Below are 199,950 nucleotides of genomic sequence, written 5' to 3'. Positions count from 1 at the left end.
TAGATAATCAGAATTAGAAGTCGTAACGTAAACCTAGAGCTAGCTCGTCTTCAGCGTCAGCTTTAGATGCATTACCGTTTACTAGAGATGTACCGCCGATCTTGTCACCTTCAGAAATTAGGTTGAAGTTGTACGAGATGTACGTGCGGAAGTTAGGCTTGAAGTAGTAAGTTGCATCGATTGCAACGTTATCTGCAGAAGTCTCATCGTTAGTTTCTGCGTTGTTGTACGTTAGAGTAAACGCAGTTTTATCTAGCGTGTACGCAGTTGCAAATTCGTAACCTGTGTAATCTACAGTACGGCGTAGAGTGTCAGCTTCTTTCTCACCGTCAGTGAATACACCTGCAAAGTATAGAGCTTCAGTGCGGAAAGATGCCGCTAGCATGTATTCGTTGTCTAGGTCTTGATCAGCGTAACCCGCACCTAGCTTGAAGCCAGAATCGCCGATTGCGTAGATACCAGATAGAGAGTAACCATCTTCACCGTTGTCGTTGAACTCTCCGTTAGTTTCAGAACGGTCAGCAAAGCGGTAGCTTGCTTTAACGCTTAGGTCTTGGAATTGACCTTTGTAAGAAAGCATGTTGTCAGTACGGTCTGCTGCTGCAAGTTTGTCTGCTGCTGAGTTACCGTGGTAAGACATGATATCAGTAAAGTCTGTGATTACGCCTAGCGCACCGTCGTTTTTACCGTAAGTTACTTCACCGAATGTACCGCCGATACCAGCGTAAGTGTAGCGGTGGTCAATAGAGTCGCTGTTAGTTGCGCTGCTATCGTTAGCTTCGTATTCGCCTTCGTAGAAACCAACACCATATAGGCCGTCTTGGATTTCAACTTTACCTAGGAAGTTAAGACGTACACGTGTTTTGTCTTCAGCTTTGCCATCTTTCATAGATAGACGAGCTTCAGCACGACCACCGATTTCTAGAGAAGTGCCGTTTGAGCTGTATACAGATGTACCTTCGATACCACCAGCTTGTTTACCGTCCGCTGCCACTGCGTTAGTAGCAAGAGCTGCAGCAGATACAGCAAGCGCGATCATAGTCTTGTTCATGTTATTATTTCCTAATTACTGTCCATAGAAGTTTTATCAAGGATTTGAACCCTTTTGTGTATTGCCTGTATTAATCAGGCTTCATAATCATGATTAGAACAGAAGTCTGAAAAATGCCAGTGCAATCCATGGGTTACTTTTTACCTCTAAAGTTCCATGGTCAGTTAGTAAAATGATATAAAACTAAAAAATGAACACTGTTTTATTATATCTCTTGTTGATTAAGTGTTTGTTTTAAAATGATTTTTATAAAAGTGTGATCTGTGTTTATTTTGTTTGTTTTTTGTTTTTTTAGGTATTTAATTCTCAACTTATTGATGGGGAGGTTATTATTCATTTTTGTGATGTCTGTAATTTAGACCTAGATAAAGCTTTTATAACGCAAAGTGGAATAAAGGTGATTTAGCCATAAAGTTTGTTTACACTAAGCCAAATCGTTTTGTTTCTATCACCCAATAAATACGTTGGGTGTATTTATGTTGGCCAAAGAAAGCTTTGGCATAGAGGTAAAAAATGGAAAAGGTTCCAATGACAGTACGTGGCGCTCAGCAGCTACGTGACGAATTAGATCGCCTACTTAAGCTACGCCCTGTTATCTCAGCAGCTATTGGTGAAGCACGTGAACTAGGTGACCTGAAAGAGAATGCTGAATACCACGCCGCTCGTGAAGAGCAGGGTATTTGTGAAGCTCAGATCCGTGATATTGAATATAAGCTATCACTGGCTCAGATCATCGATGTAACGCAAATGGATAATACGGGCAAGATTATCTTTGGTACGACAGTGACACTGATTGATGTGGATACCGATGATGAGTTCCGCTACCAAATCGTTTCAGAAGACGAAGCAGACATCAAAACGGGTCGCATTTCTGTGAAATCGCCAATTGCTCGCGGTCTTATCGGTAAAATGGAAGGCGACGAAGTCATGATCTCTACCCCTGGTGGTGACAAAGACTTCGAAATCGACAAAGTAGAATATATCTAATTGAATTTTCTTTGTTTCTGATAAGTAAAAAGGTCGCTAAATGCGACCTTTTTCGTTTCTCACGCTACACTAAAAGATAAGCGCTGTGGCTTCCTATTAGTGAAGTTAGCTTATATCAAACTCGCTTATTTACGTGGAATCTCGATTTTACGTGCTTCTGACTGACGGAACAGTACTAGAACTTTACCGATAGTCTGTACTTTCTCAGCTTTAGTTTCACGTACAATTGCATCGATAATCAGCTGCTTAGTTTCACGGTCTTCTGATGCAACTTTAATTTTGATCAGTTCGTGGTGATCTAGAGCTAATTCGATTTCCGCTAGAACAGCTTCAGTAAGTCCATTTGCGCCCATTAGCACTACAGGTTTTAAACTGTGAGCTAGGCCCTTTAGATGCTGCTTTTGTTTGGTACTTAGGTTCATTACGCGGCCAATTTTCTTTACTATTAGGGTTGAAAAAACCTATTTTAACGCCATCTAATGCTGAAGACTATAATTTATTCGGCAATTAGTACTTTCCTCCACTTTAGGTATCCAATGAGCAAACAGAAACACTCGGCCAGTTCAGGCCGTTGGTTGAAGGAACACTTCGACGACAAGTACGCAAACGAAGCAAGAAAGAAAGGCTATCGCTCACGTGCTTATTTCAAAATGGAAGAGATTCAAACGAAAGATAAATTGCTGTCTCCTGGGATGACCATTGTGGATTTGGGTGCAGCACCTGGCGGTTGGTCTCAATATGCTGCTAAGATTGTTGGAGACAACGGACAAATCATTGCGTGTGACTTGTTACCAATGGATCCGATTGCTGGTGTTAGCTTTTTACAAGGCGATTTCCGCGAAGAAGCTGTGCTAGATGCCTTGTTGGAACGTATACAACCAAACATGGTTGATGTCGTGATGTCAGATATGGCACCTAATATAGCAGGCAACAATTCTGTGGATCAGCCAAGAGCTATGTATTTAGTTGAATTAGCTTTGGATATGTGTCGACAAGTTCTAGCTACCAATGGTAGTTTTGTTGTAAAAGTATTCCAAGGCGAAGGGTTTGACCAATACGTTAAGGACGTCCGCGAGATGTTTAAAACAGTAAAAGTTAGAAAACCCGACTCTTCTCGAGCTCGATCTCGTGAAGTGTTTATCGTAGCCACTGGTTACAAAGGTTAACGATTCTCTTCCAAGAGTGAGAGTTAACAACATGGCTACAGGTTACAAACTGTAGTACCCTACCTTTAATTACAATTAGTTATCGAGAGGCTTACACCTTGAGTGACATGGCAAAAAATTTAATTCTGTGGCTTGTTATCGCGGTAGTGTTGATGTCGGTATTCCAGAGCTTCGGCCCTGGGGAAAGTAACGGCAGAGCAGTAGATTACACCACGTTTGTACAGGAAGTTGGCCAAGGCCAGATTCAAGACGCACAGTTCAATAACAGCGAAATCACTTTCACACGTCGTGGTGGTGGTTCTAAGTATGTAACTTACATGCCTGTTTATGATCAAAAGCTACTTGATGACTTAATTAATCAAAACGTAAAAGTTCAGGGTACACCACCTGAAGAGCAGAGCCTGCTTGGCACTATCTTCATCTCATGGTTCCCAATGATCTTACTGATTGGTGTATGGATTTTCTTCATGCGTCAAATGCAAGGCGGCGGCGGCGGTAAAGGCGCGATGTCTTTCGGTAAGAGTAAAGCTCGAATGATGAGCGAAGAACAAATCAAAACCATGTTTGCTGATGTTGCTGGTTGTGACGAAGCAAAAGAAGACGTGAAAGAGCTTGTGGACTACCTTCGTGACCCAAGCCGCTTCCAAAAGCTAGGTGGTAAGATCCCGACAGGTATCCTGTTGGTTGGTCCTCCTGGTACGGGTAAAACATTGCTTGCAAAAGCGATTGCCGGTGAAGCGAAAGTACCGTTCTTTACTATCTCTGGTTCTGACTTCGTTGAAATGTTTGTTGGTGTTGGTGCATCTCGTGTGCGTGACATGTTCGAACAAGCGAAGAAAGCGGCACCTTGTATCATCTTTATCGATGAAATTGATGCTGTAGGTCGTCAACGTGGCGCTGGTGTTGGTGGTGGTCACGATGAACGTGAACAAACACTGAACCAAATGTTGGTTGAGATGGATGGTTTCGAAGGTAACGAAGGTATTATCGTTATCGCTGCGACTAACCGTCCAGACGTACTAGACCCTGCATTACTTCGTCCTGGTCGTTTTGACCGTCAAGTTGTGGTTGGTCTACCGGATGTACGTGGTCGTGAACAGATTCTTAAAGTACACATGCGTAAAGTGCCACTATCAGGTGATGTTGAACCGTCGCTGATCGCTCGTGGTACTCCAGGCTTCTCTGGTGCAGATCTTGCGAACCTTGTGAACGAAGCGGCGCTATTTGCTGCTCGTGGTAACAAGCGCAATGTATCTATGGTTGAGTTTGAACTTGCGAAAGACAAAATTATGATGGGTGCAGAGCGCCGTTCAATGGTTATGTCTGAAGAAGTGAAAGAGTCAACGGCTTACCACGAAGCGGGTCACGCAATTGTTGGTCGTTTGGTACCTGAACACGATCCAGTGTACAAGGTGTCAATCATTCCACGTGGTCGTGCGCTTGGTGTAACCATGTACTTGCCAGAGCAAGATCGTGTGAGCATGTCTCGCCAACATCTAGAGTCTATGATTTCTAGCCTGTACGGTGGTCGTCTTGCTGAAGAACTTATTTACGGTAAAGACAAAGTGTCAACTGGTGCGTCTAACGATATCGAACGTGCAACTGATATTGCTCGTAAGATGGTTACGCAGTGGGGCTTCTCTGAGAAATTGGGTCCTCTTCTTTACGCAGAAGAAGAAGGTGAAGTTTTCCTAGGTCGCGGCATGAGCCAAGCTAAGCACGTTTCTGATGACACGACTAAGCTTATCGATGAAGAGATTCGTATCCTTATCGACCGTAACTACGATAGAGCTAAGAAGATTCTTGAAGATAACATGGATATCATGCATTCGATGAAAGACGCGCTAATGAAGTTTGAAACGATTGATGCAGGTCAAATTGATGACTTGATGGAGCGTAAGCAAGAGATTCGTGATCCAGCTGGTTGGGGTGATCAGGTAAAAGCTGAACCTACAAAGGAAGAAGCAAAACCTGAAGCTAAGGCAGAAGAAGCTAAAGCGGAACCAAAAGCTGAAGAGTCGAAAGTTGAAGAAGTTAAATCTGAATCAGATGATGCTCAAAACAAAGATTCTTAATCGCTAAACTATCAATTAAAACCCTGAGTACGCTCAGGGTTTTTCTGTTTATAGCCTATGGTGTTTTTCCCTTTAAGATCGGCCTTCCATGATATTAAAAGCAAAGAATAAAACTCTCGTGTTAGATCGCCCACATGTGATGGGCATCCTCAATGTCACCCCTGACTCTTTCTCTGACGGTGGGAAATTTAACTCACTTGATAATGCCTTACAGCAAGCTGAACGCATGGTTCAAGCGGGCGTTAGCATTATCGATATTGGTGGTGAGTCAACTCGACCTGGCGCTCCTGATGTTTCGTTAGAAGAGGAGCTTGCCCGTGTCATTCCTGCTATTAAAGCCATTCGTACCAAGTTTGATGTGTGGATCTCCATTGATACCAGTAAAGCTGAAGTGATGCGCCAAGCTGTTGAAGCGGGCGCTGATTTGATCAATGATGTGCGCGCTTTGCAAGAGCCTGGAGCATTACAAGTCGCCGCTGATGCTAATGTTCCGATTTGTCTGATGCACATGAAAGGTCAGCCGAGAACCATGCAAGCTAACCCAAGTTATGATGATGTTCTTCAGGATGTAGAAGCATTCTTGCAAGAAAGGGTAGAAGCGTGTGAGGCGGTGGGTATTTCAAAAGATCAGCTGATCCTTGACCCTGGCTTTGGCTTTGGGAAAACCATCGAACACAATTATCACCTATTAGCGCATCTTGAAAAGTTTCATTCGTTAGGCTTACCTGTTTTAGCGGGGATGTCGAGAAAATCGATGATCTTTAAATTGCTAGACAAGGTTCCGGCCGACTGCATGGTCGCAAGCGTCACTTGCGCGACGATTGCCGCGATGAAAGGCGCACAAATTATTCGCGTTCATGATGTCGAGGAGACACTGGAAGCGATGAAAATAATCGAAGTGATGAACAACAATCACTAAATATAATTAAGGAAAATCACTATGTCTGATAAAAGACGTTATTTCGGCACAGATGGTGTGCGTGGCAAAGTAGGCCAGTACCCGATTACACCTGATTTTGTTCTGAAGCTTGGCTGGGCTGCGGGTCGTGTTCTTGCGAAGCAAGGCACAAAGAAAGTCATCATTGGTAAAGATACTCGTATCTCTGGTTACATGCTTGAGTCAGCGCTAGAAGCTGGCCTTGCTGCTGCTGGTCTTCAGGCTACGTTTACTGGCCCAATGCCAACACCTGCTGTGGCTTACCTAACTCAAACCTTCCGCGCTGAAGCCGGTATTGTTATCTCTGCATCACACAACCCATACTACGATAACGGTATCAAGTTCTTCTCTTCTGAGGGAACAAAACTGCCGGACGATATCGAGTTGGCAATTGAAGCAGAGTTGGATAAAGACATCGAATGTGTTGATTCTTCAGAGCTAGGTAAAGCAGTACGTTTGAACGATGCGGCTGGCCGTTACATCGAGTTCTGTAAAAGTACGTTCCCACATAAAATGACATTAGCTGGCATGAAGATCGTTATCGATTGTGCACATGGTGCGACTTACCACATTGCGCCTGCTGTATTTAAAGAACTGGGTGCTGAGGTCGTTGCGATTGGTGTTGAGCCAAACGGTACTAACATCAACCACGAAGTCGGTGCGACGGATGTACGTGCTCTGCAAGCAAAAGTGCTTGAAGAAAAAGCGGCATTAGGTCTTGGCTTTGATGGTGATGGTGACCGTATCATCATGGTTGACGAGCTAGGCAACAAAGTTGATGGCGACCAAATCGCTTACATTATTGCTCGTGATGCACTGCGTCGCGGTGAGTTGAAAGGCGGCGTTGTTGGTACACTAATGACCAACCTGGGTATGGAAAACGGCCTTAAGCAGTTAGGTATTCCGTTTGTACGTGCTGCTGTTGGTGACCGTTACGTAATGGAACAGCTTCTTGCTAAAGGCTGGAAGATCGGCGCTGAAAACTCGGGGCACGTTATCCTACTAGATAAAGTGACGACGGGTGATGCTATCGTTGCTGCTCTGCAAGTTTTGGCTTCAGTTGTTGATAGCGAAATGACACTGAATGAGTTGTCTCAGGGCATGACGTTGTACCCTCAAGTTCTAGAAAACGTTCGTTTCAGCGGAGATTCAAACCCACTAGAAGCCGAAGCGGTAAAAGCAGCGGTTGTTGAAGTAGAAGCAGAGCTTGGCGAGAAAGGCCGTGTACTATTACGCAAGTCTGGTACCGAGCCACTACTGCGTGTCATGGTTGAAGGCGAAGATGCAGAGCTTGTTCAAGCATCAGCGCTTAAGATTGCAGATGCAGTAAAAGCAAACTGCTAATTTAACCTTTTACTTAGCTGGCGCAGCGAATAGCGCTTGTGATTAGAAGTGGTTGACTTATATAACGGTCAAAAGATATAACGGTCAAAAGAGACATAAATGAGTTTTGTGTCGCTTTTGACCTTTTTTTGACCATTCACTTGGTAAAGGCTTATTTTTTAGCAAATTCTCCTTGTCAGCCATCGTCGCATTCGCTAGTATTGCTCGGCCTTCAGTTAGGAGGTCGCTAGCCTTGTTCTTAAAAATAGTTTTTTGAACGGCGCTGGCTCAACAATTAGGAACATAGGTGGAAAAATGTTTACAGTTCTACTTGTGATTTACCTGTTGGCAGCGCTTGGTGTAATTGGCCTAGTGTTGATTCAACAAGGTAAAGGCGCAGATATGGGAGCCTCTTTCGGTGCTGGCGCTTCAAACACTGTGTTTGGTGCTGGTGGCTCAGGAAATTTCCTTACCCGAATGACTGCAATTTTTGCAACTACATTTTTTATCCTTAGCTTAGTGCTTGGTAATATGTCTACACATAAAACTGAGTCACAATGGATTGACCCGACCCAAGGTCAGGTGATTCAACCAGCTGATGATGCAGTGAGTGAAGTTCCGGCGCAAGGCGACGAAATTCCACAATAATCTGTAAAGATTTGATGCCGAGATGGTGAAATTGGTAGACACGCTAGCATGAGGTGCTAGTGCCTTAGGGTGTGAGGGTTCGAGTCCCTCTCTCGGCACCATGTTTACAAACTTGTAAAACATCTTGTTGGGCGTATAATGCTCGCAAGTCGGACGCGGGATGGAGCAGTTTGGTAGCTCGTCGGGCTCATAACCCGAAGGTCGTCGGTTCAAATCCGGCTCCCGCAACCAATTTCAATGCTATTATATAGCTTGTATTGGTAGCAAGTTTGCACAGTGTGAACCTCACTGTGAGTTAGGTGCGATATCGAATGTGATGGCACTTAACATATAAGGGTCCAGCAACAAAAACCCCGGCTTATACGGGGTTTTTTGTTATCTAAGCATTTGTAAATGTATTTAGATAATGTTTGCTTGGAATTTAAATTGGGCTTTGAGCCCTTTTTTTGTTTCTGGAGTGGTTAAATGACTGGTTTAGAAAGACAACTTACTGAAATGCTTGACGCTCCAGTAGCAGCATCAGGTTATGAGTTAGTTGGATTAGAATTTATTCGTGCTGGTGAGCACTCAACGCTACGTATTTACATCGATTCACCAAACGGTATCAATGTAGATGATTGCGCTGAAGTTAGCCACCAAGTAAGTGCCGTAATGGACGTTGAAGATCCAATTTCAGTGGCTTATAACCTTGAAGTGTCTTCACCAGGTTTAGAGAGACCACTGTTCAAAGCAGAGCATTACCAACAATTTATTGGTCACGAGGTAAGCATCGTTTTGAAAATGGCTGTCGGCAACCGTCGTAAATGGAAAGGTGATATCCAATCTATCGAAGGCGAGACAGTGAAAGTATTGGTTGAAGGACAAGAAGAAGAATTCGTCCTGAGCAATATTGCGAAAGCTAACCTGATCCCTAAATTTTAGTTCTCCTAGAGAGAAGAGCTTAAGAGGCTAGATTAATGAACAAAGAAATTTTGGCGGTAGTAGAAGCTGTTTCAAATGAGAAAGCAGTTCCTCGTGAGCGTATTTTTGAAGCGCTTGAAATCGCGCTTGCAACGGCAACAAAAAAGAAAAGCGAACTAGAAATTGAAGTTCGTGTTGAAATTGACCGTAAAACGGGTGATTTCGAAACTTTCCGTCGTTGGGAAGCTGTTGAGGAAGTTGAATTCCCAACAAAAGAAATCTCTATTGAAGCTGCAAAGTACGATGACCCAGAGATCGAACTTGGCGGTTTCATTGAAGATGATATCGAATCAGTAACGTTTGACCGTATTACGACTCAAACGGCTAAGCAAGTTATCGTACAGAAAGTACGTGAAGCTGAACGCGCTCAAATCGTTGAGCAGTTCATCGATAACGAAGGCGAGCTAGTAACTGGCGCAGTTAAGAAAGTTAACCGTGACACTATTATTCTAGACCTAGGTAACAACGCTGAAGCGGTAATCCTTCGTGATGACCAACTTCCTCGTGAAAACTTCCGTCCAGGTGACCGTGTTCGTGGTCTTCTTTACGCAGTTAAACCAGAAGCTCGTGGTTTCCAGCTTTTCGTTACTCGTTCGAAGCCAGAAATGCTAGCTGAACTATTCCGTGTTGAAGTGCCTGAGATTGGTGAAGAGCTAATTGAACTTAAAGGTGCTGCACGTGACGCTGGTTCTCGTGCTAAAATCGCTGTGAAAACAAACGACAAACGTATTGACCCAGTTGGTGCGTGTGTTGGTATGCGTGGCGCACGTGTACAAGCTGTTTCTAACGATCTTGGTGGTGAACGTATCGATATCGTTCTTTGGGATGATAACCCGGCTCAATTCGTAATCAACGCAATGGCTCCTGCTGATGTTGCTTCAATCATCGTTGATGAAGACGCACACTCTATGGATATCGCTGTTGAAGCGGATAACCTAGCACAAGCGATTGGCCGTAGCGGTCAAAACGTACGTCTAGCGTCTCAACTTACTGGTTGGGAACTGAACGTAATGACTGTTGCTGATCTTGAGAAGAAGCACCAAGAAGAAGCAGTTGCCTCTATTGAAAACTTCATGAAGCACCTAGACATTGAAGAAGACTTTGCTCAAATGCTTGTTGAAGAAGGCTTCTCTACGCTTGAAGAAGTAGCATACGTTCCTGTGAACGAGCTTCTTGAAGTAGACGGTCTAGACGAAGGTATCGTTGAAGAACTACGTAACCGCGCAAAAGACGCACTGACTACTCTAGCGCTAGCGAAAGAAGAAACTTTCGACGGTGTTGAGCCTGCTGAAGACTTACTTGCACTTGAAGGTCTTGAGCGTGAAATGGCTTACAAGCTAGCAGCAAAAGGCGTTGCGACACTGGAAGACCTAGCTGACCAAGGCGTTGATGAACTAGAAGGCATCGAAGACCTAACTGCAGAGCGTGCAGGCGAGCTAATTATGGCTGCGCGTAACATCTGTTGGTTCGGCGACGAAGAATAATTCAGCAAGGAGAGAAAGCGGTATGACACAATTAACAGTTAAAGCACTGAGTGAAGAGATTGGTACGCCAGTTGACCGCTTAATTGAACAACTTGCTGATGCAGGCATGAAGAAAGCAGGGTCGGATCAAGTGACTGATTCAGAGAAGCAAACATTGCTAACGCACCTTAAAAAGGAGCACGGCGATACTTCAGGCGAAACAGAACCGACTCGTTTAACTCTTCAACGCAAGACCCGCAGCACGCTAAGTGTTGCCGCTGGAGGCGGTAAGAGTAAGGATGTTCAAGTAGAGGTACGTAAAAAGCGTACTTACGTGAAGCGCAGCACTATTGAAGATGAAGCGAAACGTGAAGCTGAGGAAGTAGCTAATCGTGAAGCGGAAGAGAAAGCACAACGCGATGCTGAAGAGCAAGCGAAACGTGATGCTGCAGAGAAAGCACAGCGCGAAGCCGAAGAAAAAGTAACACGTGAAGCGGATGCAAAACGTGAAGCTGAAGAGAAGGCTCAACGCGCACAAGCTGAAAAGGCTAAAAAAGACATGAATTCAAAAAATGCAGACGCTAACGCACAAGCGAAAAAAGAAGCGGATGAACTTAAAGCTCGTCAAGAGCTAGAAGCAACTCGTAAAGCAGAAGCTGAAGCAGCTAAGCTTGTTGAAGAAGCTCGTAAGTTAGCAGAAGAGAACCAAGAACGTTGGTCTGAAGAAGAGAAGAAGAAGAAAGAGCAAGAGAAATCTGCGGATTACCATGTGACTACTTCTACTTACGCTCGTGAAGCTGAAGATGCGGCAGATAAGAAAGATGAGAAAGCACCTCGTCGTCGCAAGAAGAAAGCAGCTCCTGCTAACCAACCTGCAAACAACCGTGGTGGTCGTAACCAGCGTGGTCGTGGCGGTAAAGGTAAGCTTGCTAAACCAACTTCAATGCAGCAAGGCTTCGATAAGTCAGCAACTGTTGCTAAATCTGACGTTGCTATCGGCGAAACTATCGTTGTTTCTGAACTGGCTAGCAAAATGTCAGTTAAAGCAACTGAAGTTATCAAAGTAATGATGAAGATGGGCGCTATGGCGACTATCAACCAAGTGATCGACCAAGAAACAGCACAACTTGTTGCTGAAGAAATGGGTCACAAGGTAATCCTACGTAAAGAAAACGAACTTGAAGAAGCAGTACTAGCTGACCGTGATAGCGATGCTATCGCTGAAGGTCGTGCTCCTGTTGTTACTATCATGGGTCACGTTGACCACGGTAAAACTTCAACACTTGATTACATTCGTAAAGCACACGTTGCTTCTGGCGAAGCTGGCGGTATCACGCAGCACATTGGTGCTTACCACGTAGATACTGACAACGGTATGATCACTTTCCTTGATACTCCTGGACACGCGGCGTTTACAGCTATGCGTGCTCGTGGTGCTCAAGCGACAGATATCGTTGTACTTGTAGTTGCAGCAGACGATGGCGTAATGCCACAAACAATCGAAGCAATCCAGCACGCGAAAGCGGCAGGCGTTCCTCTGATTGTTGCTGTGAACAAGATCGATAAAGAGGGTGCAAACCCAGACAACGTTAAGAATGAGCTAGCTCAATACGACGTTATCCCTGAAGAATGGGGTGGTGAGAACATCTTCGTTCACATCTCTGCTAAACAGGGTACAAACATCGATGGTCTTCTAGAAGCTATCCTTCTTCAGTCTGAAGTTCTTGAACTTACAGCGGTTAAAGAAGGCATGGCGTCTGGTGTTGTTGTTGAATCTCGTCTTGATAAAGGTCGTGGTCCAGTTGCAACAGTACTAGTACAGTCTGGTACTCTAAACAAAGGCGATATCGTTCTTTGTGGTCAAGAGTACGGCCGTGTTCGTGCAATGCGTGATGAAAACGGTAAAGACATCGAAACTGCAGGTCCATCTATTCCTGTAGAAATTCTAGGTCTTTCTGGTGTTCCTTCGTCAGGCGATGAAGCGACTGTTGTACGTGATGAGCGTAAAGCACGTGAAGTTGCGAACTACCGTCAAGGTAAATTCCGTGATGTTAAACTAGCTCGCCAACAAAAAGCGAAACTAGAGAACATGTTCGCGAACATGACGGCTGGCGAAGTTGCTGAGCTTAACGTGGTACTTAAAGCTGACGTTCAAGGTTCTGTAGAAGCGATTGCTGACTCTCTACTGAAACTGTCAACTGACGAAGTGAAAGTGAACATCGTAGGTTCTGGTGTTGGTGGTATTACTGAAACTGATGCAACGCTTGCTGCAGCTTCTAACGCTATCATCCTTGGTTTCAACGTTCGTGCTGACGCAACTGCGCGTAACACGGTTCAGAACGAAAACCTAGATCTACGTTACTACTCAATCATTTACCAACTGATTGACGAAGTTAAACAGGCGATGGGCGGTATGCTTGCTCCTGAATTCCGTCAAGAGATCATTGGTCTTGCACAAGTTCGTGACGTATTTAAGTCGCCTAAACTTGGTGCAATCGCTGGTTGTATCGTGACTGAAGGTACGATTAAGCGTAGCAACCCAATCCGCGTACTTCGTGAAAACGTTGTTATCTACGAAGGTGAACTAGAGTCACTTCGTCGCTTTAAAGATGACGTACAAGAAGTTAAGAACGGTTACGAGTGTGGTGTCGGCGTTAAGAACTACAACGACGTTCGCGTTGGTGACCAGATCGAAGTATTCGAAATCGTTGAGGTTAAACGTACTCTAGACTAATCAGTCTGTACGACTCGACATATTGACTAAGGTTACTAACATTACTAGTAAAGGTAATAAGTAATCGGTTGTTGAATACACCATGGGGGGCTGGTAATTACCAAGCCCCCCATCTTTCTAAGTGAGAAAAGAAAATGTCAAAAGAATTTAGCCGCACACAACGTGTGTCTCAGCAGCTTCAAAAAGAGCTTGCTCTTATCCTACAACGTGAAGTTCGTGACTCACGTATTGGTATGGTAACTATCTCAGACGTAGAAGTGTCTCGTGACCTTGCTTACGCAAAAGTGTTCGTGACTTTCCTGTGTGTTGGTGAGCAAACTCCTGAATCATGCCTTAAAGCTCTTAAAGAGCATGAAGTGCCAGTTCGTATGGCTCTTGGTAAGCGTATTCGCCACCGTCTAACGCCTGAAGTTCGTTTTACTTACGACAACACACTAGTAGAAGGCATGCGTATGTCTAACCTAGTAAGTGAAGTTCTGAACGATGATAAGCGTAAGCAAGAAGAAGCTGGCCGCACTGACGAAGCTCAGTCTAAGGGCGAAGAGTAATGGCTCGCCGTCGTAAAGGTCGCCCTATCAACGGGGTAATTCTATTAGATAAGCCGACTGGCATTTCGTCTAATGATGCACTGCAAAAAGTAAAGCGTATTTACTTTGCAGAGAAGGCAGGGCACACCGGTGCTCTGGATCCTCTTGCGACTGGCATGCTGCCAATTTGTCTTGGTGAAGCAACGAAGTTCTCTCAGTTTCTTCTAGATTCTGATAAGCGCTACGTTGTTATCGCTAAGCTTGGTGAGCGTACCAATACCTCTGACTCTGATGGTGAAGTGGTAGAGACACGTGATGTTAACGTGACTCAAGAACAGCTTGAACGTTGCATTGCGAGCTTCAAGGGTGAAACCGATCAGATACCATCAATGTTTTCGGCATTGAAGTATCAAGGTAAGCCTTTGTACGAATACGCACGTGCAGGTATCGAGGTTCCTCGTGAGTCTCGTAAGATCACTGTGTACTCTATTGAACTGCTTCGCTTTGAAGGTGATGAAGTTGAAATGGAAGTGCATTGTTCGAAAGGCACATACATCCGCACAATTACCGACGACCTTGGTGAAATGCTAGGTTGTGGTGCTCACGTGACCATGCTTCGTCGTACAGGTGTCGCAAAGTACCCATACGAGCGTATGGTGACTTTGGAGCAGTTAAACGAGATCCTAGAGCAAGCACAGGCGCAAGAAATTGCACCGAAAGAGCTGCTTGATCCACTGCTGATGCCAATGGACACTGCCGTTGAAGACTTACCAGAAGTAAACCTGAACGCGGAACTGACTGACCTAGTTCAGCACGGTATGCCAGTTCAGGTTGCTGGTGCGCCAACTGAAGGCACGGTTCGTATGACAAGTGGCGAAGAGAAGCTGTTTGTCGGCGTAGCTCAGATTGCTGAAGATGGCCGAGTTGCACCGAAGCGTTTGGTTGTTTTCAGAGATGAAGAGCCACAAGCGTAGCGCTTACATCGGATCTTAGCGCTGAGTCGTGAAAAGTGAGCAAATAAGATAGAAAGCGAACGCCTAATTTAGGTGGTTCGCTTTTTTCGTTTTTAATGGGTTCGATTGTTATTGCACCAACTGACAAACTTCCCTATAATCCTCGGCTCGCGTAGCGGCTGAATCAGAGATTGGCTGCTACAAATATAAACTTACTCTTATCAGGAGAGAATTATGTCTCTGAATGCAGAAACTAAAGCAGCAATCGTTGCAGAATACGCACAATCTGAAGGCGACACAGGTTCACCAGAAGTACAAGTAGCACTACTTACTGCTTCTATCAACCACCTACAAGGTCACTTCAAAGCGCACAAACACGATCACCACAGCCGTCGTGGTCTACTACGTATGGTTTCTAGCCGTCGTAAGCTTCTTGATTACTTGAAAGGCAAAAACCTTGCTCGTTACCAAGACCTAATCAAGCGTCTAGGCCTACGTCGCTAATAGCGATGTCTGCAAAGACAGTTTGAAGAAAAGGAGCATTTATGCTCCTTTTTTTGTGCCTGTAAGAAAATGCTAGGCTGGATGCTCAGAATATCATCTGGCTTTTTCTGATAGGAAATATATCTCCTAATAAAAATAGTTTATACTACGCCCGCCTATAGCGTTTTCAGCGTTTGGCAATCAACCTCTCAAGAGATTACAGTCACAGATGTCGGCCAATAGGTCGCGACTATTCAAAGGCGGATTTGGTCTTAATTCGGCGTATGAACACATACAAAGAGTCACCATCCTAAGTCCCTTTTCACTAGTCGCGATTGGTAATGTCTTGAGTCATTATTCACTTAATCTAAAGTCTGACTTTAGAGCTAAGGATATACAATGTTTGAAAAACCAGTTGTAAAATCGTTCCAGTACGGTAACCACACCGTTACTCTAGAAACGGGCGTAATTGCACGTCAAGCTACTGCTGCTGTAATGGCGACTATGGACGATACTTCAGTATTCGTTTCTGTTGTTGCTAAGAAAGAAGCAGTTGCAGGTCAAGACTTCTTCCCACTAACAGTAAACTACCAAGAGCGTACATACGCTGCGGGTAAAATCCCTGGTGGTTTCTTCAAGCGTGAAGGTCGTCCATCTGAAGGCGAAACACTAACAGCTCGTCTGATTGACCGTCCAATTCGTCCACTTTTCCCAAGTGCGTTTAAAAACGAAGTTCAAGTTATCGCTACGGTTGTTTCTATCAACCCTGACGTAAACCCAGACATGATCACTATGATCGCAACATCTGCTGCGCTTGCTATCTCTGGTGCTCCATTCAATGGTCCTATCGGTGCTGCACGTGTTGGTCACATCGACGGCGAACTTGTTCTTAACCCATCAAATACTGAGCTTGAAAACTCTAAACTAGACCTAGTTGTGTCTGGTACAGAAGGCGCAGTACTTATGGTTGAATCTGAAGCAGATAACCTATCTGAAGAAGAAATGCTTTCAGCTGTTGTTTACGGTCACGACCAACAACAAGTTGTAATCAAAGCAATCAACGAGTTTGCTGCTGAAGTTGCAACTCCATCTTGGAACTGGGAAGCACCAGCAGTTAACACTGAGCTTAAAGCTCAAGTTGCTGAACTTGCTGAAACTCGTCTATCTGACGCGTACCAGATCACTGAGAAAATGGCTCGTTACGAGCAAGTTGGCGTAATCAAGAACGACGTTGTTGAAGCTCTAATTGCACAAGACGAAAACCTAGATGAGCGCGAAATCCGCGGCATGCTTGGTTCTCTAGAGAAAAACGTAGTACGTAGCCGCATCATCGCTGGCAACCCACGTATCGATGGCCGTGAAAAAGACATGGTTCGTGCGCTAGACGTACGTACTGGTGTTCTTCCACGTACACACGGTTCTTCTCTATTCACTCGTGGTGAAACTCAAGCACTTGTTACTGCAACGCTTGGCACACAACGTGATGCTCAAATCATCGACAGCCTGATGGGTGAGAAGAAAGACAACTTCCTTCTACACTACAACTTCCCTCCATACTGTGTAGGTGAAACTGGTTTCGTTGGTTCTCCTAAGCGTCGTGAAATTGGTCACGGTAAGCTTGCTAAACGTGGTATCCAAGCAGTAATGCCTTCTGTTGAAGAATTCCCATACACAGTTCGTGTTGTATCGGAAATCACAGAATCTAACGGTTCTTCTTCAATGGCTTCTGTATGTGGTACATCTCTAGCTCTTATGGATGCTGGTGTTCCAATCAAAGCTTCTGTTGCGGGTATCGCAATGGGTCTTGTTAAAGAAGGCGACGATTTCGTTGTTCTTTCTGACATCCTTGGCGACGAAGATCACCTAGGTGACATGGACTTTAAAGTAGCAGGTACTAACGCTGGTATCACTGCACTTCAAATGGACATCAAGATCGAAGGTATCACTAAAGAGATCATGCAAATTGCACTTAACCAAGCGCAAGGTGCACGTAAGCACATCCTTTCTGTAATGGATGAAGCTATCTCTGGTGCTCGTGAAGATATCTCTGAATTCGCTCCACGTATCCACACAATGAAAATCAGCTCTGATAAGATCAAAGATGTTATCGGTAAAGGCGGCGCAGTTATCCGTGCTCTTTGTGAAGAAACTGGTACTACAATCGAAATCGAAGACGATGGCACAATCAAGATTGCTGCTACTGAAGGCGCAGCTGCTAAAGAAGCTATCCGTCGTATCGAAGAGATCACAGCTGAAGTTGAAGTTGGCCGCATTTACCAAGGTAAAGTTGCTCGTCTAGCTGACTTCGGTGCATTCGTTACTATCCTTCCAGGTAAAGATGGTCTAGTACACATCTCTCAAATCGCTGACAAGCGCGTTGAGAAAGTGTCTGACTACCTAACTGAAGGTCAAGAAGTTCCTGTTAAGGTTCTTGAAATTGACCGTCAAGGCCGTGTACGTCTAAGCATGAAAGAAGCAGTTGAAACGCCAGCTGAAGGCGAAGCACCTGCTGCTGAGTAATTCTCAGTGTGTCGATGGTGATATCGCTTTTTAGTGATTTCTAACCTATCGTCAACAAAGCATGTTATAAAGGGGAGCATATCGCTCCCCTTTTTTATTGCGGTCATAACAGGAGTAATTATTTGTGAAATGGTTTCAAACCGCGAGTATGTGTTTACTGCTTGTACTAACAGGTTGTGCGACAACATCAGATAACACCTCAAGTTGGGTTTATCCACCGATGGCTGTGCCACTGCAACCAAGCGTTCAGCAAGAAGTTCAAATTGCACGTCTTAGTCAGTTATTACAGCGCCCAGATTTGAACGATGAAGTTCGAGCTAAGATGCTGCTTGAACGTGGTAACTACTACGACAGTGTTGGCCTGCGTGATCTCGCGCGTCTCGACTTCAACCAATCTCTTTCATTGAACCCTGCTCAACCTGATATCTTCAATCTTTTGGGTGTTTACTTTACGCAGGTAGGGGAGTTTGATGCGGCTTATGAATCTTTTGATTCTACGTTAGAGCTTGATCCTGCAAACTCTTACGCAGAAAGGAACCGCTCTATCGCGCTTTACTATGGCGAGCGTTACGACTTAGCCAATGAAGAGATGATGAAGCACTATGCCGACGATCCTAGCGATCCGTTTCGCGCTCTGTGGTTGTACATCATTCAGCATGAGCTGACGCCAGAGCAGGCTAAGCTTGATTTGCAAAAACGTTACGAGAGCCGTGATGAGCAGTGGGGTTGGGTATTAGTCGCGATTATGCTTGATGACATTACTGAAGAGCAGGCTTTCAAGGCGATCTTAACCGGTACTCGTGACAACACGTTACTTGCGCAGCGTCTAACAGAGACGTACTTCTACCTTGCTAAGCGTTACCATATGAATGGTGATTACGCGAATGCTATCTCTTTGTACAAGTTAGCGGTTTCTTTTAACGTGTATGAATACGTAGAACATCGTTACTCTTTCTTAGAGTTAAGCCGTATCTTCACCACACTTAAAGCTGAGCACTTAGCGCAAGTTAAGCTGGCTGAGGCCGAAGAAGAAGCCAACGCTAAGTAAGCAACACATTTTGATTCCGAAAAGCCGCTGTCTGTCAGCGGTTTTTTTATGCTCCTTTTTTATGATCTTCATCTCGTTTTGATTGCTTTTTATTTAAACAACACTAAAATAGTTAGTCTTGCTAACTAAATGCCATTCTTTGATTAGGTGAGTATGCTGAACCAGAATTTAGAAAAGATTGAGCGCTTCGCCTCTAAGATATGGCGCACTCAGGTAAATGAAGATCCTATTTGCCAATTGAGCTTCAATGAATATGACTATTTGAAGGTCATTCAAGCCTCTCCTGAACCGATCCGATTGACAGATCTGGCGATTGAAATGCAAGTAACCAAGCCTTCAGCAACTACTATGGTTCAAAGGTTAGAGAGAAAAGGTCTCGTTGAGCGTAAAGCTTCGCTCGAAGATGCGAGGTCTAAGTTGGTCGTACTGACCAGCAAAGCGGAAGTCGGCTTGGAAGAAGAAAGTAAGATCTATCAGGTCATGGCACAGATACTGGAAAGCCGTTTGTCTGAGCAAGAATCTCAGCAGTTAAACCTATTATTAAATAAAGCTTTAAAGTAAATAATTTAGATATTTAGTTAGCCTTGTTAACTAATTTTTCGAGTCATATCTTGTTGATATGCGACTCACAAATGAAAGTAGAGTAAGAAATGAGTAACTCAATTAGTCGTCAATTTTGGCGATACACAATCCCTACCGTGGCGGCCATGTTGGTTAATGGCCTGTACCAAGTGGTGGATGGCATCTTCATTGGCCGCTATGTGGGGGCTGATGGACTTGCAGGTATCAATGTTGCGTGGCCTGTGATTGGTTCGATTCTTGGTATTGGTATGTTGGTGGGTGTGGGCACAGGTGCGCTTGTCTCGATTCGCCAAGGTGAAAAAGATACTCAAGGCGCTAAGCAGATCTTAGCAACGGGCTTAACCTTGTTGTTAGCGATAACGCCTATTGTCTCTGCATTGCTGTTCTTGTTTGCTGATAACTTCTTGCTTTGGCAGGGCGCTGAAGGGCGAGTGTATGAACTTGGTCTGCAGTACTTACACATTCTGATTGGTGCTAGTGTCTTCACGCTAGGTTCGATCGCGATGCCGTTTCTACTGCGTAACGATGACAGTCCGAACTTAGCGACGATACTGATGATCGTTGGTGCGGTGATTAATATCGTGCTCGATTACCTGTTTATCGCTCTCTATGGCTGGGAGTTGATGGGTGCAGCATTAGCAACAGCGATTGCCCAGTTTGTAGTAACGGCTCTCGGCTTGGCTTACTTCTTCTCGCGTCGAGCAAACCTACGTTTACGTTGGAATGAGTTGAGATTGAAGCTGGATGTGATTCCACAAATCTTCGCCATTGGTACATCAAGCTTCTTTATGTACGCTTATGGTTCGATGATGGTGGCGTTGCACAATGCGTTGTTCTCTCAATATGGCGACCAGTTGATGATCGGTGCTTACGCGATTTTGGGCTACATCGTGACGGTTTATTATCTCACGGCTGAAGGTATCGCCAACGGCATACAACCATTGGTGAGCTACAACCATGGTGCGCGTAACCAAGCAAACATCCGCAAGCTACTTAAGATTGCGATGATGAGTTCGGTATTGATTGGTGTGGCGTTCGTGCTGCTTCTCAATGCGTTCCCACGTGAGTTTGTATCAGTATTTAACTCAGACGAACCTCAGTTGGTTGAGTACACCGTGTTGGGTATTCGCCTTCACATGTTTGCACTGGCGCTGGATGGCTTCTTGGTAGTCGCAGCTGCTTACTATCAAGCGGTGAACAAGGGCAGCAAGGCGATGTTTGTGACTATAGGTAATATGCTTATCCAACTACCGTTCTTGTACATTATGCCTAAGTTGTATGGTGTGCCGGGGATCTGGATTGCGTACCCACTGTCTAACATCGCACTAAGTGTGGTGGTGATGGTAATGCTCTACAAAGACTTAAAGAAGCTCGATGCCTCACCGATGGAAACAGCGACGGCATAGGCCGTGTTTCTTAAGTCGCATTAAAAAGGTCTAGCGAACGCTAGACCTTTTTTGTATCTGTTGCTGGTTAGTCCAATGCGAGGAACTAGATGTTCTTAACGTCTAAACCTGCAAGCTGATGCCAGTAACCATTACATTGGCGGCTTTCAATCTTCATCGGTTTTTGACCTTGCTCGTTCGCTCTGAAGTTATTGATTTCAGAGAAGGTATCGATGCCGAGTGGGCTTAAACGAACCACATCAACCAAGTCGTGCATATTTGGCAAATCGTTGACTAGGTTGTAGCAGTAGCCTGATTGCGTCTGAATACCGTTAAGGTTGAAGACTGATTGGCCTTCTTGGCTTTCTACTTGTAGCCCTGTTGGGTACTTGATACAGCAGGTTTCGCAATCGTCTTTAGCTTTGTTTTCAGCGCGAGCGGTAAAGCAGCGTGCTGAGTAAGCAAGCGGTAGGTAGCCGTGGCTAAACACTTCAACTTCGAACTTGTTACGAATATTTAGCTCTTCGCACTGGGTCATTACGTTGCTTAGCCATTCGCGAGAAAGCTCAACCGGCATACACCAACGCGTCATACCTTGTTTCAAGAACAGGTTCAGGGTGCGTGCGTTGTAGGTGTTTACTGCCGGGCCAACCACGAAAGGTACTTTGCTTTCGCTGGCCAGTTGAATAGCAGACACATCATTGGCTTCGATCGCAAAGTCACCGTTATCGATGTACTTCTTCATGATGTTGACTTCGCTTGGTGCTTCTAGCAATGCCATGGTGGAAAGTACGACTTGCTTACCTGAAGCCGACAGCTCTTTAGCAATGTCCATCCAGTGTTTCGCTTTCATCTCACGACGCTTTGAACACACCGCTTCACCTAGGTAGATGATATCGGCTGAGCTTGATTTCGCTTGCTCATAGAAGCTTTCAACGTCTTGTTTTGGCCAAAAATAAAGTAGAGGGCCTAATGCGTATTTCATTGAGTTCTCCATTTGGCTCTATTGCCATTTACGGTGATAAGCGCCAAGCGTGGTTTGTGTACCTTCAGATACATTCGCCAGTGTCGCATTCCAAGCTTGTTCCACTTGGTATTGTTCTGGGTTCGCTAAGTAGCGATCGATAGCTGCGCGCCAAGTGCGAGTGACTTGTTCAACATAAGCCGGGCTGCGTTGGCGACCTTCAATCTTCACTGAGGCAACGTTTGCCGCGAAAAGCTCAGGCAACATGGATAGCGTGTTGAGGCTGGTGGGCTCTTCAAGTGCGTGATAGCGCTTACGTTCACCATCGATCTCGGCTTCAAAGCGGCCTTTACACAGCGTTGGGTAACCTGCGTTCTCACCTGCTTCATACTTATCGATAAGGATTTCGTTCAAGCGAGATTCGAGGCCAGTTTCTGTTTCTTGCCAGCGAACGTATTTCGCCGGAGAACAAGCACCAACAGTATTTGGTGATTCGCCTGTCATGTATGAAGAGAGGTAGCAACGGCCTTCTGCCATGATGCACAAGCTACCAAAAGCGAATACTTCAAGGTCAACGTCAGAAGTGATGTTACGAGAAAGCTGTTTGACCTGATGAATCGACAACACACGCGGTAGTACGACACGCTTAATGTTGAAGTTTTTATGGTAGAAGTCGATAGCCGCCGCATTGGTCGCAGATGCTTGCACTGATAGGTGCAGTTCTAGATCTGGATACTTATTTGCTGCGTACTCAAGCACCGCGATGTCTGCGATGATCAACGCATCAACACCCAGTGCAGCAGCATTGTCTACGGCATTAGTCCAACGGTCGAAGCCATTTGGGTGAGCAAATGTGTTTAGGGCAACATGAATTTTCTTGTTGTGGTCATGCACATACTGCACAGCACGATCGAGCTTTTTACCCGCAAAGTTTAGGCCTGCAAAGTGTCGGGCATTGGTATCGTCTTTGAATCCGATATAGACAGCATCCGCACCACAATCAATAGCGGTTTTCAAAGCAGGTAAGTTACCCGCTGGGCATAAGAGTTCCATTTGCTCACTACCAGTAGAATTAAGTTGAAGCGAGCATTTTATGAAGAATTGTGAATGACGGAATTGATGTAAGGCAGGTTTAGATGGATAAATCTGCTTTTACTCCGTTTGAGGTACTGACGAGTGGTAGTTTTGTGTGTTGCTTTGGTTTTGAATGAGGTGCGTATTGGAATCGTCTAATCAGTTCTTATGACGGCGGTTTTGAGCAAACAACTCTTCGACATCTTGTTTTGGTTGCGGACGATAGAAGTGGAAGCCTTGAATCGAACTACAGTTGAGGTTAGACAGCAGAGTCGCTTGCTCACTGGTTTCGACACCTTCTGCAACCACGGTCAAATCGAGAGATTTACCTAGGTTGATGATGTTTTCAATTACGGTAATTTGCTTTGGTAGGGTATCGATATCAGAGATGAAAGCACGGTCTATTTTAAGCTCATCAATTGGGAAGCGAGCAAGGTAAGACAGTGAAGAGTAACCTGTACCGAAATCATCAATTGAGAGAGCAAAGCCAAGTTTCTTGATGGCGTTAAGCATTTGAAGTGTGTGTTCACTATCACTCATTACCGCGCTTTCCGTTAGCTCAAACGTAATCGCACTTGGATCAAGCTCGGTCGAACGCAGCAATTTTTCCATATAATCAATCAGCTTTGGGTTACCAAACTGTTCTGGTGAAAGGTTGATAGCCACTCGACCTGGAAGGATACCTTGCATCTTCCAGCGCTTAACCGTAGCAAACACTTCACGCATTACCACTCGGCCAAGTTGTTCAATAAGTCCAGCTCGCTCTGCCACAGGAATGAACGCAGCAGGACTGATATAACCTTCGACAGGGTGCTTCCAACGTACTAGAGCTTCAGCGCCGTTAATGGTGAAGTCACGGGCATTGACCTTAGGTTGATACCAAACCTCAAGTCCATTTTGTTGCAGCGCCTTTTGTAGCTCTATCTCAAGCCACAGTCGCATGCGCGCTTCTTTGTTCATCTGTTCGTTGAACTTGATCAGGCGGTTGCGACCACGATCTTTGGCTTCATACATTGCTGTGTCTGCATTTTGCAGCAAGATACGAGCATCAGTCCCATCTTGAGGAAAGCTCACGCTACCAATTGAGCAGGCTAAGCGTTTGCTAAAGTGGTGAAGATCGAAGGGTTGGTTGATAAGGGATATGATCTTTTCAGCGAGCATTTCAGGTGTTCGCTGATGTTCAGGTTCTGGCAAGATAATACCAAACTCATCCCCGCCTAAATGCCCAATCACGGCCTTACGAGGCAGTAAGCGTTTAAGGCGCGAAGCGACCTCTTTTATCACCTTGTCACCGATGTGATGACCAAGTGAGTCATTGATATTCTTGAAGTTATCAATGTCTAAGTAGAGCATCACCACCGGCGTATCGTTGTGAATGAACTGCTCAAGACGCTTCGTAAACCCAACTCGGTTGTAGAGCTTGGTCAGTGCATCGATGTAGGCATCTTCACTGTTTGCCGGTGTGTATTGTTTTACGGTTTCTTGTGCGTCTTGGATAAGCACCAACTGAGTGTTGCTTCCAAGAACAGTGGTGGAGTCGATGTTGAGCTGAACCTTACGTTCAAAGCCGCATCGTGCACCCGTTAAGCAAACCAAACCAGACTCAGAAATAATAGAGCTGAGGTTATTATTGAAGACTGTTTTGGTTTGTTCATCGATAAATAGGCGTCCCAACTCTTCACCAATTAACTCTGTGGTTGAGTTAAAGCCAAGCAAGCGCGCTGCTGCTGGGTTAGATGACAAAATGTAGTCACTTTCAACGAGCAGTAATCCATCTGGAAGTAGTTGAGATAGTTTGTGGAATTTGGCTTCGGATTCTTCTAAAGAACGGACAAGTACTTGGTTTTCTGATGTGTCGAAGGCGTGAAAGACGATGTAGTCGGTTTTGTTGCCATTGGTAAGCGGAGATAGGCTGAAATGAAGGCTGGTATCGAGGTCTGTTTCGTTGAGGGTGACTTCGGCCTCAATCGTTTCGCCACTGAATGCACGCTCATAGTAAGGCTTGAGATGTTGGTAGAACTGTTCGCCCAATGTTTGGCGATCATTCATGCCTGCAAGCTCTGTTTGACTCAAACCAGCAATATCGCAGTAACGCTCATTCACCATAAAATAGTTATGTTGAGCATCAAGTACTGCAAAAAAGAACGGACTATTTGCAGTTAGCTGGGTAAACCAATGTTGTAGTTGTTGGGGAGGCATCAAAGTACTACCAATTCTCCAAGAGCTTGAATATTCACTATCGATAAATATTTATTACTTTTTGTGTGGCTATCGATATTTACCTGTGAGTGCAGCGATCCGCTGTAATTCTCATTACCTGAGTTACTATAACTGTGATTTTCAGGATATTAAAGGTCGAGTATCAAACAGAAGTTAATTTGATACATAACAGTAACTGAGATCTCAACATCATCTATGATGCATTCCATATTATTGACAAAGTTACGGATAAGTCACGTGATAAACAAGATTCGCACTCAACTAGTTCAAAATGCCGCATCAATTTTGCGATCTCCAGTCCAGTTATTGCCTAAAACAGTACAAAAAAGAGCCTTATTGGAGGCGCTTAAGAATGTATTCAAGGAAGCTTTAGAGGACGGTGACTTTGAGTTTTTAGAAGACAAATGGCTGAAAGTCTCAATAAAAGACATGGGGTTAAGTTGGTGTATTAGCTACAAAAATGAGCAACTGGTTGTAGCTGATAAAGAGGTGGTTGAAGATGTAAGCTTTAGCGGCAATCTTAACGATCTTGTGTTGATTGCGGGGCGTAAAGAAGACCCAGATACGCTTTTCTTCCAACGTAGACTGTCTATTGAAGGCGATACCGAGCTCGGTTTAGAAGTTAAAAACTTGATGGATAGCGTAGATTTGGACTTATTGCCGACTCCTATGAAAACTTTGTTAAATCAATTAGCTGATTTTGTGCAGAAGGGAGTACAATCCCCAGATACACAAAGTGAGGTAATGAATGCTTATTCGAACTGAAGCACCGGCAGATATACTTGTCATTGATCGTTTATTGAAATCTGTTTTTGAAACAGATGCAGAAGCTAACTTGGTTATGAGCTTGCGTGAGAATAGCCATTTAACGCTATCGCTGGTGGCTTGTTCTGATGAAGGCGAGGTGGTTGGTCACCTGATGTTTAGCCCTATCACTCTTGATGGCGACGATCATAACTGGCAAGGGCTTGCGCCTCTCGCTGTGAAAGAAGAGTTCCGCAACCAAGGCATTGCCAAATCTCTAGTTGAAGATGCGTTTTCCACTTTGGTTGATTTTGGTTACCCAGCTTGCGTTGTGTTGGGTGACCCTGCTTATTACAGCCGCTTTGGTTTCAAGGCTGCGAGCGAGTTTGGCCTGAGTTGTGTTTGGGATGTGCCTGAAGGTGCTTTCCAAGCGATTGAATTGGTAAACGGTGCGTTTGCTGGACATGCTGGTGAGATTGCTTACAGCCCCGAGTTCAACGACTTATAAGCTGATTTATCACGCAACAAGATACAAACTGATTTAGTCTAAATAAAGGAGCTTGATGCTCCTTTATTTTTTGTTAGTATCAGCCCTGCTCTAATAAGCGCTCTTTCAATAGAGGCAGCTTTCACAAAACTAGTTCTAACAAACTTCTGGCTCCAATAAACTTTGGTTCCAATAAACTTAAGGTTACTACCGCTAGATATGTCACAAACACACGCGCAATACCTACATGAGATGGGCATTAGCCAATGGGAACTAAGTCACCCAGAGCGTTTAGCAGGTTATGAATCTGAATTGACTCCGCTCTCGAGCGATTGCAAGTTACTGTTGGTTTCGCCTGAAAAACCTCAGGAAGATCTCGCCGTGATGTTTGAGCGAGTACTCAAAAGTATCAAGCTCGACTTATCTCAGGCTTTACACCTTCAACCGCAACACTTGTCTACTGTGGATTTAGGTTCGGTTGAGTGGATATGGTTTGCTGGTTGTGAGTCGGCTCAAGAGCTGAAGGCTAAAACACTTCAATCGCCATTACTGTCTGACATTAACGGTAACAACCAACACCGCCGCGACTTATGGCAACAAATTTGTGCTTATGACTAATCAATTTTTACCGACTTCACAACAACACCTAGACGCCATTTGGAAGATAGAGCAGGCCGCGCATTCTCACCCTTGGTCTGAAAATATGATCCGAGATCTTGATAGCCGAGGCGCTTGTCATCATGTCCTTGAAGTTGATGGACAAGTGGTGGGCTATTTCTTCGCTCAAAATATTGTTGGTGAAGTGACGCTGCTTAATATTGCGGTAGACCCAAGCAAGCAAGGCAAAGGTTATGGTAAGGCACTAACTGAACATTTCCTTGATATATGTGAACAAGCTGATGCTGAAAGCGCTTGGCTGGAAGTTCGCGAAAGTAATGTGAACGCGTTTAATCTTTACGAAAAGGCAGGCTTCAACGAAGTTGATCGCCGTCGTAATTACTATCCAACTAAACAAGGCAACGAAGATGCCATCATTATGAGCTATCTTTTTATGTCTTCTAGCTAGTCATGTTACGTCTTTTCGCTAACTAGATAGCTAATCACAAAATTAGCCAAAAAATAGGGTGTAAACTGACCCTTTAGAAAGTGATACGCTTTCTGTATAATCCGCACACAGAATTCAAGGGCAAGTATTATCTACTTGCCCTTTTTACGCTTTAGATCAGCAAAGGGCGACTATGTCTTTCCAACAAGAAGTGAGCAAACGTAGAACGTTTGCGATTATCTCTCACCCGGATGCGGGTAAAACCACGATTACTGAAAAAGTTCTTTTATTCGGAAACGCGATTCAAAAAGCGGGTACCGTAAAAGGCCGTGGCTCTAACCAGCACGCTAAATCTGACTGGATGGAGATGGAAAAAGAACGTGGTATCTCGGTAACTACGTCGGTAATGCAATTCCCATACAATGATTGCCTAGTAAACCTACTCGATACTCCAGGACACGAAGATTTCTCGGAAGATACGTACCGTACGCTAACAGCGGTTGATTCTTGTTTGATGGTTATCGATGCTGCTAAAGGTGTCGAAGACCGTACTCGTAAGCTGATGGAAGTAACACGTCTTCGTGATACTCCAATCGTAACGTTTATGAACAAACTTGACCGTGATGTTCGTGACCCGATGGAAGTGCTTGATGAAGTGGAAAGCGAGCTAGGTATGGCCTGTGCTCCGATCTCATGGCCAATCGGTTGTGGTAAAGAGTTTAAAGGTGTTTACCATATTCACCGTGACGAAACGATCTTGTACGAATCTGGCCACGGTCATGAGATTCAAGAAGTTCGCATCATTAAAGGTTTGGACAACCCTGAGCTAGATGAAGCGGTAGGTGCTGATCTTGCGGAAAGCGTACGTGAAGAACTAGAGCTTGTTATCGGTGCTTGTCCTGAGTTTGATCATGAACTGTTCCTAGCGGGTGAACTAACGCCGGTTTACTTCGGTACTGCATTGGGTAACTTTGGTGTTGACCACATGCTTGATGGTCTAACGAAGTGGGCTCCTGCACCTCAAACGCGCCAAGCGAATGAGCGTGATGTAGAAGCGACAGAAGAGAAATTCTCTGGTTTCGTGTTTAAGATCCAAGCAAACATGGATCCAAAACACCGTGACCGTATCGCATTCATGCGTATCGTATCAGGTACTTACGACCAAGGCATGAAGATGAACCATGTTCGTACTGGTAAGAACGTAAGTATTTCGGATGCGGTAACCTTCATGGCGGGCGACCGTGCGCGTGCTGAAAAAGCATACGCTGGTGACATTATTGGTCTGCATAACCATGGCACAATCCAGATTGGCGATACCTTTACTCAAGGTGAGAGCCTTAAGTTCGCTGGTATTCCTAACTTCGCACCTGAGCTATTCCGTCGTATTCGCCTACGCGATCCACTTAAGCAGAAGCAACTTCTAAAAGGCTTAGTTCAGCTTTCTGAAGAGGGCGCAGTACAAGTATTCCGTCCTATGCAGAACAACGATCTGATCGTTGGTGCGGTTGGTGTACTTCAGTTCGACGTGGTTGTAGCGCGCTTGAAAGCGGAATACAACGTAGAAGCTATCTACGAAGGTGTTAACGTTGCAACAGCTCGCTGGGTTGAGTGTGACGACGCTAAGAAACTGGAAGAGTTCAAACGTAAGAACCAATCTAACCTAGCGCTAGATGGCGGTGACAACCTGTCTTACATCGCACCAACTATGGTGAACTTGAACCTAGCTTCTGAACGTTTCCCTGAAGTTCAATTCCGAGCGACGCGCGAGCACTAATTTCTCCGCGATCTATTAGAGTTAAACAAAAACGTCTATTGTTCTGCAATAGGCGTTTTTTAATGCGTTTTATTTGAGGTTTAAAGGCTGAGGTTAGAGGCAGTTATGTTGGGTTGGATAAAAACTTGGGTTAAAAGATATGATAAGTGGTGTGAAGAGCTTGGGCTAACGCCTGAAAACAAGCGCAGTTGTGTTCCTTATCGTCGAGATCCTCAAGGGCAGCAAGCTGAGAGTGGGAAAGATGACACAGCAAACAAGTGATTTTCCGCTATTTGATACACATTGCCACGCAGACTTTGGGGCGTTTGAGCAAGGTTTTACCCATGAGCTGAGCATTGAGGGATATATCAAAGAGGCAAAACAGGCTCAAGTTGAGAAGTTACTCATCCCTTCTATCGGTCAAAATAACTGGCATAAGCTTGAGAAAATTGCGCAATCTCACCCCAATGTTTACTACGCATTAGGCTTCCATCCTTACTTTTTAGAGCAAGCGGATGAGATGCAATTTGAAGAACTTCACCAACTACTCGCATCAAAAACACGTCAGTGTGTGGCCATTGGTGAGTGTGGGTTGGACTTTTTTGTGGATGTGGAACAGGAGAAACAAGAGCGCTTTTTCATCCAGCAAATGGAACTTGCCAAGGCGTTTGACCTGCCTTTAATCATCCATGAGAGGAAGTCTTACAACCGACTTATCGAGCTAATAAAGCAGCATAAGTTCACCTTAGGTGGTGTGATTCACGGTTTTTCTGGGAGTGAACAGCAAGCTTTGGCGTGGATCAAGCTCGGTTTCTATATTGGCGTCGGTGGAACGATAACTTACCCAAGAGCGCAAAAAACACGCACAACCATCGCAAAATTGCCCCTTGAATGTCTGGTATTGGAAACGGATGCTCCGGACATGCCCATGTATGGAAACCAAGGAAATGTTAATCATTCCAAATATTTAGTTACGATCTTAAATGAACTTTTTTTGCTTAGAAAAGAGCCAAAGCAATCGATTGCAGCGCAAATTTGGCAAAATAGCCATCGCGCATTCGGTATATGTGAATAAAATCGAAGGTTTTTGTTTATCGTTTGCGTAAATTGCACTGAGCTTGTGATTTGGGTCACATTTGCGTGTGAATGGTACATGAATCTTCTACGAAAGTGTGAGGACGGCATTACTTTATTAGTGGTCGCATGAGTATAATTGCCTCCGCTTTATAGCCCCATTTTGTAACACGCCAATAAATAACTAATAAGGAAGTCATAAACTATGAGCCTGTTTATGAGCCTAGTCGGAATGGTTGCACTGATCGCAATCGCAGTACTACTATCTGACAACCGCAAAGCTATTAATCTAAGAACAGTGGGTGGCGCTTTCGCTATCCAATTCGCACTTGGTGCATTCGTACTTTACATCCCTTGGGGTCGTGATCTACTTGCAGGTTTCTCTGCTGGTGTAGCAAACGTGATCGACTACGGTAAAGACGGTACTGGTTTCCTATTCGGCAGCCTAGTTAACTTCTCAGTTGACGGTATCGGTTTCATCTTTGCTTTCCAAGTACTACCAACTCTGATTTTCTTCTCTGCACTTATCTCTGTACTTTACTACATTGGTGTTATGCAAATTGTAATCAAAGTTCTTGGTGGTGGTCTTCAGAAAGCTCTAGGTACTTCTCGCGCCGAGTCTATGTCTGCAGCAGCAAACATCTTCGTTGGTCAAACTGAAGCACCTCTAGTTGTTCGTCCATTTGTTCCTAAAATGACTAACTCTGAACTATTCGCAGTAATGTGTGGTGGTTTGGCTTCTGTAGCTGGTGGTGTACTAGCGGGTTACGCATCTATGGGTGTACCTCTAGAGTACCTTGTAGCAGCATCATTCATGGCAGCACCAGGTGGTCTACTATTCGCTAAAATCATCAAGCCTGAAACAGATACGCCAGACGACAACATCGCTGACGAAATGGACGGTGGCGATGACAAACCAGCTAACGTTATCGACGCAGCAGCAGGTGGCGCATCAGTTGGTCTACAACTAGCACTTAACGTTGGTGCAATGCTACTAGCATTCATCGGTCTAATTGCTCTAATCAACGGTATCCTAGGTGGCATCGGTGGTTGGTTCGGTATGGAAAACCTAACTCTAGAACTTCTTCTAGGTTGGATCTTCGCACCGCTAGCATTCATCATTGGTGTTCCATGGGAAGAAGCAACTATCGCTGGTTCTTTCATTGGTCAGAAGACAGTTGTTAACGAATTCGTTGCATACCTAAACTTCGTACCATACGTTGGTGAAAACGCTCAAGTTGTTGCAGCAACTGGTCAAGTGATGTCTGAGAAGACTCAAGCTATCATCGCATTCGCACTATGTGGTTTCGCAAACCTTTCTTCAATTGCGATTCTTCTAGGTGGTCTAGGTGGTATTGCACCAAGCCGTCGCCACGACATCGCACGTATGGGTGTTAAAGCGGTAATTGCTGGTACTCTATCTAACCTGATGGCAGCAACAATTGCTGGCTTCTTCCTGTCTTTCTAATTAGTTAGAAATCGATATATAGACGCCATAATAATATCGCCCCGTAGCAAGAAATTGCTGCGGGGCTTTTTTGTTTTTAGGCCTGCCGTTTTTAGTATATGCACGCGCTTATGCTTAGATTCGATGTAGGGTCTAGAATGTTTTTTTGAGATACAAACCGTTTGCGTTCTAAGGAGCACTACAATTTATTGATGGATACCTATAATGTATAAGCTAAAGGGATAGGATGTCTCTGTTGGCAAGAAAGTAACCTCGAAATCAACTCGAACGTTATTCTTCTGGGATTAAGCCAAAATTAGCGATACGCTATAGATGTTAGACACAACATGACTGATTTGTTGTGCCATAGACCAAACTGGTACTGTGCGGTGACAAGGATTGCAATTGGTAGCGAAAGTTATCAAGTCTTCAGGGAACCAAGTCCGTTCATTTGTGGCTACTGAGCATTACTAAAATATCCATCTATACTGGATGGAGGGCGAAGTAGTTAACTATTTGAATATATTGATCGGAGATAGAAATGAGCGATTTAAAAGCAGCAGCTCTACGTGCACTTAAACTTATGGACCTAACTACGCTAAATGACGACGATACTACTGAAAAAGTAGTGGCGCTTTGTCATGACGCGAAGACTGCAGTAGGCAACACCGCTGCAATCTGTATTTACCCTCGCTTTATCCCAGCAGCTAAGAAAGCGTTGCGTGAGCAAGGTACTCCAGAAGTACGCATTGCGACTGTAACTAACTTCCCTCATGGTAATGACGACATCGAAATTGCTGTTGCAGAAACAAAAGCAGCGGTAGCGTACGGCGCAGACGAAGTTGACGTAGTATTCCCATACCGTGCTCTTATTGCTGGCAACGAAGAAGTTGGCTTTGAGCTAGTTAAACAGTGTAAAGCAGCTTGTGGTGACATCACGCTTAAAGTGATCATCGAAACAGGTGAACTGAAAGAAGAAGCACTAATCAAGAAAGCTTCTCAAATCTGTATCGAAGCAGGTGCAGACTTCATCAAAACTTCAACAGGTAAAGTGCCAGTAAACGCGACTCCAGAGTACGCGCGCATGATGCTTGAAGTTATCCGTGACATGGGCGTTGCTAAAACAGTTGGTTTCAAACCAGCTGGTGGCGTACGTACTGCTGAAGATGCAGCACTATACCTAGCAATGGCTGATGAGCTACTAGGCGCTGAGTGGGCAGACAACATGCACTACCGTTTTGGTGCTTCAAGCCTACTAACTAACCTTCTTAATACATTAGAAGTGACAGACCAGACTGCTGATCCAGCAGCATACTAATTTACTCGTCATATTTGACACCGCAGCGTTGTTGACTGCGTAAGTTCCTCCTAATCACATAGAGCCTCTATGCTCATAGGAATGAACTCACTGGTCGCCTAACTGCAACGCCAAATATTTAGAGTATTGAACATAATAAGTCTGTTTGATGGAGTGGCGTCAAGCCACTCCATATTACCTCTTTTCCCTACAAACCATACTCACTAGAGTTTGGGAGGCACTAATGTATCTACCTCAAGAAATTATTCGCAGAAAACGTGACGGTGAAGTCCTAACAGCTGAAGAAATTAACTTCTTCATTCAAGGTGTGGCTAAGAACACGGTTTCTGAAGGCCAAATTGCCGCATTCGCAATGGCTATCTTTTTTAATGAAATGACGATGCCAGAACGTATCGCACTAACGTGTGCAATGCGTGATTCAGGCATGGTGATTGACTGGAGCCACATGAACTTTGATGGCCCAATCGTTGATAAACACTCTACTGGTGGTGTTGGCGACGTTACTTCTCTGATGCTTGGCCCAATGGTGGCAGCATGTGGCGGTTTCGTTCCAATGATCTCTGGTCGTGGTTTAGGCCACACTGGCGGTACGCTAGACAAGCTGGAATCTATTCCGGGTTACAACATTACACCAACCAACGATGTGTTCGGTGAAGTAACGAAAGATGCTGGCGTGGCTATCATCGGTCAAACAGGCGATCTAGCTCCTGCTGACAAGCGTGTTTACGCAACTCGTGATATCACAGCAACAGTCGATAACATCTCGCTGATCACGGCTTCAATCCTATCTAAGAAACTGGCTGCGGGCCTTGATTCTCTAGTGATGGATGTAAAAGTAGGTTCAGGCGCATTCATGCCGACTTACGAAGCATCTGAAGAGCTAGCGAAATCTATCGTTGCAGTAGCAAACGGTGCGGGTACTAAAACAACAGCAATCCTAACGGACATGAACCAAGTGCTGGCTTCTTCAGCGGGTAACGCAGTAGAAGTTCGTGAAGCGGTTCAGTTCCTAACGGGTGAATACCGTAACCCTCGCTTGTTAGAGATCACTCTAGCATCGTGTGCTGAAATGCTGGTGCTCGGTAACCTAGCTAAAGACTCAGACGAAGCGCGCGAAAAACTGATGGCAGTACTGGATAACGGTAAGGCAGCAGAGTGCTTCGGTAAAATGGTAGCGGGCCTTGGTGGTCCAGTTGATTTCGTAATGAACTACGATAACTACCTAGAAAAAGCAGACATTATTAAGCCAGTGTACGCGTTAGAAAGCGGTGTGGTATCAGCAATGGATACTCGTGCAATTGGTATGGCTGTGGTTGGTATGGGCGGCGGTCGTCGTGTAGCAACTGACAGCATTGATTACGCAGTCGGTTTTGATCACTTCATTCGCCTAGGTGAAGTAGCAAGTGAAGATAAGCCATTAGCAATGATTCATGCTCGTAACGAACAACAGTGGCAAGAAGCTGCAACAGCATTACAAAATGCAATCACTGTGGGCGGAGAATATACAGCAACGCCAGACGTTTACCGTCAGATTCGTTCTGAAGACGTGTAAATAACAGGTATCGGTATACCTCGCGTATACCGATAAACAGAGTTCTGGTGCAAAGAGCAATAAGTTGGTGAAGAAAATGAAAAGAGCATTTATTTTAGTTTTAGATTCATTCGGTATCGGTGAAACAGCGGATGCAGACAAATTTGGTGATGTAGGTTCTGACACTATGGGCCACATCGCAGATCATTGTGACCAAGGTCTTGCAGACAATGCAGATCGTAAAGGTTCACTGGCACTGCCAAACCTGTCTAAGCTAGGTCTAGCGATGGCTCACAAAGAGTCTACGGGTCGTTTTGCTCCTGGTATGGATGCAGACGCAGAGATCATTGGCGCTTACGGTCACGCTGCTGAGCTGTCTTCTGGTAAAGACACGCCATCAGGTCACTGGGAAATCGCAGGTGTTCCTGTACTGTTTGACTGGGGCTACTTCACCGACAAAGAGAACAGCTTCCCAAAAGAACTGACTGACCGCATCCTTGAGCGTGCAGGCCTGTCTGGTTTCTTGGGTAACTGCCACTCATCTGGTACGGAAATCCTAGATAACCTAGGTGAAGAGCACATGAAGACTGGTCTGCCAATCTTCTATACTTCTGCAGACTCTGTTTTCCAGATCGCTTGTCACGAAGAGACATTCGGCCTGCAAAACCTATTAGACCTTTGTCAGATTGCTCGTGAAGAGCTAGAAGACTACAACATTGGTCGTGTTATCGCTCGTCCGTTCATTGGCCCAGGTAAAGGTCAATTCGAACGTACTGGTAACCGTCGTGATCTTTCTGTTGAGCCACCTGCAGCCACCATTCTTCAGAAGTTGGTTGATGAGAAGGGCGGTAACGTTCACTCAATCGGCAAGATCTCTGATATCTACGCGGGTTGTGGCATCACTCAGAAAACCAAAGCAACAGGTATTCCTGCGCTATTTGAAGCAACCAAAGATGCGATCAATGAAGCAGGCGACAACACTATCGTGTTCACTAACTTCGTTGATTTCGACTCAGCTTACGGCCACCGCCGTGATGTTGCTGGTTACGCAGCGGCACTTGAGTACTTCGATGGTCGCATCGATGAAATCATCGATATGATGAAAGAAGACGATGTGCTTATCCTAACTGCAGACCACGGTTGTGATCCGACATGGCCAGGTACAGACCATACTCGTGAGCACATCCCTGTGATTGTTTACGGTCAGAAGGTTCCAGCCGGTTCTTTAGGCCGTCGCGATACATTTGCTGATATCGGTCAAAGCTTAGCGTCATACTTTGGTACATCGCCAATGGGACACGGTACAAGCTTTCTATAATAGTTAACGAAGAGAGAGGGAAACTTCTCTCTTCTTTTTTTGTTTTGAGATTAAGGATATTTTCAATGGCTACTCCACATATTAATGCTGAAATGGGTGATTTCGCTGACGTAGTTTTAATGCCAGGCGATCCGCTACGTGCTAAATACATCGCTGAAACCTTCTTAGAAGAAGTGGTTCAAGTGTGCGACGTTCGCAACATGTTTGGTTACACCGGTACTTACAAAGGTCGTAAGGTTTCGGTAATGGGACACGGTATGGGCATTCCATCTTGTTCTATTTACGCGACTGAGCTTATCAAAGACTTTGGTGTGAAGAAGATCATTCGTGTGGGCAGTTGTGGTGCAGTGAGCGAAGATATCAAAGTGCGTGATGTGGTGATCGGCATGGGCGCATGTACTGACTCTAAAGTGAACCGTATTCGCTTTAAAGATCATGACTTTGCGGCTATTGCGGATTACAAAATGGTGCGCGCGGCAGAAGATGCAGCCAAAGCTCTCGGTGTCGGCGTAAAAGTCGGTAACCTGTTCTCGGCTGAGCTGTTCTACACGCCAGATCCAGAGATGTTCGAAGTAATGGACAAATACGGCATTGTTGGCGTAGAGATGGAAGCGGCTGGCATCTATGGTGTATGTGCTGAATACGGCGCAAAAGCTCTAACGATCTGTACTGTTTCTGACCACATCAAGACTGGTGAGCAAACGACATCAGATGAACGTCAAACGACTTTCAACGACATGATGGTTATCGCACTAGACTCAGTGTTGCTTGGTGACCAAGAATAATCTTGATTTGTCTTAGCTTGATAAGTTAACAGATAACAAAAAGCCCCGTTGCTGCCTGAGCGTCGGGGCTTTTTATTGGATTGCTGTACTTATTCTGAGTCTAGTATTTATTGTAAGCTTAGTGTGTTTATGAGCTTACATTTTTCAATAGTAAGTTCTCACCAGACTTAGTTGGTCTTCTGCGAATCAGCATGATGAACAACACGCCACTCACAAACCCCATCAACACCATACCGATCATGTAGCGATCACTTTTGCGGTAGTGGTGATCAGAAATCGCCGTCATCTTACCGGTTTCAAAAGTCACTCGAATAAAGCCGATGATCGTTTTCTCTGGAGAATAAATAGGTTCAACTAACTGTTGTCTGCCGATACTTGCTGTTGAAAGTGGTGTATCTAAGCCAAGAACCTCACGTACCGAGAGGGCTTTTTCGCTCGAAGCCAGTCGAATACCCTCTGCATCATAGATGGTGGTATCGAACACCAGTCGGTCTTGAGATAGCTGGTTAGTCAGATCAAGCAATCGCTCTTGGTCTTGTTGCGTGATCATCTTGCTGGCTGAAAGTGATGCCTGAGAGATAAGCAGCTTGGTAAGAGTTTCCAACTGTTTTGCTTGGATCTTCTCGTTACCTTTACTGATCACGACCGTATTTTTAATCGTTACAACGAACATGGTAGCCAACAAAATGAGGGCTAGCATTCGTAAAGCGTTACGTATTGAGAACAATGATTCATTCATGTTTCACGAAGCCTGAAATAAACAAATGTTATGATTAAGACATATTGAGACTTGCGTTTTCAAATTGCAATAGGTTAACGTTTAGCATAGTTAATTAGGAATCATACACATGGACGCTCAGAAATATCTGCCGATAAAAAGGCATACGACATTATTAACTCGACTCCCCGAGACTCGTTTCGCTTCTCAACTCGCTAAATCCAAGGCCAATTGGATTGTGTTTGGTGAGTACCTATCTCCACAATCTTTCGATGACATCGACTTTTTCACTGGCACTTACAACACCATCCTCGATACGTGGAAGGTTGGGCATTATGAAGTGGCTTTGATGTCAGGCAATCTAACGCCAGCACACGAAGAAATCCTCCAAGCGCTAAAGCTTGATTATGCTTGCCTTAGCGAGGTCCCAGACTTATCTAAGCCAGGTTTGATCGTGATGGATATGGATTCCACAGCGATTCAAATTGAATGCATCGATGAGATTGCCAAGCTAGCTGGAGTGGGAGAGTTAGTCTCTGAAATCACAGAACGAGCAATGCAAGGCGAGCTCGACTTTGAACAGAGCCTACGCCAGCGAGTAGGAGCACTGAAAGGTGCGGATGAATCGATATTAGAGCAAGTGCGTCAGTCATTGCCATTCATGCCAGACTTGGTCGGGCTGGTGAATACTCTAAATAAGCTTGGCTGGAAAACGGCGATTGCATCAGGCGGTTTTACTTACTTCTCTGACTACCTGAAAGATACCCTTGATCTAGACCATGCTCAATCAAACACGCTTGAGATCGTCAACGGTAAGTTGACGGGTGAAGTCTTAGGCGATGTTGTTTCGGCGCAGACCAAAGCGGATATCTTGGTAGAGTTGGCTGAAGAGTACGAATTGGAACTACATAATACCGTTGCCGTTGGTGATGGTGCCAATGACTTGGTGATGATGGGCTCTGCAGGTTTAGGCATTGCCTACCACGCAAAACCAAAAGTAGAGCAGCAAGCTCAAACTGCTGTTCGTTACGCAGGTTTAGGCGGTGTGCTGTGTATCTTGTCGGGTGTATTGGCTAAGCAACAGAAGATCAGCTGGCAAGCGAAACCTTAGGGGCTCTACCTAAGTGCTATTGGCTATGTATCTTATTTAGCAATAGTGGCTCAGACACAAAAAAAGCAGGCTATCAGCCTGCTTTTTCAATTTTCATGCTTAAGTTAATACGCCACTCGAGGCTAGCGTGTTAGCTCCAATCGAATCAGCACTTCATCGGTAATGTCCTCTATCTCGCCATAACCGATAAACGCCGTCACCTCATTCTCTAGCTTCTTAGCTTGATGCATACTGATGCGTGAAAGCTCTTCTAAATCCGACTGGAATAAACTCGTTAGCGGATTAAAGATAGGTGCCGTGGTGACTCGCAATACATACACATCACCTAAGTGCTGCGCTTTCTTGATGAATAAGATGCGTTCCTTTGCTGAGGCGAAGTCTTTGACCAACTTGGTGTGTACCGACTGGATTTTGTCGCCAAACTTCACTGCAGCAATGTACACGTCATGATGCTTAGGCTCCGCACCTTCAATTCTTTTTAGTGGCTCAGCCAACAGTGAGTTGGTGTGACCCTTGAAGATTGGCTCGAGTGAGAACTTTTGGTTGTGACCAAGTTTAGCAAGTAACGTTAGATGCTTATTCAGTGGGAAATTCACACCAATGATCTTACAGCGCAGCGTTGAACTTGGCTTATCAATGAATATTGGGTTACTGACCATCTTGCTCAACAAAATGTTGTGCAGTGATTCGAGTAGCGAATGTGTTGGCAGTATCTCTTGCTTCTTAATCAGCTTACTTTGGTTTTGATCGATAAGCCCATTAAGGAAAGCGATGGTACGCATTGTCTTGGCGTTCTCGGCAATAACCAACTGCACGTTGCGACCATTCGGACTCACTCGAATTACGTGGTAAGGCACTGTGCTCAGTGGCAGGTTCTTGTCATAGAGCTGCAGTTCATTGAAGTTCACTAATACCGGATCATTAATCTTGAGTACCATTGGGTGTTCAAGGCTAATGCTCAGTCCACGCTTCGAAATATCTAAGGTGTGTCCGTTCGCCGCTGCGCCATCTTGTGATGTAAGTTGCAACGGTGACTTAAATTGGTATCTCGGCTCTTTACGACGAGTCTGAGAGTCAAAGTAGATGCTTTGACTATTGCCGACGACAGTACGCGGGTGACGGAAGCGGTTCAATTCACTGCTTGGAATGCGTGGCTTTTCACTCAGAAGATAGTCCGCCGCACTTTCGTGATCGCCAATCTCTTGCAAGATTCCGCAATGCGTCAGTTGAGCTGAGCTTTGAGCCAGCGTATCCGAGTGTTTAGCTAATGCTTGTCGCTCAGTGTCTGAAAGTTCGAAAACCGAGAACTTGAACGCCTTCCAACTTTTACGTTTGCCACCGATGTGCCAGAACAGCTGTCTTTGTTCACGAGAGGCTTCAGGCAGCATCATTGAATAGAACAAGGTCTTGTTTTGGTGTTCATGGGTAAAAGAGTAGATAACGTTACTGGTTCCCTTCACTCCTGGTTTCGCCAACAGGTTCATACGTTGCTCGTTGAACAGGGTACCCAGCGCTTGTTGATTTCGTTCGTCGTGCCAATATTGCCATAATGGATGGTTGTTATCCGTCAGTAGGGCAAGCTTTAGTTCGCTGCCGCTGAAAAACAGGGGTAGGTTACAAGTATGCTTTAGATAGGTATGTTCGATTCCTCGAGTACGAGTTCGAATAATCCTATCTTGATTCTCATGGCTGGTTTTCTTACTGGTGCTATTTAAAGACTCATCGAGTAAGCGAGCCACAATATTGTTGTCGCTTACCTTGATGGTTCTTAGAAATTTGACCGCGTTGTTCTCATAAGATTCGTCGATACCCAAAACACGAAATTCAACCGCTTGGTTAACATCGTTTTCTTGGGACTTTTCGATAAGCTCTGAGAACTTAACGCTGATGATCTCGCCGAGGTTGTATCGAAAGGCGCTCGGTACTTTGAACTTTGCACCCGACGGGGAGATATCAACCGTTACACCATGTAGGCTTTGCCCTTTCGATGTGGTGATCTCGACCTGCGAGCTAATCTTGAGTCTGTTCTCTTGGCGTTTTAAGTCGTAACCTAGGTTAATAGCTTCCGCTTCGTACGGGCTATTGGCGCTAGTAATGTCGTGGTTACCTTGAGAAGATGTTTTAACAACGCTCAGAGGCTGAGTTCGCGGAGTCATTACTAACTCCCATGCGCCTTCTGTGTAACCTTTAAACTTTTTCGTACCACGTTGATATGCGTTTAAAGCGATATCATCGAGCCAGTGCTTACGGCCATCGAGAGTGAACTGACGACACTCATTATCAATACGCCCGCGTAAATCAATGCTCTTTGTACACGGAGCCATGATACGATTCAGTTCCATTTTAACGAGCAGCTTCAGAGACGGCGATTCCCCTTCTGTCATTTGAGAAAGAAGGAATTCGAAATCTTCGGCGTGGTAAGCCGGGATTAAACGTTCTGCTACAGATAGAATTTCAGATTGCTGCATACTTTTCTTGTTAGAATGGACGGTGCGTTTATGTTATCGACTAGTTTAAATCGATCTTTAAGTATAAGTGGTATGACTGCAACTTTTATTTTTATCCGTACGGTCAAATAAGTCACAAATTGACAACATCATTGTGTAATTGAGTAAATTATTGAGGTTTTATGGCGAAGGCAAAGCGAGCTTATGTGTGTAATGACTGTGGTGCCGATTTTCCACGTTGGCAGGGGCAGTGCAATGCATGTGGTGCTTGGAACACGATTACAGAAGTTAGGTTAGCCGCTTCACCTCAGGTCGCACGTAATGAACGATTGAGTGGTTATGCGGGCGGTGCAACTGAATCTTCGGTTCAAACGCTGTCAGAAATCGATCTGCAAGAAGTCCCACGTTTTAGCAGTGGCTTTAAAGAGCTAGACCGCGTACTTGGTGGTGGTGTCGTACCGGGTGCTGCGATCCTGATTGGTGGTAACCCAGGCGCGGGTAAATCAACACTATTATTGCAGACCATGTGTCAGCTCTCTTCTCAACTGCCGACTCTTTATGTAACAGGTGAAGAATCTTTACAGCAGGTTGCAATGCGCGCCTCTCGACTTGGATTACCAAAAGAGCACCTAAAGATGCTCTCTGAAACCAACGTAGATAAGATCTGTCAGGTTGCTGAAAAAGAACAGCCAAAGATCATGGTTATCGACTCGATCCAAGTTATGCACGTTGCGGATGTTCAATCTTCTCCGGGCAGTGTTGCACAGGTTCGTGAATCGGCAACCGCATTAACGCGCTACGCAAAACAGAATAACGTTGCTGTGTTCTTAGTTGGACACGTAACTAAAGACGGCACCTTAGCAGGGCCAAAAGTACTTGAGCACATTATTGACTGTTCTGTTTTATTAGATGGCGGAACCGATAGCCGTTTTAGAACGCTACGCAGCCACAAAAACCGTTTTGGTGCAGTGAATGAACTGGGTGTGTTTGCGATGACAGGCCAAGGGCTAAAAGAAGTCAGCAACCCATCCGCTATCTTCTTGTCTCGTGGTGAAGAAGAAACCTCGGGCAGTTCTGTCATGGTGGTGTGGGAAGGGACGCGTCCACTTCTTGTCGAAATCCAAGCGCTGGTGGATTATTCACAGCTGGCTAACCCACGTCGCGTCGCTGTCGGCCTAGAGCAAAACAGGCTTTCTTTGTTATTAGCGGTGCTGCATAAACACGGCGGCTTACAAATGGCTGACCAAGATGTGTTTGTGAATGTCGTCGGTGGTGTTAAAGTAACCGAAACCAGTGCTGATCTTGCGCTGGTGATGGCTCTACTTTCTAGTTTCAGAGACCGCGCATTACCAAAAGATGTGGTGGTATTTGGAGAAGTAGGCCTAGCGGGTGAGATTCGACCTGTACCGAGCGGACAAGAGCGTTTAAATGAAGCATTTAAACACGGCTTTAAGAAAGCGATTGTACCGGCGGCTAACATGCCTAAAGGTGGCATTCCAGGAATGCAGATCCACGGTGTGAAAAAATTATCGGAAGCAATTAATGCTTTTGATGAGTTGTAATTGAACTCACTTCAGCTACTCTATACTGCAGCAATTCAGCCTAACCTTAACGCCGATTAGGCTTTAGGTTAGCACTATAATTAACAATCATTTAGATTGTTACTACTGAGTGCCTTTTTCTATATGTTAGAAAAAGGCAAAGTTTTTTAGTCCCAAATGCATGCAAAGCTATCAGTCTTCACAGATTGTGATATACTCTGCGCGCATTTTATATCCTATTAACAGAGTAAGACAATGGCAGATTTATCGAAATACAGAAACATTGGTATTTTCGCGCACGTTGATGCGGGTAAAACAACTACCACTGAGCGTATCCTTAAGCTAACTGGTCAAATCCACAAGACTGGTGAAGTACATGATGGCGAATCAACGACTGACTTCATGGAACAGGAAGCTGAGCGCGGTATTACTATCCAATCAGCAGCTGTAAGCTGTTTTTGGAACGATCACCGTCTAAACGTTATCGATACTCCTGGACACGTTGACTTCACAGTTGAAGTATACCGTTCTCTTAAAGTTCTTGATGGCGGTATCGGTGTATTCTGTGGTTCTGGTGGTGTTGAACCTCAATCAGAAACTAACTGGCGCTACGCTAACGAATCAGAAGTATCTCGTCTGATCTTCGTTAACAAACTAGACCGTATGGGTGCAGACTTCTACAACGTTGTTGACCAAGTTAAAAACGTTCTAGGTGCAACTCCTCTAGTAATGGTTCTACCAATCGGCCGTGAAGACGAGTTCGTTGGTGTTGTAGACCTACTAAGCCGTAAAGCATACGTTTGGGATGACACTGGTCTTCCTGAAAACTACGAAATCAAAGATGTTCCAGCGGACATGGTTGATGACGTTGAGCAATACCGTGAAGAGCTAATCGAAACTGCTGTAGAGCAAGACGATGACCTAATGGAAGCTTACATGGAAGGTGAAGAGCCTTCTATTGAAGACGTTAAGCGTTGTATCCGTAAAGGTACTCGTGATATCGCATTCTTCCCAACGTTCTGTGGTTCTGCGTTCAAGAACAAAGGTATGCAACTTATCCTTGATGCTGTAGTAGATTACCTACCAGCACCAACTGAAGTTGACCCTCAGCCTCTAATGGATGAGAACGGTGAAGAAACTGGCGAACACGCTATCGTTTCTACAGATGAGACTTTCAAAGCGCTTGCATTCAAAATCATGGATGACCGCTTCGGTGCTCTAACTTTCGTTCGTATTTACTCTGGTAAACTGAACAAAGGTGACACGATTCTTAACTCATTCACTGGCAAGACTGAACGTGTTGGCCGTATGGTTGAGATGCAAGCTGATGACCGTAACGAACTAACTAGCGCACAAGCTGGTGACATCATTGCGATCGTTGGTATGAAGAACGTGCAAACTGGTCACACTCTATGTGATCCTAAGCACCAAGTAACGCTTGAGCCAATGGTATTCCCAACTCCAGTAATCTCAATCGCTGTATCTCCAAAAGATAAAGGCGGTTCTGAGAAAATGGGTATCGCTATCGGTAAAATGGTTGCAGAAGATCCATCTTTCCAAGTTGAGACTGACGAAGAGACTGGCGAAACTATCCTGAAAGGTATGGGTGAACTTCACCTAGACATCAAGGTAGATATCCTTAAGCGTACATACGGCGTTGACCTAACTGTAGGTGCTCCTCAAGTTGCTTACCGTGAAACTATCACTCAAGCAATTGAAGATAGCTACACGCACAAGAAGCAATCTGGTGGTTCTGGTCAATTCGGTAAGATCGATTACCGTATCAAACCAGGCGAAGCAGGTTCTGGCTTCAAGTTCAACTCTGTAGTTGTGGGCGGTAACGTTCCTAAAGAATTCTGGCCTGCAGTTGAGAAAGGCTTCGCATCTATGATGGAAAACGGCGTACTAGCTGGCTTCCCAACTCTAGACGTTGAAGTTGAACTTTTCGATGGTGGTTTCCACGCAGTCGATTCATCTGCTATCGCATTTGAAATCGCAGCGAAAGGCGCATTCCGTCAATCTATGCCTAAAGCTGGCGCGCAACTTCTTGAGCCAATCATGAACGTTGACGTGTTCACTCCAGACGATCACGTTGGTGATGTTATCGGTGACCTTAACCGTCGTCGTGGCATGATCAAAGATCAACAAGCTGGCGTTACTGGTGTTCGTATTAAAGCTGACGTACCTCTTTCTGAGATGTTCGGCTACATCGGTCACCTACGTACTATCACTTCTGGTCGTGGCCAATTCTCTATGGAATTCGCACAATACGCACCATGTCCAACTAACGTTGCTGACGAAGTGATTGCAAAAGTTAAAGCAGAAAAAGAAGCTGGTAAGTAATTAGCCCTTTTCTCAATTAGCTAAAAAAGCCCCGCAAGTGAAAGCTTGCGGGGCTTTTTATTGCTTGTAACATACGATGCGAGAGATGCGAGAGATGCGAGAGATGCGAGAGATGCGAGAGATGCGAGATGTGATATTGATATGGCCCCTAAAAAGTAGACACAGGGGTTGTCCCGTATTTAATCAACACGGGACAGATAAAGTAGGGAGAGATTAACGCTTTAAGTCGATGTAAATCTGCTCTACCTTGGTACGAGCCCAATCTGTTTTACGCAAAAATTTTAAGCTCGATTTAATGCTCGGGTCTTTTTTAAAGCAGTTGATGTTCACCATGTAACTCAACTCTTCCCAACCGTAATGTTCAACTAATTCAGTCAGTAGCTTCTGTAGAGTGATACCGTGAAGTGGATTATTGTCTTGTGTCATGAGATGTTCTCGCCATTTATTTGAGCTAAGTATACCAGTTTCGCTTTATGAATTATCCGACCATTTGAGTTCGTAATCGGTGTGGATAATCGAAAGCTCTTCTCTACCTGTATCACCAAACAATTTAACTTGAGTCTGCATCCATTCTTCGAAGCGTTTTATCTTTTCTCGATGGAAGTAACCTGGAGGCGCGCATAAAAAGTAATTGTATTTAGGCTTCAGCGCGATATTACCGATTCGGACGAGTTTCTTTTCCTGCAAATAGCGATACACCAAGCTGTGCTTAACCAAGGCAACGCCCTGAACGGATAATGCACCCTCTAAAACAAAATGTGAGCCGTCAAATTGCAATGATGAACGTCCTGCCTTCGCCCCAGCAACGTCTAACCATAGATTCCAATCCATATCAGGCCAACGGTCTTCAATTAACTCTGCTTTATGCAGATCGCTGATGTCATAGATTCCATATTTTTCTTGATAGATAGGATGACAGACAGGGTAAACAACTTCGTCCATTAACCAACGTGATTCAATATTTGGGTAGTTACCATGACCATATCGAACACAGACATCGACAGCTGAGTCTTCAAAGGTAACCAGTTTGTTGGTCGGTTCTATTAACATAGATAAATCTGGGTGACGGTCGCGGAAGTCGCCAATTCTAGGCACTAACCAATGTTGTGCAAAAGAGGGTACGGTCGAAATCGATAACTGAGTGGGGTTGGGGTCTTGGTTTATTCGTCTTACTCCATCTTGAATATGAGCAAAGCCTTTCTTCGCTTGTAGATAGAGCACTTCACCTTCATGAGTTAATACTATTTTTCGGTGCTGGCGAATAAACAGGTCTGCGCCTAACCATTCTTCAAGTTGGCGAATTTGTTGGCTGACTGCTGCAGCCGTGACAAATAGCTTTTGTGCTGCGAGCTTGAAACTGCCAGTTTCAGCCGCCGTGTAAAAGTAATAGATCCCTTGGAATGGTGGGGTTCGTTCTCTCACATTAGTTTTCCTTAACTGAATGCCAGTATCTATCGTTTGTCGATGTTGCTCTGTTGGTCGATTATTGACCATAACAAAGCAAAAGATCAACAGGAGAAAGGCTATGAATACGATCACAGCAACAGCAAATACCAACCATTCATTTTTATCATCATTATCAATTAAGAAATTCTATTCTAAATTAGACCTGTACTTTCAAAATCGTAGAACCAGAAAGCAACTGTCTGAGCTACCCGATTATTTACTGAGAGATATTGGGATTACGTCGGAACAAGTCGAGAAAGAACTGAAGAAGTCATTTTGGGAGTGATTCAAGGCAACGTAGCTTTTAACTCGACGTTGCTTTAACTCAACATAGTTTTGTCGGTGTCGGGAGGTTTACGTTACCGTTCTATGTTGAGTTAGGTTTATAGTTTATATAAAGAAGTGGGAGATAAGATTTAACTCTCCAATAGCTCGTTTACTTCTTCGTGCAACCAATTGGTGAACGCGGTAATACGCTCTTCTCTCGGGGAGTTAGGATCAAAGCATAGGTTGACTTGAACCCTAGGTGTCATGCCTATATCAAAGGGCTTCACTAGCAAGCCGCGTTCGATGAAGTCACCAGCCAAGCTGTCGGTTGCCAAGCAAACCCCATGCCCTGCCATGACCGTGGTTAGCCCCATATCAAAGGTGCCTACTTCCATCCACTGAATGGTGCTGCTTTGAGTCGATATGTTTGCTTGCCTAAACCATTCCTCCCACGGGAAACAACCGCTATCAAACTGAATTAGCCAACATTTGAGGAGTTGTTCAGGTGATGTGAAGTTCAAAGAGTTTGCGAGTTCAGGAGAACAAAAAGGGTAAACCGGTTCGTTGATTAGCATCTCTAGAGTCAAGCCTTCTTCAACGCATAGATCTTCGCCCTGCAGAATAGCCACATCAATCTCGCCATGTTTTAAACTTGGGGTATCAGACCCTGTTAGCACCTTAATTGGGATTTCTGGGTGCTTTACCGAGAACTTCCACAGCCTAGGCAGTAACCAACGCGAAGCAAAAGAAGGGGGACTTCTAACAACAAGCAGCCCTTGAATAGGTTCTGATTGGATCTTGTTTAACCCCAGCAGAACCTCTTGAAATCCATCAGAGACATGTCTAAAAAGTGTGTGCCCTTCATGCGTCAAAGTCATTGCACGCCCCTTACGAATAAAAAGCTTACATCCAACCTGTTCTTCTAACTGTCGAATCTTCTGGCTGACGGCTGCTTGAGTGACGAACAGCTCTTCAGCAGCTTTGCTGTAGTTGCTCAAGCGAGCCGCAACTTCAAAGTAACGGAGACCTGAAAGGTGACGCAGTCTATTGTCCATAATCTCAGCTTATAGTTCTTGTTAATAATGGTTGTTCGATTATCGAACAGGTTGTTTTCATAATAGCGATAAATACAAAGGGAATACAAGAGAGAGAACATGAAAGCAATAACCTGTTGGGTCGGAATATTTGTTACTCAGGTACTTAAAATCAATGACAATACTAAGGTGAGGAAGGGGGCTAAATCTAGACAAGTTGTTTGCTTGGAATCGTTAAGTCATCGAATGAGAAAGGATGTCGGCTTAGATTACGAGAGTAGTGATGCTGCGGATTATACTAAGTACTTATAATGTGAGCTTACAAAAAAGGAGCCATAATGGCTCCCTCTCGATTTTAATTATTCTTCCCAAACCACCAATTTATCTTTCGGCCAGTTATGACCAACTTCATGGTATTTCTGCTCAAGGATATGTCGCTTGATTTTGAGAGTCGGGGTTAACACGCCATTCTCAATGCTCCATGGTTCCTTAATCATCAATACACCTTTGATCTTCTCGTGTGAACCAAGCTGCTCGTTCATTTTCTCGATAACGCGCTTTGTCGTTTTCTCATAGCGAGCTCGATCGAAATTAGGGAAGTCATGCGGTACCACAAGTAGGATTGGACCAGGTAGGCCAAGACCTATCAAACACATCATTTCTACGCGGCTGTACTCAAACAGTTTGTTTTCGATTGGTACAGGGGCAACAAACTTACCTTTAGCGGTTTTAAAGGTATCTTTCTTACGCCCACGAATCGTTAGGTAACCTTCACTATCGATATCACCGATATCACCGGTATGAAGCCAACCATCCGAGTTAAAAGACTCTTGGGTTGCAATATCATTCTTGTAGTAACCAGAGAATAAGCCTTTGCCTCGAACTAGAATCTCTTCATCTTCAGCTATTTTGAGTTCGATCCCTGGACCTGCATTACCAACCGTACCAATTTTATCGGCTCTGAATGGGTAGTTGAGCGTGCTGTAGGCGAAAGACTCTGTCATGCCCCATGCCTCGGTAATGTGCAGGCCAACACTCTCATACCATGCGAGTAGAGCGGGTGATACAGGTGCAGAACCACATCCAAGAACGCGAGCTTGGTCTAACCCTAAGCCATCAGCAAGTTTCTTCTTAATGATGTTGTTGATAAACGGAATCTTCAGTAAGAAGTTCAGTTTCTTCTGTGGCAATTTGTCTTGGATTCGCTGCTGGAACAGAGTCCATAAGCGAGGAACTGAAATAAACAGCGTAGGGCGATGCATTTTCACATCATCAATAAAGGTGTCTAAAGATTCAGGGAAAGCCGTAACCACGCCCCCCATTACTGAAGAACCAAAGATGTAAACGCGTTCTGTAATATGAGCAAGCGGTAGGTAAGAAAACAGGCGATCGCCAGGTTGGATCCCAATATGGTCAATCAACCTTTGAACAGACCAAGTAAACGCGCCGTAGGTGAGCATTGCGCCTTTTGGTAACCCTGATGTACCCGATGTATAAACAAGTGACATCAGCTTATCGTCGTGATGCTGAGGGCGTTTGGTTGATGGTTCATGTGTCTCAATGAGCTGCTCGAAAGTGTGTTGGCACTTCGCTGCGCTGTCGTATGGCAGTGAAATACTCACCAAGCTCGGGTTGTCATCAAGTACTTTTTGAGTGGCTTTAGGATCGTCAAGCTTACCCGCAATCACAATTTTACTTTCACTATGCTCAATACAATACTGAATGGTATCTGCCCCCGCTGTTGGAAAGATTGGGACGCTGACAAAATCTCCTAACATCATGGCAAGATCGCAGATGAACCACTCTGCACAGTTTTTTGATACGAGAGCGACTCGATCGCCAGGTTGGGCTCCGAGTCCTTCTAATGCTGACGCCAATTTCAGTGCTTTGTCTGCTACTTCTTTATAAGTAAATTCGACAAATTGGCGATTAATAATCTGTTTCAAATAGACTTCATCTGGGCGTTCTTCTGCCCATTTTAAAATCATGTCATTGGGTGTAGGGAGAGCTGTTGCTTGTTCTTGGCTAAACTCGTTAGGCTGAATCATTGTCTAACTCCATGTTTTTCGCTAAGTTATTTTTGGTTATTTTTGTTAAAATCATGTTAAATGTACCATGATTTTTTCTTTTAGGGAGTAAAATTAGCGTTTTCTGTTATCTGTGCAGGCACGTCTGTAGCTTGCAGGGGTTACGCCCGTCCTTTTCTTAAAAATTCTTGAAAAATACGACACATCCTTGTAGCCACATTGATAAGAAATTACAGCTATTTTTGATTCGGTATCCGCTACGTGTAAGTCCACGGTTTATTATAAGATATTATCGAAACAACCCTGCCACTGTATTCAATTACCAGAGCTGTTATCAATTCAAATTTTAGGTTAGAAATTTAATGATCGCCATCGCCATATAAGAATATATGCATCAGTTGAGCAAGGCTTGGTATTGCTTGTTTAGTTTGTACACTTTTGCTACGTAAGTTCTTGTTTCTGCAATACGTAATTGTGTTGTTAGCATTGTATATAACTCATCAACTGATAACTTATTGATATTTTTGGAGAATGAACTGATGTCTTTATCACCGAAGGAGTATTTCATTAGATTAGATAAGCCACAGTTATAGGAAGCAATTGCTAGTAGTCTTCTCGCGCTAGAGGAGCGAATGTTGTTGAGATACTTCGTCTCCAAGAGATGCAAATAAGCGGTCCCTACATCAATATTGAATTCAGGGATAAAGAGATCTTGTGCTCTGATAGGTCTATTGTCATAAAGTTCGCGTGAAACTTCAGCAGCCCCACCATTAACAAGAATTTGCATTAATCCAATAGCAGAGGCGTGGGAAACAGCATTTGGGTCGAAGAAACTTTCGGCGTGTATCATAGCAACGATTAATGATGATGGAATTTCCCACTTTGTTGCAGAACGCTCAATGTGAGTTTGATATATTGTATATTTATTGCTGACGCTGTCAGTGATTTTATGGGATAGAAGTACGGGTGGATCGGTTTTGGAAGCTCGTATTTCGTGTATTCTTTTGCTTTTCGGAACCACAATTCGCTGCAATCTTTGATTTTCTTGCAGTTCTTCATAAGAGTTTATCGAGTCTCTCATATGAGTCACTTTCGCTGAGATCTCACTATTAAAACTAATTAATATCAATGAAACTGAAAGGCAGAGATACTTCATATTTTAATAGAGTTGTTGTTCATGTTTCATAGGTGATAGGTACTTCTTAGTCTGTTATGAATCCACTGATGATATTTTCCAAATTCACTGTGCAATGGCCAGATCAGAGACGCATATATTTGCTTACCAAACAATTGAGTATCACTGGGTATTTTTATTAATTTGTTCATTACTGTTTTGGTTTCAATGATATGCTGAGGAAGAAGGGCTATCCCTTTCCCTGCGCTACAGAGTTCAAGGATAGTACTAATATCATCCAATACCCAAATGTTATGGCTTGAAATGATGGAATAATCAATAATATCTTTATATCCATCAAGCAATAACAATCGATTGTTTTGTGAATTGAATTTTGAGTTTTGAACGACTTCTTTACTCGCCACCCAAATGCAATTAACTAAAAATAATTCTTCTATATTAAAGTTATAGATGGTTTTGTGATAGGGATTTCCTATCGCGATATCAATTTTTTTACGATTGATATAATCACCTAAAATATAGCTTGGTTTTGTTACAACGTTTATCTCAACTTCTGGAAACTCCTCGGAAAATTCAACAAGAGCATTTCTTACATTTGAATTTAGCATTAGTAGGTCAATACCTACTTTTATTTTTGTTAAATTTGAATTTGATAGATTTTTAGCAATGTTACTTAACTCTTTGTGTTTGCTTATTATTGGTGTGGTTAGCGCATATATTTTTTTTCCTTTATCGGTTAATGATACCGTGTGACCACCTCTATCAAAAAGAAAATATCCTAAATCTTGTTCTAGATTTTTTATCGCTCCACTTATCGTTGATTGCGATTTACCTAGTTTCCTCGCAGCACAACTGAACGAACCTTCAGAGGCAACAGTATGAAATGAGATTAAATTGTCTAAAGTGAGCCTCATATATCCCTCCTGCAGACTTTGCACCGTAAGTATTAGACTAATACTAATAATTTGAATTGGCACTATTTGAAATTAAAGTGTGACGAAGATCACACTTTTACTTTGGGTGCAATAAACTTAATTTTCAAGGATAAATATTAATTTAGAAGCTAAATCCCTTTAAATTAATTAGATAGGTAATATGAAAAAATAACCACTTTTAAATCGCGTGTATTTTGGGTTTGGATATCGGGGAAACCGATAGTAACCGAATGTGAGAAAGTGATCTGATTACTAAGATCTAATTGCTTTGCACTAGAAGCATGAAAAAAGGATGGCATCATGATTACTAAACTTTACGTGTATACGACAAATTTTATTGCTGATCTAAGAAAAGACGAGAGAGGTGTGACAGCTATTGAATATGGTTTGATTGCTATTGCAATGGCTGTTTTGTTAGTGACAGCTTTTTTCAGCGATAAAGGTTTCGTTGATGAACTGGCTCTTGGGTTTAAAAACTTGGGTACAGAATTAGGGCAGGAAGCGAAGCTTCTTAAAGAATAATTAACCTAATATTAGTCCTTAAGAAAAATTATTTATGGGACAGATTAAATACACAGAGCACATGCTTTTGTGCTCTTTATTATTATTGCTTTCATATGTTGTATTTTCAGATTTAAAGTTTCGTCGGATTAGTAATAAAGCAGTTGGGTGTGCTTTGTTTCTATCTATGTTAATTGGTCATAATCATTTCTCTATTGAGTATATTTATTCATTAGCGTTTTTATATTTTGTGCTTTTGATTATATATGGTTTAAAAGTGATCGGTGGCGGAGACATTAAATTAATGGCTGCATTGAGTTTAGCAACCCCCTCAAGCTTTTGGCCTTATACATATGTAGTAATAACTGTTATCGGAGGCTTGTTAGCTCTGGTTTATTTGATTCTCCAATTCATAGATAATCGGTTTCAATTAGGACTAATTAAACTTTTCGGAATTCCGTATGGTATAGCAATATCTTTCGGGTTTGTCTTTTCGATAATGCAGTACATCTATGTGGGAGAAGTGTAATGCGTTCCAGATTAGCCATTATCATTGCTTTGATTGCAATAGGTTTAGGGGTATACGGTTTACTTTTAAATCCGAACGACAATCAAACTAAAAATGCCGTTACCTCACCTAAAAAAGAAGACGTTTACGTCCAAATTTGGCGTGCGAAGACAGATCTAGATAGAGGCAAGCCTGTGTCTTCTGAGCAGGTCGTTAGAGAACAAGTCTTGTTAGATTTGGCTCTAGAAAAAGGCGTACGCTCAGACGTTGAACTCGATTTTTCCCCCTCTACGTTACTGAACCGAAATATAACTGCGGGCCGTTTAGTGATGCCTGAATTTCAAGTAGCAAAAGGAAATGCAGGCTATATAGATTTGTTGATTTCTGATGGAAAAGAGCCGTTTCCTCTCCAGGTGAGCCGTGAAAATTTGGTCGCCGGTTATATCAGACCTGGTGTCTTTGTAGACATACTAGCAATAAGCTCTCCTCAAGATAATCTCTCTGTAGAAGAAGCAACAATTGAGTATACAGGGGTACATGCAAAACATTTACTAAGAAATGCCAAAGTGCTGGGTGTAGAGCAAAACGAAGAAAGTGACTCTTTGATAAGAGCCGATACTCAGGCAAGCCAAGAAGACGCCATTATCATAATATTAGAGATAGATCCTACTGATATAGCAAGACTTTCTATCGCCGAGAAGACGATGCACCTTGAAGTATATCGTTCTTATGAATATGAAAAGCCGGTTCAGGCTGATGTACGAAATGTTATTGAAAACTACAGTGGAGTTGCAGAGCTAAGAGGGGCAAGTCGTTTATCCAATCAGGGAGATGAACTCTAATGAAAATACAAAAACTCTTAGAGTTATTACCTAAATACTGGTTGATAGTGTTATGCATATCGCTTTCATTCAAAGCGAACGCAGATACCTACATAACTCAAAATGACGGTCATCACATTCGAGTTGGTGAGCCGATATCCACAGTTTTCATTAGTGCTCCTGATATTGCTGATTATAACGTCGTGGATGAGAACACAATCGTTGTATTCGCTAAGGAAATAGGCCAATCAAAGATAATTATTTATGGAGAAGGTAAGAAGATTTTGCTTTCCGAGCGTATCGTTGTCGATATTGACTTGAGTCACGTACGAAGACAGTTGCGCGCTTTCTATCCAAATCTTGATATAAAAATAGAGTCTATTGGTGAGCAGGTCGTTGTCAGTGGTGTCGTAAATAGTGAGGAAGAGCGTGACAATATATACCGTCTAATCGCTACATTGCTGTCTAGGGATAAAGTAGCTCGATATGAAGATACTCAGCAATTCACGTATGAGAGTGAAACTATCTCTGTACCAGAATCTGAATCGCTCATATTTGCAAGAAACATGACGTGGGATGGAATCATTGAACAACTGAAAGTAGCTTCTGTACAGCAAGTTAACGTTAAAATTTCGGTGGCTCAAGTAACTGAAACCTTTGGGCAAACTATTGGTGTTGATTGGTCAAGTGTTGGGGCTAACGTTGGGGAATTTTTATTCCAACAATTTGATGCCGCAGACTTGACGACAGTTATTACTGCTTTGGGGAATGAAAATATAGCTCAAATCCTTGCTGAACCAAATTTGACGGTTGTTTCTGGAGAGTCGGCAAGTTTCCTAGTTGGTGGTGAGATACCCGTTATTGTCGCTACTGGTGACGCTATTAACATTACTTTCCGTGAATATGGTGTTCGCCTCGGGCTTACGGCAAAGGTACATAGTGACGAAAGAATTCGCATGCAACTTATGCCGGAAGTGAGTGAAGTTGAACGTTATATTCAAGCAGCAGGCATTGAAGTTCCGCAATTGGCTACCCGACGCGCAATGACAACTGTTGAGTTAGGAGATGGTGATAGCTTTGTCTTGGGTGGTTTAATGAGTAGTTCTGACTTAGAAGAGCTACAGAAAACACCGTTGCTCGGAGACATTCCATTACTTGGTGCTGCATTCAGAAAATCAAACACGGATCGTCGTCGTACCGAGTTGATCATTGTTGCAACCGTTAATCTGGTTAAACCATTAAAAAGTAAAGATGTTCAAATTCCACAAATACAGCGCACATCGACCTTTTACCGTTGGTTAAATATTGGAGATCCGACTCCGGCCATCAAAGGGAATGAGCCGGCAATTGAGTTGCTTTCTGAAGGAGGGTTTATCCGATGAGACATTGTTTATTTGCTGTTTTATTTATATTGCTGCTCTCTGGTTGTACTGAACGTTACTTCAATGGAAAAGGCGTGGAATATTTGGTTTACCCAGAAACGCACACTTATACATTTACTGTGATGTCATTGAGAGAGACGCAGGCGCAGCTTGTAGGTTTGTTGCAGAAAGTGCAGGAGGTTGATCCTGGAGCTTCATATCTATTTGAGTATCGTACCAATCAAGGTAAACAAGTTGTGACCAAAGCTGTCGCCTATTTTCCTAGTCTCCCTTTGGCAGCTGAATCATTTGTGATTCAACAAAACGGAAAACAGAGTAAAGATCTTAAAGTTACGATCACTTATCACGCTCTAGTGACCCAAAAGTGTGATATTCCCCAAATAGAAGGCTCGGAATTTAGCCGTAATTGTTTCTCTGAGGCAGCGAGAGTTCGTCAGGTCGCTCACAAGGAAAGATTGGTAGAGGGAATCTAGTTATGTTTGATCTCGTCAAAAATATAAAAGACACAACACCTCAAGTTGTTGAGCTAACGAATGGCCCTGCTAGTTGTGCTCTGATTTATCAATCAAAAGAATGCTCAGATTTAGTCAAAGAGATGTTTCAATTTGAGGGATGGAATGAGCCGCATTGCATTAAGAGGGAAGCTTTGTCTCCCAAGTTCTATTCTGAACAAACGGATAATATCGTCATACTCGATCTAACAGAATCCCAAGATATCTTGGTTGATGCTCAGGAAATAGCAAGTAAATTACCAACACGAAAAGGCGTTATTGTTATTGGCGGGCAAGACTCTATCTCGACTCTTAGAGATCTAAAAGAGATGGGATTTTATTACTTACTCTGGCCGATAAATAAGCTCGAGTTCTCTGATTTTGTTATGAATGTACATAAAAATTTAGAGACATATACCGGAGTTAGTAAAAAACGAAAAGCTAAGAGGGTAGCTGTTGTTGGTAGTAAGGGAGGGATTGGTACTTCCTTTATCACTGCTGAACTAGGCTCTAAATTATCATCGCAAAATATTGATACGATTTTGGTCGATCACCAGTACAGTGATTCGAATATTGATGTGTTAATGGGGTTAGAAGATTTTCGCTCAAAAGCAATTGATGAATTTGCTGTTCCTATTCATGAGTTAGACACCGAAGGTGCGTTGTCATATTTGACTAAAGTTCGTAAATCATTTCGCTTACTTGCTCTTCAAGGAGAGAGTAATCAAGATAAAATATTTAATTACAACCAGATATTATGTGAACTGATGAGCCGAAATACCAACTTCATTATCGAAGACTTTTCGGGCAGCATAGATTTCAGAGTTGACCCTCAGCTACTCGTGGAAACTTATGATGTTATTGTCGTGGTTTTTGAGCCTTCAGTTTCTTCTATTCGCAACGCAAAATCTCTCCTAGAAACGTTAGAGCAAAAACAGATTTCAATCGGTAAGCGAATCCGAGTCGTTACTTTTGCTAATCATCATCGTCCTGAAAGTACATTCGTTATAGAGCAGTCAGACCTAGATAAATATCTTGGTGCGAAAGTTGATCTAAATATGGTGTATTGCAAGAAGCTTTCTCATTTGCTGATTGAAGGTAAGCGTGCTCATAAGCATGAACGAAGCGTCAATAATGCGATTGAAGAACTGACGAGCCTAATTAATGGACAAAGCTCTGGCAAGCCACATAGCTGGCTATCTCGATTGGTGGGTAGATGAGTTCTAATAAAGAGATTTATTCGTCATTTCGGATGCAGATCTTTGAGGCTTTAGATGTAGAGGCTATTCAGGGTATGTCTCGAAGCGAGCTTGAAGTTCAAGTCAAAAGTGCAGTAGATGTACTTGCTCAAAGTTATGAACGTCCCGTAACCACGATGATGCGTTCTAGTATTGTCAAAAGTATGTTGGATGAGTTATTTGGCTTAGGACCAATTCAACCATTAGTCGATGATAATGCTATCACTGATATTATGGTTAATGGACCAAATAATGTTTTCTTTGAAAAGCATGGCAAGATTGAGCGTTCGGATATTACTTTTGTTGATGAGGCCCAACTATTAAATATAGCTAAACAGATCGCTTCGCGCGTTGGTCGACGTGTCGATGAACTTTCTCCAACTGTTGATGCTCGCCTAGCTGACGGGAGTCGGGTTAATATCGTCATCCCTCCAATTGCTCTTGATGGAACGACGATATCGATTCGGAAGTTCAGAGAGCAAAATATTGATTTAGAATCGTTGGTGGAATTTGATTCTATGTCATTTGATATGGCTAGAGTTCTTTCTATCGCATCACGGTGTCGACTTAATATACTTATTTCTGGAGGGACGGGCTCTGGTAAGACAACATTACTTAACGCTCTTTCACAATACATTAGCGATGACGAGCGTATTGTCACTATCGAAGATGCGGCTGAACTTCGCTTAGAACAGCCGAATCTAGTTCGCTTGGAAACTAGAGTCGAGAGTATAGAAAGTACAGGTTTGGTTACGCAGCGAGATTTGGTTATTAATGCTCTGCGGATGCGACCCGATAGAATAATTCTTGGGGAGTGTCGTGGCTCAGAGGCATTTGAGATGTTACAGGCAATGAACACCGGTCACGAAGGCTCTATGTCAACCTTACACTCCAATTCTCCTAGAGATGCTATTGGCCGTGTTGAGTCTATGGTCATGATGGCGAACCTAAACCAGCCGCTAGATGCGATTAGACGAGCAATAGTTAGTGCGATCGAAGTTGTTGTCCAGGTGAACCGACTTAGAGACGGAACGAGAAAGGTCACTAGCATATCAGAAATTGTCGGCCTAGAGGGTGACAGCGTTGTGATGGAAGAAATTTTTGCTTTTCAGTATGACGAAGTCAATTACGGCGAGGTAGTTCGAGGTAAGTTCACAACAGAGGGGATAATGCAGCGGTCGCAACTGGTTAAAAAAGCGCATTTCTATGGGTTATATGATGAGTTGATGCAGTCATTTAGAGGTGAGGGTTCATGAATATATTGTGGCTGTCTCTCATACTATTTGGTTTTGCGTGCTTTTTACTTATCCCGAGTAAGAAAGGAAAAGTTAAAAACTATTTTCCGGCAGCTCAAACTGATGATGAGGGTATTGACGCGATTAATTTCCAATCTCTTATTGGCAAAAAACGCTGGTCTGAGTTTAAGCATGATCTCTCTCCCACCATAGAGGTACTTGGTCCAAGAGGTAACTTTATTGCGATTGTATATGTCATTCTCTCGGTTTGGGTTTCCTACCTTATTATCTTTAATTTCTTAACCTTAAACTCTTATCTCTACTTTGCCTTGCTGGCCTGCTTCTTAATTTTTACCGGTTATCAATACTTAAAAAATAAAAGACGTCGAAATTTTGAGCAAACGTTTCCTGATGCACTAAATATTCTTATGAGTGCGGTAACTGCTGGCGAAAGCTTGATGCAGGCATTTTGTTTTGTTGGTGACAATATGTCAGGAGAGATCGGTCGGCAGTTTAAAGATATGGGGGAGCGTTTGAAGTTGGGTGAGAATGCAGAGCATGTTCTTAAGCGATCGTGTCGCGCATTTCCTTATCCTGAGTATATCTTTTTTACTATTACTATCCGAGCTAACTTAAGTCGCGGTGGTCAGCTCAAAGGTGTATTGGCTAGGTTGATTCGAGTCCTTGTTGATGCGCGAACCATGGAGATGAAAAAAATGGCAATGACCTCGGAAGCTCGAATTTCAGCTAAAGTGGTTGCCGCAATTCCAATTATTTTTGTATTAATAATAAGTCAAATTCATCCAGCAAATATCGATTTTATTTTAAATGATCCTGAGGGTAGGTGGATTCTTTATTATGTGGTTGGTAGTGAGGTCTTGGGATTATTCATTGTTTGGTTGCTAGTTAAGAGGGTCAAGTTATGATTACCTACGGAGTTGTGGCTTTGGTCATCATACTTTCAGTACTTTTCATTGATTTGTATTTTGTTAGCCGAAAGAAAAAGCGAATGGATAAGTTTTTTGGATTAAACAAAAGAAAAAGTAATACACATAAAATGGGGAGTTTCCTTGTTAAGTTTGGTAAGGAGAATCGTAAAGAGTTGGAGCAGAGACTCAAAGATGCGGGATTTCACACCAAAGGTCTCGCTATACTTTACTTCCCATTTAAAATTTTCTTGATCGCAGTTTATACAATCTATTTACTTTGGTTAGATATATCTTTAATGAACTTAGCGTTATATGGATGTTTAGGAATACTAACGATTGTAATTTTACCTGATATGATACTTGATTTAAGAAAAAAGATAGTGGTGAAAAGAATATCAAAAAACCTACCATATTTATTGGATATGATGGCTGTTTGTGTCCAAACCGGAATGACAATAGAAGCTTCATTTTCTTATTTAGCTAAGGAACTTCAAGGTTTTGATAAAAACTTATGTTATCAAGTTAAAATTACTGCCGACTCCGGGAAGATTAAAGGTATTGATAGGGCTCTTAATGATTTATCTAATCGACTTCCCGCTCCAGAAGTTTCTAGTTTTGTTTTAACCATTATCCAAAATATACAGTATGGTTCTTCCGTTGCGAATATATTAGCAGATCTTGCGGAAGATATGCGAAAGATGCAATTGCTTAATATAGAGGAGAAGATGGGGAAGTTATCTGCGAAAATGAGTATTCCATTAATTTTACTAATCATGTTCCCTATCGTGATACTTATTTTGGCTCCGGGCGTGTCACAGATGAATTTTAATTTAGGTGCACAGTTATGATTATTTTAAAAACTATGGTGTTACTATTTTTCTTTATTCTATCCGGTTGTGTGTCAAATTCACCACAACCAGGTAGTGAAGGCTATGCAGATATAGAGAGTTTGAAGAAAATAGGAAACTACGAAGGTTTAGTTGATGCTTATAAGTACGAACTTTCTCAAACCCCAAATGACTTTAAAATTCTGCAATCCTTAGCGCTAGCCTACTTTGAACTTGGGGATGTTGAATCCTCTCGGTTTTATTCAGATTACTTGATTAGTCAGGGTGTAGTAAATCAAGATTTACTGCAATTAAGAGGGGAGATTTACCACCACGATGGTTTAGATAATTTGGCGGTAGACAGTTTTAGAAAATCTGTTGAGATAGGCAATGAAAGCTCTGATGTTCAAATGATGATGGGGATTTCCTATTGTATGCTGGGAAGATACCCTCACGCTGAAAATGCATTTAATAGAGCTCGAATGAAAGGCTATGATGATATTGCGGTTAAAAATAATTTAGCCATGGTTAAGTTTGCCGAAAATAAATATTCAGAGGTTGTAAGAATTCTCTCTCCTGTTTACAACAGAAACCCAGCAAATAAAAAAGTCAGAGCTAACCTAGCTATTGCATTTATTAAATTAGGTGATATGCGAAGTGCTGAAAAGTTACTCGGTGAAGAGTATTCACAAAGAGAGCTACAACAAATAGCTAGAGTGATCTCCCCGCTCAACTTAGAGTAGGTGGTTAATATGAAATGGTTGAAGTGTAAATATAAAGAAAGAGGAGTAACCACGGTAGAGTTTTCTCTTGGTGCGATTGTTTTAATTGTTGCAACTGTGATGATATTTGAAATGGGGTATCGTATTTATGCAATTAATTTACTCGAATATTCTTTGAGGGAATCAGTAAGAGCTGCAGCAGTACATCAAGGATCTTCTTCATATAATAGCTATGATACTGTTTTGAAGTCGGTAAAAAACTCCCCAGATGCCTTATGGTCATTTCTCTCCCCTAAAGACGAATTTGAGGTGTCTGGACTTTATTATAAAAGTTATGCGGATTTCATTTCAAATGTCAGTGCATCAGACGCGGATCTCGTCCTTAATGATGAAGGGTATAATATTGCTGAGATCAAGTTAGTTTATAACCATAAACCAATTTGGCCATTTTTTTTACAACAAGAAGAGCCGATAGAAAGAACGATTGTGCTAACCCTAGAGCACGAGGGGTGGGAGTGATGAATATGACCAAACATACGTCTTTTCATAAATGTAAAGGGTCGTTCAGTATAGAGTTATTTTTGGTACTGATTGTACTTATTGCACTTTTCTACTTCATGACTGATGTAAGCCATAAGCTTATAGTTCGTGCTCAACTTGATCGAGCTTCCTTCTCTATCGTAAATGTTTTAAAAGAGCGAACACGCTTTTATGATGAGCGTTTTAATTTATCTCAACAGGACTTAACTGAGATGCAGAGTATCTCGGGGAGACTGTTAAATACAAATAGTAACAATGTTGCAATTCAAATTGAATCATTACAAGACAAAACAATACGGAGTGTATTTGCCTCGCCAAGATATGGCACTTTAGGCTGTTCATCACTTGGTATTGAGCAAAAAACACAATTGGTTCCTGAAGAGGATGGGATCATTTTTCCGCTTTACCAAGTATCACTTTGTGTTGAAAGCGATTCGTGGTTTTCGCGTGTTTGGGGAGATCCTTCATCTTCAACAATGATCATATCATCCAGTTCAGTGATGGTAGGGAGGTAGTATGAACAGACACGGGAAATCACAGTTTATCAGCTTACAAAGGCAAGCAGGCGTTGCTGCTGTCTGGCTAGGTTTGTCGTTAGTCCCTATTTTAGGAGTCACTTTTTTTGCTGTCGAGGGGGCTAGATATATTACTGAGTCAAGTCGCCTACGCGACTCAGCACAAGCAGCTGCACTTGCAATTACTATTGATGATAAAGCTGCAAGTGCACAAGAGATGGCAGAGCTTTATGTTAAAGATTATGTAAGAGAAGTTCGTAGCGTGAAGGTGACAACAAAGCGCAATTATCAAGCACCAACACTCGAAAACGATAATACAGAGATAATTGGTTATGACGTTGATGCAACGACGGTATATGACTCATGGTTTGCTCTCAACCTCGTACCATCGTTTGAGGACACTCAACCTTTATTTGGTGAGGCGGAAGCTGCAAAATACCCTGAATATCTCGGCGATAAGATCGTTGATGTCGTATTAGTTACTGATTTTTCAGGCTCTATGACACGTAACTGGTCACAGGGGACTTCAAGCATATCAAAAAAAATTGATTCTCTGAAAGTTGCGGTTGACGAGCTAGCTTTGAGAATACTTGTACCTCGGGCTGGAGATACGATTATCCTTAACCGATTAGCTATAGTTCCTTTTAATTTGAGAGTACAAGACAAAATATCAGACTCGCTCTATGCGGGTAGTCAATTAAGGTATAAAGCGGACGGTTCATTTACTAGAACCTATGAGCAGGTGGATTGGGGATATTGGGCCAATAAGTCACGAGATACTGTTCGTGCTTGTGCCAGTGATGTGGACGCTTGTCCAACTCAAGAATCTTGGCAGTTTTATGAGGCGAAAACAGTTGAAAGTGTTATGAGCATGAATGGACGAAGACTTGAGATCGCAAGCTTAGTTGACTATTCAAACTCAGTAGATGACATGTTCAATAATAAGATTGATGATGCTGAATTTAACTTTCATTTTAGGTCTGCCGACAATGTTCTCTACCACTCTGGAATGGTAAGAACAACAGGTAATGGACACTATGTACTTCCTTTAACGAGTGATATTGATGAAGTTGAGGTTGTGCAAGGTATGAATGCTGGTGGTAATACAGCTGCCTACCAAGGTTTGATTCGCGGTTTACAGGTACTCAATGATGGGCAACCAGACAGTAGCGCGACACCTGAGGAAATTGAAGAGTACAACGGAAAGTTGAAAATTATCATCATTCTTAGTGATGGTCAGGAGTTTCCTAATAATGGAATACTCCCTAACTTAGTCGATAATGGCCTTTGTGATGAGGCTAGAGAGCATTTCATGACTGAGAACGGCAGTTTGTTCATCGGCGTGATTGGCATTGATTTTAATGCAAGTGATCAAAGTGGGTTTCAAGATTGTGTGATTGACCCTGGCTCAGACATTATTGATGTTAGTGATAGGGAGGAGTTAATACAACGAATCGAAGAGCTAATTCAAAAAGGATCTCGAGGTACTGGTGTATCGAGACTATACGGGTGAGTAAAGATGAAAAATACAATGCTAGCACTAGGTATGCTTGTTTCTTTCTCTAGTTATGGGCAGGAGATTAGTGATCAGGTAGTAGAATATTGTGGGAATACTTTTTCAGAGTATTCTCACACCATCGAAATTGGTGAAGTTCAAGGGGTGGCTAGTCATCGTGATGGCTATTGGCAAATTCATGAGGGAAGTCATGATCCAGCTCTCAAGTGGGAGCTTCTTAAGCGCTCACAGTTGATCACTGATCCAAGTGATTGTCTCACTTATATATCAAACCTTGGTATTGCTAGCTTCGATAGTGACAAAGGGCAGCTCGTTGCTCGTGTTAACTTCGCCTTTGATCGTTATTATCTGACCCCTCTTGCTCGTGAAGTGCTTGCTGATGTGGCAAAACATCTCGCAGACAATGACTACCTAGTGACCGTTGAAGGCCATACCGATTGGGTGGGCAGTGAAGCTTACAATCAAGGTTTGGGGCTAGATCGAGCTCAAAGCACTTCTGAACAGCTTTTTACTTATGGAGTTTCAAAAGAGAAGATGACATTGAAGTCTTTGGGTGAGTCTGAGCCAATCGCAAGTAACAAAACTTCTCAAGGTAGAGCTCAAAACAGACGTGCTGATGTGTATATTCCCCCAGAGTCTTTTAACCAAGACGATGCCAGTCCAACCTCTACACAGATAGAAGAATAACGACTATCTCAACGGTCGCATAATCCGAAAATTATAATGCCCACTAATTAGAATTAGTGGGCATTATATTAAATGACTCCGAGTCCAAACCCTATTGCAATAAACAGAGTTACCATCCATACGATTGGCATCTTCATTGTTTTTAGTAGCCACACGCCAACAATGATCAAAGCGAAGTCTAAACCACTGCTCACTGCGCTTGTGAAAATCGGTTGATATAGCGCTGCCAACAATAAACCGACAACCGCCGCATTCACACCAGTAAGAGCGCCAGCCACTAAAGGTTTGCTTGCAATCGCCTGCCAGTTTTTCAACACACCGAGTAGTAATAAGAAGCCCGGTAAGAACACAGCAATCGTTGCGAGTAGTGCGCCTGTGATCGGTGCCGATGGCATCAATACATAACCTAAGTAAGTCGCAAGTGTAAACATAGGCCCTGGTACTGCCTGTGCTGCTGCATAACCTGTTAGGAAGGCATCTTGAGACAGTTGGTCACCAATACCATTTTGTAGCAACGGAAGTACCACGTGGCCGCCGCCGAATACTAAGCTACCTGCTTGGTAGAACAGGCCAAACACTTCAATACCTTGAGAGTAAGCACTGAATAGAGGCAGACCAACCAGCAAAGCAACAAAAATCACGAGAGGCGTTACCGATATTTTTTGCGTTGAAGGTATCGTTTTGAGCTCTTGAGATGTCAAGAACTTACTGCCAATCATCGCTGCAAATAGAAGCACTAAAACTTGAGGCCAGATGCCTGGAATCAGTAGCAGAACAATCGCGGAAATCACACATAAGGCGGTTGCTATCTTCGATTGGCAAAAGTTCTTGTACATACCAAAGGTTGCATCAGCCACAACCACTACCGCTAATAACTTAAGCCCGTGAATGATTGAATTGAAAAGTGGTGCTTCCAATAGCTGGTTGCTGACTAACGCCAATATCAGCATCAGAATCACAGATGGGGAAGTGAAGCCGACAAATGCAGCAATAGCACCTGTTAATCCACCTTTCTTGTAGCCAACCGCAAAGCCAACCTGACTTGAGCCAGGGCCCGGTAGAAATTGGCTAAGAGCGACAATCTGCCCGTACTCTTCGTCGGACAACCAATTCAGTTTCTCAACAAAGGTTTTACGGAAGTAGCCAATGTGTGCTGCTGGTCCACCAAAGCTAATCCAGCCAAGCCAGAAAAAGGTTTTAAAAATTGAAAGCATGATCGATTCCAGATAAATGTTTGGCGTAATTTATGGTGACTTGCACTATGATTCAAATTAATTGTTTTAATTATAACTATTAATGAAATAGGTTCTTCTGGATGGCTGATTTTAACTGGAAAGGTATCGATCTTAACTTATTGATAGCTCTGCAAGCGTTATACAAAACGAACAGTGTAAGTAAAGCGGCTGAGCGCTGTTATGTCAGTCAGTCTGCAATGAGTCATAGCCTTCAACGACTTCGAAAGTTGTTTGATGATCCTCTGTTTGAGCGGGTAGGTAGCAAGATGGAAGCAACGGATAGAGCGATTGAATTATCCAGTACTGTCGATGCCTTGCTCAATACCATTCAATCTGAAGTACTACTCTCTAAATCATTTGATGCAACAACTTACAAAGGCAGTTGGAAGATTGGTCTTACCGATTATGCCGAGCAGATGTTTGCTCCAGTGTTGTTTGATCTCATTAAACAGTCCTCTCCTGATTCTCAAATTGCGTTGTTCAACGTAAATCGATCTAACTATCAGCAAGTCTTTGACGATGCCAAGCTTGATATGACGATAGGCAGCTTTGGTGAGGTACCAAAGCAATATCGAACAAAGCATTTGTATACGGAGCGACATGTTTGTTTACTTGATCAATCGGTTCTATCCATTGAGGAGCCGATGTCGCTAGAACAATTTGTTGCTGTCGAGCACGCGCTTGTTTCCCCTGCAGGGGCTTTAAAGACGGGAGTGGACACTCGTTTAGGTGAACTCGGCTTAAGCCGGAAAGTCGCGATATCTTCCAGTAACTTTTTAACTGTTAAACGACTCATTCGTGGCAGAGAACTATTGTGTATTGTCCCCAAGCTAGTCGCGCGCAAGGATGTGGATAGTGAAGAAACCTTACTAGCTGTGAAGCCACCAATTGATGTTCCAGATTTTGATATCCAGCTTGTTTATAGAAAGGCAAAGCATTTAGATGATAAAAATAAACTACTTAGAAAGCTGATTACTAATGCGATCTCATCTGTGATTTCCGAATAGTTTATTGTGTCGGTTAATCGTCAAATTCATATGAATTAATTTTAGAAAAATCCGGTTTATTATAAGAACCCGACTATACTTAATTTACGACTCAAGGCAGTCGTAAAGAATAGGCTTTTTGATTTACCTAAGTAAAAAAATTGGTTATATCCTCATGATATAGCTTAAAAATCTACCAGGCTAAACGGACTTAGTTGGTCTTAAAAGCGCTAGCTCCCCCTAGCGCTTTTTTCTTTTGGTCGAGATAAATTTCGACGTATCAACAACAACCTAAAAAGAGAATCGAGTCCATTTCTTAGCTCGCCAGCGATAGGCCATGATGATTCCACGGAACCACTCGTCCATCGCGATTGCCATCCAAGCACCCAATACGCCATAACCCCAATGCACGCCAAGCAAATAGCTCATGGCAACCCCAATGCCCCACATGCTGAGAATGCCCATTTTGATCGGGAATTTAATGTCGCCAGCAGCCTTTAGACAAGAGATAAAGATAAGGTTAAATACTCGTCCAGCTTCAAGAATGATGGAACCTGCAATCAGTGCCGCCGTTAGCGCAATGATCTCTGGATCTTGCGTGAACAGATCGAGAATTTCGAAACGGAACACATACACCATGCAGGTGATCGCGGTTGACGCGATAAAGCCAACCACAAAGTAACGTTGCACGCGCTTGGTAATCTCGTCGATCCAACCCTTACCAATGTAATAGCCTGTTTGGATTTGGCTGCCTTGACCAATTGCCAGTGCAAACGCAAAAGAGAGGCGAGCGATGTTTTGTGCGTAAGTAAACGCAGCCAGTGAAGACGTACCCATCTGCACTACAAAGAAGGTAATGCTGATCTGAGCCATGTTATAAGAGAGCACTTCTCCAGCGTTCATCGAGCCGATCTTCATGATTTTTTGATAGATGGCTTTCGGCACAGATTTAAACTGCTTCACTGGTAGATAAATCCCTTTGCTTCTGACCACACCAATCAAGATCAACATTCCGATTACTTGGCTAATGACGGTCGCGGTCGCAACCCCTTGCACGCCGTATACAGGCAAACCAAACGGTTGATATAAGGCACAGTAGTTACCGAATACGTTGATGACACCTGCAATCATATTGATCACCATCGGTGACTTTGAATAGCCATGACTGCGCAAAATAGTGGTGAGAACCACACCTATGGTTACATTGAAGGTGAGAGCACCACTGATGAACAGGTATTCTTGCGCGTACTGTTCGACTTGAGGTTCGAGTTGATAAAGCGGGATAAAATATTCAGCAACAAGAACGGCAATCACACTCAGTAGCACACCGGCAATAATGGCCAGAATGATACTTGCTACACCCACGTGAGCGCTCTCTTGAGTGCGGGAAGCACCATTGTATTGCGCGATTAGAATACCCGTACCACTGCTGACCATGGTCGAGACAATGATCAGGAAAAAGGATATCTGAGAAATAACACCAACGGCAGACACGGCTTTGTCCGAGTATCCCGATAACATGAATACATCACTGGTGTTGAGTGCGGTTCTTAAAAGAACTTCGATAAAAATTGGCCAGGTGAGCGCAACGATTCCCATACGTTTGTTTAGGGTGGAATCAGCATTAGGCATTTAGGTTTTCTCAAAAAAGGGGTAGGCGACACTATAGTTTAGCTATTATTTAGTAAACGACTATCAAATTAATGTCCGGAAGGCTAATAAGGATAAATAAAATTCGAATAATTCTTCAGAATTCAATATTTCAGTGAGGGTGATGAAATTTTTGAATGGGATTTCATAGCAAGAGCACTCTTTGCTTTTTGTGAGTAAAAGCTTGCCTGTGTTAGCTGAGTACAACGAACAGAGTAAAAGGATCATGGTAGGCCAAATGGTCTAAGTGCTTGTTTTTCGCTTACGTTACTTCAGATATAAAAAAGGCACTCAACATAACGCTGAGTGCCAAAGCCTGAAATTTGTTAATTCGCAGTATCTTATTGAACCGGTGTATTAATGAATCTCAGAGGACAGGTAAAAAGGTTCGATTTACTCTGCGTCAGTAAAGAAATCGTTGTAAAGCATGTACAAGTGAGCCGCACTCCAAGAGAAGTTTGGTGCGCCTTGTTGTTCGCCGGTTAGTGGGTTGTAGTTTTCACGGATTGGACCGTCTTGAACTAATCCATCGGCGTGGTCAAAGAACGCACCTGCCATTTCAATCGCATCATCACGGTAGCCGTAGCTATCCATGCCTTTTAGGCCGAAGTAGAATTGATCCACCCATACACGTCCACGCCAGTAAATGTCTGGGCCAAATGCAGGGCTAGAAAGCGCTGCTGTGCCTAGTGGAACGTAGGTATTGAACTCTTCTGTATCTTTCATTACAGAGACAACTGCATCAGCGTTAGCTTGAGTGGCAGCAGCATTGAATAATGGTGACCAACCTTCAGGGCCTTTACCACGCTCTACAATCGGTTTGCCTGCGCAGCCATTGGCTAAAGGCTTGTCTTCAATACGAATGTCATAGAAGAAGTTAGTGCCTTCGTCGAACATACAGGTGTTGATGTAGTTCGATAGGTGCTCTGCTTTTTCACGGAACTCTTTCGCTTCTGCGTCTTTACCTAGAATGTCAGCCATTTCTGCTAGGTACTTGTTATCGCTGTACATGTAGCTTGCTTGGTCAACGGACTCTTGCAGCAATGAATAGCCAAGCAAAGTGCCGTCTTCAGCGCGGTTTTGAGCGAACTCAACATCCCAATCGCTGCGCTTACCACCGTTTGCAACGTATGCGTCTAGCTGGTCTTTATCAATGAAGCCAAATGCTGCCGCATCATCACGACCTGATTCCCAAGATGCCGCAGTTTGAGCTGGGCTCTCGATGTAGTCATAGTTGCCTTCTGCTACCACTTTATCCAGTTCAGCTTGGCCTACGACTGTTTCGTGCTTATCGCCACGAACCACGGTGAAGTACATTTCACCTTCAGGTGTGTTGTGTGCTTTGTCACGAGCAGCGCCATACTCTGGAACGCCATTGCCGTTGTTGTCACGGTTGCGTAGCCACCAATCATGGTATGCCACTAGTTTTGGATACATCTCTTGTAGCCAAGCTTCGTCGCTGGTGGTTTTGTAGACTTCCATTACTGACCATGCTGCTAGGCTTGGTTTGGTATTACGTTCATTCCAGTTACCGCCATCGCCGCCACGTTCTGGACTTAGGTTGTAAGCGAGTAGATCGGGCACGTAACCTTCATCCCAAGGACGAACGGCATCGTCAGCCTGAATTTGGTAAGCGAACATCGCGCGGATGTTATCTTTCGCTACATCTGGGTTGAAGTGAGCCATTGCGTAGGCTTGCTTCCATGTGTCCCAAGGCCAAGTTTGGTTGCCCGAGAACCAACGCGCCGTCACGGATGGTGTCACAGAGTCAAACTCCATCGCACCTGCAGCGCCACGCCAGTTACCGTTTAGGGTTTCCATCGCTTTAACCGCAACACGCTCTTGCTCTGGTGTCGCGTTCGGGTTGGTTAAACCCATCTCAAGATAGCCTTCCCAACGTTCTGCTGATGCGGCTAAGAAGTCGGTAGGGTTTGCCATGATCTTTTTGATTTCAGGCTGTTCCGCTTGCGCTTCTTCTGCCGTTAGAACATGCGAGTATGTGGTGTAGATAGTCGTCGATGCTTCAATGTTTGCCGTTGAAGTAAACGCTAAACCATCAACCGTGGTTTTCGTTGGAATCGACTTGTGAACTTGGTATTCAGACTCACCAGAAGTCAGTAGATCCCATGTCGAACGAACCTTACCGAAGGTCACCTTTAGGCCATCGTCGGTTGCGACGATTTGACGGTCATACTCAGGGTAAGTTTCAGCGATTGTTTTGTCGGTTTGTGCCACGCCTTCTTTGGCGTGGGTCTTTTCTAGCAGTTCACCATCCCACACTAATTCAACCGGTGAGTCGGTAGTGATTTTTGTTTCTAGCAGAGAGGTACGGTTTGAAGCAAAACGCATCGTCATTTCTACGGTCACATCGTCAGATTTTAGCGTCTGAACCAATGCGCCCGGTAGGCTATAAGCTTCCATAGTGAAAGCCACTTTTTTGCCGTCTTTGAACACGCTTAGGCGGTCGAAGTTATCAGCCATGAAGTTGATATATTCTTCGGTAAGCAGTGCTGTACCTGGGAATCCGCCCATGCCTTCTGCACTGTCTGGAAGTAGGTGACCGTGCCATGCACCTAGGTCGAAGAATGGGTTAAAGCGTTGGTGGTCATCGAAGTCGTAGTCACGCATGTATTCAGGTGAGCCAGTACGGTCGATAACGTTCTTAAATTCGTTGGCTTGCAGTTGCTCTGTGTCAGAGCCTGAGCCTGAGCCAGAGCCTGAGCCAGAGATTGAGTTTGAAGCACAACCAGTAACGACAAGGGCTGCACCGATAGCGAGAGCTGCGAATGATTTATTCAGTTTCATGATCAATTCCTGTTATTACCAGTAGAAGTATTGCATTGCGAACACCTGAGCGTCGCCGATTTCAGTGTCGCTGCCTACGCCAAAGCGGCTATCGAAAGCAGTCGCAAACGCGCCGTTGCCGTATTCATACCAAACGCCAGCATTGATGTAAGAGGTGATTTCTTTGTCGCCATTGTCACCGTCAAAGTTTGCGTAGTTGTAGGCTGCAGATAGGTAAACGCCTTGTGCCGCTTCGTACCATGCACTGGTTTGAATACCAGACTCGCTACCGAAAGACTCTTGGTTGCCTTTATCTGTATCGTGCCAAACACGAGTGGCGAAGTTTTTGTACTCAGCACCCAATAGCAATAGTTCACCACCATCGTTGTTACGAACTTCACCACCACCCATTAGGGTTAAGTCGTCGGTCAGATCGTATTGAAGGTAACCATTGACCATGGCGTTCTTATCTTTCCATTGGTCTGCGAAGCTGTCGTATTTACCGAAGTGAACAAGAGCATCGTCTTCCGAGAAGTCAGACTCTGGCGCGAAAGAAACGCTGTAGCGAAGCTTGCCTTCTAGGTTTTGAATCTTCACACCAAGGTGCACGTCTCGCGTGTTTGAGATCGCGTAGCCGTATTCAACCGTAGGGTCACCCCACCATTGAACGTCATCTAATGAAGAGTCCATACGACCAATCATGAATTCTGTTTTGTTATCTGTGCGGTAGCCAGCGTAAAAGCGGTTGAAACCACCTTCAAAACCGCCCCAGCCGTGGCCCGTTGCCCAAGCATTGCCTTCGTCATCGGCTTGTACTGTCCAGCCCTCCATATAAGCAAGACCAAACCAATTACCGTGCTCGATAGCCAAGCCAGCTTCAATGTAAGTACCGTCTGCGTAGCGGCCTTTATCATCACCTTCGAGTGCCACGTGACCACCAAGGCCAAGCTCACCATAAAAGTTAAATAGGGTTTCAGTTTCTGTCTGAGGAGGCTGAGTATCACTGTGGTTTGCTGCGGACTCTTCCGCGTGGGCAGTGGTACTTAAGGCAGCAAGAATACAGCTTGTAATAAGAGTGTTTTTAGTAAAACTACTTTTCATTTTAATCACTTCTGTGTCGGGGTTATAAATGAAGGTTCGCAAGCAGTTCTGACTTCTAATATGGGGTGCTCTTCAAGGCGTATTGGTCAGGTTACTTACGATCGCAAAACCAATATTAATGATAATTTTGATGTTTAAAATTAATTAAGCTTAAAAGTGTGATCTATTTTTAGTAAATATTTACTTTGTTTTTATTTTGACTTTCAGTTGAATTTGCAGAGGTATGGCTAGGGTTGTAAGTATTCGGGAGGTGAATTGTTTGATGGGTGGTTAGATTGTTGGTTCGAATGTTTTGATTCTTGAATGGCTTTGATTTAATCGAGATGGTTAGTGGAAATGTACCGACAAATAAAAAGGCACTCACCAAATGTGAGTGCCTGAAGTTTAAGTTAGAGTGCCCGAAGTTTAAATCAGAGTGCCCGAAGTTTAAATCAGAGTGCAGGGTAAACTAAGCGTTCGCCGGTTCAGGTTTTGCTTCTAGTTTTTTCTCTTCTGGAGATAAGCTTTTTTCATATTTTCCGTACTTCCACCACGCGTAGCCAAGGAAGATAACAATCCCGCCCACGTTGTAGAAGATGATGGTCATGATGTCAGCACCTGTTGGGAAGGTAGAAGCGAAGAAACCAACGGTGAAGATAGCGATAAGAATCGACACAGCAGTAATACCGACCGTACGAGAACCCATTCTGAAATCACGAGGTAAGTGATCCAACTTCAAACGTAAATTAAGGTACGCGATCATGATGAATAGCGGTGGCAACATCGATGCTGCAGCTGTCATGTTGATAATGGTACTCATCAGATCTTGAACCGTATCGGACGCCAGTGTCGGAATGAACATCAGTGGAATCACAATCAAGAACTGAATCCAAGCCGCACGCTCTGGAACGCCTTGTTTGTTTAGAGCGACCGTTTTCTCACCGAAGATACCTTTAGGGATTTCAGAGAAGAAAATCTTAACGGGTGTTGCCGTCCACATCAGCAGAGAGCCCAGCATCGCCGTGAATGAAACCACACCAACGAAACGGTTCATCAAGATTTCAGACAGGCCAAAGTGTCTTGCTAGCCCTTCAAATACCTGAACTGAGCCGCCTGTGAATTTAAGCTCTTCACGCGAAACAAAAACGTTTGCTAACACAGATCCTACCGAGTAAAGCGCACCGATGAAGATACCGGCAATGATGATGACTTTAACGAAAGACTTGTGACCGCCTTTGATGTCGTTAACGTAAACCGCGACCGATTCTGCACCGCCTGCCGCCATGAAGATCCAAGTGATTACGCCAAGGAATGCCCAGTTGAAGCTTGGTGTCATGGCTTCAATGGTGATTGGGTCAGCTGGCTCGATACCGCCTACCAAAGCACCGCCAGATAGCAAGATGTAAGACATCGTTAGCAGCAGCATCAGTGATGATGTTAGTGAGGTGATAGGGCCCAGTAATTTCGCACCATTATTCGAGATATGAGTCGCGACCGCAAACAAAATAGTACTTAGAATTGCGGTGGTCATTGGCGTGAATATGTACTCAAAACCTAAGAACGCATACGACGCGTAAGCGATGATTCTAGGGAGCAGAGAGGTGAAGAAGAACAGGTTAACAAACCAGTAGGTGTAAGCTGAAATAAACGCCCAGCGGCCGCCTAGAGAGCTTTTAACCCAAGAGTAAACACCCGCTTCAGAGTCTTTATTCAGTGACACAAACTCTGCAACGATCAAACAAAATGGCACAAAGTAAAAGATGGTTGCTAGAAAGAACATCGGAGCCGAGGAAAGGCCGATCTCGATGTTGTTATTAATGATGTTATTGAAGCTGTATACCGCCGCGAAGGTCATAGACAGTAGGGCAAATTTGCCTATCGTACTGCGTTTATTTTCGGACATGATGTTCTCCGGTGAATCACGTTGATGATCGTTATAACTTGGTCCTAGAGAGGGAAGCTCTAGGCCGCACTTTTATTGTTATGTTGGTTTGGCAAACACCCGCTTTGTTTTGTCAGGGTTGGCTCATTGTTGTTTTTATAAATTTACGATCGGACTTCTTTGGGATTTTTTTCTTTGGTATTTCAGTAAACTTATTACCAAAACAAAGAGTTAAAGATTAAGAAGTTCATTGAAGAGATTGCTTGTTTCATGAGCGACGATTTATAAGGCGTGTAGGGGCTTTTTTGTCGCTTTCTTTATATGAATCAGTTTGTCTCTTCAGCAAGAAGATTAAAGATTAAGCGGCGGGAAGTTAATCGAAATTGATCAAATATGTGACCTTGAGTAAATAAATTTAGTTAATGTTTTACCTAGGTTTTTATTTGAGTTTTATTACCTATTAATTGGTGTTTTTCGTGAACTGAAACCTTGACGGAACGCCGTTTTATTTTTGGGGTTTTTATTTTAATTATCTGATTTAAAACAAAAAAAGCGCCAATTAAGGCGCTTTTAACTAGATGTATAGATTCTGGATTACGACTGCTTAGCCGTTTCTAGCTTTGCTTCTTTACCTGCTTGCTTCTTTTCAAAGCGAGAGATCCACCACCATGCGATACCAGAGAATACCGCTGTCATGAAGACGTTGATGAAGAAGGCTTGAACAAGGTCAACACCTGTCGGGAATGCCGATGCTGTCATGCTCACAATGAAGATACCAATCAGTACCGATACTACTGCCATACCTTGAACTCGAGTACCCATGCGGAAATCACGCGGTGTGTCGTCGTGTTTCAAGCGGAATACAAAGTAGGCCACCATGATGAAGATTGGCGGTAGCATTGCGGTACCTGCTGTTAGATTGATTGCTGTATTCATCATGTCTTGTACAGATTCAGAGCCGAAGCCGTTCACCACAAGCATCACGAATACAAACGCGAACTGCCACCAAGCTGCACGTACTGGCACGCCGTGTTCGTTAAGCTCTGTTGTCTTCTCGCCGTAAACACCTTTAGGGATTTCAGAGAAGTGAATTTTTACTGGAGCTGCTGTCCACATCATCATCGAACCGAACATAGCAACGAATAGGATAATACCGACGAAGCGACCCGTTAGAGATTGTGAAATGTCGAAGTAGTTCGCCATACCTGTGAAGATTTCAACCATGCCGCCAGCGTAGGTCAGTTCATCACGAGCAACGAATACGTTTACTAGAAGAGAGCCCACTGCGTACATTGCGCCGATTGCGATACCTGCACCAATGATAACCTTGATGAAAGACTTGTGACCGCCCTTAACATCGTTTAGGTAAGCGGCTGCGGTTTCTGCACCACCGGCTGCTTGGAAGATCCAACACATGATACCTAGCGTTGCCCAGTTGATGGTCGGTGTCATTGCTTCAAGCGTGATTGGTTCTACTGGTTCATGGTTGCCGCCCAGTGCCATTAGTGCACCGATAACGTAGATTGCAAACAGAGCGAATACACCGTAGGCCACGATCTCGGCAATCTTACCTAGCCAGCTCGCGCCTTTGGTTGAGATGTGAGTTGCTGCAGCAAACAGAGCAATCGAGATAGCCGATGTGACGACTGGCGAGAAGGCGTATTCATAGCCCAACATCGCGTAAGACGCATAGGCGATTACGTTTGGTAGCAGGGATACAAACCAGAAAAGGTTTACGAACCAGTATAGGAAGGAACCTAGGTAGGCTGCTTTTGAGCCTAGTGGTTTTTTAAGCCAGTCATACATGCCTGACTCAGAATTTTTATTTGCAGATACGAATTCAGCAATGATGAACACGAATGGAATGAAGTAAATAAGGGTAGCGAGCAAAAAGATAGGGGCTGAACTCAATCCCAATTCGATGTTGTTGTTTACAATGTTGCGAACGTTAAATACCGCTGCAAATGTCATGGAGAGTAGGGCAAATTTGCCTAACTTACCGCGTACAGATTCAGACATAGTGTCCTCCGAGGAATCACGTAATTATAGTCGTTATTTCTCAATGCTTCCTTGTAGGGAGGAAGCATTGAGGCTTTGTTCAGCATGTTGGAGCCTTGAACGGCAAGGCTCGATACATACTTTGAATAGATAGCGTTATTGTTTATTTATTGAGGAAGTAACCGTCTTCAATGGTCACTTTCAGTACCACTTTTCGAACTCGGTTATCACCGTGGAAACGGTAAGCCTGATTGTTGTCAAAGATCGCCACTTGGCCTTCAGCTAGCTCACGAGTTTCACCGTTCCCCATTAGGTGTTCGCGGTCGGTTTCATCGCTATAAGCTTGGATCTGCTCTAGCTCTGATTTCGCTGCGAATTCAACCGTTTCACGGCCTTCTAGGTAGTAGTGCACGTCGAAGTAACGACGATTACCGGTGAAGTTTTCTGTGTTACGAGCCACACCGTCTTCAATCATGTAAGCCAGTGAATCACCAATTGAATACATCACGCCATCTTTGATGTTTCCGATGTTTTCAATCGCTTCTACACAGCGTTGCCATTTACGACCATCGCGGTAGACGACTTTAAATTGTTCTAAGTTCTCTAAAACGATCATCGCTTATGCCTCGTTCAGTTGTGGTTGAGCTTTTGGTGCATTCACCGTAAAAAACTCATCGCCAAAGTTGTGATTGATTAGGTGCTGCGCATCGCAATCGCCTGCTTGGAATGGAATCAGAGTTAAACCGTAGCGGAACTCGTCCATGTAAACGCGGTAAGAATCGAGCACTTCGCTGCCCCAAGAGTTAGAGCCTAAGCCCATCACTTGGTGATCTAGGTTTAACGTGATGTAACCGCTTTTCTCTAGCTCAATGGTGTGTTGTGCTTGGTGCAGGTTTTGGTTGGTGTAGAACCATGCGCTGAAGTTGATTTCTTGCTGTGGTTTTACTGCAATACCATTACCCGCGCGGCTTGAAAGCGCAGCCCAACGAACGTGTTGGCGGTTGCCGTTGTTCTGTGGGAACGGGTAGTTCTCGAACATGTCTGCAACGGTTGATTGGTACACATCAATCATGTTGGCTTGCTTGCTGTCTTGGTAGTTCTCTTCAGGGCCGCGTCCGTAATATTGGACTTGGTCGAAGTCGCCGTTGATGCCCATATCAAAACCAATCACAGGAATTACATGAGGGTACTCCCCGTAACGTTCGCCGCTTAGCTCAACGTTCAATTGGCCTTCAGCATTAACTTGGTAGCGATATTCACAACGCATGCCGAAATCGAATACTGGTGGAGCAATGATGCTGGTGGTGGTGATCTCTACCTTGCCATTTACCTGTTCAACGTTAACGCATTCAAGGTCAATGCTACGGAAGTGCTCCTGCATAATTTGCAAGTGTGCAGGCTCCCAGTAACCATCGTGCTCTTGTTTATGGTTATCGATCATTGGCTTGAAGAAGTTGATTCGTGGTTCTGACTTAATCATCTCTTCGCCATTGACCAACCATGACGTCAGCTTGCCGTTCACTTTCGAGAAGTTCAGTGCGAAGTTGTGGCCTTTGATTAGGTAAGCTAAACGAGACTCTTCCACATTCAGTGCTGTCGCATTGTTGTTAGTGAAGGCTTCTAGCTGTGCTGTGTTCTCTTTCACTTGGAATTGATACACCGCGATGTCGTGGTTCGCTTCGCTGTAAGGCGTACGAGAATCCTTGCGCACGGTAAAGTTCACAAACACTTCGCGCTCATCAAGTTGTGGCAAGTTAAGTGTCAGTTCACGGCTCGAGTTTTCTGCCAGTTCTTCAATCTTGATGTGTTGCACAGCAATGGTTTCACCTTCAGCACGGATTTCCGCAGTGATGGTGTAGTCATCGATGTTTGAGAACCAAAGTTTGTTGTCTACCGTGAAGGTGCCCGTTTGTGCATCGAAATCGCGAAGCTTCACTGGGGCAATCACTTGCTTGTACTCTTTCAAGCCAGGGCCTGGCGTTTGGTCTGGGTAGATCAAACCGTCCATGCAGAAGTTGTAGTTGTTCGGGTAGTCACCGTAGTCACCGCCGTATTTGTAGAACTCTGTGCCTGCTTCATCACGCGCTAGAATGCCGTGGTCACACCATTCCCAAACATAGTGACCTTGAATTGCGTCATGCTTGTAGAACACGTTTTGGTATTCAGTTAAACCACCCGGGCCGTTACCCATTGCGTGTGCGTATTCGCAGATGATGCGTGGTTTTTCGTGTGGGAATTCACCGAAGGCATTCATCAGTTGAGCACGTGAGTACATGGTTGAAATGATGTCGACTACTTCAGCATCACGGTCTTCTTCATAATGAACCAGGCGCGTGTCATCAATTGCTTTTGCTGCATCGTACATAGAGCGGATGTTGCAACCGTAACCAGACTCGTTACCTAGCGACCACATGATGATAGAAGGGTGGTTCTTCTGAGCGTGGATATGACGTTCGATACGTTCAACAAACACCGCTTCCCATGCGGCATCGTTAGTGATGCGGCTTAGGTCGCCAACGTTAGCAAAGCCGTGAGTTTCAACATCGGTTTCGCCCATCACGAATAGGCCGTAGATGTCACACAATTCGTAGAAGCGTGGGTCGTTCGGGTAGTGCGCTGTACGTACTGAGTTGATGTTGTGTTGCTTCATCAGTACTAAGTCTTTTTCTACGCGATCCATGCCCACAGCACGACCTTTCTGGTGGTCGTTGTCGTGACGGTTCACACCGTGCAACATCACGTACTTGTTGTTGATGTAGAACAGACCATCGCGAACTTTAATATCACGGAAACCAACGCGTTGTGGAATCACTTCCAACACCTTGCCGTCAGCGTCTTTCAGCGTAAGCAACAGTTGGTATAGGTAAGGGTTTTCAGCGTTCCATTGAACAGGGTTCACGACATCGATAGAGAATTGAGTATCTACATTGCCACCAGTCTTATGATTAGGGACGGCTAAGCTATCTACAGAGCCTTGCGAGATAACTTGGCTGCCATCAAGCAATGCGTACTCAAGGGTTGCGTTTACCGCTGCTGCTAGGTTTTCTAGTTCCACTTTGCACGACAGAGTAGCGCTTTGGTAAGCGTCGTCAAAATCAGTACGAACCATTAGGTCTTGAACGTGAAGTTGTTCTTTACCAACAAGGTAAACATCACGGAAGATACCGCCCGTCCACCACATGTCTTGGTCTTCAATGTAGGTAGAGTCGGCCCACTGCATCACTCTAATAGAAAGTAGGTTGTTGCCTGCTTTTACCTGGCTAGAGATATCGAACTCAGCGGTTAGGCGGCTGCCTTTGCTGAAGCCCACGTACTCGCCGTTTACGTAAACTTCGAAGTAAGTTTCAACGCCATCAAATTTGATGATGGTTTGTTTCTCGTCCCAGCTTTCGCCAAGGAAGAAAGAGCGTTGGTATGCGCCGGTTGGGTTGTCTGATGGTACGAAAGGCACATCAATTGGGAATGGGAAACCTTCATCTGTGTACTGAAGATCGCCGTGGCCTTCCATCTGCCACATATTTGGCACCGTAATGTGGCCCCAATCGCTCATCTCTTGAGAGTAAAACTCTTCAGGAACCAAGAGCGGGTTAGTGAAGTAGCTGAAATTCCATTGACCACTTAGTAGTTGGAAGTGGCTGCTTAGTTCACGTTGAAATGTTTTAGCGGTTTTTTCTGATGCGTATGAGAAGAAGTAAGCACGTGGTGCCATACGGTTCTCATGTAAGTTCAGGAAGTTTTCCCAGTTGTTCACGTTGCCTCTCTCTCGGTCTGAATGCAGTTTGCTGACCGACGTTCTTATGCGTAATTGGGTCGTAGTGAATACGAGTATTTTTGGATTGAGGTAATTATTAGTAAAAGTTTTACTAAATGAAAATGGTGAAAACGTTTTACTTTAACTTCATCACGTTTTTTATGGTCTTTTTACGGTGCTGTGTGATCCACTTAAAAGAATGCTATTGGCTGATTTATGTAGCAGATTAAAGAGGGGGATACGTGGAGATTGATGTATGTGACGGGCACAAAAAAGGCCACCTTCAACAAAGGTAGCCTTAATTTATCTATTTGATATATTTAATTATTTTGTTGTATCGCGTAGCTTGAGTTTGCTTGGTACATAGACACGTAGTGGGATGGTTCGGCCGTCGCGTACTTTCTCAATCAGCAGATTAACGCCTTGAATTCCCATCAGTTCAGAGTGAATACGAACAGTTGATAAAGATGGGAAGGTAAATTTAGCTGTTGGGATGTCGTTTACACTGATCAGCGCAATATCTTCAGGGATGTTTAATCCGTGCTCATGAACTGCTCGTAAAACGCCAATTGCGATGGAATCTGACGCAATAAACATGGCTTTAGGGTAGTCGCCCGTCGCGAGCATCTGTTTTGCAAGCTTGTAACCTGATGAGCTAGAGAAGTCACCACGGTAGATGTCTTGCTCACTGACAACATTCTTAAGGCTACCGTATTCAGCAAAGGCGACTTCGCGAATATCAGGAGTGTTGACGTTATCTTGTCCGCCAATAAAACCAATGCGTTGATAGCCTTGGTTGATAAAGAAGTTGGTGATCTCTTTGCTGATCAAAGCCAGGTCGATATCGACAGAGTCATAAGGTTCAGAGTGATCAGTGAAATCGACATAACAGATATTATCGCTTAGCTTTTTGGCTTGTTCGATAACCTCCGGTGTCATTCTTCCCACCAACAATACACCAGTGATAGGCGCTGAATTTACGTGTATTTTACTTTCATAACAGTTGGTTAGTTTAACTTCCATCTTGTCACATTGGGTTTCAATCCCGTGGCGAATCGATAGATAGTAAGGGTCATTCACTTCAGCTTCTTGCTTGTAGTTATACAGAGCAAGGAAGTGATGATTTTGTTTTTTACTGCTAACGGCTTTTCGTGAGCTGCTGGTTTTGTATTCCAACTTCTCTGCAATTTCAAAGATACGCCTTTTGGTCTCTTCCTTGACGCTTAATGTTGGATCTTCATTGAGAACCCTTGAAACTGTAGCCAATGAAACATGTGCTTCAGTCGCGATATCTTTTAACGTTGCCATACTCACTTCCTGTTATTGGAACATTGCGCTGCTTTGAAATTGGTATTTAGTAAAAAAGCAATGCACCTCTTTATTCTACAGACCTATTGTAATCAAACTGGACGTCATTGCATTAACTTTTAGTAAAATAAATGCTCAACTCCTCTATGATGTCTCAAATCTAACTATCTATAATTATCTTATTAGAATTCAATGAATTAGATGTGTTTGTTTATAGGTTCTCCCTATGTCACGTTCAGTAACAATGATATGAGTTAGTGTAAACGTTTACACTTCGTGGTTTTGATCACAGAATTATAGTCAAAATGGCTGCTACTATTTCTGGCATACGGTGCTACTGAGCTGAATGTCAGTTCGAGTTAGTCCAAGAATGACGACAAAGAGAGGTTGATTGTGAAAGTACTGGTTACGGGCGGCATGGGTTACATCGGAAGTCATACATGTATTCAAATGATACAGGCGGGTATGGAGCCAATCATTGTTGATAACCTTTGCAATAGCAAAGAGCTAGTACTGGAGCGAATCGAATCATTGACCGGTAAGCGACCAACTTTTTATCTTGGCGACATTCGTGATCAATCTTTTCTAGATAGTGTGTTTTCAGAAAACGATATCCAAGCCGTGATTCACTTTGCTGGCCTGAAAGCGGTTGGGGAGTCGGTGTCTAAGCCTTTGGAGTACTACGATAACAACGTTAATGGTTCACTAGTGTTAGCTCGAAGCATGAAGAAAGCGGGCGTGAAAAGCATCGTATTTAGTTCTTCGGCTACCGTTTACGGTGATCCAGAAGTAGTGCCGATTACTGAAACTTCACCAACTGGCGCGACAACTAACCCTTATGGTCGCAGCAAATATATGGTGGAAGAGTGCTTGAGCGATCTGTTCAACGCGGAGAACGACTGGAGCGTCACTTTACTGCGTTACTTCAATCCAGTTGGCGCACATCCATCGGGCACTATGGGTGAAGACCCACAAGGTATCCCAAATAATTTAATGCCGTTTATTGCTCAAGTAGCCGTCGGTCGCCGTGAAAAACTGGCTGTTTTTGGAAACGATTACCCAACAGTCGATGGCACAGGCGTTCGTGACTATATTCATGTAATGGATTTAGCCGACGGTCACGTCGCAGCACTAAAAGTGGTTGGCGAGAAAGCGGGCTTACACATTTACAACCTAGGTACGGGCAAAGGCTCAAGTGTACTCGAGATGGTTGAAGCCTTCGCACAAGCATCGGGCAAACCGGTTCCTTATGAACTTTGCCCACGCCGCGCAGGTGACATTGCCGAATGTTGGGCAAGCACTGAAAAAGCAGAGCGCGAGCTTGGCTGGAAGGCGACGCGTAGCGTGATGGAGATGACGGCGGATACATGGAAGTGGCAGTCGAACAATCCTAACGGTTATTCCCCTTCGTAATTGAAGCCGCAGCGTTGTTAGCTGCGCTCACCAATTCCAATCACATAGAAGATCTATGCTCATGGATATTGGAAAGCTTGCTGCCTAGCTGCAACTCCAATTTCATTGGGGAATGCAGAGATAAGAAAAGAGAGATTCCAGATATCTCGTACCTCGATTCTGGAATGACGGATGAGCATAAGGATATGAAGCGATAGCCGTTGTATCACTAGCACATGAGATTACACGTCATTCCCTACAGCGAGGCACGAGCGTGATAGGGAATCTCCTTGTAGAAGAATTATTCATCTTGGTGAATTGACCAAGACACAAAATTTGAGAGCAATCTAAACATGTCAAAAGTTGAATTTAACCCAGTAGACCACCCGCATCGTCGTTATAACCCATTAACGGGTCAGTGGATCTTAGTATCACCGCACCGAGCAAAACGTCCTTGGAGTGGCCAAGATGAAAAACCATCGACCGCGCAGCTTCCTGCGTACGAGAAAGAGTGTTTCTTGTGCCCAACCAATACGCGTATCTCGGGCGACGAAAACCCAGATTACGACGGCACTTACGTATTCAGTAATGATTTCGCGGCCTTGATGCCCGATTCGCCTGACGCTCCAGAGTCTGAAAACCCTCTATTCAAGACTCAAGGTGTTCGCGGGTTGAGCCGCGTGATCTGTTTTTCTCCGGACCACAGCAAAACGCTGCCAGAGTTACCAGTAAACAAGATTCGCGGTGTTATCGACACATGGAATGAACAGATTGAAGAGCTAGGTAAAGACTACCTATGGGTTCAAGCGTTTGAAAACAAAGGCGAGACCATGGGCTGTTCTCAGCCACACCCACACGGTCAGATCTGGGCAAACAGCTTTTTGCCCAACGAGATTGAACGCAAAGAGAAACTGTTAAAAGAGTACTTTGAACAACAAGGTTCTAATCTTTTAGTGGATTACGTTGAATCTGAAATGAAAGACGGTTCTCGCACTGTGGTTGAAACTGAACATTGGATCGCTGTGGTGCCTTATTGGGCTGCGTGGCCATTTGAAACCATGTTGCTACCAAAAACACACATCCGCCGTATGAGCGAACTGACTGACGAACAACGTGATGATCTAGCGCTTGCGATTAAGAAGCTGACTAGTCGTTACGACAACTTGTTCCAGTGCTCATTCCCTTACTCAATGGGCTGGCACTATGCGCCGTTCTTCGAAGAAGGTACGGACATCGATCACTGGCAACTGCATGCATTGTTCTACCCGCCGCTACTACGCAGCGCATCGGTTCGTAAGTTCATGGTCGGCTACGAAATGTTGGCTGAGTCTCAGCGTGATTTAACAGCAGAACAAGCGGCGCAGCGTCTTCGTGATTTGAGTGACGTTCACTATAAAGATCAGGAATAGCCTGTTTCGTAGATAACGAGTGAGATTCCTGATATCTCGTCCCTCGATTCTGGAATGACGACAGGTGAGAAGCCCATAAGTTTAAGAGCTTAGAAGCTTAGAAGCATAGAAGTATAGAAGTATAGAAGTATAGAAGTTTAGTCGCTGATGTTGTCATTCCCTACCGTGAGAGACGAACGATATAGGGAATCTAAAAGAATTAAAGTGGTGCCGTGAAGGGCCATAACCAATTGAACAAAGAGTTTAACCAGAGAGTTTACTTATGTCTGACCTAATCCAAAACGTGAAAGCATCTTTTGAGCAAGTCCTTGGTTACCAAGCGACCCATATTATCCAAGCGCCAGGTCGTGTGAACCTGATCGGCGAGCACACCGACTACAACGATGGTTTTGTTCTACCGTGTGCCATTAACTATCAAACGGTAGTGGCAGCGGCTAAACGTGACGACAACATGGTACGTGTAGTATCAGTGGACTACGGTAATGCAGTCGATGAGTTCGATTTAACTCAAGAGATCACCTTCCAACAAGACAAAATGTGGGCGAACTACATTCGTGGTGTGGTGAAGTGCTTAAAAGGTCGCGGCTTTGAATTTACAGGTGCAGACATATCTGTAACGGGTAACGTACCTCAAGGTGCAGGTTTAAGTTCTTCTGCGGCACTTGAAGTGGTGATTGGTCAGACATTTAAGGTGCTTTACAACTTAGAGATCACTCAAGCGGAAGTAGCATTGAACGGCCAGCAAGCAGAGAACGAGTTCGTTGGCTGTAACTGCGGCATTATGGATCAAATGATCTCGGCGGAAGGTCAAGCGAATCACGCGATGCTTTTGGATTGCCGTAGCCTAGAAACTCAAGCGGTTTCAATGCCAGAAGATATGGCAGTGGTTATCATTAACTCAAACAAGAAACGCGGCTTAGTCGACAGCGAATACAACACACGTCGTGAACAGTGTGAAGAAGCGGCGCGCATCTTTGGTGTTCCGGCACTTCGTGATGTGACCATTGAACAATTCAAAGCGAAAGAGTCTGAATTGGATGAAATGGTCGCGAAACGTGCTCGTCACGTGATTACTGAAAATGACCGTACTGTTGAAGCGGCTCAAGCTCTACGCACTCATGATATGAAGCGTATGGGCGAGTTGATGGCTGAATCGCATGCATCAATGCGTGATGATTTTGAAATCACGGTGAAAGAGATTGATGCGCTGGTTGATATGGTCAAAGAAGTGATCGGTGAACAAGGTGGCGTGCGTATGACTGGCGGTGGTTTCGGTGGTTGTATTGTGGCATTGGTTCCACCTGCATTGGTTGATGAAATCAAAACAACCGTTGAACAGAAATATCAAGCGGCGACGGGGCTAAAAGAATCTATTTATGTGTGCCAAGCGAAAGACGGAGCAGGCTTAGTTGAAGTAATCTAACGGCTTCGAGACTTAATATAGAGCTTACCAAGTAAAAAGATCATGGTAGGCCAAATGCTAAAGCCTTTACTTCAGGTAGAGGCTTTTTACTGGCACTAGAAGGAATTTAGAATGACACAAGAGCAAAACCTGCATCAATCCATGGCGCAGACTCCAGCCTATGATGGCCAACCCGCTCAGTTAGTGACGCTATCAAATACGCATGGCATTCAAGTGACATTCATGGATATTGGTGCAACATGGTTGAGCTGTATCCTGCCAGTAAAGGGAAACAAAAGAGAAGTGTTGTTGGGTGTTAACTCAATGGAGAACTTCGATAAACAAGCCAGCTATATGGGCACAACCGTTGGCCGTTATGCTAACCGCATTGCTAATGGTCGTTTCAAAATTGATGGTCAGAATTACAAGCTGGAAACCAACCAAGCGGGCAATACCTTACATGGTGGCCCGAACGGATTTGATAAACGCCGTTGGAATATTGCCGAGCAAACCGAAACGTCAGTGGTGTTCAGTCTAGAGTCTGCTGATGGCGACCAAGGATTCCCGGGGAATTTGAATGTGTCGGTACGTTATGACATCACCGAAGACAATCGAGTGTCCATTAATTACTCTGCAACCACAGACAAGCCGACTGTAGTCAACCTAACGAATCATGCGTACTTCAATCTACTTGGCGCTGAAGCTGGACACGATTGTTTGTCACACATTGTCAGTATCAATGCTAATCAGTTCTTACCGACCAATTCGGTGGGTATTCCGTTAGGTAACCTTAAATCAGTGAAATCGACCAGCTTTGACTTCAATCAGCCTATGATGATCTCAGAGCGTTTGTTGGGCGATGAACAGCAGAAAGCAGCAAAGGGTTACGACCACTCTTTCTTATTGGCTGATGGCTGCAAACGCACTCAATGCGCCGCGACCGTAACCTCACCGGATGCGCTCGTCACACTAAAAGTATTTTCAACCAAACCTGCGATGCAGCTATACACCGGAAACTGGCTTGGTGGCACACCAAACCGAAGTGGTGGCAGCTATGAAGACTACGCTGGTTTGGCGCTAGAAACCCAGTTCTTACCTGACTCTCCTAACCACCCAGAGTGGAAGCAGGACAGTTGTATTCTCAAGCCTGAACAAGAATATAACTACAGTACCTGTTACCAGTTTGAATTTTCGGGGGATTCTTCAAACTAGTACGCTCTAGCTCAAAGCGGTTACGTCAATATCTTTTGTTTGTGAATAGGACGATGTGAATTATCGCGTTGTTCTTGGGGGATGAGCAAAAGTGGCGCTCAACAAGAGTGCGGTTTATTAAGCGCGATTGTTGAGTATCTGAGTAAGGTAGGAAAGCCCTAACAGAAGCGATTCTGTTAGGGCTTTTTTTTGTTTATTGCTTGATGAGTCGACCAGAACCTAGACTTTCTCTACCGAATTACGGCGTACCAGAGTTGGAGAGAACATCATTGGTTCAGTTGAGGTGTTTTCACCTTTGGCTAAGTGCAACGCGAGTCGTGTCGCTTTCTCTGCCATCATCTGAATCGGGTAGCGAATAGTGGTGAGCTTTGGATTAACATAGCGGGCAATCAAACCATCATCGAAACCGATGATCGACATTTTGTCCGGCGCTTGAATACCGTTTTCATCAAGGACAGACAAAGCACCTGCTGCCATGTAATCGTTGTACGCCACAATGCCAGTGATTGGCAGTGATTTAGTCAGAAGGTTAGTCATGGCGTATTCGCCACCGTCACTGGTCGGCGCTGAGTATTCAATATAGCTGTCAGAGAGCGCTATTTTGTAATCTGAGAGTGCCGCTAAGTAACCTTGGATACGCTCATCGGCATCTTCAATGCTATGCGATGAGGCGATACAGGCAATGTTCTTATGGCCATGGCGGATCAGATATTCCGTCGCAAGATACGCACCTTTTTTGTTGTCTAAGAAAATACAGCGGTTGGCAATCTCAGCAATATAACGGTTGATCAGTACTAAGCCTTTGACCTCTTTTGCATAGGCAATCAGTTCTTCGTCGGTGAGGCCTTTAGAGTGGATCACCAGGGCGTCACAACGGCTGTTAATCAGCAATTCAATCGCTTGTCTCTCTTCTTCACGAACGTGCGAGCCATTACCGACAAGGATATGTTTTCCGTTCTCACGAGCGACATTGTCGACAGCCTTAACCAGCGTGCCAAAAAAGGGATCGGAGATGTCACCGACCAATACACCAACAGTGTTCGTGCTTTGGCTTACCAGCGCTCGAGCATTGGCATTCGGTCGATAGCCGAGTTTAGACATCGCTTTCGTTACAGACTCTACCGAGCTTGCACTCGCCTTGGGAGACTTGTTGATCACTCGAGATACGGTTGCAACAGAAACACCAGCTTCCTTTGCTACATCTTTAATTGTTGCCATTTTTAACCTCTATACATTGCTTCATCTATTTAACACCGACAATGATAGTAAGGCAACGAAACTCTCATTTTACTTCCAGTAATGAGATCTTTACCGCTTGTAATTATTAGGCTTAATGCTAGTGTAAACATTTACATTTTACTCAATTTTAGTAAATGATTTAATGAGTAAAAATAAACCAATATAGGAAGTGAGAAATGGATACTGTCTCTTATGGTGACTTTGCTAAGTTAGAAATGCGTGTAGGTAAGATCATTGAGATTGTGCGTCATGAAAACGCCGACAAGCTTTACATAGTGCAAGTGGATGTTGGTGACAAGACACTGCAAACGGTGACCAGCCTAGTCCCTTACTACACAGAAGAAGAGTTGATGGGTAAGCAGGTTGTTGTTTTGTGCAATCTAGCGAAGGCGAAGATGAGAGGCCACACTTCTGAGTGCATGTTGCTTTGTGCAGAAACGGAAGATGAATCTGAAAGTGTATTGCTAACACCTGAACGTGCGATGCCAGCAGGTATTCGTGTCGTTTAAGCTCACTTTAGGTTGGTGAGTCAATGTGTTCACCAACCTAAATCAACTAGCTGCGTACAGTTAGTATCAAGCCATCAATCACACTGTGATGGTGATCGGAAACCCCAGCAAGGTTGCCGTATTTAGGCTGGTGGCGATCATTTTCTAATGGGTGATGCCAACCTTGTGTGTGTTTAACGAAGTGCGCCGCAAAGCTTTCAGACACCTCTAAACATCCTGCTAATACAGTATCGACGTAGGTTTGAACGATAGGGCTGTTTTCGCAAGGTGCTTCAATCTCGTCTTTGATGTAAACCCAGATCGGTTGATCCTGTTTGAATTCATCTTGGCTTTCTATCTGAGAGGCCTTTAATTCGATACGGTGATAACCACGCTCACGGCGATCAAACTCAGCCAGTGCAATATCATCCACCTCAAGCAACACACCATTCACTTGTCCCTCGCCGAGATTGACGATCAAAGGTGATAACACATAGCTGTCATCGATCTTGCTCCAATGGCGAATTAAGCCATGAACAATCGCAGGGATCGCTTGCCCTGTCTGACCGGTAAGCTGGCGTGAAGATGAGTTGATTAAACTGCCATAACCAAAAATATACATCGCATTCCTTGTCTGAGTTGTTCCATTTAAGTCTAGTCTTACTATATGTGGCGAGATACCAAAAGTCAGTAAGTTTCTATTTATACATCTATATGTCTTTATGACTCTTTTTGTTGTGTTTTTTTGACTTGTTTATTGGCTAGTGAATCTCGTGAGTCGCTGTTTTTACTGGTTTTATCTAATTGGCGCGTTTCATGCAGTGTTATCTGCATATTGCATCGGATTTGATGCATACAAAATTTGGTTTAGGTAATACCTTGGCCGCTTATCTGAGAATTAGGAGCGAGTTTGTTAAATATCACAGATAAAAGTGTAGAAGACGCGATTCCAGCCTACCTGCGTTTAGGCTTTCGACCTTTCTTCTTTTTAGGCAGTCTCTATGCCGTGATTGCGATTGTAGCTTGGGTCATCATGTTCCAAAACGGTCAGCCTGAAATGCTAAAAGTACCGGCGCTTTGGTGGCACGTACATGAAATGCTGTTTGGTTTCTCAATGGCGATAGTGGTCGGCTTTGTGCTCACTGCCGTGCAAACCTGGACGGGTGTCAATGGCACCAAGCACTATCGATTGGCAGCCTTGGTTGGTTTATGGATCGCACCTCGTATTCTGTTTTGGACCCCCGCACCGTTATGGCTTATCTCGTCGGTTGAGGCGCTGTTCTTAATCTTCGCCGCTTACGAAATTGGCTTCCGAGTCGTGAAGTCGAAAGGCTGGAAGAACCTGTTTTTTGTGCCGCTGTTTATATTGGCTATCGTGGCGAACTTTGCTAGTTACGCGACCATTAAGGGCATGCCTCCATTCCCATCGTCTGCAGTTTGGCAGGCTATGTTGTGGTGGTTTACCTTGCTGTTATCAGTGATGGGTGGGCGAGTGCTCCCATTCTTTACAGCGCGTCGTTTTGATTTCGAAAAAGCGCAGCCCTTGGTTTGGTTGGAATGGTTAGCCAATCTACCTTTGGTTGGCTTATTTGTGTTGAGCTTCTTCCCATTGACCTTTGCTCAAGTCGGCAATGAGTTGATGGTATTTGCAGGTGTGACACAGTTGGTGCGCTTTATCCGCTGGAAGCCTTGGACAACACTATCAGAACCCTTGGTGTGGTCGCTGCATGCGGCTTACCTATGTATCCCTCTCAGCTTGCTGTTACGCGGTTTGCTAGATAACCCGTTCGCGAGCTATAACATGCTGCACCTGTTTGCGATTGGCGGTTTGAGTGGGTTAATTCTGGCGATGATCACGCGCGTGACAATGGGACATACTGGCCGTGCTATCTATAAAGGGCCAAGTATGGCTTTGGCGTTCTCGGCTATATTTATCGCGGCACTCGTTCGTAGTTTAGGTGTGACATTCTTCCCGGCGTATTTATTTGAGATGGTCAATATCAGCGCGGGTTTATGGACGTTAGCGTTCGGTCTATTTATCTGGAAATTTGGGATGATGCTGTTAACGCCAAGAGTGGATGGTCACCCGGGCTAAGCCAATTAGTAATCTATTGATATAGATAGGGAAGCTCAGAGCTTCCCTTTTTGATCTTGATAACTCATTAAGTACTCGCAGCAAGGTATTGGCGTACCTGTGTGATGAGATCTTCCTTGGCGTGAGGCGAGATAAAACTGGCTTCGATGGCATTAATACTGAACTGCGCCAATTCGTTTTTGGTCACTGGGTGAGCATTGGCGACGGCGAGGAAGTTATCATTCATATAGCCGCCGAAGTAAGCCGGATCATCGGAATTGATGGTGACGCACAGCCCTTTTCTCAGCAACTCGACGATGTTGTGCTCTTGCATGGTCTCAAACACCTTGAGCTTGGTATTCGACAGCGGGCAGACTGTTAGAGGTGTGCGTTTTGCTATTAGCTGTTCCATCAGATCCTCATCTTCTACACAGCGAACGCCATGATCAATTCGGGTAATGCCTAACAAGCTCACTGCGTCGATAATATTTTGTGCTGGGCCTTCTTCTCCGGCGTGCGCGACAGTCAGAAAGCCTTGGTTGATCGCTTCTTGGAATACATGTTTAAACTTCTCTGGCGGATTGCCCTGTTCTGATGAATCTAACCCAACGGCAATGATCTTATCTTTATAAGGAAGGGCTTGTTTGAGTGTTTCAAAAGCGCTGTCTTCATCGAGATGACGCAGAAAGCACATGATCAGTTGGCTGCTGATACCAAGCTCTTGCTCCACTTGATTCAAAGCTCGAGTAATTCCGCCAACGATGACTTCAAAGTCAATGCCGCGTTCAGTGTGAGTCTGAGGGTCGAAGAAGATCTCAGTATGAACCACATTATCTTGCTGACACTTCAACAGATAAGCCCACGTCAGGTCGTAGAAATCTTGTTCATGAATCAGTACGTTTGCACCTTGGTAATAGATATCGAGAAAGGATTGAAGATTGTGGAACTGGTACGCGTCTCGAACTTGGTCTGGGGTCTCAAAGGGAATCGACAGGTTATTACGCTTGGCGAGTTGGAACATCAGCTCTGGCTCTAATGTGCCTTCTATATGTAAGTGCAGCTCAACTTTAGGTAAATTTTTGATGAAGCTATCCATAGCAACTCCTTAGCTATTTTAATTATGAGCGGAGTAGGTGAGACAGTAGAGTCTATAAACCTGAGCAAGCAGGTATCTCTTTCATTTATCTCTGTTTGAGCATAGTTCATTTCATTGTTGTCGATAAAATAGGACAGAAGGTTGATGGTGAACCGAGAGTTATGAACCTATTGAAATCAGTCGCAAACGATTTGCAGCATTGGAGTGTGATCCGCTGCAAATATTTGCAGCAATATTCATTGATTTGTGCTCTAATACCGCGCTTACCAAGGGATGGTGTTAAAAGATGCTCACTTAGATGGAGTTATCAAAGTTGACCGATCCCTTAATGATCTCCCTTAGGAAAAAATAGAACATGTCTAAGAACAAAAAATTTGATATCCGCCTTACAGAAAAACGCAACGGTTGGTGTGCAGAGATTACTCGTCAAGTAACGTCTCGCAGCACTACAGTATCTAAGCGTGAGTCTGGTTTCGAAACTGAAGCTCTAGCACAAGAGTGGGCAGAGAAAGAGCTAGCATCTTTCATCGCTAACCAAGCTGAACGTAACGAGCGTAAATCAGAGCAGCGTAAAGAGCGTGACGAACTACGTCACACTAAAGAGCTTAAAGCTGAGCAAGCACGTGAAGCGCGCGCTAAAGCTCGTGCAGAAGAGCAACAAGACGCTGAATAATTCAGTGCATGACTAATTTATAGATCCCTTAATTTTAAGATAAGGGATTTGTGAAAAAAAAGCCCCGATACAACTTTTTTCTTTATAGTTAAAAGTGTATTGGGGCTTTTTAGTTTGTGGAGTTCTGTTTTATTGTGTTTAAGAGCTCGGTTTGGCTTCTCGCTTTTAACGTCGAGCTCTTAAACTGTTAAGCATTGTCTGATCAGTTATTCAGTGCAGTTAGCCAATCGTCTTCTGCCACTTCTTCAATGTAGCTTTCTACTGATTGTCCTACTTCTTCATCGTCTTGCTTGAAGTAAGCGATGTGGAACACAGCATCACCTTCGTTGACCAAAGGCAGAGTTTGCTGACCAATCACGATACCGCCTTTGGTTGTGATCACTTGGCCTTCTTGGTGACCCAATGGAGAGCTGATGTAAGCAAGGGTTTGTCCTGCTTCAACCTGTTCGCCAAGTCTTACCATGTTACGCAAAATACCGTCTGATTCAGCGCGGATCCAGCTGGTGGATTTACTCAATACTGGCTCTGGTAACTTCTTACGGTTAGGGCGCAGCATGCCGATTTCTTTCATCACTTGATGCACGCCAAGGTAACCCGCACGAATCGCGAGGTGATCAAAACGCAGCGCTTCACCACCTTCGTAAGTTAATACAGGAATACCCAGTTTTTCCGCTTCGCTACGCAGTGAACCGTCGCGCAGTGGAGAATCAATAATCACGGGTGTTGCGAACGCTTTTGCGATGCGCAGTGTCTCAGGGTTCGATAGGTTTGCACGAATCTGTGGCAGATTGGTACGGTGAATCGCGCCCGTGTGTAGATCCAGAATGTAATCACAGTGCTTTGCTACGTTTTCGAAGAAGGTGTAAGCGATGCGTGATGTCAATGAGCCTTTCTCACTACCTGGGAAGCAACGGTTTAGGTCGCGACGGTCTGGTAAGTAACGAGATTTATGAATGAAGCCAAATACGTTTACGATCGGCACAACAATTAATGTACCTTTCAGTTTATTAGGTTCTATTGCGTTAGTTAACTGTCGTGCAATCTCAACACCGTTTAGCTCATCACCGTGAATAGCAGCGTTTACCATTAGTGTTGGGCCTGCTTGGCGACCGTGGATGATCTCAATCGGGATCGAAAGTGGAGAGTGCGTGTAAAGCTGAGCTGCCTGTAGTTCAATCTCTTTTCGTTGTCCTGGCTGAACAGTATAACCAAGTAATTCGAATGGTTGATTAGGTTTTAGTCTTGCCATTTAGGTTGTTCTCAACATGGTGATAATTCGTTAACACGGAATGTAGCAATCGTTGATTTTTAGTACGAATCAATCGCTTTACGGTGACGACAAAAGTTTTTTATGAAGGGGCTTCTGAATTGGTTTCAGTTTTTTATCTGGCTAATTGAAGGGTGTTTAAAATTTTGAATTTTCTGACAATACATTAACTTAGAGCTGATATTTGTCATTCAGTTCGTTGGTATTATCCACCGCCATTTTTTGGCGGCCAAATTCAAATATTGAGATCAAAATGAAAAAAACAATTTCAAAAGTCGTTGCACTAGCGGTGGTATCTGTTGCTTTATCTGGCTGTGTTGGTAGCAACGCAGTAACGGGTTACCTAATGAAGTTCAACATCAAGGCTGTTGATAACCGTTACGCTCGTGGTGGTTTGAACATGCTACTTGCACCTGCATACGGTCTAACAGTTGCTGCCGATTACCTAGTATTCAACTCACTAGAGTTCTGGACTGGTAGCAACCCACTAACTGGTTCTCCGCACATCTTTGATACAAAGACTGATACTTACCTAGACATCAACCACCAACTTGATCCGTCTCTAACGGAAGCGCCAGTGGGTCCTATCACGAGTGCAGATGTGATCGAAAAAGGTCAAATGCAGCAGATTGATGAAAACACGATCCAAATGGACATTACTTACCAGTCTGGTGAGCGTGCGACGTTAATCGGTGTTCGTGATGGCGAGATGGTGACGTACTTCATCGATGGCGAAGTTGTGGCACAAACTTCAATTGATGAGCTAGAAAGCTACGCGGCTTCACGCGCTTAATTGTTTATTTAGTCACAAGTAGTAGCTACAAAGATTAGATACAAAAACAGGTACTCATTGAGTACCTGTTTTATTTTGTCTCAGATAAACGGTGTTTACTGTAAAACACCATTTACTGAACAAACATAGCTTATCGAATTAAGCTTTTTCTGGGATCGCTTCAAGCAATGCAACCATTTGGTTCCAGAATAGCTCAACGGTGTCGATCTTCACTTTCTCATCAGGAGAGTGCGGAAACTTGATGGTTGGGCCGAAAGAAACCATATCCATGTTCGGGTAAGGTTCTTTGAATAGACCACACTCAAGACCAGCATGGATAACCATGATGTTTGGCTTGTGACCGTAGATACCTTCGTACATGTCACGGAAGATATGCATGATTTCTGAATCTGCGTCTGGTTTCCAACCTGGGTAAGCACCAGAGAACGCGATGTTAGCGCCTGCTAGTTCAGCAACAGAGTGAAGCATGCTTTCTACTTGGCTACGACCTGAATCGATAAGAGAGCGGATCAGGCAAAGTACTGTGATTGAGTTCTCTTCTGTTGTGATAACACCTACGTTTAGAGACGTTTCCACAACACCTTCAATCTCGTCACTCATACGAATCACGCCGTTTGGACATGCGTTAAGTGCCGCGATAAAGCGAGCTTGGTCTGCTGACGCAAGTGCGCCCATTTCTACAGAAGCTTCTTCATTGAAAGTCACGATGCTGTCTTCTACTTTACCTAGCTCTGTTGAAAGCAGCTCAGTGTAGTAGTTGTATAGTGAAGCCAGTTTTTCTTGGTTTGCCGCAGGAACAGCAACCGTTACGAAACCTTCACGAGGGATCGCGTTACGAAGGCTACCACCTTTGAATTCGACGATGCGAAGGTCTAGCTCTTTTGCGTGACCCGCTAGGAAGCGAGCAAGCAGTTTGTTTGCGTTTGCACGACCTGTGTGGATGTCACAACCAGAGTGACCGCCTTTTAGGCCTTTTAGCGTTAGCTTACGTGTTACGAAGTCAGCTGGAATCGCATTACGAGCAACTTCAAATGTCATTGCGCCGTCGATACCGCCAGCACAACCCATGTACACTTCGCCTTCTTGCTCTGAATCGGTGTTAAGAAGGATATCGCCTTCTAACCAACCCGCTTCAAGACCGAAAGCACCAGTCATGCCTGCTTCTTCATCTACTGTTAGTAGAACTTCGATAGGGCCGTGCTGGATTTCGTTTGAAGCAAGAACCGCTAGGCAAGAAGCCATGCCCATGCCGTTATCAGCGCCAAGCGTTGTCCCTTTTGCTGTAACCCACTCACCATCGATGTATGGTTGGATTGGATCTTTAGCGAAGTCATGAACGGTGTCTTCGTTCTTTTGTGGAACCATATCGATGTGAGCTTGTAGCACCACACCTTTTTTGTTTTCCATACCCGGCGTTGCTGGCTTCTTGATGAATACGTTGCCCGTTGGGTCACGACGTACATCTAGGCCTTGCTCTGTTGCCCAAGCAATAATGTATTGAGCAAGCTCTTGTTCATGCTTTGAAGGGTGTGGGATTGAGCAAATCTTATCGAAGAACTGCCAAATAGGGGCAGGGGATAATTTACTGATCTCAGAATGGAATTCAGACACGGATGACTCCTTTTTTATTTGATAACCATATATTTAGGGTTTTTATAGGTGAAAACTTAGAACAAAAATCTAAAATATGGGTCTGTTTTGATGGCAACAGCATACCACTAGAGTGTTTTGACGAGTAGCGGTTCTAAACCTCAAATAGCTCAAATTTTGAAAGCGATCTTGTCCATCTGATCATGATTAAGCGCTTTGATGCTTATAAATGACACGGGCAAACGTTTGTTTAATTCTTTTTTGTAATTTAATTACAAGAATAAGTTTGCAAAATAACCATAAGTAGCCAAAAGTGTGACGTATAGCAAAAAATACTTGTAATCTTTTTTCTTTGGGGTATATTAATAACCAACTTCTGAGACGAAGAGTAAATGCTCAAAGGATGAGTCCGTTTTATCGCCTCCAAGGAACCGAGAAATCAAATTTGTTTTTTATTGATTTATTAAGGTGATAGTTATGAAAGGTTTACCATCTGCAATGTTCTGGCTTAACAGCTCTGTTTACACTAGCAACTTTGCATACCCTACAAGCTTTGGTTACTAATACCGTAAGCATGTAACTCGAACAGTTTTGTTCACCCCTATATATTGGAATTCTTTTACAGCCCTTTTGGTTGACAGATTCTACCGCCACTCAGTTTTGAGTGGCGTTTTTTTTGCCTGCTACTTTTCCAAACCGCTTTCGCTTGTCACTTTCCTTGCTGTTCTGCGTGGTTGTTTTTTAAACGCCGAAATATCAATTTGCGCCTTATTACTGATCCTGTTGAAAAATACATAACTATTGTGAGTTTGAATTCAGAATTTACTGGCTAGATTATCAATGAAAATAACCGATGGTAGAAAAAACAACCAACTAGTTTTAGTGAGTCTATTGTTGTTAATTGTTTGTTTTTAATGGTTATTTATCGATGGTATCTTCATTTTTAATCGCTTTGTTTCATACGGCATTCTGATAAATATCGATTAGAGCCTTAATTCTATCTGGAATTTGTTATTTGATAACTTTATAATCCACAGCCAATCGATTACGCAACCGTTTACTTTTTACCCTTATAGGATTCGATAATGTTCGAAAAGCTATTCAAACTCAGTGAAAATGGCACCAATGTGCGCACTGAAATCATCGCAGGTCTAACAACCTTCCTAACAATGGCTTACATCATTTTTGTAAACCCAATGATTCTAGCTGATGCTGGTATGGACCATGGCGCTGTATTTGTAGCAACCTGTTTAGCGGCTGCTATTGGCTGTTTCATCATGGGCTTTGTTGCTAACTACCCAATTGCTCAAGCTCCAGGCATGGGTTTGAACGCATTCTTTACCTACGCTGTTGTAATGGGTATGGGTTATACGTGGCAAGTTGCTCTGGCAGCGGTTTTCGTATCAGGCGTAATCTTCATCTTCTTAAGCATCTTTAAGATCCGTGAATGGATTATCAACTCGATCCCTATGTCTCTGCGTGTTGGTATCTCTGCAGGTATCGGTCTTTTCCTAGCGTTTATTGCGCTTAGCAATGCAGGCATCGTTGTTTCTAACCCAGCAACTAAAGTTTCACTGGGCGACATTACCGCGATTGCTCCTATCCTAGGCTCACTTGGTTTCTTCCTAACGATTGCTCTTGTTCACCGTGGCGTGAAAGGGGCAGTAATGATTGCGATTCTAGCTATCACAGCTCTTGGCATTGTTATTGGTGACGTTCAATACGGCGGCATCATGTCTACACCACCAAGCCTTGCTCCTACATTCATGCAGCTTGATTTCTCTGCTGTATTTGAAATCGGTATGATTTCAGTGGTATTCGCGTTCTTGTTCGTCGATTTGTTCGATACAGCGGGTACTCTGGTTGGTGTTGCAACGAAAGCAAACCTAATCAAAGAAGACGGCAAACTACCTCGCTTGAACAAAGCACTGCTTGCTGACTCTACAGCAACATCTATTGGTGCACTGCTAGGTACATCAAATACTACTTCTTATGTTGAGAGTGTTGCGGGTGTTGCTGAAGGCGGCCGTACCGGTCTAACGGCTGTTGTTGTTGGTATCTTATTCCTACTGGCTCTTTTCTTCTCGCCACTTGCAGGTATGATTCCGGCTTACGCAACATCAGGTGCACTTTTCTATGTAGCAATTCTGATGATGTCTGGCCTAGTTGGCATTGATTGGCGTGATCTTACGGAAGCAGCACCAGTCGTGGTAACATGTCTGCTTATGCCGCTGACGTACTCTATCGCTGAGGGTATCTCACTAGGTTTCATCGCTTACGCTGCAATTAAGCTGCTAAGTGGTAAAGGTCGCGACGTTTCACCTGCTGTGTGGGTAATGTCGGCTATCTTTATTCTTAAATACATTTTCGCTTAATCGTCTAGATTTCTGCTTAATCGCTGAAGAGGCTATGTTTGAAATAGCCTCTAATAACATGACAAAATTATTAGGTTTTATACTATGAGCAACAAATTCGTTATCACTTGGGACAACATGCAGACTTACTGCCGTCAACTTGCTGAAAAGCAAATGCCAGCAGAGCAGTGGAAAGGCATCTGGGCAGTAAGCCGTGGTGGTTTGGTTCCTGGTGCAATCTTGGCTCGTGAGCTAGGTATTCGTCACGTAGATACGATTTGTATTTCTAGCTACGACCACGATCACCAACGTGATATGACAGTAGTTAAAGCACCTGAAGGTGACGGCGAAGGCTTCCTAATCGTTGAAGACTTGGTTGATAGTGGTGACACTGCACGTAAGCTTCGCGAAATGTACCCTAAAGCGAAACTGATCGCTGTATGTGCAAAACCATCTGGCGCTGATTTGCTAGACGAGTACATTGTTGATATCGCTCAAGACACATGGATTGAGCAACCTTGGGATACTAGCCTAAGCTACGTAGAGCCAGTAAATCGCAAGTCAAAATAAGCGTAAACTTAGTTTTTTGAGAAATGACCCTTTATAGGGTCATTTTTTTTTATATTATTAGTGACAACCATTTCTTATTAAGTATCCCAATGTCTGAACCAGAAGAAACGAGCTCGAACCTTTCGGAAACTTTGTTTGTAAAGCACAAGCAAGCGAAAGAGACCTCAATGTTGACACAATACATGCCAAGCTCTGAAGCGCTATTGGATGAGAAACGTGAACAGCAAAACTCATCATGGTATCGAAACCTAAGACGTCTTCAGTGGGTATGGCAAGGCGTTAATCCAATAGAGCAGGAAGCGGTATTGGCTCGCATCGCGTCATCAGATAACTCTCGTACAACCGATGAGTGGCTTGATACGGTCATGGGTTACCGAAGTGGTAACTGGGCATACGAATGGACCAAGCTGGGTATGCAGCATCAAAATCGTTCTAATGAGAAGAATGGTGAAGAGATGGCTGAAGAGCTATTTTCCGCATCGTTGTGCTTCAGTATTGCGGGTTACCCACACCTCAAGAACGACAACTTGGCAGCTCAGGCTCAAGTGTTGGCCAACGCAGCGTATTCTGAAGCGATCAAGCACACTAAGTTGATCGTCAAGCAGATTGATATTCCATACCAAAACAAGAAGATCAAAGCGAACTTGCATCTAACCAAGACAGATAAACCACAACCGGTTGTGATTGTCAGCGCGGGTCTAGATAGCTTGCAAACCGATATGTGGCGCCTGTTTAGGGATTATTTAGCACCTAAGAACATTGCTATGTTAACGGTAGACATGCCATCAATAGGGCACAGTGCACATTGGCCGTTAACAGAAGACTCATCTTGTCTTCACCAAGCAGTGCTGAATGAATTGCCTAACATCCCATGGGTCGATCACCACAAAGTCGGCTTGTTTGGTTTCCGCTTCGGTGGCAATGCGATGGTGAGATTATCTTTCCTCGAGCAACATAAGATTAAAGCGTGTATTTCTTTAGGCGCGCCAATTCACGATATCTTTGTTCATGCAGACAAACTTAAGCAGATGCCTAAAATGCATCTAGATGTGTTGGCTTCGCGCCTTGGTAAAGGGGCGGTCGATATCAATAGCCTTTCTGGGCAGTTGATGGCGTGGTCACTCAAGGTACAAGGTTTGCTGTCAAACAGTAAAACCAGTGTTCCTATCTTGGCATTGGCTCTGGAAGGCGACCCGGTTTCACCGCCAATGGATAATCAACTGGTTGCAATTTACAGTGATTACGGAAAAGCGAAGAAAATCAAAGCTAAGTCAATTACACAAGGTTATGAGCAATCCCTCGAATTGGCGATAAAGTGGCTTGAGGATGAATTATTTAGATGACATTTCTCCTAAATTAGTTAAGCATGAAAAATGTACAAACTAAGTACCTGATACTCAGAGGTCATTTATAAAATCCAAATGCGTAGTTTCTACGTATAACAGTCTGAGTAACGTCATTCTTAACATTGAAAATGGAGATTCAATATGTCAGAAGTGACACAACAACCTACGCATTACCGCTTGTTGAATGTTTTAAAGGCGATCGGGCCTTACTTAAGGGAACCGCAATCAGAAGAAGGCCACTATATCTTTGATTGCTTGTCTGTATGTGTGAACGATAAAAAATCACCAGAAGAACGCGAGTTCTGGGGCTGGTGGCTGGAATTGGATAAGTCGGAAGAGGGATATTCGGCGAAGTACAATATCGGCAAGTACAACATCGATGGTAACTGGGATTCTTTGCCGTTACCTAAAAAGGCGGTCGCTGAGGTCTCTCGAACTCAAGAAGCCTTCCACAAGAAACTGGTTGATGAACTTCAAAGTAAGTTTGAAATCAGTATCCAATTAGACGAAGAGTCTGTCGAATTCGTCTAATTTTAAAGGTTACTCTTCTATATAAAGCAAAAAGGTGCGATTTCGCACCTTTTCTGCTTGTGAATTCCCCTTTTGATTGCTAAAACATCACCTCTTATTTGTTTTATCCATAAAAGACTTCATGACAACAAATCATCAAAGCGGGACAACAACACAGCGTAAAACTGTCGTTGTTAAACTGGGTACCAGTGTCTTAACTGGTGGAACATTGGCATTAGACCGCGCTCATATGGTTGAGCTGGTTCGTCAATGTGCTGAATTAAAAAAACAAGGCCACTCTGTGGTTATGGTTTCGTCTGGTGCAATTGCAGCAGGACGTGAGCACCTTGGTTACCCCGCACTTCCCAACTCAATGGCGAGCAAACAGTTGCTTGCGGCAGTTGGGCAAAGTCAGTTGATTCAAGTTTGGGAGTCTTTGTTTGCTATCTATGGCCTTAAGATTGGCCAGATGCTACTGACTCGTGCTGATCTCGATGATCGCGAGCGTTTTCTTAATGCACGTGACACGATCAACGCACTGGTTGAGCACGATATTATTCCGGTAGTAAACGAAAACGACGCAGTAGCAACCAACGAAATTAAAGTGGGCGACAATGATAACTTGTCGGCCTTAGTGGGTATTTTGTGCGGTGCTGATAAGCTTTTGCTACTAACAGACCAAAAAGGCCTGTTTACGGCTGACCCTCGTAAAGATCCAAATGCTGAGCTCATCAAAGAAGTGAAAACCATTGATGACACGCTGCGTAAGATCGCAGGTGGCAGCGGTACTACGTTGGGTACTGGCGGCATGGCGACAAAACTGCAGGCGGCTGACATTGCTCGTCGCGCAGGCATCGAAGTGATTATTGCTGCGGGCAGTGCTGAAAATGTGGTGTTTGATTCACTGAGTGATAACCCACAAGGCACACGTTTCTTGCCTTTAGCGGAAGCGCTTGAAAACCGTAAACGCTGGATTTTAGCGGGCCCTGCTTCAGCAGGTGACATCGTGGTTGACGACGGCGCAGTAAACGCAGTCAACACCAAAGGCAGCAGCTTGTTGGCGAAAGGGGTTGTTCGAGTTAAAGGCGAATTCTCTCGTGGTGAAGTTACCCAAGTCACAGACAGCAAAGGCAAAGTAATTGCGCGTGGTATCGCCAGTTATTCAAGCCAAGACCTAGCAAAAATTGCAGGCAAGCACAGTAAAGATATTGGCGACATCCTTGGATACGATTATGGGTCAGAAGTCATTCACCGTGACGACCTAGTTGTAATCCAAGAGTAGCTCGTGATGATAAGGTGAATCACCTTTTTGCATCCAAAGACAGACAGAATTTAGGGAGAGTTAAACGTGGATTTAACTAACATGGGTATCGCAGCAAAAGACGCTGCTTTCCACCTAGCGACCGCATCTACGGCGCAAAAGAATAAAGCATTGGCGATTATCGCTGATGAGCTAGAAGCAAACGCAACAACGATTTTAGAAGCGAACGAGAAAGACATCGAACTGGGTCGTGAAGCGGGTTTAACTGACGCACTGCTCGATCGTCTACTTCTTAACGAAGAGCGCTTAACCGGTATCGCTAACGATGTTCGTAACGTGATTAGCCTGAATGACCCAGTTGGCAGCGAAATTGACAGCAAAGTACTAGAAAACGGTATGTCACTGTCTCGCCGCCGCGTGCCACTTGGTGTGGTGGGTGTTATCTATGAAGCGCGTCCGAACGTAACCATCGATATTGCAGCTCTGTGTCTGAAGACAGGTAACGCAAGCATTCTACGTGGTGGTAAAGAGACGTTTTTCTCGAACATGGAACTGGTTAAGGTTATCCAGTCTGCATTAGAGAAAGCGGAGCTTCCAGCCGCTTCTGTTCAGTACATCGAGAAGCCTGATCGTGAACTCGTTTCTCAACTGCTTAAACTGGACGACTACGTGGATATGATTATTCCTCGTGGCGGCGCTGGTCTGCACAAGATGTGTAAAGAGAACAGCACCATCCCAGTAATCATCGGCGGCTTTGGTATCAGCCATATCTTCGTTGATGAAAGCGCTGATCTTGAGAAATCTGTCGATGTGGTCGAAAACTCAAAAGTTCAACGTCCATCGGCGTGTAACTCGTTAGATACACTGCTAGTGCATGAAGCGGTTGCTGAAGCTTTCCTAACTAAGCTGAAACAGCGTTTAGCCGGCAAGGTAACCTTAGTTGCTGATACCAGTGCAAAATCGCTGCTAGCGGGTTTTGAAGACCAACGTGATGCGGTTGAAGGCGACTTTGACACTGAATGGCTAAGCTACACGCTAGGCGTGAAAGTGGTAGCGGATGTGGCAGAAGCGATTGACCACATGCGTGTACACAACGCGAGTCATTCAGATGCGATCATGACCAATAGCTTAGAGAGCTCAGAGCGTTTCATTAACTCTGTTGGTTCTGCAGCGGTTTATGTGAATGCATCAACACGTTTCACTGATGGAGCACAGTTTGGTTTAGGTGCTGAAGTTGCCGTGTCTACTCAGAAATTGCATGCTCGCGGCCCAATGGGCTTAGAAGAGCTGACAAGCTACAAATGGGTAGGTAAAGCGAACTATTTAGTCCGCGGTTAACGCTGGTCGTTAATTTTACTCCTCAGCTCATTTTTGAAATGGCGGTCGAGTAGCAATAATCAATGAATCACCACACAAAAGGGCCTTAATTGGCCCTTTTTCTTTCCTAACGTTTGGCAATTCCGTTACACTGATATTCAATTATTTGGAGGTGATATGCATTGTCCTTTTTGTTCAGAGAACGACACTAAAGTAATCGATTCAAGACTGGTAGCCGATGGCCATCAGGTTCGTCGTCGCCGTCAATGCCTTGCATGTAGTGAACGTTTTACTACGTTCGAATCGGCAGAACTTGTGATGCCTAAAGTCATAAAGTCGAATGGAAACCGCGAACCATTTAATGAAGATAAAATGGTGGGTGGTGTACAGCGCGCCCTAGAAAAACGCCCAGTGAGTGCTGACGCGATTGAACTTGCGATCAGTACGATTAAGTCACAACTCCGTGCAACTGGTGAGCGTGAAGTACCAAGCGAGATGATTGGTAATCTTGTGATGGGCCAATTGAAAGAATTGGATAAAGTGGCGTACATTCGTTTTGCCTCTGTTTACCGCAGCTTTGAAGACATCCGAGAGTTTGGCGAAGAAATCGCTAAATTAGAGGATTAACTCCTCAATCATGTCAAACTTTACTCCCCTAGATTTTCAAATGATGTCGCGTGCTATTCAGTTAGCAAAACGCGGCATTTACACTACTGCGCCAAACCCTAATGTGGGTTGTGTCATTGTACAAACCGACGGTCAGATCGTTGGTGAAGGTTTTCATGCCAAAGCTGGCGAACCTCATGCTGAAGTACATGCCATGCGAATGGCAGGCGACAAAGCAAAAGGTGCGACGGCTTATGTCACGCTAGAGCCTTGTTCTCATTACGGTCGAACGCCGCCTTGTGCTGAAGGTTTGATTAAGGCTCAAGTAGCCAAAGTGATTTGTGCCATGCAGGACCCAAACCCAAAAGTCGCAGGTCGTGGTATCAAAATGCTACGCGATGCGGGTATTGAGGTTGAAATCGGTTTGCTAGAGCAAGACGCTCTCGACTTGAACCCTGCATTTATCAAGCGTATGCAAACTGGCATGCCATTCGTTCAGTTAAAGATGGCCGCTAGCCTTGATGGGCAAACGGCATTGGAAAATGGCCAAAGCCAGTGGATCACATCGCCAGAAGCACGTCGTGATGTTCAGAACTACCGAGCAAAATCAGGCGCTGTGTTGTCAACTAGCCAGACGGTGATTGAAGACAACGCGTCGTTGAATGTTCGTTGGGCAGAGTTGCCAAGCAGTATCAAAGGTCATTACGCTGAAGACGAGCTGCGTCAGCCGATTCGCGTGATTCTTGATCGTCAAAACCAACTGCGTCCTGAACTCAAGTTATTCCAGACTCCAACATCGGTGTTGAGAGTTGCCGAAGCATCTGCTGATATTGAAGTCGCAACCACAGATGCAGGTCAGCTCGATTTGCACGATCTGATGCGTCAATTACCTGCCAATCATATCGACCATATTTGGGTCGAAGCGGGCGCAACATTGGCAAAAAGCTTGATTGAAGAGCAGCTGGTGGATGAGCTAATCCTTTATTTAGCACCTAAACTTATGGGCAGTGACGGACGAGGTTTGATGGGTGCATTAGGGCTCACTTCAATGTCTGACGTTATTGACCTAGAAATTAAAGATGTTCGACAGGTTGGTGTGGATATTCGCATCGTTGCGAAACCCGTATTTCGAAACAGATAGTAACGAAACCACAGTTGAAATAGTTACTCCAACTACATACGTGTCGTTGACAACAAAAAGAGTTTTAAAATGTTTACAGGAATTGTAGAAGCCGTAGGTACATTGAGTGCAATCACTCCCCGCGGAGAAGACATCACCGTAACGGTTAATGTTGGTAAGCTTGATATGGCTGACGTTAAGTTAGGCGACAGTATCGCTACCAATGGTGTGTGTTTGACAGTTGTTGAATATAACGACCACAGCTACAGTGCAGATCTTTCGCTTGAGACCCTGAAAAAAACGGGTTTTGTCGATTACCAAGCGGGCGATAAAGTTAACCTTGAGAAAGCAATGTTACCAACCACGCGTTTCGGTGGACATATAGTGTCTGGTCACGTTGATGGCGTGGGTGAGATTGTTGAACGTAACCAAGTTGGCCGTGCGATTGAATTCTGGGTAGAAATGCCAGCAGAAATCTCAAAATACGTGGCTCAAAAAGGCTCAGTAACAGTTGATGGCATTAGCCTGACTGTGAACGATTTACGTAAGAACGCATTCAAGCTGACTATCGTTCCTCATACTTCTTCAGAAACCACCATCGACCAATTCAATGTCGGTCGTAAAGTGAATCTAGAAGTTGATGTATTAGCACGTTACATGGAGCGTTTACTGCAAGGTCAGCAACAAGAATCTGAGCCTGAATCTCGATTAACGATGGAATTCTTACAGCAGAATGGTTTTGCCTAACCGTTGATACAAAGTGCGTTAAGCGAGACTTTGTAAAGCGAAGCAATATCATCAGGTTTAAATAGTGTCGGTTCTAGGAAGCAGAACCATTTCAAAGGATATAGAACAATGCCAATTAGTACTCCTCAAGAAATTATTGAAGACATTCGCCTAGGAAAAATGGTTATCCTGATGGATGATGAAGATCGCGAAAATGAAGGCGATCTGATCATGGCAGCAGAACATGTGACGCCAGAAGCGATTAACTTCATGGCGATGTACGGCCGTGGTTTAATTTGTCTGACGCTAACCAAAGAGCGTTCAAACCGCATGGGTCTAGCGCCTATGGTTCAAGATAACAACGCACAGTACACCACTAACTTTACTGTTTCGATTGAAGCGGCAGAGGGCGTAACAACGGGTATCTCTGCATCAGACCGTGCAGTGACGGTTCAAGCGGCAGTGGCGAAAGATGCGAAAGCGGCTGATCTTGTTCAACCTGGTCATATTTTCCCACTGACAGCGCAAGATGGCGGTGTTCTGACTCGCGCAGGACACACAGAAGCAGGTTGTGATTTAGCACGTCTTGCAGGCTGCGAGCCAGCATCGGTTATCGTTGAGATCCTTAACGACGACGGTACTATGGCTCGTCGCCCTGACCTTGAAGTGTTTGCTGAAAAACACGACATCAAGCTAGGCACGATTGCTGACTTGATTGAATACCGCAACAACACAGAAACAACGATTGAGCGTGTAGCACAATGCCATTTACCAACAGAGTTTGGTGATTTCGAGCTGGTGACTTACCGCGATACAATTGATAACCAGATCCACTACGCGATGCAAAAAGGCGACCTATCTGAAGGTGCTCCTTTGGTACGTGTTCACCTGCATGACACGTTCACCGATCTGCTTCATTCAGACCGTGGTACTGAACGCAGCTGGTCGCTAGATAAAGCGATGAAGCGTATTGGCGACGAAGGCGGTGTGTTGGTTATTCTTGGCAACGAAGAGTCGTCTGATTCTTTGATTCACAAAGTGAAGACATTCGAAGCGCAAGACAAGAACGAGCAGCCAACTATGGCGAAGAAGCAGGGTACCTCGCGTCGTGTTGGTGTCGGTTCTCAGATTCTTCAAGATCTAGGTGTGCACGATATGCGTCTGCTTTCTTCAAGCACTAAGCGTTACCACGCATTGGGTGGTTTTGGCCTTAACGTTGTTGAGTACGTTTGCGAATAAACCATGCGTTAGCAAGCAGACGTTTCTCCGTTTGTAGCAACATAATTTACCGATGATTTCAGTGGCTCTTTTGGTGATACATCTTGCCAAAAGAGCAAAGTAGCCAAGTCCGACTCAAAACGTGTTCAACACACAAACTTGGTTACTCGCTGTTCCTATATGCTTGGGATCAGCGCTGCATTATCATCTTTACATTGCCGGTGTCTGTTCTTCTAAATTACCATTAGATATTGCTCACAGTTTTGTGCTAGAATCCGGCGATTCTCACTTGATGAAAATAGTTAAAGGAAGGCTTATGAAAGTGATCGAGGGTGGCTTCCCAGCGCCAAATGCAAAAATTGCTATCGTTATTGCTCGTTTCAACAGTTTTATTAACGAAAGTTTACTTTCTGGTGCAATCGATACTTTAAAGCGTCATGGACAAGTAAGCGAAGACAACATCACTGTTGTTCGTTGCCCTGGTGCAGTAGAACTTCCACTTGTAGCGCAGCGCGTTGCAAAAACAGGTAAGTTCGATGCGATTGTATCTCTTGGTACAGTAATTCGTGGCGGTACACCTCACTTTGACTATGTTTGTAGTGAATGTAATAAAGGTTTGGCACAAGTGTCTCTGGAATATTCTCTTCCAGTAGCGTTTGGTGTTCTTACTGTTGATACGATCGATCAAGCTATTGAACGCGCAGGAACCAAGGCTGGTAATAAGGGTGCAGAAGCAGCACTTAGCGCACTTGAGATGATCAACGTTCTTTCTGAAATCGATTCCTAATGGGGGCCAGTGTGAAACCAGCCGCACGTCGTAACGCACGTCAATTTGCTCTACAAGCAATTTATTCTTGGCAAATTACTAAAGAAAATATTGCTACCGTTGAAGAACAGTTCTTATCTGGTGGTAAGTATGATGAAGAAGAGCATCATGCTGCAGAGCCTGCTCTTGCTATGCCAGAAACAGACGTTGCATACTTCCGCGACCTACTAACTGGTGTTGCTCTTAGCCACATGGAACTTGATAGCAAGCTTCGTCCATTCGTATCTCGCCCTATGCAAGATCTGGATCTGATGGAACTAGCGCTTCTACGTTTAGCTATGTACGAGATGACTCGTCGCGAAGATGTACCATACAAAGTGGTTATCAACGAAGCTATCGAGCTTGCAAAAGTATTTGCAGCAGAAGACAGCCATAAGTTTGTTAACGGTGTGCTTGATAAAGCTGCACCGCACGTTCGTAAGAAATAAGACGTTCGTATATTGAATCTAAAGGTCAGCTTTATGCTGGCCTTTTTTGTAACTAAATTTCTGTAATATCCATGATTACGGCGATTTTTATGAGACTAAAGATAGGGCATGTGATGTCTGGCGAATTTAACCTGATTGAAAAATATTTTGTAAATCGACAACCACAACGTAAAGACGTTCTTCTAGCTGCTGGCGATGATTGTGCTTTGGTCAAAGCGCCGGGCAATGTTGAGATAGCGATCAGCACGGACACCTTAGTGGCTGGTACCCATTTCTTAGCTGAGGCGAATCCGGCTTGGGTGGCACACAAAGCGTTGGCTTCCAATATCAGTGACCTTGCTGCAATGGGCGCGACGCCTGCTTGGGTGTCTTTTGCTTTAACCATGCCTGAAATCGATGAAGCATGGCTTGCTCCATTCTGTGACTCCTTTTTTAAACTCGCAGACTACTTTGGTATTCAGTTAATTGGTGGCGACACAACCAAAGGTCCACTAAGCCTGACACTGACGGTACAGGGCTTTGTTCCTGAAGGACGAGCGCTGCGCAGAGATGGCGCGAAAGTGGGCGACTGGATTTACGTAACAGGTAATCTAGGTGACAGCAAAGCTGGCTTAGAAGTGTTACTTAACCCTGAGCAGAACAGAGCGAAGCCCTATGCTGCTGAGCTTGAAGAGAGACATTATGTGAGCGCCCCACGAGTGTTAGCGGGTCAGGCTCTAGTGAACCTTGCTTCATCTGCGATAGATATCTCTGATGGCGTTATTGCTGATTTAAAACATATCCTTAAGCGTTCTCAAGTTGGCGCGAGTATTGATGTAAGCACGCTGCCTATCTCTCCAGAGTTACGTCAGTTCGCTCCTGATATCACTTCAGCTCAGCAGTATGCGCTAACGAGTGGTGAAGAGTACGAACTGTGCTTTACTGTACCAGAAGAGAATAAAGGGTCGCTGGAAAGTGCTTTGTCACACACTGGTACAAAAGTCACCTGCATTGGCCAGATAAGACCTGTAGAATATTTTGAATTACACAATAATGGTGAACCACTAAGCTGGAACTTAACTGGTTACGATCACTTTAAGGTTAATTGATGACAAACCCACTTTCTCTTATTTCTCTTAAAAATCCTTGGCATTTCTTAGCAACGGGTTTTGGCAGTGGCTTATCGCCTATTATTCCCGGCACAATGGGCACGCTTGCGTCAATTCCGTTGTACCTATTGTTGGTTCAGCTACCGTTTCCTGCTTACGTTGCCGTGGTGGTGGTAAGCTGCATTATTGGTATTAAGATCTGCCAAGTAACGTCTGATGATATGGGCGTGCATGACCACGGTTCTATCGTTTGGGATGAGTTTGCGGGCTTTTGGATCACCATGAGCTTAGTGCCTATGCTGAATATCCCTGCCGATGACTGGAAATGGCTTCTGACTGGTTTTGTGCTTTTCCGCTTCTTTGACATGGTAAAACCTTGGCCGATTGGTTGGCTAGATGCGCGAATTCACGGCGGCTTGGGTATCATGATTGACGATATTGTAGCGGGTATTATGGCGGCTATTTCGTTGTATGCCGTGGCACATTTCGCAGGTTGGTTAGTGTGAGTTAACTGAAGGGCTAAGGTTTAGTTGGCGATACACCAAACTAATTAGCAGATACTAAAAAGGTTGACCCTAGGGCCAACCTTTTTTGTTTGCATAGCTTACGAGCTTACGTATTAAAGCTACTTGGCAAGATAGTCAGTGATAGACTTCTCAATCCCTTTCGCATCTAAGCCAAGCTCTTCATGCAGCTCACCTTGAGTACCTTGAGCAATAAACTTGTCTGGTAGGCCAAGGTTCAATACTGGCATCAGTAGTTTTTCTTGCATCAAGAATTCAATCACACCCGCACCCGCACCACCTGCAATCGCGTTTTCTTCGATAGTCACTAGTACATCGTGGTCAGCAGCAAGTTGTTTGATCAGAGCTTCGTCGAGGGGCTTAACAAAGCGCATATCTGCCACTGTAGCATCGATAGCATCAGCCGTTTGAAGTGCACTCTCAAGGAAAGTACCGAAGCTTAGGATAGCGACCTTCGAGCCATCTTTTGCTTTTTCGCTTTCGCGAACGATACGACCTTTACCAATCTCAAGAGCGGTAAACTCACTTTGAATCTCAGTACCCATACCATTACCGCGAGGGTAACGAACGGCACTTGGACCCGTGTGCTGGTGACCGGTGTAAAGCATTTGGCGACATTCGTTCTCGTCGCTTGGTGCCATGATCACCATGTTTGGAATACAGCGCATGAAACTTAAGTCGAACGCACCTTGGTGTGTTTGACCATCGGCACCGACGAGACCTGCACGGTCAATAGCGAACATAACCGGTAGATCCATGATTGCCACATCGTGGATCAGTTGATCGTAGCCACGTTGTAGGAAAGTCGAGTAGATAGCGACAATTGGCTTATCACCGGCAATCGCCATACCGGTTGCTAGCGTCACAGCGTGTTGCTCAGCAATTGCTACATCAAAGTACTGTTCTGGATACTCTTTCGAGAAACGCACCATACCAGAACCTTCACGCATTGCAGGCGTGATCGCCATTAGCTTAGGATCTTGAGCGGCCATATCACACAGGAAGTCGCCAAAAATCTTAGAGAAAGTTGGTTTAGAGCTGGTGCTCTTAGGCTGACTTGAATGTGCAGGATCGAATTTAGGTACGCCATGGTAGCCAATTGGATCTTTCTCAGCTGGCTCGTAGCCTTTACCTTTCTTCGTCATGATATGCAGGAACTGAGGACCTTTTAGATCTCTCATGTTCTTCAGCGTTTTAATCAGCTCATTGACATCGTGACCATCAATTGGACCAATGTAGTTAAAGCCTAACTCTTCAAACATGGTGCCAGGGACAACCATGCCTTTTAAATGTTCTTCTGTACGACGAACGAGCTCTTTAATTGGCGGAACGCCTGATAGCACTTTCTTGCCACCCTCACGAATTGACGTGTAAAGACTGCCAGAAAGAACTTGAGCGAGGTGGTTGTTTAGAGCACCGACGTTTTCAGAGATCGACATCTCGTTATCGTTAAGGATAACCAGCATGTCATTGTGAATATCGCCCGCGTGGTTCATGGCTTCGAAGGCCATACCTGCGGTAATCGCGCCATCACCAATCACACTCACGACTTTACGGTTCTTACCTTCTTTCTTCGCACTGATCGCCATACCAAGTCCGGCGCTGATCGATGTTGAAGAGTGACCAACAGATAGAGTGTCGTATTCGCTCTCTTGACGCCATGGGAATGGGTGCAGTCCATCTTTTTGACGGATAGTCGATAAGCGGTCACGACGGCCAGTAAGAATCTTATGTGGGTATGCTTGGTGGCCAACATCCCAAACCAATTGGTCAAAAGGCGTGTTGTACACATAGTGCAGAGCAACGGTTAGCTCTACTGTACCTAAGCCTGACGCTAAGTGACCACTTGACTGGCTCACCGAGTTAAGAAGATAGGTACGTAATTCATCACAAAGCTGTGTAAGCGTCTCTTTTGGAAGTAGACGCAAATCCTCTGGCTTATCAGCCAAAGCAAGAGTTGGGTACTTTGATATATCAAGAGTCATAGGTAATGCGCGCTTATTGTCTTAGTTCTTGCGCTCGATGACGTATCGGGCGAACTCTTCGAGTGACTGGGTATTGTATGGGATTGCAGCCAAAGCTTGAAGCGCTTCCTGTAGCAGAGTTTGCGCTTTTTCTTGAGCGCCCTCTAAACCTAACAAAGAAGGGTAGGTGCTTTTGTTCAAATCTTGGTCAGAGCCCTGTGGTTTACCCAAAGTTTCGGTATCGCTAATGATATCTAAAATATCATCCTGAACTTGGAAGGCTAACCCGATTGCATCGGCGTACTTATCTAATTGAGGCATCACTTCAAACGCTTTTTCGCCAGCAGCCAGAGCACCTAAACGAATCGCACATTTCATTAGCGCGCCCGTTTTATTGCGGTGAACTTCTTCTAACTCTTCTAGCGTGACAGAGCGGTTTTCAGCTTCAATATCAAGTGCTTGTCCAATGCACATACCTTGTGCACCAGAGGCTTCGGCTAGGCGTTGAATCATTCGAACGCGATTGCTTTCACCGTCAGCACTTAATGTACCTTCCGCAAGTATAGTAAATGCCAGAGTTTGTAGGGCATCGCCCGTTAAAATGGCGGTCGCTTCATCGAATTTGATGTGACAGGTCTGATGGCCACGACGCAGTTCGTCGTCGTCCATTGCTGGCAGGTCGTCGTGAATCAGAGAGTAGGCATGAATACATTCGACTGCAGAAGCTGGAGTGTCGAGTTCTTCAGCGGTGCAACCGAGCATCTCCCCTGTAATATAGACAAGAAATGGACGCGCGCGCTTGCCGCCTAAAAGTAACCCATAACGCATTGCGTTGATCAGGTTCTGATTTTGGTGTGGCAGGCGATCAAGCCAAAGGTTCAGTTGCTCGTTATTACGTGCCTGATAAGACAATAAAGTCTCGATCATAGGGGATCTCATACAATTCGTTATTCTGGTTGTGGGTTAAAGTCACTAAGTTCTGCGTTTTCATCATTTTGCAGTAGGATGCTAACACGCTGTTCAGCATCGTTTAGTTTGCTTTGACCGGCACGAGCGAGGGAGATACCTCGTTCAAATTTTTTCAGCGCATCATCTAAAGCTAGATCACCGTTTTCTAGTTGATCAACCAAGCCGTCGAGCTCTTCGATTGCCGCTTCAAAGCTCATATTTTCAGGTTTCTTAGTAGCCATAATAAATCTGCGTTTGGAAAGATGAACGAACGTTACCTTAGGGCGTTGAGATGGTCAAATGTAACCAATAAATTTTGCTAGAAAGTTCGTTTTTAAGAGGCTTGAAGCCACTTTCATCTAATAACCTCACCTTTATCGAGTTTATGACTGCTCGAGAACGGGGAAGCGGGTAATAGTTGTGATACAAAAAGCAAAAGTGTGATACTTAGGCCAAGAATTTACTAAAAGATCTTATAGTCTTGCCGATAAAAAGATTATCGTCGACATAGAGCTACAAAAAAGCATGAGGAGTGCTCAGTGGATTTAGCAACCCTAATAGGTTTGATTGGTGGATTTGCCTTTGTAATCATGGCAATGATCCTAGGTGGAAGCCTCGGGATGTTCTATGACACGACATCCATATTGATCGTGGTTGGTGGTTCAACGTTTGTTGTTCTGATGAAGTTCACCATGGGACAGTTCTTTGGCGCGACTAAGATTGCCGGCAAAGCTTTTATGTTTAAAGCGGATGAGCCTGAAGATCTTATTGCGAAAGTTGTAGAGATGGCTGATGCGGCTCGTAAAGGTGGTTTTTTAGCACTGGAAGAGATGGAAATTAACAACAGTTTCATGCAAAAGGGCATCGATCTTTTGGTGGATGGCCATGATGGAGATGTAGTTCGTGCTGCACTGCAAAAAGACATCGCATTAACCACAGAGCGTCATGAGCAGGGCGCGAAGGTGTTCTCTGCATTTGGTGATGTAGCACCCGCGATGGGTATGATTGGTACCTTGGTTGGCTTGGTTGCCATGCTTTCTAACATGGATGATCCAAAAGCGATCGGCCCTGCGATGGCGGTGGCACTTTTAACCACCCTATATGGTGCGATTCTTTCGAACATGGTGTTCTTCCCAATTGCCGACAAGCTTGCGCTGCGTCGTGACCAAGAGACACTCAACCGTCGTTTGGTTATGGATGGCGTACTCGCGATTCAAGATGGTCAGAACCCACGAGTAATCGATGGTTACCTGAAGAGCTACCTAAACGAAGGTAAGCGTACGATTGATGGTGAACCTGCGTAAGAGGAGTTGAAGATGGATGAAGAAAATCCATGTAAATGTCCTCCTCCGGGATTGCCTCAATGGATGGGGACATTTGCTGACTTGATGTCACTGCTGATGTGTTTCTTCGTACTGCTGCTCTCATTCTCTGAGATGGACGTACTGAAGTTCAAACAGATCGCTGGCTCGATGAAATTTGCGTTTGGTGTACAAAACCGCTTGGAAGTGAAAGACATTCCTAAAGGCACCAGCATCATTGCACAAGAGTTTCGACCTGGTCGTCCAGAGCCGACACCGATTGATGTGATCATGCAGCAGACGATTGATATTACGCAGCAAACGCTTGAGTTTCATGAAGGTGAATCTGAGCGTGCTGGCGGTACCATGCGTGATCAAGGCAAGATGACCGGAGGCAAGTCGCCAGAGGTTTCGACTCACGACAATCAAAACTCTGAGTCAGACCAACAGCAACAGCAAGCCGAAGCTCAATCTCAAGAGATGGAAACCTTGATGGAAAGCATCAAGAAGGCGTTGGAGCGAGAGATAGACCAAGGCGCGATTGAAGTTGAAAACCTTGGCCAGCAGATTGTGATTCGAATTCGTGAGAAGGGTGCATTCCCATCGGGTTCTGCTTTCCTACAGCCTAAGTTCCGACCTTTGGTGAGACAGGTTGCTGAGTTGGTGAAAGATGTTCCGGGTATCGTTCGAATCTCAGGGCACACCGATAATCAACGTCTTGATTCCGAGCTTTATCGCTCTAATTGGGACTTGTCATCACAGCGAGCAGTGTCTGTTGCTCAAGAGATGGAAAAGGTGCGTGGTTTCTCTCATCAACGCTTGAGAGTACGCGGCATGGCGGATACCGAGCCAGTCGAGCCGAACGACACTGAATGGCAACGTAGCCTCAACCGCCGCGTTGAAATCAGCATCATGCAGGGCGAGCCGCTTTACAGTGACGAAGTGCCTGTTATTAATGAATAGCCGATACGTGTACACACGGTAGCATGCAGATAGCATCGAAAGCCCAACCTTATAATGAGGTTGGGCTTTTTGTTTGCTGGTCTTCAATGGTTCTCTCTGCGGCATTTATGTCGTTTCGAAACCTGCTACTGTTAATAACAAGCGGTTTAATGATGGTGTTACAGCAAGCACTCTTTTCCTTGCTTCACTTTCTCATGTATAATTCGCGCCCTTAGATTTAGATATGATCTATTCTTGCTTCAAGTGCTGTGTAAATTCTCTAATTTACTTGGCGATGAGCGTTTTCAAAATTTTGAACATTAATGTTGTGAAAGTACTATGAAATTTATTGTTAAGCCCCATCCGGAAATTTTTGTAAAAAGTGAATCGGTGCGTAAGCGCTTCACAAGGATTCTAGAGTGCAACATTCGTAACGTTATTCAACGTCGCTGTGAAAGTGTTGCGGTATTCAACCGTCGCGATCATATTGAAGTGACGTCTGAGAGTGACCAGTACTACGCAGAAGTGTTAGAGGCTCTGACTCACACTCCAGGTATTCACCACTCTCTTGAAGTTCAACAGTCTGAATTCAAAGACTTGCACGATATTTACGAGCAAGTACTAGAACGCAGCCGTGCTGACATTGAAGGCAAGACTTTCTCTGTACGTGCTAAGCGTCGTGGTAAGCATGACTTTACCTCTATTGAACTTGAGCGCTACGTAGGCGGCGGTCTAAACCAAGCAGTTGAGTCAGCGAAAGTTCGACTTAAGAACCCTGATGTAACCGTTAAGGTTGAAGTGGCTAACGACAAGCTAAACCAAGTTCTAGCTCGTCACAAAGGCCTCGGTGGCTTCCCTCTTGGTACTCAAGAAGATCTACTGAGCTTGATCTCTGGCGGCTTTGATTCTGGTGTTTCAAGCTACCTGCACATTAAACGCGGCTCTAAGGTTCACTACTGTTTCTTCAACCTTGGTGGCCCAGCGCACGAGATTGGTGTTAAACAAGTGGCTCACTACCTATGGAATAAATACGGCTCATCTGCAAAGGTGAAGTTCATTTCTGTAGACTTTGAACCTGTGGTTGCTGAAATCCTTGAGAACGTTGAAGATGGCCAAATGGGCGTTGTTCTTAAGCGTATGTTCATGCGTGCTGGTGGTATGGTTGCAGAGCGTTTCGGTATCGAAGCACTAGTAACGGGTGAAGCTCTTGGTCAGGTTTCTAGCCAAACGCTAACTAACCTGCGTCATATCGACAACGTGACGGACACTTTGATCCTTCGTCCACTGATCAACTGGGATAAAGAAGACATCATCGACCTTTCTCGTATCATCGGTACTGAAGACTTCGCTAAGGTAATGCCTGAGTACTGTGGTGTTATTTCTAAGAAGCCAACAGTGAAAGCGAAGAAAGGCAAACTGGAAGCAGAAGAAGCTAAGTTTAACTTTGAAGTGCTGGATCAAGTGATCGAGAACGCTCGTGTTATGGATATCCGTGACATCGAGAAAGAGAGCCAAGAGCAAGCGCCTGAAGTTGAACAAGTTCAAGCTGTTGCTGAGCACGCTATCGTTCTTGATATCCGTAGCCCAGAAGAAGAAGACGAAAGCCCATTAGAGATCGAGGGTGTTGAAATTAAACACATCCCATTCTTCAAGCTTTCGACTCAGTTTGGCGACCTAGACCAAGCGAAAGAGTACTTGCTGTACTGTGACCGTGGTGTAATGAGCCGTCTACAGGCACTTTACCTACAAGAGCAGGGCTTCCATAACGTTAAGGTTTACCGCCCATAGTGGTGTGTTGACCAAGCGTTAATCATTTTGCAAAGCCGTTTACTGAAAAGTAAGCGGCTTTTTTATTTTCTATTGTGAATGATTTACAGTAGTCAGACAGAGGCGTGAGTTTGGGCGTGCTATCGTCATGCTCAGCTTTGAAATTTTTGATTGATAGAAAGAGTGTGTTCTAAACGGGTTTATAAGTACCGAAGAAGTGTGAGTATCTTGAAGTATTCTGTTACTTTTTAGTGCAACTCAATGGTGCTATTTGTATGTGTTCAGTTGATTATTTGAGTGGGTGTCTGATTCTGTGATTGGCGATGAAAAATAATAAAGATTAATTAGCACAGCTATTGATAAACTTGTTGTTACATTTCTTTGCACATAAAAAAACACCGCCCATAAGGCGGTGTAAACAAATTTGACAGACAGGTCAAAATAAATACAGGAAGTACATGCCTCGTTTCAGTATAAACTGCAACAAAACATTTGGTAGAACTCTACCCAACTCGAAAAGAACGAGTTTGCAAACACAACATCGCAGGAGCTAAGCCAATTGATTCTAGAGAGAATCAAGCCGTTCAGGCTAGCTGCTGCGGGATGAAATATAGAATTTCTCTGGCTGCTAGGCAATGGACAAATTATAATGTTTCAGATAAAAAAAACTAATGCTTATTTAGAGAGTAACTATGTCTCGTCGATTACCCCCATTAAACTCGCTAAGAGTGTTTGAAGCTGCAGCTCGACACTTGAGTTTTACGCGTGCTGCAGAAGAGTTGTTTGTTACTCAAGCGGCAGTCAGTCATCAGATCAAAGCGCTTGAAGAATTCTTATCTTTGAAGCTGTTTCGCCGAAGAAACCGCTCTTTGCTGCTAACTGAAGAAGGTCAAAGCTACTTCTTAGATATCAAAGATATTTTCACATCACTAGCAGAAGCGACAGACAAAGTGCTGGAGCGAAGTGAGAAGGGCGCATTGACCATCAGTTTACCGCCGAGTTTTGCTATTCAATGGTTGGTACCAAGGCTCGCTGACTTTAATCAGCAAGAGCCTGATATTGATGTAAGAATCAAAGCCGTTGATATGGATGAAGGCTCGCTAACCGATGATGTAGACGTCGCTATCTATTATGGCCGAGGTAATTGGTCGGGGCTTAGAGCCGATAAGCTTTACCAAGAATACTTGATCCCTCTTTGCTCACCTTCCGTGCTGCTAGGAGTAAAACCATTAGAATCTCTCAGTGATTTAGCATGTCATACGCTATTGCATGATACTTCTCGAAAGGATTGGAAACAGTTCGCTAAGCAAAATGGTATCGATGGGGTAAACGTTAATCACGGCCCTATCTTCAGTCACTCAACCATGGTGCTGCAGGCAGCGGCTCACGGCCAGGGCATTGCTCTGGGTAACAACGTGTTGGCGCAGCCTGAAATCGAAGCGGGTCGTTTGATTGCGCCTTTTGATGAAGTGTTGGTGAGTAAGAACGCCTTCTATGTGGTTTGTCATGAGAAACAAGCCGACATGGGTCGTATTGCTACCTTCCGCGACTGGATGCTAGCGAAAGCGCAAAGTGAACAAGAGGACTTACTTGATGAATAACCTCATCATTGATGGTGAAGACAACCCAATAACCTTTATCTTTGCACATGGTGCTGGCGCAGGTATGGATCATGAGTTCATGCAGTCGGTAGCAAAAGGGTTGGCGTTTAAAGGGATACGAGTGATTCGTTTTAATTTCCCTTACATGATCAAACGTGCTGAAGATGGTAAGCGTCGTCCACCTGATCGAGCCCCTAAACTGCTCGAAGCTTACCAAGATATTATCGGACAGGTAGATGCCGATAAGCTTGTGATTGGCGGTAAGTCGATGGGAGGACGTATGGCGAGCCATTTGTCTGAAGTTGATAAGGTGGCTGCAATGGCCTGTTTAGGCTTTCCTTTCCATCCGCCAGGCAAACCAGAGAAATACAAAGGTGAGCACTTGGCTGAGTTAGCAAAGCCGTGTCTTATTCTGCAGGGTGAACGTGATACCTTTGGTAAGCGAGAAGAGTTTGCTGATTTCGACCTGTCGGATTCGATTCGTGTTGAGTTTATTCCTGATGGCGATCACAGCTTTAAGCCTCGTAAGAGCTCTGGCTACACCGAACAGCAGAACATAGCGTTAACCGTTGAGAAACTATCGGCGTTTATCAAAGAGGTGCTTAATGAGAAGTAAGTATTTACTCACTTTTGCAGGTATCTCTGGCGCAATAGCCGTAATGCTAGGTGCCTTCGCCGCTCACGGGTTAAAAGCTGTCTTGCCAGAGTATCTGCTAGGCGTGTTTGAGACAGGTGTTCAGTACCAGTTTATCCATACACTAGCAATATTGGCGTGTGGTGCTCTGCTACAGATGAAACTTGGTGCTAAATCACAAAAATATTTTTTCATTGCGGCAATTTGCTTTATCATCGGCATCCTTTGTTTTAGTGGCAGCCTTTATGGCTTAGCACTGACAGGAATAAAATGGTTTGGCCCTATAACACCGTTTGGTGGTCTACTATTTATCATTGGTTGGGGAGTCTTCTCCTTCGCTGCTTTGAATATAAAAGAGGTAACTCAGTGAAACACGTACTACTTTATTGTCGCTCTGGTTTTGAAAAAGAATGTGCTGGCGAAATTCAAGACAAGGCAACACAACTGGAAGTGTTTGGTTTTCCTCGCCTAAAGAACAATACAGGTTTTGTATTGTTTGAATGTTACCAAGCAGGTGAAGCGGACAAGTTGATCAAAGAGATCGATTTCCAATCACTGATCTTTGCTCGTCAAATGTTGGCAGTGGCTGTTGAAATTAAAGACCTGCCAACCGATGACCGTATTTCTCCAATTCTTGAGGCGCTTTCTGAGAAAGAAGGTTTCCCTCGTTGTGGTGATATCCGTATCGAAACGCCAGATACTAACGAAGCAAAAGAGCTTTTGAAGTTCTGCCGTAAATTTACCGTGCCGATGCGTCAAGCTATGCGTGGTAAAGGCCTGATGACTGCGAAAGATAACGCTAAGAAGCCTGTGCTTCATTTATGCTTCATCGCTCCGGGCCACTGTTTTGTTGGTTACTCTTACCCAACGAATAACTCCCAGTTCTTTATGGGTATCCCTCGTCTGAAGTTCCCATCAGATGCGCCAAGCCGTTCTACATTGAAGCTAGAAGAAGCATTCCACGTATTCATCCCTCGTGATGAGTGGGACGAGCGTTTGGCTCCAGGTATGTGGGGTGTTGATTTAGGTGCATGTCCAGGTGGTTGGACTTACCAATTGGTTAAGCGCTCGATGTTCGTTCACTGTGTTGATAACGGCATGATGGCAGACAGCCTAATGGAAACAGGTCAAATTAAGCACCACATGGTGGATGGCTTTAAGTTTGAACCAGACCGTAAGAACGTAACTTGGATTATCTGTGACATGGTTGAGAAGCCAGCTCGTGTTGCTCACCTTATGGGTGAGTGGATCATCAAAGGCTGGGCGAAAGAAGCACTGTTCAACCTTAAACTGCCTATGAAAGGCCGTTACGATGAAGTACTGCAAGATATCGAGAACCTAAAAGTGTTCCTGATTGAGAACAAAGTGAAGTTCAAGATGCAGGCTAAGCACCTTTACCACGATCGCGAAGAGATCACGGTCCACATTCAGGCGCTTTCAAACATCTCACCGCACTAATATTTACGTTAGTGTGTCAGTGATAAAAAATGCTCCTTTAAGGGGCATTTTTTGTATCAATATTATCGAGTCACAGCGACTTAAGCGTTTGCTTCGTAACGAATATCTTGCAGGTTGAACCCTAAATCAATATCGGTTTTGAGTGCCGATACTTGCTTACATACACGAGCGGATTCGATGTGTTCGTCGAACTTCTTACGATATTTTTTCGGCAGATCTTCTGCTTGATAGGCCGCTTCGATATCTGGGTAAGTGGTCAATATCTCTTTGGCTGCTTTTGGCCCGATACCTGGGATGCCCGGTACTTGGCTTGAGCTTACGCCCGTTAATCCCCAGTAATCCGCCAGTTGTTCAGGTTTAACGCCAAACTCAGCTTCGATAAAGGGTTTATCTAACCAGCGGTGCTGGAAGTAATCTCGGATCTGAAGCGTTGGTGACAACAGTTGGCAGTAGCCCTTATCCGTCGAGACGATGGTGACGGTTTCTCCGTGGTCAGCCACTTTCTTTGCCAGTGTTGCGACGAGATCATCCGCTTCATCGCCATCAGACAGCAGTGAATCAATGCCTAACTCCCACCAAGCTTGTTGAATAGCATCAAGGCCTTTCATCAATGGTTCTGGCATGGGTTTACGATTCTGCTTATAAGCAGGAAGCACATCTGCGCGCCAGCCACGGTCTTGTAAATGGTGATCAAATACTGCGATGATGTGGGTGGGCTTTGATTCATTCAGAATCTTATTGAGAGTGCGAATTGTGGTGGTAATGGTTCTTGCTATATCGGTTGGATCCGGCTGAACAGAGTGCACGCGTCGGATGAGGTTTAAGGCATCGATAATAACAAGATGGATAGACATAAGTTTCCACTAAATAGGCAATAAAAAAGGGGCTGCTAGCCCCTTATAGTAACGTATCACTTGGTGAGTTGAAACGTTGGTAACGTAAACGCCTTAATCACGTGAGGCGATTTTATAGCAAGGCACGTAGTCGGTCCCTCCCGGTAACTTCATTCGATGTTGCTCAACAAAGTCATTCAGCAGTTGGTCCATCTTGGTCATTAGCTCTTTGTCGCCATCAATTAGGAATGGGCCGTGCTTCTCGATCTCCAGAATACCCTCTGCTTTGACGTTACCAGCCACAATGCCTGAGAACGCTTTACGTAAATTAGCGGCTAGGCTTTCTGTTTTTTGGTCCATATGAAGATCAAGCGCCGCCATAGATTCGTGTGTTGGGTCGAATGGCAGTTGGAACTCAGGCTCAATATGCAGTGACCAGTTGTAGCTGTAGGCATCACCGGTCTCTTTACGGTGAGAACGCACATCTGGCATCGCTTGTTTCATGATTTTCGCAGCGCGTGCTGGGTCATCAATCACGATCTCGTAATGTTTCTGCGCATCAGGCCCTAGAGTTTCCCCAATGAACTTATCGATTGAGCGGAAGTAAGCCTCACTCTCTTTCGAGCCCGTTAACACAATCGGCATTGGTTGTTCGGCGTTATTCGGGTGCATCATGATCCCTAAGATGTACAGCAGCTCTTCCGCCGTGCCGGGGCCGCCTGGGAAAATGATGATGCCATGCGCCATACGAACAAAAGCCTCAAGACGCTTCTCAATATCTGGCATGATCACCAGTTCGTTCACGATTGGGTTTGGTGGCTCAGCCGCAATGATCGAAGGCTCGGTAAGCCCAAGATAACGATGATCGGTGTAACGCTGCTTCGCGTGACCAATGGCAGCCCCTTTCATTGGGCCTTCCATTGCACCCGGTCCACAACCGGTACAGATATTCAGTTCACGGAGGCCGAGCTCATTACCGACTTCACGAGTGTATTGGTATTCGCTGGCATTAATAGAGTGACCACCCCAACATACAATCAGGTTAGGCTCGATGCCTGGCGTCAACGCACCTGCATTTCTCAAGATACCAAACACAAGGTTAGTAATGTGAGTGGCATTAGTCAGGTTGAGCCTTTGGTTATCGGCTAAGTGCATGTTGACGTAAACAATGTCACGCAGCACTGAAAATAGGTGCTCTTGAATACCCTTGATGATTTCACCATCGACAAAGGCATGCTCTGGTGGGTTGCTTAGTTCGAGCTTAATACCACGCTCACGGCGAACGACTTCGACATCGAACGACAGATATTTGTCGAGCAACTCTTTGGAGTTGTCGGTATGGCTACCCGAGTTCAGGACCGCTAACGTACAGTTGCGATACAGTTGGTACAGATCACTAGACGCGGTTTTCTTAAGACGCTCAACCTCAAGTTGAGAGAGTAAATCCATGCTACCGGCAGGGCTGATATGAGTGATCATAGTGCCTCCTTGTTGAAAAGAGCAGGGGACGTTGAAGTGACCCTCTGGCTCGAGAGTGAGAAGCAAACGTTGAAAGTGTTTGGTTAAAGGTAGGAGAGAGTTAACCAGACGAAACGGATACGACAGCGTTGCTTGCCATGAATGCTTGTTAAGCGAATGTTAATCATTAGCTTAGCAAACATTGAGGGAAATGGTATGTGATAAGTATTTGAAAAAATGAAATAAATTAAATCTAGGGCTGGCCTAGTGCCAAACAAGTTGGTTGGTACCGCGTTGTTTTGCTTTATTTAGAGTCTTATTGAGTCGCTCTAGCACTTCTTCAGGTGTATCTGACTCTTTAAACTGAGTACTTGCCGCGCATAAAGTGATCGTGATTTGCTGGTCACGGAATTTAAAGGGCAGGCGACTTACTTGAGTTTGAATGTTCTGAATCACCTGATGGCAATATTCATCGGTTTGCTCTGGCAGCAATAACACAAACTCTTCACCTGAAAAACGTGCCACAGTATCGGTGGTGCCTGCTTCTTTGGTAATAGTTCTTGCGATGATCTTGAGTGCTTTGTCGCCCGCGGTGTAACCAAAGCTATCGTTAATTGCTTTGAAGTTGTCGATGTCGAGCAGTACTACGCGTAGCGAGTGTTGCGCGCGGATCCAGCGGCGATACTCAAGCTCTAAGCGATCAGTAAAGGCAGTGCGATTGTAAACCTTGGTTAGAGGATCAAGCAGCATACGCTGAGCCTGATCTTCCAAGCGCTTACGGTAATCTTGCGTCACTTCATAGAGTGAATCTAACTGAGTCTTTCCGTAACTCATTCTCTCTATCAGAGCTTGTTCTTTTTGCTCTGCGTGGTTCAGCCTTTCCGAAAGAGAGGCGATTTCACTGAGTAGCGGATTAATCGACAGCTTTAAACTATCAATATCTTTCGCTTTATCTACCGAGCTTTGGCTTCTAGTGACTAGTTCATTTAACTCAGAGTTTAGACCTTGTCGGTGCTCAAAGTAGCTCTGGCTCTGGTCGGCATTTTGGTCTGCCGTTTTGATGCTGGACGCTAAAGAAGAATTAAGCTGATCGATGAATTGTTCAGACTTCTTACGTTCTAGGTTGGTGCCTTCAATAACCAGTTTGAGGATCTGAAGTGTTAGCTCAAGTAGGTTTTGTGTGGAAACACCAAGCAGCAGCTTCGCTCGAATATCGGTAAGCAGATCACCCGATTCACCCTCGAAGTCGAGTTCAGTGATCAGATGTTGTAGTTCGTTTGATAGGTCGGAAAGGAGCTCTTGTTCCGGAGAGTGCGCAGCGTCAGCAAAATGGGTGCGTGAGTTATTCGCCATAATCTTTATGGCACGCTCATAAATACCGAGAAGTTTCATGGCGTGGTCGACTTTCTGACTGCCATTGCATTCGGAGAAGCTAAGTAAGTTTCGTAGGTCGCGTTTGAGCTGTGCTGGAAGGCCAGTTATGCGCTGCAGCGTTTCCCCACTGTGCTTAATGCTATCGTCCAGATACCCGTTCTGTTTATCCATAGCCAACGTTTTCTGCTTAAGCATCCTTTCTAATACTGCCAGTTTTGGGATCATTGAGCTAATGTCTTTTTGCTTTTCTAGCTCTTCCCTAAGGGCAATGAGGTTTTCATCTAAATGGCTGTTACTACCAACACATGCATCACTTAAAGACGTGACGATACGCTTTAGAACTTTCTGTTCTCTAATAAACTTGAATGAGGTGTCTCTTTGCGTCAAACGGACCTGCTCCAACTGAGATTTCAGCTGGTGGAGTTGCGCCTGAATGTCTTTTTCAAGAATGCCCATAGATGTATTTATTAGCGCCGCGTAGACCGATCTCGATCATTTTGATGAAATTCCGTTACATCGATAATAACAAAACTAAAAATAAGGTCACGACTTGCTGCTCTTAACCGCTCGCAAATCAGTCATCTTTTAGCATTTTTTTGATGTTGTCCTCATTCTGGTACGAGGATTGTATTTTTATTAACCCTTGATTAATCGCATGTTTACACGCTTCTCTTATGTTACCAGTTGCAAGGCTCGCTGCTGGTGCATTATCGATAGCTTTTAGATAGACCCATTGGCTACTGCGCTCTTTGAGACTGATCTCACGGGCGAGATTGGTCGACATCAACAATACGTCGAGCAGCTCTTGATCGTTAATTGCGGTGTAAGCGCGTGGCAAGAATGGGTAGTCAGCGATGCCCATACGGACCGTTCGGTTGATGTTTCGCTCTGTTTCGAAGTCATTCACCCAAGACTGAATCTTTCTGAACATGTCCTCAGGCGACAAATCACGGTCCGCGTTTGGCTCGATATAAAGCAGGTTCGCATCCGAGAAGTGGTAGACACGAGCTGGGCCTTCAAGCTTAGATTTTAGGAATTCACCGAAAGCGTCTTCCAGTTCTAGACCGGCTTTGTAACCGTTCTGCGTGTACATATTGCGTAAGAACGGTAAATCAATCATCACGAAGCGTAAGCGGTCGTTGAGTGGCTCATGAATCAATTCGCCAAGTTGCCACTGTTCGAAGGTCTGGCTGGTTTGTTCTAGCGAATTGGACAGCTTGGCATTCAGCATTCTGAGGTTCGGGAGCTTAGATCGTGAGTGCGTAAACAGGTCTGTTCGTAGTGAGTCGACTTCTTTGGCTAAGGTTTGAATGAGGTAGCCACGGCGAAGCACAAAGAAGAACAAGATAATACTGAACAAGAATAGGGCGAACGATATTTTCTGGAACTTGCGATGCTCTAGTTTGTACTTTTCTAGCTCTTGCGCTTGGCCTGCGTAGTGCAGGGTTTGTTCGGCAAATTCTTTCTGTTGACGGAACGCGTCTTCGCCAACACGGTTGAGTTTTTGCTGCTCTAGAGAGACAAGGCTGTTGTATTGCTTGAGGTTTGCCAATGCTTGCTGTGGACGACCTGCCTGTTCATAACCCAAAGAAAGTAAGTAGTACGAGCGTTGTGAAAGGCGCATGTTCTCTATCTGGCGTGAGATCTCAAGTGCACGTGTCGCATGCTTTATCACGTCTTCGCTTTCTTGTAGGTGATACGCTAACCCTGCAGATAACAGTGCAGCACGGCCTTCCAGCTTTGGAATGTCGGTATATTCCAGCAGCTCAAGGGCACGGGTTAGGTACTGTTCTGCTAGAGGGTAGTTATAAAGGCGTAAGTAGGTCGCCGATAGACTTAGTCGGATATCAATGACTTGGTGGATATCTCGGTCAGTGCTTTCGTGATCAAGAACGTTGAAGAAGTGTACCAAGGCAAGGTTATATTTCCCTTGATAGAAGTACACATCCCCCATTTTCTTAAGCACTTGTGCTAAGACAGGCGAGTTTTCAAAGTTGTCATAGAAATCAGCGGCTTGAGATAGGTGTTCTAACGCTTTATCCAACACTTGGCGCTCAAAGAAAAGCTGCGCAAGTAGGCGGTTGACCTTGGCCAAACGTGAACTTAGATTGCCCTCTACTGATTTCCAGTAGCCATACAACAACTCGGATAACGCGTGGTTGTACTCTTTGTGAGTCAGATAAAACTCGCCGACGGAGATATGGTAGTCGATGGTGACTTTTTCAGAGTAACGTTGATCGAGATAGGTTTTGGCTTCTTGATAGAACTTTTCGGCTTCATCGATCTTGTTGTCGTAAGAGGCGATGTCGGCTTTCAACATGATCAAGCGATAGGTAATGCCTTCCGTTAAGCGTAAGGTTTTATTCACCGACTCTAGATTTGTTTCAATGTTAGTGAGCTCTGATTTTGCTTTGGCTGATTTTCTATCACTCAGCCAAAGTAAGCGAACTTTTAGGATCTGAAGATCTATTTTTAGGTAATCAAGCTTATAGGTTTGCGCTAGCTCGGAGGCTTTGTCGATGTGCTGAATCGCAATACGCATATTGCCAAGGTTGTATTCCGCTTTGGCTAAGATCTTATACGCATCGATACTGCTGTTTGGTGTTCGAATCGAGGAGTCTGTCTCTTCGCGAGAAATAGCTGAAGGGCTTTTCTCGCGTTGATCAGAAAGGACACGCAGCGTTAGGTAGCTGTTGGCCATTTGTTTTGCTTGGCTCGGATCGATCTCAACCAAATTATTGGCTTCATTGAGTAGCGCCGACGAATAAACCGACGCATTGACCGATGTGCTTAAGCTTAAAATAAATAGACTAACAACGTATAACCAACGCATTTCAATGTCCCTTTAAAGATTTGGTAGGTTCAAATAAGTGTGGGTGGTTCTCGCCTGATTATTGGCGAGCCATACGCTTATTGTGGCTTGGTCTATCTTGCTCTGTTGAACGGTATGGGTTGATATCCAGACCACCACGACGTGTGTAACGTGCGAACACAGTTAGCTTCGAAGGTGCACAGTATTTCATGATGTCAGTGAAGATACGCTCAACACATTGTTCGTGGAATTCATTGTGCTCACGGAAAGAAACTAAATAGCGTAGCAGAGCTTCACGGTCAATTTGCTTACCAGAATATGCGATCTCAACGCTGCCCCAATCCGGTTGATTGGTGATCAAACAGTTCGACTTCAATAGGTGGCTGTGCAGTGTTTCTTCAACGTCTTGTTCGCCAGCAGCGCCTTCAAGCAGCGACGCTTCAAAATCATAGCTAGTGATTTGGATATCTTGGTTGTCGATACAGTCACCCTCCATCGTCACGATAGGTTGGTTCGTGTAGTCGGTTACTGAGTTTACATTCACAATCACAGGTTCGCCTGCACATGCAGACAAATCTTGGGTCAGGCGCTCGGTTACTTGATCCCAGTTTTCAAATTGAGTCTGGTTATAGCTGTTTAGGTACAGCTTGAAAGATTTTGATTCAATTAAATTTTGGCTGGTGGCTGGGATGAAAACTTCGCCCACCGCTACTTGTGGTAGACCATTGGTGTTTAGCCACGAAAGCTCGTACATCGTCCAAATATCATGACCAACAAAAGGCAGCTCGCCGTTTAGCGCAAGATCATCGCGATTAAGGCTACGAGGTACTGGCTGCAATAAACTTGCATCGTATTGGTTAGAGTACTCAGTTTTTTGGCCAAGGGTTAAACCCGCTAGCTCTTTTGCGTCAGAATATTTGCTCATACTTTCGTTTCAAATTCGATTAGAATGGGGTCGATTTTACTGAATCCCCCTTACCCTGTCATTAAGTCATCGCTTAATCGGCGCGGAAAGGGCTCGGATTCTATTTATTATTTTGTGTTTAGGAGATTTTCATGACTCAACGTGCTCAAGACGCACTACTTTCTTTTAGTCAGCGATACGTTGACGCGTGGAAGCAGAAACACCAAAGCTTACCTCGTAATGAGGAGTTGGTGGACATCGTATCGCCATGCGTAGAAGAAAAGAGTGGCGATGCCGTGTTGTGGAAGCACTATCCACGTGAGCAATTCGCGGATTTCACCAACGTTGAAACCGGTATTGAGTTGACTCTGCATGAAGACATCAAAACTTTCTACGGCGCACAATTCAGCGCAGATATGAACGCAACTTTCGATGGTAACGAATTGACTCTGTTACAGATTTGGAGTGATGAAGACTTCGAATGCCTACAAGAAAACATTTTGGGTCACCTAGTAACTCAGCGTCGCTTGAAGCTAAAACCAACGGTTTTCATTGCCGCGACCGATGCTGAGCTGGATGTTATCTCTATCTGTAACCTAACGGGTAACGTGATTTTGGAGCGCTTAGGTACCAAAAATCGTGATGTGCTCGCCGAGACATTGGCAGAATTTTTAGAAAAGCTACAACCAGCGGTATAAATAGATGTACGTACTAGAACTTCAATTTGAGTGTTTTGATAACACAACGGTAAGCGCTGTCGACAAGGCGGTTAATGGCTTAATGGATGCACTTCGTTATAACGGACAAGTGTTAGGTCGTGAGTTCCCAATCGTGATGGGCGATGGGGAATTCTATGTTCGCGTTGTGTGCCCGGAGCAAGATAGCTTGCACCCGCGGAATCACTCAGACTTTGTGAAAGTGTGTTTTGATCGCTTGTCTAACGCGAGCCTACTAGCGCCTAAAATGCGTTTGCTAGGTCGAGATCTGAACTCAGAAGAAGTGGCAGAAGATGAAACACCAAGCTGGCAGGTGTTATACACGACATTCGTGCACACCTGTTCACCGCTGCGTAGTGGCGATAGCTTGCTACCAATCCCTTTGTATCGCAATCCACCTACCTTCAATGGCGACCATAAAGCCGTGTTGAAATGGCAGACCGAATGGCAAGCCTGTGATGAAGTACAAATGGGTGGTGGTTGTCGCGCGGAACATGCAACGCTAACCGAGATCAGTGACACGAAGAGTGTGCTGTTTAAACGCGGTTGGGGTCTAAGAGGGCGCATTGAGTATCTGACTAAGGTTCCAACCTACTACTACTTATACCGTGTCGGTGGGATCAGCCTGAAAGATGAAAAAGAGCGCAAATGCCCGCAATGTGGTGGTGAATGGCTGCTAGATGCGCCTATCCACGATATTTTCTATTTCAAGTGTGATGACTGCCGATTGGTGTCAAATATCTCTTGGGATCACCTGAAGTAATCGACTTTGTTTCGCTTAAATCTGAGATGCTTTACTTTCTAGCAAATCTTTATCATTAAAAAAGGGGCTGACGTTATGTCAGCCCCTTCGGGTATCTATACAGTGCTGTCGTTTAGTTGATTACCAACCTTTAACGACGCCACCTTGGAAGATGTCAGAAGCTGCGTTGTACACTTCTTCAGTTTGGTAAGCTTTAACGAAGTTTTGTACGTTTTCAGCGTTTAGGTTGTCTTCACGAGAAACGATTAGGTTTACGTAAGGAGAATCTTTGTCTTCAACGAATACGCCATCTTTTTGTGGAGTCAGGTTGATAGAGCTCGCGTAAGTTGTGTTGATGATAGATAGAGCAACATCATCAAGAGAACGTGGCAGTTGAGCTGCGTCTAGTTCAACAATCGTTAGGTTCTTAGGGTTACCCACGATGTCGCGAACTGTAGCTAGAAGACCTGCGCCTTCACGAAGTTCAAGAAGACCTTGTTGCTCAAGAAGAAGTAGAGAGCGACCTAGGTTTGTAGGGTCGTTTGGTACAGCAATACGAGCACCGTCTTGGATTTCGTCTACCGATTTCACTTCTTTAGAGTAACCCGCAATTGGGTAAACAAACGTGTTACCAGCGATAGTTAGCTTGTAGCCACGGTCAGCCACTTGCTGATCTAGGTACGGTGCGTGTTGGAATGCGTTGATGTCGATAGAACCATCATCTAGAGCTGCGTTTGGTGTTACGTAATCCGTGAAAGTAACCAGTTCAACGTCTAGGCCGTATTTCTCTTTCGCTACTTTAGCTGCCACTTCAGCAACTTGCGCTTCTGCACCTGCCATTACGCCAACTTTTACTTTAGAAGTATCCACTTCTTTATCGCCACAACCTGCTAGAACTAGCGCTGAAGCTGCTGCTGCGATAGTTAGTAAACCTTTAAGGTTAAATTTCATAATAATCTCCTTTTAATAAATCTATTTAATTAGGTTCAGACGACTCTACTCTTTATGTGTGAGTCTTTATCTGTGGTCAACACGGCGAACTAATGAATCACCGATTGATTGAATAATTTGTACCAGCACAATCAACATCACTACTGTCACAGCCATGATGGTCACATCGTAGCGGTGGAATCCGTAACGAATCGCGACATCACCTAGGCCACCTCCGCCTACAGTACCGGCCATTGCTGAGTAGCTCACCAGAGTCACTAGCGTAATCGTTACTGAGTTGATGATAGTCGGTAGTGCTTCTGGAAGCAGAACCTTATTGATGATTTGTGTTGGTGTTGCGCCCATTGATTGGGCCGCTTCCACTAGACCTGTTGGTACTTCAAGTAGTGCACTTTCGATAAGTCGAGCCACGAATGGGATAGCGCCAATCGTCAGTGGAACAATCGCTGCTGTTGTACCGATGAAGGTACCAATCAGCATCTTAGTCAGTGGAATAATCGCAACCATCAAAACTAAGAAAGGTACTGAACGACCCACGTTCACAATCGCACCTAGAATCTTGTTTACTTTGGTGTTCTCTAACAGGCCACCTTTTTTAGTCGTATGCAGAATCACGCCTAGTGGAATACCGACCGCGAAGCCAACAATGCCTGCAACAGCAACCATGTAAAGCGTTTCGCCTGTTGCGCCTAATAGAAGGTTACCGTTAAGGCTGATCCAGTCAGCAATCTCGTTGAAACTAAAGGACATAACCAAGCACCTCTACTTTTACATTGTTGTCGCGTAGGAATTGGATAGCAGCATTATCATCTGCTTCATTACCGAACAGTTCAGCGACCATCATGCCGAACTTCACGCCACCGGCGTAATCAAGGTCAGAACTTAAGATGCTGACATCGATATTGAATTTACGTGCGATTTGCGTCATTAGCGGAGCATCAACCGTTGCACCAGTAAACTCAAGACGCACCAGCGGGTAGCTGCTGTTTACGCGAGTCTCTTGCAAACGTGCTTGGTAATCTTCAGGGATCGTCAGATCCAACGTTGAGCGAATAAACTGATGCGCTAGCTCTGTCTTCGGATGAGCAAAGATGTCACCGACTGTACCTTTCTCTACCAATTCACCGCCGCCAATGATCGCAACCTCGTGACAAATGCTTTTAACCACATCCATCTCGTGTGTAATAAGCAGGATAGTGATGTTCAGCTTGCGGTTGATTTCACGCAGCAGCTCAAGGATAGATTGAGTTGTTGCTGGATCCAATGCGCTGGTGGCTTCATCACATAGCAGTACTTTCGGGTCAGAGGCCAGTGCGCGAGCAATCGCCACACGCTGCTTTTGACCACCACTTAGGTTTGCCGGGTAGGTGTCACGCTTATCAGCAAGGCCAACCAGTTCAAGTAACTCGCTGACTTTCGCTTCAATAATCGCTTTATCTTTACCAGCAAGTTCTAGAGGCAGTGCTACATTGTTAAATACAGTACGAGAAGACAGCAGGTTGAAGTGCTGGAATATCATGCCGATGTTACGGCGCGCTTCGCTAAGTTCTGATTTGCTGAGTTTTGTTAGGTCGATACCATCAACAATCACTTCACCCGAAGTCGGGGCTTCCAACATATTTACACAGCGGATTAGGGTACTCTTGCCTGCACCTGAAGAGCCGATGACTCCAAAGATTTGACCTTGAGGAATGTGGAGGTTGATATCAATTAAGGCATTGATTTCTTTAGTGCCTTGATAAAAAACCTTATTGACTTGATTCACTTTAATCATAGAGAAACCCGTGCAGGTAGAACAGAATAATATGTCGATAGCTCGCTCGATTTACAGACGATGCTATGGTGTTCTATGATCTAAGTCAATAGATATTTTTACGTCTAGACGGCTAAACGTCGATTGTATGGCTAAGCTAGAAACAAATCGTTAACGAACGCAAAACTAAATAGATAGTGATGAAGCAAATAAAGCGTGTAATAATTAATGATTAATAGAGAGTTGATAGAGAACAAAATTTTGTCTAAACCTGCTGTTTTTTTAGATCGTGATGGAGTGATTAACGTTGATCACGGCTACGTACATGATGAGCATGACTTTGAATACATCGATGGTGTGTTTGAAGCGGCGAAAGCGTTTAAAGATATGGGTTATTTATTGGTGCTAGTGACCAACCAATCTGGTATTGCTCGCGGCATGTTTAGTGAAGACCGTTTTCTTTCTTTAACGCAGTGGATGGATTGGAACTTTGTTGATAATGGTGTCGAGCTCGATGGCATTTATTACTGTCCTCACCACGCTGAGCACGGTATTGGTGACTACAAGCAAGATTGTGAATGTCGTAAGCCAAAGCCAGGCATGTTCATTTCTGCTCGTGACTTTCTGAAGATTGATATGGCTAACTCGGTCATGATCGGCGATAAAGCGGAAGACATGATGGCTGCAGAAGCAGCAGGTGTTGGTACTAAAGTCTTGGTAAGAACGGGTAAACCCATCACTGAAAAAGGTGAAGCGTTGGCTAGCGTGGTACTTGATAGCATTAAAGACGTACCCGCTTTCTTAAAAGGCTAAACGTTTTATTTATCACTAAGGTATGGACCTATCATTAGGCACTTACATTAGGTTTGTTCGAACCTGTGAATAGGCTAAGTGTCGTTGACTATATAAAGATGAGGAACGAAGTATGAAAGCTATGTTGGTAGCATCTCTATGTACAGTAGCATTGGTTGGGTGCTCTAAATCAGCAGCCCCTGAGACTGATAGCGCAACATCGAATGATCAATTCGCGACTTATCAATGTGAGTCTGACGTCTCGTTTGATGTGTCTTACCTTGATAATGAAAAAGCGGTACTACGCTTGCCTGATAATGAATACCGCCTGACTCAAGTTCCAGCGGGCTCAGGAACCAAATACATCTTAGATGATGGCACTTCAGAGATGATTAACAGCATCACTTTGCGCACGAAAGGTGACAATGCGCGTCTAGAACTTGGTCGCGTAGTCTATCGAAATTGCCAAAAGTAAGTCATAGTAAGAACTGCTAGTATTTACAAACAGTTAAGTGAGGGAATCTACCCTCACTTTTTCTTCTCTTCCCTTTAACGTTAGACTTTTTATGAGCAAAAAACTCACTATTCTTGATATTGCAAAGCTGTCCGGTGTTGGTAAGTCAACCGTATCACGCGTTCTGACCAATGATCCAAAAGTGAAACCTGAAACCCGTGAAAGGGTAGAAAGAGTAATTCAAGAATCTGGGTACACGCCTTCAAAGTCTGCGCAATCGATGCGCGGTGGCAGCCAAAAAGTCATCGGCGTAATCATTTCTCGTCTGGACTCTCCTTCTGAAAACAAAGCGGTAAGTACGATGCTGGCCGAGTTGTATCGAGCGGATTACGATGTCGTGATCATGGAAAGCCAACTTGATAGAGATAAAGCCAATGAGCACCTGCAAGTTCTAAAGCGTCGTAACGTTGATGGCATTATTGTATTTGGTTTTACTGACTGCGATATTCCGGCAATCGAAGCTTGGGAACACAAAGCGGTGGTGATTGCTCTGGATACCGAGAACGTGACGTCGATTAACTATGATAACCAACAGGTGATCAATAGTGCGTTGGTGCATTTATCGGATCAAGGGATCTCTGACGTTGGTTTTATCGGGGTTGATCCTAGTGATAAATCAACCGGTGAACTGCGTCTTAAGGCTTATCTCGATTGGTGTGAAAACACAGGTTCAGTGGCAAACTATCGTACTGGTCAACTTCATCACGAAAGTGCTTATCAGCTGGTGGATGAGGTGTTAACTCCCGCGACTCAAGCGATCGTTTGTGCCAGTGATACGCTGGCTCTTGGTGTAATCAAGCGTCTGCAAGAACTACAACGTGAAGATGTGGTCGTCACTGGCGTTGGTGGTAATGATCTTCTCTCTTTCTTATTCCCACGAGTATTTAGCATTGATCCTGGTTACCAATCTGCAGGTAAGTTGGCTGCTAATCTATTGATCTATCAGCTTTTAGGCAATTCAGAGATCTCTCATCATACGCAATCTCCTATTCTATAATCCACTCAATTAAGCGAAATTGAACGGCTTAGATTAAAATTAGAGTGTGATCTCTTTCAATTAATGGGATTGTTCCCATTTTAATTTATCATTCATACGGGCATTATAATAATCGTGATTGGGAATGTTCCCATAAATCTAAGTCTGAGTGATTATAGCTTGCATGGTTTAGATGAGTAATTGAATGAAACCAGGGTGGGGTAGTATGAGTAAGATAGCGAAGCAAGACGTTGCGCGTCTTATCGAGTTAGTCGGTGGTAAAGAAAACATTGCGAGTGTCAGCCACTGTCTGACTCGACTGCGTTTTGTATTGAACGATACAGAGCAGGCCAATAAAGTTGAACTCGAAAAACTGAAGCTAGTAAAAGGCTGTTTTACTAACGCAGGCCAATTCCAAGTTGTGATTGGCACTGAAGTTGATGAAGTGTACGCACTTCTGATTGAACAGACAGGTAAAGAGGCATCATCAAAAGATGAGGCGAAGCTGGCTGCTCGTCAAAATATGAACTTCCTTGAGCGTGGTATCTCCCATTTAGCCGAAATTTTTGTACCACTGCTGCCTGCCATCATTACAGGTGGTTTGATTCTTGGTTTCCGTAATGTGATTGGCGACATTCGCATGTTCGACGGCAAAACCTTAGTTGAAATCAGTCAATTTTGGGCAACCGTTCACTCTTTCTTATGGTTGATCGGCGAAGCTATTTTCTTCTTCCTACCGGTTGGTGTGTGTTGGGCAACGGTTAAGAAACTCGGCGGAACCCCTATTTTGGGTATCACGCTCGGTGTGACCTTGGTTTCACCACAACTCATGAACGCATACATGATAGGTAAATCGGTACCTGAGGTATGGGATTTTGGACTGTTTGTGATTGAGAAGGTCGGTTATCAGGCTCAGGTGATCCCTGCAATGTTAGCGGGTGTGGCTTTGGCGTTCATTGAAACCAATCTTAAGCGCATCGTCCCAGCTTACTTGTACCTAGTGGTTGTGCCATTTGTATCGATTATTTTGTCTGTGATTCTAGCGCACGCTTTCATTGGCCCATTCGGTCGTATGTTAGGCGATGGTGTGGCATTCGCGGCTAAAGCGGCAATGACAGGTGATTTTGCGATTCTTGGTTCAGTGGTATTTGGCTTTCTTTACGCACCTTTGGTTATCACGGGTATTCACCACACAACCAACGCCGTGGATCTGCAATTGATGCAAGACTTAGGCGGCACACCAATCTGGCCTTTGATTGCACTATCAAATATTGCACAAGCATCGGCAGTAGTGGGCATCATTATCTTGAGTAAGCGTGAAGGTGAACGAGACATCTCGGTTCCTGCAGCAATCTCAGCCTACTTAGGTGTAACAGAGCCTGCGATGTACGGTATTAACCTTAAATACAAATTCCCAATGCTCAGCGCAATGATTGGTAGTGCTGTTGCAGCCGCAATCTGTGGCAGCGCAGGTGTGATGGCGAATGGTATCGGTGTTGGCGGCTTGCCGGGCATCCTATCGATTCAACCTCAATATTGGTCGATTTACCTAGTCGCGATGCTGGTGGCGATAGTACTGCCTATCACGTTAACCCTGTTCTTCTACAAGCGAGCCCAATCAAAGGGTGAGTTAGAAACCGCGAACGCGTAATGCATTTAATAAGCGATGATTCCAAAGTGAGCCATCGCTTTTTCTCTTAGTTATAGCTTTTTCTTTTAGTTATAACGGCTATTCGACCATGATTCACATGGTGATTTTTATTTTATATTTTCTGGTAAGTGAGTGTTAGAGATGGCGATGACTGAGCATGATGAAAGTTGGTGGAAAACCGCAACCATCTATCAAATCTACCCAAAGAGCTTTTGTGATAGTGGCAGTAAAGGTACTGGCGATATCAAAGGGATCATTTCAAAACTGGATTATCTTAAACACTTGAGTGTGGATGCAATTTGGTTAACCCCAGTTTACGCATCCCCAATGATCGATAACGGCTACGATATTTCAGATTACTATGCGATTAACCCGCAATTCGGCACCATGGAAGACTTCGACCTATTGCTGGCTGAAGCGCACCAACGTGGTATCCGTATCGTGATGGATATCGTGGTAAACCATACCTCAACAGAACATGCGTGGTTTCAGTCTGCATTGGGTGACAAAAACAGCCCATACCGCGACTACTACATATGGAAAGATCCAGTAAACGACCAAGCACCAACCAACTGGCAGTCTAAGTTCGGTGGTAATGCATGGGAAATGGATGAGGCGACTGGGCAATACTTCCTACACCTGTTCGCCAAAGAACAGGCTGACCTCAACTGGGAGAACCCGGTTGTACGCGAAGAAGTGAAAGACGTTATTAGCTTCTGGGCAGAAAAGGGCGTTGATGGTTTCCGCTTGGACGTGATCAACCTGATTTCGAAGCAGCAAGACTTCCCTAATGATGATATTGGCGATGGTCGCCGTTTCTATACCGATGGCCCACGAGTACACGAATATCTGAAAGAGATCAGCGAAGCGGTATTCCAGAAATACGGCAGCGTGACCGTAGGCGAGATGTCTTCAACTACGTTGGAACATTGCCAGCAATACTCAAACGTTGATAACAGCGAGCTATCGATGGTGTTTAACTTCCATCATCTCAAGGTCGATTACACCAATGGTGAGAAGTGGACCAATGCGCCATTCGATTTCTTACAGCTCAAATCGATCTTTAACCACTGGCAAACGGGATTGAATGGCAAAGGGTGGGGCGCACTATTCTGGTGTAACCACGACCAACCAAGAGTGGTGAGCCGCTTAGGTAACGATCAGCAATATCGCGTTGAATCAGCCAAGATGCTCGCCGCTTCTGTGCATATGATGCAGGGCACACCTTATATCTATCAAGGTGAAGAGATTGGCATGACCAACCCTGGCTATACTGAAATTAGCCAGTATCGTGATGTTGAGAGTACCAATATGTACGACATCATGGTGAACCGTGATGGTGTAGCTCATCAAGATATGATGGCGATTTTAGCGCAGAAGTCTCGTGATAACTCTCGTACACCAATGCAATGGAACAGTGAGCCTTACGCAGGATTCTCACAAGCTCAGCCATGGCTTGATGTAGCGAATAATTACTCTGAGATTAACGCTGAGCAAGCACTTGAAGACAGAGACTCTGTTTTCTATTTCTATAAGAGTTTGATTGAGTTACGTAAACAAGTGCCAGTGATTACGGATGGCAGCTATCAAGATCTATTGCCTGATCACTCATCCATTTTTGCATATGCACGTGAGAACGAAGGGCAAACCTTGCTGTGTATTAACAACTATTATGGTGAAGAGGCGGAGTGCGTTTTACCGGAACGTTTTGATATGACTAAGGCGAAGAGTCTGTTGTCTAACTATCAACAAGCGAACACTTCAGTTGCATTACATCATCAAGTCTTACGTCCTTACGAGACTCGTATTCTCTTGATTGAAGGTTAACCTTGTTTCATTTTAAGAAGCTTGATTCTTATTCCCCTTAAAGGATTGGGCTTCTACAAAGGCTTTGGAGTGCTCCCCAAAGCCTTTTTTGTTTTAGTGATGGCTGGAATATCGTGCCTCGAGTCTACTTGCGAGAAGTTTGAGCATCGAGTGCCAGCAACGACAGAGCAGGTAATGAACTCTAAGACGCGTAATTCACCGAGTAGCGAGTTGGTTTGTGGTTCATTGCCAATACGATGTTCAATACTGCGGTGCCTAATACAGAAACGGCAATCACCCAAGGTGACACGAAGAAGAAGGATGCAAACAGAATACATGCATCAATACCCATTTGTGTTTTACCTACCGAGATACCGTAGCGGTCTTGGATAAACAAGCACAGTACGTTGAAGCCACCCAGACTTGAGCGGTGACGGAATAGGATTAGCATACCTAAGCCCATTAGTAAGCCGCCGGCAACAGCACAATAGATCTCGTTATGAACTTCTAGCGAGATAACTAAGTATAAATGATCGGCAAACACAGACACTAAAGCACCAGAAATCGCACTGCTAATAGCAAAGCTACGGCCGAATCGTTTCCATGCTAATAAATAGAATGGACAATTGGCAACAAAGTACAAAATACCAAAGGTTACAGGCAAGAATTGACTCAAAAGCAGAGCCAAGCCAGTAGTGCCCCCGGTAAGCAGGTTCGCTGACTGTAAAAAGAAGACGCCTAACGCCACTAAAAACGTGCCAGTGAGAATCGCTACCCAATCTTCTTTACGTGAGTGTTTTTCCATCGTTTTTATAATTACCTAACCAATAAAGGCGTGCATAGTAGAGAAAAACCTTAGCTTTCGGTAGCTTGAGGGGCAAAATTAAGGTAAACCTATGTAATCTGCGTTTTACAGGGTGTAAAGCGTAAAATTGACAGTAAGCGCCATCTTTGGTTGGATAAGCCAAATAACCATGATGAATCTTATTTGTGATTATGAAAAAACTGCATGATAAAATTGCAATTAGCTCTTTATGACCTAGATCAAATTATGTAGAATGCGTCACATCAAAACGGTGACGGAAACGTTTGCTTTCGGTCGTTGTGTGGTTTTTTTGAAACTTTCAGTACAATCTGAGTCAGGAGATACAGATGCTTAAGCGTGACATGAACATTGCTGATTACGATGCGGATCTATTCGCAGCTATCCAAGAAGAAACTCTTCGTCAGGAAGAGCATATCGAACTTATCGCTTCAGAAAACTACACAAGCCCACGTGTAATGGAAGCTCAAGGTTCTCAGCTAACAAACAAATACGCTGAAGGCTACCCAGGCAAGCGTTACTACGGTGGTTGTGAGTACGTAGACAAAGTTGAAACTCTAGCAATTGAACGTGCATGTGAACTATTTGGTGCAGAGTACGCAAACGTACAGCCTCACTCAGGTTCTCAAGCAAATAACGCTGTATACATGGCACTACTAAATGCAGGCGATACGGTTCTAGGTATGAGCCTAGCACACGGTGGTCACCTAACTCACGGTTCTCCAGTAAACTTCTCTGGTAAGCTTTACAACATCATCCCTTACGGTATCGATGAAGCGGGTCAAATCGATTACGAAGAGATGGAAAAGCTGGCTATCGAGAACAAGCCTAAGATGATCATCGGTGGTTTCTCTGCTTACTCTCAAATCTGTGATTGGAAGCGCATGCGTGAAATCGCTGACAAAGTAGGTGCTTACCTGTTCGTAGATATGGCTCACGTAGCAGGTCTAATCGCTGCAGGCGTTTACCCGAACCCAGTGCCACACGCTCACGTAGTAACTACAACGACGCACAAAACGCTTGCGGGTCCTCGTGGTGGTCTAATCCTTTCTAACGAAGGCGAAGATCTTTACAAGAAGCTGAACTCAGCAGTATTCCCAGGCGGCCAAGGTGGTCCTCTAATGCACGTTATCGCTGGTAAAGCAGTAGCGTTCAAAGAAGCTCTAGAGCCAGAGTTCAAAGAATACCAAGCACGCGTTGTTGCTAACGCAAAAGCAATGGTTGCTGAATTCCTAGCTCGTGGTTACAACATCGTTTCAGGTTCTACAGAGAACCACCTGTTCCTAGTTGACCTAATCAACAAAGACATCACAGGTAAAGAAGCAGATGCAGCACTAGGTGCAGCAAACATCACTGTAAACAAGAACTCAGTACCAAACGACCCACGTAGCCCATTCGTTACTTCAGGTATCCGTATCGGTTCTCCTTCTATCACTCGTCGCGGTTTCTCAGAAGCAGACGCGAAAGAGCTAGCAGGTTGGATCTGTGACATCCTAGATAACATGGGTGATGAGTCTGTTATCGAAGCAACGAAAGCAAAAGTATTAGAGATCTGTAAGCGTCTACCTGTTTACGCTTAATTTTTCTTCGTAGTAATTTGAACTTCGTTGTCGAGCATGCTCACTTACATCCGTAAGCTCCGCGTGCTCTCCTAGAATTTCAAACGACTACTTTGAAAAATACTTTTAAAGGGGCTCATTGAGTCTCTTTTGTTTTAGGGAAAGGTGCTGAAAACTCCGCGCCTGTTCCTTGAACTTAAGCTATTTGATTGAAAGTACGATTTGAAGGGCTCCTTGTTAGGGGCCTTTTTGGTATCTGTCGGTATGGAGTTGGGTTATCTGAGAATGCAGAAAGGCGGTACTAAAAAGGGCTGATATTTGCACATCAACCCTTTGTGGTTTTCTTATGTTGGTTCTACTTTCTGATACTAAGCAGGGTGCCAGACTTACACTTGAATGAGTAATAATGGCGGCTCTCGTTGAATTTTCCTAAGCCTTCGCCGTCACAGTAGTCGATATTGATGTCACGCATCACTTCTAGTGTGTCTTCGCTTTTCAGAGCGAATTTAGATCCATCAGAGCAGACAATACGCACTCTTTCATCATGGCTTACTGAGTAAATATCGACTTCGGTGTTACACAGCTCAAAAGAGGCTTCACGAAAGTTGTCTTGCTGTGTATTTGAAGCGCAACCTGCAGTCAGTGTTGCTGCGAAAACTGCCAAAAGTCCGAGTCTTTTCATTGTTAATCCTTCGCTATCATCAGATTGATTGATGAGTTTTATATGCTATTTCAGGTAGCCTATACAACAACACGCTTTGGTTCAAGGAGCGCTCGTTGACTCTAAGATATAAAAGTATAGATGTAGACAGATAATTTATAATTGGCTAACTGCATGTTTATCCAATACGTATCACCAATAAAAAAGACCAACACTGAGGTTGGCCTTTCAAAATCAAGCTTGTTTTAAATGACTATCGAAACTGTTTGGCTTCTGGAAGGAATTCAAAACCAGCAGACGCAAGTTTAGCGATCAATGCTGCTTTGTCGATCTCGTAGAAGTTGACCACTCGATCTATATCACCGCCGAAGTCGTCACGTAGCTTCATGTTGACGATGCTCATCAACATCACTGGATCCATTTTTTCAAAGTTAGCGAGGTTCATATTAGTCCTCGAAATCTGAAATCAGTAAGTTAGCAGCGGCAAAGGCTGCACGTTCACGAGCTTCTTTAGGAAGAGACTCATCGGCAGCAAGGTCATTCAATGTTTTTACTGCGCAGGTGATCGCTTTAGGGATATAGCCTTGGTCGCCACTGCCAATTTGAGAATACAGTTCACGAACCAAATCACAACAATCGTATACTTTCATTTTTATACCTAACCAAATGATAACTGATCTCAATATACACATAGAGATAAGCAAAAACAAAGTGGATCTGATCAAGTTCAGAGTTAGTTTGTCCTTGCTCAATATCTCACTTGGTTAGCTCGCTGCTTAGGCCGTTCTTTACGGCTTCGTTTGGTACTTGCCGATTAGCCAGAGACTTGTTGTTCAAGTTGATAGGTGACTTCATCAGCAAGATTGAGCTGTTTCGCGAGCTCTTTCAGGTACGCCTTTTCCATGAAATTCTGTTCGTCGGCCACAATCAAAGAGGCTAAGTAGATCTCACTCGCCTGTTGAGGTGACGTTGCCAGTTGAGCGATTTCGCTTGGGTCGAGTGGCTTATGCAGTTCTTCAGAGACCAATTTAGTCAGTTGATAATCAGCGCCCATATTCTCGACGGCTTGCTCTATCTTAGCCATCTCGTCTTCATCAACATGGCCATCAGCTTTAGACGCGGCAATCATCGATCGTAGAATCAGCACGCTGTGGTTTGCATCATTTTCATCAAACTGAGCCTGTTCGGCGTTAGGTGTCTGGCCTTGTTTGGACTGGTAGTCGTTGTAGACTTTATAAGCCAAAGCGCCCAGTGCTGCTGCGCCGCCAATCCCAGCCGCTTTCTTACCCATTTTCTTAGTCTTCTTAGAGCCCATTAACGCACCTAACAGTCCTCCGCCAACTGCGCCTGCACCGAAGGCTCCGAGTGTACTTTTACTGCTACTCTTGCTATTGCTGCCTTGAGAAAGGCCACTTAAACTTGAAGACCCTTGTGAAAGTTTCTGAGTACCTTGTTTTACGAGATCTGATTTAAGTGCTTGGTTCAGTAAGCTTTTGATATCCATCGATACCTCCAATGGTGAGCATGTCCAAAAAGTTGATGACACCAATATACGGATTTAAAGATGAACAGGGGATTAACTTACGTTATTTACTCTACTGATAAATAGAAGGGAGTTTGAAGCGAAATGACAGGCACAAAAAAGGCCACCTAACGGCAGCCTTTCAATGTTTATCTAGTCAGTAATCGGATTACTAAGCTAGTTGAGCCTTAAGGTGCTCGATAACCGTGTCCATTGCGATAGCTTCTTTATCACCAGTACGACGGTTTTTGTATTCGAAGTTACCTTCGTCCATGCTGCGATCGCCGATAACGATAGTGTGAGGGATACCCACAAGCTCGATATCTTTAAACATAACACCAGGGCGCTCTTTACGGTCATCGAATAAAACTTCGATACCCATAGCTGTTAATTCAGCGTATAGCTTCTCAGCTGCTTCTTTAACGCGCTCAGATTTGTGCATGTTCATTGGTACGATAGCAACTTGGAACGGCGCTAGTGCGTCTGGCCAAGTGATACCGAATTTATCGTGGTTTTGCTCGATAGCAGATGCAACAACACGTGAAACACCGATACCGTAACAACCCATCTCTAGGATTACGCTCTTACCATCAGGACCAAGCACGTTACAGTTCATTGCTTTAGAGTAAGTATTACCCAGTTGGAAGATGTGACCCACTTCGATACCACGCTTAAGCTGGATAGTACCTTTACCACATGGGCTAAGGTCACCTTCAACTACGTTACGTAGGTCTTCAACTTGAGCAAGCTCAACGTCACGACCCCAGTTAATTCCGAAGTAGTGCTTACCGTCTACGTTTGCACCAGCGCCGAAGTCACTCATTACAGCAACTGAGCGGTCAACGATGAATGGTAGCTCTAGGCCAACAGGGCCAAGTGAACCAGGACCTGCACCAACAAGTGCACGGATTTCTTCTTCAGAAGCCATCTCTAATGGAGAAGCAACCTGTGGAAGGTTTTCTGCTTTCACTTCGTTAAGCTCGTGGTCACCACGGATGATTAGAGCAATGATATCTGCTTCTACTTCATCAGATGCTTTAACGAATAGAGTCTTAACTGTCTTCTCGATTGCTAGACCGTGTTGCTCTACCAATTCTGCGATAGTTTTCGCATTTGGTGTATCAACCAGTTCCATCTCTTGAGTTGGTGCTGCTGCATCTTCAGTAGGAGCAAGTGCTTCTGCTTTTTCGATGTTTGCTGCGTAATCTGACTCAGTTGAGAATGCGATTAGGTCTTCGCCGCTTTCAGCAAGAACGTGGAACTCTTGAGAGCCGCTGCCGCCGATTGCGCCAGAGTCTGCCAATACTGGACGGTATTCAAGGCCCATACGGTCGAATGCTTTACAGTAAGCATCGTGCATCGCTTGGTAAGACTTTTCTAAGCCTTCTTTGTCGATATCAAAGCTGTACGCATCCATCATAGAGAATTCACGTGCACGCATTACGCCAAAACGAGGGCGGCGCTCATCACGGAATTTAGTCTGGATTTGGTACAGATTTAGAGGTAGCTGTTTGTAAGAGCTGATCTCGTTACGTACTAGACTCGTTACCACTTCTTCAGCTGTTGGGCTAAGAACAAATGGACGAGAGTGACGGTCTGTGAAACGAAGTAGCTCAGGCCCCATCTTTTCAGAACGGCCAGTCTCTTCCCAAAGCTCAAACGGTTGAACTACGGGCATCAAGATTTCAACGGCACCTGCATTATCGATCTCTTGGCGAACGATATTTTCGACTTTACGCAGTACACGTAGACCAGTAGGTAGCCAAGTATATAAACCTGAAGCTAGCTTACGGATCATACCTGCACGTAGCATCAGCTGGTGGCTGATAACTTCTGCGTCGTTTGGAGTCTCTTTCAGAGTAGAAAGAAGGTAGTTACTGGTACGCATTCTATGGTATCCGTTTCATCATTGATAAAAGAAAACTTGCTGTCGTTCGTAACCACAGCAAATCTGATATAGCCGCATATAATATCAGCCTATTTGGGATCTCAAAAGCGTTCAATGTCAGTTACATTGATGAAAAGCGTTTCAACCACGAATTTCACGTTAAGATTGAACAAATTTACCGCATATTCCTTGTTGTCAGGCTTACCTTTCTTATAGGCAGGGCGAGGATCTTGGCCTAATACTTCTTTGATCACCTGAATGATATGGCGCGCTTGTGGATGGCTTGCGAGCTTACTTTGCGCTTGCTGCGAAAAGTTAACGTCGAGCACTTCTGGTTCATCGGCGGCAAACCCTCCCAATGCATCCGGAATCGAATCTGAATAGGGGATATAAGGCTTGATGTCGATGATCGGTGTACCGTCAACGAGATCGACGCTGCCCAAGTCCAACCAAGTTTGTCCTTTTTCTTGATAGACACCTTTGAGCTCAACCGCGGACATACCAATCCCATTCGGTCTGAATGTCGCACGTGATGCGAAAACACCGATACGTTCATTGCCGCCAAGTCGAGGCGGCCTCACAGTTGGTTTCCAGCCCGCTTCAAGGTTCTTATCGAACAGAAACAACAACCACACATGGCTAAATTGCTCAATATCCCGAACAGACTCAAGACAGTTTGCTGCATCAACCAATCTGACTCTTGAGGTGGATGTTGGTACCAATCTAGGTTGCCTTGGCACTGCGAACTTCTCTTTATAGGGAGACTCTATAAAGCCAATAGGTTCAATGGAGTACATGAGTGGACGTCTCTGATTACGATCTATGGCGGGAAAATATCATAAAATCGCTTGTTTTTCTTTTGATAATAATTATCATTTGTTATGTTATAACATATCAATTCAATTATTTAGGGAAATACAATGAAACCGAATATCCACCCGGGCTACCGCACAGTGGTGTTCCACGACACCAATGTTGATGAGTACTTCTTGATTGGCTCCACCTTGAAAACAGAGCGTACTATCGAATGGGAAGATGGTAATACTTACCCTTATTTCACTATTGAAGTGTCTTCAAAATCACATCCTTTCTATACGGGTAAACAGAGAGTGCTACATAAAGAGGGACGTGTTGCTAATTTTACTCGTCGCTTTGGTCAATTAGGTAAGGGAGCTAAATAATGAAAGTTGTTAAATCACTTAAAAGTGCGAAAAGCCGTCACCCTGATTGCCAGATAGTTAAGCGCAGAGGTCGTCATTATGTTATCTGCAAAACCAATCCGAGATTCAAAGCGGTTCAGAATTAGTCAGTCAAATTGATGTGACGCGAGTGTAAAAACGAGGGGAAAGTCAAACTTCATTCATTTGTCTGTTTTTCTTTTCCCTCGAGAAGAACCTGACAGGATATTGTGTATTAATTTATCGTATGGTGTGTTTTATTTTCAAGTGAATCAATGGGTTATACTATCACTTATATTTGTAGTGAATGTGTAATTGTGAATTATAAATCTAGATTTTGTATTTAATGTAGATTTATTTGCTAATTAATTGTTCAAATAGAGTTAAAAATCGTCCTTTGCTACACATTTTGTAACATTTTGAATTTCTAATTGATAATTTTGTCGCGTACCCTTCGCTGGCAATTTGAACATCTTTGTCACAATTGCACAGGAATCACTACACAAGGAGGGAACAGATGAGTTCATCTGCTTCAATAAAAAACAACTCGCCAAAGAAACCTATTTTTACCCGTTTTCTCGATGGTGTTGAATATTTGGGGAACCTATTACCCCACCCGATCACTCTTTTCGCAATCTTCTGTGTCGCTATTCTAGTTACTTCAGGTATCGCTGGATATTTTGAAGTCTCTGTTATGGACCCTCGTCCAGAAGGTGCTCCAGGTCGTGCTGCTGACGGCATGATCTACGTTGTAAGCTTACTTAATGCTGAAGGCTTACAGCTCATTGTTACTAATCTAGTGACAAACTTTGTTGGCTTTGCGCCATTAGGTACCGTGCTTGTTGCAATGCTAGGTGTAGCGATTGCTGAGCACTCAGGTCTATTATCTGCGGCGATGCGTGGCATGGTAATGGGCGCATCTAAGCGCATGGTTACGGTAACCGTAGTTTTCGCAGGTATTATCTCTAACACGGCTTCAGAGCTTGGCTATGTAGTACTTATCCCGCTTGCAGCAATGCTTTTCCACTCTTTGGGTCGTCACCCATTAGCAGGTCTAGCGGCAGCATTTGCTGGTGTATCTGGTGGTTACTCTGCAAACCTTCTAATCGGTACGGTTGACCCGCTGCTTTCTGGTATTACTACAACAGCAGCACAAATGATTGACCCGACTTACAACGTTGGTCCTGAATCAAACTGGTACTTCATGTTTGTTTCTACTTTCTTCATCGCGATTACAGGTGCATTTGTAACTGAGAAGATTGTTGAACCAAAACTGGGTAAATACAACGACGAAGAAGCGTCTGAAGATTTATCAAATGATTCAATGGGCAAGCTAACAGACGTTGAGAAGAAAGGCCTTAAGTTTGCGGGTATCGCAGTGCTAGCGGTTTCAGCGCTTCTTGCTTGGACGATTGTTCCAGCTGATGGTGTTCTACGTTCAGCAGCAGGTACGGTTTCAGGTTCTCCATTCCTGAAAAGTATCGTAGCGTTCATCTTCGTATTCTTCGCAGTTCCTGGTTTTGTTTACGGTAAAGTTACCGGCACAATGAAAACAGACCGTGATGTAATCAATGCAATGTCTAAGTCTATGTCTTCAATGGGCATGTACATCGTACTTGTGTTCTTCGCTGCTCAGTTTGTTGCTTTCTTCAAGTGGACTAACTTCGGTCAAGTATTCGCAGTTGCAGGTGCTACTTTCCTACAGGATATCGGCCTAACGGGTCCAATGTTGTTCTTCGCATTCATCCTAATGTGTGGCTTCATTAACCTGATGATCGGTTCGGCTTCTGCTCAGTGGGCAGTAACAGCGCCAATCTTCGTTCCAATGCTAATGTTAGTAGGTTACGCACCTGAAACGATTCAAGCGGCTTACCGTATCGGTGATTCAACAACCAACATCATTACGCCAATGATGAGCTACTTTGGTCTTATCCTAGCTGTAGCGACGCGTTACATGAAGAACCTAGGTATCGGTACTCTGATTGCAACTATGCTTCCATACTCAATCGTATTCTTGGTTGGTTGGAGCTTAATGTTCTACGTTTGGGTATTCGTATTTGGCCTACCAGTAGGTCCAGGTGCTGCAACGTACTACACGCCTTAGTTGTAGAGTAGGGGAAACCTTCTTCTAATTGATATTAAAAAAACCTGCATTGTTTGCAGGTTTTTTGATTTTTTATGGAGAGATAGAACTAGGTTAAGCTCGGATGAGCCAGCTAGCGTTTGGCTAGAATTCTATCTAAGTGGTTGGCAAACTCACGACGGTCGGTTTGAGAAAGGGCACTTGGTCCACCCGTTTGGATGCCACTTGAGCGCATGGTATCCATAAAGTCACGAATGTTCAGACGCGCTTTAATGGTCTCTTTGGTGTAAAGCTCACCACGAGAGCTGAGTGCTTGCCCACCTTTAGTGATCACTTCGTCAGCCAGAGGGATATCGGATGTAATCACAAGATCGCCGGGTTCAGTGCGCTTTACGATTTCATCATCAGCAATATCAAACCCGCTTGGCACTTGAATTGAGTGAATGTTATTGCGTTTAGGAACGGGAACCAGATGGTTTGCCACAAAGGTACATTCAACCCCTGTGCGCTCAGCTGCGCGTACGATTGTTTCTCGGATAACCTTTGGACAAGCGTCCGCATCAACCCATATCTTCATAGTGTTCTATTTCTCTGTTAGCTTATTTATCGGTCAACTTATTGCTCAGTTGCCTTATTGATCAGTTAGTTTAGCTTCAAGCATGGCAACGCGAGCAGTGAGTTCAAGGATTTGCTTTTCCAGTTGGCTAACACGATCAAGTGCTGGCTCTTCTTGTGTCGCGACTTCAACTTTAGGAACACGATTTGCGCTTTTCCAGCTCTTGATGGTCGTGATTAAAGCGGGCATCGGAACGGATGTGCTCATACGAGCCTTAACTAAAGCAACTGTCGGCTCTTTCCCTTGCGCTTGCAGTCCTTCAAGCACTGATTTCAACTCTTCAGAAACATCTTTTGTCAGCATGTTGATCTCCATTTTTAGTCTTTAGTCATTTTACTCGCTCTGGTGAATGATAGCGAATCATAAAACCGCCCATGGCTTGTGAGAGATCTCTTACAAAGGTTGTGAGATAACACGAATACATCGCTAGAGAGATTGATGCGCACATGGTTAAGGTGTTGAATTTTAATTGTTTTATATAATTAACAACTTTCTTGAATTCAAAATGTGATGCAAATCTATTGTCCGAAATCCTAAATCGCGTAAATTAAACCTTGTCGGAAGGATTCTGACACGGAACAGGAAAGCACCAAGGATTTGGTTATCTTCAGGATGAAGATTTGGTTACTTAGGATTGAGTGATCAAGCATGGAGCGTAAGGACATTGTAGGGATACAGTCAGTTAACAGGAAGTTAGCTGCAACGGAATGACAATGGACACCTTTAGGATTAAAGGGTTGGATTAGCATCAGGACGATGTAAAGGACACCGCTCACGGAACAAGTGATGTGCGCTAACTAGGATTGTTAGCTTTCAGGATGATTGGACACCGCTAGGACGGCGAAGTAAAGGAAAGAGCTGAAGGATTACAGCCACTATTATGGATGATGCATGGAGCATTAATTAGTAGCCGGACTGCTGCGAGTAAGACCCTAGCCCTGACACTTCGGTGTCGGGGCTTTTCTTTTCCTAAGGCTTTTTCTCTATCTAGGGGCTCTCTTTAATTCAGGAGCTTTTATCTAAGCACGCGACATCTGCTTTTCTGCTAATGGTCAACACAAGGAGTGTTTTATGACGATAGCAACCTCAAGAACGCTGTTGGTACCTTATACCGAGCAGTTAGAACATGACTTTATCAAGTTGAATTGCTGCCCCATCAATCGTGCTGAAATGAACGGGCCGCATTCTATTGCCTCTGCAAAACACCTATTTCAAGAAATACTGAACGACAACGTTGGTTTTTGCCGAGCCATTATCCACAACCAAACCCGCGAATACCTCGGGCATTTGTTTGTTTCGTCTGAAGAAGGGAAGCATGAACTGGGATTTATTCTGGACAAGGAGTTTTGGAATCAAGGCCTTGCTAGTGAAGTGCTAAAACCTTTCTTTAGTTTGGTTTGTTTTGAAGAACACCTAACGAATGTTGTCGCGACCGTTAATGTTGGTCATAACCCATCAATTAAGTTACTTGAAAAGTTAGGCTTTGCATTTAAAGAGACCAAACAAGATCAGTTTGGCCCTTATCATGAATATAGTTATACCGCGTATTGCGACGTTACATTCTATGAGGCTGTAGCTCAAACCGCATAGAACGGAAGCCCACCATGGTCAGTTTCCCTTGGTACAGGTCATCACCTAACGCTGAAAACTCAAATTGATACACGGTGTGCCAGCGCCAAATGGTGGTGAGCTCATGGCGCATCTTAAGTTTATGACCACTAAAGGCAACACTTAATAGCTGTAAGTCGAGCTCTTTACATTTTCTCGCAATGGCAGCTTTCGCAAGCTCGGATTGCCTGCGCTGTTGCCAAAACAGAAAGCAAAAGAAGCACAGCATCAAAATAGCCAATAAGTTATCTATCATTTAATCCATACTTCCTTTTATCTCTCTATTCCGTTCGTGATTTGAGCTTTTTGTTATGAGCTACTGAGCTGTTCTGTCTGGTATCTATTGCGACTTAGCCGCTTGTTGTAATTCTACAAGTGCATTGGCGAGTTCTGGTGATGGGTTCGAGTTCAATAATGGTAAAAATACCATTCTCAGTGTCGGAATCATCACTAAATCTGCAAATAACTGATTGAACAAGTTTTGGTTGCCCGTTTGTGCGAGACGCAGCAAGAACTGCTCAGCAATCGCAGGATCTTGCAGTGCGTGCCAGCTGCGACCAGCCAAACCAATCAATACTTCTTGGTGGCTTAAGCGCGGGCTAGCCAGAACTTGGTTAATTACGGCGTTGGTTGTGCTTTGCTCTGCGCCAGAAAGGGCACGTACCAGTGCTGACAGTAAGAACAGATCTGGCTCTTGACTGTTAATCTCATTCTCTGCCATTTCTTGTAAGCGTTGAGCGAGCTTGTCATTGATTTGCGTATGCTCAAGCGCCCCGAGAGTCGCGTATAGAGGTTCTGAAGGCAGCTTATTCAATGCTTTGCGAATCGCGACACCATTTTGTTGGCTGCCTAAACGAGCACACATATCAGTGATGCCTTGTAGGCCAACGGTTTTCCAGTTGTCCCAGCCTAGATCGCCTGTGAAGTAGTGTTGAGCGTGTTCGTAGTATTGGCTCGTTGCAAGGTCTAAACCTGCTCTTACTTGGCTATGGAACACGGCCATTTTGTCTTCTGAAGGCTTGAAGGTATATGGGTTGTTTGACAGCTTTTGTTGTTGCTCTTCGCTGATCTCACCGTTCAAACGTGTGCCCATCGCTTCGATAACAAACTTAAGGAAATTGCCGACATCACCTTGATGTAATAGGCCTCTTTCGTCCAGTTTGAATTTTAGGAACCAGATCCAAGGTTGCTTGTGTTCGTTCCAGTAACTAATCGCTAAGTGAGCTTGTTTCTGAAGTGGAAATGGGTACGGCTGTTTCCCTTGCTCAACATCAGAGAATAAGGTGTTGTCGATCTTCTGAATACGGCGACCTAGGTCGTAGATATCGTACTGGCAACCGCTATTCTTTAGTAACTGAGTGAGCGTGTGAATCGTTTCCATAGTAATAAAGCTCCTAACTTTCTTTCCTAAATAGATGGTACTCTATGCCCCAATTTCAAGGTCACTAGATAAATAACTTGGTGAAAAATGACAGCAGCCACAAAGTTACCTCTTTTACTTCAACAACTAGAAGAACAAATGCGCCAATGTTCGCTATGGAGCACGCTTCCGCCTTCGGATGAAGCTCTGGCGAGCGTTGAACCTTTCGGGATTGATTCGTTACAACCGGAAGAGTGGTTGCAGTGGATCTTTATCGTTAAGATCAACGCAATGATGGATGCCCAAATGAGCCTACCGAAAGGCTTTGCTATCCATCCTTATTTTGGTGAAGTGTGGAAAAATGAGGCAGACAAAGTCGAACTGCTAGTGACAATTCAGAGCATTGATGAGGTATGTGCGTAATGTTAGAGATCATTTATCAAGATGAGTATTTTGTCGCAGTGAATAAGCCTGCGGGTATGCTAGTGCATCGCTCATGGTTGGATAAACACGAGACTCAGTTTGTGATGCAGACTCTGCGCGACCAAATTGGTCAGCATGTCTTTCCTCTGCATCGTTTAGACCGACCTACATCTGGTGTGTTGGTGTTTGCACTGTCGAGTGAGGTTGCCTCTGAGGTGATGCCGATGTTCGCCAACCACGAGATGCAAAAAACCTATCATGCGATTGTGCGTGGGTGGATAGAAGAGGGCGATACGCTCGATTATGCGCTTAAGGTTGAACTGGATAAGATCGCCGATAAGTTCGCGAAAGAAGACAAAGAACCACAAGAAGCTGTCACCGTTTACGAGCCGTTAGCGAAAGTCGAAGTACCGTATTCAACTGGTCGCTTTCCTACCAGTCGTTACTGCTTAGTTGAGATGATGCCAAAGACAGGACGTAAACATCAGCTGCGTCGTCATATGGCTCACCTAAGACACCCGATTGTCGGCGATACTTCACATGGTGATGGTAAACATAACCGATTGTTTCGTGATGATTTAGACTCACACCGTCTGTTGCTGCATGCTTCTGAATTGCGCTTCATTCATCCTTTCACTAAAAAAGAGTTAGTGATGAAGGCCAACCTAGATGAAACGTGGTTAAGGTTATTTGAAACCTTTGAGTGGGATACCAACTTAGTGAATGCTGGAGTATGTTTGTCTAAGTAAACGCACACGTGTCTAGTCAACGTAGACAGAAGAAAAAATAAAGGGCTGATAGTGATATCAGCCCTTTTTAATGTCTGTGCAATTTGAACGGGTAGTTAACATTTAGTTGTTACCAGTTCATAGCTAACCGTGAATCGCGGGATCATTTTAGCTTTTCTAGATCCGCTTCGATCTCTGCGATCTTGCTCGATACCACTTTCTCTAGGTGACGTAAGTCAGTAAGAATTTTCTGTTTCACATCCACCTCAGCCGTTGGCGTCGGTTTGGTGATTTTGTTGAGTTCATCAATCACAAGAGTGAGGTTGCGGTTAATCTCTGTCACTTCTTTGTATTGATTGTTGCCACCGCTAACAAGCACACTTTTTACTTGTCGTGGATACTTAAACTTAACGCTTTTCGCGAACAGTTCGCCTTTCTGTTTACGGAAGTAAATCTTAAGAATATCTTTGTGAGCTTCTTGGCGAAGGGAGTAACGTTCAATCTGTTTAGGTTCGTGGATACCTAAGCCAGTGAGGTTTGGATACATAAGCGACCTCTAGTTTATGAATGTAATACTTTTATGTAATTGACTTGATCAATGTAGCAGCCTAACGACGAGCTAGATAGTTGATATATGGGAATTGATTGTAAGTTGTGGGCAAGATCGCTCTCTATCTTTACCCACACTTATCTGATGATTAGATTCTGTTTTTAGGGCGCAAGTTCCGAAACATGCTCCGTCAATCTTTCTCTTAGCGCTTGTTCCTGCTCTTCAGATAGCCTTCCTCCCGCTTCACTAGTCAGAATAAACAAATCTTCTGCACGTTCGCCGATGGTGGTAATTTTAGCGCCGTGCAAATTGATGTCTAACTCAGCAAAGGTTGCACCGACTTGAGCCAATAACCCCGGCGTATCAAGAGCTCTTAACTCCATCAAGGTACGTTTCTTGCTCTTGGTTGGTAGGAACTCAACTAAGGTTTTGACCTTAAAGTGTTGCAAGTTACGTGGCGTGCGACGCGTCTTAATCTTAGTCGGGCGGCCATCAGTCAATACATGAGTCAGATGTTTAGCAACGGCTTTGTGTCTTGCTTCATCAATCGCTTCGCCGTGCTGGTCTAGTACGATAAAGGTATCCAAAACATGACCATCTTTGCTAACCATGACCTGCGCGTCATGAACGTTAAAGTTACGTCTGTCGAGTTCGGCAACCACGGTCGCAAACAGTGCTGCTTGGTCTTTACAATAAACGAACACTTCTGTGCCACCGCGCGTCGCTTTCTTACTGATCAGCACTAACGGTTGCCTTGGGTCTTCTAGGCGAAGTAAGTGCTCACAGTGCCAAGCGATTTGTTTATGTGTGTGACGCAAGAAATAGTCAGCTTTGAAACGCTGCCACAACACCTCAATCTCACGAGCCGTGAAGCCTTCTTTACGCAGCAGTGCAGATGCCATTTGCTGGTTATGACGAATACGGTCTCTGACATCGACGGGGTTTTCCAAGCCGCGGCGCAGTGCGCGCTGCGTAGAATGGAACAGTTCTGCGAGTAGGGTACGTTTCCAGCTGTTCCATAGTTCTGGGTTGGTTGCACAGATATCGGCTACCGTTAGGCACACCAGCAGTTCTAACGACTCTTCGTCGCGTACTTTCTTGGCGAACTCTGTGATTACGTCCGGATCGTAGATATCACGACGTTGAGCCGTTACTGACATCAATAGGTGATTTTGTACCAACCACGCGACTTGTTTGGCTTCAGGCTTCGATAGCCCGTGTTCAATACAGAAAGAGTAAGCCTCAACCGCACCTATCTCAGAGTGGTCTCCGCCGCGGCCTTTGCCGATGTCATGGAAGATAGCGGCAAGGATCAGCAACTCTTTCTTCTGTACTCGAGGATAGACTTCACAGCAGATAGGGTGCTTATCGTGGTTTTCGATTTGACCAAAGCGGTTGATGTGCTTGAGCAGGCGGATACTGTGCTCATCCACGGTGTAAACATGGAATAGGTCAAACTGCATCTGACCAACGATCTGGCTCCACTGCGGTAAGTACGCAGAGAGCACGCCCAATTTGTGCATTAAGCTAAAGGCTTTGTGCAGGGCATTAGGGTGGCGAACTAGATCCATGAACTTGTCACGAGCTTCAGGAATGGTATGCAGGAATCGGTTCAATCGACGGCGTGCCGTACGCAGTTGTCGCAATGTTGGTGGACTTACCCCTTCGATAGTCGAGTCATTGGCGATATGGATGAACATATCGAGAATGGTTTCTGGTCTTGCTTGGAATAGGGCAGGCTTGCGCGCTTCGATCAACGAACCTCGACGTTGGAAATCACTATCGAGAATTTCAGCGTCTTGGGTTTGACCGCCATTGATGATCGCTTGATCGAACAGCTTAAGCAGCATCTTATTCAGTTCAGCAACACGACGAAGGGTTCGGTAGAACTCTTTCATCATCATCTCAACACCACGGTTTCCTTCACCCGTATAACCCAGATGTTCAGCGACTTGAGCTTGATGCGCGAACGTTAAACGGTTGTCGTAACGGCGCAGTTCAATATGCAATGCAAAGCGAACACGCCATAAAAAATCTTGGCACTCAACGAGCTCACGATATTCAGCATCGGTCAGAAAGCCGTATTTGCTCATCTCTAACAAAGAGGTCGCGCCGAAGTGGCGACGCGCAACCCAGCTCAGGGTATGGATGTCTCTGAGCCCTCCCGGAGTCGATTTGATGTCCGGTTCTAAATTATAGGTGGTGTCGTGGTAGCGAGCATGACGCTCTCTCTGTTCTTGAATCTTGGCTTTGTAAAACGTCTCACTTGGCCAAAATGAATCGGAATGAATCTTCAGTTTTAGTTCTTGGAAAGTGTCTTCACTACCACATAACAATCGCGACTCTTGTAGGTTGGTCGCGACGGTTAAATCATCGGTGCCGATATCGAGACACTCAGTAATAGTTCGCACAGCATGGCCAACTTCGAGCTTTAAATCCCAAAGTAGAGTAATGAATTGACTGACCTTTTCACCAAGAGCTGGTGGTAGTGTTTTTTGCGAGACAATGAGAATATCAATGTCAGACAAAGGATGCAGTTCGCCACGACCATAACCACCCACTGCGACAAGTGAAATATGAGGCAGTTTGTTGAATCCGAAATTTTCCCACAAACGATTGAGAAGTAAATCCATGTATTCGGAGCGCAGTAGAACCAAATCGGTGACGGGATGGTGGTTCAGAAATTCATTTTTTTGATACTGCGTGAAGATCTCGAGCTGATTTTTTAATTCGCAGATTTCAATTTGTTCGTCATTGAACGTAAGAGGGCATTGATAAGGCATAGTCTGCTATCCGTGCAAGCAAATGAGAATAGTAAACAATTTAACAGAAGCTGATGGAAAATCGAAATTGAGTGGATAAAAAATATCCTCGACAATGCGGCGAGGATATTTTTAAAAGGCTGATGCGCTCAGTTCGGTGAACTAAGCGTTCTTCATGATACGTGGGATTGTATCATCGCTGCGCAGTGTTAGTACTTCACAACCAGTATCAGTTACAACCAGAGTGTGCTCCCATTGAGCCGAGTTCTTGCTGTCTGCTGTGTATACTGTCCAGCTATCTTCGTCATCAAGACGACAGCCAAACTTACCCGCGTTGATCATTGGCTCGATAGTGAAGCACATGCCTGCTTTTAGCACGGTGCGATCGCTGTTCTTGTAGTGAACTACTTGTGGATCTTCGTGGAACTCAGAACCAATGCCGTGACCACAGTAATCTTTAACAATAGAGAACTTAGCGCGTGGGTTGTTCTTGTTGTTTGTTTTGATGTACTTCTCGATAGCAGTACCGATTTGACCAAGTTGAACACCTGGCTTAACTTGGCGCATGCCTTCGTAAAGTGCTTCTTGAGCAACCATGCACAGACGCTTGTTTGCAGGTGAAACCTCACCCACTAGGAACATCTTAGATGTGTCACCGTGGTAACCTTGTGGACGAACGCTTAGGTCTGCATTTTCATCATCAGGAACAATCACAGTTATATCAACGTTTAGAATATCGCCATCTTTCAATACTGCAGGTTTGAATTGACCTGTGCTACCTGTCTCATCTTGTGATGCTGGAATGCCGTGACACACGATGTGGTTGATAGACGTACAGATTGACTTAGGGAAACCGTGGTAATCAAGTGGTGCTGAGTATGCGCCTCTTTCTAGAGCGTACTCGTGACAGATTTTGTTCAGTTCTTCTGTCGTTGTACCTACTTGGATGTGAGGTTCAATCATCTCTAGAATTTCAGCGGCCAGTTTGCCGGCAACGCGCATTTTTTCGATTTCTTCAGCAGTTTTAATTTTTACAGCCATTGCATATCTCTTAATTTGGTAGCACCTAAGTGTGCATATTGGGGCTATTCTATCAGTGCAGCATTTTAGCGCAACATTACCATGTCCGTACAATATTGGTGGATACTGCTCAATCTGAGTGGATAATGTTCGGTTTAATGGTGCAGCGTGATTTGAATAGGACACTATTTTACAGAGGAAATTCGCCGCCACGGTTCAGTATAGCAGTCGCCATTTTTAGAATTTTTTCTAGCCATAGATAGACAAAATATGGTATAAAGCGCGCCGGACATCAGGACTGTTTTCTCCACTTGGCGAAACAAGCTTTGTGTCCACTAACTTATTTCTTTAAATCACACACATTCCGACACATGTTCCGGGGTGCCTCAACAACACAGATAACGGCTGAAAAGTGGTTAGTTGTTAGGGGTCGGATTCATGGGGGATGTGGAGGCCTAACCCCATAGAGGATTTTAAAATGGCAACTGTATCAATGCGCGATATGCTTAAAGCTGGTGTTCACTTCGGTCACCAAACTCGTTACTGGAACCCAAAAATGAAGCCATTCATCTTTGGTGCTCGTAACAAAGTACATATCATCAACCTAGAAAAAACTGTACCAATGTTCAACGACGCTCTAGCTGAAATTGCTAAAGTTGGCGAGAAGAAAGGTAAAGTTCTTTTTGTTGGTACTAAGCGCGCTGCATCTGAAGCTGTTAAAGAAGCTGCTATCAACAGCAACCAGTTCTACGTTAACAACCGCTGGTTAGGCGGTATGCTAACGAACTACAAAACTGTTCGTCAGTCTATCAAGCGTCTGAAAGAACTTGAAGCGCAAGCTCAAGACGGTACTTTCGACAAGCTTACTAAGAAAGAAGCTCTAATGCGTACTCGTGAAATGGAGAAGCTAGAGAAATCTCTTGGTGGTATTAAGAACATGGGCGGCCTTCCAGACGCTCTATTCGTAATCGATGCTGATCACGAACACATCGCAGTTAAAGAAGCAAACAACCTAGGTATCCCAGTTTACGCTGTAGTTGATACTAACTCTAACCCAGACGGCGTTGACTTCGTTATCCCAGGTAACGATGATGCAATCCGTGCAGTACAGCTTTACCTAAACGCTGCTGCAGACGCGGTTAAAGAAGGTCGTAACAAAGATGTTGCTGCTGTAGCTGCTGAAAAAGACGGTTTTGTAGAAGCTGAATAATAGCGGCTCTGAGCCATATTTAGTTCATATTAAGCGGTCATAATCGGTGGCTTAACGGACTGAATACAGTCAATATCAGGGGCCAATTAATTAGGCCCCTGTTTTTTATCTTTTTTAGAATTTACTGAGGAATAGAGAATGGCAACTGTAACTGCAGCTCTAGTTAAAGAACTTCGTGAACGCACAGCTGCGGGCATGATGGAATGTAAAAAAGCACTTGTTGCTGCTGAAGGCGACATCGAGCTAGCAATTGAAAACATGCGTAAATCTGGCGCAGCGAAAGCAGCTAAAAAAGCTGGTAACGTTGCTGCTGAAGGCGCAATCATCATCAAAGAAGCAAACGGCGCAGCTGCTCTTCTTGAAGTTAACTGCCAAACTGATTTCGTAGCTAAAGATGCAGGTTTCCTTGCATTCGCTAACGAAGTTGCTGAAGTTGCTCTAGCAGAACGTTTAGAAATCGCTGCTCTTCAAGCTAAATTTGAAGAAGCGCGTATTGCACTAGTAACTAAGATCGGTGAAAACATCAACATCCGTCGCGTACAATTCGTTGAAGGTGTTGCACTAGCTTCTTACCGTCACGGCGAGAAAATCGGTGTTGTTGTTGCTGGTGAAGGCGAAGCTGAAACGCTTAAGCACGTTGCAATGCACGTTGCTGCATCACGTCCTGAGTTCCTAAACCCAGAAGACGTACCTGCAGACGTAGTTGAGAAAGAAAAAGCAGTTCAAGTTGAAATCGCTATGAACGAAGGCAAACCAGCTGAAATCGCAGAGAAAATGGTTGTTGGCCGTATGAAGAAATTCACGGGCGAAATCTCTCTAACTGGTCAAGCTTTCATCATGGAGCCTAAGCAAACTGTTGGCGCTATCCTGAAAGAGAAAGGCGCTTCAGTATCTGACTTCGTACGTCTAGAAGTTGGTGAAGGCATCGAGAAAGCGGCTGAAATGAGCTTCGCTGACGAAGTTGCTGCGGTACAAAAAGGTTAATCCTTAGCGTATTGTTTGAAAAAGACCGTGGCAAATGCTGCGGTCTTTTTATGAATAATGAATTATTTCCGACTTTTAGCTGTTATGAATGCAAACTGAGCTCTTCAGTTTTTATCCATGACTGTTAATCATCAACTCTTTGGAAGGTAAACTCCATGACTACGAACCCTAAACCAGTGTATCAACGTATTCTGTTAAAACTTAGCGGTGAAGCGCTACAAGGCGAAGAAGGTTTTGGTATTGACCCAACGATCCTTGATCGTATGGCTCAAGAAGTAAAAGAATTGGTTGAACTAGGCGTTCAAGTTGGTGTTGTTATCGGTGGCGGTAACTTGTTCCGTGGTGCTGGTCTTGCTGAAGCTGGCATGAACCGCGTTGTTGGTGACCACATGGGTATGCTTGCAACGGTAATGAACGGCCTTGCAATGCGTGACGCTCTTCACCGTGCTTACGTAAACGCACGTGTAATGTCTGCAATTCCTCTAAAAGGCGTGTGTGACGATTACAACTGGGCAGACGCAATCAGCCAACTACGTCAAGGTCGCGTTGTGATCTTCTCTGCTGGTACTGGTAACCCATTCTTCACTACTGACTCTGCTGCATGTCTACGTGGTATCGAAATCGAAGCTGACGTAGTTCTAAAAGCGACAAAAGTAGATGGTGTATTTACTGCTGACCCAGTAGCAAACCCAGACGCAGAGTTGTATGATACGTTGTCTTACAACACGGTTCTTGATAAAGAACTTAAAGTAATGGACTTGGCTGCATTTACGCTAGCACGTGATCACAAAATGCCAATCCGTGTATTTAACATGAATAAACCAGGCGCACTACGTCGCGTGGTTATGGGTGAAACTGAAGGTACATTAATCAGCGACGCTGACTAATTTTTCGGGCTTACTGAGGTGTTGTACCTTGGTAAGCTTATCCTTATCACTCCAAATAAAAAGCTTTCTTGAAGAAAGAACATAATCAAGGTGAAATTGTGATTAACGAAATCAAAAAAGACGCTCAAGAGCGCATGGTAAAAAGTGTTGATGCACTAAAAAACAGCCTGCAAAAGATTCGTACAGGCCGTGCGCACCCGAGCCTACTTTCTGGTCTTACTGTTGAGTACTACGGTGCTCCAACGCCTTTGACTCAAGTAGCTAACGTTATCGCTGAAGATGCACGTACACTAGCTATTACAGTGTTTGATAAAACGCTGACTCCTCTAGTTGAAAAAGCAATCCTGACATCTGACCTAGGCCTAAACCCTATGTCTGCGGGTACAGTTATCCGTGTTCCACTTCCACCGCTAACGGAAGAGCGTCGTAAAGACCTAGTTAAAATCGTTCGTGGCGAAGCTGAAGGTGGCCGTGTTGCTATCCGTAACATCCGTCGTGACGCGAATGGCGATCTAAAAGCACTTCTTAAAGATAAAGAAATCTCTGAAGATGAAGATCGTAAAGCACAAGACGAAATTCAAAAGCTAACTGACGCTGCGGTTAAGAACGTAGACGAAGTTCTAGCTGTTAAAGAAAAAGAGTTGATGGAAGTTTAATTTTCCATATTCTTTTCTTTCCGGAAAAACGCTGTACTCACGGTGCAGCGTTTTTTTATGCTACTCTGTTCGACTATTAGAATTTGATTCACTCTTTTATGCATAATTCTCAAGCGTTCACAGACTCTCTTCCTAAACACATTGCTATCATTATGGATGGTAATGGTCGCTGGGCAAAAGCTCAGGGCAAGCCTCGCGTCTTTGGCCATAAAAACGGTGTTCAAGCCGTTCGTAAAACTATCTCTTCTGCAGCCAGACTTGGCATTAAAGCCGTTACTCTTTTTGCATTTAGTAGCGAAAACTGGCGTCGTCCTGAAGAAGAAGTCGGTATCTTGATGGAACTGTTTATTTCAGTGCTGTCGAGTGAAGTTAAAAAGCTTCATAAAAATAATCTACAACTTCGTGTTATTGGTGATAAAAGTCGTTTCAATGATCGACTACAAAAGAAGATAGAAGAAGCGGAAGCTTTGACTAGCACCAATACGGGTATGGTTATTAATATTGCAGCTAACTACGGCGGTAAGTGGGATATTCAGCAAGCAATGACCTCTATTGCTCAACAGGTAAAGTCTGGTGATATTAATGTAGATGACATTGATGAAGCTATGATTACACAGCACCTGACAATGGCAGATATTCCTGAAGTCGATCTACTTATCCGTACCAGTGGCGAATGCCGCATTAGTAATTTTATGCTTTGGCAGTTGGCTTACGCCGAAATGTATTTCACTGAACAATTCTGGCCAGACTTTAATGAAGACAGCTTAGTAGAAGCTGTGACTTGGTTTGTTAACCGTGAGCGTCGTTTTGGATGCACCGGTGAGCAAGTTAAAGCTCTGATGGACAGTTAATAAGGATTTTTTGGTTTGAAACAACGAATTATTACGGCGTTGATTTTAGCTCCCCTAGTTATTCTAGGTATTTTCGAGTTATCACTTCCTACATTTATTCTTTCACTAGCGGTAATCTCGCTATTGGGTTTTTGGGAGTGGACTCAGTTTGTTGAAAGCAAATCACGTTATGTAGCGTTGATTCCAACGGTTGTGGTAAGTGCTGCAAGTTTTGCTTTTATCCCTTTTGATGCATTTAGCCTTAATAACTTGTCTACTGCTCACTACGCCATTCTAACGATTGGCTCGATTTGGTGGGTAATCGCGAGTGGCATGGCGGTGACTTATCCTAAGTCTATGCCTGCATGGAAAGCCTCTTCTCTTCTTCGTCACGCCTTTGGTGTGCTGACTCTGCTGCCATTCTTCTGGAGTGTGGTTATCCTGCGTGCTAACGGTATCGATACTGATCCTTACCACGGTGCTAAACTGGTGATGTTTGTTTGCTTGCTTGTTTGGGCTGCAGACAGCGGGGCTTATTTTTCAGGAAAGAGTTTTGGTAAGCGAAAAATGGCACCTGCGGTAAGTCCGAATAAGACGATTGAAGGTCTTATTGGTGGCATTATTACTGCGGTGATCGTGGCTTGGATCTTTGCTGATTTTTTTGATATCCAATTCACCAGCCCTCTTCACATGATTATTATTACCCTAGTGACCGTTGTTATCTCTGTTCTTGGTGACCTTGTAGAAAGCATGTTTAAGCGTGTTTCCGGAGTGAAAGACAGTAGTAATCTGATTCCTGGTCATGGTGGTATACTTGATAGAATAGATAGCTTAACGGCTGCATTCCCTGTCTTTGCTCTGCTTTATTTAGCATTCTAATAAAAAAGGGCAGTGTTTCTGCCCTTTATTACATTTCTACGGTCATATGTGATGCGAAATCTAACTATCCTTGGCGCTACCGGCTCAATTGGTGCAAGTACACTAAAAGTCGTTGAGCAAAACCCAGAACTTTATTCGGTCGTTGCACTGGCTGCAGGCTCGAACGTTGAAAAGATGCTGGCGTTAGTTGAAAAGTGGCAACCAAGCTATGTTGCTATGGCTTGTCCTGATGCTGCATCTCAGCTGACAGGCATGTTGTCCGAAAATTACCCTAACGTTACAGTACTTTCAGGTCCGGAAGGTATGTGTCAGGTTGCTTCTCTAGAGGAAGTGGACACGGTAATGGCCGCGATTGTTGGTGCCGCTGGTTTACTTCCTACTATGTCTGCGGTTAAAGCGGGCAAGCGTATCTTGCTTGCAAACAAAGAAGCTTTGGTGATGTCTGGGCAGTTGTTTATCGACGCCGTGGAAAAATACGGTGCAGAGCTGCTTCCTGTCGATAGCGAGCATAATGCTATTTTCCAATGCCTTCCGCAGAACGTACAAACTAACCTAGGCCGCTGTAACCTTGAAGAAAACGGCATTAACCATATTCTTCTGACTGGTTCTGGTGGTCCTTTCCGTTATACCGATGTGGCTGAACTCGAATCAGTGACTCCTGAACGCGCAATTGCACACCCTAACTGGTCTATGGGGCCTAAGATCTCTGTCGATTCTGCGACTATGATGAATAAAGGGCTAGAGTACATTGAAGCGAAATGGCTATTTAATGCTTCTCAGGAGCAGTTAAAGGTCATCATTCACCCGCAGTCTGTGATTCACTCGATGGTTCAGTACAAGGATGGCTCTGTGCTTGCTCAAATGGGCGAACCAGATATGGCAACGCCAATCGCTTTGACGATGTCTTACCCTAATCGTACCGAGGCGGGTGTTAAGCCTTTAGACTTTACTAAAGTGGGTGAGCTTACCTTCTTAGAACCAGATTTCAGTCGTTACCCGTGTTTGAGGTTAGCGATTGAAGCGTGCTACTTAGGTCAGCATGCGACAACAGCCATTAATGCAGCAAACGAGATCGCGGTCGATGCTTTCTTGAACAATCAGGTGAAGTTTACCGATATTGCTGTCATTAACGAACACGTTATGAGCAAAGTATGTGAACAACATAACTCTGAGGGTTTAGATAGCTTGGAAAGCCTTCTCGAGCTCGATAATATGTCTCGTCAAATAGCCATTCAATTTATTAAAGAGCAGCTAGCATGAGTGGAATTCTGTGGAACTTCGCATCTTTTATCGTAGCGCTTGGCATTCTGGTTGCTGTTCATGAGTTTGGACACTTCTGGGTCGCTCGTCGTTGTGGTGTGAAAGTTGAAAAATTCTCGATTGGTTTTGGTAAATCAATCTGGAGTAAAGTGGGCCGTGATGGTACTGAATACAGCTTGTCAGTGATTCCACTGGGCGGCTACGTTAAGATGCTCGATGGTCGTGTTGACGATCTTTCTGAAGATCAACAGCAATACGCTTTCGACAAGAAGCCGCTTTGGAAACGAACGGCGATTGTGGGTGCAGGCCCTGCATTCAACTTTATCTTTGCGGTGTTCGCGTATTGGTTAGTATTTTTGATTGGCGTACCCGCGGTTAAGCCCGTGATTGGTGAAGTCACTCCACAATCTATTGCTGCACAAGCCGGAATTGAAACTGGAATGGAACTTAAATCTATTTCAGGAATCAAAACCGCAGATTGGGAATCAGTCAATATGGGGTTGATATCGCACATTGGTGATCAATCCATGACAGTGACGGTTGCTTCTCAAGACGACATCGGCTTTGAGCAACAAATGACATTGGATATTTCAGACTGGTCGTTCAACCCAGAAACTGAATCTGCAATGACAACGCTGGGCTTTAGACCGTATTCTCCAGAGATATCGACCGTACTGGCTCAAATCATTGATGATGGCGCTGCATACGATGCAGGTCTTGAAGCTGGCGATAAAATTGTTGAGATTAACGGGCAACCTATTGAACAGTGGCAGTCGGTTGTTGAGTTAATTCGTGCTAATCCAATGACATCATTGGACTTGGTCGTATTGCGAAATGGTGCCGAGCAGTCATTGGTTATGACACCAAAAAGTCGAGAGCTTTCTGATGGTTCGACAATCGGCTATGCAGGTATTGCTCCGGAAGTCGCAGAATGGCCAGAAGATTATCGCTTTGAGTTACAATTTGGTGTAATTGAGTCTGTAGGAAAAGCATTTGATAAAACAGGTCAAATCATTGGTTTGACGCTGACAATGCTTAAGAAGCTCATCGTTGGTGATGTTGGCTTAAATAACTTGAGTGGCCCGATTTCAATCGCTAAAGGTGCAGGGACAACCGCCGATTACGGTTTGGTTTACTTCTTAGGCTTTTTGGCTCTGATTAGTGTTAACTTAGGGATTATTAATTTGGTTCCGCTGCCTATGCTTGATGGCGGACATTTGCTGTTTTTCGCTATTGAGGCCGTTACTCGTAAACCGGTACCTGAGAAAGTTCAGGAAATGGGATACAGAGTGGGAGGGGCAATCCTCTTCTCATTGATGGCTCTGGCAATATTTAACGATTTTACTCGTCTGTGAATGGTTTCTCACAGGCATTGGTAGTAGCAAGGAATAATTAGAATAAGTATGGCGATTAAGCAAATTCTGTTCGCAAGTCTATTGGCCACTAGTGTGGCTGCGAACGGAGCACAAAACTTTGTAGTTCAAGATATCAAGATCGAAGGTTTACAGCGTGTTGCACTTGGTGCAGCTCTACTGAAAATGCCAGTACGTATTGGCGATGAAGTGGATGAAAGCGATGTGTCTGAGATCATTCGTGCACTGTATGCTTCGGGCAACTTTGAGGACGTTAAAGTACTTCGTGATGAAGGTGTATTGATTGTTCAAGTTCAAGAACGACCGACCATCGCAAGCATCTCATTCTCTGGTAATAAAGCGATTAAAGAAGAACAGCTTCAGCAGAACCTAGATGCGTCTGGTGTTCGTGAAGGTGAAGCCCTTGACCGTACTACGCTGAGTAACATTGAAAAAGGCCTTGAAGATTTTTACTACAGTGTTGGTAAGTACAACGCGACAGTAAAAGCGGTTGTGACACCTCTGCCACGTAACCGTTCTGACCTTAAGTTTGTGTTTACTGAGGGCGTATCCGCTAAGATTCAGCAAATCAACTTTATCGGTAATGAAGTCTTCTCTGACTCTGAACTGCTTAGTCGTTTCAATCTGAATGTTGATGTTGCATGGTGGAATTTCCTTGCGGATGAAAAATACCAAAAGCAAGTATTAGCCGGTGATATCGAAGCGCTGAAATCTTACTACCTTGACCGTGGTTACCTTAAGTTTAAGGTTGACTCTACGCAGGTGGCGATCTCTCCAGACAAAAAAGGTGTTTACATCACGCTTGGCCTCGATGAAGGCGAAGCCTACACCGTTAAAGATGTCTCTTTCCGTGGTGAATTAATCGGTCGTGAGGCTGACTTCGAAGCGTTAGTGCCATTCGAAGACGGCGATACGTACAACGGTTCTTCGGTAACGTCTTTGGAAGAGAACGTAAAACGAATTCTTGGTGAATCTGGCTACGCGTACCCACAAGTTCGCACGATTCCTGAATTTGACGATGAGACCAAAGAAGTGTCGTTGGTTATCAATGTAGAAGCGGGCAGCCGTATCTATGTTCGTGATATTCGATTCACGGGTAACAACTCAACGAAAGACGAAGTACTGCGTCGTGAAATGCGTCAAATGGAAGGCAGCTGGCTTAACTCTAAGTCCATTGATACCGGTAAGAGCCGTCTTAACCGTTTAGGTTTCTTTGAAACGGTTGATGTACAAACAGTGCGTGTTCCTGGCAGTGAAGACCAAGTTGATTTGGTTTACAACGTTAAGGAAGCGAACTCAGGCAGTATCAACTTTGGTGTCGGCTACGGTACTGAATCTGGTGTGAGTTTCCAAGTTGGCCTGCAACAAGACAACTTTGCGGGCTCTGGTAACCGTGTTGGCGTAAGTGCCATGATGAACGATTACCAAAAAAACGTGAGCTTAGACTACCGTGACCCATACTGGAACCTGGATGGTGTGAGCTTAGGCGGTAAGATCTTCTACAACGAATTTGAAGCCTCTGAAGCGGGCATCGTCGACTATACCAACCAAAGTTATGGTACGAGCTTAACCTGGGGTTTCCCTATGGATGAGCTGAACCGCATTGAGTTCGGTGTTGGCTATACGCACAACAAGATCGGTAACGTACCGACTTATATCCAGGTTGAACAGTTTGCGAGAAGTATCGACCAATACGGTGATGAGCACATCTTAACCGATGACTTCGATATCAATATTTCATGGACGCGTAACAATTTGAACCGTGGTTTCTTCCCAACTGAGGGTAACCACCAACGTGCTTTCGCTAAAATGACGGTACCAGGCTCTGATGCTCAGTACTTCAAAATGCAGTACGATGTAAAACATTACATCCCGCTGACCAAAAAGCATGAGTTCACACTATTGATGCGTGGCCGATTAGGCTATGGTAATGGTTATGGTCAAACAGATGGTAACGATAACTTGTTCCCATTCTACGAGAACTACTACGCAGGTGGTTTTACAACCCTACGTGGCTTTGGTTCTAACTCAGCTGGCCCGAAAGCCGTTTACGGAAGCAGCACAGGTAACAACCCAACCTATGATACCGCTACTGATGATTCAGTGGGTGGTAACGCGGTTGCCTTAGCAAGCTTAGAGTTAATTGTACCAACGCCGTTTGCTTCTGATGAAGCGCGCAGCCAGATTCGAACCAGTGTTTTCTTCGACATGGCAAGTGTATGGGACACAGAGTTCGTAGACCGCGGCGCACCAAATAGTGGCAGCCAGTACTACTACGATTACTCTGACCCAACAAATTACCGTTCATCTTATGGTGCCGCTCTTCAATGGATGTCACCAATGGGCCCACTGGTTTTCTCTCTAGCGAAACCAATTAAAGTTTACGAAGGTGATGATGAAGAGTTCTTCACATTTACCATTGGTAGAACTTTCTAATATTTAAAGGACAATATTTTGAAAAATATGATTAAAGCAGCAGGTTTAGGCCTTGTAGTTCTTAGCTCTTCTTTCTTTGCAACAGCTGCTGAAGCTGCGCAAAAAGTGGGTTATGTAAACACTGCACAAGTATTCCAGGCTCTACCTCAGCGTGAAGTTGTTCTTCAAAAAATGCAGGAAGAGTTCAAAGATAAAGCGGCTGAGCTACAGAGCATTCAAGCTGAAGCGAAAACCAAGATTGAAAAGCTTAAGCGTGATGGCGAGCTACTAGGTCCTGACGAAGTTGAGAAGCTACGTATCGAAGTAGGCCAACTAGACAGCAAGTACAAAATCAAAGCTCAAGCACTAGAAAAAGCAAGCCAACGTCGTGAAGCACAAGAGAAGCAGAAGCTATTCAAAGTGATTCAAGATGCTGTAACGAAAGTTGCAGAGAAAGAAGGCTACGACATGATCGTTGATATTCAAGCTCTGCAATACGGCAAGCCAGAATACAACATCTCTGAGAAAGTAATTAAAGCACTGAAATAAGTTTTATGAAGAATCTGACTTTAGCCGAATTGGCAACGATTACCGGGGGAGAGCTACACGGAGATGGTACAATTACCGTTTCAGCAGTCGCTCCGATGGATAAAGCGCAAGAAGGTAACATTACGTTCCTTTCTAACGTGAAGTACAGCAAGCACCTAGGTGACTGTAAAGCGTCCGCTATTATGGTTAAAGAGAGTGAGCGTGAACTGTGCAAGACTAACGTGATTGTGGTTAATGACCCTTATGTTGCTTTTGCTAAAGTTGCTCAAGCGCTTGATACTACTCCTGCTCCCGCAGCGGCTATTGCTGATTCTGCTTCAATCTCTAGCGAAGCAGCCATTGGACAAAATGTGTCTATTGGCGCGAACGCTGTGATTGAGTCTGGTGTAGTACTTAGTGATGATGTGATCATCGGTGCTGGTTGCTTTATTGGTAAAAATGCAAAAATTGGCGCAGGCACTAAGCTGTGGGCTAACGTAAGTGTTTACCATGAAGTTGTGATTGGTGAAGGATGTCTGATCCAATCAAGTACTGTTATTGGCTCTGATGGCTTTGGCTATGCGAACGAGAAAGGTGAGTGGGTTAAGATCCCGCAAGTGGGTTCTGTTCGCATTGGTAACCGCGTAGAAATCGGCGCGTGTACTACCATTGACCGTGGTGCATTAGATGACACAATCATTGAAGATAACGTTATCTTAGATAACCAACTTCAAATTGCTCACAATGTTCACATCGGATATGGTTCTGCTCTTGCGGGTGGTACTATCATCGCAGGCAGCACGACGATAGGTAAGTACTGTATTATTGGTGGCGGCAGTGTGATTAATGGTCACATTGAAATCGTTGATGGCGTTACAATCACCGGTATGGGGATGGTAATGCGCAGCATCACTGAGAAAGGCATGTACTCTTCAGGTATTCCTTTACAGCCAAATAAAGATTGGCGTAAAACAGCAACGCGTGTTCATCGAATTGATGAAATGAACAAGCGTTTGAAAACCGTTGAAAAACTTATCGAGAAGAGCGCGGAATCATAATTCCAGCATTTCTAATAAAAGGCTCGCGTACAGCGAGTCTTTTTCGTTTATAATCCTTCTAATTAAATAAAGAATATATATAGGAATACGACTTTGACTACTGAACAGACAACGATGAACATTACTGAAATTCAGGAACTATTACCTCATCGCTACCCATTCTTAATGGTTGATCGTGTGACTAGCTTTGAAAAAGAAAAAACACTGACTGCGATTAAGAATGTCTCTGTTAACGAACCTCAGTTCACAGGCCACTTCCCACAACTTCCTGTATTCCCAGGCGTGTTGATCTTAGAAGCAATGGCACAAGCAACAGGCCTTCTAGCATTTAAATCTTTTGGTGCGCCTTCTGGCAACGAGTTGTACTACTTTGCTAGCGTAGATAAAGCTAAATTCCGTAAGCCAGTAGTACCTGGTGACCAACTGGTTATCGAAGTTGAATTCTTAAAAGAACGTCGTGGCATCGCATCGTTTAATGGTGTTGCTAAGGTTGACGGCGTAGTTGTATGTTCAGCTGAACTTAAATGTGCTCGTAGAGAGTTTTAATATGATTCATGAAACAGCGAAAATTCACCCGGCAGCAGTAATCGAAGGTGATGTAACTATCGGTGCTAACGTGACGGTTGGGCCTTTCACTTACATTGCTGGTAACGTGACCATTGGAGACGACACTGAAGTGATGTCGCACGTTGTGATCAAAGGTCACACAACCATTGGTAAAGAAAACCGTATCTTCCCACACGCTGTTATCGGTGAAGAAAACCAAGATAAGAAATACGGCGGCGAAGACACAACAGTTGTGATCGGTGATCGCAACGTAATTCGTGAAGCGGTTCAAATCCATCGTGGTACGGTTCAAGACAAAGCAACCACAGTGATTGGTGATGACAACTTACTTTGTGTTAATGCTCACGTAGCGCACGATGTTATTGTTGGTAACCACACTCACATTGGTAACAACGCTATTCTTGGCGGTCATGTAACGGTTGGCGACTACGCTGGTGTTATGGCACTTTCTGCGATTCACCCATTCTGCTCAATTGGTGCTTACGCATACATTGGTGGCTGTTCTGCAGTTGTTCAAGATGTACTGCCGTACGTGCTTGCACAGGGTAACCACGCGGCTCCATTCGGCCTTAACCTAGTAGGCTTGAAGCGTAACGGATTTGAGAAACCTGAAATTCGTGCACTACAGAAAGCGTACAAAGAGCTATACCGTTCAGGTAAAACACTTGAAGAAGCGAAAGCGGCTTTAGTGGAAATGGCAAAAGAGTTTACTTCGGTAGCGCCTATGCTTGAAATGCTAGAGAACTCTGAGCGCGGTATTATTCGTTAATACTCGATATGGTTATGTACCAATCAATGTGAGTATGGCAATAACTACTTCATCAGAATGGTATAACAAAAAGATCGCTACTCGTTAGGCGGTCTTTTTTGTTTTAGGCAACAAGGGAATTGAAAAACTATGGCACAGCAAGAAGCAGCAACCAATAGCTCGGACTTCGTTTCGAATGAACCATTGCGCGTAGGCATTGTTGTCGGCGAACTGTCTGGCGATACGCTTGGTGAAGGCTTTATCAAAGCGATCAAATCACAATACCCGAATGCAGAGTTCGTTGGCATTGGCGGGCCGAAAATGAAAGCCCTAGGTTGTGAGTCTCTTTTCGAGATGGAAGAGCTGGCCGTTATGGGCTTAGTTGAAGTGCTTGGCCGTTTACCTCGCTTGTTAAAAGTAAAAGCAGAGCTGGTTAAGTATTTCACTCAAAATCCACCCGATGTCTTTGTCGGTATCGACGCGCCCGATTTCAACCTAAGGCTTGAGTTAGACCTTAAGAACGCTGGTATCAAAACGGTGCATTACGTGAGCCCTTCAGTGTGGGCTTGGCGTCCAAAGCGTATCTTTAAAATCGACAAAGCAACCGACTTAGTCTTGGCTTTCTTGCCGTTCGAAAAAGCGTTCTACGATAAATATAACGTTGCCTGTGAGTTTGTTGGTCACACGTTGGCAGACGCGATTCCTTTAGAGCCTAGTAAACAAGATGCTCGAGAGCTGTTAGGTCTTGATCAAGACAAGCAGTGGTTAGCCGTATTACCGGGTAGTCGTGGTGGTGAGATGGGTTTGATTGCTCAGCCATTTATCGAAACTTGCCAACGTATCAAGCAGAAGTATCCGGATATCAATTTTGTTGTTGCGCTCGTTAACGAGCAGCGTAAAAAGCAGTTTACTGAAATCTGGCAATCGACCGCACCTGAGCTTGAATTCACGTTAGTCGAAGATACGGCAACCAACGTGATTACCGCCGCTGATTCTGTGCTCTTGGCTTCAGGTACCGTGGCTCTTGAATGTATGTTGCTTAAACGCCCTATGGTGGTTGGTTACAAAGTAAATAAGCTGACGGGTTACATTGTTAAGAAGTTGGCGATCACTGAGTTTGTGTCACTGCCGAATATTTTGGCTGGTGAAGAGATCGTGAAAGAGCATATTCTTGAAGAGTGCCACCCAGACTTTTTGTTCCCGTCTGTCGATAAAATGCTATCAGCCGATAACAGTGCCTTGATCAAACGCTTTACCGAGATGCATCACTGGATCCGCAAAGACGCAGACAAACAAGCCGCTAACGCAGTATTGAAATTGATTGACCGACCTTTTGTTGAAGCATAAAGCGCTTATTTACAGAACATTAAGAGATTAGTTATGGCAGTAAAAGAAAAAAAAGAGCTTCCTCCATTTGAATACCCGCAAGGTTACCAGCTGTTTGCTGGCGTGGATGAAGTAGGGCGTGGCCCTTTGGTTGGCGACGTGGTGACCGCTGCGGTTATCCTTGATCCAAACAACCCAATCGAAGGCTTGAACGACTCAAAGAAATTGTCTGAGAAAAAGCGTCTTGCGTTACTTCCTGAAATCAAAGAGAAAGCTTTGGCGTGGTCTGTCGGTCGTTGTTCTCCACAAGAAATTGATGAGTTGAATATTCTGCAAGCGACGATGGTTGCTATGCAGCGAGCTATCGCGGGGTTGAGCGTTCAACCTGATATGGCGTTGATAGATGGAAACCGAGTCCCAGAACTGCCGATGGATGGTCTTGCGATTGTGAAGGGGGACTTGCGAGTGGCTGAAATCAGTGCGGCGTCTATTATCGCAAAAGTCGTTCGTGACCAAGAGATGGAAGATCTTGATAAACTTCATCCAGAGTTTGGTTTTGCTAAGCATAAAGGTTACCCGACCAAAGCGCATTTCGAAGCGATTGAAAAACATGGTGTAACCGAGCATTACCGCAAGAGCTTTAAGCCAGTAAAACGTATTCTTGGTATAGATTAGAGCTTTACGTTAACTAGAGCTTAGCATCGAATAAAGTTGCTAACTTGTATTAGAAAAAAATAGAATACACACAGTTGTAATCCTAGGCTCAAACCTAGAACTCAGGAAAAATAATGTCAGATCCAAAATTTGTTCACCTACGCGTACACAGTGACTTTTCGATGGTGGATGGCCTATCCAAGGTGCCACCATTAGTTAAAAAAGTCGCTGAAATGGGTATGCCTGCTCTAGCATTGACCGACTTTACCAACCTGTGTGGTTTAGTGAAGTTTTACGGTACTGCCCATGGGTGTGGGGTTAAACCTATTATTGGTGCTGACTTCTTGATGCAGTCTCCAGAATTCGGTGACGAGTTGACCAAGCTCACCGTTATCGCAACGAACAATAAAGGTTATAACAACCTAACGTTACTCATCTCAAAAGCTTACCTTCGTGGTCATGTTCAACATCAGCCTGTTATTGATAAAGAGTGGCTAATTGAGAATGCAGAAGGCCTGATCATTCTATCGGGCGCCAAAGAAGGTGAGATTGGTAAGGCGTTGCTGAAAGGTAACCGTGACTTGGTTGCAAGCAGCGTCGAGTTTTACAAAACGTACTTCGCCGATCGTTTTTACTTGGAACTGATTCGTACCGGACGACCAGATGAAGAGTCATACTTACACTTTGCGTTAGAGCTTGCTGAGCAGGAAGACTTGCCTGTTGTCGCAACCAACGAAGTGGTTTTTCTAACTGAAGACCTGTTTGATGCTCACGAAATCCGCGTGGCGATCCATGATGGTTTCACTATGGTCGATCCTCGTCGCCCTAAGAACTACAGCGCGCAGCAATATCTACGTAGTGAAGAAGAGATGTGTGAGCTGTTCTCAGACATTCCTGAAGCACTTGAGAACAGTGTTGAGATTGCTAAGCGTTGTAATGTAACGGTTCGTCTGGGCGAGTACTTCCTGCCTAACTTCCCAACGGAAGGTTTGGCGATTGAAGACTTCTTGATCAAGAAATCTGAAGAAGGCCTTGAGCGACGTCTAGCGTTCCTATTTCCAGATGAAAAAGTGCGTGCTGAGCGCAGACCGGAATACGATGAGCGACTCAAGATTGAGCTCGAAGTTGTTAACAACATGGGTTTCCCAGGTTACTTCTTGATCGTAATGGAGTTCATCCAGTGGTCAAAAGACAACGATGTGCCAGTAGGTCCTGGCCGTGGTTCTGGTGCCGGCTCTCTAGTCGCTTACGCCTTGGATATCACCGATCTCGATCCACTTGAATACGATCTACTTTTCGAACGTTTCTTGAACCCAGAACGTGTATCCATGCCCGATTTCGATATCGACTTCTGTATGGATAAGCGTGACCAAGTTATTGATCACGTGGCTGAAATGTACGGTCGTGATGCCGTTTCTCAGATCATCACCTTTGGTACCATGGCGGCAAAAGCGGTAATCCGCGATGTAGGCCGTGTATTGGGCCACCCGTTTGGTTTCGTCGATCGAATTTCAAAGCTTGTACCGCCAGACCCGGGTATGACGCTAGAGAAAGCATTCCTTGCTGAACCTGCATTGCCAGAGCTTTACGATGGCGATGAAGAAGTTCGTGAGCTGATTGATAAGTGTCGCATCCTTGAAGGTTGTACGCGAAATGCCGGTAAGCACGCAGGTGGTGTTGTTATCTCACCCACCACGATCACCGATTTTGCGCCAATCTATGCCGACGCAGAAGGTAACTTCCCAGTAACGCAGTTCGATAAGAATGACGTTGAAACGGCTGGCTTGGTTAAGTTCGACTTCTTGGGGCTGCGTACCCTGACCATCATCGACTGGGCGTTAGGCCTAGTGAATCCACGTTTGAAGAAAGAGGGGAAAGAACCGGTTCGTATCGAGTCGATTCCTCTTGATGACCAAGCGTCATTTAACCTATTACAAAATTCTGAAACCACCGCGGTATTCCAGCTGGAATCGCGTGGTATGAAAGACCTTATCAAACGTCTACAGCCCGACTGTTTTGAAGATATTATCGCATTGGTAGCCCTGTTCCGTCCGGGTCCTCTGCAATCAGGCATGGTAGATAACTTTATCGACCGTAAACACGGCCGTGAAGCGGTTTCTTACCCTGATGAAACGTGGCAACACGAATCGCTGAAAGAGACGCTAGAACCTACGTACGGCATCATCCTGTATCAAGAGCAGGTAATGCAAATCGCACAGATCCTTGCTGGCTATACGCTTGGTGGAGCGGATATGTTGCGTCGTGCGATGGGTAAGAAAAAGCCAGAAGAGATGGCAAAGCAGCGTGGTACCTTTAAAGAGGGTGCTGAAGCCAATGGTGTTGATGGCGAGCTGGCCATGAAGATCTTTGACTTGGTAGAGAAATTTGCGGGCTACGGCTTTAACAAATCTCACTCCGCAGCATATGCACTGGTTTCTTATCAAACGCTATGGCTGAAAACGCACTACCCAGCGGAATTTATGGCTGCGGTAATGACGGCAGATATGGATAACACCGAGAAGGTTATCGGCCTTGTTGATGAATGTTTCCGTATGAAGCTCAAGCTTTTACCACCAGATATCAACTCAGGTTTATACCGTTTCAATGTGGATGAAGATGGCGCGATTGTTTATGGCATCGGTGCGATCAAAGGGGTCGGTGAAGGCCCTATTGAAGCGATCATTGAAGCGCGAAATAAAGGCGGTTACTTTAAAGACTTATTCGACTTCTGTGCACGCCTTGATCTGAAGAAGGTCAACAAACGTGTTATCGAAAAGTTGATTCTATCCGGAGCCTTAGATAGATTAGGTCCTCACCGAGCGGCAATGATGGCATCTTTGAAAGATGCGGTGAAGGCGGCGAGTCAACATCATCATGCCGAGTCTTTTGGTCAATCTGATATGTTTGGCGTGTTGACCGACGCTCCGGAAGAGGTTGAACACAAGTATACCCAAGTGCCTAAATGGCCTGAGAAGGTTTGGCTTGAAGGTGAACGTGAAACGCTTGGTTTGTATTTAACGGGTCACCCGGTTAACGCTTACATCAAAGAGTTAGCGAAATACACTAGCTGTCGTTTGAAAGATGCCACGCCAACGCGTCGTGACCAATCACTAACAATTGCAGGCTTGGTGATTGCTGCGAGAGTGATGACGACGAAGCGCGGCACGCGAATTGGTTTGATGACACTTGATGACCGTTCGGGCCGAATGGAAGTGATGTTGTTCTCGGATGCGCTCGATCGCTACGCAGAATTGCTCGAAAAAGACAAAATTGTGGTCGTTTCCGGACAGGTCAGCTTTGATGATTTCAATGGCGGGCTTAAAATGTCCGCGCGCGAGGTCATGGACTTAGGAAGCGCCCGTGAGAAATATGCTCGTGGGGTGTCGATATCTATCGACCAATCCCAAATTAACGGTCAATTTTTTGAACGCTTTAGTCAAATCTTAGAACCTTATAGAGCCGGAACGGTCCCAGTCAATGTATACTACCAGCGTGCCGACGCTAGAGCGCGGTTAACATTGGGCACAGAATGGCGCGTGACGCCAAGTGATACATTACTAGACGAATTAAAACAGCTGCTTGGAAATAGCCAAGTAGAACTCGAATTTAACTAAAATTTAGCTTCGCGAATGCGGAGCTGAATCAACAAGGATTCATAGATGAGCCTGAACTTTCTAGAATTTGAAAAGCCTATCGCTGAACTTGAAGCAAAAATCGAAGCGCTACGTGACGTTTCGCGTCACGGTGGTGACACAGCGGTAGATCTAGACAAAGAAATCGAACAACTAGAGAAAAAAAGCTTAGAGCTTAAACAGAAAATCTTTAGTGACTTAGGTGCATGGCAGGTAGCTCAACTTGCTCGTCACCCTCAACGTCCTTACACCAAAGATTACCTGGAGCATGCATTCACAGAGTTTGAAGAGATGGCGGGCGATCGCGCTTACGCTGACGACAAAGCTATTGTGGGTGGTATGGCTCGTCTAAATGGCCGTCCTGTTATGGTTATTGGTCACCAGAAAGGTCGTGAGACTAAAGAGAAAGTGATCCGTAACTTTGGTATGCCAAAGCCAGAAGGTTACCGTAAGGCGCTACGTCTAATGGAAACTGCTGAGCGTTTCAACATGCCTATTATTACTTTCATCGACACAGCGGGCGCATACCCAGGTGTTGGTGCTGAAGAGCGTGGTCAATCTGAAGCTATCGCTAAAAACCTAAAAGTGATGGCTGGCCTTTCAGTTCCTGTTATCTGTAACGTTGTGGGTGAAGGCGGTTCTGGTGGCGCACTAGCGATTGGTGTTGGTGACTACGTGAACATGCTTCAGTACTCTACGTACTCAGTAATCTCTCCAGAAGGTTGTGCTTCAATCTTATGGCGCGATTCAGATAAAGCACCACAAGCAGCTGAAGCGATGGGCCTGATTGCTCCTCGTCTTAAAGAGCTTGAGCTTATCGACGAAATCATTCCTGAGCCTCTAGGTGGCGCGCACCGCGACCCTGCACAAACCGCTCAAAACATGAAAGACATGTTAGTTAAACAGCTAGAAGAGCTAGAGCAGTTTGATAACGAAACGCTGCTTGAGCGTCGTTACCAGCGTCTAATGAGCTACGGCTACTGCTGATAACTTGCCTTAGCGATAAGGCTAGCTATACGAACAAATGATGAAAGGGTTGGACTCAGTGCCAACCCTTTTTTATTATTAAAACATTATCCCTTAACACACGATCTCTTGGTTTATTAGCCTCATGACACACTTAATTGATACCTTCACATCTGTACTTGATCAAAGCGCGCTTAAGCCTTGTCGGTTGATCGTCGCTTTCAGTGGTGGTGTCGATTCACGAGTGTTGTTGGAGTTGGCTGCCCAATTCGCTAAGTCCCATCACATCGATTGCTGTGCGGTACATGTTCACCACGGCTTAAGCAACAATGCTGATTATTGGGCAGAGCAGTGCAAAACATGGTGTGATGCTTTGTCGGTATCCTTGTTCATTGAACGAGTCTCGCTAGATATTAGCCGTGGAGAAAGCGTTGAAAAGCTGGCTCGAGACGCGCGATACCAAGCCCTTAAAAAGCATATTAGACAAGGTGATGTGTTAGTGACAGGCCAGCACATCGATGACCAAGTCGAGACCTTCTTGTTAGCTCTTAAGCGTGGCAGTGGTCCGAAAGGGCTCTCTTCAATGGCGAAAGTGATGCCATTTTCAGGTGCTCATATCGTTCGCCCACTGCTGTCGGTGACGAGAACGGATATTGAAGTGGCGGCGCGCGATATGGCTTTAACTTGGGTAGAAGATGAGAGTAATCAAGACGTTCGCTTTGACCGTAATTTTATTCGTCATCAAGTCACTCCGACACTGACCGAGCGTTGGCCTAGTTTTCGAGAATCGGTCAGTCGTAGTGCTCAGCTATGTGCAGAGCAAGAGTTACTGTTGGATGAGTTGTTAGAATCTCACTTACAACAAGCTTTGACTGAGAAGCACAGCTTAAGTATTGAGGTATTATCTCAGTACTCTGATTTACTGCGTGCACGCTTATTAAGAATGTGGCTGAGCCGCTGTAATCAACCGATGCCGAGCCAAAAGCAGCTCAAACTTATATGGGATGAGGTGGCATGTGCTCAGGCAGACGCCAACCCTAAGCTGGTGTTGAATGAGGTTGAGGTTAGACGTTTTAATCATCAGCTCCATGTCGTAAAAGAGACCAAAGACTTGTCGAACTGGCAAAGTGATATCTCGATGGAAGAGAGCTTAGTTTTGCCTGACGGTTTAGGGGAACTACACTTAACTTCAGCGGCGTGTGATGGTGTATCTAACCACTGTGATGCGCAACATTTTAGTCTCAACACAACGAGAGGAACACTGCGAGTGATATTTAACCCTGAGGGATTGTCAGCACACCCTGTTGGGCGCGGTCATAGCAGGAAGCTTAAGAAGTTGTTTCAAGAGTACCAAGTACCCAGTTGGTTAAGACGCAGAACGCCGATATTAATGGATGGCGATCGAGTGATCGCTGTTTTAGGCTTATTCGTAGATAAAAACTACGAAGGTCAAGATTGTGAAGCGCTTTGGAGCAAGTAGAAAAAGTTTATGTCACAATTCACCGTCACTTTAATAAAAATAATTAATGGAATATGCAATGAAGAAAATTACACTAGGATTAGTTCTTGGATTTGGACTATTGAGTGGTAACGCTCTGGCGGCTGATGTTGCTGCGGGTCAAGCTAAAGCAGCAATCTGTGCGGCATGTCATGGTGCAGACGGTATCGCAGTGATCCCTGGCTATCCAAACCTTAAAGGTCAAAACGAGCAATACATCGCTTCATCAATTAAGGCCTATAAGAATGGCCAGCGCACCGGCGGTTTGGCCGCTGTAATGCAGGCTCAAGCTTCAATGCTGAGTGATGAAGACATCGCGAATCTAGCCGCTTACTACGCAAGCCTTAAGTAAAACCTTCTCAAAGCGCTGATTAAACAAGATGATAAATTTCGAGCCAGAGCTTTAAAGCTCTGGCTTTTTTCATTGAATGTTTACTATAGCTAACCGATAATGAGCCATTCGCACAGTTTAAGGGATGAACATGAAAAAGATTGAAGCCATTATCAAGCCATTCAAACTTGATGATGTACGTGAAGCACTTGCAGAAGTGGGTATTACGGGTATGACAGTATCTGAAGTTAAAGGCTTTGGACGTCAAAAAGGTCATACTGAGCTATACCGCGGCGCAGAGTACATGGTCGACTTTTTACCTAAAGTGAAACTAGAAATCGTTGTGACCGACGAAGTGGCTGACCAATGTGTTGATACCATCATTGAGACGGCTCAAACAGGTAAAATTGGTGACGGTAAGATCTTCATTACTGAAGTTGAACGTGTGGTACGTATTCGTACTGGCGAAGAAGACGAAGACGCCGTATAAAAAAACTATTACCCCAAAAGGAGCGTTTATCGCTCCTTTTTCATCTCTGGTAGGGTGCTGTATGTTTAAGAAAACCATCATTGTTATCACGTTATTGATAACGCTTGCTGTCGTTAGTTTTCATTTTATCTTCGTGATCCCGAATAAACCCAACCTGATCATTTCCTCTCAAAGTACCAGTAACGACATCTACAGTTGCTACCAAAACTCTGCACCGAAAGCGATTGATGTGTCTGATGGCTTAGACATTACGGTGTGGAATATCTACAAGCAAAACCGAAATAATTGGCAGAGTGAGTTAAATAAGCTGTCGGCAGGTAGCGATTTAGTCTTGCTGCAAGAAGCTAGTATGACAGAAGGACTTCGCCAATGGGTAATGAGCGGACAGTGGGGAAGCACACGTGTTAATGCGTTTGAGGCCTTTGAGCAAAGTGCTGGGGTACTCAACCTAGCAACCCATTTACCGATTGAAGCGTGTGCTTATACTCATGAAGAACCTTGGCTTCAACTGCCTAAATCGGCGCTTTGGTCGCGTTACCAACTAAACAATGGCGAAGAGCTGGCTGTGATTAATATCCACGCTGTGAACTTTACCTTTGGTACGGAAGATTACGAGGCTCAGCTCAAGAGCTTAACTGACAATCTGCAAAAGTATCGTGGGCCGGTTATTTTTGCTGGGGACTTTAATAGCTGGAGTGAAGCTCGCGTTGCTGTATTGAAAGATGCGTTGGAGAAGGTTGGTTTGACGGAAGTTGCCTTTGAGCCAGATAACAGAACTCAGTTCATTACAGGACTGGTGCTCGACCATGTGTTCTATCGAGGGCTAGAGGTAGAAAAAGCAAAAGCGCCCATTACGGACGCTTCTGATCATAACCCTATGCGAGTGACCTTTAAGGCTAAATAGTGATTAGCTATTAGTCATTGGAACTTAACCATTCGCACGGTGGTTACCTTGGGAAATCTAACGGAACAATAGGCTAGAGAGTCTTCGCTAGCCTTATCTCTTCTACTTAAAAGATTAAAATGTAGAGCGCCCAGATTAGGTAGTAGCCAACCCATGGTAAGCCTGAAATCACAAGCGCTTGCCCGCGTTCAAACTCAGTCCACGTTAGTACCGCAGCATAACCTAGCACGATGTACCATGGCAGAAGCAGTGGTAATGAGCTAGCAAACTGTGACCAATCATTAGTTAGCGGTAACTTGATCAAGCCATTTAAGCTGTTCAAGTCGGCAGCGTAGTTCATCACATGTCCATGCTTGAGTATCAGGCTTGCGTAGCTTGCTACATCACCTAAAACAGCTGGGAATATAACAACCGATGCCGCTGCAAACCATCGCCAAAAGCTGTGCTGATGTTGGCTTGGCTTGGTTGCTAGGTTAAACCAGAATGCCAATAGAACGATGGTTAATGTTCGGCCAAATACGTCGCTGATGATTTCACTTGCGAGTAAGGTATTGCGGTCAAGTAACGCCAATTGGTCAGGGTTCGTTTGAGCCAGTTGCTGCGAGAGCTCTGCACTTAACCATGCAAAATCTACATTCGAAAAATAAGCACCCCAAAACAAAAATGGGCTGAGCATTAATACGACGTAGGGTTGCCATCCCCAAGCACTTCGTTGATAAAGCGCTAAGAAACAAGCTGTTGGCGAACGGAATATATCCAACAGCATGACGAGTGGGTTACTTGACGGGTTCATACACTTACCTTAGTTACATCAACATACAGCTTCAGTTTTTGTCCTGGCTGTAGGTATTTTTTGTTCTGCAAAGTGTTCCATTTTACAACATCTGTACTTTTTACTTTGAACTTTGATGCAATACCGCTGACTGTGTCACCTGATCTTACGTTATAAAAGATCGTACGAATGATGGCGCCGTCTGAGCCATTTTTCCAAATGACCAGTTCTTGACCAACTCTAAGCGTGTCGCGTGGCCCCATACCATTCCACTTAGCCAGTGATTGGTGAGAAACCTTATTTGCGCGTGCAATCGTCCATAGGCTGTCACCACTTCTTACAGTATGGCTGAGCTTATATTGACCACGACTCTTCGACTGTGTGCTTGCTAGGCGGTTTGAGGCGCTTAGGGCGTATGTCTTGTCGTCTTTGGTGGATGTTGGGATAAGTAAGTGCTGGCCAATACGAATATTGTTGTTGCTCAAACCGTTTGCAGAGCGGATCACTTTGCTGGTGGTGTTATATTTGCTTGCCAGTACGCTAATGCTGTCACCAGATTGAACCTTGTAACGCACCAACTTCATGCCTTTGCCTTTATTGGCAGCGACTTCTTTGTTGAATTTCTCAACTGAATCTAAAGGAAGTAATAGTTGTTGGTGTTTCTCTGGTGCCGTTGCCCATTGGTTGTAAGCCGGGTTGTAACTTTGAAGTTCTTTGACAGGAATGCCTGCGTAGTTCGCAGCAATGGCTAAATCAAGCTGTTCTTCAGGGTTAACCAGAGTCAGCACTGGCTTATTCGGGATCGCCGGAATATCGATGCCATACTTTTCTTGGTTGGCAATGACATCTGCTAGAGCAAGCAGTTTAGGTACATAGCTGCTGGTCTCTTTTGGTAAGTCCAAAGAGAAAAAGTCGATTGGCTTGCCCAGCTTCTTGTTCTTGCGAATTGCGCTGTTTACTCGACCACCACCACTGTTATAGGCGGCGATCGCATGGTTCCAGTCGCCATCGAAACGTCTGTTAAGGTCTGAGAGGAAGTCCAATGCGGCGTCGGTAGAAGCGGCAACATCGCGGCGGCCGTCATACCAAAAGTTCTGTTCAAGCCCGTAGTCTTTGCCAGTGCCTGAAATGAATTGCCATAGACCAGCAGCACTGCCATGAGAGTAGGCAAACGCATCGAAAGAGCTTTCTACAACGGGTAGTAGTGCCAATTCTAGTGGTAAGCCTTTTTCTTCAATCTTAGTCGTGATCAGATACAAGAAAGGTTCAGCACGCTTTGATACTGTTTTTAGATGACTCGGGTGCTTGAGATACCAAGTTCGGTAGTAGTCGACCTTCTTTTGGTCTGGCACTTCCATTTCAAGTTGCATCGCAATGCGTTTCCAAACATCTTCTTGTGTTTGTGGAGTAACGACAGGTGCTTCAACTTTTTGATCTTCTTTGGCTGTTGCTTCTGATGAAACGTTCGCTTGAGAAACTTCTTTAGTAGGAGATGTGTTGGTTTGCTCGGAAGCTTGGTCTGGATTCTCTGACTGAGTTAATTGGCAACCAGAAAGTAGTAATACCAAAGCCCAGCTGTACTTAACTCGCATGTTACAGCCTTTTTAATTAACGGCCGATGATAATACTTGCCACCCCCTATGAGTGACAAGTCTGTATTTGTTAAAATTCGTTCTTCCACGCACGTAAAGCGGTGAATACTGATAGAGGATCGGTCTGCTCTGTACGATTAGACACTGATTTCACTACACTTGGTTCGGTGTAACGCAAGAAAGGGTTCACAAACTTCTCTTGTCTCAAATTTGTGGGGATGGTCGACTTATTTTGAGCTCGTAGTCGGTTCACTTGGTCGCGATATTGCTGCAAATGTTGGTTATCAGGCTCTACGGCTAATGCGAAAGCGATATTGGCTGCAGTGTACTCATGTGCACAATACACTTCGGTTTCTTGAGGCAGAGCCGTGATCTTATTCAGTGCATCGAACATCTGTTGTGGTGTGCCTTCCATGATTCGGCCACAGCCCGCAGAGAACAACACATCACCACAAAACAGTTTGGCATCGCCCACATAACCAATATGACCCGCAGTATGGCCACTGAGCCCTAGGACGAGGAATACTTCGCCAAACAGTTCTAATTGATCACCATCATCGACCGGATGAGTTAAGGTAGGGATAGGTTCATTCCTTGGACCGACAACATCCACGCCGGGAAATTGTCTAACGAGTTCTGGAACACCACCAATGTGATCGTGGTGGTGGTGTGTAATCAAGATTGCATCTAAAGTTAGCTCATGGTGTGCCAAGTACTCTAATACTGGAGCCGCATCACCAGGGTCGACGACAGCACAACGGCGATCGCTATTTTGAATCAGCCAGATGTAATTGTCGTTAAATGCAGGTATGCTTTTGATATGTAACATTATTGGTTCTCCAGTCACTATTAGTGCGACAGAATAAGTGAGACAGATTATTGATGAAGCCAGCACGTAGCAGAAAGAAGTTTGAACGTCCTTACACTTGGGCGCAATTGCACAATGGGGACTGGTTGAGAGAATCTATTCAAACTCGACTCGATGAGTGGTGCCCAAAGCTATTTGGTTACCATATGCTCAAGCTCGGTGGCCTCAGTAGTGAGATTTCTAGCTGCACATGCAACATTCAACATCAAGTAAACCTAGATATCCAGAACCCATTACATAATGTGATAGCGGATGGCTATAATTTACCCTTTTTGGAGAAAAGCTTTGATGTTGTAGTACTGAGTCATCAGCTAGATTATAGCAATGACCCGCATCGCTTATTGAGAGAAGTCGATCGAGTGATGATGGACGATGGCTATATCATTATCACGGGCTTCAACCCAATCAGTGTCACTGGGCTTGCCAGTTTGATGCCTTGGCGAAAGAACAGCTTGCCTTGGAGTGGGCGTATGTACACGCCAAGTCGAATTAAAGACTGGTTAGGTGTACTTAACTATGAAGTAATTCATTGTGACACCTACGCGCTGTTTCCGATGAGTAAGTATCAAGCGATGTGGACGTGGTTGGAGAACAGCTTAGGTGGTTGTGCATCCTTCGCCGGAAGCCAATACTTTATTGTTGCTCGTAAGCGTACTTACCCGCTAAAACCCATCAAACCACATTGGCACCTTAAGCGACGTTTCTCGCCTGTTGGGGCAAGTTTTAGAACCAATACGCGCCGTACAATGGATTCAGCCAAAGCGTCATATCCGCTAAAAACAGAAAAAGCCGATTAGTTGTCGGCTTTTCATCTATCAATTCGATTGAGAAATTGTCAATTAGTTTAAGAAATTATAAATCGCTTTCTGAAATGTGCGTCTAATTAAAAAGACGATTAGCTTGGTTGATAGCCCGTATCTTCTAGAGTCGGATTCTCCGCAGCATTTCGCGCTAAATCATCACACATTTCGTTTTCTCTGTGTCCGGCGTGTCCTTTTACCCAGCGCCAATCAACGTTATGGCGAGCGGTTTCTTTATCGAGCCTTTGCCACAGATCGGCATTTTTAACCGGTTTCTTGTCGGCTGTTTTCCAGTCACGCTTTTTCCAGTTATGAATCCACTGTGTGATGCCTTGACGCACGTATTGGCTATCTGTGGTCAGAATCACAGAGCAAGGTTCTTTGAGGGCTTGGAGAGCAACGACAGCGGCGAGCATTTCCATACGGTTATTGGTTGTTAGCGTGAAACCTTCTGCTAGCGTCTTCTCGACTTTTTTGTAGCGAAGTACGATGCCATAGCCGCCGGGACCAGGGTTGCCTAAACAAGAACCATCAGTGAAAATTTCAACTTGTTTCGTCATGATTTGATACTATTACCTCAAGCACATTATCGGCATAGTCTGACACAGTTATCCTTATGAATACCAGTAGCACTCCAGAACAAAGCACGAACGAAAAAAACAGTTCGAACGAAAATAAGCGCATTGTTGTACTCGATACCGAAACCACCGGTATGAATACAGAAGGTGGCCCTCACTATATGGGTCACCGCATCGTTGAAATTGGTGCAGTAGAGATCATCAACCGTAGGCTGACCGGGCGTCATTTCCACGTCTACATCAAGCCCGATCGTGCGATTCAAGAAGAGGCGATTGGCGTTCACGGTATTACCGATGAATTCTTGATTGATAAGCCTGAATACCAAGACATTCATAAAGAGTTTCTCGACTTTATCAAAGGTGCGGAGCTGGTGGCTCATAACGCGCCCTTCGATACGGGCTTCATGGACTATGAGTTTGAGAAGCTCAACCCAGCGATAGGTAAAACGGATGACTACTGTAAAGTTACCGATACCTTGGCAATGGCGAAGAAGATATTCCCAGGTAAAAGAAACAACCTAGATATCTTATGTGACCGTTACGGTATCGATAACTCGCACCGCACTCTCCACGGCGCATTGCTCGATGCGGAGATCCTAGCCGACGTCTACTTATTGATGACGGGTGGTCAAACTTCGCTGCAATTTAACGCTGGTCAACAGGAAGGCGAAGCCGAAAGCATACGAAGAGTAGAAAGTGGTCGAAAATCCCTAAAGGTTTTACGAGCTACGGCCGATGAAGTAGAAGCGCATCAAAGTCGTTTAGATCTCGTCGAGAAAAGCGGAAGCTGCCTCTGGCGTCAGTAGGGAGAAAGTATGTTAAGGGTATTGGCTACCGGTTGCTTATTGCTGTTAAGTTTTGGCTTACATGCAGCAACAGAATCCGTTATGAGTTTATTGGACAACCGTTTTAGAGTTGATCCCAGTATTGAACAAGTCACCTTTGTGATTTATCGAGCCGATAACTCTAAACCTGTCGTTTTGGTTCGCCCTGATGGCAAGAAATACTACTCTTGGCGCAATGCTGATAATGTCCGTTGGTACGAAGAATCGTCCATGGACATTATCTCTATCGACAATCCGATGCCCGGCCCTTGGCAAGCGATAGGTAAAGTTTCCCCTAAGAACAATATCAAGCTGCTGTCTCATCTTGTTTTGGATGCTAATGAGTTCCCAGATAAGTTGTATCAAACAGAGCGCATCAAATTTACCGCTCGACTGACTTCTGATGGCAAGCCGCTGGTGCTGCGCGATTTTCTCGATCGCGTGAAGCTTAAGGTTACCTTTACTAAGTTTGTTGAAAACGAAGAGTCTTTGGTGAGAGAAGCGCGCCCGGTGCCGGTTGTGATGGGCGAGTTTGCCGATGATGGCGCTGATCTTGATGAAAAGGCCGGAGATGGTGTGTTCACTGTCTCTTTGCCAATTGATATCGAGCCCGGTAAATACCGAGCGCGTATTACCTCTGGTAATGGCGTGTTCCTGCGAGCGCAAGAGCAAGAAGTCTTGGTTTACCCAACACCGATCACTAGCACCTTCATTCAATCACGAAAAGAGGGTTTACCTCATACTATTGTGGTGTCTGGTGAACAGGGGATGATCGCACCGAGCTCGTTAGCGGTTCATGTTGAGCACAAGGCTTCTGATGAATATGTGATGTACAAGCAGGGGCAAGCTGAAGTCGACGCAATGAAAGTCGCTTTAGAGGTGCCTTATAATGGCGATTTAGGAATTTATAATTGGTCAGGGATGGTTTATGCCACTGATGCTTCAAGTCAGCGCCCGCTGATTTTTCCAATTACCGAGCAGTCGTACAGCGTTGTTGAAGATATCGACTTAGCAGAGTCACGACGTCTTCAAGAAGAAGCTCTTGCTGAACAGAAGCGTATCGCAACAGAGTTGATGATCCTTCAAAAACGTGAAGATGACAGACAGCGCAGTATGATCATTATTGCGGTGGGTAATGTGGTCGCTATTCTATTGGGCTTATTGATTTGGTTTGTGGTTCGTAAGGTCAAGGCGAAGAAAAAAGCGTTACCTGAGATGCAGCTCAAGGCGCCCAAGTAACTCGCTTAGATGATTAGATTGTCTAGAGAGAATAAGCTGCTAGATAAAGCATTGGAATTTGTGGCAACGAAATCATGAACAAAAAAACGGGACTCATAGTAGTCCCGTTTTTGTTTCTTTTTCTGGCCTTAAGCGACGTTATCAATCGATTGGTCTGGGTACTGAGATTTTGCTGCAAGCTCCTCTGGTGAGAAGTCATCCACGTTAATCGTGTACAGTCTATGTTCCTCAGCGCTAATCAGAAGATTTGCTTCGTCTTGCGTTAAGATACCTTTCTCAAGTCCCAACTGAGCAACAAGATCAAGTCGTAAGAAGGCACGTTTTTGATGTGTCTCTTTGCAGACTTTGTCGAACAGAGGTTCAGCTTGAAGAATCACTTCTAGCGCTTTTTCAATCTTACCTACTGGGTTGTATTCCGTCGCTTCTAGGTATTGGCCGCGACCTATACGAGAGCGTGTTTCGCTTGGTGTTTGTAGAATGTGCGCAACTTTGCTATCGAGCTTGTCGTTTGGAGCACGACGGATACGACCAAATGGCATTAGCACAACACGAAGCAGACGACCAATCACAGGGTTAGGGAAGTTCGCTAAGAATTCATCAATCGCCACTTCAGTCTGACGTAAGCTATCTTGCATCCCCCAATGTACTAACGGTAGATCTTCAGCGTGGCTGCCTTCACTTTCAAAGCGCTTCAACGTTGCTGAACCGAGGTAAAGTTGACTTAAGATATCACCCAGTCTTGCTGATAAACGTTCTCTACGCTTCAGTGATCCGCCTAGAACTGCCATTGAAATATCAGACAGTAGCGCTAGGTTTGCACTGTAGCGGTTTAGCTGTTGGTAGTAACGCTGTGTCTGTTTATCTGTTTTATTTGAAGGTGTTGGCGCATCAGAACCACGACCATCGGTTAAACCAAACCACAAGCTGCGGACTAGGTTGCTCATCGTAAAGCTAACGTGCCCTGCTAACGCTGAATCAAACTTATCAAGCGCATCGCTGCTTTCAGAATAAGCCGCTTCCATTTCGTTCAGTACGTAAGGGTGACAGCGAATCGCACCTTGACCATAGATGATCATTGAACGAGTCAGGATGTTTGCGCCTTCAACCGTAATCGCGATAGGCGAGCCTTGGTAGCCACGAGCTAGGAAGTTCGATGGGCCTAAACAAATGCCTTTACCACCGACGATATCCATCGCATCAATGATGCTGCGCTGGCCACGGTGAGTACAGTGGTACTTAACGATTGCAGAGATAACCGAAGGCTTTTCACCAAGGTCGATGCCCGCAACGGTTAGGTTACTTGCAGCGTCCATTACATAAGCGTTACCTGCAAGGCGTGCAAGTGGCTCTTCAACCCCTTCCATGCGGCCAATAGGCTGTTTGAACTGACGGCGGATACGAGCGTAAGCGCCAGTTGCAAGCGCGGCAGACTTAATGCCACCGGTTGAGTTTGAAGGTAGTGTGATACCACGACCAACCGACAGACACTCAACCAGCATACGCCAGCCTTGACCGGCCATTTTCTGGCCACCAATGATGAAATCGATAGGGACGAAGATATCGTCGCCTTGCGTCGGGCCATTTTGGAAAGGTACGTTTAGTGGGAAGTGGCGGTTGCCAATCTCTACGCCTTTTAAATCCGTTGGGATAAGCGCACAAGTGATACCAAGATCTTTTTGGTCACCAAGCAGGCCATCCGGATCACGCAATTTAAAAGCCAAGCCTAAAACGGTCGCGACAGGCGCGAGAGTGATGTAACGCTTGTTCCAAGTTAGGCGCATGCCAAGTACTTCTTCGCCTTGCCAGTCGCCTTTACAAACCACACCGTAATCTGGGATTGAACCTGCATCTGAACCGGCTTCTGGGCTAGTCAGAGCAAAACAAGGGATCTCTTTACCTTCCGCTAAGCGAGGCAGGTAGTGGTTTCTTTGTTCTTCTGTACCGTAGTGTTGTAAAAGCTCACCAGGGCCTAATGAGTTAGGTACTCCAACCGTCGATGACAATACACTAGAAACACCCGTCAACTTCTGTAGAACCAAAGATTGAGCGTAAGCTGAGAACTCTAAGCCGCCGTATTTTTTCTTGATGATCATGGCGAAGAATTTATGGTCTTTCAGGTATTGCCATACTTCTGGTGGCAAATCAGCAAGCTCATGTGTCACTTGGTAATCGTTGACCATTTCACACACGGTATTTACTGGACCATCTAAAAACGCTTGCTCAGCCTCAGAGAGTTTTGGGTCAGCAATGTTCTGAAGCTTCTTCCATTCAGGTTTGCCTTTGAACAGCTCTGCTTCCCACCATACTGTGCCAGCTTCTAGTGCTTCTTTTTCTGTCTGAGACATCGCTGGCAGAACTTTCTTAAATAAAGAGAGTGCTTTTTGGCTGATCAGTGTCTGACGAATGGTCGGTACAGCAAAGATCGCAACGGCTAATAGATAGCAAAGCCAGCCAGTAACAGCCACGCCGCCAAGCAGTGTTAATGCTACCATTGCGCCGGTTAATACAACTAATGCACGTACCAGACTAACTCTATGGTAAAGACAGACGCCTAAGATGGCGGTCATGCCGAGTAGGGAGAGCAATATGTTCATGATCGATTTCCTTTTCAGAGATCACTTATTGTTATTAAGTTTTAGGTAAGAGGTCTAACCAGTTAAGTGTAAACAAAATATTAAATATTTGTAAAACTCCAAAGTGAATAAAAAGTGATCTCAATAGAGTTAAAGTTCTAATTGTGAGAGGTTGGTGGCGAATATTTGGACGGATCGGCAGTGAGACCCTAATAAAGGTTGCAATCTTTGGGCTTAAGTGTCGACACTATTTCATGTTTGTGGGTAAACTCAGTTATAAAGAGGGGAAAACCCTCAGTTCTCATTTCGCGTACTTTAAGTTACGTCAAAAAAATAAGAGATAAGCCTTATGTACCAAGACCTAATCAAAAGTGAATTAAACGAAGCTGCTGACGTTCTGAATAAGTTCTTGAGTGATGATCACAACATTGCTCAAATTGAAGCGGCTGCAAAACTGATTGCTGACTCATTCAAACAAGAAGGCAAAGTGCTTTCTTGTGGTAACGGTGGCTCACACTGTGATGCGATGCACTTCGCGGAAGAGCTAACAGGCCGATACCGTGAAAACCGTCCAGGTTACGCTGGCATTGCGATTTCAGATCCAAGCCACCTGTCTTGTGTGAGTAATGATTTTGGCTACGACCACGTATTTTCTCGTTATGTAGAAGCGGTAGGTCGTAAAGGTGATGTGTTGTTTGGTCTGTCGACTTCAGGTAACTCTGTCAATATTCTAAAAGCGATTGAAACTGCTCAAGCTAAAGGCATGAAGACGATTGCATTGACGGGTAAAGATGGCGGTAAAATGGCGGGTTGTGCTGATATCGAAATCCGAGTGCCACACTTTGGTTACGCAGATCGCATCCAAGAGATTCACATTAAGATCATTCATATTGTGATTCAGCTTGTTGAAAAAGAGATGGAATAGTAGTTTTACAGACATTTGGAACCCAGGTTTGTGGCTCCATTGGTTTTAATAGGGAGTAGATTAAACCATGTGTGAATTGCTCGGTATGAGCGCGAATGTGCCAACTGATATTTGTTTTAGCTTTACTGGTCTTATGCAGCGTGGAGGCAATACTGGCCCGCACCGCGATGGCTGGGGTATTACCTTCTATGAGGGAAAGGGTTTTCGTACATTTAAAGATCCTAACCCTAGCTGTGAATCTAAGATCGCTGAGTTGGTTCAAAACTACCCAATTAAAAGCCAAGCCGTTGTCAGTCATATCCGTCAAGCGAACCGTGGTGGTGTTAATCTAGAGAATACACACCCTTTTACTCGTGAGCTTTGGGGGCGATACTGGACCTTTGCTCACAATGGTCAATTAACGGATTACGACGATCTGATTAGTGGTCGTTTCAGACCGGTTGGCGAGACAGACAGTGAGCTCTCCTTCTGTTGGCTACTCAAACAACTTGAAGAGCGTTTCCCTGAGCCACCTCAAGATATGGAAGGTATGTTTCGCTTCGTAGCGGAATGTTGTGACCAGCTCCGAGAGAAAGGCGTTTTCAACATGTTGTTGAGTGATGGTGAGTACGTGATGACTTACTGTACTAACCATTTGTACTGGATAACAAGGCGCGCACCTTTTGGTAAAGCGAGCCTGATTGATGAAGATGTTGAGATAAACTTCCAAGAAGAGACTACGCCAAATGATGTGGTGACGGTGGTAGCAACTCAACCTCTTACGGACAATGAACAGTGGTTTAGAATGAAGCCGGGCGAATACGCACTGTTTCATTTTGGTGAGCTGATTGGCAACAACCATCAAGCGTTAGAAGATGTTGCTTATGCGCCGAAAAAGGTAGCGAGCCAAGCACCGACAGAGCCATTAAGCTAATGCTGTAGATCGTATTGCTTGAACCCGAACAAACGAAGGCCGCTTACTGCACTAACCAGTCAGTAAGCGGCCTTTTTGTTTTTCAGCAATTTGTTGTCTGAGAGTCGTTTGACGAATTACTCTTCTGCGTAACCGTGTTTACCTAATGCTTTACCGTCTAACACAGCCTGTCCATTGACCATTGATAAACGGTCTTCCGCGAACCACTTGCAGACCATAGGGTAAATGCAGTGTTCTTGAGTCAGCACTCGGCTTGCCAACATATCAGCATCATCATCTTCAAATACCGGCACCTTAGCTTGCAAGATCACAGGGCCGCCATCGAGCTCCTCGGTAACAAAGTGGACGCTAGTACCGTGTTCTTTGTCTTGCGCATCAATGGCACGCTGGTGGGTGTGTAGGCCTGGGTATTTCGGCAACAGAGAAGGGTGGATGTTGACCATTTTCCCTGCATAGTGACGAACAAACTCTGAACTCAGGATTCGCATGTAGCCAGCGAGTACGATTAAATCTGGCTGGTAAGCATCGATCTGAACCATCAATTCATGGTCAAACTCTTCACGTGAACCAAAGTCTTTTGGATTCACTGAATGAGCGTCAACACCTGCGGTTTTCGCTCGTTCTAATCCAAAAGCCTCTGCTTTGTTTGAGAAGACAGCTTTAACCGATGCATCAATCATATCGCTATCGCAGGCATCTAAAATAGCCTGTAAGTTACTTCCGCTTCCTGAAACTAACACAACGATGTTTTTCTGAGAGTGACTGGTTTTATTTGAGTGATTGTTTTTCATAGAGTGGGTCATACGATTGATTAACTGAATTGTTTACAATGTACCTACATAAACTAAGGTTTTCTGCGGGCTAAATAGCAAAATGAGGACCATTAGGTCCTCATTGATTAACTAAGTAAGTGAGCGTATCACTTATTTAATTTCAACTTGCTCTTCGCCAGCTTCAGCGTTTGCGATCTCACCGATAACCCAAGCGTTTTCGCCTTCAGCTTTCAGTAGTTCAACAGCAGCGTCTGCTTGATCTTTAGGTAGAGCAACAACTAGGCCTACACCACAGTTGAAAGTGCGGTACATTTCGAATGTCTCCACGTTACCTTTCTCTTGTAGCCAGTTGAAGATAGCAGGCCATTCCCAGCTCTTGCCATCAATGACTGCTTTAGTACCTTCAGGAAGTACGCGTGGGATGTTTTCCCAGAAACCACCACCTGTGATGTGTGAGATAGCATGAATGTCATGCTCTGCAATCATCTTAAGTGCCGATTTGATGTAAATCTTAGTTGGTTCTAGTAGGTGCTCACCGATAGTGCGACCTTCTAGTTCTTCACTCTTATCAGCACCAGAAACTTCTAGGACTTTACGAATTAAAGAGTAACCGTTTGAGTGTGGACCACTTGAGCCAACAGCGATAAGTGCGTCGCCTGCTGCTACTTTAGTGCCGTCAATGATGTCCGCTTTTTCTACAACACCAACACAGAAGCCAGCTACATCGTAGTCGTCGCCTTCGTACATGCCTGGCATTTCAGCAGTTTCACCACCGATTAGTGCACAGCCAGCTTGAACACAGCCTTCAGCAATACCAGAAACAACGTCTGCTGCTGTATCTACATCTAGCTTACCTGTTGCGTAGTAGTCTAGGAAGAATAGCGGTTCACCACCTTGAACGATTAAGTCGTTCACACACATTGCCACTAGGTCGATACCAATGGTGTCGTGTTTTTTCAGATCCAAAGCAAGGCGAAGTTTAGTACCAACACCATCAGTACCTGAAACAAGTACTGGCTCTTTGTATTTCGTTGGAAGTTCACATAGGGCGCCAAAGCCACCAATACCGCCCATTACTTCAGGGCGACGAGTGCGTTTAACAGCACCTTTAATACGGTCTACTAGTGCATTACCTGCGTCGATATCAACACCAGCGTCTTTGTAGCTTAGAGAAGAAGTATTACCACTCACGGGATAGTCCTCGAACTTAAGTTGGATGTGAAAACGGCGCTATTCTAACAGGGCTTGAATATGAAGAGCAAACGTTTGCGCGGTTTTTTTTATTAGAATAAAGATTCTGAAATAACCTTAGAGTTCGTGTATAATCTACAGGTTTGTTTAAATATTGCCGGAGTTGGAAATGAAAGTTGTTGAAGTGAAACACCCGCTAGTAAAACATAAAATTGGCCTGATGCGTGAAGGTGAGATTAGCACTAAGCGTTTTCGTGAGCTAGCGACAGAAGTGGGTAGCCTTCTAACATACGAAGCGACATCAGACTTTGAAACTGAGCGTGTGACGATTAACGGTTGGAACGGTCCAGTAGAAGTTGACCAAATTAAAGGTAAAAAAGTAACGGTAGTGCCAATCCTACGTGCTGGTCTAGGCATGATGGACGGCGTTCTTGAGCACATCCCAAGTGCACGTATCAGCGTTGTTGGTATCTACCGTGACGAAGAAACACTTGAGCCAGTACCATACTTCAACAAGCTTGCATCTAACATCGATGAGCGTATTGCTCTAGTGGTAGACCCAATGCTTGCGACAGGTGGTTCTATGATCGCGACTATCGACCTGATGAAAGAGAAAGGTTGTAAGCACTTTAAGATTCTTGTGCTTGTTGCTGCTCCTGAAGGTATCGCTGCTCTAGAAAAAGCGCACCCAGATGTTGAGCTTTACACGGCTGCAATCGATGAGAAGCTAAACGACAAGGGCTACATTGTTCCTGGTCTTGGCGATGCTGGCGATAAGATCTTCGGTACTAAGTAATTCGGTTTCAGCTTAAGTGACTCTAAACAGTTCCTTAACTCGCTGAATTAACCGTATTAATAAAAAGGGAGAGCATTCGATGCTCTCCCTTTTTTGATCTTGTTAGGTTGTGATTCTTTGGAATCTAGCCTTACCGACTCATTAATCGATTTGAGCTTTATCTACCACAGTGTTGTCACCTAGCTCTTCTGGAAGTACTAGGTTAAGTAGAATCGCAACGATACCGCACAAGCTTACGCCCTGTAGGCTAAAGTCACCGATACCAAAGGCCATGCCGCCAATACCAAAGACTAAAGTAATGCCCACAATCACAAGGTTACGTGATTTGTGTAGGTCAACATTGTTTTTGATTAGCGTGTTAAGACCAACGGTTGCGATAGAGCCAAACAGTAGAATCATGATGCCGCCCATTACTGGAACCGGAATCGTTTGAAGTAGTGCGCCTAGCTTACCAACTAATGCAAGAACGATGGCAGTAACAGCAGCCCAAGTCATGATTACTGGATTGAATGCTTTCGTCAGCATTACTGCGCCTGTTACTTCACTGTAAGTAGTGTTTGGTGGCGCGCCCAGCATAGAAGCTGCGATTGTTGCCACGCCATCGCCTGTGATTGTGCGGTGCAGGCCTGGCTTCTTAAGGTAGTCTTTGCCGGTTACGTTAGAGATCGCAAGCATGTCGCCAACGTGCTCAACGGCAGGTGCAATCGCAACAAATACCATGAAGAAGATAGCGTTGATGTTGAACTCAGGTGCAGTGAAGTTCGGTAGTGCCAACCAAGACGCTTGAGCCACTGGTGTGAAGTCTACCGCGCCGTATACCAAGCTAGTGATGTAACCCGCAACAATACCACCAAAGATAGGCAGCAGTTTTAGGAAGCCTTTCGAGAATACACTGATGACAATCGTTACTAGCAGTGAAATCGAAGAGATCCACAGTGCTGCGTCTGCATCAACGAGCTGAACTGCGCCGTCGCCAGTCTTACCAAGCGCCATGTTTACCGCAACAGGCGCAAGACCTAAACCGATAACCATGATTACAGGGCCAACCACGACGGGTGGAAGTAGCTTATGAATGAAGCCAACGCCTCTTACTTTAATCAATGCACCCATCAATACATACACAACACCTGCCGCCATTAGGCCACCCATGGTTGCGCCAACGCCCCATGTTTGAATACCAAACATGATAGGCGCGATGAATGCGAAAGAAGACGCTAAGAAGATTGGCACTGAACGGCGTGTAATAAGTTGGAATAAAAGGGTACCGATACCTGCGCCAAAGAGTGCAACGTTGGGGTCAAGTCCTGTTAGTAGCGGCACGAGTACAAGCGCACCAAATGCTACAAACAGCATTTGCGCACCTTGCAGAGCATTTTTCATGTTATGTCCTTAAAATGGTCGTTATATGAAAAGCGAAAAATAAAATTCGCGGGATTCTATCACTTAGCAATCGATTGCTACACCAAATAGATCAAATTTATTTATCTTAATGATGTTTTATATCCATCTAAGCCCTAGAAATTCAGTTTATAAGTGAGCGATTTATCATGGCCAGGTGATATTTTGTGGTTATTAAACACAGTGGGCGCTATCGACCTTGCCCCTCAATCCATAGTTGCTTATCATCTAGGCACAAGATTTGAATATTAGGATCAGTATGCGCTACATAGCATTGTTGTTGATGGGACTATTAGCCTCTCCGAGTTATGCCTTAACTCAAGTAGATATTTTTAGTGCTGAAGTTGCGATTAACGCTGAAGACAAACAGCCAGAACAAGTGGCAAGAAATACAGGTATGGAGCAGGTATTGATACGTGCGACCGGCCAAACTGATGTCGCTTCGAATGAGACGATTCAAAAGGCGATGCGCAAGAGTTCGCAGTACATGTCTCAAATGAGTTTTGGTGAAAGCAATGACCACTCAACATTGCGTATGCGTTTTAACGGTGCTCAAATCCGTTCGCTATTGACTCAAGCACAGTTACCGTACTGGCCTGACACGCGTTCAAACATCCTTGTTTGGCTGGTGGAAGAGGACAACTACGACAAGAATATCGTGTGGGAACACTCTAACTCACAGTTAGCAGCTAGCTTACAAGCTAACGCAAAAGAGCGTGGCTTGCCTCTAACGCTGCCTGTGGGTGACTTTGACGATATTACGGGTATTGCGACTTCTGATTTGTGGGGTAGCTTTGTTACGCCAATCAGTAAAGCGAGTCAGCGTTATCCTGTTGATGCTGTGTTGGTGATAAAGGCTCAATCTTCAGGCCTACGTTGGGCTCTATACGATCAAAAGCCAAGTCAATTGACGAGTGCACCAACATCGCCTGTAAGTGGTTCACTATCGGGTAACAGCGACACGACTTCTAAGAAGTTAGTTGACCAAATCAGTAACTACTACGCAGGAAAAAGTGCTGTGACGGTAGCGAGTGAGTCATCAGAATCGATTTTAACGCAGTTTATTAGCCTGAATAATGCTCAAGACTTCTTCCAGTTAGAGAACGCACTTAAGCGTCTAAACTCGGTGGCAAGCCTAGATATTCTGAAGATTCAGAACAACGAAGTCACTTTCCGAATTCACTTATTGTCGACTCAACAAGAGTTTGAGCAAGAAGTAGCAAGTATTCGACAAGTCGCGAAGGTTGAAGAATCTTACATTGAGCCTGAAGTGAGCCCTGAATTTGAAACTCAAGACAACACAATGTCTGTAGGTGATGATTCAACAGACGCTGCTGAAGTCGTTGGTGACGAAACTGACTCAGGCGTACAAGTGATTAAGGGCAACGAGATATCTGAGGATGCTGAGCTAACGAATACGCCTGACGCAACGTTAGAGGATTCTAGTACAGAAGATCTAACCATCACTGCGCCAGTACATGCTAAGCCAAGCTTGGTATACGAGTGGGTTCGCTCATAATTGTCAGCTGACATGACTGATTGAAATGAAAACTTGAAAAAAGCCCTGCAAGAGCAATCTCGCAGGGCTTTTTGTTTGTAAGCGGTCAGTTTAAAAGCATGGGCTCAATATTATTGCTCGAACTTAGCTTTCTCTCTCTTTTCTACTTCAGAAAGACGCTTCAACTTGATGCCTAACTCTTTGGCTCTAAAGCGAGTAAATAAGATATTGCCCGCGAAACCTAGAGTCGTCAGAAGCAGTTCTACAGCCGCTAATAAACGTTCACCATCGTCTACATACAAGATAGTTAATGCGTGTAGGAAATAGAGCATCAAGACGAAATTTGCCCATGCGTGCGTATAAGGTTTTCCTGCTAAAATGCCCGGTAATGGCAATAACAGCGGGATAGCCCAAGCAATCGCCAGTGTGACATTACTGAGATGAGGGTGCGGTGAAAGCGTCATCTGCCAAGCCACCACCCAGAATAAAAGCGACAAGTTGCCCGCTAAAGCAAGGTAGCGAAATAGCTTGGTTTTGGGAGACATAGCCTTCTCTGGCATATACATCATTGAGAAATTCCCTTCTGATTTATTGCGATGCGCGCTAGGCGTTTACCTAGGTTTTGCGCCAACTCAATCTCTTCTTTGCTAAGTGAAGCGCTCTCTCCAGTACTGCTTGCACCATAAGGCGTACCACCAGTTTGAGTGGTGTGCAGCGCCGGTTCTGAGTAGGGGATGCCCACGACTAACATGCCGTGATGAAGCAGGGGCAACATCATGCTTTGTTGTGTTGTCTCTTGACCACCATGCAATGATGAAGAAGAGGTAAATACACAACCTGGCTTATCGATGAGATCACCATTGATCCACATTGATGTCGTGCTATCCCAAAAGTGCTTCATTGGCCCGGCCATGTTACCAAACCAAACCGGACTGCCTAGCGCCAAACCATCACAAGATCGAAGTTCTTGTAACGAGGCAATAGGATCGGTTGGTTGATAACGCGAATCAGGCTGCTCTTCTACTGTGTACACGTCGTTCACCGTCCTTAGCATAGCTTCGCAGTTCGGGATGGATTCAACCCCTCGTGCAATCTGCCTTGCTAGAGCTTGTGTGTTGCCGTGGCGACTGTAATAAAGAACAAGAATGTTAATGCTCATATTGGATTACAGAATCTCTAGCACTTGCTCTGGTGGACGACCAATTTTTGCTTTGTTGTTCGCGACAACGACTGGGCGCTCAAACAGTTTTGGATTGGTTGCCATCGCGGCGAAAAGATCTTCATCAGTAACTGAAGCATCGCCAAGGTTTGCTTCTTTGTAGTCCGCTTCTTTGGTGCGCATCATGTCGCGAACACTGTCAAAACCAAGCTGAGTGAACAGTACTTTCAGCTGTTCAACTGTTAACGGAGTCTCCAGGTATTTGATGACCTCTGGCTGTACGCCGTTTTCCTGAAGCACTTCTAGAGTTTGACGGCTCTTTGAGCAGCGTGGGTTATGATAAATCACGACAGACATGGTTCTTCCTCATTATTATTTTTGATTTAGTTGTTTAGCTGAAGCCACCAGGGGTGACTTCTTTTTTGTGTAACGTTGAGCTTTCTTTTTATTCTGGTAACGAGCTGTTACCAGTAAACACTCTATTGTAGCGACAAGAAGCGCTCTCGTTGAATCATTAGCTGATCAATTCGAGCGTCGTAGCGTGCTTGTTTTAGGCTTCCTAATTCTGCGATTTGGCTTGCTTGCGTGTAGTACTGAATCGCTTTGTTCCAGTTGGCTTGCAGTGCCAAAATTTCTGCACGAGCAGCCAGTTCTTCGTCGCTATTACCAAGGCTCGTATTTACTTTTGAAAGTAAGTGCCAGCCATTGGTGTCATTCGGGTTATCGTGCGTGTAACGCTGCAATACGCGAACCGCTTCTTGAAGATCTTCATTTTCAATCAGTGCGTTGGCGTAGTTAATGGTCAGAACCGGGTTGTTTGGTTGACGAACCAGTGCCGATTTAAGTTCTTTAATCGCAATCTCAGGCTGCTTCTTCTCGATGTGCAGATCCGAAATAGCATCTAGATAAAACAGGTTGGTTGGATCGCTGTTAATCAGCTTGTTCAGGATGGGCTCTGCTTTGTCTAATTTTTTAGAGTCTAGGTAAACCAGTGCTTGGCCATATTCTAATGACGGAACCAAAGCTTTAGGGGCTTTCTTTAGCTGACGCTCAAACCAATCAAGAGCAGCATCATTATTAATGCCAGCATAGCGCGCAACAATGCGGGCTCTTGCTAGGTGGTAGTCCAGAGAGGGAGCCAGTTTCAGTGGCGGGTAACTACGAGCACGAGCACGTGAATCGGTAATTCGGTCTTCTGGTAATGGGTGAGTCAGTAGCATTGGCGGTGGTGTGCTCGCATAGCGATATTCATCAGCTAAACGGCCAAAGAAACGTGGCATCGCATTCACATCAAACCCAGCTTTTGCTAGCGTGTTGATACCAAAGCGGTCGGCTTCTTTTTCATTACTACGGGTGTAGTTGATTTGGCTTTGCATATTACCCGCAGTCGTTGCCGTTAGGGCTGCAATGCCGGCTTCAGGAGCTGCAATTGCCAGTAATACAGAGGCTGCTAGCGCTGCAATGGTTGCTGGAGAGCGGCGCGCTTGGTCTTCCATACTACGCGCTAAGTGACGTTGGGTTACGTGCGCGATTTCGTGCGCTAATACAGAAGCTAATTCACTTTCAGATTGTGCATGCAGGAATAGACCTGAGTGCAAAGCAACATAACCACCAAAGAAAGCAAAGGCGTTGATGTTGCGGTCACGGATCATAAAGAACTGGAAAGGTGTCTTTACATCATTTGCGTTCGCGACCAGACGATGGCCAAGAGTATCAATATATAGATTTAGAACTGGGTCGTTTACGATAGGCTGGCTACTTCTGATGATGCGCATGTAGGCATCACCATAGATAAGCTCTTGGTCGATAGTGAGTGTGCCGCCAGCAGCGGTACCGATATCTGGTAGCTCCAAACTATTGGTATTCGCCATAGTTGGGGTGCTTAATGTAGCTGCGATGCATAAGCAAGCAATTGAGCGAGCGCGTTTAAACATATTAGTCAGTAATACTCCGTTTCTTCTGACAGTAAGACAAGTGCAATGGAAATTGGTTCTTTATCTGATTTAACCTTTGCCAAGTGCGTGCGCTATCATGAAGGAGGATGAATGAATGATGGCGCGTTTTCAAAAACAGATTACAATACGACCCTTATAATAAGCATCGAGCTCAAGAATGACACCTAATATTCTAGATTTACGCCAAGAGCGCTGTCCAATGGCGCTATTATTAGCCAAGCGTCACAGTGTAAAGTTAGAAGTAGGGCAGTCATTGTCAATTTATGTGTCTGATAACAGTTCGATGAAAGATATTGTTACTTATTTGTCTAAGCAAGCCTATGACGTCATCACTGAGGTTTGCTCTAATTACCATCATCTCCTCGTCACTAAAAAGGAATTGCAGTCAGATGCTTGAAATGGTCAATCGTTGGTATAAACGACGTTTCTCTGATCCCCATGCTGTCAGTTTGGTTGCCATCATTCTCTTCGGCTTTATTACGATCTACTTCTTTGGTCACCTAATTGCACCACTCTTGGTTGCGATTGTGTTGGCTTATTTGCTTGAGTGGCCTGTTACCCAACTTCAAAGACTCGGTGTTCCAAGAACGCCTTCGGTGATGTTGGTGATCATGATGTTCTTTAGCGTGATGCTACTTGCGATCTTTGGCTTGGTACCAACCATTTGGCAACAAGTGGGCAATCTAATTAATGATATCCCAAGCATGTATGGCAGCTTGCAAAACTTCATTGCGACGATTCCTGAACGCTATCCAGAATTAGCTAACCTGCAGATCGTTGAGTCCATTATGTCTAACGCCAAGAACAAAGCGTTAGGTTTTGGTGAAAGTGTTGTCAAAGGTTCTCTTGCTTCTCTTGTGAGCTTAGCGACCTTAGCGGTTTACTTGATTCTTGTACCACTGCTTATTTTCTTCTTGTTAAAAGACAAAGAAGAGATGATCAGAATGGCGAGCGGTGTACTTCCTCGAAATCGTCGTTTAGCGACCAAAGTATGGGAAGAGATGAACCAGCAAATCTCGAACTACATTCGCGGTAAAGTCTTAGAGATTTTAATTGTTGGTGGTGTCAGCTACGTAACCTTTGCGATTCTGGATCTGCGTTATTCAGTCTTGTTGGCTGTCGCGGTTGGCTTCTCGGTACTGATCCCTTATATCGGCGCGGCAGCTGTGACTGTTCCTGTGGCGATTGTAGGCCTGTTCCAGTGGGGATTAGAGCCTCAGTTTTACTGGTTGCTTCTCGCTTACGGTATTATCCAAGCGCTAGATGGTAACGTGCTCGTTCCTGTTCTTTTCTCTGAAGCGGTGAACCTGCACCCAGTGGCCATTATTGTTGCCGTGTTAGTGTTTGGTGGACTGTGGGGATTCTGGGGCGTGTTCTTTGCTATCCCGTTGGCAACGTTAGTTAAGGCGGTTTGGAATGCTTTACCGAGTCACGCATTAGACGATGACCCTGAACATCAAAAGTAATTGATCTTGTTATAGAAAAAGGCCGAACATCCATG

The 199,950-nt window shown here is 44.6% G+C and carries 184 protein-coding genes, 2 tRNA genes and 1 pseudogene; 122 read left to right on the top strand and 65 right to left on the bottom strand.

Annotation, left to right across the window (positions count from 1 at the left end):
- Positions 1-13: 13 nt before the first annotated feature.
- Positions 14-1,051 (bottom strand): porin, encoded by a 1,038-nt coding sequence (locus tag A6D97_RS06635; protein ID WP_065584052.1) that lies wholly within the window; start codon positions 1,049-1,051, stop codon positions 14-16.
- Between the two features lie 513 nt (positions 1,052-1,564).
- Here A6D97_RS06635 and greA point away from each other — a divergent pair.
- On the top strand, positions 1,565-2,038 hold the full coding sequence (greA, locus tag A6D97_RS06630) for a transcription elongation factor GreA (RefSeq protein ID WP_017059397.1): 474 nt from the start codon (positions 1,565-1,567) through the stop codon (positions 2,036-2,038).
- A 125-nt stretch (positions 2,039-2,163) separates the two neighbouring features.
- Here the strand turns inward: greA and yhbY are convergent, their stop codons facing one another.
- Positions 2,164-2,460 carry a ribosome assembly RNA-binding protein YhbY gene (yhbY, locus tag A6D97_RS06625; protein ID WP_004738252.1) on the bottom strand — a complete coding sequence of 99 codons (297 nt, stop codon included), beginning with the start codon at positions 2,458-2,460 and terminating at the stop codon, positions 2,164-2,166.
- 114 nt (positions 2,461-2,574) lie between these two features.
- Here yhbY and rlmE point away from each other — a divergent pair, with 114 nt between their 5' ends.
- From rlmE to A6D97_RS06540, 17 genes are all read left to right on the top strand, one after another.
- Positions 2,575-3,204, top strand: a complete 630-nt coding sequence (gene rlmE, locus A6D97_RS06620; protein WP_017059396.1) for a 23S rRNA (uridine(2552)-2'-O)-methyltransferase RlmE — start codon at positions 2,575-2,577, stop codon at positions 3,202-3,204.
- Between the two features lie 107 nt (positions 3,205-3,311).
- On the top strand, positions 3,312-5,279 hold the full coding sequence (gene ftsH / locus A6D97_RS06615) for an ATP-dependent zinc metalloprotease FtsH (protein ID WP_017059395.1): 1,968 nt from the start codon (positions 3,312-3,314) through the stop codon (positions 5,277-5,279).
- Positions 5,280-5,367: 88 nt separating this feature from the next.
- Entirely contained in the window at positions 5,368-6,198 is an 831-nt protein-coding gene (gene folP, locus A6D97_RS06610; protein ID WP_065584051.1) for a dihydropteroate synthase, read from the top strand.
- 21 nt (positions 6,199-6,219) lie between these two features.
- Entirely contained in the window at positions 6,220-7,560 is a 1,341-nt protein-coding gene (gene glmM, locus A6D97_RS06605; protein ID WP_017059393.1) for a phosphoglucosamine mutase, read from the top strand.
- Between the two features lie 294 nt (positions 7,561-7,854).
- Entirely contained in the window at positions 7,855-8,187 is a 333-nt protein-coding gene (gene secG / locus A6D97_RS06600) for a preprotein translocase subunit SecG (RefSeq protein WP_065584050.1), read from the top strand.
- A gap of 16 nt (positions 8,188-8,203) precedes the next feature.
- Positions 8,204-8,288 (top strand) — tRNA-Leu (locus A6D97_RS06595).
- A gap of 53 nt (positions 8,289-8,341) precedes the next feature.
- Positions 8,342-8,418: transfer RNA gene (locus tag A6D97_RS06590), tRNA-Met, on the top strand.
- A gap of 234 nt (positions 8,419-8,652) precedes the next feature.
- Positions 8,653-9,108: a ribosome maturation factor RimP gene (gene rimP / locus A6D97_RS06585; protein WP_004738265.1), complete on the top strand. Its 456-nt coding sequence runs from the start codon at positions 8,653-8,655 to the stop codon at positions 9,106-9,108.
- A gap of 35 nt (positions 9,109-9,143) precedes the next feature.
- Positions 9,144-10,631: a transcription termination factor NusA gene (gene nusA / locus A6D97_RS06580; RefSeq protein WP_017059230.1), complete on the top strand. Its 1,488-nt coding sequence runs from the start codon at positions 9,144-9,146 to the stop codon at positions 10,629-10,631.
- 22 nt (positions 10,632-10,653) lie between these two features.
- The gene (gene infB, locus A6D97_RS06575; RefSeq protein WP_017059231.1) at positions 10,654-13,344 is read left to right on the top strand and encodes a translation initiation factor IF-2; all 2,691 of its coding nucleotides are present in this window, start codon (positions 10,654-10,656) and stop codon (positions 13,342-13,344) included.
- A 134-nt stretch (positions 13,345-13,478) separates the two neighbouring features.
- Entirely contained in the window at positions 13,479-13,892 is a 414-nt protein-coding gene (gene rbfA / locus A6D97_RS06570; RefSeq protein WP_017059232.1) for a 30S ribosome-binding factor RbfA, read from the top strand.
- Positions 13,892-14,845 (top strand): tRNA pseudouridine(55) synthase TruB, encoded by a 954-nt coding sequence (truB, locus tag A6D97_RS06565; protein WP_017059233.1) that lies wholly within the window; start codon positions 13,892-13,894, stop codon positions 14,843-14,845. The genes rbfA and truB overlap by 1 nt, the downstream gene beginning before the upstream one ends.
- Positions 14,846-15,058: 213 nt before the next feature.
- Positions 15,059-15,328, top strand: coding sequence for a 30S ribosomal protein S15 (gene rpsO, locus A6D97_RS06560; protein ID WP_010436144.1), 270 nt, complete (start codon positions 15,059-15,061; stop codon positions 15,326-15,328).
- Positions 15,329-15,706: 378 nt separating this feature from the next.
- Positions 15,707-17,827, top strand: coding sequence for a polyribonucleotide nucleotidyltransferase (gene pnp, locus A6D97_RS06555; protein ID WP_017059234.1), 2,121 nt, complete (start codon positions 15,707-15,709; stop codon positions 17,825-17,827).
- A gap of 124 nt (positions 17,828-17,951) precedes the next feature.
- A complete protein-coding gene (gene nlpI / locus A6D97_RS06550) occupies positions 17,952-18,875 on the top strand; it encodes a lipoprotein NlpI (RefSeq protein WP_065584049.1) in 924 nt (307 codons plus the stop codon).
- Between the two features lie 153 nt (positions 18,876-19,028).
- Positions 19,029-19,436: a MarR family transcriptional regulator gene (locus tag A6D97_RS06545; protein WP_017056675.1), complete on the top strand. Its 408-nt coding sequence runs from the start codon at positions 19,029-19,031 to the stop codon at positions 19,434-19,436.
- An 89-nt stretch (positions 19,437-19,525) separates the two neighbouring features.
- On the top strand, positions 19,526-20,863 hold the full coding sequence (locus tag A6D97_RS06540; RefSeq protein ID WP_065584048.1) for an MATE family efflux transporter: 1,338 nt from the start codon (positions 19,526-19,528) through the stop codon (positions 20,861-20,863).
- Positions 20,864-20,948: 85 nt separating this feature from the next.
- On the opposite strand, the gene A6D97_RS06535 is transcribed toward A6D97_RS06540, so the two are convergent.
- The 3 genes from A6D97_RS06535 to A6D97_RS06525 all read right to left on the bottom strand — a co-directional run bounded on the left by A6D97_RS06535 (position 20,949) and on the right by A6D97_RS06525 (position 25,079).
- Positions 20,949-21,827 carry a U32 family peptidase gene (locus A6D97_RS06535; protein ID WP_017059237.1) on the bottom strand — a complete coding sequence of 293 codons (879 nt, stop codon included), beginning with the start codon at positions 21,825-21,827 and terminating at the stop codon, positions 20,949-20,951.
- 18 nt (positions 21,828-21,845) lie between these two features.
- Positions 21,846-22,859, bottom strand: coding sequence for a peptidase U32 family protein (locus A6D97_RS06530; protein ID WP_065584047.1), 1,014 nt, complete (start codon positions 22,857-22,859; stop codon positions 21,846-21,848).
- 180 nt (positions 22,860-23,039) lie between these two features.
- The gene (locus tag A6D97_RS06525) at positions 23,040-25,079 is read right to left on the bottom strand and encodes a bifunctional diguanylate cyclase/phosphodiesterase (RefSeq protein ID WP_065584046.1); all 2,040 of its coding nucleotides are present in this window, start codon (positions 25,077-25,079) and stop codon (positions 23,040-23,042) included.
- A gap of 258 nt (positions 25,080-25,337) precedes the next feature.
- Between A6D97_RS06525 and A6D97_RS06520 the strand changes: the two genes are divergently transcribed.
- The 12 genes from A6D97_RS06520 (at position 25,338) to deoD (ending at position 36,602) form a co-directional block, all read left to right on the top strand.
- Positions 25,338-25,865 (top strand): SCP2 domain-containing protein, encoded by a 528-nt coding sequence (locus A6D97_RS06520; protein ID WP_029235120.1) that lies wholly within the window; start codon positions 25,338-25,340, stop codon positions 25,863-25,865.
- Positions 25,849-26,352: an N-acetyltransferase gene (locus tag A6D97_RS06515; RefSeq protein WP_017063279.1), complete on the top strand. Its 504-nt coding sequence runs from the start codon at positions 25,849-25,851 to the stop codon at positions 26,350-26,352. Before A6D97_RS06520 ends, A6D97_RS06515 begins: the two co-directional genes overlap by 17 nt.
- A gap of 198 nt (positions 26,353-26,550) precedes the next feature.
- Positions 26,551-26,949: a DNA polymerase III subunit psi gene (locus A6D97_RS06510; RefSeq protein ID WP_017063280.1), complete on the top strand. Its 399-nt coding sequence runs from the start codon at positions 26,551-26,553 to the stop codon at positions 26,947-26,949.
- Positions 26,942-27,397, top strand: coding sequence for a ribosomal protein S18-alanine N-acetyltransferase (rimI, locus tag A6D97_RS06505; RefSeq protein WP_065584045.1), 456 nt, complete (start codon positions 26,942-26,944; stop codon positions 27,395-27,397). The genes A6D97_RS06510 and rimI overlap by 8 nt, the downstream gene beginning before the upstream one ends.
- Before the next feature lie 172 nt (positions 27,398-27,569).
- A complete protein-coding gene (gene prfC, locus A6D97_RS06500; RefSeq protein ID WP_017063282.1) occupies positions 27,570-29,150 on the top strand; it encodes a peptide chain release factor 3 in 1,581 nt (526 codons plus the stop codon).
- Between the two features lie 105 nt (positions 29,151-29,255).
- Positions 29,256-29,411: a DUF5363 family protein gene (locus A6D97_RS21980; protein WP_170791810.1), complete on the top strand. Its 156-nt coding sequence runs from the start codon at positions 29,256-29,258 to the stop codon at positions 29,409-29,411.
- Positions 29,392-30,204, top strand: a complete 813-nt coding sequence (locus tag A6D97_RS06495; RefSeq protein ID WP_065584044.1) for a TatD family hydrolase — start codon at positions 29,392-29,394, stop codon at positions 30,202-30,204. Before A6D97_RS21980 ends, A6D97_RS06495 begins: the two co-directional genes overlap by 20 nt.
- A 204-nt stretch (positions 30,205-30,408) precedes the next feature.
- Positions 30,409-31,671 (top strand): NupC/NupG family nucleoside CNT transporter, encoded by a 1,263-nt coding sequence (locus tag A6D97_RS06490; RefSeq protein ID WP_017058833.1) that lies wholly within the window; start codon positions 30,409-30,411, stop codon positions 31,669-31,671.
- A 520-nt stretch (positions 31,672-32,191) separates the two neighbouring features.
- Positions 32,192-32,968, top strand: coding sequence for a deoxyribose-phosphate aldolase (gene deoC, locus A6D97_RS06485; protein ID WP_010436196.1), 777 nt, complete (start codon positions 32,192-32,194; stop codon positions 32,966-32,968).
- 223 nt (positions 32,969-33,191) lie between these two features.
- On the top strand, positions 33,192-34,520 hold the full coding sequence (gene deoA, locus A6D97_RS06480; RefSeq protein WP_017063283.1) for a thymidine phosphorylase: 1,329 nt from the start codon (positions 33,192-33,194) through the stop codon (positions 34,518-34,520).
- Positions 34,521-34,596: 76 nt separating this feature from the next.
- Positions 34,597-35,817 (top strand): phosphopentomutase, encoded by a 1,221-nt coding sequence (locus tag A6D97_RS06475; RefSeq protein WP_065584043.1) that lies wholly within the window; start codon positions 34,597-34,599, stop codon positions 35,815-35,817.
- Between the two features lie 65 nt (positions 35,818-35,882).
- Positions 35,883-36,602 carry a purine-nucleoside phosphorylase gene (gene deoD / locus A6D97_RS06470; protein WP_017063285.1) on the top strand — a complete coding sequence of 240 codons (720 nt, stop codon included), beginning with the start codon at positions 35,883-35,885 and terminating at the stop codon, positions 36,600-36,602.
- 127 nt (positions 36,603-36,729) lie between these two features.
- Here the strand turns inward: deoD and A6D97_RS06465 are convergent, their stop codons facing one another.
- The gene (locus A6D97_RS06465) at positions 36,730-37,341 is read right to left on the bottom strand and encodes a YtjB family periplasmic protein (protein WP_076655999.1); all 612 of its coding nucleotides are present in this window, start codon (positions 37,339-37,341) and stop codon (positions 36,730-36,732) included.
- 109 nt (positions 37,342-37,450) lie between these two features.
- On the opposite strand from A6D97_RS06465, the gene serB reads away from it, so the two are divergent.
- Entirely contained in the window at positions 37,451-38,431 is a 981-nt protein-coding gene (gene serB / locus A6D97_RS06460; RefSeq protein WP_017058828.1) for a phosphoserine phosphatase, read from the top strand.
- 122 nt (positions 38,432-38,553) lie between these two features.
- On the opposite strand, the gene A6D97_RS06455 is transcribed toward serB, so the two are convergent.
- Positions 38,554-40,899, bottom strand: a complete 2,346-nt coding sequence (locus tag A6D97_RS06455) for a PilZ domain-containing protein (RefSeq protein ID WP_065584042.1) — start codon at positions 40,897-40,899, stop codon at positions 38,554-38,556.
- Positions 40,900-41,060: 161 nt separating this feature from the next.
- On the opposite strand from A6D97_RS06455, the gene radA reads away from it, so the two are divergent.
- Both radA and fusA read left to right on the top strand, forming a co-directional pair.
- On the top strand, positions 41,061-42,440 hold the full coding sequence (radA, locus tag A6D97_RS06450; protein ID WP_017063288.1) for a DNA repair protein RadA: 1,380 nt from the start codon (positions 41,061-41,063) through the stop codon (positions 42,438-42,440).
- 234 nt (positions 42,441-42,674) lie between these two features.
- Positions 42,675-44,762 carry an elongation factor G gene (fusA, locus tag A6D97_RS06445; protein WP_017058825.1) on the top strand — a complete coding sequence of 696 codons (2,088 nt, stop codon included), beginning with the start codon at positions 42,675-42,677 and terminating at the stop codon, positions 44,760-44,762.
- A gap of 213 nt (positions 44,763-44,975) precedes the next feature.
- Here the strand turns inward: fusA and A6D97_RS06440 are convergent, their stop codons facing one another.
- Together A6D97_RS06440 and A6D97_RS06435 are read right to left on the bottom strand one after the other, a co-directional pair.
- Positions 44,976-45,188, bottom strand: coding sequence for a VF530 family protein (locus A6D97_RS06440; protein WP_012604684.1), 213 nt, complete (start codon positions 45,186-45,188; stop codon positions 44,976-44,978).
- A gap of 45 nt (positions 45,189-45,233) precedes the next feature.
- A complete protein-coding gene (locus A6D97_RS06435) occupies positions 45,234-46,184 on the bottom strand; it encodes a LysR substrate-binding domain-containing protein (protein ID WP_065584041.1) in 951 nt (316 codons plus the stop codon).
- Between the two features lie 103 nt (positions 46,185-46,287).
- On the opposite strand from A6D97_RS06435, the gene A6D97_RS06430 reads away from it, so the two are divergent.
- Entirely contained in the window at positions 46,288-46,494 is a 207-nt protein-coding gene (locus A6D97_RS06430; RefSeq protein WP_065584040.1) for a DUF1127 domain-containing protein, read from the top strand.
- Between the two features lie 130 nt (positions 46,495-46,624).
- Here the strand turns inward: A6D97_RS06430 and A6D97_RS06425 are convergent, their stop codons facing one another.
- The 5 genes and pseudogenes from A6D97_RS06425 to A6D97_RS06405 form a co-directional block, all read right to left on the bottom strand.
- Positions 46,625-47,530 (bottom strand): LysR substrate-binding domain-containing protein, encoded by a 906-nt coding sequence (locus A6D97_RS06425; RefSeq protein WP_065584039.1) that lies wholly within the window; start codon positions 47,528-47,530, stop codon positions 46,625-46,627.
- A gap of 338 nt (positions 47,531-47,868) precedes the next feature.
- Positions 47,869-49,557 carry an AMP-binding protein gene (locus A6D97_RS06415; RefSeq protein WP_017060826.1) on the bottom strand — a complete coding sequence of 563 codons (1,689 nt, stop codon included), beginning with the start codon at positions 49,555-49,557 and terminating at the stop codon, positions 47,869-47,871.
- A 93-nt stretch (positions 49,558-49,650) separates the two neighbouring features.
- A pseudogene (locus A6D97_RS21445) lies at positions 49,651-49,794 on the bottom strand (AraC family transcriptional regulator); the annotation flags it as partial.
- A gap of 136 nt (positions 49,795-49,930) precedes the next feature.
- Positions 49,931-50,617, bottom strand: coding sequence for a transglycosylase SLT domain-containing protein (locus A6D97_RS06410; RefSeq protein ID WP_157939983.1), 687 nt, complete (start codon positions 50,615-50,617; stop codon positions 49,931-49,933).
- A 101-nt stretch (positions 50,618-50,718) separates the two neighbouring features.
- Positions 50,719-51,585: a LysR family transcriptional regulator gene (locus A6D97_RS06405; protein ID WP_065584036.1), complete on the bottom strand. Its 867-nt coding sequence runs from the start codon at positions 51,583-51,585 to the stop codon at positions 50,719-50,721.
- A gap of 321 nt (positions 51,586-51,906) precedes the next feature.
- Here A6D97_RS06405 and A6D97_RS06400 point away from each other — a divergent pair, with 321 nt between their 5' ends.
- From A6D97_RS06400 to A6D97_RS06335, 14 genes are all read left to right on the top strand, one after another.
- Complete coding sequence (locus A6D97_RS06400) at positions 51,907-52,128, top strand: Flp family type IVb pilin (RefSeq protein ID WP_065584035.1); 222 nt, start codon at positions 51,907-51,909, stop codon at positions 52,126-52,128.
- Positions 52,129-52,162: 34 nt separating this feature from the next.
- Positions 52,163-52,636 carry a prepilin peptidase gene (locus A6D97_RS06395; RefSeq protein WP_065584034.1) on the top strand — a complete coding sequence of 158 codons (474 nt, stop codon included), beginning with the start codon at positions 52,163-52,165 and terminating at the stop codon, positions 52,634-52,636.
- Positions 52,636-53,457: a Flp pilus assembly protein CpaB gene (gene cpaB / locus A6D97_RS06390; RefSeq protein WP_065584033.1), complete on the top strand. Its 822-nt coding sequence runs from the start codon at positions 52,636-52,638 to the stop codon at positions 53,455-53,457. Before A6D97_RS06395 ends, cpaB begins: the two co-directional genes overlap by 1 nt.
- A complete protein-coding gene (locus tag A6D97_RS06385; protein WP_065584032.1) occupies positions 53,457-54,818 on the top strand; it encodes a pilus assembly protein N-terminal domain-containing protein in 1,362 nt (453 codons plus the stop codon). Before cpaB ends, A6D97_RS06385 begins: the two co-directional genes overlap by 1 nt.
- Complete coding sequence (locus A6D97_RS06380; protein WP_065584031.1) at positions 54,815-55,291, top strand: hypothetical protein; 477 nt, start codon at positions 54,815-54,817, stop codon at positions 55,289-55,291. The genes A6D97_RS06385 and A6D97_RS06380 overlap by 4 nt, the downstream gene beginning before the upstream one ends.
- 2 nt (positions 55,292-55,293) lie before the next feature.
- Entirely contained in the window at positions 55,294-56,529 is a 1,236-nt protein-coding gene (locus A6D97_RS06375) for a chromosome partitioning protein ParA (protein WP_065584030.1), read from the top strand.
- On the top strand, positions 56,526-57,803 hold the full coding sequence (locus tag A6D97_RS06370) for a CpaF family protein (RefSeq protein WP_065584029.1): 1,278 nt from the start codon (positions 56,526-56,528) through the stop codon (positions 57,801-57,803). Before A6D97_RS06375 ends, A6D97_RS06370 begins: the two co-directional genes overlap by 4 nt.
- Positions 57,804-57,805: 2 nt before the next feature.
- On the top strand, positions 57,806-58,708 hold the full coding sequence (locus A6D97_RS06365; RefSeq protein ID WP_083190212.1) for a type II secretion system F family protein: 903 nt from the start codon (positions 57,806-57,808) through the stop codon (positions 58,706-58,708).
- An 83-nt stretch (positions 58,709-58,791) separates the two neighbouring features.
- Complete coding sequence (locus A6D97_RS06360) at positions 58,792-59,559, top strand: type II secretion system F family protein (protein WP_346393665.1); 768 nt, start codon at positions 58,792-58,794, stop codon at positions 59,557-59,559.
- Positions 59,556-60,281, top strand: coding sequence for a tetratricopeptide repeat protein (locus tag A6D97_RS06355; protein ID WP_065584026.1), 726 nt, complete (start codon positions 59,556-59,558; stop codon positions 60,279-60,281). The genes A6D97_RS06360 and A6D97_RS06355 overlap by 4 nt, the downstream gene beginning before the upstream one ends.
- A gap of 9 nt (positions 60,282-60,290) precedes the next feature.
- The gene (locus A6D97_RS06350) at positions 60,291-60,779 is read left to right on the top strand and encodes a TadE/TadG family type IV pilus assembly protein (protein ID WP_065584025.1); all 489 of its coding nucleotides are present in this window, start codon (positions 60,291-60,293) and stop codon (positions 60,777-60,779) included.
- A 5-nt stretch (positions 60,780-60,784) separates the two neighbouring features.
- On the top strand, positions 60,785-61,315 hold the full coding sequence (tadF, locus tag A6D97_RS06345) for a tight adherence pilus pseudopilin TadF (RefSeq protein ID WP_065584053.1): 531 nt from the start codon (positions 60,785-60,787) through the stop codon (positions 61,313-61,315).
- Between the two features lies 1 nt (position 61,316).
- Complete coding sequence (locus A6D97_RS06340) at positions 61,317-62,828, top strand: pilus assembly protein (protein ID WP_065584024.1); 1,512 nt, start codon at positions 61,317-61,319, stop codon at positions 62,826-62,828.
- Between the two features lie 6 nt (positions 62,829-62,834).
- Positions 62,835-63,518, top strand: a complete 684-nt coding sequence (locus tag A6D97_RS06335; protein ID WP_065584023.1) for an OmpA family protein — start codon at positions 62,835-62,837, stop codon at positions 63,516-63,518.
- 68 nt (positions 63,519-63,586) lie between these two features.
- Here the strand turns inward: A6D97_RS06335 and chrA are convergent, their stop codons facing one another.
- On the bottom strand, positions 63,587-64,732 hold the full coding sequence (gene chrA, locus A6D97_RS06330; protein WP_065584022.1) for a chromate efflux transporter: 1,146 nt from the start codon (positions 64,730-64,732) through the stop codon (positions 63,587-63,589).
- 101 nt (positions 64,733-64,833) lie between these two features.
- On the opposite strand from chrA, the gene A6D97_RS06325 reads away from it, so the two are divergent.
- Positions 64,834-65,760, top strand: coding sequence for a LysR family transcriptional regulator (locus tag A6D97_RS06325; protein WP_065584021.1), 927 nt, complete (start codon positions 64,834-64,836; stop codon positions 65,758-65,760).
- A 270-nt stretch (positions 65,761-66,030) separates the two neighbouring features.
- On the opposite strand, the gene A6D97_RS06320 is transcribed toward A6D97_RS06325, so the two are convergent.
- From A6D97_RS06320 to ebgR, 8 genes are all read right to left on the bottom strand, one after another.
- Positions 66,031-67,371, bottom strand: coding sequence for an MATE family efflux transporter (locus A6D97_RS06320; protein ID WP_017060807.1), 1,341 nt, complete (start codon positions 67,369-67,371; stop codon positions 66,031-66,033).
- Between the two features lie 411 nt (positions 67,372-67,782).
- Entirely contained in the window at positions 67,783-70,194 is a 2,412-nt protein-coding gene (ygjK, locus tag A6D97_RS06315; RefSeq protein ID WP_065584020.1) for an alpha-glucosidase, read from the bottom strand.
- A gap of 15 nt (positions 70,195-70,209) precedes the next feature.
- A complete protein-coding gene (gene ygjJ, locus A6D97_RS06310; RefSeq protein ID WP_004734431.1) occupies positions 70,210-71,274 on the bottom strand; it encodes a protein YgjJ in 1,065 nt (354 codons plus the stop codon).
- A 448-nt stretch (positions 71,275-71,722) separates the two neighbouring features.
- Complete coding sequence (locus tag A6D97_RS06305) at positions 71,723-73,156, bottom strand: amino acid permease (RefSeq protein ID WP_065584019.1); 1,434 nt, start codon at positions 73,154-73,156, stop codon at positions 71,723-71,725.
- A gap of 573 nt (positions 73,157-73,729) precedes the next feature.
- Complete coding sequence (locus A6D97_RS06300; protein ID WP_017063320.1) at positions 73,730-75,154, bottom strand: amino acid permease; 1,425 nt, start codon at positions 75,152-75,154, stop codon at positions 73,730-73,732.
- A 142-nt stretch (positions 75,155-75,296) separates the two neighbouring features.
- Positions 75,297-75,749, bottom strand: a complete 453-nt coding sequence (locus A6D97_RS06295) for a beta-galactosidase subunit beta (protein WP_017066026.1) — start codon at positions 75,747-75,749, stop codon at positions 75,297-75,299.
- Positions 75,750-75,752: 3 nt separating this feature from the next.
- Positions 75,753-78,884, bottom strand: a complete 3,132-nt coding sequence (ebgA, locus tag A6D97_RS06290) for a beta-galactosidase subunit alpha (protein WP_065584018.1) — start codon at positions 78,882-78,884, stop codon at positions 75,753-75,755.
- A 324-nt stretch (positions 78,885-79,208) separates the two neighbouring features.
- The gene (gene ebgR / locus A6D97_RS06285) at positions 79,209-80,192 is read right to left on the bottom strand and encodes a transcriptional regulator EbgR (protein WP_017060801.1); all 984 of its coding nucleotides are present in this window, start codon (positions 80,190-80,192) and stop codon (positions 79,209-79,211) included.
- Positions 80,193-80,585: 393 nt separating this feature from the next.
- Between ebgR and galE the strand changes: the two genes are divergently transcribed.
- From galE to galM, 4 genes are all read left to right on the top strand, one after another.
- Positions 80,586-81,605 carry a UDP-glucose 4-epimerase GalE gene (gene galE, locus A6D97_RS06280; protein WP_017063324.1) on the top strand — a complete coding sequence of 340 codons (1,020 nt, stop codon included), beginning with the start codon at positions 80,586-80,588 and terminating at the stop codon, positions 81,603-81,605.
- 332 nt (positions 81,606-81,937) lie between these two features.
- Positions 81,938-82,993, top strand: coding sequence for a UDP-glucose--hexose-1-phosphate uridylyltransferase (locus tag A6D97_RS06275; RefSeq protein ID WP_065584017.1), 1,056 nt, complete (start codon positions 81,938-81,940; stop codon positions 82,991-82,993).
- 262 nt (positions 82,994-83,255) lie between these two features.
- Entirely contained in the window at positions 83,256-84,416 is a 1,161-nt protein-coding gene (gene galK, locus A6D97_RS06270; RefSeq protein ID WP_065584016.1) for a galactokinase, read from the top strand.
- Positions 84,417-84,527: 111 nt separating this feature from the next.
- Positions 84,528-85,607, top strand: coding sequence for a galactose-1-epimerase (gene galM / locus A6D97_RS06265; protein ID WP_017063325.1), 1,080 nt, complete (start codon positions 84,528-84,530; stop codon positions 85,605-85,607).
- Between the two features lie 219 nt (positions 85,608-85,826).
- Here galM and A6D97_RS06260 read toward each other — a convergent pair whose 3' ends face one another.
- Positions 85,827-86,825, bottom strand: a complete 999-nt coding sequence (locus A6D97_RS06260) for a substrate-binding domain-containing protein (RefSeq protein ID WP_065584015.1) — start codon at positions 86,823-86,825, stop codon at positions 85,827-85,829.
- Positions 86,826-87,022: 197 nt separating this feature from the next.
- Here A6D97_RS06260 and A6D97_RS06255 point away from each other — a divergent pair, with 197 nt between their 5' ends.
- Complete coding sequence (locus A6D97_RS06255; protein WP_065584014.1) at positions 87,023-87,355, top strand: tRNA-binding protein; 333 nt, start codon at positions 87,023-87,025, stop codon at positions 87,353-87,355.
- A 46-nt stretch (positions 87,356-87,401) separates the two neighbouring features.
- Here the strand turns inward: A6D97_RS06255 and A6D97_RS06250 are convergent, their stop codons facing one another.
- The gene (locus tag A6D97_RS06250; protein ID WP_017060795.1) at positions 87,402-87,956 is read right to left on the bottom strand and encodes a gamma-glutamylcyclotransferase family protein; all 555 of its coding nucleotides are present in this window, start codon (positions 87,954-87,956) and stop codon (positions 87,402-87,404) included.
- 288 nt (positions 87,957-88,244) lie between these two features.
- Here A6D97_RS06250 and A6D97_RS06245 point away from each other — a divergent pair, with 288 nt between their 5' ends.
- Positions 88,245-89,429, top strand: coding sequence for an NnrS family protein (locus tag A6D97_RS06245; RefSeq protein WP_065584013.1), 1,185 nt, complete (start codon positions 88,245-88,247; stop codon positions 89,427-89,429).
- Positions 89,430-89,496: 67 nt separating this feature from the next.
- On the opposite strand, the gene A6D97_RS06240 is transcribed toward A6D97_RS06245, so the two are convergent.
- Positions 89,497-90,504: an adenosine deaminase gene (locus tag A6D97_RS06240; RefSeq protein WP_065584012.1), complete on the bottom strand. Its 1,008-nt coding sequence runs from the start codon at positions 90,502-90,504 to the stop codon at positions 89,497-89,499.
- A 355-nt stretch (positions 90,505-90,859) separates the two neighbouring features.
- On the opposite strand from A6D97_RS06240, the gene A6D97_RS06235 reads away from it, so the two are divergent.
- Positions 90,860-91,177 (top strand): DUF3622 domain-containing protein, encoded by a 318-nt coding sequence (locus A6D97_RS06235; protein WP_017069509.1) that lies wholly within the window; start codon positions 90,860-90,862, stop codon positions 91,175-91,177.
- Between the two features lie 202 nt (positions 91,178-91,379).
- On the opposite strand, the gene A6D97_RS06230 is transcribed toward A6D97_RS06235, so the two are convergent.
- Positions 91,380-92,426 (bottom strand): succinylglutamate desuccinylase/aspartoacylase family protein, encoded by a 1,047-nt coding sequence (locus A6D97_RS06230; RefSeq protein ID WP_065584011.1) that lies wholly within the window; start codon positions 92,424-92,426, stop codon positions 91,380-91,382.
- Positions 92,427-92,697: 271 nt separating this feature from the next.
- On the opposite strand from A6D97_RS06230, the gene A6D97_RS06225 reads away from it, so the two are divergent.
- Positions 92,698-93,237: a DUF3332 family protein gene (locus tag A6D97_RS06225; protein ID WP_065584010.1), complete on the top strand. Its 540-nt coding sequence runs from the start codon at positions 92,698-92,700 to the stop codon at positions 93,235-93,237.
- Positions 93,238-93,375: 138 nt separating this feature from the next.
- Here the strand turns inward: A6D97_RS06225 and A6D97_RS06220 are convergent, their stop codons facing one another.
- Positions 93,376-94,848, bottom strand: a complete 1,473-nt coding sequence (locus A6D97_RS06220) for an aminoacyl-histidine dipeptidase (protein WP_065584009.1) — start codon at positions 94,846-94,848, stop codon at positions 93,376-93,378.
- A 1,064-nt stretch (positions 94,849-95,912) separates the two neighbouring features.
- Between A6D97_RS06220 and A6D97_RS06215 the strand changes: the two genes are divergently transcribed.
- From A6D97_RS06215 to pgpA, 14 genes are all read left to right on the top strand, one after another.
- Positions 95,913-97,202, top strand: a complete 1,290-nt coding sequence (locus tag A6D97_RS06215; RefSeq protein ID WP_017060789.1) for an NCS2 family permease — start codon at positions 95,913-95,915, stop codon at positions 97,200-97,202.
- Positions 97,203-97,286: 84 nt separating this feature from the next.
- Entirely contained in the window at positions 97,287-97,751 is a 465-nt protein-coding gene (gene tet(34), locus A6D97_RS06210) for an oxytetracycline resistance phosphoribosyltransferase domain-containing protein Tet(34) (protein WP_009847475.1), read from the top strand.
- An 89-nt stretch (positions 97,752-97,840) separates the two neighbouring features.
- Entirely contained in the window at positions 97,841-99,094 is a 1,254-nt protein-coding gene (frsA, locus tag A6D97_RS06205; RefSeq protein WP_017060788.1) for an esterase FrsA, read from the top strand.
- A gap of 144 nt (positions 99,095-99,238) precedes the next feature.
- A complete protein-coding gene (gene crl / locus A6D97_RS06200; RefSeq protein ID WP_017060787.1) occupies positions 99,239-99,628 on the top strand; it encodes a sigma factor-binding protein Crl in 390 nt (129 codons plus the stop codon).
- Between the two features lie 76 nt (positions 99,629-99,704).
- Positions 99,705-100,889: a glutamate 5-kinase gene (proB, locus tag A6D97_RS06195; protein ID WP_012604650.1), complete on the top strand. Its 1,185-nt coding sequence runs from the start codon at positions 99,705-99,707 to the stop codon at positions 100,887-100,889.
- Positions 100,890-100,955: 66 nt separating this feature from the next.
- Positions 100,956-102,206: a glutamate-5-semialdehyde dehydrogenase gene (locus A6D97_RS06190; RefSeq protein WP_017070350.1), complete on the top strand. Its 1,251-nt coding sequence runs from the start codon at positions 100,956-100,958 to the stop codon at positions 102,204-102,206.
- 156 nt (positions 102,207-102,362) lie between these two features.
- Positions 102,363-102,812: a transcriptional regulator NrdR gene (gene nrdR / locus A6D97_RS06185; protein ID WP_004734394.1), complete on the top strand. Its 450-nt coding sequence runs from the start codon at positions 102,363-102,365 to the stop codon at positions 102,810-102,812.
- A 40-nt stretch (positions 102,813-102,852) separates the two neighbouring features.
- Entirely contained in the window at positions 102,853-103,932 is a 1,080-nt protein-coding gene (gene ribD, locus A6D97_RS06180) for a bifunctional diaminohydroxyphosphoribosylaminopyrimidine deaminase/5-amino-6-(5-phosphoribosylamino)uracil reductase RibD (RefSeq protein ID WP_017060785.1), read from the top strand.
- A gap of 69 nt (positions 103,933-104,001) precedes the next feature.
- Positions 104,002-104,658, top strand: coding sequence for a riboflavin synthase (locus tag A6D97_RS06175; RefSeq protein ID WP_010436361.1), 657 nt, complete (start codon positions 104,002-104,004; stop codon positions 104,656-104,658).
- A 108-nt stretch (positions 104,659-104,766) separates the two neighbouring features.
- Positions 104,767-105,876, top strand: a complete 1,110-nt coding sequence (gene ribBA / locus A6D97_RS06170) for a bifunctional 3,4-dihydroxy-2-butanone-4-phosphate synthase/GTP cyclohydrolase II (RefSeq protein WP_017060784.1) — start codon at positions 104,767-104,769, stop codon at positions 105,874-105,876.
- Positions 105,877-106,171: 295 nt separating this feature from the next.
- Positions 106,172-106,642, top strand: coding sequence for a 6,7-dimethyl-8-ribityllumazine synthase (ribE, locus tag A6D97_RS06165; protein ID WP_004741508.1), 471 nt, complete (start codon positions 106,172-106,174; stop codon positions 106,640-106,642).
- Positions 106,642-107,109, top strand: a complete 468-nt coding sequence (gene nusB, locus A6D97_RS06160) for a transcription antitermination factor NusB (protein ID WP_004734399.1) — start codon at positions 106,642-106,644, stop codon at positions 107,107-107,109. Before ribE ends, nusB begins: the two co-directional genes overlap by 1 nt.
- 113 nt (positions 107,110-107,222) lie before the next feature.
- Positions 107,223-108,197: a thiamine-phosphate kinase gene (thiL, locus tag A6D97_RS06155; RefSeq protein ID WP_017066823.1), complete on the top strand. Its 975-nt coding sequence runs from the start codon at positions 107,223-107,225 to the stop codon at positions 108,195-108,197.
- Positions 108,197-108,703, top strand: a complete 507-nt coding sequence (gene pgpA / locus A6D97_RS06150; protein ID WP_017060782.1) for a phosphatidylglycerophosphatase A — start codon at positions 108,197-108,199, stop codon at positions 108,701-108,703. The genes thiL and pgpA overlap by 1 nt, the downstream gene beginning before the upstream one ends.
- 119 nt (positions 108,704-108,822) lie before the next feature.
- On the opposite strand, the gene dxs is transcribed toward pgpA, so the two are convergent.
- The 3 genes from dxs to xseB are packed head-to-tail and all read right to left on the bottom strand — an operon-like array spanning position 108,823 to position 111,875.
- Complete coding sequence (gene dxs / locus A6D97_RS06145) at positions 108,823-110,706, bottom strand: 1-deoxy-D-xylulose-5-phosphate synthase (protein WP_065584008.1); 1,884 nt, start codon at positions 110,704-110,706, stop codon at positions 108,823-108,825.
- Positions 110,707-110,727: 21 nt separating this feature from the next.
- Positions 110,728-111,612, bottom strand: a complete 885-nt coding sequence (ispA, locus tag A6D97_RS06140) for a (2E,6E)-farnesyl diphosphate synthase (protein ID WP_017070489.1) — start codon at positions 111,610-111,612, stop codon at positions 110,728-110,730.
- A 20-nt stretch (positions 111,613-111,632) separates the two neighbouring features.
- Positions 111,633-111,875 carry an exodeoxyribonuclease VII small subunit gene (xseB, locus tag A6D97_RS06135; RefSeq protein ID WP_004734405.1) on the bottom strand — a complete coding sequence of 81 codons (243 nt, stop codon included), beginning with the start codon at positions 111,873-111,875 and terminating at the stop codon, positions 111,633-111,635.
- A gap of 297 nt (positions 111,876-112,172) precedes the next feature.
- On the opposite strand from xseB, the gene pomA reads away from it, so the two are divergent.
- From pomA to rlmM, 7 genes are all read left to right on the top strand, one after another.
- Entirely contained in the window at positions 112,173-112,937 is a 765-nt protein-coding gene (gene pomA, locus A6D97_RS06130) for a flagellar motor protein PomA (RefSeq protein ID WP_017060778.1), read from the top strand.
- 12 nt (positions 112,938-112,949) lie between these two features.
- Entirely contained in the window at positions 112,950-113,897 is a 948-nt protein-coding gene (locus A6D97_RS06125; protein WP_017060777.1) for a flagellar motor protein MotB, read from the top strand.
- Positions 113,898-114,215: 318 nt separating this feature from the next.
- The gene (gene thiI, locus A6D97_RS06120) at positions 114,216-115,664 is read left to right on the top strand and encodes a tRNA uracil 4-sulfurtransferase ThiI (protein ID WP_017060776.1); all 1,449 of its coding nucleotides are present in this window, start codon (positions 114,216-114,218) and stop codon (positions 115,662-115,664) included.
- A 671-nt stretch (positions 115,665-116,335) separates the two neighbouring features.
- A complete protein-coding gene (locus A6D97_RS06115; protein ID WP_012604639.1) occupies positions 116,336-117,244 on the top strand; it encodes a transcriptional regulator GcvA in 909 nt (302 codons plus the stop codon).
- The gene (locus A6D97_RS06110) at positions 117,237-117,860 is read left to right on the top strand and encodes an alpha/beta fold hydrolase (RefSeq protein WP_017069501.1); all 624 of its coding nucleotides are present in this window, start codon (positions 117,237-117,239) and stop codon (positions 117,858-117,860) included. Before A6D97_RS06115 ends, A6D97_RS06110 begins: the two co-directional genes overlap by 8 nt.
- Positions 117,850-118,248: a DUF423 domain-containing protein gene (locus A6D97_RS06105; protein WP_017069500.1), complete on the top strand. Its 399-nt coding sequence runs from the start codon at positions 117,850-117,852 to the stop codon at positions 118,246-118,248. Before A6D97_RS06110 ends, A6D97_RS06105 begins: the two co-directional genes overlap by 11 nt.
- Positions 118,245-119,336 (top strand): 23S rRNA (cytidine(2498)-2'-O)-methyltransferase RlmM, encoded by a 1,092-nt coding sequence (gene rlmM, locus A6D97_RS06100; RefSeq protein WP_017070491.1) that lies wholly within the window; start codon positions 118,245-118,247, stop codon positions 119,334-119,336. The genes A6D97_RS06105 and rlmM overlap by 4 nt, the downstream gene beginning before the upstream one ends.
- 80 nt (positions 119,337-119,416) lie before the next feature.
- Here rlmM and xni read toward each other — a convergent pair whose 3' ends face one another.
- The 5 genes from xni to queF form a co-directional block, all read right to left on the bottom strand.
- On the bottom strand, positions 119,417-120,190 hold the full coding sequence (xni, locus tag A6D97_RS06095) for a flap endonuclease Xni (protein WP_017069498.1): 774 nt from the start codon (positions 120,188-120,190) through the stop codon (positions 119,417-119,419).
- A gap of 93 nt (positions 120,191-120,283) precedes the next feature.
- Positions 120,284-121,648, bottom strand: a complete 1,365-nt coding sequence (ppnN, locus tag A6D97_RS06090; RefSeq protein ID WP_017060771.1) for a nucleotide 5'-monophosphate nucleosidase PpnN — start codon at positions 121,646-121,648, stop codon at positions 120,284-120,286.
- Positions 121,649-121,891: 243 nt separating this feature from the next.
- Positions 121,892-123,457, bottom strand: a complete 1,566-nt coding sequence (locus tag A6D97_RS06085) for a GGDEF domain-containing protein (protein ID WP_017069497.1) — start codon at positions 123,455-123,457, stop codon at positions 121,892-121,894.
- Positions 123,458-123,575: 118 nt separating this feature from the next.
- Positions 123,576-125,834: a tetratricopeptide repeat protein gene (locus A6D97_RS06080; RefSeq protein WP_065584007.1), complete on the bottom strand. Its 2,259-nt coding sequence runs from the start codon at positions 125,832-125,834 to the stop codon at positions 123,576-123,578.
- 58 nt (positions 125,835-125,892) lie between these two features.
- Complete coding sequence (gene queF / locus A6D97_RS06075) at positions 125,893-126,738, bottom strand: NADPH-dependent 7-cyano-7-deazaguanine reductase QueF (protein WP_065584006.1); 846 nt, start codon at positions 126,736-126,738, stop codon at positions 125,893-125,895.
- 131 nt (positions 126,739-126,869) lie between these two features.
- On the opposite strand from queF, the gene syd reads away from it, so the two are divergent.
- Both syd and A6D97_RS06065 read left to right on the top strand, forming a co-directional pair.
- A complete protein-coding gene (syd, locus tag A6D97_RS06070; protein WP_017063346.1) occupies positions 126,870-127,415 on the top strand; it encodes a SecY-interacting protein in 546 nt (181 codons plus the stop codon).
- Between the two features lie 4 nt (positions 127,416-127,419).
- Entirely contained in the window at positions 127,420-128,196 is a 777-nt protein-coding gene (locus A6D97_RS06065) for a Zn-ribbon-containing protein (protein ID WP_017060766.1), read from the top strand.
- A gap of 120 nt (positions 128,197-128,316) precedes the next feature.
- Here A6D97_RS06065 and A6D97_RS06060 read toward each other — a convergent pair whose 3' ends face one another.
- The 3 genes from A6D97_RS06060 to metN all read right to left on the bottom strand — a co-directional run bounded on the left by A6D97_RS06060 (position 128,317) and on the right by metN (position 130,900).
- A complete protein-coding gene (locus A6D97_RS06060; RefSeq protein WP_017060765.1) occupies positions 128,317-129,126 on the bottom strand; it encodes a MetQ/NlpA family lipoprotein in 810 nt (269 codons plus the stop codon).
- Between the two features lie 66 nt (positions 129,127-129,192).
- Positions 129,193-129,876, bottom strand: a complete 684-nt coding sequence (locus A6D97_RS06055) for a methionine ABC transporter permease (RefSeq protein WP_017060764.1) — start codon at positions 129,874-129,876, stop codon at positions 129,193-129,195.
- Positions 129,866-130,900: a methionine ABC transporter ATP-binding protein MetN gene (gene metN / locus A6D97_RS06050; protein WP_017060763.1), complete on the bottom strand. Its 1,035-nt coding sequence runs from the start codon at positions 130,898-130,900 to the stop codon at positions 129,866-129,868. The genes A6D97_RS06055 and metN overlap by 11 nt, the downstream gene beginning before the upstream one ends.
- 207 nt (positions 130,901-131,107) lie before the next feature.
- On the opposite strand from metN, the gene gmhB reads away from it, so the two are divergent.
- The 5 genes from gmhB (at position 131,108) to treC (ending at position 136,639) form a co-directional block, all read left to right on the top strand.
- Positions 131,108-131,692 carry a D-glycero-beta-D-manno-heptose 1,7-bisphosphate 7-phosphatase gene (gene gmhB, locus A6D97_RS06045; protein WP_017060762.1) on the top strand — a complete coding sequence of 195 codons (585 nt, stop codon included), beginning with the start codon at positions 131,108-131,110 and terminating at the stop codon, positions 131,690-131,692.
- Between the two features lie 112 nt (positions 131,693-131,804).
- Positions 131,805-132,146 carry an MliC family protein gene (locus A6D97_RS06040; RefSeq protein WP_017060761.1) on the top strand — a complete coding sequence of 114 codons (342 nt, stop codon included), beginning with the start codon at positions 131,805-131,807 and terminating at the stop codon, positions 132,144-132,146.
- Positions 132,147-132,237: 91 nt separating this feature from the next.
- The gene (gene treR / locus A6D97_RS06035; protein WP_065584005.1) at positions 132,238-133,182 is read left to right on the top strand and encodes a trehalose operon repressor TreR; all 945 of its coding nucleotides are present in this window, start codon (positions 132,238-132,240) and stop codon (positions 133,180-133,182) included.
- Positions 133,183-133,387: 205 nt separating this feature from the next.
- Positions 133,388-134,812, top strand: a complete 1,425-nt coding sequence (treB, locus tag A6D97_RS06030) for a PTS trehalose transporter subunit IIBC (protein WP_206208212.1) — start codon at positions 133,388-133,390, stop codon at positions 134,810-134,812.
- Positions 134,813-134,953: 141 nt separating this feature from the next.
- Positions 134,954-136,639: an alpha,alpha-phosphotrehalase gene (gene treC, locus A6D97_RS06025; protein ID WP_065584003.1), complete on the top strand. Its 1,686-nt coding sequence runs from the start codon at positions 134,954-134,956 to the stop codon at positions 136,637-136,639.
- Between the two features lie 181 nt (positions 136,640-136,820).
- Here the strand turns inward: treC and A6D97_RS06020 are convergent, their stop codons facing one another.
- Positions 136,821-137,423 (bottom strand): YitT family protein, encoded by a 603-nt coding sequence (locus A6D97_RS06020; RefSeq protein WP_017060757.1) that lies wholly within the window; start codon positions 137,421-137,423, stop codon positions 136,821-136,823.
- Positions 137,424-137,770: 347 nt separating this feature from the next.
- On the opposite strand from A6D97_RS06020, the gene glyA reads away from it, so the two are divergent.
- Positions 137,771-139,021, top strand: coding sequence for a serine hydroxymethyltransferase (gene glyA / locus A6D97_RS06015; protein ID WP_017066387.1), 1,251 nt, complete (start codon positions 137,771-137,773; stop codon positions 139,019-139,021).
- Between the two features lie 334 nt (positions 139,022-139,355).
- Here the strand turns inward: glyA and A6D97_RS06010 are convergent, their stop codons facing one another.
- From A6D97_RS06010 to tsaA, 6 genes are all read right to left on the bottom strand, one after another.
- The gene (locus A6D97_RS06010) at positions 139,356-139,682 is read right to left on the bottom strand and encodes a hypothetical protein (protein ID WP_017063350.1); all 327 of its coding nucleotides are present in this window, start codon (positions 139,680-139,682) and stop codon (positions 139,356-139,358) included.
- A 232-nt stretch (positions 139,683-139,914) separates the two neighbouring features.
- Complete coding sequence (locus A6D97_RS06005) at positions 139,915-140,106, bottom strand: DUF4250 domain-containing protein (protein ID WP_029235125.1); 192 nt, start codon at positions 140,104-140,106, stop codon at positions 139,915-139,917.
- A gap of 1 nt (position 140,107) precedes the next feature.
- Complete coding sequence (locus tag A6D97_RS06000) at positions 140,108-140,311, bottom strand: YaeP family protein (RefSeq protein WP_008222923.1); 204 nt, start codon at positions 140,309-140,311, stop codon at positions 140,108-140,110.
- 164 nt (positions 140,312-140,475) lie between these two features.
- Entirely contained in the window at positions 140,476-141,165 is a 690-nt protein-coding gene (locus A6D97_RS05995; protein WP_065584002.1) for a tellurite resistance TerB family protein, read from the bottom strand.
- Positions 141,166-141,355: 190 nt separating this feature from the next.
- Positions 141,356-143,071 carry a proline--tRNA ligase gene (locus tag A6D97_RS05990; RefSeq protein ID WP_065584001.1) on the bottom strand — a complete coding sequence of 572 codons (1,716 nt, stop codon included), beginning with the start codon at positions 143,069-143,071 and terminating at the stop codon, positions 141,356-141,358.
- A 101-nt stretch (positions 143,072-143,172) separates the two neighbouring features.
- A complete protein-coding gene (gene tsaA, locus A6D97_RS05985; RefSeq protein WP_065584000.1) occupies positions 143,173-143,868 on the bottom strand; it encodes a tRNA (N6-threonylcarbamoyladenosine(37)-N6)-methyltransferase TrmO in 696 nt (231 codons plus the stop codon).
- Between the two features lie 123 nt (positions 143,869-143,991).
- Here tsaA and A6D97_RS05980 point away from each other — a divergent pair, with 123 nt between their 5' ends.
- The 3 genes from A6D97_RS05980 to A6D97_RS05975 all read left to right on the top strand — a co-directional run bounded on the left by A6D97_RS05980 (position 143,992) and on the right by A6D97_RS05975 (position 146,353).
- Entirely contained in the window at positions 143,992-144,252 is a 261-nt protein-coding gene (locus A6D97_RS05980) for a type B 50S ribosomal protein L31 (RefSeq protein ID WP_010436456.1), read from the top strand.
- Positions 144,252-144,377, top strand: coding sequence for a type B 50S ribosomal protein L36 (gene ykgO, locus A6D97_RS21440; protein WP_083190210.1), 126 nt, complete (start codon positions 144,252-144,254; stop codon positions 144,375-144,377). The genes A6D97_RS05980 and ykgO overlap by 1 nt, the downstream gene beginning before the upstream one ends.
- Before the next feature lie 389 nt (positions 144,378-144,766).
- Positions 144,767-146,353: an AbgT family transporter gene (locus tag A6D97_RS05975; RefSeq protein ID WP_017069391.1), complete on the top strand. Its 1,587-nt coding sequence runs from the start codon at positions 144,767-144,769 to the stop codon at positions 146,351-146,353.
- A gap of 112 nt (positions 146,354-146,465) precedes the next feature.
- Here A6D97_RS05975 and A6D97_RS05970 read toward each other — a convergent pair whose 3' ends face one another.
- Entirely contained in the window at positions 146,466-146,909 is a 444-nt protein-coding gene (locus tag A6D97_RS05970) for a YaiI/YqxD family protein (protein ID WP_017063355.1), read from the bottom strand.
- Between the two features lie 54 nt (positions 146,910-146,963).
- On the bottom strand, positions 146,964-147,251 hold the full coding sequence (locus tag A6D97_RS05965) for a hypothetical protein (protein ID WP_017069390.1): 288 nt from the start codon (positions 147,249-147,251) through the stop codon (positions 146,964-146,966).
- Positions 147,252-148,019: 768 nt separating this feature from the next.
- Here A6D97_RS05965 and A6D97_RS05960 point away from each other — a divergent pair.
- Entirely contained in the window at positions 148,020-148,538 is a 519-nt protein-coding gene (locus tag A6D97_RS05960) for a GNAT family N-acetyltransferase (RefSeq protein ID WP_017060749.1), read from the top strand.
- Here A6D97_RS05960 and A6D97_RS05955 read toward each other — a convergent pair.
- Complete coding sequence (locus tag A6D97_RS05955; protein WP_017060748.1) at positions 148,504-148,812, bottom strand: DUF3301 domain-containing protein; 309 nt, start codon at positions 148,810-148,812, stop codon at positions 148,504-148,506. The genes A6D97_RS05960 and A6D97_RS05955 overlap by 35 nt on opposite strands.
- An 84-nt stretch (positions 148,813-148,896) precedes the next feature.
- The gene (locus tag A6D97_RS05950; protein WP_017060747.1) at positions 148,897-149,937 is read right to left on the bottom strand and encodes a DUF3549 family protein; all 1,041 of its coding nucleotides are present in this window, start codon (positions 149,935-149,937) and stop codon (positions 148,897-148,899) included.
- An 87-nt stretch (positions 149,938-150,024) separates the two neighbouring features.
- On the opposite strand from A6D97_RS05950, the gene A6D97_RS05945 reads away from it, so the two are divergent.
- Both A6D97_RS05945 and truC read left to right on the top strand, forming a co-directional pair.
- On the top strand, positions 150,025-150,339 hold the full coding sequence (locus A6D97_RS05945) for a YqcC family protein (protein WP_017063358.1): 315 nt from the start codon (positions 150,025-150,027) through the stop codon (positions 150,337-150,339).
- On the top strand, positions 150,339-151,088 hold the full coding sequence (gene truC / locus A6D97_RS05940; protein ID WP_065583999.1) for a tRNA pseudouridine(65) synthase TruC: 750 nt from the start codon (positions 150,339-150,341) through the stop codon (positions 151,086-151,088). The genes A6D97_RS05945 and truC overlap by 1 nt, the downstream gene beginning before the upstream one ends.
- Positions 151,089-151,230: 142 nt before the next feature.
- On the opposite strand, the gene A6D97_RS05935 is transcribed toward truC, so the two are convergent.
- From A6D97_RS05935 to map, 3 genes are all read right to left on the bottom strand, one after another.
- Positions 151,231-151,614 (bottom strand): DUF3461 family protein, encoded by a 384-nt coding sequence (locus A6D97_RS05935; protein WP_004734354.1) that lies wholly within the window; start codon positions 151,612-151,614, stop codon positions 151,231-151,233.
- A 164-nt stretch (positions 151,615-151,778) separates the two neighbouring features.
- Positions 151,779-154,400 (bottom strand): bifunctional uridylyltransferase/uridylyl-removing protein GlnD, encoded by a 2,622-nt coding sequence (gene glnD / locus A6D97_RS05930; protein ID WP_065583998.1) that lies wholly within the window; start codon positions 154,398-154,400, stop codon positions 151,779-151,781.
- Between the two features lie 141 nt (positions 154,401-154,541).
- Complete coding sequence (map, locus tag A6D97_RS05925; protein ID WP_065583997.1) at positions 154,542-155,420, bottom strand: type I methionyl aminopeptidase; 879 nt, start codon at positions 155,418-155,420, stop codon at positions 154,542-154,544.
- 457 nt (positions 155,421-155,877) lie between these two features.
- Between map and rpsB the strand changes: the two genes are divergently transcribed.
- The 21 genes from rpsB (at position 155,878) to A6D97_RS05815 (ending at position 178,595) form a co-directional block, all read left to right on the top strand.
- Complete coding sequence (rpsB, locus tag A6D97_RS05920; protein ID WP_009847420.1) at positions 155,878-156,609, top strand: 30S ribosomal protein S2; 732 nt, start codon at positions 155,878-155,880, stop codon at positions 156,607-156,609.
- Positions 156,610-156,747: 138 nt separating this feature from the next.
- The gene (tsf, locus tag A6D97_RS05915) at positions 156,748-157,593 is read left to right on the top strand and encodes a translation elongation factor Ts (RefSeq protein ID WP_010436487.1); all 846 of its coding nucleotides are present in this window, start codon (positions 156,748-156,750) and stop codon (positions 157,591-157,593) included.
- Between the two features lie 155 nt (positions 157,594-157,748).
- A complete protein-coding gene (gene pyrH, locus A6D97_RS05910) occupies positions 157,749-158,480 on the top strand; it encodes a UMP kinase (RefSeq protein WP_017063362.1) in 732 nt (243 codons plus the stop codon).
- Positions 158,481-158,578: 98 nt separating this feature from the next.
- Positions 158,579-159,136 (top strand): ribosome recycling factor, encoded by a 558-nt coding sequence (gene frr / locus A6D97_RS05905; RefSeq protein WP_017060741.1) that lies wholly within the window; start codon positions 158,579-158,581, stop codon positions 159,134-159,136.
- A gap of 98 nt (positions 159,137-159,234) precedes the next feature.
- Positions 159,235-159,987 (top strand): isoprenyl transferase, encoded by a 753-nt coding sequence (locus A6D97_RS05895; protein ID WP_017066400.1) that lies wholly within the window; start codon positions 159,235-159,237, stop codon positions 159,985-159,987.
- A 15-nt stretch (positions 159,988-160,002) separates the two neighbouring features.
- Positions 160,003-160,845 carry a phosphatidate cytidylyltransferase gene (locus tag A6D97_RS05890; protein ID WP_065583996.1) on the top strand — a complete coding sequence of 281 codons (843 nt, stop codon included), beginning with the start codon at positions 160,003-160,005 and terminating at the stop codon, positions 160,843-160,845.
- 51 nt (positions 160,846-160,896) lie between these two features.
- Positions 160,897-162,105: a 1-deoxy-D-xylulose-5-phosphate reductoisomerase gene (gene ispC / locus A6D97_RS05885; RefSeq protein WP_065583995.1), complete on the top strand. Its 1,209-nt coding sequence runs from the start codon at positions 160,897-160,899 to the stop codon at positions 162,103-162,105.
- On the top strand, positions 162,102-163,460 hold the full coding sequence (rseP, locus tag A6D97_RS05880) for a sigma E protease regulator RseP (RefSeq protein WP_017060736.1): 1,359 nt from the start codon (positions 162,102-162,104) through the stop codon (positions 163,458-163,460). The genes ispC and rseP overlap by 4 nt, the downstream gene beginning before the upstream one ends.
- 48 nt (positions 163,461-163,508) lie before the next feature.
- The gene (gene bamA, locus A6D97_RS05875; RefSeq protein ID WP_017060735.1) at positions 163,509-165,914 is read left to right on the top strand and encodes an outer membrane protein assembly factor BamA; all 2,406 of its coding nucleotides are present in this window, start codon (positions 163,509-163,511) and stop codon (positions 165,912-165,914) included.
- A 27-nt stretch (positions 165,915-165,941) separates the two neighbouring features.
- Positions 165,942-166,442 carry an OmpH family outer membrane protein gene (locus A6D97_RS05870; protein WP_017056311.1) on the top strand — a complete coding sequence of 167 codons (501 nt, stop codon included), beginning with the start codon at positions 165,942-165,944 and terminating at the stop codon, positions 166,440-166,442.
- A 5-nt stretch (positions 166,443-166,447) separates the two neighbouring features.
- On the top strand, positions 166,448-167,479 hold the full coding sequence (gene lpxD, locus A6D97_RS05865; RefSeq protein WP_065583994.1) for a UDP-3-O-(3-hydroxymyristoyl)glucosamine N-acyltransferase: 1,032 nt from the start codon (positions 166,448-166,450) through the stop codon (positions 167,477-167,479).
- Between the two features lie 93 nt (positions 167,480-167,572).
- Entirely contained in the window at positions 167,573-168,025 is a 453-nt protein-coding gene (gene fabZ, locus A6D97_RS05860; RefSeq protein WP_009847408.1) for a 3-hydroxyacyl-ACP dehydratase FabZ, read from the top strand.
- A gap of 1 nt (position 168,026) precedes the next feature.
- Positions 168,027-168,815, top strand: a complete 789-nt coding sequence (lpxA, locus tag A6D97_RS05855) for an acyl-ACP--UDP-N-acetylglucosamine O-acyltransferase (protein WP_050644950.1) — start codon at positions 168,027-168,029, stop codon at positions 168,813-168,815.
- Positions 168,816-168,944: 129 nt separating this feature from the next.
- Positions 168,945-170,141, top strand: coding sequence for a lipid-A-disaccharide synthase (gene lpxB / locus A6D97_RS05850; protein ID WP_017066406.1), 1,197 nt, complete (start codon positions 168,945-168,947; stop codon positions 170,139-170,141).
- A gap of 33 nt (positions 170,142-170,174) precedes the next feature.
- Positions 170,175-170,795, top strand: a complete 621-nt coding sequence (gene rnhB / locus A6D97_RS05845) for a ribonuclease HII (RefSeq protein ID WP_017063371.1) — start codon at positions 170,175-170,177, stop codon at positions 170,793-170,795.
- A 113-nt stretch (positions 170,796-170,908) separates the two neighbouring features.
- The gene (dnaE, locus tag A6D97_RS05840; protein ID WP_050649624.1) at positions 170,909-174,388 is read left to right on the top strand and encodes a DNA polymerase III subunit alpha; all 3,480 of its coding nucleotides are present in this window, start codon (positions 170,909-170,911) and stop codon (positions 174,386-174,388) included.
- 45 nt (positions 174,389-174,433) lie between these two features.
- Positions 174,434-175,393, top strand: coding sequence for an acetyl-CoA carboxylase carboxyl transferase subunit alpha (accA, locus tag A6D97_RS05835; protein ID WP_017060731.1), 960 nt, complete (start codon positions 174,434-174,436; stop codon positions 175,391-175,393).
- A gap of 124 nt (positions 175,394-175,517) precedes the next feature.
- Positions 175,518-176,852 (top strand): tRNA lysidine(34) synthetase TilS, encoded by a 1,335-nt coding sequence (gene tilS / locus A6D97_RS05830; RefSeq protein ID WP_065583993.1) that lies wholly within the window; start codon positions 175,518-175,520, stop codon positions 176,850-176,852.
- A 46-nt stretch (positions 176,853-176,898) separates the two neighbouring features.
- A complete protein-coding gene (locus A6D97_RS05825) occupies positions 176,899-177,222 on the top strand; it encodes a cytochrome c (protein ID WP_170791809.1) in 324 nt (107 codons plus the stop codon).
- 130 nt (positions 177,223-177,352) lie between these two features.
- Positions 177,353-177,691 (top strand): nitrogen regulatory protein P-II, encoded by a 339-nt coding sequence (gene glnB / locus A6D97_RS05820; RefSeq protein WP_017063373.1) that lies wholly within the window; start codon positions 177,353-177,355, stop codon positions 177,689-177,691.
- 61 nt (positions 177,692-177,752) lie between these two features.
- Entirely contained in the window at positions 177,753-178,595 is an 843-nt protein-coding gene (locus tag A6D97_RS05815; RefSeq protein ID WP_065583992.1) for an endonuclease/exonuclease/phosphatase family protein, read from the top strand.
- A gap of 106 nt (positions 178,596-178,701) precedes the next feature.
- Here A6D97_RS05815 and A6D97_RS05810 read toward each other — a convergent pair whose 3' ends face one another.
- From A6D97_RS05810 to gloB, 3 genes are all read right to left on the bottom strand, one after another.
- Positions 178,702-179,388 (bottom strand): YIP1 family protein, encoded by a 687-nt coding sequence (locus tag A6D97_RS05810; protein ID WP_065583991.1) that lies wholly within the window; start codon positions 179,386-179,388, stop codon positions 178,702-178,704.
- A complete protein-coding gene (locus tag A6D97_RS05805) occupies positions 179,385-180,959 on the bottom strand; it encodes a LysM peptidoglycan-binding domain-containing protein (protein WP_065583990.1) in 1,575 nt (524 codons plus the stop codon). The genes A6D97_RS05810 and A6D97_RS05805 overlap by 4 nt, the downstream gene beginning before the upstream one ends.
- 70 nt (positions 180,960-181,029) lie before the next feature.
- Complete coding sequence (gloB, locus tag A6D97_RS05800; protein ID WP_017060725.1) at positions 181,030-181,788, bottom strand: hydroxyacylglutathione hydrolase; 759 nt, start codon at positions 181,786-181,788, stop codon at positions 181,030-181,032.
- Between the two features lie 53 nt (positions 181,789-181,841).
- Here gloB and A6D97_RS05795 point away from each other — a divergent pair, with 53 nt between their 5' ends.
- Positions 181,842-182,624 (top strand): class I SAM-dependent methyltransferase, encoded by a 783-nt coding sequence (locus A6D97_RS05795; protein ID WP_017060724.1) that lies wholly within the window; start codon positions 181,842-181,844, stop codon positions 182,622-182,624.
- A 98-nt stretch (positions 182,625-182,722) separates the two neighbouring features.
- Here the strand turns inward: A6D97_RS05795 and rnhA are convergent, their stop codons facing one another.
- Positions 182,723-183,187: a ribonuclease HI gene (gene rnhA / locus A6D97_RS05790; protein ID WP_065583989.1), complete on the bottom strand. Its 465-nt coding sequence runs from the start codon at positions 183,185-183,187 to the stop codon at positions 182,723-182,725.
- Positions 183,188-183,243: 56 nt separating this feature from the next.
- Here rnhA and dnaQ point away from each other — a divergent pair, with 56 nt between their 5' ends.
- The gene (dnaQ, locus tag A6D97_RS05785) at positions 183,244-184,011 is read left to right on the top strand and encodes a DNA polymerase III subunit epsilon (protein ID WP_017060722.1); all 768 of its coding nucleotides are present in this window, start codon (positions 183,244-183,246) and stop codon (positions 184,009-184,011) included.
- Positions 184,012-184,020: 9 nt separating this feature from the next.
- Positions 184,021-185,268: a TIGR03503 family protein gene (locus tag A6D97_RS05780; RefSeq protein ID WP_065583988.1), complete on the top strand. Its 1,248-nt coding sequence runs from the start codon at positions 184,021-184,023 to the stop codon at positions 185,266-185,268.
- Positions 185,269-185,396: 128 nt separating this feature from the next.
- Here the strand turns inward: A6D97_RS05780 and fadE are convergent, their stop codons facing one another.
- Positions 185,397-187,862, bottom strand: coding sequence for an acyl-CoA dehydrogenase FadE (gene fadE, locus A6D97_RS05775; protein ID WP_059019960.1), 2,466 nt, complete (start codon positions 187,860-187,862; stop codon positions 185,397-185,399).
- Positions 187,863-188,190: 328 nt separating this feature from the next.
- On the opposite strand from fadE, the gene lpcA reads away from it, so the two are divergent.
- Positions 188,191-188,766, top strand: a complete 576-nt coding sequence (gene lpcA / locus A6D97_RS05770; RefSeq protein ID WP_065583987.1) for a D-sedoheptulose 7-phosphate isomerase — start codon at positions 188,191-188,193, stop codon at positions 188,764-188,766.
- A 67-nt stretch (positions 188,767-188,833) separates the two neighbouring features.
- Positions 188,834-189,679 carry a class II glutamine amidotransferase gene (locus tag A6D97_RS05765; RefSeq protein WP_065583986.1) on the top strand — a complete coding sequence of 282 codons (846 nt, stop codon included), beginning with the start codon at positions 188,834-188,836 and terminating at the stop codon, positions 189,677-189,679.
- A 116-nt stretch (positions 189,680-189,795) separates the two neighbouring features.
- Here the strand turns inward: A6D97_RS05765 and purN are convergent, their stop codons facing one another.
- Together purN and purM are read right to left on the bottom strand one after the other, a co-directional pair.
- Entirely contained in the window at positions 189,796-190,470 is a 675-nt protein-coding gene (gene purN, locus A6D97_RS05760) for a phosphoribosylglycinamide formyltransferase (RefSeq protein ID WP_017060717.1), read from the bottom strand.
- A 132-nt stretch (positions 190,471-190,602) separates the two neighbouring features.
- Entirely contained in the window at positions 190,603-191,643 is a 1,041-nt protein-coding gene (gene purM, locus A6D97_RS05755; protein ID WP_008222945.1) for a phosphoribosylformylglycinamidine cyclo-ligase, read from the bottom strand.
- A 169-nt stretch (positions 191,644-191,812) separates the two neighbouring features.
- On the opposite strand from purM, the gene upp reads away from it, so the two are divergent.
- Positions 191,813-192,439 (top strand): uracil phosphoribosyltransferase, encoded by a 627-nt coding sequence (gene upp, locus A6D97_RS05750; RefSeq protein ID WP_017060716.1) that lies wholly within the window; start codon positions 191,813-191,815, stop codon positions 192,437-192,439.
- A 141-nt stretch (positions 192,440-192,580) separates the two neighbouring features.
- Here the strand turns inward: upp and A6D97_RS05745 are convergent, their stop codons facing one another.
- On the bottom strand, positions 192,581-193,819 hold the full coding sequence (locus tag A6D97_RS05745; RefSeq protein WP_065583985.1) for a uracil-xanthine permease family protein: 1,239 nt from the start codon (positions 193,817-193,819) through the stop codon (positions 192,581-192,583).
- Between the two features lie 277 nt (positions 193,820-194,096).
- On the opposite strand from A6D97_RS05745, the gene A6D97_RS05740 reads away from it, so the two are divergent.
- Complete coding sequence (locus A6D97_RS05740) at positions 194,097-195,356, top strand: DUF2066 domain-containing protein (protein ID WP_065583984.1); 1,260 nt, start codon at positions 194,097-194,099, stop codon at positions 195,354-195,356.
- Between the two features lie 110 nt (positions 195,357-195,466).
- Here A6D97_RS05740 and A6D97_RS05735 read toward each other — a convergent pair whose 3' ends face one another.
- The 4 genes from A6D97_RS05735 to A6D97_RS05720 all read right to left on the bottom strand — a co-directional run bounded on the left by A6D97_RS05735 (position 195,467) and on the right by A6D97_RS05720 (position 198,428).
- Positions 195,467-195,904, bottom strand: a complete 438-nt coding sequence (locus A6D97_RS05735) for a DUF2069 domain-containing protein (RefSeq protein WP_017060713.1) — start codon at positions 195,902-195,904, stop codon at positions 195,467-195,469.
- A complete protein-coding gene (wrbA, locus tag A6D97_RS05730) occupies positions 195,901-196,494 on the bottom strand; it encodes an NAD(P)H:quinone oxidoreductase (RefSeq protein WP_017060712.1) in 594 nt (197 codons plus the stop codon). Before wrbA ends, A6D97_RS05735 begins: the two co-directional genes overlap by 4 nt.
- A gap of 6 nt (positions 196,495-196,500) precedes the next feature.
- Positions 196,501-196,851, bottom strand: a complete 351-nt coding sequence (gene arsC, locus A6D97_RS05725; protein ID WP_017060711.1) for an arsenate reductase (glutaredoxin) — start codon at positions 196,849-196,851, stop codon at positions 196,501-196,503.
- A gap of 122 nt (positions 196,852-196,973) precedes the next feature.
- Positions 196,974-198,428, bottom strand: coding sequence for a M48 family metallopeptidase (locus tag A6D97_RS05720; RefSeq protein WP_017060710.1), 1,455 nt, complete (start codon positions 198,426-198,428; stop codon positions 196,974-196,976).
- Positions 198,429-198,606: 178 nt separating this feature from the next.
- Here A6D97_RS05720 and A6D97_RS05715 point away from each other — a divergent pair, with 178 nt between their 5' ends.
- Both A6D97_RS05715 and A6D97_RS05710 read left to right on the top strand, forming a co-directional pair.
- Positions 198,607-198,846: a sulfurtransferase TusA family protein gene (locus tag A6D97_RS05715; RefSeq protein WP_017060709.1), complete on the top strand. Its 240-nt coding sequence runs from the start codon at positions 198,607-198,609 to the stop codon at positions 198,844-198,846.
- Complete coding sequence (locus tag A6D97_RS05710; RefSeq protein WP_017063383.1) at positions 198,839-199,915, top strand: AI-2E family transporter; 1,077 nt, start codon at positions 198,839-198,841, stop codon at positions 199,913-199,915. The genes A6D97_RS05715 and A6D97_RS05710 overlap by 8 nt, the downstream gene beginning before the upstream one ends.
- Positions 199,916-199,950: the final 35 nt, after the last annotated feature.

The sequence above is a fragment of the Vibrio sp. ZF57 genome (assembly GCF_001691235.1).
Lineage (GTDB): Bacteria > Pseudomonadota > Gammaproteobacteria > Enterobacterales > Vibrionaceae > Vibrio > Vibrio crassostreae_C.
Note: the sequence above shows the minus strand (reverse complement) of the source record. Positions and strands in the feature narration are given on the sequence as shown.

Coding starts and splice junctions, on each gene's coding strand:
- A6D97_RS06240 (WP_065584012.1), bottom strand. CDS start 90,504: ATGGATAGCTTCATCAAAAATTTACCTAAAGTTGAGCTGCACTTACAT.
- A6D97_RS05765 (WP_065583986.1), top strand. CDS start 188,834: ATGTGTGAATTGCTCGGTATGAGCGCGAATGTGCCAACTGATATTTGT.
- accA (WP_017060731.1), top strand. CDS start 174,434: ATGAGCCTGAACTTTCTAGAATTTGAAAAGCCTATCGCTGAACTTGAA.
- deoC (WP_010436196.1), top strand. CDS start 32,192: ATGAGCGATTTAAAAGCAGCAGCTCTACGTGCACTTAAACTTATGGAC.
- A6D97_RS05715 (WP_017060709.1), top strand. CDS start 198,607: ATGACACCTAATATTCTAGATTTACGCCAAGAGCGCTGTCCAATGGCG.
- dnaE (WP_050649624.1), top strand. CDS start 170,909: ATGTCAGATCCAAAATTTGTTCACCTACGCGTACACAGTGACTTTTCG.
- A6D97_RS06260 (WP_065584015.1), bottom strand. CDS start 86,825: ATGGCAACAATTAAAGATGTAGCAAAGGAAGCTGGTGTTTCTGTTGCA.
- serB (WP_017058828.1), top strand. CDS start 37,451: ATGGACGCTCAGAAATATCTGCCGATAAAAAGGCATACGACATTATTA.
- galM (WP_017063325.1), top strand. CDS start 84,528: ATGACACAAGAGCAAAACCTGCATCAATCCATGGCGCAGACTCCAGCC.
- rpsO (WP_010436144.1), top strand. CDS start 15,059: ATGTCTCTGAATGCAGAAACTAAAGCAGCAATCGTTGCAGAATACGCA.
- A6D97_RS06295 (WP_017066026.1), bottom strand. CDS start 75,749: ATGATCGTTTTAGAGAACTTAGAACAATTTAAAGTCGTCTACCGCGAT.
- ispC (WP_065583995.1), top strand. CDS start 160,897: ATGCGAAATCTAACTATCCTTGGCGCTACCGGCTCAATTGGTGCAAGT.
- A6D97_RS06530 (WP_065584047.1), bottom strand. CDS start 22,859: ATGGAACTCTTATGCCCAGCGGGTAACTTACCTGCTTTGAAAACCGCT.
- A6D97_RS06535 (WP_017059237.1), bottom strand. CDS start 21,827: ATGAAATACGCATTAGGCCCTCTACTTTATTTTTGGCCAAAACAAGAC.
- ygjK (WP_065584020.1), bottom strand. CDS start 70,194: ATGAAACTGAATAAATCATTCGCAGCTCTCGCTATCGGTGCAGCCCTT.
- gmhB (WP_017060762.1), top strand. CDS start 131,108: ATGATTAATAGAGAGTTGATAGAGAACAAAATTTTGTCTAAACCTGCT.
- lpxB (WP_017066406.1), top strand. CDS start 168,945: ATGGCACAGCAAGAAGCAGCAACCAATAGCTCGGACTTCGTTTCGAAT.
- A6D97_RS06540 (WP_065584048.1), top strand. CDS start 19,526: ATGAGTAACTCAATTAGTCGTCAATTTTGGCGATACACAATCCCTACC.
- deoD (WP_017063285.1), top strand. CDS start 35,883: ATGGCTACTCCACATATTAATGCTGAAATGGGTGATTTCGCTGACGTA.
- A6D97_RS06510 (WP_017063280.1), top strand. CDS start 26,551: ATGTCACAAACACACGCGCAATACCTACATGAGATGGGCATTAGCCAA.
- tsaA (WP_065584000.1), bottom strand. CDS start 143,868: ATGTACTCCATTGAACCTATTGGCTTTATAGAGTCTCCCTATAAAGAG.
- A6D97_RS06275 (WP_065584017.1), top strand. CDS start 81,938: ATGTCAAAAGTTGAATTTAACCCAGTAGACCACCCGCATCGTCGTTAT.
- A6D97_RS05825 (WP_170791809.1), top strand. CDS start 176,899: ATGGAATATGCAATGAAGAAAATTACACTAGGATTAGTTCTTGGATTT.
- purN (WP_017060717.1), bottom strand. CDS start 190,470: ATGAAAAACAATCACTCAAATAAAACCAGTCACTCTCAGAAAAACATC.
- A6D97_RS06635 (WP_065584052.1), bottom strand. CDS start 1,051: ATGAACAAGACTATGATCGCGCTTGCTGTATCTGCTGCAGCTCTTGCT.
- truB (WP_017059233.1), top strand. CDS start 13,892: ATGGCTCGCCGTCGTAAAGGTCGCCCTATCAACGGGGTAATTCTATTA.
- rnhA (WP_065583989.1), bottom strand. CDS start 183,187: ATGACGAAACAAGTTGAAATTTTCACTGATGGTTCTTGTTTAGGCAAC.
- tsf (WP_010436487.1), top strand. CDS start 156,748: ATGGCAACTGTAACTGCAGCTCTAGTTAAAGAACTTCGTGAACGCACA.
- treR (WP_065584005.1), top strand. CDS start 132,238: ATGAGCAAAAAACTCACTATTCTTGATATTGCAAAGCTGTCCGGTGTT.
- xseB (WP_004734405.1), bottom strand. CDS start 111,875: ATGGCTACTAAGAAACCTGAAAATATGAGCTTTGAAGCGGCAATCGAA.
- A6D97_RS05795 (WP_017060724.1), top strand. CDS start 181,842: ATGAAGCCAGCACGTAGCAGAAAGAAGTTTGAACGTCCTTACACTTGG.
- A6D97_RS06235 (WP_017069509.1), top strand. CDS start 90,860: ATGTCTAAGAACAAAAAATTTGATATCCGCCTTACAGAAAAACGCAAC.
- A6D97_RS05870 (WP_017056311.1), top strand. CDS start 165,942: ATGATTAAAGCAGCAGGTTTAGGCCTTGTAGTTCTTAGCTCTTCTTTC.
- A6D97_RS06225 (WP_065584010.1), top strand. CDS start 92,698: ATGAAAAAAACAATTTCAAAAGTCGTTGCACTAGCGGTGGTATCTGTT.
- galK (WP_065584016.1), top strand. CDS start 83,256: ATGTCTGACCTAATCCAAAACGTGAAAGCATCTTTTGAGCAAGTCCTT.
- A6D97_RS06545 (WP_017056675.1), top strand. CDS start 19,029: ATGCTGAACCAGAATTTAGAAAAGATTGAGCGCTTCGCCTCTAAGATA.
- A6D97_RS06010 (WP_017063350.1), bottom strand. CDS start 139,682: ATGAAAAGACTCGGACTTTTGGCAGTTTTCGCAGCAACACTGACTGCA.
- A6D97_RS05975 (WP_017069391.1), top strand. CDS start 144,767: ATGAGTTCATCTGCTTCAATAAAAAACAACTCGCCAAAGAAACCTATT.
- A6D97_RS06400 (WP_065584035.1), top strand. CDS start 51,907: ATGATTACTAAACTTTACGTGTATACGACAAATTTTATTGCTGATCTA.
- frsA (WP_017060788.1), top strand. CDS start 97,841: ATGTCTGAACCAGAAGAAACGAGCTCGAACCTTTCGGAAACTTTGTTT.
- cpaB (WP_065584033.1), top strand. CDS start 52,636: ATGCGTTCCAGATTAGCCATTATCATTGCTTTGATTGCAATAGGTTTA.
- A6D97_RS05950 (WP_017060747.1), bottom strand. CDS start 149,937: ATGGAAACGATTCACACGCTCACTCAGTTACTAAAGAATAGCGGTTGC.
- A6D97_RS06360 (WP_346393665.1), top strand. CDS start 58,792: ATGGATAAGTTTTTTGGATTAAACAAAAGAAAAAGTAATACACATAAA.
- tadF (WP_065584053.1), top strand. CDS start 60,785: ATGACCAAACATACGTCTTTTCATAAATGTAAAGGGTCGTTCAGTATA.
- thiL (WP_017066823.1), top strand. CDS start 107,223: ATGTCTGGCGAATTTAACCTGATTGAAAAATATTTTGTAAATCGACAA.
- A6D97_RS05990 (WP_065584001.1), bottom strand. CDS start 143,071: ATGCGTACCAGTAACTACCTTCTTTCTACTCTGAAAGAGACTCCAAAC.
- nusB (WP_004734399.1), top strand. CDS start 106,642: ATGGGGGCCAGTGTGAAACCAGCCGCACGTCGTAACGCACGTCAATTT.
- fusA (WP_017058825.1), top strand. CDS start 42,675: ATGGCAGATTTATCGAAATACAGAAACATTGGTATTTTCGCGCACGTT.
- bamA (WP_017060735.1), top strand. CDS start 163,509: ATGGCGATTAAGCAAATTCTGTTCGCAAGTCTATTGGCCACTAGTGTG.
- A6D97_RS06250 (WP_017060795.1), bottom strand. CDS start 87,956: ATGTATATTTTTGGTTATGGCAGTTTAATCAACTCATCTTCACGCCAG.
- A6D97_RS05995 (WP_065584002.1), bottom strand. CDS start 141,165: ATGGATATCAAAAGCTTACTGAACCAAGCACTTAAATCAGATCTCGTA.
- nrdR (WP_004734394.1), top strand. CDS start 102,363: ATGCATTGTCCTTTTTGTTCAGAGAACGACACTAAAGTAATCGATTCA.
- A6D97_RS06335 (WP_065584023.1), top strand. CDS start 62,835: ATGAAAAATACAATGCTAGCACTAGGTATGCTTGTTTCTTTCTCTAGT.
- A6D97_RS06525 (WP_065584046.1), bottom strand. CDS start 25,079: ATGCCTCCCCAACAACTACAACATTGGTTTACCCAGCTAACTGCAAAT.
- ykgO (WP_083190210.1), top strand. CDS start 144,252: ATGAAAGTTGTTAAATCACTTAAAAGTGCGAAAAGCCGTCACCCTGAT.
- ribBA (WP_017060784.1), top strand. CDS start 104,767: ATGCCAATTAGTACTCCTCAAGAAATTATTGAAGACATTCGCCTAGGA.
- chrA (WP_065584022.1), bottom strand. CDS start 64,732: ATGCTTTCAATTTTTAAAACCTTTTTCTGGCTTGGCTGGATTAGCTTT.
- rimP (WP_004738265.1), top strand. CDS start 8,653: ATGACTGGTTTAGAAAGACAACTTACTGAAATGCTTGACGCTCCAGTA.
- A6D97_RS06405 (WP_065584036.1), bottom strand. CDS start 51,585: ATGAGGCTCACTTTAGACAATTTAATCTCATTTCATACTGTTGCCTCT.
- prfC (WP_017063282.1), top strand. CDS start 27,570: ATGTCTTTCCAACAAGAAGTGAGCAAACGTAGAACGTTTGCGATTATC.
- A6D97_RS06440 (WP_012604684.1), bottom strand. CDS start 45,188: ATGACACAAGACAATAATCCACTTCACGGTATCACTCTACAGAAGCTA.
- crl (WP_017060787.1), top strand. CDS start 99,239: ATGTCAGAAGTGACACAACAACCTACGCATTACCGCTTGTTGAATGTT.
- rseP (WP_017060736.1), top strand. CDS start 162,102: ATGAGTGGAATTCTGTGGAACTTCGCATCTTTTATCGTAGCGCTTGGC.
- A6D97_RS05740 (WP_065583984.1), top strand. CDS start 194,097: ATGCGCTACATAGCATTGTTGTTGATGGGACTATTAGCCTCTCCGAGT.
- A6D97_RS06395 (WP_065584034.1), top strand. CDS start 52,163: ATGGGACAGATTAAATACACAGAGCACATGCTTTTGTGCTCTTTATTA.
- A6D97_RS05935 (WP_004734354.1), bottom strand. CDS start 151,614: ATGTATCCAAACCTCACTGGCTTAGGTATCCACGAACCTAAACAGATT.
- A6D97_RS06465 (WP_076655999.1), bottom strand. CDS start 37,341: ATGAATGAATCATTGTTCTCAATACGTAACGCTTTACGAATGCTAGCC.
- A6D97_RS06085 (WP_017069497.1), bottom strand. CDS start 123,457: ATGGGCATTCTTGAAAAAGACATTCAGGCGCAACTCCACCAGCTGAAA.
- ppnN (WP_017060771.1), bottom strand. CDS start 121,648: ATGATCACTCATATCAGCCCTGCCGGTAGCATGGATTTACTCTCTCAA.
- A6D97_RS05745 (WP_065583985.1), bottom strand. CDS start 193,819: ATGAAAAATGCTCTGCAAGGTGCGCAAATGCTGTTTGTAGCATTTGGT.
- rnhB (WP_017063371.1), top strand. CDS start 170,175: ATGGCAGTAAAAGAAAAAAAAGAGCTTCCTCCATTTGAATACCCGCAA.
- A6D97_RS06475 (WP_065584043.1), top strand. CDS start 34,597: ATGAAAAGAGCATTTATTTTAGTTTTAGATTCATTCGGTATCGGTGAA.
- syd (WP_017063346.1), top strand. CDS start 126,870: ATGACTCAACGTGCTCAAGACGCACTACTTTCTTTTAGTCAGCGATAC.
- A6D97_RS06105 (WP_017069500.1), top strand. CDS start 117,850: ATGAGAAGTAAGTATTTACTCACTTTTGCAGGTATCTCTGGCGCAATA.
- A6D97_RS06255 (WP_065584014.1), top strand. CDS start 87,023: ATGGATACTGTCTCTTATGGTGACTTTGCTAAGTTAGAAATGCGTGTA.
- lpxD (WP_065583994.1), top strand. CDS start 166,448: ATGAAGAATCTGACTTTAGCCGAATTGGCAACGATTACCGGGGGAGAG.
- upp (WP_017060716.1), top strand. CDS start 191,813: ATGAAAGTTGTTGAAGTGAAACACCCGCTAGTAAAACATAAAATTGGC.
- A6D97_RS21980 (WP_170791810.1), top strand. CDS start 29,256: ATGTTGGGTTGGATAAAAACTTGGGTTAAAAGATATGATAAGTGGTGT.
- lpcA (WP_065583987.1), top strand. CDS start 188,191: ATGTACCAAGACCTAATCAAAAGTGAATTAAACGAAGCTGCTGACGTT.
- A6D97_RS06320 (WP_017060807.1), bottom strand. CDS start 67,371: ATGCCTAATGCTGATTCCACCCTAAACAAACGTATGGGAATCGTTGCG.
- nusA (WP_017059230.1), top strand. CDS start 9,144: ATGAACAAAGAAATTTTGGCGGTAGTAGAAGCTGTTTCAAATGAGAAA.
- map (WP_065583997.1), bottom strand. CDS start 155,420: ATGGCTGTAAAAATTAAAACTGCTGAAGAAATCGAAAAAATGCGCGTT.
- A6D97_RS06055 (WP_017060764.1), bottom strand. CDS start 129,876: ATGTCCTTTAGTTTCAACGAGATTGCTGACTGGATCAGCCTTAACGGT.
- A6D97_RS06115 (WP_012604639.1), top strand. CDS start 116,336: ATGTCTCGTCGATTACCCCCATTAAACTCGCTAAGAGTGTTTGAAGCT.
- A6D97_RS06490 (WP_017058833.1), top strand. CDS start 30,409: ATGAGCCTGTTTATGAGCCTAGTCGGAATGGTTGCACTGATCGCAATC.
- glyA (WP_017066387.1), top strand. CDS start 137,771: ATGCTTAAGCGTGACATGAACATTGCTGATTACGATGCGGATCTATTC.
- A6D97_RS06005 (WP_029235125.1), bottom strand. CDS start 140,106: ATGAACCTCGCTAACTTTGAAAAAATGGATCCAGTGATGTTGATGAGC.
- ribE (WP_004741508.1), top strand. CDS start 106,172: ATGAAAGTGATCGAGGGTGGCTTCCCAGCGCCAAATGCAAAAATTGCT.
- rpsB (WP_009847420.1), top strand. CDS start 155,878: ATGGCAACTGTATCAATGCGCGATATGCTTAAAGCTGGTGTTCACTTC.
- gloB (WP_017060725.1), bottom strand. CDS start 181,788: ATGTTACATATCAAAAGCATACCTGCATTTAACGACAATTACATCTGG.
- ygjJ (WP_004734431.1), bottom strand. CDS start 71,274: ATGAAAAGTAGTTTTACTAAAAACACTCTTATTACAAGCTGTATTCTT.
- treC (WP_065584003.1), top strand. CDS start 134,954: ATGGCGATGACTGAGCATGATGAAAGTTGGTGGAAAACCGCAACCATC.
- A6D97_RS05780 (WP_065583988.1), top strand. CDS start 184,021: ATGTTAAGGGTATTGGCTACCGGTTGCTTATTGCTGTTAAGTTTTGGC.
- ribD (WP_017060785.1), top strand. CDS start 102,853: ATGATGTCGCGTGCTATTCAGTTAGCAAAACGCGGCATTTACACTACT.
- radA (WP_017063288.1), top strand. CDS start 41,061: ATGGCGAAGGCAAAGCGAGCTTATGTGTGTAATGACTGTGGTGCCGAT.
- A6D97_RS06415 (WP_017060826.1), bottom strand. CDS start 49,557: ATGATTCAGCCTAACGAGTTTAGCCAAGAACAAGCAACAGCTCTCCCT.
- A6D97_RS05710 (WP_017063383.1), top strand. CDS start 198,839: ATGCTTGAAATGGTCAATCGTTGGTATAAACGACGTTTCTCTGATCCC.
- A6D97_RS06060 (WP_017060765.1), bottom strand. CDS start 129,126: ATGAAATTTAACCTTAAAGGTTTACTAACTATCGCAGCAGCAGCTTCA.
- A6D97_RS06175 (WP_010436361.1), top strand. CDS start 104,002: ATGTTTACAGGAATTGTAGAAGCCGTAGGTACATTGAGTGCAATCACT.
- A6D97_RS05980 (WP_010436456.1), top strand. CDS start 143,992: ATGAAACCGAATATCCACCCGGGCTACCGCACAGTGGTGTTCCACGAC.
- tilS (WP_065583993.1), top strand. CDS start 175,518: ATGACACACTTAATTGATACCTTCACATCTGTACTTGATCAAAGCGCG.
- yhbY (WP_004738252.1), bottom strand. CDS start 2,460: ATGAACCTAAGTACCAAACAAAAGCAGCATCTAAAGGGCCTAGCTCAC.
- pnp (WP_017059234.1), top strand. CDS start 15,707: ATGTTTGAAAAACCAGTTGTAAAATCGTTCCAGTACGGTAACCACACC.
- A6D97_RS05805 (WP_065583990.1), bottom strand. CDS start 180,959: ATGCGAGTTAAGTACAGCTGGGCTTTGGTATTACTACTTTCTGGTTGC.
- A6D97_RS06425 (WP_065584039.1), bottom strand. CDS start 47,530: ATGGACAATAGACTGCGTCACCTTTCAGGTCTCCGTTACTTTGAAGTT.
- A6D97_RS06340 (WP_065584024.1), top strand. CDS start 61,317: ATGAACAGACACGGGAAATCACAGTTTATCAGCTTACAAAGGCAAGCA.
- A6D97_RS06455 (WP_065584042.1), bottom strand. CDS start 40,899: ATGCAGCAATCTGAAATTCTATCTGTAGCAGAACGTTTAATCCCGGCT.
- deoA (WP_017063283.1), top strand. CDS start 33,192: ATGTATCTACCTCAAGAAATTATTCGCAGAAAACGTGACGGTGAAGTC.
- A6D97_RS05895 (WP_017066400.1), top strand. CDS start 159,235: ATGCATAATTCTCAAGCGTTCACAGACTCTCTTCCTAAACACATTGCT.
- ebgR (WP_017060801.1), bottom strand. CDS start 80,192: ATGGCAACGTTAAAAGATATCGCGACTGAAGCACATGTTTCATTGGCT.
- thiI (WP_017060776.1), top strand. CDS start 114,216: ATGAAATTTATTGTTAAGCCCCATCCGGAAATTTTTGTAAAAAGTGAA.
- fadE (WP_059019960.1), bottom strand. CDS start 187,862: ATGAACATATTGCTCTCCCTACTCGGCATGACCGCCATCTTAGGCGTC.
- treB (WP_206208212.1), top strand. CDS start 133,388: ATGAGTAAGATAGCGAAGCAAGACGTTGCGCGTCTTATCGAGTTAGTC.
- dnaQ (WP_017060722.1), top strand. CDS start 183,244: ATGAATACCAGTAGCACTCCAGAACAAAGCACGAACGAAAAAAACAGT.
- A6D97_RS05970 (WP_017063355.1), bottom strand. CDS start 146,909: ATGAAGATATGGGTTGATGCGGACGCTTGTCCAAAGGTTATCCGAGAA.
- arsC (WP_017060711.1), bottom strand. CDS start 196,851: ATGTCTGTCGTGATTTATCATAACCCACGCTGCTCAAAGAGCCGTCAA.
- A6D97_RS06230 (WP_065584011.1), bottom strand. CDS start 92,426: ATGGCAAGACTAAAACCTAATCAACCATTCGAATTACTTGGTTATACT.
- rlmE (WP_017059396.1), top strand. CDS start 2,575: ATGAGCAAACAGAAACACTCGGCCAGTTCAGGCCGTTGGTTGAAGGAA.
- A6D97_RS06385 (WP_065584032.1), top strand. CDS start 53,457: ATGAAAATACAAAAACTCTTAGAGTTATTACCTAAATACTGGTTGATA.
- A6D97_RS05810 (WP_065583991.1), bottom strand. CDS start 179,388: ATGAACCCGTCAAGTAACCCACTCGTCATGCTGTTGGATATATTCCGT.
- A6D97_RS05965 (WP_017069390.1), bottom strand. CDS start 147,251: ATGCTGACAAAAGATGTTTCTGAAGAGTTGAAATCAGTGCTTGAAGGA.
- A6D97_RS05945 (WP_017063358.1), top strand. CDS start 150,025: ATGACAGCAGCCACAAAGTTACCTCTTTTACTTCAACAACTAGAAGAA.
- A6D97_RS06110 (WP_017069501.1), top strand. CDS start 117,237: ATGAATAACCTCATCATTGATGGTGAAGACAACCCAATAACCTTTATC.
- A6D97_RS05955 (WP_017060748.1), bottom strand. CDS start 148,812: ATGATAGATAACTTATTGGCTATTTTGATGCTGTGCTTCTTTTGCTTT.
- ispA (WP_017070489.1), bottom strand. CDS start 111,612: ATGATCGAGACTTTATTGTCTTATCAGGCACGTAATAACGAGCAACTG.
- rimI (WP_065584045.1), top strand. CDS start 26,942: ATGACTAATCAATTTTTACCGACTTCACAACAACACCTAGACGCCATT.
- A6D97_RS06215 (WP_017060789.1), top strand. CDS start 95,913: ATGTTCGAAAAGCTATTCAAACTCAGTGAAAATGGCACCAATGTGCGC.
- A6D97_RS06495 (WP_065584044.1), top strand. CDS start 29,392: ATGACACAGCAAACAAGTGATTTTCCGCTATTTGATACACATTGCCAC.
- secG (WP_065584050.1), top strand. CDS start 7,855: ATGTTTACAGTTCTACTTGTGATTTACCTGTTGGCAGCGCTTGGTGTA.
- A6D97_RS06040 (WP_017060761.1), top strand. CDS start 131,805: ATGAAAGCTATGTTGGTAGCATCTCTATGTACAGTAGCATTGGTTGGG.
- A6D97_RS06305 (WP_065584019.1), bottom strand. CDS start 73,156: ATGTCCGAAAATAAACGCAGTACGATAGGCAAATTTGCCCTACTGTCT.
- pyrH (WP_017063362.1), top strand. CDS start 157,749: ATGACTACGAACCCTAAACCAGTGTATCAACGTATTCTGTTAAAACTT.
- A6D97_RS06375 (WP_065584030.1), top strand. CDS start 55,294: ATGTTTGATCTCGTCAAAAATATAAAAGACACAACACCTCAAGTTGTT.
- A6D97_RS06350 (WP_065584025.1), top strand. CDS start 60,291: ATGAAATGGTTGAAGTGTAAATATAAAGAAAGAGGAGTAACCACGGTA.
- A6D97_RS06000 (WP_008222923.1), bottom strand. CDS start 140,311: ATGAAAGTATACGATTGTTGTGATTTGGTTCGTGAACTGTATTCTCAA.
- ftsH (WP_017059395.1), top strand. CDS start 3,312: ATGGCAAAAAATTTAATTCTGTGGCTTGTTATCGCGGTAGTGTTGATG.
- A6D97_RS05720 (WP_017060710.1), bottom strand. CDS start 198,428: ATGTTTAAACGCGCTCGCTCAATTGCTTGCTTATGCATCGCAGCTACA.
- A6D97_RS06430 (WP_065584040.1), top strand. CDS start 46,288: ATGAATACGATCACAGCAACAGCAAATACCAACCATTCATTTTTATCA.
- infB (WP_017059231.1), top strand. CDS start 10,654: ATGACACAATTAACAGTTAAAGCACTGAGTGAAGAGATTGGTACGCCA.
- A6D97_RS05735 (WP_017060713.1), bottom strand. CDS start 195,904: ATGATGTATATGCCAGAGAAGGCTATGTCTCCCAAAACCAAGCTATTT.
- metN (WP_017060763.1), bottom strand. CDS start 130,900: ATGATTAAAGTGAATCAAGTCAATAAGGTTTTTTATCAAGGCACTAAA.
- wrbA (WP_017060712.1), bottom strand. CDS start 196,494: ATGAGCATTAACATTCTTGTTCTTTATTACAGTCGCCACGGCAACACA.
- A6D97_RS05815 (WP_065583992.1), top strand. CDS start 177,753: ATGTTTAAGAAAACCATCATTGTTATCACGTTATTGATAACGCTTGCT.
- A6D97_RS06380 (WP_065584031.1), top strand. CDS start 54,815: ATGAGACATTGTTTATTTGCTGTTTTATTTATATTGCTGCTCTCTGGT.
- A6D97_RS06370 (WP_065584029.1), top strand. CDS start 56,526: ATGAGTTCTAATAAAGAGATTTATTCGTCATTTCGGATGCAGATCTTT.
- greA (WP_017059397.1), top strand. CDS start 1,565: ATGGAAAAGGTTCCAATGACAGTACGTGGCGCTCAGCAGCTACGTGAC.
- A6D97_RS06020 (WP_017060757.1), bottom strand. CDS start 137,423: ATGGAAAAACACTCACGTAAAGAAGATTGGGTAGCGATTCTCACTGGC.
- glnB (WP_017063373.1), top strand. CDS start 177,353: ATGAAAAAGATTGAAGCCATTATCAAGCCATTCAAACTTGATGATGTA.
- A6D97_RS06125 (WP_017060777.1), top strand. CDS start 112,950: ATGGATGAAGAAAATCCATGTAAATGTCCTCCTCCGGGATTGCCTCAA.
- glnD (WP_065583998.1), bottom strand. CDS start 154,400: ATGCCTTATCAATGCCCTCTTACGTTCAATGACGAACAAATTGAAATC.
- A6D97_RS05960 (WP_017060749.1), top strand. CDS start 148,020: ATGACGATAGCAACCTCAAGAACGCTGTTGGTACCTTATACCGAGCAG.
- A6D97_RS06355 (WP_065584026.1), top strand. CDS start 59,556: ATGATTATTTTAAAAACTATGGTGTTACTATTTTTCTTTATTCTATCC.
- dxs (WP_065584008.1), bottom strand. CDS start 110,706: ATGACTCTTGATATATCAAAGTACCCAACTCTTGCTTTGGCTGATAAG.
- truC (WP_065583999.1), top strand. CDS start 150,339: ATGTTAGAGATCATTTATCAAGATGAGTATTTTGTCGCAGTGAATAAG.
- queF (WP_065584006.1), bottom strand. CDS start 126,738: ATGAGCAAATATTCTGACGCAAAAGAGCTAGCGGGTTTAACCCTTGGC.
- A6D97_RS06515 (WP_017063279.1), top strand. CDS start 25,849: ATGCTTATTCGAACTGAAGCACCGGCAGATATACTTGTCATTGATCGT.
- A6D97_RS06325 (WP_065584021.1), top strand. CDS start 64,834: ATGGCTGATTTTAACTGGAAAGGTATCGATCTTAACTTATTGATAGCT.
- A6D97_RS06065 (WP_017060766.1), top strand. CDS start 127,420: ATGTACGTACTAGAACTTCAATTTGAGTGTTTTGATAACACAACGGTA.
- pgpA (WP_017060782.1), top strand. CDS start 108,197: ATGACAAACCCACTTTCTCTTATTTCTCTTAAAAATCCTTGGCATTTC.
- A6D97_RS06080 (WP_065584007.1), bottom strand. CDS start 125,834: ATGCGTTGGTTATACGTTGTTAGTCTATTTATTTTAAGCTTAAGCACA.
- rbfA (WP_017059232.1), top strand. CDS start 13,479: ATGTCAAAAGAATTTAGCCGCACACAACGTGTGTCTCAGCAGCTTCAA.
- A6D97_RS06300 (WP_017063320.1), bottom strand. CDS start 75,154: ATGTCTGAATCTGTACGCGGTAAGTTAGGCAAATTTGCCCTACTCTCC.
- glmM (WP_017059393.1), top strand. CDS start 6,220: ATGTCTGATAAAAGACGTTATTTCGGCACAGATGGTGTGCGTGGCAAA.
- A6D97_RS06410 (WP_157939983.1), bottom strand. CDS start 50,617: ATGAGAGACTCGATAAACTCTTATGAAGAACTGCAAGAAAATCAAAGA.
- lpxA (WP_050644950.1), top strand. CDS start 168,027: ATGATTCATGAAACAGCGAAAATTCACCCGGCAGCAGTAATCGAAGGT.
- folP (WP_065584051.1), top strand. CDS start 5,368: ATGATATTAAAAGCAAAGAATAAAACTCTCGTGTTAGATCGCCCACAT.
- xni (WP_017069498.1), bottom strand. CDS start 120,190: ATGTCTATCCATCTTGTTATTATCGATGCCTTAAACCTCATCCGACGC.